Annotated in this window: 226 protein-coding genes and 4 tRNA genes (2 of these 230 only partly in view); 96 read left to right on the forward strand and 134 right to left on the reverse strand. The window is 71.7% G+C overall.

Going from position 1 to position 221,380, the window contains the following annotated elements; translation table 11 throughout:
- From rplF to ITJ64_RS02845, 24 genes are all read right to left on the reverse strand, one after another.
- A protein-coding gene (gene rplF / locus ITJ64_RS02730) for a 50S ribosomal protein L6 (protein ID WP_173183346.1) crosses the window boundary here: on the reverse strand, nt 1-129 show its 5' end (the start). 408 nt of this gene lie to the left of the window's left edge; the window shows 129 of its 537 coding nt (coding positions 1-129); it begins with the start codon at nt 127-129; its stop codon lies off the left edge, out of view.
- 6 nt (nt 130-135) lie between these two features.
- Complete coding sequence (gene rpsH / locus ITJ64_RS02735; protein ID WP_173183345.1) at nt 136-534, reverse strand: 30S ribosomal protein S8; 399 nt, start codon at nt 532-534, stop codon at nt 136-138.
- A 74-nt stretch (nt 535-608) separates the two neighbouring features.
- Nucleotides 609-1,202: a 50S ribosomal protein L5 gene (rplE, locus tag ITJ64_RS02740; protein ID WP_179547450.1), complete on the reverse strand. Its 594-nt coding sequence runs from the start codon at nt 1,200-1,202 to the stop codon at nt 609-611.
- A complete protein-coding gene (gene rplX / locus ITJ64_RS02745) occupies nt 1,202-1,561 on the reverse strand; it encodes a 50S ribosomal protein L24 (protein WP_194679268.1) in 360 nt (119 codons plus the stop codon). The genes rplE and rplX overlap by 1 nt, the downstream gene beginning before the upstream one ends.
- Nucleotides 1,562-1,564: 3 nt before the next feature.
- The gene (gene rplN / locus ITJ64_RS02750) at nt 1,565-1,933 is read right to left on the reverse strand and encodes a 50S ribosomal protein L14 (RefSeq protein ID WP_137837171.1); all 369 of its coding nucleotides are present in this window, start codon (nt 1,931-1,933) and stop codon (nt 1,565-1,567) included.
- Nucleotides 1,934-1,967: 34 nt separating this feature from the next.
- Nucleotides 1,968-2,291: a 30S ribosomal protein S17 gene (rpsQ, locus tag ITJ64_RS02755; protein ID WP_173183342.1), complete on the reverse strand. Its 324-nt coding sequence runs from the start codon at nt 2,289-2,291 to the stop codon at nt 1,968-1,970.
- A complete protein-coding gene (rpmC, locus tag ITJ64_RS02760) occupies nt 2,291-2,608 on the reverse strand; it encodes a 50S ribosomal protein L29 (protein WP_173183341.1) in 318 nt (105 codons plus the stop codon). The genes rpsQ and rpmC overlap by 1 nt, the downstream gene beginning before the upstream one ends.
- The gene (rplP, locus tag ITJ64_RS02765; RefSeq protein WP_194679269.1) at nt 2,608-3,027 is read right to left on the reverse strand and encodes a 50S ribosomal protein L16; all 420 of its coding nucleotides are present in this window, start codon (nt 3,025-3,027) and stop codon (nt 2,608-2,610) included. Before rplP ends, rpmC begins: the two co-directional genes overlap by 1 nt.
- Before the next feature lie 2 nt (nt 3,028-3,029).
- On the reverse strand, nt 3,030-3,794 hold the full coding sequence (rpsC, locus tag ITJ64_RS02770; protein ID WP_173183340.1) for a 30S ribosomal protein S3: 765 nt from the start codon (nt 3,792-3,794) through the stop codon (nt 3,030-3,032).
- On the reverse strand, nt 3,794-4,189 hold the full coding sequence (gene rplV, locus ITJ64_RS02775) for a 50S ribosomal protein L22 (protein ID WP_179547448.1): 396 nt from the start codon (nt 4,187-4,189) through the stop codon (nt 3,794-3,796). The genes rpsC and rplV overlap by 1 nt, the downstream gene beginning before the upstream one ends.
- Nucleotides 4,190-4,216: 27 nt before the next feature.
- Nucleotides 4,217-4,498 carry a 30S ribosomal protein S19 gene (rpsS, locus tag ITJ64_RS02780; protein ID WP_066041179.1) on the reverse strand — a complete coding sequence of 94 codons (282 nt, stop codon included), beginning with the start codon at nt 4,496-4,498 and terminating at the stop codon, nt 4,217-4,219.
- A gap of 12 nt (nt 4,499-4,510) precedes the next feature.
- Complete coding sequence (gene rplB, locus ITJ64_RS02785) at nt 4,511-5,350, reverse strand: 50S ribosomal protein L2 (RefSeq protein WP_066041181.1); 840 nt, start codon at nt 5,348-5,350, stop codon at nt 4,511-4,513.
- A gap of 25 nt (nt 5,351-5,375) precedes the next feature.
- Nucleotides 5,376-5,681: a 50S ribosomal protein L23 gene (gene rplW / locus ITJ64_RS02790; protein ID WP_173183338.1), complete on the reverse strand. Its 306-nt coding sequence runs from the start codon at nt 5,679-5,681 to the stop codon at nt 5,376-5,378.
- Nucleotides 5,678-6,337: a 50S ribosomal protein L4 gene (gene rplD / locus ITJ64_RS02795; protein WP_173183337.1), complete on the reverse strand. Its 660-nt coding sequence runs from the start codon at nt 6,335-6,337 to the stop codon at nt 5,678-5,680. Before rplD ends, rplW begins: the two co-directional genes overlap by 4 nt.
- Before the next feature lie 3 nt (nt 6,338-6,340).
- Nucleotides 6,341-6,997 (reverse strand): 50S ribosomal protein L3, encoded by a 657-nt coding sequence (rplC, locus tag ITJ64_RS02800; protein WP_194679270.1) that lies wholly within the window; start codon nt 6,995-6,997, stop codon nt 6,341-6,343.
- Nucleotides 6,998-7,021: 24 nt separating this feature from the next.
- Complete coding sequence (rpsJ, locus tag ITJ64_RS02805) at nt 7,022-7,330, reverse strand: 30S ribosomal protein S10 (RefSeq protein ID WP_022895514.1); 309 nt, start codon at nt 7,328-7,330, stop codon at nt 7,022-7,024.
- A gap of 266 nt (nt 7,331-7,596) precedes the next feature.
- Complete coding sequence (locus tag ITJ64_RS02810) at nt 7,597-8,364, reverse strand: fructosamine kinase family protein (RefSeq protein WP_194679271.1); 768 nt, start codon at nt 8,362-8,364, stop codon at nt 7,597-7,599.
- A gap of 195 nt (nt 8,365-8,559) precedes the next feature.
- Entirely contained in the window at nt 8,560-9,528 is a 969-nt protein-coding gene (locus tag ITJ64_RS02815) for a DNA topoisomerase IB (protein ID WP_194679272.1), read from the reverse strand.
- A gap of 15 nt (nt 9,529-9,543) precedes the next feature.
- Nucleotides 9,544-9,756: an Rv0909 family putative TA system antitoxin gene (locus ITJ64_RS02820; protein WP_194679273.1), complete on the reverse strand. Its 213-nt coding sequence runs from the start codon at nt 9,754-9,756 to the stop codon at nt 9,544-9,546.
- A 109-nt stretch (nt 9,757-9,865) separates the two neighbouring features.
- Nucleotides 9,866-11,056: an elongation factor Tu gene (tuf, locus tag ITJ64_RS02825; RefSeq protein ID WP_173183331.1), complete on the reverse strand. Its 1,191-nt coding sequence runs from the start codon at nt 11,054-11,056 to the stop codon at nt 9,866-9,868.
- 113 nt (nt 11,057-11,169) lie between these two features.
- Nucleotides 11,170-13,284 carry an elongation factor G gene (gene fusA / locus ITJ64_RS02830; RefSeq protein ID WP_194679274.1) on the reverse strand — a complete coding sequence of 705 codons (2,115 nt, stop codon included), beginning with the start codon at nt 13,282-13,284 and terminating at the stop codon, nt 11,170-11,172.
- A 43-nt stretch (nt 13,285-13,327) separates the two neighbouring features.
- The gene (gene rpsG, locus ITJ64_RS02835; RefSeq protein ID WP_173183329.1) at nt 13,328-13,798 is read right to left on the reverse strand and encodes a 30S ribosomal protein S7; all 471 of its coding nucleotides are present in this window, start codon (nt 13,796-13,798) and stop codon (nt 13,328-13,330) included.
- Entirely contained in the window at nt 13,798-14,172 is a 375-nt protein-coding gene (rpsL, locus tag ITJ64_RS02840; protein WP_011186743.1) for a 30S ribosomal protein S12, read from the reverse strand. The genes rpsG and rpsL overlap by 1 nt, the downstream gene beginning before the upstream one ends.
- Nucleotides 14,173-14,483: 311 nt before the next feature.
- A complete protein-coding gene (locus tag ITJ64_RS02845; protein ID WP_194679275.1) occupies nt 14,484-15,608 on the reverse strand; it encodes a hypothetical protein in 1,125 nt (374 codons plus the stop codon).
- A gap of 70 nt (nt 15,609-15,678) precedes the next feature.
- Between ITJ64_RS02845 and ITJ64_RS02850 the strand changes: the two genes are divergently transcribed.
- On the forward strand, nt 15,679-16,758 hold the full coding sequence (locus ITJ64_RS02850) for an FAD-dependent oxidoreductase (RefSeq protein ID WP_194679276.1): 1,080 nt from the start codon (nt 15,679-15,681) through the stop codon (nt 16,756-16,758).
- A gap of 78 nt (nt 16,759-16,836) precedes the next feature.
- On the opposite strand, the gene rpoC is transcribed toward ITJ64_RS02850, so the two are convergent.
- Nucleotides 16,837-20,715, reverse strand: coding sequence for a DNA-directed RNA polymerase subunit beta' (gene rpoC / locus ITJ64_RS02855; RefSeq protein ID WP_194679277.1), 3,879 nt, complete (start codon nt 20,713-20,715; stop codon nt 16,837-16,839).
- A gap of 42 nt (nt 20,716-20,757) precedes the next feature.
- Nucleotides 20,758-24,246 (reverse strand): DNA-directed RNA polymerase subunit beta, encoded by a 3,489-nt coding sequence (rpoB, locus tag ITJ64_RS02860; RefSeq protein ID WP_194679278.1) that lies wholly within the window; start codon nt 24,244-24,246, stop codon nt 20,758-20,760.
- A 262-nt stretch (nt 24,247-24,508) separates the two neighbouring features.
- Here rpoB and ITJ64_RS02865 point away from each other — a divergent pair, with 262 nt between their 5' ends.
- Nucleotides 24,509-25,384 (forward strand): fused MFS/spermidine synthase, encoded by an 876-nt coding sequence (locus ITJ64_RS02865; protein WP_194679279.1) that lies wholly within the window; start codon nt 24,509-24,511, stop codon nt 25,382-25,384.
- Here the strand turns inward: ITJ64_RS02865 and ITJ64_RS19245 are convergent.
- Nucleotides 25,381-25,557, reverse strand: coding sequence for a hypothetical protein (locus tag ITJ64_RS19245; protein WP_370545004.1), 177 nt, complete (start codon nt 25,555-25,557; stop codon nt 25,381-25,383). The genes ITJ64_RS02865 and ITJ64_RS19245 overlap by 4 nt on opposite strands.
- 73 nt (nt 25,558-25,630) lie before the next feature.
- Between ITJ64_RS19245 and ITJ64_RS02870 the strand changes: the two genes are divergently transcribed.
- From ITJ64_RS02870 to ITJ64_RS02880, 3 genes are all read left to right on the forward strand, one after another.
- Complete coding sequence (locus tag ITJ64_RS02870) at nt 25,631-26,602, forward strand: sorbosone dehydrogenase family protein (protein ID WP_370545005.1); 972 nt, start codon at nt 25,631-25,633, stop codon at nt 26,600-26,602.
- A gap of 127 nt (nt 26,603-26,729) precedes the next feature.
- Nucleotides 26,730-27,218 (forward strand): hypothetical protein, encoded by a 489-nt coding sequence (locus ITJ64_RS02875; protein WP_228507628.1) that lies wholly within the window; start codon nt 26,730-26,732, stop codon nt 27,216-27,218.
- 7 nt (nt 27,219-27,225) lie between these two features.
- Nucleotides 27,226-27,714: a SprT-like domain-containing protein gene (locus ITJ64_RS02880; RefSeq protein ID WP_194679281.1), complete on the forward strand. Its 489-nt coding sequence runs from the start codon at nt 27,226-27,228 to the stop codon at nt 27,712-27,714.
- A gap of 6 nt (nt 27,715-27,720) precedes the next feature.
- Here the strand turns inward: ITJ64_RS02880 and ITJ64_RS02885 are convergent, their stop codons facing one another.
- From ITJ64_RS02885 to ITJ64_RS02895, 3 genes are all read right to left on the reverse strand, one after another.
- The gene (locus ITJ64_RS02885) at nt 27,721-28,722 is read right to left on the reverse strand and encodes a hypothetical protein (RefSeq protein ID WP_194679282.1); all 1,002 of its coding nucleotides are present in this window, start codon (nt 28,720-28,722) and stop codon (nt 27,721-27,723) included.
- A 114-nt stretch (nt 28,723-28,836) separates the two neighbouring features.
- Nucleotides 28,837-29,139 carry a DUF427 domain-containing protein gene (locus ITJ64_RS02890; RefSeq protein ID WP_194679283.1) on the reverse strand — a complete coding sequence of 101 codons (303 nt, stop codon included), beginning with the start codon at nt 29,137-29,139 and terminating at the stop codon, nt 28,837-28,839.
- A gap of 56 nt (nt 29,140-29,195) precedes the next feature.
- The gene (locus ITJ64_RS02895) at nt 29,196-30,242 is read right to left on the reverse strand and encodes a hypothetical protein (protein ID WP_194679284.1); all 1,047 of its coding nucleotides are present in this window, start codon (nt 30,240-30,242) and stop codon (nt 29,196-29,198) included.
- A 117-nt stretch (nt 30,243-30,359) separates the two neighbouring features.
- On the opposite strand from ITJ64_RS02895, the gene ITJ64_RS02900 reads away from it, so the two are divergent.
- The 3 genes from ITJ64_RS02900 to ITJ64_RS02910 all read left to right on the forward strand — a co-directional run bounded on the left by ITJ64_RS02900 (nt 30,360) and on the right by ITJ64_RS02910 (nt 33,418).
- The gene (locus tag ITJ64_RS02900; protein ID WP_194679285.1) at nt 30,360-30,896 is read left to right on the forward strand and encodes a hypothetical protein; all 537 of its coding nucleotides are present in this window, start codon (nt 30,360-30,362) and stop codon (nt 30,894-30,896) included.
- Between the two features lie 41 nt (nt 30,897-30,937).
- Complete coding sequence (locus ITJ64_RS02905) at nt 30,938-31,588, forward strand: DUF1684 domain-containing protein (protein WP_194680692.1); 651 nt, start codon at nt 30,938-30,940, stop codon at nt 31,586-31,588.
- 174 nt (nt 31,589-31,762) lie between these two features.
- Entirely contained in the window at nt 31,763-33,418 is a 1,656-nt protein-coding gene (locus tag ITJ64_RS02910; RefSeq protein ID WP_194680693.1) for a DEAD/DEAH box helicase, read from the forward strand.
- A 109-nt stretch (nt 33,419-33,527) separates the two neighbouring features.
- Here ITJ64_RS02910 and ITJ64_RS02915 read toward each other — a convergent pair whose 3' ends face one another.
- Complete coding sequence (locus tag ITJ64_RS02915) at nt 33,528-34,106, reverse strand: YdeI/OmpD-associated family protein (RefSeq protein ID WP_194679286.1); 579 nt, start codon at nt 34,104-34,106, stop codon at nt 33,528-33,530.
- 71 nt (nt 34,107-34,177) lie between these two features.
- A complete protein-coding gene (locus ITJ64_RS02920) occupies nt 34,178-34,717 on the reverse strand; it encodes an NUDIX hydrolase family protein (protein WP_194679287.1) in 540 nt (179 codons plus the stop codon).
- 67 nt (nt 34,718-34,784) lie between these two features.
- On the opposite strand from ITJ64_RS02920, the gene ITJ64_RS02925 reads away from it, so the two are divergent.
- Nucleotides 34,785-39,764 (forward strand): DEAD/DEAH box helicase, encoded by a 4,980-nt coding sequence (locus tag ITJ64_RS02925; RefSeq protein ID WP_194679288.1) that lies wholly within the window; start codon nt 34,785-34,787, stop codon nt 39,762-39,764.
- Nucleotides 39,757-40,536, forward strand: coding sequence for an Fpg/Nei family DNA glycosylase (locus ITJ64_RS02930; RefSeq protein WP_194679289.1), 780 nt, complete (start codon nt 39,757-39,759; stop codon nt 40,534-40,536). The genes ITJ64_RS02925 and ITJ64_RS02930 overlap by 8 nt, the downstream gene beginning before the upstream one ends.
- A gap of 37 nt (nt 40,537-40,573) precedes the next feature.
- Here the strand turns inward: ITJ64_RS02930 and ITJ64_RS02935 are convergent, their stop codons facing one another.
- Entirely contained in the window at nt 40,574-40,978 is a 405-nt protein-coding gene (locus ITJ64_RS02935) for an MmcQ/YjbR family DNA-binding protein (RefSeq protein ID WP_194679290.1), read from the reverse strand.
- Between the two features lie 67 nt (nt 40,979-41,045).
- Here ITJ64_RS02935 and ITJ64_RS02940 point away from each other — a divergent pair, with 67 nt between their 5' ends.
- Together ITJ64_RS02940 and ITJ64_RS02945 are read left to right on the forward strand one after the other, a co-directional pair.
- On the forward strand, nt 41,046-41,735 hold the full coding sequence (locus tag ITJ64_RS02940; RefSeq protein WP_194679291.1) for an alpha/beta hydrolase: 690 nt from the start codon (nt 41,046-41,048) through the stop codon (nt 41,733-41,735).
- 16 nt (nt 41,736-41,751) lie between these two features.
- Nucleotides 41,752-42,258 (forward strand): YbaK/EbsC family protein, encoded by a 507-nt coding sequence (locus ITJ64_RS02945; RefSeq protein WP_194679292.1) that lies wholly within the window; start codon nt 41,752-41,754, stop codon nt 42,256-42,258.
- A gap of 88 nt (nt 42,259-42,346) precedes the next feature.
- On the opposite strand, the gene ITJ64_RS02950 is transcribed toward ITJ64_RS02945, so the two are convergent.
- From ITJ64_RS02950 to ITJ64_RS02960, 3 genes are all read right to left on the reverse strand, one after another.
- Nucleotides 42,347-43,228: a hypothetical protein gene (locus ITJ64_RS02950; protein ID WP_194679293.1), complete on the reverse strand. Its 882-nt coding sequence runs from the start codon at nt 43,226-43,228 to the stop codon at nt 42,347-42,349.
- Between the two features lie 133 nt (nt 43,229-43,361).
- Complete coding sequence (locus ITJ64_RS02955) at nt 43,362-44,306, reverse strand: YqjF family protein (protein ID WP_370545006.1); 945 nt, start codon at nt 44,304-44,306, stop codon at nt 43,362-43,364.
- Between the two features lie 6 nt (nt 44,307-44,312).
- Nucleotides 44,313-44,525 (reverse strand): hypothetical protein, encoded by a 213-nt coding sequence (locus ITJ64_RS02960; RefSeq protein ID WP_194679294.1) that lies wholly within the window; start codon nt 44,523-44,525, stop codon nt 44,313-44,315.
- A 73-nt stretch (nt 44,526-44,598) separates the two neighbouring features.
- On the opposite strand from ITJ64_RS02960, the gene ITJ64_RS02965 reads away from it, so the two are divergent.
- Both ITJ64_RS02965 and ITJ64_RS02970 read left to right on the forward strand, forming a co-directional pair.
- On the forward strand, nt 44,599-45,408 hold the full coding sequence (locus ITJ64_RS02965; RefSeq protein WP_194679295.1) for a thymidylate synthase: 810 nt from the start codon (nt 44,599-44,601) through the stop codon (nt 45,406-45,408).
- Nucleotides 45,405-46,007 carry a dihydrofolate reductase gene (locus ITJ64_RS02970; protein WP_194679296.1) on the forward strand — a complete coding sequence of 201 codons (603 nt, stop codon included), beginning with the start codon at nt 45,405-45,407 and terminating at the stop codon, nt 46,005-46,007. Before ITJ64_RS02965 ends, ITJ64_RS02970 begins: the two co-directional genes overlap by 4 nt.
- 36 nt (nt 46,008-46,043) lie before the next feature.
- Here ITJ64_RS02970 and ITJ64_RS02975 read toward each other — a convergent pair whose 3' ends face one another.
- The 4 genes from ITJ64_RS02975 to ITJ64_RS02990 all read right to left on the reverse strand — a co-directional run bounded on the left by ITJ64_RS02975 (nt 46,044) and on the right by ITJ64_RS02990 (nt 49,368).
- Nucleotides 46,044-46,301 carry a hypothetical protein gene (locus ITJ64_RS02975; protein WP_173183305.1) on the reverse strand — a complete coding sequence of 86 codons (258 nt, stop codon included), beginning with the start codon at nt 46,299-46,301 and terminating at the stop codon, nt 46,044-46,046.
- 204 nt (nt 46,302-46,505) lie between these two features.
- A complete protein-coding gene (msrA, locus tag ITJ64_RS02980) occupies nt 46,506-47,096 on the reverse strand; it encodes a peptide-methionine (S)-S-oxide reductase MsrA (RefSeq protein WP_194679297.1) in 591 nt (196 codons plus the stop codon).
- Entirely contained in the window at nt 47,093-47,575 is a 483-nt protein-coding gene (msrB, locus tag ITJ64_RS02985; protein ID WP_194679298.1) for a peptide-methionine (R)-S-oxide reductase MsrB, read from the reverse strand. The genes msrA and msrB overlap by 4 nt, the downstream gene beginning before the upstream one ends.
- Before the next feature lie 110 nt (nt 47,576-47,685).
- Entirely contained in the window at nt 47,686-49,368 is a 1,683-nt protein-coding gene (locus ITJ64_RS02990; RefSeq protein ID WP_194679299.1) for a molybdopterin-dependent oxidoreductase, read from the reverse strand.
- A gap of 114 nt (nt 49,369-49,482) precedes the next feature.
- On the opposite strand from ITJ64_RS02990, the gene ITJ64_RS02995 reads away from it, so the two are divergent.
- Entirely contained in the window at nt 49,483-49,857 is a 375-nt protein-coding gene (locus tag ITJ64_RS02995) for a VOC family protein (RefSeq protein ID WP_194679300.1), read from the forward strand.
- 4 nt (nt 49,858-49,861) lie between these two features.
- A complete protein-coding gene (locus ITJ64_RS03000; protein WP_194679301.1) occupies nt 49,862-50,821 on the forward strand; it encodes an alpha/beta hydrolase in 960 nt (319 codons plus the stop codon).
- Here the strand turns inward: ITJ64_RS03000 and rlmC are convergent.
- Nucleotides 50,796-52,001, reverse strand: coding sequence for a 23S rRNA (uracil(747)-C(5))-methyltransferase RlmC (gene rlmC, locus ITJ64_RS03005; protein ID WP_194679302.1), 1,206 nt, complete (start codon nt 51,999-52,001; stop codon nt 50,796-50,798). The two genes, ITJ64_RS03000 and rlmC, sit on opposite strands and share 26 nt — an antisense overlap.
- 120 nt (nt 52,002-52,121) lie before the next feature.
- Between rlmC and ITJ64_RS03010 the strand changes: the two genes are divergently transcribed.
- From ITJ64_RS03010 to ITJ64_RS19250, 5 genes are all read left to right on the forward strand, one after another.
- Nucleotides 52,122-52,406 (forward strand): hypothetical protein, encoded by a 285-nt coding sequence (locus ITJ64_RS03010; protein WP_194679303.1) that lies wholly within the window; start codon nt 52,122-52,124, stop codon nt 52,404-52,406.
- A gap of 62 nt (nt 52,407-52,468) precedes the next feature.
- Entirely contained in the window at nt 52,469-53,050 is a 582-nt protein-coding gene (locus tag ITJ64_RS03015) for a helix-turn-helix transcriptional regulator (RefSeq protein ID WP_194679304.1), read from the forward strand.
- The gene (locus tag ITJ64_RS03020; RefSeq protein WP_194679305.1) at nt 53,047-53,649 is read left to right on the forward strand and encodes a hypothetical protein; all 603 of its coding nucleotides are present in this window, start codon (nt 53,047-53,049) and stop codon (nt 53,647-53,649) included. Before ITJ64_RS03015 ends, ITJ64_RS03020 begins: the two co-directional genes overlap by 4 nt.
- 159 nt (nt 53,650-53,808) lie before the next feature.
- On the forward strand, nt 53,809-55,002 hold the full coding sequence (gene dinB, locus ITJ64_RS03025; protein WP_194679306.1) for a DNA polymerase IV: 1,194 nt from the start codon (nt 53,809-53,811) through the stop codon (nt 55,000-55,002).
- A gap of 99 nt (nt 55,003-55,101) precedes the next feature.
- The gene (locus tag ITJ64_RS19250; RefSeq protein WP_194680695.1) at nt 55,102-55,287 is read left to right on the forward strand and encodes a CGNR zinc finger domain-containing protein; all 186 of its coding nucleotides are present in this window, start codon (nt 55,102-55,104) and stop codon (nt 55,285-55,287) included.
- A 30-nt stretch (nt 55,288-55,317) separates the two neighbouring features.
- On the opposite strand, the gene ITJ64_RS03035 is transcribed toward ITJ64_RS19250, so the two are convergent.
- Nucleotides 55,318-55,407: transfer RNA gene (locus tag ITJ64_RS03035), tRNA-Ser, on the reverse strand.
- 223 nt (nt 55,408-55,630) lie between these two features.
- Here ITJ64_RS03035 and ITJ64_RS03040 point away from each other — a divergent pair.
- On the forward strand, nt 55,631-56,575 hold the full coding sequence (locus ITJ64_RS03040; protein WP_370545007.1) for a phosphodiesterase: 945 nt from the start codon (nt 55,631-55,633) through the stop codon (nt 56,573-56,575).
- Here ITJ64_RS03040 and ITJ64_RS03045 read toward each other — a convergent pair.
- Nucleotides 56,511-58,103 (reverse strand): stealth family protein, encoded by a 1,593-nt coding sequence (locus tag ITJ64_RS03045; protein WP_370545144.1) that lies wholly within the window; start codon nt 58,101-58,103, stop codon nt 56,511-56,513. The two genes, ITJ64_RS03040 and ITJ64_RS03045, sit on opposite strands and share 65 nt — an antisense overlap.
- Nucleotides 58,104-58,329: 226 nt before the next feature.
- Between ITJ64_RS03045 and ITJ64_RS03050 the strand changes: the two genes are divergently transcribed.
- Both ITJ64_RS03050 and radA read left to right on the forward strand, forming a co-directional pair.
- Nucleotides 58,330-59,100, forward strand: coding sequence for a hypothetical protein (locus ITJ64_RS03050; protein WP_194679308.1), 771 nt, complete (start codon nt 58,330-58,332; stop codon nt 59,098-59,100).
- A gap of 34 nt (nt 59,101-59,134) precedes the next feature.
- Nucleotides 59,135-60,463 carry a DNA repair protein RadA gene (radA, locus tag ITJ64_RS03055; RefSeq protein WP_194679309.1) on the forward strand — a complete coding sequence of 443 codons (1,329 nt, stop codon included), beginning with the start codon at nt 59,135-59,137 and terminating at the stop codon, nt 60,461-60,463.
- Here radA and ITJ64_RS03060 read toward each other — a convergent pair.
- From ITJ64_RS03060 to ITJ64_RS03070, 3 genes are all read right to left on the reverse strand, one after another.
- The gene (locus tag ITJ64_RS03060; protein ID WP_194679310.1) at nt 60,460-61,041 is read right to left on the reverse strand and encodes a dihydrofolate reductase family protein; all 582 of its coding nucleotides are present in this window, start codon (nt 61,039-61,041) and stop codon (nt 60,460-60,462) included. The genes radA and ITJ64_RS03060 overlap by 4 nt on opposite strands.
- Nucleotides 61,042-61,138: 97 nt before the next feature.
- Nucleotides 61,139-61,969 (reverse strand): PrsW family glutamic-type intramembrane protease, encoded by an 831-nt coding sequence (locus ITJ64_RS03065; RefSeq protein ID WP_194679311.1) that lies wholly within the window; start codon nt 61,967-61,969, stop codon nt 61,139-61,141.
- A 63-nt stretch (nt 61,970-62,032) separates the two neighbouring features.
- The gene (locus ITJ64_RS03070; protein WP_370545008.1) at nt 62,033-63,568 is read right to left on the reverse strand and encodes a carboxylesterase/lipase family protein; all 1,536 of its coding nucleotides are present in this window, start codon (nt 63,566-63,568) and stop codon (nt 62,033-62,035) included.
- Nucleotides 63,569-63,993: 425 nt separating this feature from the next.
- Between ITJ64_RS03070 and ITJ64_RS03075 the strand changes: the two genes are divergently transcribed.
- Nucleotides 63,994-64,230, forward strand: a complete 237-nt coding sequence (locus tag ITJ64_RS03075; protein WP_194679312.1) for a hypothetical protein — start codon at nt 63,994-63,996, stop codon at nt 64,228-64,230.
- Here the strand turns inward: ITJ64_RS03075 and ITJ64_RS03080 are convergent.
- From ITJ64_RS03080 to ITJ64_RS03095, 4 genes are all read right to left on the reverse strand, one after another.
- Nucleotides 64,227-64,901, reverse strand: coding sequence for a hypothetical protein (locus ITJ64_RS03080; RefSeq protein ID WP_194679313.1), 675 nt, complete (start codon nt 64,899-64,901; stop codon nt 64,227-64,229). The two genes, ITJ64_RS03075 and ITJ64_RS03080, sit on opposite strands and share 4 nt — an antisense overlap.
- A 52-nt stretch (nt 64,902-64,953) precedes the next feature.
- Nucleotides 64,954-65,307, reverse strand: a complete 354-nt coding sequence (locus ITJ64_RS03085) for a DUF779 domain-containing protein (RefSeq protein WP_228507998.1) — start codon at nt 65,305-65,307, stop codon at nt 64,954-64,956.
- A 101-nt stretch (nt 65,308-65,408) separates the two neighbouring features.
- Nucleotides 65,409-66,986, reverse strand: coding sequence for an aldehyde dehydrogenase family protein (locus ITJ64_RS03090; RefSeq protein WP_194679315.1), 1,578 nt, complete (start codon nt 66,984-66,986; stop codon nt 65,409-65,411).
- A 76-nt stretch (nt 66,987-67,062) separates the two neighbouring features.
- Complete coding sequence (locus tag ITJ64_RS03095; protein ID WP_194679316.1) at nt 67,063-68,358, reverse strand: GAF domain-containing protein; 1,296 nt, start codon at nt 68,356-68,358, stop codon at nt 67,063-67,065.
- A gap of 153 nt (nt 68,359-68,511) precedes the next feature.
- Here ITJ64_RS03095 and ITJ64_RS03100 point away from each other — a divergent pair, with 153 nt between their 5' ends.
- Nucleotides 68,512-69,957, forward strand: coding sequence for an AAA family ATPase (locus ITJ64_RS03100; protein ID WP_194679317.1), 1,446 nt, complete (start codon nt 68,512-68,514; stop codon nt 69,955-69,957).
- 10 nt (nt 69,958-69,967) lie between these two features.
- Here ITJ64_RS03100 and ITJ64_RS03105 read toward each other — a convergent pair whose 3' ends face one another.
- The 3 genes from ITJ64_RS03105 to ITJ64_RS03115 form a co-directional block, all read right to left on the reverse strand.
- Complete coding sequence (locus tag ITJ64_RS03105) at nt 69,968-70,612, reverse strand: HAD family hydrolase (protein ID WP_194679318.1); 645 nt, start codon at nt 70,610-70,612, stop codon at nt 69,968-69,970.
- 61 nt (nt 70,613-70,673) lie between these two features.
- Complete coding sequence (locus ITJ64_RS03110; protein ID WP_194679319.1) at nt 70,674-70,892, reverse strand: DUF1653 domain-containing protein; 219 nt, start codon at nt 70,890-70,892, stop codon at nt 70,674-70,676.
- A 9-nt stretch (nt 70,893-70,901) separates the two neighbouring features.
- Nucleotides 70,902-72,215 (reverse strand): MFS transporter, encoded by a 1,314-nt coding sequence (locus tag ITJ64_RS03115; protein ID WP_194679320.1) that lies wholly within the window; start codon nt 72,213-72,215, stop codon nt 70,902-70,904.
- 55 nt (nt 72,216-72,270) lie between these two features.
- Here ITJ64_RS03115 and ITJ64_RS03120 point away from each other — a divergent pair, with 55 nt between their 5' ends.
- From ITJ64_RS03120 to ITJ64_RS03135, 4 genes are read left to right on the forward strand one after another with little or no spacing between them, the layout of a single operon-like run.
- Nucleotides 72,271-72,819: a CGNR zinc finger domain-containing protein gene (locus tag ITJ64_RS03120; protein WP_194679321.1), complete on the forward strand. Its 549-nt coding sequence runs from the start codon at nt 72,271-72,273 to the stop codon at nt 72,817-72,819.
- Between the two features lie 44 nt (nt 72,820-72,863).
- Nucleotides 72,864-73,475 (forward strand): TetR/AcrR family transcriptional regulator, encoded by a 612-nt coding sequence (locus ITJ64_RS03125; protein ID WP_194679322.1) that lies wholly within the window; start codon nt 72,864-72,866, stop codon nt 73,473-73,475.
- Nucleotides 73,472-75,208 (forward strand): ABC transporter ATP-binding protein, encoded by a 1,737-nt coding sequence (locus ITJ64_RS03130; RefSeq protein WP_194679323.1) that lies wholly within the window; start codon nt 73,472-73,474, stop codon nt 75,206-75,208. Before ITJ64_RS03125 ends, ITJ64_RS03130 begins: the two co-directional genes overlap by 4 nt.
- Entirely contained in the window at nt 75,205-77,178 is a 1,974-nt protein-coding gene (locus ITJ64_RS03135; protein ID WP_194679324.1) for an ABC transporter ATP-binding protein, read from the forward strand. The genes ITJ64_RS03130 and ITJ64_RS03135 overlap by 4 nt, the downstream gene beginning before the upstream one ends.
- 55 nt (nt 77,179-77,233) lie before the next feature.
- Here ITJ64_RS03135 and ITJ64_RS03140 read toward each other — a convergent pair whose 3' ends face one another.
- Both ITJ64_RS03140 and ITJ64_RS03145 read right to left on the reverse strand, forming a co-directional pair.
- Nucleotides 77,234-78,766, reverse strand: coding sequence for an SDR family NAD(P)-dependent oxidoreductase (locus ITJ64_RS03140; protein WP_194679325.1), 1,533 nt, complete (start codon nt 78,764-78,766; stop codon nt 77,234-77,236).
- A gap of 16 nt (nt 78,767-78,782) precedes the next feature.
- Complete coding sequence (locus ITJ64_RS03145) at nt 78,783-79,292, reverse strand: 8-oxo-dGTP diphosphatase (protein WP_194679326.1); 510 nt, start codon at nt 79,290-79,292, stop codon at nt 78,783-78,785.
- Between the two features lie 56 nt (nt 79,293-79,348).
- On the opposite strand from ITJ64_RS03145, the gene ITJ64_RS03150 reads away from it, so the two are divergent.
- Nucleotides 79,349-79,576, forward strand: a complete 228-nt coding sequence (locus tag ITJ64_RS03150) for a hypothetical protein (RefSeq protein ID WP_173183269.1) — start codon at nt 79,349-79,351, stop codon at nt 79,574-79,576.
- 93 nt (nt 79,577-79,669) lie between these two features.
- Complete coding sequence (locus tag ITJ64_RS03155) at nt 79,670-79,936, forward strand: TraR/DksA C4-type zinc finger protein (RefSeq protein ID WP_194679327.1); 267 nt, start codon at nt 79,670-79,672, stop codon at nt 79,934-79,936.
- Between the two features lie 7 nt (nt 79,937-79,943).
- On the opposite strand, the gene ITJ64_RS03160 is transcribed toward ITJ64_RS03155, so the two are convergent.
- The 3 genes from ITJ64_RS03160 to ITJ64_RS03170 form a co-directional block, all read right to left on the reverse strand.
- Nucleotides 79,944-80,291 carry a hypothetical protein gene (locus ITJ64_RS03160; RefSeq protein WP_194679328.1) on the reverse strand — a complete coding sequence of 116 codons (348 nt, stop codon included), beginning with the start codon at nt 80,289-80,291 and terminating at the stop codon, nt 79,944-79,946.
- A 4-nt stretch (nt 80,292-80,295) separates the two neighbouring features.
- Nucleotides 80,296-80,814 (reverse strand): amino-acid N-acetyltransferase, encoded by a 519-nt coding sequence (locus ITJ64_RS03165; protein ID WP_194679329.1) that lies wholly within the window; start codon nt 80,812-80,814, stop codon nt 80,296-80,298.
- Between the two features lie 90 nt (nt 80,815-80,904).
- A complete protein-coding gene (locus ITJ64_RS03170) occupies nt 80,905-83,421 on the reverse strand; it encodes an ATP-dependent Clp protease ATP-binding subunit (RefSeq protein ID WP_194679330.1) in 2,517 nt (838 codons plus the stop codon).
- Between the two features lie 121 nt (nt 83,422-83,542).
- On the opposite strand from ITJ64_RS03170, the gene ITJ64_RS03175 reads away from it, so the two are divergent.
- Nucleotides 83,543-84,565, forward strand: coding sequence for a pirin family protein (locus tag ITJ64_RS03175; RefSeq protein ID WP_194679331.1), 1,023 nt, complete (start codon nt 83,543-83,545; stop codon nt 84,563-84,565).
- A 29-nt stretch (nt 84,566-84,594) separates the two neighbouring features.
- Nucleotides 84,595-85,119, forward strand: a complete 525-nt coding sequence (locus ITJ64_RS03180) for a PH domain-containing protein (protein ID WP_194679332.1) — start codon at nt 84,595-84,597, stop codon at nt 85,117-85,119.
- A gap of 21 nt (nt 85,120-85,140) precedes the next feature.
- Here the strand turns inward: ITJ64_RS03180 and cls are convergent, their stop codons facing one another.
- From cls to lysS, 4 genes are read right to left on the reverse strand one after another with little or no spacing between them, the layout of a single operon-like run.
- On the reverse strand, nt 85,141-86,613 hold the full coding sequence (cls, locus tag ITJ64_RS03185) for a cardiolipin synthase (protein ID WP_194679333.1): 1,473 nt from the start codon (nt 86,611-86,613) through the stop codon (nt 85,141-85,143).
- A gap of 46 nt (nt 86,614-86,659) precedes the next feature.
- The gene (locus tag ITJ64_RS03190) at nt 86,660-86,839 is read right to left on the reverse strand and encodes a hypothetical protein (protein ID WP_228507631.1); all 180 of its coding nucleotides are present in this window, start codon (nt 86,837-86,839) and stop codon (nt 86,660-86,662) included.
- Nucleotides 86,840-86,857: 18 nt separating this feature from the next.
- Nucleotides 86,858-87,055 (reverse strand): hypothetical protein, encoded by a 198-nt coding sequence (locus ITJ64_RS03195; RefSeq protein WP_194679335.1) that lies wholly within the window; start codon nt 87,053-87,055, stop codon nt 86,858-86,860.
- 11 nt (nt 87,056-87,066) lie between these two features.
- Complete coding sequence (gene lysS, locus ITJ64_RS03200; protein WP_194679336.1) at nt 87,067-88,587, reverse strand: lysine--tRNA ligase; 1,521 nt, start codon at nt 88,585-88,587, stop codon at nt 87,067-87,069.
- A 98-nt stretch (nt 88,588-88,685) separates the two neighbouring features.
- Between lysS and ITJ64_RS03205 the strand changes: the two genes are divergently transcribed.
- Complete coding sequence (locus ITJ64_RS03205; RefSeq protein ID WP_194679337.1) at nt 88,686-89,150, forward strand: hypothetical protein; 465 nt, start codon at nt 88,686-88,688, stop codon at nt 89,148-89,150.
- Nucleotides 89,151-89,168: 18 nt separating this feature from the next.
- Here the strand turns inward: ITJ64_RS03205 and panC are convergent, their stop codons facing one another.
- The 12 genes from panC to tilS form a co-directional block, all read right to left on the reverse strand.
- The gene (gene panC, locus ITJ64_RS03210; protein WP_194679338.1) at nt 89,169-90,050 is read right to left on the reverse strand and encodes a pantoate--beta-alanine ligase; all 882 of its coding nucleotides are present in this window, start codon (nt 90,048-90,050) and stop codon (nt 89,169-89,171) included.
- 131 nt (nt 90,051-90,181) lie between these two features.
- Nucleotides 90,182-90,889 (reverse strand): Rossmann-like and DUF2520 domain-containing protein, encoded by a 708-nt coding sequence (locus ITJ64_RS03215; protein WP_194679339.1) that lies wholly within the window; start codon nt 90,887-90,889, stop codon nt 90,182-90,184.
- Nucleotides 90,886-92,718, reverse strand: coding sequence for a PH domain-containing protein (locus ITJ64_RS03220; RefSeq protein ID WP_194679340.1), 1,833 nt, complete (start codon nt 92,716-92,718; stop codon nt 90,886-90,888). The genes ITJ64_RS03215 and ITJ64_RS03220 overlap by 4 nt, the downstream gene beginning before the upstream one ends.
- A gap of 10 nt (nt 92,719-92,728) precedes the next feature.
- A complete protein-coding gene (locus tag ITJ64_RS03225) occupies nt 92,729-93,265 on the reverse strand; it encodes a PH domain-containing protein (RefSeq protein WP_194679341.1) in 537 nt (178 codons plus the stop codon).
- On the reverse strand, nt 93,262-93,732 hold the full coding sequence (locus ITJ64_RS03230) for a DUF3180 domain-containing protein (protein WP_194679342.1): 471 nt from the start codon (nt 93,730-93,732) through the stop codon (nt 93,262-93,264). Before ITJ64_RS03230 ends, ITJ64_RS03225 begins: the two co-directional genes overlap by 4 nt.
- Nucleotides 93,729-94,274 (reverse strand): 2-amino-4-hydroxy-6-hydroxymethyldihydropteridine diphosphokinase, encoded by a 546-nt coding sequence (folK, locus tag ITJ64_RS03235; protein WP_194679343.1) that lies wholly within the window; start codon nt 94,272-94,274, stop codon nt 93,729-93,731. The genes ITJ64_RS03230 and folK overlap by 4 nt, the downstream gene beginning before the upstream one ends.
- Nucleotides 94,271-94,834, reverse strand: a complete 564-nt coding sequence (folB, locus tag ITJ64_RS03240) for a dihydroneopterin aldolase (protein ID WP_194679344.1) — start codon at nt 94,832-94,834, stop codon at nt 94,271-94,273. Before folB ends, folK begins: the two co-directional genes overlap by 4 nt.
- A complete protein-coding gene (gene folP, locus ITJ64_RS03245; RefSeq protein ID WP_194679345.1) occupies nt 94,831-95,649 on the reverse strand; it encodes a dihydropteroate synthase in 819 nt (272 codons plus the stop codon). The genes folB and folP overlap by 4 nt, the downstream gene beginning before the upstream one ends.
- Nucleotides 95,646-96,413 carry a GTP cyclohydrolase I gene (folE, locus tag ITJ64_RS03250; protein ID WP_194679346.1) on the reverse strand — a complete coding sequence of 256 codons (768 nt, stop codon included), beginning with the start codon at nt 96,411-96,413 and terminating at the stop codon, nt 95,646-95,648. Before folE ends, folP begins: the two co-directional genes overlap by 4 nt.
- A 7-nt stretch (nt 96,414-96,420) precedes the next feature.
- A complete protein-coding gene (gene ftsH, locus ITJ64_RS03255; protein WP_194679347.1) occupies nt 96,421-98,433 on the reverse strand; it encodes an ATP-dependent zinc metalloprotease FtsH in 2,013 nt (670 codons plus the stop codon).
- A 159-nt stretch (nt 98,434-98,592) separates the two neighbouring features.
- On the reverse strand, nt 98,593-99,147 hold the full coding sequence (gene hpt, locus ITJ64_RS03260) for a hypoxanthine phosphoribosyltransferase (protein WP_194679348.1): 555 nt from the start codon (nt 99,145-99,147) through the stop codon (nt 98,593-98,595).
- Nucleotides 99,148-99,165: 18 nt separating this feature from the next.
- Complete coding sequence (gene tilS / locus ITJ64_RS03265) at nt 99,166-100,203, reverse strand: tRNA lysidine(34) synthetase TilS (RefSeq protein WP_194679349.1); 1,038 nt, start codon at nt 100,201-100,203, stop codon at nt 99,166-99,168.
- 69 nt (nt 100,204-100,272) lie between these two features.
- On the opposite strand from tilS, the gene ppa reads away from it, so the two are divergent.
- Nucleotides 100,273-100,764, forward strand: a complete 492-nt coding sequence (gene ppa / locus ITJ64_RS03270; protein ID WP_173183245.1) for an inorganic diphosphatase — start codon at nt 100,273-100,275, stop codon at nt 100,762-100,764.
- An 89-nt stretch (nt 100,765-100,853) separates the two neighbouring features.
- Here ppa and ITJ64_RS03275 read toward each other — a convergent pair whose 3' ends face one another.
- Entirely contained in the window at nt 100,854-102,185 is a 1,332-nt protein-coding gene (locus ITJ64_RS03275) for a M23 family metallopeptidase (RefSeq protein WP_194679350.1), read from the reverse strand.
- A gap of 57 nt (nt 102,186-102,242) precedes the next feature.
- Nucleotides 102,243-103,496: a M23 family metallopeptidase gene (locus ITJ64_RS03280; protein WP_194679351.1), complete on the reverse strand. Its 1,254-nt coding sequence runs from the start codon at nt 103,494-103,496 to the stop codon at nt 102,243-102,245.
- 122 nt (nt 103,497-103,618) lie between these two features.
- Here ITJ64_RS03280 and ITJ64_RS03285 point away from each other — a divergent pair.
- The 8 genes from ITJ64_RS03285 (at nt 103,619) to ITJ64_RS03320 (ending at nt 108,169) form a co-directional block, all read left to right on the forward strand.
- Nucleotides 103,619-103,691: transfer RNA gene (locus ITJ64_RS03285), tRNA-Glu, on the forward strand.
- Nucleotides 103,692-103,733: 42 nt separating this feature from the next.
- Nucleotides 103,734-103,810: transfer RNA gene (locus tag ITJ64_RS03290), tRNA-Asp, on the forward strand.
- A 61-nt stretch (nt 103,811-103,871) separates the two neighbouring features.
- Nucleotides 103,872-103,944, forward strand: a tRNA-Phe gene (locus ITJ64_RS03295).
- Nucleotides 103,945-104,070: 126 nt separating this feature from the next.
- Nucleotides 104,071-104,919 (forward strand): DNA/RNA non-specific endonuclease, encoded by an 849-nt coding sequence (locus ITJ64_RS03300; RefSeq protein ID WP_370545009.1) that lies wholly within the window; start codon nt 104,071-104,073, stop codon nt 104,917-104,919.
- A 31-nt stretch (nt 104,920-104,950) separates the two neighbouring features.
- Complete coding sequence (locus ITJ64_RS03305; protein ID WP_194679352.1) at nt 104,951-105,448, forward strand: DUF1772 domain-containing protein; 498 nt, start codon at nt 104,951-104,953, stop codon at nt 105,446-105,448.
- Nucleotides 105,449-105,491: 43 nt separating this feature from the next.
- The gene (locus tag ITJ64_RS03310) at nt 105,492-106,658 is read left to right on the forward strand and encodes a winged helix DNA-binding domain-containing protein (RefSeq protein ID WP_194679353.1); all 1,167 of its coding nucleotides are present in this window, start codon (nt 105,492-105,494) and stop codon (nt 106,656-106,658) included.
- Complete coding sequence (locus ITJ64_RS03315; RefSeq protein ID WP_194679354.1) at nt 106,655-107,431, forward strand: spermidine synthase; 777 nt, start codon at nt 106,655-106,657, stop codon at nt 107,429-107,431. The genes ITJ64_RS03310 and ITJ64_RS03315 overlap by 4 nt, the downstream gene beginning before the upstream one ends.
- A gap of 24 nt (nt 107,432-107,455) precedes the next feature.
- Nucleotides 107,456-108,169 (forward strand): SOS response-associated peptidase, encoded by a 714-nt coding sequence (locus tag ITJ64_RS03320; RefSeq protein WP_194679355.1) that lies wholly within the window; start codon nt 107,456-107,458, stop codon nt 108,167-108,169.
- Nucleotides 108,170-108,173: 4 nt separating this feature from the next.
- On the opposite strand, the gene ITJ64_RS03325 is transcribed toward ITJ64_RS03320, so the two are convergent.
- Nucleotides 108,174-109,190 carry a LacI family DNA-binding transcriptional regulator gene (locus ITJ64_RS03325; protein ID WP_194679356.1) on the reverse strand — a complete coding sequence of 339 codons (1,017 nt, stop codon included), beginning with the start codon at nt 109,188-109,190 and terminating at the stop codon, nt 108,174-108,176.
- A gap of 261 nt (nt 109,191-109,451) precedes the next feature.
- Between ITJ64_RS03325 and ITJ64_RS03330 the strand changes: the two genes are divergently transcribed.
- The 5 genes from ITJ64_RS03330 (at nt 109,452) to ITJ64_RS03350 (ending at nt 115,320) form a co-directional block, all read left to right on the forward strand.
- Complete coding sequence (locus ITJ64_RS03330) at nt 109,452-110,507, forward strand: ABC transporter substrate-binding protein (RefSeq protein WP_194679357.1); 1,056 nt, start codon at nt 109,452-109,454, stop codon at nt 110,505-110,507.
- 77 nt (nt 110,508-110,584) lie between these two features.
- The gene (locus ITJ64_RS03335; protein ID WP_370545010.1) at nt 110,585-111,412 is read left to right on the forward strand and encodes an ABC transporter ATP-binding protein; all 828 of its coding nucleotides are present in this window, start codon (nt 110,585-110,587) and stop codon (nt 111,410-111,412) included.
- A gap of 2 nt (nt 111,413-111,414) precedes the next feature.
- Nucleotides 111,415-113,112 (forward strand): ABC transporter permease subunit, encoded by a 1,698-nt coding sequence (locus ITJ64_RS03340; RefSeq protein ID WP_194679358.1) that lies wholly within the window; start codon nt 111,415-111,417, stop codon nt 113,110-113,112.
- An 85-nt stretch (nt 113,113-113,197) separates the two neighbouring features.
- Nucleotides 113,198-113,896: a DeoD-type purine-nucleoside phosphorylase gene (locus tag ITJ64_RS03345; protein ID WP_173183234.1), complete on the forward strand. Its 699-nt coding sequence runs from the start codon at nt 113,198-113,200 to the stop codon at nt 113,894-113,896.
- Nucleotides 113,893-115,320 carry an amidohydrolase gene (locus tag ITJ64_RS03350; RefSeq protein ID WP_228507632.1) on the forward strand — a complete coding sequence of 476 codons (1,428 nt, stop codon included), beginning with the start codon at nt 113,893-113,895 and terminating at the stop codon, nt 115,318-115,320. Before ITJ64_RS03345 ends, ITJ64_RS03350 begins: the two co-directional genes overlap by 4 nt.
- 18 nt (nt 115,321-115,338) lie before the next feature.
- Here ITJ64_RS03350 and ITJ64_RS03355 read toward each other — a convergent pair whose 3' ends face one another.
- Nucleotides 115,339-116,238 carry a hypothetical protein gene (locus ITJ64_RS03355; protein WP_194679359.1) on the reverse strand — a complete coding sequence of 300 codons (900 nt, stop codon included), beginning with the start codon at nt 116,236-116,238 and terminating at the stop codon, nt 115,339-115,341.
- Nucleotides 116,235-119,495, reverse strand: coding sequence for a sugar-binding protein (locus tag ITJ64_RS03360; protein WP_194679360.1), 3,261 nt, complete (start codon nt 119,493-119,495; stop codon nt 116,235-116,237). Before ITJ64_RS03360 ends, ITJ64_RS03355 begins: the two co-directional genes overlap by 4 nt.
- Nucleotides 119,496-119,639: 144 nt before the next feature.
- Here ITJ64_RS03360 and ITJ64_RS03365 point away from each other — a divergent pair, with 144 nt between their 5' ends.
- Entirely contained in the window at nt 119,640-120,644 is a 1,005-nt protein-coding gene (locus tag ITJ64_RS03365) for a LacI family DNA-binding transcriptional regulator (RefSeq protein ID WP_194679361.1), read from the forward strand.
- Nucleotides 120,645-120,667: 23 nt separating this feature from the next.
- On the opposite strand, the gene ITJ64_RS03370 is transcribed toward ITJ64_RS03365, so the two are convergent.
- The 5 genes from ITJ64_RS03370 to ITJ64_RS03390 form a co-directional block, all read right to left on the reverse strand.
- Entirely contained in the window at nt 120,668-121,657 is a 990-nt protein-coding gene (locus ITJ64_RS03370) for a carbohydrate ABC transporter permease (protein WP_194679362.1), read from the reverse strand.
- Nucleotides 121,654-122,613 (reverse strand): carbohydrate ABC transporter permease, encoded by a 960-nt coding sequence (locus tag ITJ64_RS03375; protein ID WP_194679363.1) that lies wholly within the window; start codon nt 122,611-122,613, stop codon nt 121,654-121,656. The genes ITJ64_RS03370 and ITJ64_RS03375 overlap by 4 nt, the downstream gene beginning before the upstream one ends.
- Nucleotides 122,614-122,672: 59 nt before the next feature.
- Nucleotides 122,673-124,040 (reverse strand): ABC transporter substrate-binding protein, encoded by a 1,368-nt coding sequence (locus ITJ64_RS03380; RefSeq protein ID WP_194679364.1) that lies wholly within the window; start codon nt 124,038-124,040, stop codon nt 122,673-122,675.
- Nucleotides 124,041-124,147: 107 nt separating this feature from the next.
- Nucleotides 124,148-125,455, reverse strand: coding sequence for an enolase C-terminal domain-like protein (locus ITJ64_RS03385; RefSeq protein ID WP_194679365.1), 1,308 nt, complete (start codon nt 125,453-125,455; stop codon nt 124,148-124,150).
- A complete protein-coding gene (locus tag ITJ64_RS03390; protein WP_194679366.1) occupies nt 125,452-126,381 on the reverse strand; it encodes an NAD(P)-dependent oxidoreductase in 930 nt (309 codons plus the stop codon). The genes ITJ64_RS03385 and ITJ64_RS03390 overlap by 4 nt, the downstream gene beginning before the upstream one ends.
- 157 nt (nt 126,382-126,538) lie before the next feature.
- On the opposite strand from ITJ64_RS03390, the gene ITJ64_RS03395 reads away from it, so the two are divergent.
- Nucleotides 126,539-127,684, forward strand: coding sequence for a hypothetical protein (locus tag ITJ64_RS03395; protein ID WP_194679367.1), 1,146 nt, complete (start codon nt 126,539-126,541; stop codon nt 127,682-127,684).
- 27 nt (nt 127,685-127,711) lie between these two features.
- Here the strand turns inward: ITJ64_RS03395 and ITJ64_RS03400 are convergent, their stop codons facing one another.
- Nucleotides 127,712-128,686 (reverse strand): sugar kinase, encoded by a 975-nt coding sequence (locus ITJ64_RS03400; protein ID WP_370545011.1) that lies wholly within the window; start codon nt 128,684-128,686, stop codon nt 127,712-127,714.
- Entirely contained in the window at nt 128,683-129,324 is a 642-nt protein-coding gene (gene eda / locus ITJ64_RS03405; RefSeq protein WP_194679368.1) for a bifunctional 4-hydroxy-2-oxoglutarate aldolase/2-dehydro-3-deoxy-phosphogluconate aldolase, read from the reverse strand. Before eda ends, ITJ64_RS03400 begins: the two co-directional genes overlap by 4 nt.
- A gap of 126 nt (nt 129,325-129,450) precedes the next feature.
- Between eda and ITJ64_RS03410 the strand changes: the two genes are divergently transcribed.
- Entirely contained in the window at nt 129,451-130,422 is a 972-nt protein-coding gene (locus ITJ64_RS03410; protein ID WP_194679369.1) for an acetylxylan esterase, read from the forward strand.
- 70 nt (nt 130,423-130,492) lie between these two features.
- Nucleotides 130,493-130,885 carry a ChaB family protein gene (locus ITJ64_RS03415; protein ID WP_194679370.1) on the forward strand — a complete coding sequence of 131 codons (393 nt, stop codon included), beginning with the start codon at nt 130,493-130,495 and terminating at the stop codon, nt 130,883-130,885.
- A gap of 12 nt (nt 130,886-130,897) precedes the next feature.
- On the opposite strand, the gene ITJ64_RS03420 is transcribed toward ITJ64_RS03415, so the two are convergent.
- Together ITJ64_RS03420 and ITJ64_RS03425 are read right to left on the reverse strand one after the other, a co-directional pair.
- Nucleotides 130,898-131,338, reverse strand: a complete 441-nt coding sequence (locus ITJ64_RS03420) for a hypothetical protein (RefSeq protein ID WP_194679371.1) — start codon at nt 131,336-131,338, stop codon at nt 130,898-130,900.
- Nucleotides 131,339-131,371: 33 nt separating this feature from the next.
- On the reverse strand, nt 131,372-132,130 hold the full coding sequence (locus ITJ64_RS03425) for a TetR/AcrR family transcriptional regulator (protein ID WP_370545012.1): 759 nt from the start codon (nt 132,128-132,130) through the stop codon (nt 131,372-131,374).
- A gap of 83 nt (nt 132,131-132,213) precedes the next feature.
- Between ITJ64_RS03425 and ITJ64_RS03430 the strand changes: the two genes are divergently transcribed.
- Nucleotides 132,214-133,071, forward strand: coding sequence for an NmrA family NAD(P)-binding protein (locus tag ITJ64_RS03430; protein ID WP_194679372.1), 858 nt, complete (start codon nt 132,214-132,216; stop codon nt 133,069-133,071).
- A 105-nt stretch (nt 133,072-133,176) separates the two neighbouring features.
- Here ITJ64_RS03430 and ITJ64_RS03435 read toward each other — a convergent pair whose 3' ends face one another.
- The gene (locus ITJ64_RS03435) at nt 133,177-136,107 is read right to left on the reverse strand and encodes a glycoside hydrolase family 3 C-terminal domain-containing protein (protein WP_228507634.1); all 2,931 of its coding nucleotides are present in this window, start codon (nt 136,105-136,107) and stop codon (nt 133,177-133,179) included.
- 193 nt (nt 136,108-136,300) lie between these two features.
- Here ITJ64_RS03435 and ITJ64_RS03440 point away from each other — a divergent pair, with 193 nt between their 5' ends.
- Nucleotides 136,301-137,296 (forward strand): LacI family DNA-binding transcriptional regulator, encoded by a 996-nt coding sequence (locus tag ITJ64_RS03440; protein WP_194679373.1) that lies wholly within the window; start codon nt 136,301-136,303, stop codon nt 137,294-137,296.
- 22 nt (nt 137,297-137,318) lie between these two features.
- On the opposite strand, the gene ITJ64_RS03445 is transcribed toward ITJ64_RS03440, so the two are convergent.
- From ITJ64_RS03445 to ITJ64_RS03465, 5 genes are all read right to left on the reverse strand, one after another.
- Entirely contained in the window at nt 137,319-139,949 is a 2,631-nt protein-coding gene (locus ITJ64_RS03445; protein WP_370545013.1) for a family 78 glycoside hydrolase catalytic domain, read from the reverse strand.
- Between the two features lies 1 nt (nt 139,950).
- Nucleotides 139,951-140,865, reverse strand: coding sequence for a carbohydrate ABC transporter permease (locus ITJ64_RS03450; protein ID WP_194679374.1), 915 nt, complete (start codon nt 140,863-140,865; stop codon nt 139,951-139,953).
- Nucleotides 140,866-140,869: 4 nt separating this feature from the next.
- The gene (locus tag ITJ64_RS03455) at nt 140,870-141,754 is read right to left on the reverse strand and encodes a carbohydrate ABC transporter permease (protein ID WP_194679375.1); all 885 of its coding nucleotides are present in this window, start codon (nt 141,752-141,754) and stop codon (nt 140,870-140,872) included.
- 82 nt (nt 141,755-141,836) lie between these two features.
- Nucleotides 141,837-143,153 (reverse strand): ABC transporter substrate-binding protein, encoded by a 1,317-nt coding sequence (locus tag ITJ64_RS03460; RefSeq protein WP_370545014.1) that lies wholly within the window; start codon nt 143,151-143,153, stop codon nt 141,837-141,839.
- 119 nt (nt 143,154-143,272) lie between these two features.
- Nucleotides 143,273-143,566 carry a DUF4287 domain-containing protein gene (locus ITJ64_RS03465; protein WP_194679376.1) on the reverse strand — a complete coding sequence of 98 codons (294 nt, stop codon included), beginning with the start codon at nt 143,564-143,566 and terminating at the stop codon, nt 143,273-143,275.
- A gap of 103 nt (nt 143,567-143,669) precedes the next feature.
- On the opposite strand from ITJ64_RS03465, the gene ITJ64_RS03470 reads away from it, so the two are divergent.
- On the forward strand, nt 143,670-145,070 hold the full coding sequence (locus tag ITJ64_RS03470; RefSeq protein WP_194679377.1) for a glucose-6-phosphate dehydrogenase: 1,401 nt from the start codon (nt 143,670-143,672) through the stop codon (nt 145,068-145,070).
- Nucleotides 145,071-145,105: 35 nt separating this feature from the next.
- Here ITJ64_RS03470 and ITJ64_RS03475 read toward each other — a convergent pair whose 3' ends face one another.
- From ITJ64_RS03475 to ITJ64_RS03490, 4 genes are read right to left on the reverse strand one after another with little or no spacing between them, the layout of a single operon-like run.
- A complete protein-coding gene (locus tag ITJ64_RS03475; RefSeq protein ID WP_194679378.1) occupies nt 145,106-145,852 on the reverse strand; it encodes a creatininase family protein in 747 nt (248 codons plus the stop codon).
- Nucleotides 145,849-147,291, reverse strand: a complete 1,443-nt coding sequence (locus ITJ64_RS03480; protein WP_228507636.1) for an amidohydrolase — start codon at nt 147,289-147,291, stop codon at nt 145,849-145,851. The genes ITJ64_RS03475 and ITJ64_RS03480 overlap by 4 nt, the downstream gene beginning before the upstream one ends.
- Nucleotides 147,288-148,043 (reverse strand): glutamine amidotransferase, encoded by a 756-nt coding sequence (locus ITJ64_RS03485; RefSeq protein ID WP_194679379.1) that lies wholly within the window; start codon nt 148,041-148,043, stop codon nt 147,288-147,290. The genes ITJ64_RS03480 and ITJ64_RS03485 overlap by 4 nt, the downstream gene beginning before the upstream one ends.
- Entirely contained in the window at nt 148,040-149,131 is a 1,092-nt protein-coding gene (locus ITJ64_RS03490) for a LacI family DNA-binding transcriptional regulator (protein WP_194679380.1), read from the reverse strand. Before ITJ64_RS03490 ends, ITJ64_RS03485 begins: the two co-directional genes overlap by 4 nt.
- A gap of 190 nt (nt 149,132-149,321) precedes the next feature.
- Here ITJ64_RS03490 and ITJ64_RS03495 point away from each other — a divergent pair, with 190 nt between their 5' ends.
- The 5 genes from ITJ64_RS03495 (at nt 149,322) to ITJ64_RS03515 (ending at nt 155,715) form a co-directional block, all read left to right on the forward strand.
- Nucleotides 149,322-150,362: a BMP family protein gene (locus ITJ64_RS03495; RefSeq protein ID WP_194679381.1), complete on the forward strand. Its 1,041-nt coding sequence runs from the start codon at nt 149,322-149,324 to the stop codon at nt 150,360-150,362.
- Between the two features lie 106 nt (nt 150,363-150,468).
- Nucleotides 150,469-152,025, forward strand: coding sequence for an ABC transporter ATP-binding protein (locus tag ITJ64_RS03500; RefSeq protein WP_194679382.1), 1,557 nt, complete (start codon nt 150,469-150,471; stop codon nt 152,023-152,025).
- Complete coding sequence (locus ITJ64_RS03505) at nt 152,022-153,140, forward strand: ABC transporter permease (protein ID WP_194679383.1); 1,119 nt, start codon at nt 152,022-152,024, stop codon at nt 153,138-153,140. Before ITJ64_RS03500 ends, ITJ64_RS03505 begins: the two co-directional genes overlap by 4 nt.
- Nucleotides 153,137-154,426, forward strand: a complete 1,290-nt coding sequence (locus ITJ64_RS03510; protein ID WP_194679384.1) for an ABC transporter permease — start codon at nt 153,137-153,139, stop codon at nt 154,424-154,426. The genes ITJ64_RS03505 and ITJ64_RS03510 overlap by 4 nt, the downstream gene beginning before the upstream one ends.
- A gap of 35 nt (nt 154,427-154,461) precedes the next feature.
- Nucleotides 154,462-155,715 carry an amidohydrolase family protein gene (locus ITJ64_RS03515; RefSeq protein ID WP_194679385.1) on the forward strand — a complete coding sequence of 418 codons (1,254 nt, stop codon included), beginning with the start codon at nt 154,462-154,464 and terminating at the stop codon, nt 155,713-155,715.
- A gap of 48 nt (nt 155,716-155,763) precedes the next feature.
- Here ITJ64_RS03515 and ITJ64_RS03520 read toward each other — a convergent pair whose 3' ends face one another.
- Complete coding sequence (locus tag ITJ64_RS03520) at nt 155,764-156,210, reverse strand: MarR family winged helix-turn-helix transcriptional regulator (protein WP_194679386.1); 447 nt, start codon at nt 156,208-156,210, stop codon at nt 155,764-155,766.
- A 61-nt stretch (nt 156,211-156,271) separates the two neighbouring features.
- Between ITJ64_RS03520 and ITJ64_RS03525 the strand changes: the two genes are divergently transcribed.
- Together ITJ64_RS03525 and ITJ64_RS03530 are read left to right on the forward strand one after the other, a co-directional pair.
- Nucleotides 156,272-156,637 carry a VOC family protein gene (locus ITJ64_RS03525; RefSeq protein WP_194679387.1) on the forward strand — a complete coding sequence of 122 codons (366 nt, stop codon included), beginning with the start codon at nt 156,272-156,274 and terminating at the stop codon, nt 156,635-156,637.
- Between the two features lie 121 nt (nt 156,638-156,758).
- Complete coding sequence (locus ITJ64_RS03530; protein ID WP_194679388.1) at nt 156,759-156,914, forward strand: hypothetical protein; 156 nt, start codon at nt 156,759-156,761, stop codon at nt 156,912-156,914.
- 53 nt (nt 156,915-156,967) lie between these two features.
- On the opposite strand, the gene ITJ64_RS03535 is transcribed toward ITJ64_RS03530, so the two are convergent.
- Both ITJ64_RS03535 and ITJ64_RS03540 read right to left on the reverse strand, forming a co-directional pair.
- On the reverse strand, nt 156,968-158,443 hold the full coding sequence (locus tag ITJ64_RS03535) for an APC family permease (protein ID WP_194679389.1): 1,476 nt from the start codon (nt 158,441-158,443) through the stop codon (nt 156,968-156,970).
- Nucleotides 158,444-158,545: 102 nt separating this feature from the next.
- On the reverse strand, nt 158,546-161,746 hold the full coding sequence (locus tag ITJ64_RS03540) for a DUF2207 domain-containing protein (protein WP_194679390.1): 3,201 nt from the start codon (nt 161,744-161,746) through the stop codon (nt 158,546-158,548).
- 61 nt (nt 161,747-161,807) lie between these two features.
- On the opposite strand from ITJ64_RS03540, the gene ITJ64_RS03545 reads away from it, so the two are divergent.
- Nucleotides 161,808-162,098: a putative quinol monooxygenase gene (locus ITJ64_RS03545; protein ID WP_194679391.1), complete on the forward strand. Its 291-nt coding sequence runs from the start codon at nt 161,808-161,810 to the stop codon at nt 162,096-162,098.
- A gap of 26 nt (nt 162,099-162,124) precedes the next feature.
- Here ITJ64_RS03545 and ITJ64_RS03550 read toward each other — a convergent pair whose 3' ends face one another.
- Together ITJ64_RS03550 and ITJ64_RS03555 are read right to left on the reverse strand one after the other, a co-directional pair.
- Nucleotides 162,125-163,879 carry a cellulase family glycosylhydrolase gene (locus tag ITJ64_RS03550; protein ID WP_194679392.1) on the reverse strand — a complete coding sequence of 585 codons (1,755 nt, stop codon included), beginning with the start codon at nt 163,877-163,879 and terminating at the stop codon, nt 162,125-162,127.
- 97 nt (nt 163,880-163,976) lie between these two features.
- Nucleotides 163,977-164,264, reverse strand: coding sequence for a hypothetical protein (locus tag ITJ64_RS03555; protein ID WP_194679393.1), 288 nt, complete (start codon nt 164,262-164,264; stop codon nt 163,977-163,979).
- 126 nt (nt 164,265-164,390) lie between these two features.
- Here ITJ64_RS03555 and ITJ64_RS03560 point away from each other — a divergent pair, with 126 nt between their 5' ends.
- Entirely contained in the window at nt 164,391-165,332 is a 942-nt protein-coding gene (locus ITJ64_RS03560; protein ID WP_194679394.1) for a DUF6578 domain-containing protein, read from the forward strand.
- A 9-nt stretch (nt 165,333-165,341) separates the two neighbouring features.
- Nucleotides 165,342-165,677 (forward strand): LysR family transcriptional regulator, encoded by a 336-nt coding sequence (locus tag ITJ64_RS03565; protein WP_194679395.1) that lies wholly within the window; start codon nt 165,342-165,344, stop codon nt 165,675-165,677.
- A 58-nt stretch (nt 165,678-165,735) separates the two neighbouring features.
- Here the strand turns inward: ITJ64_RS03565 and ITJ64_RS03570 are convergent, their stop codons facing one another.
- Together ITJ64_RS03570 and ITJ64_RS03575 are read right to left on the reverse strand one after the other, a co-directional pair.
- Nucleotides 165,736-166,158 carry a DUF2256 and DUF3253 domain-containing protein gene (locus ITJ64_RS03570; RefSeq protein ID WP_194679396.1) on the reverse strand — a complete coding sequence of 141 codons (423 nt, stop codon included), beginning with the start codon at nt 166,156-166,158 and terminating at the stop codon, nt 165,736-165,738.
- Nucleotides 166,159-166,199: 41 nt separating this feature from the next.
- Complete coding sequence (locus ITJ64_RS03575; protein WP_194679397.1) at nt 166,200-166,571, reverse strand: PH domain-containing protein; 372 nt, start codon at nt 166,569-166,571, stop codon at nt 166,200-166,202.
- An 88-nt stretch (nt 166,572-166,659) separates the two neighbouring features.
- On the opposite strand from ITJ64_RS03575, the gene ITJ64_RS03580 reads away from it, so the two are divergent.
- Nucleotides 166,660-167,493 (forward strand): TspO/MBR family protein, encoded by an 834-nt coding sequence (locus tag ITJ64_RS03580; protein WP_194679398.1) that lies wholly within the window; start codon nt 166,660-166,662, stop codon nt 167,491-167,493.
- Complete coding sequence (locus ITJ64_RS03585; protein WP_194679399.1) at nt 167,490-169,196, forward strand: MFS transporter; 1,707 nt, start codon at nt 167,490-167,492, stop codon at nt 169,194-169,196. Before ITJ64_RS03580 ends, ITJ64_RS03585 begins: the two co-directional genes overlap by 4 nt.
- Here ITJ64_RS03585 and ITJ64_RS03590 read toward each other — a convergent pair.
- The 6 genes from ITJ64_RS03590 to ITJ64_RS03615 are packed head-to-tail and all read right to left on the reverse strand — an operon-like array spanning nt 169,184 to nt 173,897.
- On the reverse strand, nt 169,184-169,585 hold the full coding sequence (locus ITJ64_RS03590) for a hypothetical protein (RefSeq protein WP_194679400.1): 402 nt from the start codon (nt 169,583-169,585) through the stop codon (nt 169,184-169,186). The genes ITJ64_RS03585 and ITJ64_RS03590 overlap by 13 nt on opposite strands.
- Nucleotides 169,582-169,842: a hypothetical protein gene (locus ITJ64_RS03595; RefSeq protein WP_194679401.1), complete on the reverse strand. Its 261-nt coding sequence runs from the start codon at nt 169,840-169,842 to the stop codon at nt 169,582-169,584. The genes ITJ64_RS03590 and ITJ64_RS03595 overlap by 4 nt, the downstream gene beginning before the upstream one ends.
- A 32-nt stretch (nt 169,843-169,874) precedes the next feature.
- On the reverse strand, nt 169,875-170,435 hold the full coding sequence (locus ITJ64_RS03600; RefSeq protein ID WP_194679402.1) for a hypothetical protein: 561 nt from the start codon (nt 170,433-170,435) through the stop codon (nt 169,875-169,877).
- Between the two features lie 9 nt (nt 170,436-170,444).
- The gene (locus ITJ64_RS03605; protein ID WP_194679403.1) at nt 170,445-171,590 is read right to left on the reverse strand and encodes a zinc-dependent alcohol dehydrogenase; all 1,146 of its coding nucleotides are present in this window, start codon (nt 171,588-171,590) and stop codon (nt 170,445-170,447) included.
- Between the two features lie 58 nt (nt 171,591-171,648).
- Nucleotides 171,649-173,196, reverse strand: a complete 1,548-nt coding sequence (locus ITJ64_RS19255; protein WP_194679404.1) for a HAMP domain-containing sensor histidine kinase — start codon at nt 173,194-173,196, stop codon at nt 171,649-171,651.
- Nucleotides 173,193-173,897 carry a response regulator transcription factor gene (locus tag ITJ64_RS03615; RefSeq protein ID WP_194680706.1) on the reverse strand — a complete coding sequence of 235 codons (705 nt, stop codon included), beginning with the start codon at nt 173,895-173,897 and terminating at the stop codon, nt 173,193-173,195. Before ITJ64_RS03615 ends, ITJ64_RS19255 begins: the two co-directional genes overlap by 4 nt.
- Before the next feature lie 185 nt (nt 173,898-174,082).
- Between ITJ64_RS03615 and ITJ64_RS03620 the strand changes: the two genes are divergently transcribed.
- Nucleotides 174,083-174,790, forward strand: a complete 708-nt coding sequence (locus tag ITJ64_RS03620) for a GNAT family N-acetyltransferase (protein ID WP_194679405.1) — start codon at nt 174,083-174,085, stop codon at nt 174,788-174,790.
- Here the strand turns inward: ITJ64_RS03620 and ITJ64_RS03625 are convergent.
- A complete protein-coding gene (locus ITJ64_RS03625) occupies nt 174,747-175,922 on the reverse strand; it encodes an FAD-dependent oxidoreductase (RefSeq protein ID WP_194679406.1) in 1,176 nt (391 codons plus the stop codon). The genes ITJ64_RS03620 and ITJ64_RS03625 overlap by 44 nt on opposite strands.
- Nucleotides 175,923-176,152: 230 nt before the next feature.
- On the opposite strand from ITJ64_RS03625, the gene phoA reads away from it, so the two are divergent.
- Nucleotides 176,153-178,075 (forward strand): alkaline phosphatase, encoded by a 1,923-nt coding sequence (phoA, locus tag ITJ64_RS03630; protein ID WP_194679407.1) that lies wholly within the window; start codon nt 176,153-176,155, stop codon nt 178,073-178,075.
- A gap of 85 nt (nt 178,076-178,160) precedes the next feature.
- Here the strand turns inward: phoA and ITJ64_RS03635 are convergent, their stop codons facing one another.
- On the reverse strand, nt 178,161-178,865 hold the full coding sequence (locus ITJ64_RS03635; protein WP_194679408.1) for an SDR family oxidoreductase: 705 nt from the start codon (nt 178,863-178,865) through the stop codon (nt 178,161-178,163).
- Nucleotides 178,866-178,916: 51 nt separating this feature from the next.
- The gene (locus ITJ64_RS03640) at nt 178,917-179,915 is read right to left on the reverse strand and encodes an NADP-dependent oxidoreductase (protein ID WP_194679409.1); all 999 of its coding nucleotides are present in this window, start codon (nt 179,913-179,915) and stop codon (nt 178,917-178,919) included.
- 85 nt (nt 179,916-180,000) lie between these two features.
- Between ITJ64_RS03640 and ITJ64_RS03645 the strand changes: the two genes are divergently transcribed.
- The 4 genes from ITJ64_RS03645 (at nt 180,001) to ITJ64_RS03660 (ending at nt 183,010) form a co-directional block, all read left to right on the forward strand.
- A complete protein-coding gene (locus tag ITJ64_RS03645; protein WP_194679410.1) occupies nt 180,001-180,600 on the forward strand; it encodes a TetR/AcrR family transcriptional regulator in 600 nt (199 codons plus the stop codon).
- Between the two features lie 9 nt (nt 180,601-180,609).
- Nucleotides 180,610-181,191 (forward strand): DUF1697 domain-containing protein, encoded by a 582-nt coding sequence (locus tag ITJ64_RS03650; RefSeq protein WP_194679411.1) that lies wholly within the window; start codon nt 180,610-180,612, stop codon nt 181,189-181,191.
- A gap of 63 nt (nt 181,192-181,254) precedes the next feature.
- Nucleotides 181,255-181,797, forward strand: coding sequence for a DUF3800 domain-containing protein (locus tag ITJ64_RS03655; RefSeq protein WP_194679412.1), 543 nt, complete (start codon nt 181,255-181,257; stop codon nt 181,795-181,797).
- Between the two features lie 175 nt (nt 181,798-181,972).
- Nucleotides 181,973-183,010, forward strand: a complete 1,038-nt coding sequence (locus ITJ64_RS03660; protein WP_194679413.1) for a diacylglycerol kinase family protein — start codon at nt 181,973-181,975, stop codon at nt 183,008-183,010.
- Between the two features lie 28 nt (nt 183,011-183,038).
- Here the strand turns inward: ITJ64_RS03660 and ITJ64_RS03665 are convergent, their stop codons facing one another.
- Complete coding sequence (locus ITJ64_RS03665; protein WP_194679414.1) at nt 183,039-183,596, reverse strand: CGNR zinc finger domain-containing protein; 558 nt, start codon at nt 183,594-183,596, stop codon at nt 183,039-183,041.
- Between the two features lie 106 nt (nt 183,597-183,702).
- Here ITJ64_RS03665 and ITJ64_RS03670 point away from each other — a divergent pair, with 106 nt between their 5' ends.
- Both ITJ64_RS03670 and ITJ64_RS03675 read left to right on the forward strand, forming a co-directional pair.
- Nucleotides 183,703-184,863: an HVA1 family protein gene (locus ITJ64_RS03670; RefSeq protein WP_194679415.1), complete on the forward strand. Its 1,161-nt coding sequence runs from the start codon at nt 183,703-183,705 to the stop codon at nt 184,861-184,863.
- Nucleotides 184,860-185,294 (forward strand): hypothetical protein, encoded by a 435-nt coding sequence (locus ITJ64_RS03675; protein ID WP_194679416.1) that lies wholly within the window; start codon nt 184,860-184,862, stop codon nt 185,292-185,294. Before ITJ64_RS03670 ends, ITJ64_RS03675 begins: the two co-directional genes overlap by 4 nt.
- Nucleotides 185,295-185,342: 48 nt before the next feature.
- On the opposite strand, the gene ITJ64_RS03680 is transcribed toward ITJ64_RS03675, so the two are convergent.
- Nucleotides 185,343-186,536 (reverse strand): zinc-dependent alcohol dehydrogenase, encoded by a 1,194-nt coding sequence (locus tag ITJ64_RS03680; protein ID WP_194679417.1) that lies wholly within the window; start codon nt 186,534-186,536, stop codon nt 185,343-185,345.
- A 206-nt stretch (nt 186,537-186,742) separates the two neighbouring features.
- Here ITJ64_RS03680 and ITJ64_RS03685 point away from each other — a divergent pair, with 206 nt between their 5' ends.
- The 4 genes from ITJ64_RS03685 to ITJ64_RS03700 all read left to right on the forward strand — a co-directional run bounded on the left by ITJ64_RS03685 (nt 186,743) and on the right by ITJ64_RS03700 (nt 189,426).
- On the forward strand, nt 186,743-187,336 hold the full coding sequence (locus ITJ64_RS03685; RefSeq protein WP_194679418.1) for an alternate-type signal peptide domain-containing protein: 594 nt from the start codon (nt 186,743-186,745) through the stop codon (nt 187,334-187,336).
- 92 nt (nt 187,337-187,428) lie between these two features.
- On the forward strand, nt 187,429-187,947 hold the full coding sequence (locus tag ITJ64_RS03690; protein WP_194679419.1) for a hypothetical protein: 519 nt from the start codon (nt 187,429-187,431) through the stop codon (nt 187,945-187,947).
- A gap of 1 nt (nt 187,948) precedes the next feature.
- On the forward strand, nt 187,949-188,728 hold the full coding sequence (locus tag ITJ64_RS03695) for a hypothetical protein (RefSeq protein ID WP_194679420.1): 780 nt from the start codon (nt 187,949-187,951) through the stop codon (nt 188,726-188,728).
- The gene (locus tag ITJ64_RS03700) at nt 188,725-189,426 is read left to right on the forward strand and encodes a signal peptidase I (protein WP_228507639.1); all 702 of its coding nucleotides are present in this window, start codon (nt 188,725-188,727) and stop codon (nt 189,424-189,426) included. The genes ITJ64_RS03695 and ITJ64_RS03700 overlap by 4 nt, the downstream gene beginning before the upstream one ends.
- 91 nt (nt 189,427-189,517) lie before the next feature.
- Here the strand turns inward: ITJ64_RS03700 and ITJ64_RS03705 are convergent, their stop codons facing one another.
- Nucleotides 189,518-190,105, reverse strand: a complete 588-nt coding sequence (locus tag ITJ64_RS03705; protein WP_194679421.1) for a TetR/AcrR family transcriptional regulator — start codon at nt 190,103-190,105, stop codon at nt 189,518-189,520.
- Between the two features lie 132 nt (nt 190,106-190,237).
- On the opposite strand from ITJ64_RS03705, the gene ITJ64_RS03710 reads away from it, so the two are divergent.
- The gene (locus ITJ64_RS03710) at nt 190,238-191,362 is read left to right on the forward strand and encodes an SDR family NAD(P)-dependent oxidoreductase (protein WP_194679422.1); all 1,125 of its coding nucleotides are present in this window, start codon (nt 190,238-190,240) and stop codon (nt 191,360-191,362) included.
- A gap of 206 nt (nt 191,363-191,568) precedes the next feature.
- On the opposite strand, the gene ITJ64_RS03715 is transcribed toward ITJ64_RS03710, so the two are convergent.
- From ITJ64_RS03715 to ITJ64_RS03725, 3 genes are read right to left on the reverse strand one after another with little or no spacing between them, the layout of a single operon-like run.
- Nucleotides 191,569-192,282, reverse strand: coding sequence for a glycosyltransferase family 2 protein (locus ITJ64_RS03715; protein WP_194679423.1), 714 nt, complete (start codon nt 192,280-192,282; stop codon nt 191,569-191,571).
- Entirely contained in the window at nt 192,279-193,736 is a 1,458-nt protein-coding gene (locus tag ITJ64_RS03720) for a PIG-L family deacetylase (RefSeq protein WP_194679424.1), read from the reverse strand. The genes ITJ64_RS03715 and ITJ64_RS03720 overlap by 4 nt, the downstream gene beginning before the upstream one ends.
- The gene (locus ITJ64_RS03725) at nt 193,733-195,004 is read right to left on the reverse strand and encodes an acyl-CoA dehydrogenase (protein ID WP_194679425.1); all 1,272 of its coding nucleotides are present in this window, start codon (nt 195,002-195,004) and stop codon (nt 193,733-193,735) included. Before ITJ64_RS03725 ends, ITJ64_RS03720 begins: the two co-directional genes overlap by 4 nt.
- Nucleotides 195,005-195,136: 132 nt before the next feature.
- Between ITJ64_RS03725 and ITJ64_RS03730 the strand changes: the two genes are divergently transcribed.
- Together ITJ64_RS03730 and ITJ64_RS03735 are read left to right on the forward strand one after the other, a co-directional pair.
- Complete coding sequence (locus tag ITJ64_RS03730; protein ID WP_194679426.1) at nt 195,137-195,943, forward strand: SDR family NAD(P)-dependent oxidoreductase; 807 nt, start codon at nt 195,137-195,139, stop codon at nt 195,941-195,943.
- A 35-nt stretch (nt 195,944-195,978) separates the two neighbouring features.
- Nucleotides 195,979-196,350 (forward strand): gamma-glutamylcyclotransferase family protein, encoded by a 372-nt coding sequence (locus ITJ64_RS03735; RefSeq protein WP_194679427.1) that lies wholly within the window; start codon nt 195,979-195,981, stop codon nt 196,348-196,350.
- Between the two features lie 129 nt (nt 196,351-196,479).
- Here the strand turns inward: ITJ64_RS03735 and ITJ64_RS03740 are convergent, their stop codons facing one another.
- Together ITJ64_RS03740 and ITJ64_RS03745 are read right to left on the reverse strand one after the other, a co-directional pair.
- Nucleotides 196,480-197,157, reverse strand: a complete 678-nt coding sequence (locus tag ITJ64_RS03740) for a hypothetical protein (protein ID WP_228507643.1) — start codon at nt 197,155-197,157, stop codon at nt 196,480-196,482.
- Nucleotides 197,158-197,217: 60 nt separating this feature from the next.
- The gene (locus ITJ64_RS03745) at nt 197,218-197,802 is read right to left on the reverse strand and encodes a helix-turn-helix domain-containing protein (RefSeq protein WP_194679428.1); all 585 of its coding nucleotides are present in this window, start codon (nt 197,800-197,802) and stop codon (nt 197,218-197,220) included.
- Nucleotides 197,803-197,843: 41 nt separating this feature from the next.
- On the opposite strand from ITJ64_RS03745, the gene ITJ64_RS03750 reads away from it, so the two are divergent.
- Both ITJ64_RS03750 and ITJ64_RS03755 read left to right on the forward strand, forming a co-directional pair.
- Nucleotides 197,844-198,095, forward strand: a complete 252-nt coding sequence (locus tag ITJ64_RS03750; protein WP_194679429.1) for a hypothetical protein — start codon at nt 197,844-197,846, stop codon at nt 198,093-198,095.
- A gap of 249 nt (nt 198,096-198,344) precedes the next feature.
- Entirely contained in the window at nt 198,345-199,325 is a 981-nt protein-coding gene (locus tag ITJ64_RS03755) for an NAD(P)/FAD-dependent oxidoreductase (protein WP_194679430.1), read from the forward strand.
- A gap of 33 nt (nt 199,326-199,358) precedes the next feature.
- Here ITJ64_RS03755 and ITJ64_RS03760 read toward each other — a convergent pair whose 3' ends face one another.
- Nucleotides 199,359-200,183, reverse strand: coding sequence for an SDR family oxidoreductase (locus tag ITJ64_RS03760; RefSeq protein ID WP_194679431.1), 825 nt, complete (start codon nt 200,181-200,183; stop codon nt 199,359-199,361).
- A gap of 124 nt (nt 200,184-200,307) precedes the next feature.
- On the opposite strand from ITJ64_RS03760, the gene ITJ64_RS03765 reads away from it, so the two are divergent.
- Nucleotides 200,308-201,576 (forward strand): multidrug effflux MFS transporter, encoded by a 1,269-nt coding sequence (locus tag ITJ64_RS03765; protein WP_228507645.1) that lies wholly within the window; start codon nt 200,308-200,310, stop codon nt 201,574-201,576.
- Here ITJ64_RS03765 and ITJ64_RS03770 read toward each other — a convergent pair.
- From ITJ64_RS03770 to ITJ64_RS03795, 6 genes are all read right to left on the reverse strand, one after another.
- Complete coding sequence (locus ITJ64_RS03770) at nt 201,563-202,456, reverse strand: alpha/beta fold hydrolase (RefSeq protein ID WP_194679432.1); 894 nt, start codon at nt 202,454-202,456, stop codon at nt 201,563-201,565. The genes ITJ64_RS03765 and ITJ64_RS03770 overlap by 14 nt on opposite strands.
- A 49-nt stretch (nt 202,457-202,505) precedes the next feature.
- Complete coding sequence (locus tag ITJ64_RS03775; protein ID WP_194679433.1) at nt 202,506-203,390, reverse strand: PPK2 family polyphosphate kinase; 885 nt, start codon at nt 203,388-203,390, stop codon at nt 202,506-202,508.
- 75 nt (nt 203,391-203,465) lie between these two features.
- Nucleotides 203,466-204,446, reverse strand: coding sequence for an acetylxylan esterase (locus ITJ64_RS03780; protein ID WP_194679434.1), 981 nt, complete (start codon nt 204,444-204,446; stop codon nt 203,466-203,468).
- Between the two features lie 92 nt (nt 204,447-204,538).
- The gene (locus tag ITJ64_RS03785; protein ID WP_228507647.1) at nt 204,539-205,441 is read right to left on the reverse strand and encodes an FHA domain-containing protein; all 903 of its coding nucleotides are present in this window, start codon (nt 205,439-205,441) and stop codon (nt 204,539-204,541) included.
- 31 nt (nt 205,442-205,472) lie between these two features.
- On the reverse strand, nt 205,473-205,757 hold the full coding sequence (locus tag ITJ64_RS03790; protein ID WP_228507649.1) for a hypothetical protein: 285 nt from the start codon (nt 205,755-205,757) through the stop codon (nt 205,473-205,475).
- Between the two features lie 103 nt (nt 205,758-205,860).
- Nucleotides 205,861-207,270, reverse strand: a complete 1,410-nt coding sequence (locus ITJ64_RS03795; protein WP_194679435.1) for an amidohydrolase family protein — start codon at nt 207,268-207,270, stop codon at nt 205,861-205,863.
- A 94-nt stretch (nt 207,271-207,364) separates the two neighbouring features.
- Here ITJ64_RS03795 and ITJ64_RS03800 point away from each other — a divergent pair, with 94 nt between their 5' ends.
- The 4 genes from ITJ64_RS03800 to ITJ64_RS03815 all read left to right on the forward strand — a co-directional run bounded on the left by ITJ64_RS03800 (nt 207,365) and on the right by ITJ64_RS03815 (nt 211,125).
- Entirely contained in the window at nt 207,365-208,051 is a 687-nt protein-coding gene (locus ITJ64_RS03800) for a histidine phosphatase family protein (protein ID WP_194679436.1), read from the forward strand.
- Nucleotides 208,048-209,241: an acyl-CoA dehydrogenase family protein gene (locus ITJ64_RS03805; RefSeq protein ID WP_194679437.1), complete on the forward strand. Its 1,194-nt coding sequence runs from the start codon at nt 208,048-208,050 to the stop codon at nt 209,239-209,241. Before ITJ64_RS03800 ends, ITJ64_RS03805 begins: the two co-directional genes overlap by 4 nt.
- 101 nt (nt 209,242-209,342) lie before the next feature.
- On the forward strand, nt 209,343-209,813 hold the full coding sequence (locus ITJ64_RS03810; protein WP_194679438.1) for a hypothetical protein: 471 nt from the start codon (nt 209,343-209,345) through the stop codon (nt 209,811-209,813).
- A gap of 151 nt (nt 209,814-209,964) precedes the next feature.
- A complete protein-coding gene (locus tag ITJ64_RS03815; protein ID WP_194680710.1) occupies nt 209,965-211,125 on the forward strand; it encodes a VIT1/CCC1 transporter family protein in 1,161 nt (386 codons plus the stop codon).
- 47 nt (nt 211,126-211,172) lie between these two features.
- Here ITJ64_RS03815 and ITJ64_RS03820 read toward each other — a convergent pair whose 3' ends face one another.
- Nucleotides 211,173-211,748 carry an acireductone dioxygenase gene (locus ITJ64_RS03820; RefSeq protein ID WP_173183153.1) on the reverse strand — a complete coding sequence of 192 codons (576 nt, stop codon included), beginning with the start codon at nt 211,746-211,748 and terminating at the stop codon, nt 211,173-211,175.
- Nucleotides 211,749-211,917: 169 nt separating this feature from the next.
- Here ITJ64_RS03820 and ITJ64_RS03825 point away from each other — a divergent pair, with 169 nt between their 5' ends.
- The 4 genes from ITJ64_RS03825 to mtnK all read left to right on the forward strand — a co-directional run bounded on the left by ITJ64_RS03825 (nt 211,918) and on the right by mtnK (nt 217,249).
- Complete coding sequence (locus tag ITJ64_RS03825; protein WP_194679439.1) at nt 211,918-213,015, forward strand: substrate-binding domain-containing protein; 1,098 nt, start codon at nt 211,918-211,920, stop codon at nt 213,013-213,015.
- Nucleotides 213,012-214,751, forward strand: a complete 1,740-nt coding sequence (locus tag ITJ64_RS03830; RefSeq protein ID WP_194679440.1) for a sugar ABC transporter ATP-binding protein — start codon at nt 213,012-213,014, stop codon at nt 214,749-214,751. The genes ITJ64_RS03825 and ITJ64_RS03830 overlap by 4 nt, the downstream gene beginning before the upstream one ends.
- Nucleotides 214,748-215,818, forward strand: a complete 1,071-nt coding sequence (locus tag ITJ64_RS03835) for an ABC transporter permease (RefSeq protein WP_194679441.1) — start codon at nt 214,748-214,750, stop codon at nt 215,816-215,818. Before ITJ64_RS03830 ends, ITJ64_RS03835 begins: the two co-directional genes overlap by 4 nt.
- 192 nt (nt 215,819-216,010) lie before the next feature.
- Complete coding sequence (gene mtnK / locus ITJ64_RS03840; protein ID WP_194679442.1) at nt 216,011-217,249, forward strand: S-methyl-5-thioribose kinase; 1,239 nt, start codon at nt 216,011-216,013, stop codon at nt 217,247-217,249.
- 237 nt (nt 217,250-217,486) lie between these two features.
- Here the strand turns inward: mtnK and ITJ64_RS03845 are convergent, their stop codons facing one another.
- Nucleotides 217,487-218,281, reverse strand: coding sequence for an SDR family NAD(P)-dependent oxidoreductase (locus tag ITJ64_RS03845; RefSeq protein WP_194679443.1), 795 nt, complete (start codon nt 218,279-218,281; stop codon nt 217,487-217,489).
- Between the two features lie 104 nt (nt 218,282-218,385).
- Between ITJ64_RS03845 and ITJ64_RS03850 the strand changes: the two genes are divergently transcribed.
- Nucleotides 218,386-219,291, forward strand: coding sequence for an aminotransferase class IV (locus ITJ64_RS03850; protein ID WP_194679444.1), 906 nt, complete (start codon nt 218,386-218,388; stop codon nt 219,289-219,291).
- Nucleotides 219,292-219,393: 102 nt separating this feature from the next.
- Here the strand turns inward: ITJ64_RS03850 and ITJ64_RS03855 are convergent, their stop codons facing one another.
- Complete coding sequence (locus ITJ64_RS03855) at nt 219,394-219,672, reverse strand: GlsB/YeaQ/YmgE family stress response membrane protein (protein WP_194679445.1); 279 nt, start codon at nt 219,670-219,672, stop codon at nt 219,394-219,396.
- Between the two features lie 123 nt (nt 219,673-219,795).
- On the opposite strand from ITJ64_RS03855, the gene ITJ64_RS03860 reads away from it, so the two are divergent.
- Nucleotides 219,796-220,467 (forward strand): response regulator transcription factor, encoded by a 672-nt coding sequence (locus tag ITJ64_RS03860; RefSeq protein ID WP_370545015.1) that lies wholly within the window; start codon nt 219,796-219,798, stop codon nt 220,465-220,467.
- A 142-nt stretch (nt 220,468-220,609) separates the two neighbouring features.
- Here the strand turns inward: ITJ64_RS03860 and mtnB are convergent, their stop codons facing one another.
- Nucleotides 220,610-221,326 (reverse strand): methylthioribulose 1-phosphate dehydratase, encoded by a 717-nt coding sequence (gene mtnB / locus ITJ64_RS03865; protein ID WP_370545016.1) that lies wholly within the window; start codon nt 221,324-221,326, stop codon nt 220,610-220,612.
- Nucleotides 221,323-221,380, reverse strand: partial view of an acireductone synthase gene (mtnC, locus tag ITJ64_RS03870; protein WP_370545017.1) — the 3' portion only. 692 nt of this gene lie beyond the right edge of the window; the window shows 58 of its 750 coding nt (coding positions 693-750); its start codon lies off the right edge, out of view — the gene reads right to left on this strand; it ends in the stop codon at nt 221,323-221,325. Before mtnC ends, mtnB begins: the two co-directional genes overlap by 4 nt.

Here is a 221,380-nt window from a genome sequence, read left to right on the forward strand (position 1 = left end):
GGCCGCGATGGGGGCCTTGATGGCGAGCGCGAGCTCACCCTTGGGGCCCTTGACTGCAACCTGCTGGCCGTCGATGGTGACGGTGACGCCGGCAGGGATGTCGATGGGAAGACGTCCGATACGTGACATTGTCGATTACCACACGTAGGCGAGGACTTCCCCACCCACGCCCTTCTTGCTCGCCTGACGGTCTGTCAAGAGACCCGAGGAGGTGGACAGGATCGCGACGCCGAGGCCACCGAGGACGGTGGGGATCTCGGTCGACTTCGCGTAGACCCGGAGGCCGGGCTTCGACACGCGCTTGATGCCCGCGATCGAGCGCTCACGGTTCGGGCCGAACTTCAGGCTCAGGGTCAGGGTCTGACCGACCTTGGCGTCGGCGACCTCCCAGCCGGAGATGTAGCCCTCGGTCTTGAGGATCTCGGCGATGTGCGACTTCAGCTTCGAGTGCGGCATCGACACGGTGTCGTGGTGTGCCGAGTTCGCGTTGCGCAGTCTGGTCAGCATGTCTGCGACCGGATCTGTCATTGTCATTGTGGTGCCTTTCGCGCCTGGTTTCGACACCCTTTACGAGGATGCCGACCTGGGTCGTCGTGGGTGGATGGTGCCTAGTTGGAGCTGGAGTCGTTCGACCGGAACGGGAAGCCCAGCGCCTTGAGCAGCGCGCGGCCCTCGTCGTCCGTCTTCGCGGTGGTCACGACGGTGATGTCGAAACCGCGCACGCGGTCGATCTTGTCCTGGTCGATCTCGTGGAACATCGACTGCTCCTGGAGACCGAACGTGTAGTTGCCGCGACCGTCGAACTGCTGGTCGGACAGACCGCGGAAGTCGCGGATGCGGGGAAGCGCCAGCGAGAGCAGGCGGTCGAGGAACTCCCAGGCGCGGTCACCGCGGAGGGTGACGTGGGCGCCGATGGGCTGGCCCTCGCGCAGCTTGAACTGGGCGATCGACTTGCGGGCCTTCGTGACCTGCGGCTTCTGGCCGGTGATCGCGGTGAGGTCCTTGACCGCACCGTCGATGACCTTGCCATCGCGCGCGGCCTCGCCGACGCCGGTGTTGACGACGATCTTCACGAGCCCGGGCACCTGGTGCACGTTCGTGAAGGCGAAGTCCTTCGTCAGCTGGTCGACGATCTCGTTCTTGTACTTCTGCTTCAGGCGCGGCTGGATTTTGCCAGCGGGCGCGGCAGTCTCGGTGCTCATCAGAGGTCTTTTCCTGACTTCTTCGCGTAACGAACGCGGACCGTCTTGGTGACGCCGTCCTTCGTGACTTCTTCGTTGCGGTGGCCGACGCGGGTCGGCTTCTTGGTCTCGGGGTCGACCAGGGCGACGTTCGACACGTGGATCGGCGCCTCCATGGTCTCGATGCCGCCGGTCTTGGTGCCGCGCTGCGTCTGGCCGACGCGCACGTGCTTGGTGACCATGTTCACGCCCTCGACGACGACGCGGTTGCGCTCGACGAGCACCTCGATGACACGACCCTGCTTGCCGCGGTCGCCGCCGCGGGCCTGGGTCGCGCCCGAGATGACCTGCACGAGGTCACCCTTCTTGATGTTTGCCATGACTTAGATAACCTCCGGTGCCAGCGAGATGATCTTCATGAACTTCTTGTCACGGAGCTCACGGCCGACCGGTCCGAAGATGCGGGTACCGCGAGGGTCGCCGTCGTTCTTCAGGATCACTGCGGCGTTCTCGTCGAACTTGATGTACGAGCCGTCGGGACGACGGGTCGACTTGACGGTGCGGACGATGACGGCCTTGACCACGTCGCCCTTCTTGACGTTGCCACCGGGGATGGCGTCCTTCACGGTCGCGACGATGACATCGCCGAGTCCCGCGTAGCGACGGCCCGATCCTCCGAGAACACGAATCGTCAGGAGCTCCTTGGCGCCGGTGTTGTCGGCGACCTTCACTCGTGATTCTTGCTGAAGCATTCTTCTACTCTTCCTGAACTAAGTAAGCCGAGGCCTACTTGGCCTTCTCGAGGATCTCGACCAGGCGCCACCGCTTGGTCGCGGACAGCGGACGGGTCTCGCTGATGAGCACGAGGTCGCCGATGCCGGCGCCGTTCGCCTCGTCGTGGACCTTCACCTTGGAGGTGCGGCGGATGACCTTGCCGTACAGCGGGTGCTTCACGCGGTCCTCGACCTCGACGACGATGGTCTTCTCCATCTTGTCGCTGACGACGTAGCCGCGGCGGGACTTGCGGTACCCGCGGGCGGCCTCGTCCTTGACATCGTGCGAGGACGACTCGTGGCCGGCCGCGACGACCTTCTCTTCGGTCTTGGCCATTACTTCGCCTCCTCAGCGTCTGCAGCGGGGGCCTCGGCCTCAGCTGCCTTCTTGGACTTCTTGGTCGTCTTGGCCGGGGCCTCGACGGGGGCGGGGGTGGCACGGATGCCGAGCTCCCGCTCGCGGATGATCGTGTAGATGCGCGAGATGTCGCGCTTCACGGCACGGAGACGGCCGTGGCTTTCGAGCTGCCCGGTCGCCGACTGGAAGCGCAGGTTGAACAGCTCTTCCTTGGCCTTGCGAAGCTCCTCGAGAAGTCGAGAATCTTCGAACGTGTCGAGCTCCGCCGGGGCGAGCTCCTTAGAACCGATCGCCATTACGCGTCGCCCTCCTCGCGCTTGATGATGCGTGCCTTGAGAGGCAGCTTGTGGATTGCACGGGTCAGTGCCTCGCGAGCGACGGTCTCGTTGACCCCGCTCAGCTCGAAGAGCACGCGGCCCGGCTTGACGTTCGCGACCCACCACTCGGGCGAACCCTTACCGGAACCCATGCGGGTCTCGGCCGGCTTCTTCGTGAGCGGACGGTCGGGGTAGATGTTGATCCACACCTTTCCACCGCGCTTGATGTGACGCGTCATGGCGATACGAGCGGACTCGATCTGACGGTTGGTCACGTACGCGGGGGTGATGGCCTGGATGCCGAACTCACCGAAGCTCACCTTGGTGCCACCGGTGGCGTGGCCACTGCGACCCGGGTGGTGCTGCTTGCGGTGCTTGACTCGACGGGGGATAAGCATGATTACGCCTCAACTCCTGCTGCGACCGGTGCGTCCGCCTTGGGGGCGGAGTTACGGCGCGGACGGTCACGGTCGCCGCGCTCGGGGCGCGAGGACTTCTGGTTGGCCTGCTCGCGGGCGAGCTCCTTGTTGGTGATGTCGCCCTTGTAGATCCAGACCTTCACGCCGATGCGGCCGAACGTCGTCTTGGCCTCGTAGAAGCCGTAGTCGATGTTGGCGCGCAGGGTGTGCAGCGGAACGCGACCCTCACGGTAGAACTCCGAGCGGCTCATCTCGGCGCCGCCGAGACGGCCGGACACCTGGATGCGGACACCCTTGGCGCCGGCGCGCTGAGCGCCCTGGAGACCCTTGCGCATCGCGCGGCGGAACGCCACGCGGGCGGTCAGCTGCTCGGCGATGCCCTGGGCGACCAGCTGGGCCTCGGCCTCGGGGTTCTTCACCTCGAGGATGTTCAGCTGGATCTGCTTGCCCGTGAGCTTCTCGAGGTCGGAGCGGATGCGCTCGGCCTCGGCGCCACGACGACCGATCACGATGCCCGGACGGGCGGTGTGGATGTCGACGCGGACACGGTCACGGGTGCGCTCGATCTCGATCTTCGCCACGCCGGCGCGGTCGAGGGAGGTCTTCAGCAGGTTGCGGATCTTGACGTCCTCAGCGACGTAGTCGCTGTAGCGCTGACCCTTCTTCGTGCTGTCGGAGAACCAGCGCGACACGTGGTCGGTGGTGATTCCGAGACGGAAGCCGTACGGATTGACTTTCTGGCCCATTACTTGCTCGCCTTCTTGCTCGCGCCCTCGATCGTCGCAGCCTCGTCAGGGGTTGCGAGCACGATCGTGATGTGGCTGGTGCGCTTGTTGATGCGGAACGCGCGTCCCTGAGCACGGGGCTGGAAGCGCTTGAGCGTGGTTCCCTCGTCGACGAACGCCTTCGCGATGAAGAGGTCCTGCTCGTCGAGGTAGCTGTTCGAGGCGTCTGCCTTGACCCGGGCGTTCGCGATCGCCGAGGCGACCAGCTTGTACACCGGCTCCGAAGCGCCCTGCGGAGCGAACTTCAGGATGGCCAGTGCCTCCACGGCCTGACGGCCGCGGATCAGGTTGACGACACGACGGGCCTTCTGGGGGGTGACGCGGATGTGACGCACGCGTGCGATCGACTCCACCATTTCTCTTCCTCCTTCACGTCGCCGCGGTTAGCGGCGACGGCCCTTCTTGTCGTCCTTCACGTGTCCACGGAAGGTGCGGGTCGGGGCGAACTCGCCCAGCTTGTGACCCACCATGGTCTCGGTGATGAACACCGGGATGTGCTTGCGGCCGTCGTGCACGGCGATGGTGTGACCCAGGAAGTCCGGGATGATCATCGATCGGCGCGACCAGGTCTTGATGACGTTCTTGCTGCCGGCTTCGTTCTGCGTGACGACCTTGCGGTACAGGTGGTCGTCAACGAAGGGGCCCTTCTTGAGACTGCGTGGCATCTTCTACAACTCCTACTTACGCTTCTTGCCGACGGTCCGACGACGCACGATGAGCTTGTCGCTTTCCTTGTTGGGGTGACGGGTGCGGCCTTCGGCCTGACCCCAGGGGCTGACGGGGTGACGTCCACCGGACGTCTTGCCCTCACCACCACCGTGCGGGTGGTCGACCGGGTTCATGGCGACACCTCGGACGGTCGGGCGGATGCCCTTCCAGCGGTTGCGGCCGGCCTTGCCCCAGTTGATGTTCGACTGCTCGGCGTTGCCGACCTCGCCGATGGTCGCGCGGCAGCGCGCATCGACGTTGCGGATCTCGCCCGAGGGCAGACGCAGCTGGGCGTAGGGGCCGTCCTTCGCCACGAGGCGAACGGAGGCACCCGCGGAGCGGGCCATCTTCGCGCCGCCACCGGGCTTGAGCTCGATGGCGTGGATGACGGTACCGGTGGGGATGTTGCGCAGCGGCAGGTTGTTGCCGGGCTTGATGTCCGCGCCGGCGCCCGACTCCACGATGTCGCCCTGGGCGAGCTTGTTGGGGGCCAGGATGTAGCGCTTGGTGCCGTCCACGAAGTGGAGCAGCGCGATGCGCGCGGTGCGGTTGGGGTCGTACTCGATGTGAGCGACCTTGGCGTTCACGCCGTCCTTGTCATTGCGACGGAAGTCGATGACGCGGTACTGGCGCTTGTGGCCACCACCGATGTGACGGGTCGTGATGCGACCCTGGTTGTTGCGGCCACCGGTCTTGGAGAGCGGGCGGAGCAGCGACTTCTCAGGGGTCGAACGGGTGATCTCGGCGAAGTCCGAGACCGAGGAACCGCGACGACCGGGGGTCGTCGGCTTGTACTTGCGAATAGCCATGTGTCTTTTCCTCTAGCTTCCGGGCCTAGCCGACGGCCGTGAAGATGTCGATGGAGCCGGACTTGAGCGTCACGATCGCGCGCTTGGTGTCCTTGCGCTTGCCCTGGCCGAACTTGGTGCGACGGGTCTTGCCCGTGCGGTTCAGCGTGTTGATCGAGGCGACCTGCACACCGAAGATCTTCTCGATGGCGAGCTTGATCTCGGTCTTGTTCGAGCGGGGGTCGACGACGAACGTGTACTTGCCCTCGTCGATCAGGCCGTAGCTCTTCTCGGAGACGACCGGCGCCAGGATGATGTCGCGCGGGTCCTTGTTGAACGCGGCGTTGCTCATGCGGAAACCTCTTCCTGCTTGGCCTTCGAGGCGACGAAGCCGTCGAACGAGCCCTTGGTGAAGACGATGTCGTCGGAGACGAGGACGTCGTAGGCGTTCAGCTGGTCTGCGGGCAGCACGTGAACGGTCGGGATGTTGCGAACGCTGCGGAGGCTCAGCACGTCGTCGCGCTCGAGCACGATGAGCACGTGCTTCGACGAGGCGATCGTGGCGAGGAACTCGTTCACGGCCTTGGTCGAGGGGGTCTCACCCTGCGAGAGCGACTCGACGATGTGCAGGCGGCCGCCGCGGGCCCGGTCGGAGAGGGCGCCGAGCAGAGCCGCGGCGATCATCTTCTTGGGGGTGCGCTGGGCGTAGCTGCGGGGCACCGGTCCGTGGACGATGCCACCACCGGTCATCTGAGGGGCGCGGATCGAGCCCTGACGAGCGCGACCGGTTCCCTTCTGCTTGAACGGCTTGCGGCCGGCACCGGAGACCTCGCCACGACCCTTGGTCTTGTGCGTGCCCTGGCGGGCGGCGGCGAGCTGGGCGACGACGACCTGGTGGATCAGCGGGATGTTGGTCTGCACGTCGAAGATCTCGGCGGGCAGCTCGACGGTGCCGGACTTCTTGCCGGTGACGTCGAGGACATCGAGCGTGTTAGTTGCGGTAGCCATGAACTACGCCCCCTTCACTGCGTTGCGAACGAAAACGAGACGGCCCTTGGCGCCGGGAACCGCGCCCTTGACGAGCACGAGGTTCTTCTCGGCGTCGACCGAGTGCACGACCAGGTTGAGCACGGTGACGCGCTCGCCACCCATGCGGCCGGCCATGCGCATGCCCTTGAAGACTCGGCTGGGCGTCGAGGACGCACCGATCGAGCCGGGCTTGCGGTGGTTGCGGTGCGAACCGTGCGAGGCGGAGACGCCCTTGAAGTTGTGGCGCTTCATGACGCCGGCGAAGCCCTTGCCCTTCGAGGTGCCCATGACGTCGACCTTCTGGCCGGCCACGAACGTGCCCTCGGCGGTGAGCTCCTGGCCGACGGTGTACTCCGCGGCGTCCGCGGTGCGGACCTCGGTGAGGTGGCGGCGCGGCGTGACGCCGGCTGCCTCGAAGTGACCGGCGGAGGGCTTGTTGACCTTCCGCGGGTCGATCTGACCGCCGGCGATCTGGACGGCCGAGTAGCCGTCCTTCTCGGGGGTGCGGATCTGGGTTACGACGTTGGGGGTGATCTCGACGACGGTGACGGGGATGAGACGGTTGTTCTCGTCCCACACCTGGGTCATGCCGAGCTTCTTGCCGAGCAGGCCCTTGGAGGTCTTAGCGGTGGTTGCCATGATGATCTACTGGTTCCTTCCCGCTCAGAGCTTGATCTCGATGTTGACGTCGGCGGGGAGGTCGAGACGCATGAGCGAGTCGACGGCCTTCGGCGTCGGGTCGATGATGTCGATGAGGCGCTTGTGGGTGCGCATCTCGAAGTGCTCGCGGCTGTCCTTGTACTTGTGGGGCGAACGGATGACCGCCACCACGTTCTTCTCGGTGGGCAGCGGCACGGGGCCGACGACGGTGGCTCCTGCGCGGGTGACCGTGTCGACGATCTTGCGCGCCGAGGTGTCGATGACCTCGTGGTCATACGACTTAAGTCGAATGCGGATCTTCTGTCCCGCCATGTGTGACTCTCTCTCTGTCTCGCGTCTTACAGCCTCGACTGCATTGGACGCCCTCTGTTTTGCTATCAAGCACCGCGCGCGCACACACTTCACCTAGGTGGAGGGAGGGTTGCGATTAAGCTCTGTTCTGCTGTCTGCGGCCCAGCTGCGAAAGCTGTGCACTGCCAAGACAGTGATTCGGGCACACACACAGTGGCCCAAAATGTTGAACTAGAAGAGTTTGCCACATCCTGAGGCCACATGCAACCCGGGCGTGTCGCGCCTGATCACGCGGAACCCGCCCCCAGCTGCAGCACCGACGCGGCGGCCCGCTCGAGCTCATGCCCGTACGAGGGCCCGTGTCCCACCGCATGCACCGCCAGGGGGAACAGCTGGTGCAGCGGAACGCGCTCGCGCCAGCCCTCGGCGAGCGGCGCGACGTCCTCGTAGCCCCACAGGATGTCGTCGAGGAACGGCGCCCCGAACAGCCGCAGCATCGCCAGATCGGTCTCGCGGTGCCCGCCGTGCGCGGCCGGGTCGATCAGCACGACCCCGGTCGGCGTCCACATGACGTTGCCCGACCAGAGGTCGCCGTGCAGCCGGGCCGGCGACTCCCCGTCCTCGAAGATCCCGGTCGCGATCAGCTCGCAGGCGCGCTTCACCAGCCGGAAGCCGTCGGCCGTGAGGTTGCCCCTGGCCACCGCCTGCTCGGCGTACGGCATCACGCGCTGAGCCGGGTAGAACTCGCTCCAGGTGCTCCACTCCCCCGTGCTCATGGCCCGGCGGCCGATGAAGCAGGGCCCGGCCCAGCCCTCCGGGGCGGCACCGAACGCGGCGGCTCCGGCGTGGTGGGTGCGGGCGAGCTGCTCGCCGAAGCGACTGGCCGCCTCCCGGCTGGGTCGCGCCGACCGCAGTTCCTCGAGCTCGATGAGCCCCGGATGCACGGACTCGACCCGCACGCACGGGGCACCCCGAGCATCCGCCAGCCACGCCAGCCCGGCCGCCTCGGCCTCGAAGAAGCCCTCGGGCACCCGGGGATCGCTCTTGGTGAACACCCTTCAACGCTAGGCCCGGAAGATTTCAGACGGATGTCGCGGAGGGAACGTTCTCACGGAATGCCCGGGGCCCAGACGTATCACTACGCTGGCCACTCCCGGCCGAGCTCTGTTCGCACCGTCTGGCGGCGGGCACCCGTGAGAACGAGTGCCCCCATTCTCCGCTTCTCCCCCGCGAACACAAGACTTGACTTCTCACTCGAACAGGAGGGCGCGCAGCTCGGACTCCGCCGAGGCGAGGCGGGTGCGGTCGATCGTGGTGCCGTTGCGGAAGTGGTCGACCACCCGCGGGTCGACGTAGCTCGCCTTCGCGATCGACGGGGTGTTGCCGAGCACCGCCGAGGCGTCCCGCATGGCCTGGGCGATCGCTTTCGACCGCGCGGTCTTGGACGTCTGCGGGCCGGTGCGGGCGAGGCTGACGGCGGCGGCCGCCGTGCCGTGCAGCGTGCGGAAGTCCTTCGCGGTGAACTCGCCGCCGGTCTGCTCGCGCACGTAGGCGTTGATCTCCTCGGCGCTGACCGGGTGCCAGCGCGAACCGTCCTTCCAGGCGATCAGCCGGGCGTTGGCCCCACGGCGCTTCATCGAGCGCACGAAGGAGGCGAGGTCGGCGTCGGTGATCTCCGAGTCCCACTCCTGGCCGCTCTTCGCCGGAAAGGAGAGGTGCACGCGGTCGCCCTTGGTGGTGGCGTGCGCGTTGAGGAGGGTGGTGAGGCCGTGGCTGCCGTGCTTGGCCGCGTAGCGTTCGCTGCCGACCCGGAGGGAGCCGGTGTCGAGCATCCGGAAGCCGGCGGCCAGCGCGCGCTCCTCGGGGTAGCCGTCTCGCCGGAGATCCATGGTGACCCGGCGGCGGGCCGAGGGAAGCGACTCGGCGAGGGCCAGGGCGCGGTCGTACTTGATCCGGTCCTTCTGCTCGCGCCAGGTCGGGTGGTAGATGTACTGCCGACGGCCGGCCCCGTCGACGCCGGTGGCCTGGATGTGGCCGTTCGCGTAGGGGGCGATCCAGACGTCCGTCCAGGCGGGCGGGATGGCGAGGTGCTCGATGCGGGCGCGGAGCTCGGGGTCGGTGACCGTGGCGCCGGAGTGGTCGCGGTAGGTGAATCCGCGTCCGGCGTTCAGACGGTGGATCCCCCGGCCCGAGGAGTCGGAGCGTCGGAGCCGTGGCATCTCCCCAGCTAACCCCTAACGGTCGCCGACCGCTCCATCGGCCTTGCGGCGGGCCTCGTCGATCTTGTCGTCGTGCTTGCCGCCGGTGACCTTCTTGGCGGCACCGGCGAGCCCGTCGAGCAGCTTGTCGCTGACCTCTTCGGCCTTCTCGCTCTTCAGTGCCTGCTGCACCTTCTCCTCGTCGAGGAATGCCTTCGCCTTGCGCGTGATGTCGTCGAATCCAGCCATGGCCCCACCCTGCCCCCCTTCGCCCCCCAGGTCAACCACTAAGGGCGGCGGGGACGGCGAAAGGGGCCGTGCCCGAAGGCACGACCCCTTTTGCGTGGTGTGAGATCTACTACTTGTTGATCTTGGTGACGGTGCCGGCACCGACGGTGCGGCCACCCTCACGGATCGCGAAGCCGAGGCCCTCCTCCATCGCGATCGGCTGGATCAGCGCGACCGAGATGTCGGTGGTGTCGCCGGGCATGACCATCTCGGTGCCCTCGGGCAGCGTGATGACGCCGGTGACGTCGGTGGTGCGGAAGTAGAACTGCGGGCGGTAGTTCGTGTAGAAGGGGTTGTGACGGCCACCCTCATCCTTCGACAGGATGTAGGCGGTCCCTTCGAACTCGGTGTGCGGCGTGACCGAACCGGGCTTCACGACGACCTGGCCGCGCTCGACGTCCTCGCGCTTGGTGCCGCGGAGGAGCAGACCGCAGTTCTCGCCGGCCCAGGCCTCGTCGAGCTGCTTGTGGAACATCTCGATACCGGTGACCGTGGTCTTCTGCGTCGGGCGGATGCCGACGATCTCGACCTCGGAGTTGATGGCGAGGGTGCCACGCTCGGCGCGGCCCGTGACGACGGTTCCACGACCGGTGATCGTGAAGACGTCCTCGATCGGCATCAGGAACGGCTTGTCCTTGTCGCGGATCGGGTCGGGGATCGACTCGTCGACGGCGTCCATGAGGTCGAGGATGGACTGGGTCCACTTCTCGTCGCCCTCGAGGGCCTTCAGGCCCGAGACGCGCACGACCGGTGCGTCCTCGTCGAAGTTCTGGCCGGCGAGCAGCTCGCGGACCTCGAGCTCGACGAGCTCCAGGATCTCCTCGTCGTCGACCATGTCGGCCTTGTTCAGCGCGACGAGCAGGTAGGGCACGCCGACCTGCTTGGCGAGCAGCACGTGCTCACGGGTCTGAGCCATCGGGCCGTCGGTGGCGGCGACCACGAGGATCGCGCCGTCCATCTGAGCCGCACCGGTGATCATGTTCTTGATGTAGTCAGCGTGACCGGGGGCGTCGACGTGAGCGTAGTGACGCTTGGGCGTCTCGTACTCGACGTGCGAGATGTTGATCGTGATGCCGCGCTGGCGCTCCTCAGGAGCGGAGTCGATCGACGCGAAGTCGCGCTGAACGTTGGTCGCCGACGGGAACTTGTCCGCCAGGACCTTCGAGATGGCAGCGGTAAGGGTGGTCTTACCGTGGTCAACGTGACCGATCGTTCCGATGTTGACGTGCGGCTTGGTCCGCTCGAACTTGGCCTTAGCCACTAGGTCCTCCTCAGGACTCTCATGCCCTCGTCCGGATGCTGGATTGCATCCGGAACCAGGCGGGGGTTTGTTGATATTTTACGCGAACCTACGAGGCCCGCCGAACTCAGGTGTTACTCGCCCTTGTTCTTCTGGATGATCTCGTCGGCCACAGCCTTCGGGACCTCGGCGTAGCTCTCGAAGGTCATCGAGTACACGGCACGGCCCGACGTCTTGGAACGCAGGTCTCCGATGTAGCCGAACATCTCCGACAGCGGCACGTGAGCACGCACCACCTTGACGCCCTGGGCGTCCTCCATGGACTGGATCTGTCCACGACGGGAGTTCAGGTCGCCGATGACGTCGCCCATGTACTCCTCGGGGGTGCGCACCTCGACGGCCATCAGCGGCTCGAGGAGCACGGGGCTGGCCTTGCGGGCAGCTTCCTTGAAGGCCATCGAGCCGGCGATCTTGAACGCCATCTCCGAGGAGTCGACGTCGTGCGACGCGCCGTCGAGGAGGGTCGCCTTGACGCCCACCATCGGGTAGCCGGCGAGCACGCCGACCTGCAGCGCATCCTGGATACCGGCATCGACCGAGGGGATGTACTCACGGGGCACGCGGCCACCGGTGACCTTGTTCTCGAACTCGTAGACCGTGTCGGCCGTGACCTCGAGGGGCGCGATCGCGATCTGGATCTTCGCGAACTGACCCGAACCACCGGTCTGCTTCTTGTGCGTGTAGTCGTGGCGCTCGACGGTCTTGCGGATCGTCTCGCGGTAGGCCACCTGGGGCTTGCCCACGTTGGCCTCGACGTTGAACTCGCGCTTCATGCGGTCGACCAGGATGTCGAGGTGGAGCTCGCCCATTCCCTTGATGACCGTCTGACCGGTCTCCTGGTTCTGCTCCGTGCGGAAGGTCGGGTCTTCTTCAGCGAGCTTCTGGATGGCGACACCCAGCTTCTCCTGGTCGGCCTTCGTCTTCGGCTCGATCGCGACCTCGATCACGGGCTCCGGGAACGTCATCGACTCGAGGACGATCTGGTTCGACGGGTCGGACAGGGTGTCACCGGTGGTGGTGTCCTTCAGGCCGATGACCGCGTAGATGTGACCGGCGGTCACCGAGTCGACCGGGTTCTCCTTGTTGGAGTGCATCTGGAAGATCTTGCCGATGCGCTCCTTCTTGCCCTTGGTCGAGTTCATGACCTGGCCGCCGGAGTCGAGGTGACCCGAGTACACGCGGATGTAGGTCAGACGACCGAAGAAGGGGTGAACCGCGACCTTGAACGCCAGAGCGGCGAAGGGGTCCTTCGGGTCGGGGTGACGCTCGACGACCTTCTCCTCGTCGCGGATGTCGTGGCCCTCGGTGGCGGGCACGTCGAGCGGCGACGGCAGGTAGTCGACGACCGCATCGAGCATCGGCTGCACTCCGCGGTTCTTGAACGCCGAGCCACAGAGCACGGGGTAGATCTCCGAGTTGACGGTGAGCTTACGGATCGCGCCCTTGATCTCGGCGATCGTGAGCTCCTCGCCGCCGAAGAACTTCTCGAGCAGCTCGTCGTCGGTCTCGGCGACGGTCTCGAGGAGGAGCTGACGGTACTCGTCGGCCTTCTCCTTGAGGTCGGCCGGGATCTCCTCGATCTCGTACTTGGCGCCCATCTGCACGTCACCCTTGGCGTCTCCGCGCCAGGTCAGTGCGCGCATCTCGACCAGGTCGACGACGCCCTCGAAGGACGACTCCGCACCGATCGGGAGCTGCAGCACCAGCGGCTTGGCACCGAGGCGGTTGATGATCGTGTCGACCGTGAAGTAGAAGTCGGCGCCCAGCTTGTCCATCTTGTTGACGAAGCAGATGCGGGGAACGTTGTACTTGTCGGCCTGGCGCCAGACGGTCTCCGACTGGGGCTCCACGCCCTCCTTGCCGTCGAACACGGCGACCGCGCCGTCGAGGACGCGGAGCGAACGCTCCACCTCGACGGTGAAGTCGACGTGACCCGGCGTGTCGATGATGTTGATCTGGTTCTTGTTCCAGAAGCACGTCGTGGCGGCAGAGGTGATCGTGATGCCACGCTCCTGCTCCTGAGCCATCCAGTCCATCGTGGCGGCGCCGTCGTGCACCTCACCGATCTTGTGGGTGATGCCCGTGTAGAACAGGATGCGCTCGGTGGTGGTGGTCTTGCCGGCATCGATGTGCGCCATGATGCCGATGTTGCGGACCTTGTTCAGGTCGGTGAGCACGTCCTGTGCCACGGATTCCTCCGAAAGGTAGAAAAAGGGAAGGTGGGTCGAACGACTACCAGCGGTAGTGGGCGAAGGCCTTGTTCGACTCGGCCATCTTGTGGGTGTCTTCGCGACGCTTGACAGCGGCGCCCAGACCGTTCGACGCGTCGAGGATCTCGTTCTGGAGACGCTCGGTCATCGTCTTCTCGCGGCGGCCCTTGGCGTAGGTGGTGAGCCAGCGCAGCGCGAGGGTGTTGGCGCGGTGCGGCTTGACCTCGACCGGCACCTGGTAGGTCGAGCCACCGACGCGGCGGCTGCGGACCTCGAGCGTGGGGCGCACGTTGTCGAGCGCCTTCTTCAGCGTGACGACGGCGTCCTGGCCGTTCTTCGCCGCGACACCCTCGAGGGCGTCGTACACGATGCGCTCGGCGATGGCCTTCTTGCCGTCGAGGAGGATCTTGTTGACGAGCTGGCTGACGACCGGGGCACCGTAGACGGGATCGGCGACAACGGGACGCTTCGGGGCGGGACCCTTGCGAGGCATTACTTCTTCTCCATCTTCGCGCCGTAACGGCTGCGAGCCTGCTTGCGGTTCTTCACGGCCTGCGTGTCGAGCGCGCCGCGGACGATCTTGTAACGGACGCCGGGGAGGTCTTTCACACGACCGCCGCGCACGAGCACCATCGAGTGCTCCTGCAGGTTGTGGCCCTCACCGGGGATGTAAGCGGTGACCTCGGTGCCGTTCGACAGCTTGACGCGGGCGACCTTGCGAAGCGCGGAGTTCGGCTTCTTGGGGGTGGTGGTGTACACACGGGTGCACACGCCGCGCTGCTGGGGGTTGGCCTTGAGGGCGGGCGCCTTGGTCTTGGTGACCTTGGGGGTGCGACCCTTGCGGACCAACTGCTGAATGGTTGGCACTACTTACTCCTTGTATTCGTAACGCTCGGTGTCAGTTCTCACTGGGTGTCGGGCACGGACTCCCGCACCCGTTCGTTCACGCCCCTGCACGCACCAGTACTGGTGTGTCGGGTTCGTCTTGATCCACCGGCGGTACGAAATGGCTCTGGTATCGCTGGTTGGAAGAGCAGTGGGGGCATCTCAGCCCTGCTTCGCTCGAAAATCTGGGCATGCAAGTATGCACACACCCGGAAAATTCTAGCCTCTTGACCCTGACGGGTCAAATGCCGCCGAACCTGAGCTCGACGACCGGCAACGCGGACCTAGGGATCTTACCAGGTCGTGATGGGAGCGGGGACCTCGCCCGGGTTCTGTGCGGGGCGGTCGTTCTGCGCGGCGCGGTCGACGGATGCCCGTTCCTCCGCCTGCGCGCGGTCCCACTCCTCGCGGGCCGCGGCGTTGCGGGCCTTGAGGCGCCGGCCGCGGAGCGCGATGAGCGCCCCCGTCCAGATCGCGACCTCGCGGGCGACGATCGCTCCGCCGAGGGTGAGCGGGTCCATGGTGAGCGAGCGCACGAAGTCGAACTGCTGCTGAGGCTGCCAGGTCCAGGCCTGCACGTGCACGAGCGCCCCCGCGATGCCGGCGAAGTAGACGAGCACCGCGACGAGGAAGCCGCCGAGCACGTACGCCCACCAGCCGGCGCGGTTGACGATCAGCACGATCAGGATGAGCGACAGGGCGAACACGACGACCGGCACGATGAACGCGGCTGAGCGCAGGAAGTCGAAGAACGCCGTGATCGCTGCCTCACCCGTGAGGTTCGCGCCGATCACGAAGAACGACACCACGGCGAACAGCACGGCGAACACAGCGGTGCCGAGCAGCGCGATCAGGCTTCCGGCGCCCCGGTTGCCCTTGGGCTCCGGCGGGCGGGGGGCCTGCACCGGCTGGGGTACGGGCTGGTACGGGGGCGGGCCGTCGGAGACGGGGGCCGGGGAGGCACCGGCCTGCGCGGCGCCGGCGGTCGCGGCGGCCGGCGCGAACGCGGCGGCGGGGTACGGGGTGCGGTCGGCGGGGGCATCCTGAGCGACCGGCTGCTCGGAGGTGGGCTCGGGCTCGGAGGCCGTGACGTACGGGCCGCCGATGGGCTGGTGGTCGTAGGCGGCGGTGGCCTGCTGGGCGATGGGCGCATGCTCGGTGGCCGGCTCGGGGCGGCTCTCGGGCTCGTGCGCGGGCTCCGGCTCGGGCTCCGGATGCGCGGCGGCGGGCATCTCGATGGGCTCGGGGATCTCGACGGGACGCGGCGCGCGCTCCGCGACCGGCGCCTGCCCGGCGACCGGCGGCTCGTCGGCGACCGGCGGCGCGGGGACGTCGGCCGGCGTGCTCGATCCCTCGGCGCCCGGCGCCTGCCAGCCCGGGAACTCGGGCAGCTGGTCGTGGCGATCGTCGGTGCTCATGGCGTCACTCTAGCCCCGGCTCCCGGCCGCGCCGGGGAAGGGATCGGGCGCGTTCGCTGTTCCAGTCGAGATGACCCTCCCACTGCCTCCCCGCACCCGTGTCGCCGTGATCGGTGCGGGTCAGGCCGGGCTGTCCGTCGCGTACCACCTGCACCGCCGCGGCCTCGAGCCCGGCGAGGACTTCGTGGTGCTCGACCGGGGCCCGGATGCGGGCGGCGCCTGGCAGCACCGCTGGGAGGCCCTGCGGCTCGGCTCGGCGCACCGCGTGAACGACCTGCCCGGCATGGCCGAGCTCGGGCTGAGCTTCGAGACGGCCGATCGCTCGCGGGCCGCGCGCGACGTGGTGACCGAGTACTACCGGCGCTACGAGGAGGCCTACGACCTCGAGGTGCGCCGCCCCGTCACCGTGACTGCCGTGCGCGACGAGCAGCCCCTGCTCCGCCTCGACACCGACCACGGCTCGCTGACGGCCGAGGTGGTGGTGAACGCGGGCGGCACCTGGGGCAGCCCCTTCAAGCCCCACGTGCGGGGCGAGGAGGCCTTCCAGGGGCGTCAGTGGACCACGGTCGACTACCGCAGCGCCGAGGACTTCCGCGACCGCCGGGTGGTCGTCGTGGGCGGTGGGACGTCTGCCACGAACATCCTGCTCGAGCTGGAGGGTGTGGCCGCCGCCACGACGTGGGCGACCCGGCGGCCTCCCGAGTTCGTCGAGGGGGACGGGTTGGCGGCGGAGGCCGGCGCGGCGGCGGTCGCCGTCCAGGATCGGGCCGCGCGGGAGGGGCGGGCGCTGCCGAGCATCGTCAGCGGCACGGGGCTGGTGGCCACTCCGGCCGTCAGGGCGGCGGTGGAGCGCGGGGTGCTGGTCGCGCATCCGATGCTCACCTCGATCGAACCCGAGGGGGTGCGCCTCGCGGACGGGTCGTTCGTGCCCGCCGACGACATCGTCTGGGCGACGGGGTTCCGCGCCGAGCTCGGGCATCTCGCACCGCTGCACCTGCGTGAGCACGGCGGCGGCATCGCGGTAGAGAAGGGAAGGGTGCGGCGCGACCCGCGCATCTTCCTCGCCGGGTACGGACCGCAGGCGTCGACCATCGGCGCCAACCGCGCCGGCCGGATCGTGGCGAACCAGGTGCTCGACCAGCTCGGCTGAGACCGCCGTCACCGGCGCAGGCAACGCGAAGGGCCCCCCACCACGGATGGTGAGGGGCCCTTCGGTGTTCGTCAGGACCTAGTTGTAGGTGCCCGGCGTGTAGTCGTCGCTCGAGAAGCTGTCGAAGTCGACGAACGAGAGGTCGGCCTCCGAGAACACCGAGTCATCTGTGAAGATGCGGTTCGGGTAGCGCTCGGCCTTGGCCTCTTCGGTCGCCTCGACGGTGACGTTGCGGTACTTCTGGAGGCCGGTTCCGGCCGGGATCAGCTTTCCGATGATCACGTTCTCCTTCAGGCCCACCAGCGGGTCGGACTTGCCCTCCATGGCGGCCTGCGTGAGAACACGCGTGGTCTCCTGGAAGGACGCGGCCGACAGCCACGACTCGGTCGCCAGCGACGCCTTGGTGATACCCATGACCTCCTGACGGGCCGAGGCCGGACGCTTGCCCTCGGCGACCGCGGCGCGGTTCACCTCGGTGTAGCGCGACCGGTCGACGAGCTCGCCGGGGAGCAGGTCGGTGTCGCTGTGCTCGACGACGGTGACCTTGCGCAGCATCTGGCGCACGATGACCTCGATGTGCTTGTCGTGGATCGGCACACCCTGCGAGCGGTAGACGCCCTGCACACCGCCCACGAGGTGCTTCTGCACCTCGCGCACGCCCTTGACCCGCAGGACCTCCTTCGGGTCGACGGCGCCGACGATCAGCTGCTGGCCGAGCTCCACGTGCTGCCCGTCCTCGACGAGGAGGGTCGCACGCTTCAGCACCGGGTAGGCGATCGGCTCGTCGCCGTTGTCGGGCGTGAGGATCACCTTGCGGCTGCGGTCGGTGTCTTCGATCGTGACGCGACCGGCGGCCTCGACGATGGGCGACGCACCCTTGGGGGTACGGGCCTCGAAGAGCTCCTGCACGCGGGGCAGACCCTGCGTGATGTCGTCGGCCGAGGCCGATCCACCGGTGTGGAAGGTGCGCATCGTGAGCTGGGTACCGGGCTCACCGATCGACTGGGCCGCGATGATGCCGACGGCCTCGCCGATGTCGACGAGCTTGCCCGTGGCGAGCGAACGGCCGTAGCAGGCCGCGCAGACACCGACGGCCGACTCGCAGGTCAGCACCGAGCGCACCTTGATGTTGCGCACGCCGGCGGCGACCAGCTTGTCGATCAGCACGTCTCCGACGTCGTCTCCGGCCGAGGCCACGACCTCGCCCTTCTCGTTCACCGCGTCAGCGGCCAGCGAGCGGGCGTAGACCGAGTTCTCGACGTTGTCGTCGCGGGTCCAGACGCCGTCGGCGCCCTCGTTCGCGATCGGCAGGTCGAGCCCGCGGCTGGTGCCGCAGTCGGGCTCGCGGATGATGACGTCCTGCGACACGTCGACGAGTCGACGCGTCAGGTAGCCCGAGTCGGCCGTACGAAGAGCCGTGTCGGCCAGACCCTTACGAGCACCGTGGGTCGCGATGAAGTACTCCGCCACCGACAGTCCCTCGCGGTACGAGGAGATGATCGGACGGGGGATGATCTCACCCTTCGGGTTGTTCACGAGGCCTCGCATGCCGGCGATGTTGCGCACCTGCAGCCAGTTACCACGAGCACCCGAGGTGACCATGCGGTTGATCGTGTTGTCGACCGGGAAGTTCGCGCGCATGGCTGCGGCGACCTCGTCGGTGGCCTTCGTCCAGATCTGGATGAGCTCCTGGCGACGCTCGAGGTCGGTCGTCAGACCCTTCTCGAACTGCGCCTGCACCTTGGCGGCCTGCTTCTCGTAGCCCTGGACGATCTCCCGCTTGGTGGGAGGGGTCAGGATGTCGGAGAGAGCGACGGTCACACCGGAGCGCGTGGCCCAGTAGAAGCCCGCGTCCTTGATGCGGTCGAGCGAGGCGGCGACCTCCACCTTCGGGTACCGCTCGGCGAGGTCGTTGACGATCGCCGAGATGGCGCCCTTGTCGGCGACCTGCTGCATGTAGGGGTAGTCGTCCGGCAGCGCCTCGTTGAACAGCGCGCGGCCGAGGGTGGTCTCCAGCAGCACGGGGCCGCCTTCGTAGCCCTCGGGGCCGTCGCCCTCGGCGAAGTGCACGTCGTGCATCCGGATCTTCACGACCGCGTTGAGGTCGAGCGAACCCTGGTCCTTCGCGAGGATGGCCTCGGACACACCGGAGAACGCGCGGCCCTCGCCGATCGCCCCCTCCTTCACCGTGGTGAGGTGGTGCAGACCGATGATCATGTCCTGCGTGGGCAGGGTGACCGGACGGCCGTCGGACGGCTTCAGGATGTTGTTCGACGCCAGCATCAGGATGCGGGCCTCGGCCTGGGCCTCGACCGACAGCGGCAGGTGGACGGCCATCTGGTCACCGTCGAAGTCCGCGTTGAACGCGGCGCAGACGAGCGGGTGCAGCTGGATCGCCTTGCCCTCGACGAGCTGGGGCTCGAACGCCTGGATGCCGAGACGGTGCAGCGTGGGCGCACGGTTCAGCAGCACGGGGCGCTCGCGGATGATCTCCTCCAGCACGTCCCAGACCTGGGGACGGCTGCGCTCGACCATGCGCTTCGCGGCCTTGATGTTCTGAGCGTGGCTCAGGTCGATCAGGCGCTTGATCACGAACGGCTTGAAGAGCTCCAGCGCCATCTGCTTGGGCAGACCGCACTGATGCAGCTTCAGCTGCGGACCGACGATGATGACCGAACGGCCCGAGTAGTCGACGCGCTTGCCGAGCAGGTTCTGGCGGAATCGACCCTGCTTTCCCTTGAGCATGTCGCTCAGGGACTTCAGGGCGCGGTTGCCGGTACCGGTGACGGGGCGACCACGGCGGCCGTTGTCGAACAGGGCGTCGACGGCCTCCTGCAGCATGCGCTTCTCGTTGTTGACGATGATCTCGGGGGCACCGAGATCGAGCAGACGACGAAGGCGGTTGTTGCGGTTGATCACACGACGGTAGAGGTCGTTGAGGTCGGAGGTCGCGAAGCGGCCACCGTCGAGCTGCACCATCGGGCGCAGCTCCGGCGGGATGACCGGGACGACGTCGAGCACCATCGCGGCCGGCGAGTTGCCGGTCGCGAGGAAGGAGCTCACCACGCGCAGGCGCTTGATGGCGCGGATCTTCTTCTGACCCTTGCCCTCGGCGATCTGCAGGCGGAGGTTCTCGCCCTCGGTCTCGAGGTCGAACGCCTCGAGCCGCTTCTTGATGGCCTCGGCGCCCATGTAGGCCTCGAAGTACATGCCGTAGCGGTCCTGGAGCTCGTGGAAGATCGCGTCCTCGGGCTTGAGCTCACCGACCTTGAGGTTGCGGAAGTCCTCCCAGACGCGCTCGAGCTGGGCGATCTGGTCGTCGTAGGCCTTGCGGGTCTGCGACATCTCCTTCTCGGCGCCATCCTTCGTGCGGCGCTTCTGGTCGGCCTTCGCGCCCTCGTTCTCGAGCTCGGCGAGGTCGGTCTCGAGGCGCTGCAGACGGTCGGCGATGCGGGCATCGCGCTGGTCGGACAGCGTCTTGATCTCGAGGCGCAGCTCGTTCTCGAGGCCGGGCATGTCGTCGTGACGGCCGTCCTCGTCGACCGAGATGATCATGTACGCGGCGAAGTAGATGACCTTCTCGAGGTCTTTCGGCGCCATGTCGAGCAGGTAGCCGAGGCGGCTGGGCACACCCTTGAAGTACCAGATGTGCGTGACCGGGGCGGCGAGCTCGATGTGGCCCATGCGCTCACGGCGCACCGACGACTTCGTGACCTCGACACCGCAGCGCTCGCAGACGATGCCCTTGAAGCGCACCCGCTTGTACTTGCCGCAGGAACACTCCCAGTCACGGCTCGGCCCGAAGATCTGCTCTCCGAAGAGTCCGTCCTTCTCGGGCTTCAGCGTGCGGTAGTTGATGGTCTCGGGCTTCTTGACCTCACCGTGCGACCACTTGCGGATGTCGTCGGCCGTTGCGAGGCCGATCCGCAGCTCATCAAAAGTTGTTACGTCGAGCAATTTTCCTTCTCTCCTGGAAAAAGTCTTCTAGTGGCTGCCGGCTCAGATGTCGTCGATGGACGACGACTCGAAGCGGCTGGAGATGTTGATGCCGAGCTCTTCCGCCGCGCGGAACACCTCGTCGTCGGTGTCGCGGAGGCTGACCGCCGTGCCGTCGGCCGAGAGCACCTCGACGTTCAGGCACAGGGACTGCATCTCCTTGATGAGCACCTTGAAGGACTCGGGGATGCCGGGCTCCTGGATGTTCTCGCCCTTGACGATCGCCTCGTAGACCTTCACGCGGCCGAGGATGTCGTCGGACTTGATCGTCAGGAGCTCCTGCAGCGCGTACGCGGCACCGTAGGCCTCGAGGGCCCACACCTCCATCTCACCGAAGCGCTGGCCACCGAACTGCGCCTTACCACCCAGCGGCTGCTGCGTGATCATCGAGTACGGGCCGGTCGAACGAGCGTGGATCTTGTCGTCGACGAGGTGGTGCAGCTTCAGGATGTACATGTAGCCGACCGAGACGGGCTCCGGGTACGGCTCGCCGGAGCGGCCGTCGAACAGACGGGTCTTTCCGGAGGAGCCGATCAGGCGCTCGCCGTCGCGAGTGGGGGTCGTCGAGTCGAGCAGACCCGCGATCTCCTCCTCGGAGGCGCCGTCGAACACGGGGGTCGCGACCTTCGTGCCGGGAGCAGCGGAACGCGCCTGCTCGGGCAGGTTCGCGGCCCACTTCGGCTTGCCGTCGACCTCCCAGCCCTGCTTGGCGATCCACCCGAGGTGGGTCTCCAGCACCTGGCCGAAGTTCATTCGGCCCGGGATGCCCATCGGGTTCAGGACGATGTCGACCGGAGTGCCGTCGGCGAGGAACGGCATGTCCTCCACCGGCAGGATCTTCGAGATGACGCCCTTGTTGCCGTGACGGCCGGCGAGCTTGTCACCCGCGGTGATCTTGCGCTTCTGGGCGATGTAGACCACGACGCGCTGGTTGACGCCCGAGCCGAGCTCGTCGTCGTTCTCGGCCGAGAACTCCTTGACGGCGATGATCGTGCCCTCTTCACCGTGAGGCACCTTGAGGCTCGTGTCGCGGACCTCGCGGGACTTCTCGTTGAAGATGGCGCGCAGCAGGCGCTCCTCGGCGGAGAGCTCGGTCTCGCCCTTGGGCGTGACCTTGCCGACGAGGATGTCGCCGGGGCGGACCTCGGCACCGATGCGGATGATTCCGCGCTCGTCGAGGTCGGCCAGCAGCTCCGGGCTGACGTTGGGGAGGTCACGGGTGATCTCCTCCTTGCCGAGCTTGGTGTCGCGGGCGTCGACCTCGTACTCCTCGATGTGGATCGACGAGAGCACGTCGTCCTTCACCAGGTTCTGGCTCAGGATGATGGCGTCCTCGAAGTTGTGACCCTCCCACGGCATGAACGCCACGAGCAGGTTCTTGCCGAGCGCCAGCTCACCGTTCTCGGTGGCCGGGCCATCCGCGATGACCTGACCGACCTCGACGCGCTCACCCTCGGAGACGATGACGCGGTGGTTGTACGACGTGCCCTGGTTCGAGCGGTCGAACTTGCGCAGGTAGTAGGTGTCGGTGCCACCGTCGTCGAGCTGGACGGTGACGGCGTCGGCCGACACCTCCTGCACGACACCGGCGTTCGACGTGGTGACCACGTCGCCGGCGTCGATGGCCGCGAAGCCCTCCATACCGGTTCCGACCAGCGGCGACTCCGAACGGAGAAGCGGCACGGCCTGGCGCTGCATGTTCGCACCCATGAGGGCGCGGTTCGCGTCGTCGTGCTCGAGGAAGGGGATCAGCGAGGTCGCGACCGACACCATCTGGCGCGGCGAGACGTCCATGTAGCCGATGTCCTCCTGCGGGAACAGGTCGACCTCTCCACCCTTCTTACGGGCGAGCACGCGGGCCTCGGCGAACTTCGCATCGGCCGTCAGCGGCGCGTTGGCCTGGGCGACGATGTACTCGTCCTCCTCCGACGCGGTGAGGTAGTCGATGGTGGCCGTGACCACGCCGTCGACGACGCGACGGTACGGGGTCTCGATGAAACCGAACGAGTTGATGCGGGCGAACGACGCCAGCGAGCCGATCAGGCCGATGTTCGGGCCTTCCGGGGTCTCGATGGGGCACATGCGGCCGTAGTGGCTCGGGTGCACGTCGCGCACCTCGACACCGGCGCGCTCACGGCTCAGACCACCCGGGCCCAGGGCGCTCAGGCGGCGCTTGTGGGTCAGGCCCGCGAGCGGGTTGTTCTGGTCCATGAACTGCGAGAGCTGCGAGGTTCCGAAGAACTCCTTGATCGCGGCGACGACGGGGCGCACGTTGATCAGGGTCTGCGGGGTGATCGCCTCGATGTCCTGCGTGGTCATGCGCTCGCGGACGACGCGCTCCATGCGGGACAGTCCGGTGCGGACCTGGTTCTGGATGAGCTCGCCGACGGCGCGGATGCGACGGTTGCCGAAGTGGTCGATGTCGTCCACGTCGAGACGGATGTCGACCGGCTTGCTGTCGCGCACACCGGGGAGGGTGGTGCGGTTGTCGTGCAGGGCCACCAGGTACTTGATCGTCGCGATGATGTCCTGCGTGGTGAGCACGGAGTCGGACAGCGGCGCGTCGATGCCGAGCTTGCGGTTGATCTTGTAACGACCGACCTTCGCCAGGTCGTAGCGCTTGGAGTTGAAGTAGAAGTTGTCGAGCAGCGCACGCGCGGCCTCGGCGGCGACCTGCTCGCCCGGGCGCAGCTTGCGGTAGATGTCCTTCAGGGCCTCTTCCTTGGTGAGGATCGAGTCCTTCTCCAGGGTGGCCTCGATCGACGAGTAGCCCTTGAACTCCTCGAGGATCTCCTCGGAGGTCAGGCCGAGGGCCTTCAGGAACACGGTGACCGACTGCTTGCGCTTGCGGTCGATGCGCACGCCGACCTGGTCGCGCTTGTCGATCTCGAACTCGAGCCAGGCACCGCGGCTCGGGATGACGCGGGCCGAGTAGATGTCCTTGTCGGAGGTCTTCTCGGGGGTGCGCTCGAAGTACACGCCGGGGCTGCGGACGAGCTGCGACACGACGACGCGCTCGGTGCCGTTGATGATGAACGTGCCGCGCTCGGTCATGAGCGGGAAGTCGCCCATGAAGACGGTCTGCGTCTTGATCTCACCGGTCTGGTGGTTCATGAACTCGGCCTCGACGTACAGCGGGGCGGCGTAGGTCTTGCCGCGCTCCTTGCACTCGTCGATGGTGTACTTCTCGGGCTCGAGGAACGGGCTCGTGAAGCTGAGCTGCATGGTCTCACCGAGGTCTTCGATGGGAGAGATCTCCTCGAAGATCTCCTCGAGGCCCGAGCGGCCGGGCAGGTCTTGCCGGCCGGCCTCCTTGGCCTCCGCGACGCGTGCCTTCCACACGTCGTTGCCGACCAGCCAGTCGAAGCTCTCGGTCTGCAGGGCGAGCAGGTCGGGAACGGTCAGGGTGTCGGTGATCTTGGCGAACGAGAGCCGCGATGCGGCCCGGCCGTTCTTGGGTGAAGTGGTGGTTGCGTTGCGCGCAGCAGCCAAGGAAATAACCTCCGTGGACCCCGTCGGGCCCTTGCGTTACTTACGGTCGATGTGGTGTCGAGAACTCCCGAGATATGGTCCGAACCCGCCATCTGGTTCTAGAGTGTTGCTGCACGGGACGATTCGAAGACCGTCACCAGGCAGCTGCCGACCACAATATGAAGGCATGAGTGTTCTGGGAGCGCAAAGAACCACAATAGGCGCTTTCGACACGCCTGTCCAGTCGAATTCTTGACCAGTTTGGGTTTCTCAGGTATAACGCGTGAAAGATCGAGAGATTCCCCGCGCCCGGCTGGCCGACGGCCTGCTGGCGACGCTCGAGGAGGACCGGTTCCGGCCCGGCTCGCAGGTGCTGATCGTCGACGGCACGCCGCAGTCGCACGTCGACCTCGACGACCCGCGCTACCTCTCCTTCGAGTACGTGCGCCGCATCGGTCACGGCATCGACCTGGTGGCGGCCCCCGGTGCTCCCATCACGGCGGTGCACCTGGGCGGCGGCGCCTTCACGCTCCCCCGCTACGTCGAGGCGACGCGACCGGGCTCGCGCCAGCAGGTCGTCGAGATCGACAGCGAGCTCGTGGGATTCGTGCGGGAGCACCTCCCCCTGCCGAAGGGGGCGAGCATCCGCGTTCGTCACGGCGACGCCCGCGCGGTGCTCGAGAAGCTGCCGCCCGGGCTGCGCGGCACGGCCGACGTGGTGGTCGTCGACGTCTTCGCCGGGGCGCGCACACCGGCGCACGTGACCAGCGTCGAGTTCTACAGTGCGGTCGCGGCGGTGCTCTCCCCCACGGGCCTCGTGGCCGTGAACGTCGCCGACGGGGCCGGGCTCGCGTTCGCGCGCAGCCAGGCCGCGACCCTCGGGCAGGTGTTCGCCGACGTCGCGATCGTGGCCGATCCGCAGATGCTGAAGGCGCGCCGGTTCGGCAACGTCGTCGCGTTCGCCTCGAACTCCCCTCTGCCCTTCGAGCGGATGCCGCGGTTGGTGGCGAGCGATCCGGTGCCCGCGAAGATGGTCACCGGCAGCGAGCTGCGGCAGTTCACCGCCGGGGCCGCCGTGGCCACCGACCAGACCGCGGTGAAGTCGCCGGCGCCGGCTCGGAGCATTTTCCAGGTCGACCGGAAGAGGATGGACGACTAGAGGGAGGTCGTCATGACCCGATCGAAGTCGTTCTCGAGTGCCGGCGCAGGGACCGGCGCGTTGGCGCTGGCCGTGGTGGTGCTGGCCGGATGCTCGGCGGAGCCCTCGGTGACACGGGGGCCGACCGCGGCGTCGACGGCGATGCCGTCCGCGTCGCCCTCGGGCTCAGACACTCTGTCTCCTTCTCCTTCTGCTCCTCCTTCCTCTCCGGCCCCTCCGGCCCCGGTCGAGGACCTCGGGCCTCTCGTGCCGTCGGGTTCTCCGACGGTGGTGGCGTCGGGGCTGCCGGCCCCGTGGTCGATCGCGACGCTCGGCGACGGGTCGCTGTTCGTGTCGGAGCGGGACACGGGGGCCGTGGTGGAGATCGTGGACGGGGCGGCCGTGCCCGTGACCACCGTGCCCGGGGTGTCGGCACTCGGCGAGGGAGGGCTGCTCGGCATCACGACGTCGGAGGGGGCATCCGGAACCTGGCTCTACGCGATGTTCACCGGGGTCGACGACAACCGGGTGGTGCGGATGCCGCTGTCGGGCGCACCCGGCGCGCGGTCGGCGGGCGCCGTCACCGAGGTGCTCACCGGGCTGCCCAAGGCGTCGAACCACAACGGCGGGCGGATCAAGTTCGGGCCGGACGGGATGCTCTACGTGACCGCGGGAGACGCGAGCGACGGGGCGAACGCACAGACGCTGGACTCTCTGGGCGGGAAGATCCTGCGGGTGACGGCCGAAGGAGCGGTGCCGTCGGACAACCCGTTCCCGGGGTCGCCGGTGTGGTCGCTCGGGCACCGGAACCCGCAGGGGATCGCGTGGGCGGCCGACGGGACCATGTGGGCGGCGGAGTTCGGGCAGAACACCTGGGACGAGATCAACCGGATCACGCCGGGCGCCAACTACGGATGGCCTCTCTCCGAGGGGGTCGCGGGCGCAGCGGGTCTGGTGGATCCGGTGCAGCAGTGGACGACGGACGACGCCAGCCCCTCGGGGATCGCGGTCGTCGGGGACACCGTGTTCATGGCGGGGCTCGGCGGGGAGCGGCTGTGGAGCATCCGCTTCGACGGGTCGGCGCAGGAGCACTACACGGGGCAGTTCGGGCGGATCCGCGACGTGGTGCGGGGGCCGGGGTCGACGCTGTACCTGCTGACGAACAACACGGACGGGCGCGGGGAGCCCCGGGCGGGGGACGACGTGCTGTATCGGGTGGAGCTGGTTCCGGCGGGGTGATCGTGTTCGCCGGTGCTCGCTCGGTGTTCGCCGGTGTCGCGACCGGGGATGTCCCTCGTCCTGGGTACGCTTGTCGAGGGATCTCGAGCACCAGGAGCACGAACTGAGCATCATCACGGGTTACGACATGACCACCTTGCGCGAGAAGGTCGACGTGCAGGCCGCGACGGAGCGCCTGAACGAGCTCGGCCTGCTGCGCAGCCTCAGCGCGCTCAACGAGAAGGTCGTGCTGCTGCGTCTGCTCGGCAAGCTCGACGACGCCTTCGTGATCGCGAACGAGGCGGTTCGCCAGGCGCGCTTCTCGGGCGACCGGGAGATGGCGCTCGGTGCGCGCATCCGTCGGGCGCAGGTGCAGCAGTACCAGGGCAAGTACCCGGCGGCGCTGCAGGAGCTCGGGCTCTGCGTCGAGGAGGCGCAGACGCATGAGTGGGGTGCCCTCGAGGCGATCGCGACGCTCAGCCGTGGCAAGGTGCACTTCGAGACGAAGGACTTCGACGCGGCCCTCGTGGACTTCAAGGCGGCCGTGTTCCTGATGGAGCGGCAGGGCGCCTCGATCGACCAGCTGGAGAGCGCCCTCGTGGCGGTCGCCGTGACCGAGTCGCTGCTCGCGGCATAATCTCCGCATGGCCGAACTCTCGCGCGTCACGACCTGGGCGAACGCCCTGATCAGGATGCACCTCGACCCCGCGGTCTGGAGCTTCGGCTTCGACAACGCCAAGACGCGGGCGGGGCAGTGCAACTACACGGCGCACCGCATCACGGTGTCGCGGTACCTGGCGGCCCGGTACGACGACGACGAGATCCACCAGATCCTGCTGCACGAGGTGGCGCACGCCCTGGCCGGGGCGGCTGCGGCGCACGGGCCGTCGTGGGTGTCCATCGCCCGGTCCATCGGCTACGAGGGGTCGCGGCTGCACGACGGCACGCGGGCCGACGAGCTGGCGCCCTGGGTCGGCGTCTGCCCGGCGGGCCACTCCTTCTACCGGCACCGGAAGCCGGCGGCGCGGCTCTCGTGCAGCCTCTGCGCCCGCGGGTTCTCGCCGGCGCACCTGATCGCCTGGACCCGCCGCGACGTCACGGCGGCCCGCCGCGCGACCCCCCGCTCGGCCTAGTCGGCTCTAGCCGTTGCCGAGGGTCTGGCGGGCGAGGTCGCTGTACCAGAGGGAGCCGTAGGACGTCACGCCGAGATGTTCGGGCTGCGACCCCGCGAACGGAGGCTTCGAGAACGAGACGTTGCCCCAGAGGTCGACGCGGCCGAGGCCCCTCTCGCCGTCGGTGAAGGCGAGGTCGACGTCGTCGGCTGAGACGAGGTGGCGGGGAACCACCGGGCTGAACGACGGTGACGGGATGGTGATGCGCTTCGTGACGGTGCCGTCGGTCGCGACCTTCACGACGGTGTCGATGCCGCCGACCCAGACGCCGCCCGAGGCGGCCGCGGTCAGGCCGGTGAAACCGCTGACGCCGACCGGAATGATGTCGAGGGCGCCCGTCACCGGGTCGTAGGCCCCGAGGGAGCCGTAGCCGTCGCGGGTGTACCAGAGCCGGCCGTCGTCGGCCGCAGCGATGCCGTAGACGCCAGCACCGGCCGGGTCGGGCACTCGGGTGATGGTGCCGTCGAGCGCGATGCGGCCGATGCCGCCGTTCGACGGGTCGCCGAACCAGAGGGCGCCGTCGGGACCGTTCGTCAGCGACGTCGCCATGTCGAAGGCGCCGCCGAGCGGATACTCCGTCACGTCTCCCGTCGCCGGGTCGAGCCGCCCGATGCCGGCGTTCAGGAAGTCGCCGAACCAGATCGTGCCGTCGCTCGCCGCCGCCAGATCGGAGATGCCGGGCGCGAGGGCGCCCAGGCGGAAGTGCTCGACCATTGCGGGCGCGGCGGCCGGCACCTTCACGATCTCGTTCTCGAGCGTGTCGGCGTACCAGACGATGTCCCCGGGCGCCACGACCAGCGGCCCGGGACTGCCGCCCGCGGTCGCCGCCCCGTACTCGTGCCACGTCGCGTAGTCCCGCGGCGGCAGCTCCCACGCCCCGGCCGGCCCGGTGGCCGTTGCGATCGGCGCCGCGAGTGCAGCGAGGACGGCGGCGAACGCGACGGTGCGTCGGCGGATGGAGATGGACATGGGGCTCCTCGGATCGGTCGGCGCCGGGGTGGGCGTCGACCGATCACGCTAAGGGAGGAGTGCCGCGGAGCATCCTGAGCAGTTTCTGCTCAACGATGCGGACAGAAGGCCGGGTCAGTCGGTGACCTGGACTTCCTTCCAGAAGGCGACGTAGTCGGAGAAGTCCTTGCCGACGCGGTCGAAGGCGCCCTCGTAGGGGTGCGGGTAGCTCCAGGCGCGATCCTTCAGGAGCTCGTCGCCGTTTTTCACGCTGAAGTACTGGCACTCGCCCTTCCAGGGGCAGGTGTAGGGCGTCGGGCTCTTCTCGAGGTACTGCGAGTTGACGCTCGCGGGCGGGAAGTACCAGTTGCCCTCGATGGCGATCAGGTCGTCTTTCGGGGCTTCGGCGATGACGGTGCCGTTCAGGACAGCTTTCATGTGACCTCCAATGTCGATCTCACGCTACGCCTTCGCGCCGGCGTCCAGGCGGATCGTCAGGTCCAGAGCAGGCTGTGCGAGCGGAAGTCGTTGAGCCAGAGATGACCCTGCCCGTCGACGGCGATCTCGGTTCGGAAGCCCGACAGCGGATCGATGTGCACCGATCCGCTCTCGCTCACGGTCGCGTACCCGTAGTTCGCGTCGATGAAGAGGAGTTCGGTGTCGGCGTCGCCGGCGATCTCACCGCCGACCATGTCGAGCGGCCGCACGGGCGAGGTGCCCGGTGCGGTGACGTCGTGCACCTCGACCGTGCCGTCGGGATGGATCCGGGTCAGTTCGTCGTCTCCGCTCAGCCAGACGGAGCCGCTCGCCCCCACGGCCAGCTCGACGCCGGATGCGGCACCGACGCGCAGATCGGAGAAGACCCCCGAGATCGGGTCGATTGCGCCCACCCGGTCGGAACCGCTGCGTGAGTACCAGATCCGCCCGTCCGGGCCGGCCACCATCGCGAAGATCTGAGCTCCGCGCGGCTCGCGGTGGATGGTCATTAAGCCGGCCGGGTCGACGCGCACCAGCGTGGCGCCGTAGGGGTCGCTCATCCAGATGTTCCCGTCGGCCCCGATCACCATCGTCCTCGGGGCGCCCGAGAGCCCGGTCAGCGGCTGCGAGGTGATGGAACCGGTGGCGGGGTCGAGCCGGTTGAGCGTCTTGGCGATGTCGTCGGCGAACCAGAGCGAGCCGTCGGGTGCGCCCACCATCGCCGTCACCCAGCTGCGGCCGGCGATCGGGAACGGGGTCTGCACGTGGGTGCGCTGGTCGACGCGCACGAGGGAGTGCGGCGTGGTGTCGTCGACGTACCAGAGGTCGCCCGCCGCGTCGGTGGTGAGCACGTCGGCGCCGCCCGACGGCCCGACGAGCTCGAGGTCGTGCCAGAGGGAGATCGCCATCGGCGGCAGGTCGAGGGCCTCGGCCGGCGAGGCGGCACCCACCCCTGCGCCGACACCGGGCGCGATGAGCGCGAGGGCGAGCGCTCCGACCGTGAGAGACAGCCGGCGTCGTCGTGCCGGGGCGTGGGACGTGCGGGCTCGGGCGATTTCGGACATGGTTCTCCCTGGGTCTGGCGCTCGTTGTCGCGCAGTCACAGGACAGCACGCTCACGGCTGTCCCCCAGCTGAGTAATTCCTGCTCCAATTCCCCGGTCGCCAGGGGAGACTGTGAGGATGCGCGTACTGCTGAAGCTCGTCCTCGACTGCGATCCCGATGCCGCCTGGCGGGCGATCCGCTCCCCCGCGGTGTTCCGGGAGGTGTCGAGCCCGCTGGTCGAGATCGAGTCGCTGGCGGCCGACGGGTTCCCGACGGTGTGGGAGCCGGGCCAGCATCCGGTCGAGATGCGCGGCGGCGGGGTGATCCCGATGGGCAAGCAGATCATCCGCCTGAACTTCGAGACCCGGCAGCACGGCGACGTGCGCATCGTGCACGACTCGGGGCAGGGCGTCACGGGTGCCGTCAGCACCATCAAGCTGTGGGACCACCAGATGGCCATCGCCCCCGACCCCGCCGGCACGGGCAAGACGCTCTACCGCGACCAGCTGAAGATCGGCGCGGGCGTGCTGACGCCGTTCGCCTGGTACAGCCTGTGGGCGTTCTGGCAGTGGCGCGGCCGCAAGCTGCAGCAGCTCGCGCCGACCTGGGCGTACGACCTGCCGCAGAGCGACGACGAGACGTCCGAGGTCGGCACCGAGACGGCCGGCGCGTGAACGTCCGCGCGGTCACGGCACTCGAGACGGCCGACTGGCGGATGCGCGTGTTCGGCATCTACGACGAGGTGCGTCGCCTCACCGCCGCCGGGCAGGTGTTGGACGCGCATGCGTTCTGGCGCGACGAACGCGACGGGCTGTTCGCCGCGCATCCGGCCACCCCGCTGCTGCCCGAGGATCGGGAGGGATTCAGCGGCCTGCCCGTCGCTCCCTACGACCCGGCGTGGCGCTTCGAGGTGACGATCGACGAGCCCTCCGACGACGATCCGCGGCCGCGCTCGTTCGAGTTCGCGACCGGCACCGACGGCGTGGTGCCGTTCGAGCTGCTCGGCGTCGCGCGCATCGACGGTGTCGGCGAGCTCGACGTCTGGCGCCTCGCCTCGTACGGCGGCGGCCTGTTCGTGCCCGTGAAGGACGCGCTGGCGGGCACGCCCGGCGGCACCTACGGCGGCGGGCGGTACCTGATCGACACGATCAAGGGGGCGTCGCTGAACCCGGCCCTCGCACCCGATGCCGACCCGTCCGACGGCGGCAGGCTCGTGCTCGACTTCAACTTCGCCTACAACCCCTCCTGTGCCTACGACCCGGCCTGGGCGTGCCCCCTGGCGCAGCCCGGCAACCGCGTCGCGGTGCCGATCGCCGTCGGCGAGAGCTACGGCGACCCGACCCTCGGGGTCGATGCGCTAGACTGAAGGCACTCGAGGGCTCGATAGCGAGCCCCGTGCGTCGAAAGAACGCTCCCTCTTCTCTGGGTGTGGCCTCGTGTGCCGCTCCATTTGCAGATACTTCTTGCGGCGAACGGATGCACCGTCGGTGCGTTCGCCATCACTCCGGATGGGCTGCGGGAATGCGGCGTGTCCGGACGAATGCCTGAAAGGCAGTCACCTTTGTCCCAGACCCCCACCTCCTTCGCCGCGCTCGGCGTCCCCGCTCCCCTGGTGGCCACGCTCACCGCGAGCGGCATCACCGAGCCGTTCCCGATCCAGGTCGACACTCTTCCCGACACCCTGAACGGCCGCGACGTGCTCGGCCGTGGCAAGACCGGCTCGGGCAAGACCCTGGCCTTCTCCATCCCGATGGTCGCCCGCCTCGGCGGCACCCTCGCCGGCGGCAAGCGCCGCCCCGGCCGCCCCGTCGGCCTCGTGCTGGCCCCGACCCGCGAGCTCGCCACCCAGATCGACGCCGTCCTCGCACCGATGGCCAAGGCCTACGGCATGACCACCACCACCATCTTCGGCGGCGTCTCGCAGTCCCGCCAGGTCGCCGCCCTCAAGGCCGGCGTCGACATCGTCGTGGCCTGCCCCGGCCGCCTCGAAGACCTGATGAAGCAGGGCTTCGTCTCGCTCGACGCCGTCGAGATCACCGTGCTCGACGAGGCCGACCACATGGCCGACCTGGGCTTCCTGCCCGTCGTCACGCGCATCCTCGACAAGACCCCCTCGAACGGGCAGCGCCTGCTGTTCTCGGCCACGCTCGACAACGGCGTGGACAAGCTGGTGCGCCGCTTCCTCCACAACGAGGTGCTGCACTCGGTCGACGAGGCCAACTCGCCCGTCGCCGCGATGACCCACCACGTGTTCGAGACCGAGTCGGTCGAGTCCAAGCGCGTGCTGGTCGAGAAGCTCGCCTCGGGCACCGGCCGCCGCATCCTCTTCATGCGCACCAAGCACCACGCGAAGAAGCTCGCGAAGCAGCTCACCGCGTCGGGCATCCCGGCCGTCGATCTGCACGGCAACCTCTCGCAGGTCGCCCGTGACCGCAACCTGGCCGCGTTCAGCGCCGGTACCGTCAAGGTGCTCGTCGCGACCGACGTCGCCGCCCGTGGCGTGCACGTCGACGACATCGAGCTCGTCATCCACGTCGACCCGCCGGAGGAGCACAAGGCTTACCTGCACCGCTCGGGCCGCACCGCCCGCGCCGGCTCGGCGGGCGACGTCGTCACGATCATGCTGCCCGCGCAGCGCAAGGACGTGAAGGACCTCCTCCGCAAGGCGGCCATCCAGGTCACCCCCGAGGTCGTCACGGCCGACTCCGCGTCGGTCAGCGCCCTCGTCGGCGAGGTCGCCGCGTACGTCAAGCCCGTGCTCACGCCGCTGCCCGAGTCGGGTCAGCGTCGCACCGGCAACGACGGCGTCTCGCGCGGTCGCAACGGCGGCACGTCCACCGGCGCCAACGCGCAGCGCAAGCGCACCGGGCGCGGCGGCGCGGGTGCGGCCGGCGGCTCCGGTGAGGGTGTCGGCGCCGGTTCGCGCTCGGGCGGTGCCGGCGGCAACGGCGGCGCGGGTCGCGGTCGTCGCGGCGGTTCCGCCGGTGGCGGCGTCGGCGGCGGAAGCCGTTCGTTCTACAGCACCTCCTCGGGCGGCTCCGGCGCGGGCTCCTCGAGCCACGGCTCGGCGTCGGGCTCCGGCGAGGGCGGCCGTCGCGGCGGCCAGGGCGGGCAGGGCGGCGGAGCCGACCGGGCCCGTCAGTCGGCAGCCTCGTTCTCGGCCAACTCGGCCGGCGGTCGTCGCCGCTCGCGCTGATCGAGCATCCTGAACCATCGAACGGCCCGTCTCCTCGCGAGGCGGGCCGTTCGCCGTCTGCGGGCGTGCCCACAGACGAGCGGATGCGCGGCCGACGCACCCCCCACGGCTACTGCGGGTGCACCGTCTCGTGCCGCGCGAGCATCGCCACGAACTCCTCGATGCGGCGGGCCCGCGTCTCGGCGCGCTTGAGGTTGTGCAGGCGGAACAGGATCGCGTAGCGGTTCTGGCTCGACAGGGTGGCGAAGAAGGCCTTCGCCTCGGGGTTCGCCTCGAGCGCGGCGGCGAGGTCGGGCTGCACCTCGATGGTGCGCTGCGAGTCGTAAGCGGCCTCCCACCGGCCGTCGTTCTTCGCCAGGTCGATCTCGGCGTGGCCGGCCGGGCGCATCCGCCCCGCCTCGATCAGGGCCTCGACCCGCAGGCGGTTGACCTTCGACCAGAGGCTGCGGGGGCGCCGCGGGGTGAAGGTCTGCAGGAAGAAGTCGCCGTCGAGGGCGTTGCGGATGCCGTCGATCCAACCGTGGCAGAGGGCCACGTCGAGGGCGTCGGAGTGGCTGACCGTGGCGTGCTCGCTGCCCTTCTTGGCGATGCGGAGGCGCACGCCGGGCTCGCTCGCGCCGTGCTCGGCGAGGAAGGCGTCGAAGGCCGCGGCGTCGTCGAACTGGTGGTGCGGGTAGTCGGCGGGCACGGCGGGCTCCTTCGCGGCGGCCGTCAGGGTCTCGAACGGGTGCCGCCGAGCCTGAACGGATGCTGCCGAGACTAGAGCAGGCGCCCGACCGAGGCCAGGGCCGAGCGGAGGAGGCCGCCGCGACCGCCCTCCATCTCGTCGGCGACGGCGTTGGAGGCCGCCTCCTGCGGGGTCATCCAGGTGAGCTCGAGGGCGTCCTGGCGGGGCTCGCAGGTGCCCGTGACCGGGACGACGTAGGCGAGGGAGACCGCGTGCTGGCGCTCGTCGTAGAAGGGCGAGACACCGGGCAGCGGGAAGTACTCGGCGACCTGGAACGGCACCGGGCTGGCCGGCAGCTGCGGGAACGCCATCGGCCCGAGGTCCTTCTCGAGGTGGCGGAAGAGCGCGTCCCGGAGGGTCTCGCCGTACATCACGCGACCCGAGACGAGGGTGCGGGCGATGGTGCCGCTCGGGCCGACACGGAGCAGCACACCGACCTCGACCACCTGCCCCAGGCCGTCGACCCGCACGGGCACCGCTTCGACGTAGAGCAGCGGCAGGCGGCGCCTGATCTCGGCGAGCTCGCCGTCGCTCAGCCAGCCGGAGTTCGGGTCGGGGGTGCGAACGCTCATACCCCATTCTTACCCGATGCCCACCCGCGTCCGCGCCGATGTCGGTGGTGTGGGACAGGATGAGGGGATGAGCGACGTGCTCGACCAGTTCTCCCCCGCGACCCGCGAGTGGTTCCGTGGTGCCTTCTCCGGGCCGACCGCGGCGCAGGAGGGCGCCTGGACGGCGGTCTCCAGCGGGGCGCACGCGTTGGTCGTGGCGCCGACCGGCTCGGGCAAGACGCTGGCGTCGTTCCTCTGGGCGATCGACCGGCTGGCGACGACACTGAGCGACGACAAGCCGCGCAAGACCTCGGTGCTCTACGTCTCGCCGCTGAAGGCGCTGGCGGTCGACGTCGAGCGCAACCTCCGCTCGCCGCTCGTCGGCATCACGCAGACGGCGAAGCGGCTGGGTGCGAAGCCGCCGGTCATCACGGTGGGCGTGCGCTCGGGCGACACCCCGGCGGCCGACCGGCGGGGGCTCGCCAAGAACCCGCCCGACATCCTCATCACGACGCCCGAGTCGCTGTTCCTCATGCTCACCTCGAGCGCCCGCGAGTCGCTCGCCGAGGTCACGACGGTGATCATCGACGAGGTGCACGCGGTCGCGGCGACCAAGCGCGGGGCGCACCTCGCCGTGAGCCTCGACCGGCTCGACACGCTGCTGCCCCAGCCGGCGCAGCGCATCGGGCTGTCGGCCACGGTGCGACCGCGGGAGGAGGTGGCGCGGTTCCTGGCGGGCGGCCGTCCGGTGACGATCGTGGCGCCGCCGTCGACGAAGAAGTTCGACCTGCAGGTCGTCGTGCCGGTCGAGGACATGTCGCAGATCCCGCCCGCCGAGAACCGGTCGGTGCTGGAGGGCTCGGCCGCGGCGGCGAGTGCACCGGAGCAGGGGTCGATCTGGCCGCACGTCGAGGAGGACATCGTCGACCGCATCCTCGAGCACCGCTCGTCGATCGTGTTCGCGAACTCCCGGCGGCTGGCCGAGCGGCTGACCGCGCGGCTGAACGAGATCTACAGCGAGCGGCTCGCCACGGCGCTGGAGCTCGAGCGCGGGGTCGACGCGATGCTCGAGGAGGGCGTCGAGCGGCTGCTACGCGAGGCGGGGGCGACCGTGTCGCTGCCGCCCGTCGAGGGGTCGATGCCGCCGATGGATGGGGCGACAGCGGCTGGGGCCGGTGGGGCGGCACGCGCATCCGCGTCGCCCGCGCAGCTGATGGGGCAGGCCGGTCAGACCGAGGGTGCCGAGCTCGTGCTCGCGCGCGCCCACCACGGCTCGGTCTCGAAAGAGCAGCGGGCCATCATCGAGGACGACCTGAAGTCGGGGCGGCTGCGCTGCGTCGTCGCCACCTCGAGCCTCGAGCTCGGCATCGACATGGGCGCCGTCGACCTCGTGGTGCAGGTCGAGGCCCCGCCGTCGGTCGCGAGCGGCCTGCAGCGGGTCGGTCGCGCCGGGCACCAGGTGGGCGAGGTGTCGAAGGGGCTGCTGTACCCGAAGCACCGCGCCGACCTCATCCACTCGGCGGTCGTCTCGCTGCGCATGAGCGAGGGCCTGATCGAGACGCTGTCGGTGCCGGCGAATCCGCTCGACATCCTCGCCCAGCAGACGGTCGCGGCCTGCGCCCTCGAGCCGATCGACGTGGAGGAGTGGTTCGACGTCATGCGCCGAAGCGCCTCCTTCACGAACCTGCCGCGCTCGGCCTACGAGGCGACGCTCGACCTGCTCTCGGGCCTCTATCCCTCCGACGAGTTCGCCGAGCTGCGCCCGCGCCTCGTCTGGGACCGTGACGCCGGCACCCTCACCGGCCGCCCCGGCGCCCAGCGCCTCGCGGTCACGAGCGGCGGCACCATCCCCGACCGGGGGCTCTTCGGCGTCTTCATGGTGGGCGGCGAGCCGACGGATGCCGATCCGTCGACCGGGTCGGCCCGCTCCGCTCCGGGCCGCCGGGTGGGCGAGCTCGACGAGGAGATGGTCTACGAGTCGCGGGTCGGTGACGTGTTCGCGCTGGGAGCGACGAGCTGGCGCATCCACGAGATCACCCACGACCGCGTGCTGGTGACGCCGGCGTTCGGGCAGCCGGGGCGGCTGCCGTTCTGGCGCGGCGAGGGCATCGGCCGCCCCGCCGAGCTCGGTCGGGCGATCGGCGAGTTCACCCGCTCGGTGGCCGCGGCCGACGAGGAGGGCGCCCGTACGCTCTCCGAGCGGGCGGGGCTCGACGAGTGGGCGGCGGCGAACCTCGTGGCCTTCATCACCGAGCAGCGCGAGGCCACCGGTCACGTGCCGAGCGACCGCACGATGGTGGTGGAGCGGTTCCGCGACGAGCTCGGCGACTGGCGCGTGGTGCTGCATTCCCCGTACGGCATGCAGGTGCACTCACCGTGGGCGCTGGCGATCAACGCGCGCATCCGGGAGCGCTTCGGCATCGACGCGAACGCGGTCGCGAGCGACGACGGCATCGTCGTGCGGCTGCCCGACACCGAGAGCGAGCCGCCGTCGGCCGAGCTGTTCCTGTTCGACCCGGCCGAGCTCGAGCAGCTCGTCACCGAGGAGGTCGGCGGCTCGGCGCTGTTCGCGTCGCGGTTCCGCGAGAACGCGGCCCGGGCGCTGCTGCTCCCGCGCCAGAACCCCGGCAAGCGGTCGCCGCTCTGGCAGCAGCGGCAGCGCTCGGCGCAGCTGCTCGAGGTGGCGCGCAAGTACCCGTCGTTCCCGATCATCCTCGAGACGGTGCGCGAGTGCCTGCAGGACGTCTACGACCTGCCGTCGCTGCTCGCCCTCGCGCGCGACCTCGATGCCCGGCGCATCCGCGTGGTCGAGGTCGAGTCGGGCGAGCCGTCGCCCTTCGCCCGCTCGCTGCTGTTCGGTTACGTCGCCTCCTTCGTCTACGAGGGCGACAGCCCGCTGGCCGAGCGGCGGGCGGCGGCGCTGGCGCTCGACCCGAGCCTGCTGTCCGAGCTGCTGGGTCGCGCCGAGCTGCGCGAGCTGCTCGACCCGTCGGTCATCGACGACACCGAGCGCGAGCTGCAGCGTCTCGCGCCCGACCGGCGCGCGCGCGACCTCGAGGGCGTGGCCGATCTGCTGCGGATGCTGGGGCCCCTCACCACCGCCGAGGTGCAGGCCCGCTCGCTGGAGTTCGACGTCACCGCAGCGCTCACCGAGCTGGTGGCGGCGAAGCGGGCGCTGCCGGTGACGTTCGCGGGGCGTCCGCAGTGGGCGAGCATCGAAGACGCGGGGCGGCTCCGCGACGCGCTCGGGGTGCCGATTCCCTTCGGCGTTCCCGACGCCTTCATCGCGCCGGTCGAGCATCCGGTGATCGACCTCGTCAGCCGCTACGCGCGCACGCACGGGCCGTTCCTCGCGCACGAGGTCGCGGCCCGGTTCGGGCTGGGCGTGGCGGTGGTGACGGATGCGCTGCGGCGGCTCTCGGCCGACCGACGTGTCGTCGAAGGGGAGTTCAGGCCTACGGGGTCGGGGCCGGTGTCTGCGGGCGTGTCTCCCGAGGGGGCGTCCGTGGAGTCGTCGCTGGGGTCATCCGGTGACGGCGCGGCCATAGCGGTGCTCGACGGCGGGCCGTTCCCGTCGGAGCTGCCGGCGCTCGGGCAGGCCGGGGGCACGGAGTGGTGCGACGCCGAGGTGCTGCGGCGGCTGCGCAGCCGGTCGCTCGCCGCGCTGCGGCACGAGGTGGAACCGGTGGGAACGCAGACGCTCGCGCGCTTCCTGCCGTCGTGGCAGCACGTCGGCGGATCGCTCCGCGGCGTCGACGGCGTGCTGACCGTCATCGAACAGCTCGCCGGCGTGCCGGTGCCGGCCTCGGCGTGGGAGAACCTCGTGCTGCCCGCCCGGGTGCGCGACTACAGCCCGGCCATGCTCGACGAGCTCACGGCCTCGGGCGAGGTCGTCTGGTCGGGGCGCGGGTCGCTGCCGGGCAGTGACGGGTGGGTCGCGTTCCACACGCTCGACACGCTGCCGCTGTCGGCCACGCCGCCCGAGCCGTTCGACGAGACGCCCGTGCACGCGGCGGTGCTGGCTGCGCTGTCGCGCGGTGGGGCGTACTTCTTCCGGTCGCTGGCCGACGAGGTGGGGGCGGCGATCCTGCGGGGCGCGGTGCCCGACGACGGGGCGGCGGCTGTCAGAGCGTCGGGGCCGGACTCAGCATCTGCCACGGCCTCGGGTTCGGCCGCCTCGGCGCTCGTCGTGCCGCCCACCGACCAGGCCGTCGTCGACGCCATCTGGGATCTGGTGTGGGCCGGGCTCGTGACGAACGACACGGTCGCACCGCTCCGCACCCTCACCGGATCGGGGAAGGCCGCTCACGCCACCAAGCGGCCCGCGACCCGCTCGCGCATGTACCGCGGCCGGGGCATCGCCCGCGCCTCGATGCTGACGCGGGTCGGCCCGCCCACCGCGGGCGGGCGCTGGTCGCTGCTGCCCGAGCCCGTCGGCGACGCCACGCTCCGCGCTCACGGCACCGCCGAGATGCTGCTCGACCGCTACGGTCTGGTCACCCGCGGCTCGGTGATGAACGAGCGCGTGCCCGGCGGCTTCGCGCTGGTCTACCGGGTGCTCAGCCAGTTCGAGGAGTCGGGACGCTGCCGGCGCGGGTACTTCGTCGAGACTCTGGGCGCGGCGCAGTTCGCCACGGGCGGCACCATCGACCGCCTCCGCGGCTTCGCCCCCGACGCCGTCGGGCGCGACAGCGGCCGTGACCGCGCCCCGGAGGCCATGACGCTGGCCGCGACCGATCCGGCCAACCCGTTCGGCGCCGCCCTGCCGTGGCCGACCGTCGAAGGCCACAAGCCCGGACGCAAGGCGGGCGCGCTGGTCGTGCTCGTCGACGGGGTCCTCACGCTCTACCTCGAGCGCGGCGGCAAGACGGCGCTGGCCTTCAGCGACTCCGAGGAGGTGCTCGCCGTGGCCACCCGCTCGCTCGCCCAGGCGGTGACCACCGGGCGGGTCGACAAGCTCGCGGTCGAGCGGGTGAACGGCGACTTCGTGCTCGGCACCACCGTCGGCGGCGCGCTCGAGGCCGCGGGCTTCACCGGCACACCCAGGGGGTTGAGGCTCCGTGCCTGAGGGCGACACCGTCTACCGAACGGCGGTGCACCTCGATGAGGCGCTGGCGGGGAGGGTGCTCACGCGCTGCGACATCCGGGTGCCGCAGCATGCCGCGGTGGACTTCACCGGCCAGACGGTGGAGGCAGTGGTGGCCCGGGGCAAGCATCTGCTGACGCGGGTGGGGGCGGCGAGCATCCACACGCACCTCAAGATGGAGGGGTCGTGGCACATCTACCGGCACGGCACCGCGTGGCGACGGCCGGCGCACCAGGCGCGCATCATCCTCGAGAACGCCGATTGGGTGGCGGTGGGGTTCGACCTCGGCACGGTCGAGATCGTGCCGCGCGAGATGGAGGACGAGGTCGTCGGGCACCTCGGGCCCGACCTGCTCGGCCCGGACTGGGACGCCGAGGAGGCCGTGCGGCGCCTCGCGGCCGACGGGGCGCGCGAGATCGACGTGGCGCTGCTGGATCAGCGGAACCTCGCCGGGCTCGGCAACGTCTACGCGAACGAGCTGTGCTTCCTGCGCGGGGTGCGGCCGCAGCGGCCGGTGGCCGAGGTGCCCGATCTGCCGGCGGTCGTGGCGCTGGCGAAGAAGCTGATCACGGTGAACCGCGACCGGGTCGAGCGCACGACGACGGGCGACCTCCGGCCGGGCAAGCAGGTGTGGGTGTACGGGCGCGAGAACAAGCCGTGCCGGCGGTGCGGCACGCGCATCCGGCACGGGCAGCTGGGGGCGTCGGAGCTGTCGCTGCGGGCGACGTATTGGTGCCCGCACTGCCAGACGTAGGGGTGGTCGCGGCGCGCCCGCGGGACCGGGCGTGTCGTCAGGGGGCGCCGGGCGGCGGCGCGGGGAGGTCGGCGGCGGCGAGGGCCGCGAGTTGGCGTTTGAGGGCGACCTGGCGGTAGGAGGTGTCGAGGAGCTCGGCGACGAAGGTCCAGTCCGTGGCGGGGCCGAGGTCGATGGCGAGCCAGCCCGCGGGGCCGAAGTAGGGCGGCACGAAGACGTCGTCGAGCTCCGAGAGGGCGGGATGCTCATCCGTCGCCGGCTTGAACACCACGCTCTGCGGCCGGTGCATCGACGCGCCCGCGATGGCGAAGAGCTTCTTGCCCGCGCGGAAGGTGGGCCTCCCCCAGGCCTCGACCTCGGCCGACTCGGGGTAGCGCAGGCAGATCTCGCGAAGGCGCGCGACCACGGCATCGTCGGGGTCGAACAGTCGCGGATGCTCCATGCCCGGCATGCTACGCCCGCCGCCGTCCGGGCGATAGCCGCGCGGACGAGAGCGGTAGATTCGGACCATGGATGATACGCAGCTCGAGATCGACGACAGCGCGGTGGTGTGGTCGGTGCCGCGCGAGGAACTGTCCGAGAGGCTCGTCGACGAGCCGCTCGTGATCGTCATGCACGGCCGCGGATCGCACGAGAACGACCTCGCCCAGCTGCTGCCGATGCTGCCGGCCGACGCCGTCTACGCGTTCCTCCGCGCGCCCATCTCGGGTGAGCCGTGGGGGATGGGCGGCTGGAGCTGGTTCCCGCTCGACGCCCCCGGCGGCGTCACCTCCGAGGCCGCGACCGTCGCCGCGTCGGCCGTGCTCGGCTGGCTCGACCGCGTCGAGGCCGAGTACGGGGCCCCGCGGGCCGTCGCGGCGATGGGGTTCTCGCAGGGCGGCATGATGTCGATCCAGCTGCTCCGGATGCGCGTGCACCGGTTCGCCGCGGCCGTGAACCTCTCGGGCGCGATTGCACCCGGGGTGCTCCCGTCCGACGAGGAGCTGGCTGCGGTGCGGCCGCCGCTGTTCTGGGGGCGCGACGTCGCCGACCCCGTCATCGCGGCCGAGGCGATCGCGCGGACGGCGGAGTTCGTGCCGGGGCGGTTCCGGGTGGTGGAGCGGGTGTATCCGGGGATCGCGCACTCCATCTCACGGGAGGAGCTGGATGACGTGTCGGCGTTCCTGCGGGTGACGCTCGGGCTCGAGGGGATGGTGTGAGGCGCGCGGGTTCGCGGTGGTGAAGAAGAAGGGCGGCGGGGCGGGGGCGGGACCCACGACGGCGGCGACGCTGGGGCTGGTGCGGGCGGGCATCCGCTTCGTGCCGCATGTGTACGAGCACGATTCGGCGGCCACGGACTTCGGCGCCGAGGCCGCCCGGGAGCTCGGGGTCGACGCGGCGCGCGTGTTCAAGACGCTGATGGTCGCGACCGACGCCGGATTCGGGATCGGGATCGTGTCGGTGCGCGACCAGCTCGACCTCAAGGCGCTGGCCGGAGCGCTCGGGGCGAAGAAGGCGGCGATGGCCGACAAGGCGGTCGCCGAGCGGAAGAGCGGCTACGTCGTCGGCGGGATCTCGCCGATCGGGCAGAAGACTCCGCTCGCGACGGTGCTCGACGATGCGGCGCTGGAGTTCGCGACGATCTTCGTGTCGGGTGGGCGGCGGGGGTTTGACATCGAGCTGGCGCCGCTGGATCTGGTGGCGGCGGTGCGGGGGCGGGTGGAGCGGATCCGCCGGGGCTGACCGGTCGTGCTCCGTCGGATGGAGCGCGGCCAGGGGCGGGTTAGCGGCCTGAGCCGAGCGAGCGGCGGCTCGTGGGCCGGCGGGGCGGTCAGGCGCCGAGGAGGGCGGTGGTCCAGGTGCGGAGGAACGCGGCGCCGGCGGCGTCGTTGGTGAGGGCCGGGTCGTCGGCGACGAGCACCGGGTAGGACTTGTCGAGGCGGCCGTCGGCCGGGCGCACGTCGACGTGCTCGACGTGGAAGTCGTGGGCGTGCAGCCAGTCGGCCATCGCGTAGTCGGTGCGGGAGTCGCCGACCGTGTGCCAGCGGTGGGGCACCGGGCCGGTCGCCTCGATCAGGGCGATGGCGCGTTCGGCGCCGTAGTCCTTGCCGACGACGATCGATTCGATGTCGACCGAGATGATCGTGGGGTCGATGCGCTTCGTGACGCTCCCGTCGGACGCCGGGAACGATTCGTTCCTCCACATCACGCCGTAGTCGAATTCTCTGCACAGATCGACGGCGGCGCGGCAGAAGTCGTCCTGCACCGCGAGATAGTCGGACGACTCGACGTCGGTGCGCTGCTCGACGGCGAGGGACGCGCGCTTGGTGTGGTCGAAGAACATCCACTCCGCGAAGCGCTCGTCGACCATCCGCTCGACCGCGGTCGAGAACTCCTTCGTCGGAACGAGGCTCCCCGCCATGAACAGCTCCCCCGCCCCGTCGGGCGTGATCGCGAACCACACCGCGCCCTTCTCGCAGACGCCGAACACCCGCGCGTCGGCGCTGAGCCCGCCGTCGACCAGCGGGCCGACGACCTCGCCCTTGAGGAAGCCGTCGGAGCGCCCCGTGTTGAACGCGATCGGGATGCCGGCGTTCGCGAGCGCCACGAGATCGGCGGCGATCGAGGGGATGGCGATGGTGCGGGTGACGGGGTTCGCGATCGGCCCGTCGACGTCGAGCAGCAGGCCGAGGGCGGGGGTCTCAGAAGTCACCCGACCATTATCCCGGGCGACGGATGCGCGTTCCGCCGCCGGCCGCACGCTGACTTGTCGGTTCGGCGCCTCGCGGGTCGGCGCCTCGCGGGTCGGCACCTCGCGGGTCGGCACCTCGAGCGACGACTCGCGGTCAGGACGGGAGGGCGCGACCGAAGGCCGTGTGGATGCCCGGCGAGAAGAGCACCGAGTCGGGTGCGCGGCCGGCGAGGTCGGGGAACCCGGCGGCGGCGAGCAGCTCGTCGTCGAGGAACCGGAGTTCGGCGTCGACGATCGTCCACGGCGGGTGCTCGTTCGGGATGAAGCGGGTGCGGCCGCCTCGGGCGATGTGCAGGCCCCACCGGGCGGTGAGGAAGACCGCGAGCTCGTCGGTCGAGCGGTCGATGGTGCCCGGGCGGGCGTCGATGCGCGAGTGCGGGCCGGGGCGTCCTCCGAAGCCGAGCTCGCCGAGCCGCTCCGAGCGGTAGCTGATCGTGCGGTCGGCGGCCGTGCTGATCGACATCCGCGCCCAGCGGTAGGGCAGGCCGAAGAGCACGTGGGCGGCCGAGACGGCGGCGAGGCGCGACGACTCGAGCGACGAGAACACGACGCCACGACGGCCGCTCTCGTCGACGGAGTAGAGGCGCACGTTGATCTCGGGGAAGGTCCCGGCGTAGGGGATGGGGCCGAGCGGGTGGAAGCCCGGGGCCGTGGCGTTGGCCAGACGGAACGGGATTAGGCCGACCCAGGCCGAACCGTCGAAGACGTCGGGCCGGGTGCCGGGCGGGAGATGCGGTGCGACGACCGCCGGGTCGACGCGCCAGTGCAGGAAGGTCAGCGACTGCCAGTCCTGCTCGTGCAGGAGGCCCGCGAGTGGCGGCGCGATCCGACTCACTGCTTCGGGCTCGGCGACACGATCATGGGCCGGCGTGACGGTGACGTCGGTCGCATCGGTGGGGTCGGTGGGGTCGGTCGCGCCGGTCGCGCCAGTTGCGCCGGTCGCGCCGGTGGAGCCGGTCGCGCCGGTGCAGCCGGTCGCGCCGGTGGGGTCGGTCGCGCCGTCGGGAGCGGAGGCAGGGGCGGGGGTGGGGGTGGTCACGTGGGGTCAGTCGTCGGCGTCGATGCCGATGACGGTGATGTCGACGCCGGGCGAGAGGAGGATGTCGGCGCGCTTGTAGCGGCCCTCGCCCACGTTGACCTCGAGCCAGGACGGCACGGCGGTCTCGACGGCGGAACGGATCTCCTCCTTGACCTCCTCGAGGTCGCGGCCCGAGATGGAGTACTGCTTGCCTGCGTACAGGATGTTGATCCGCTTCACGTCGTGCATCCTTCCTTCGTTGCTCAGCGTACTTCGATGACCGCGCTTCGGCCCCAGCGGATAGGGTCGGAAGGTGACCTCCGCCATCGCCACTCCGTACGAAGACCTGCTGCGCGAGACGCTCGAGCACGGCACCCCGAAGTCCGACCGCACGGGCACCGGTACGCGCAGCGTGTTCGGCCGGCAGCTGCGCTTCGACCTCGCCGAGGGCTTCCCTCTGATCACGACCAAGCGCGTGCACTTCAAGTCGATCGCGTACGAGCTGCTCTGGTTCCTGCGGGGCGAGAGCAACGTGCGCTGGCTGCAGGAGCACGGGGTGAGCATCTGGGACGAGTGGGCCGACGCCGACGGCGAGCTGGGCCCGGTCTACGGCGTGCAGTGGCGGTCGTGGCCGACGCCCGACGGCGCACAGATCGACCAGATCCAGCAGGTGATCGACACGATCCGCACCGACCCCGACTCGCGGCGGATGATCGTGTCGGCGTGGAACGTGGCCGAGATCCCCGGGATGGCGCTGGCGCCCTGTCACGCCCTGTTCCAGTTCTACGTGGCCGACGGCAAGCTGTCGTGCCAGCTCTACCAGCGCAGCGCCGACCTGTTCCTCGGGGTTCCGTTCAACATCGCCAGCTACGCGCTGCTGACCCAGATGATCGCGGCGCAGACCGGGCTCGGTCTCGGCGACTTCGTCTGGACCGGTGGCGACTGCCACATCTACGACAACCACGTCGAGCAGGTGAAGGAGCAGCTGACCCGGGCGCCGTTCGCTCCCCCGACGCTACGCATCACGGCCGAGCGTCCGAGCGTCTTCGACTACCGGTACGAGGACTTCGAGGTGGTCGGGTACGAGCACCACCCGGCGATCCGCGCGGCGGTGGCGGTGTGACCGTCTCCCTCATCTGGGCCGAGGCCCGGGGTGGGGTGATCGGCGACGGCGGGGGCATCCCGTGGCACGTGCCGGAGGACATGGCGCACTTCCGCGAGCTGACCGCGGGCAGCACGGTCGTGATGGGGCGGAAGACGTGGGACTCGCTGCCCGAGCGGTTCCGCCCGCTGCCCGGCCGCCGCAACGTCGTCGTCACGCGCCAGCACGACTGGGCGGCCCAGGGGGCCGAGCGTGCCGACTCGGTCGAGACCGCGCTGGCGCTGACCGGTCGCGCGGGCGAAGCCGTCACCGACCACGAGTCCACGCTGGCGCTCACCGGTCGCGCGGGCGAAGCCGTCACCGACCACGAGTCCGCACCCGGACTCGGCGATGGTGGCGGGAGTGCGGACGTGTGGGTGATCGGAGGTGGGCAGGTCTACGGGCAGGCGGTGCCGGTGGCCGACCGGCTCGAAGTGACCGAGATCGACCTCGACGTCGACGGCGACACACGGGCACCGGTGATCGACTGGGCCCTCTGGGAGCGGAACGCCACGACGGAGGCCTGGCAGGAGTCGCGCACGGGCATCCGCTACCGCTTCGTCACCTACCGCCGGCGCTGAGCGACCAGCCCGCCCCGCGCGACCGGATGGGACGGGTCAGTCGTAGACGTGCGCGACCGTCCAGTGCGGCGCCCCGTTCGGGCGGATGACGTCGAAGACGCGGGAGAGGCCCGCGTCGTCGGTGGCCTGGAAGCGCCAGGCCGCGAAGTCGGGGGCGTGCGTGCCCCAGTACAGCCCCTCGGGCTCGGTGGGGCGGTCGCTCACCCGCCAGCGGCGGCCCTGCCAGAGCATGCGCGCGGGCACGGCGTCGGTGAACCACAGGGTGGCGAACTCGGTCAGGTCGATCGTACTCATCAGGCGCTCCGGACATTCGAAGATGTGTTCTAATGTCCACTATGCAGCGATGACGGGCGACACGCCAAGCCGGCACCGGCAGGGGCGGCGTAGAGTGCGAGAAAGCGGGGAGCGACCGGGATGAAGGGACACTCCCCGCTTTCCGCGAGACACTATCGGCGGGGCAGCCGGAGCCGACACCCGTTGACAGCGGTCAGCGGTGTGCTATGCGGTCGCAGAGCCCACAGCAGAGCCCGCAGCGGCGCCCGCCGAGGCCGACCGCCGAGGCAGCACCCACCCGGGCCGCACGTAGTGGCACGTGTACCCGTTCGGGTAGCGCTCGAGGTAGTCCTGGTGCTCGGCCTCGGCCTCCCAGAACGGGCCGGCCGCGGCCAGCTCGGTGGTCACCGGGCCGGGCCAGATGCCCGAGGCGTCGACGTCGGCGATCGTGTCGGCCGCGACCCGGCGCTGCTCCTCGTCGAGGTAGTAGATGCCCGAGCGGTAGCTGGTGCCGACGTCGTTGCCCTGGCGGTTCTTCGTCGACGGGTCGTGGATCTGGAAGAAGAACTCCAGCATCGTGCGGTAGTCGGTGACGGTCGGGTCATAGGTGATCTCGATCGCCTCGGCGTGGGTGCCGTGCCGGCGGTAGGTCGCGTTCGGCAGGTCGCCGCCGGTGTAGCCGACGCGGGTGGCGAGCACTCCGGGGCGGCGGCGGATCAGGTCCTCCATGCCCCAGAAACAGCCACCGGCGAGGATGGCACGAGCGGTGGGAGCAGAAGAAGCAGAAGCAGAGGCAGAAGCAGAAGCGTCGGTCATCGGGAGATCTCCTTGGAGTCGCGGGCGGATGAAGTGGGGTCGAACAGCGCGGCGAACTCGCCGTAGCCCGAGGCCTCGAGCTCGTCGAGCGCCACGAAGCGCAGCGCCGCCGAGTTGATGCAGTACCGCAGGCCGCCGGCCTCGCGCGGTCCGTCGGGGAACACGTGGCCGAGGTGGCTGTCACCGTGCGCCGAACGCGCCTCGGTGCGGGCCATGCCCCAGCTGCGGTCGGTCTTCGTCACCACGTTGGCGGGGTCGATCGGGGCGGTGAAGCTCGGCCAGCCCGATCCGCTGTCGTACTTGTCGGTCGAGGCGAACAGGGGCTCGCCGGTGACGACGTCCACGTAGATGCCGGGGCGGTGGTCGTTCCAGTACTCGTTCCGGAAGGCCGGCTCGGTCTGGTCGTCCTGGGTGACCCGGCGCTGCTGCCGGGTCAGGCGCGCGAGCGCCTCGGGGGTTACCTGGTACTCCTGTGTCACGGGGACTCCTCGGATCATGCGTCGCTGGCTGCGGCGTCATAGAGAAGAACAAGCGTTCTTTCCCGATCGTTCCGCCGGGCATCCGGAATCAGGCGACTCTCAGGAACCGCTCACACCACCGTGACGAGAGTGCGCTGCCAGCCGGCCGACCCGTTCGGGGCGATCGGTGCGCGCTCCTCGAGCTGCGTGTTGCCGGCCTTGTCCACGGCGCGCACGGCGACGTAGTGGGTGCCGGTGGTGGCGGTCCAGTCGACGAACCACTGCACCCAGGTGTCGGCGTTCACCGGCGTCGAGAGCGTGGCGGCCTGCCAGTCGCCGTTGTCGATGGAGACCTCGACGCGCTCGATGCCGACGGTCTGGGCCCAGGCGACGCCGGCGATCTTCGCGGGTCCGGCGCTGATCTGCTTGTCGACGCGCGGGGTGTCGATGCGCGAAGACATCTTGATCGGAGCCTGGGCGTCGTAGCCGCGCGGGGTCCAGTAGGCCTGGTCGGCCTCGAAGGTCGTGACCTTGATCTCGGTCACCCACTTCGTGGCGGAGACGTAGCCGTAGAGGCCGGGCACGACCATGCGCACCGGGAAGCCGTGCTCGAACGGCAGCGCCTCGCCGTTCATCGCCACGGCGAAGATGGCGTCGCGCTTGTCGTCGGTGACGGCGTCGAGCGGGGTGCTGGCGGTGTAGCCGTCGACGCTCTTGGAGAGCACCATGTCAGCGCCCGACTGCGGCCCGGCCATCGCGAGCACGTCGCGGATCGGCACACCGAGCCACTTCGCCGAGCCCACGAGCCCGCCGCCGACCTCGTTCGACACGCAGGTCATGGTGATCGAGTACTCGTCGAGGCCCATGTTCACGAGGTCCTGGAAGCTCAGCGTGACCTCCTTGTCGACCATGCCCGTGATCTTCAGGCTCCAGGTCGCGGGGTCGACCTGCGGCACGGTGAGGGCGGTGTCCACCCGGTAGAAGTCGGCGTTCGGCGTGTACAGCGGGGTGATGCCGTCGATGTCCAGCTCGGCACCCGCGGGCACGTCCACCATCGACTTCGCGGTCGGCAGCGAGAGCGAGTCCCGGATGCCGGCGAGCGACGAGGTGGCCGCCGAGACGAGACGGGCTCCGGTTCCGACCACGGCCGAGGCCGCGGCGACCACGAGGGTGCCGACGAGGAAGCGGCGGCGGTCGACGCCGACGGCGCGGGGGGCGGCGGACGAGTCGGCCGGGGTGGCGTCGGCCGGGGTGGCGTCGGCCGCGGGCCGGGCGTAGTCACGGGCATCCGGAACCGTCGACGCGACGGAGGACGCCCGCACGTCGTCGCGCCAGCGGGCCAGGCGCCGCACCAGCTGGTGCAGCAGCACGATGCCGGCGGCGGCGCCGATGATCGTGGGCACCGACGCGAAGGGGGTGGCGCCGGTGCGGGTGACGATCGCGGCGATCGCCAGCACACCGGCCAGGCCGAACAGCACGAGACCGAGCGGGCGCTTCGCCAGCTGCAGCACACCGGCGAGGGCGGCGGCGACCACGACGGCGAAGCCGATCGAGCCGAGCAGGAAGATCTTGTCGTTCGCGCCGAACGTCTCGATCGCGAACTCCTTGGCCCAGCGGGGCACGATGTCGATCACGAACGCTCCGACGGCGAGCACCGGGCTGCCGTCGCGGGCGACCACGAGGGCGATCACCTCGGCGACGGCGAGCAGAGCGGCGGCGCTGACGATGCCGGCGATGGCCGCGTAGAGCCAGAACCGCTTGCGCGGAACGTGCGTGCGGGTCTTCTTCGTGTCGTTGCTGTCCACGGCACCCATGGCGGCCTCCTGAGGTCGATGTTCGCATGGTGTTCGGAGCCGCGCCCCCGAACGCTTGGCGCGACGCCCCGACCGGGACAGGCTGGAGGAACGACACGCATCAAGGAGGCCCCCATGCTCGGAACCCACCCCATCGACGTCGTGCTGCTCGTGAAGGACCTCGAGCACGCCCGCGAGTTCTACGGCGAGAAGCTCCAGCTCGCGATCGTCGACGAGGACGACTCGACCATCGCGTTCCAGACCGGCGCCACCCGCCTCAAGGCCTCGCTCAGCACGACCGGCACGAAGGACACCCAGACGCAGGCCTCCTGGCGCGTCGACGACCTCGAGGCCGAGATCGCCTGGCTGCACGAGCGCGGCATCGAGCCCGAGGAGTACGACACCGACGAGATCACGACGGTGAGCGGCATCGCCGACCAGGGCTCGGCGTGGGTGGCCTGGATCACCGATCCCGACGGCAACGTGCTGGGCGTCGAACAGGCGAAGTAGCGCGATGTCGCTGTCGATGCTGCTCGCGCGCTCGCTGCTGCGCCTGATGCCGAACCACTTCCGGTCGGCCGCGCGGATCGACGCCGCCATCGCGACCCGGCGGCCCCCGGCGCCGCCGACCCGGGCCCTCCGCCGCCGCTGCGACGTGCGCGAGGAGACCGTGCTCGGCGTGCCCGTCGTGACACTGACCCCGCGACGCGGCCGCCCCGGAGCCCCCGAGCTCGTCTACCTGCACGGGGGCGCCTACGTCTTCCCGCTGCGGAAGGCGCACTGGTGGATCATCGACCGCCTGATCGCCCTCAGCGGCGTCACCGCCACCGTGCCCCTCTACCCCCGGGCCCCCGAGCACTCGCTGAGCGAGGCGCTGCCCTTCCTCGACTCGGTGATGGTCGAGGTGCGCCGTCGCGCAGCCGGTCGCGGCGTCTTCCTCGCGGGCGACTCCGCCGGCGCGGGCCTCGCCCTCGCCCACACGCTCGTGCGGCGCGACCGCGGCGGCGAGCTGCCCGACGGCCTGCTGCTGTTCTCGCCCTGGCTCGACGCCACGATGTCGAACCCCGAGATCCCCCGGCTCGAGCGTCTCGATCCCCTGCTCGCCGCCCCCGGGCTCGTGCACTGCGCCCGGCTCTGGGCCCGCGACGGCGACATCGCCGGCCGTCTCGTCAGCCCGCTGAACGACTCGCTCGAGCGCCTGCCCCCGACCTTCGTCTACCAGGGCACGCACGACGTGCTCGCCGCCGACGCGAAGCGCTTCGCCCGTAAAGCCGAGCAGCTCGCCAGGCGGCAGCCGGCCCCGGCTCCGGATGCGCGCCCCGCCCCCTCGGCGGTCGAGCTCCGTCTCTACCGCGGTGCGTTCCACGACTTCGTGGCGGCCACGTCCACGCCCGAGTCCCGCCGCGCCCTCGGCCACGCGGCGAGCGTGCTGGCGCGTCGCGGACCGGTCAGGCCACCCGCTCCAGAAGGGTGATCACCTCGACGTGCGCGGTGTTCGGGAACATGTCGAACAACCGGGCACGGCGCACGGTGAACGACGGCATCGCCGCCAGGTCGGACGCCAGCGTGACGGGATTGCAGCTGGAGTAGACGACGTGCCGCACGCCCGACCCCTCGAGCCAGCCGGCCAGTTCGGCGCCGATGCCGCGGCGGGGCGGGTTCACGAGCACGAGCTCGGGCGGCTCGGTCGCGGCCAGTGCGAAAGCGGTGGCGTCGGCCGCCTCGAAGCGCACCCGGTCGAGTCCGAGGGCGGCGGCGGTCTCGCGCGCGGCGACGACGGCTTCGGGGCTGACCTCGATGCCCACGACGTCGCGCGGGCGGTCGGTGGCGGAGGTGCTCGGCGCGGTGGGCGCGGGCCGCGCATCCGTCGCCCCGGCCAGCAGCGAGCGCCTCGACGGCACCGCCGCGTGCAGGGCGAAGCCGCCGACGCCGCAGTAGAGGTCCCAGAGCGAGGCGGGGTCGACCTCGTCGATCCAGGCGCGGGCCTGGGCGTAAAGCTCGATCGCGATGGCCGTGTTGGTCTGGAAGAAACTCTGCGGCCGAAGGCTCAGCGTCACCGCGCCGAGCCGCATCGGCAGCGTCTCGCGGTCGGTCAGCACGATCTCGCGCTCCCCCTCGACGATCGCCTTGTGCTCGGGCTGCAGGTTCACCGAGACGACCACCGCGGTCGGCAGCGCGCGCTGCAGGGCGGGCAGTTCGCGACGGATGCGCGGCAGCACCTGCTCGTCGCGCACCACGAAACGCACCATCAGCTCGCCGTCGGGCGACTCGGTGACGAGCACGTACTTCAGCTCACCCCGTCGCGCCGGCACGTCGTAGGGTTCGAGCCGGGCCGCGCTGACGAACGCCGTGAGCGCGGGCATCGCGGCGAGGATCCCGCCGGAGCAGAGCGGGCAGCGCGAGAGGTCGACACCGCGGCGGCGCTCGTCGAGGATGCCCAGCGTCGGCGCCTCGACCGTGCCGCCGACGACCATCTTGGCCTTGTTGCGGAAGCCCTCCTGCGCGCTCGCGGCGGCCGGCAGCCACTCTGCGGCGGGGAAGGCGGCCAGCAGTCCGCGGCTGCGTCGCTCCTTACCCGCGAGCTGGTCGGCGTAGGACTGGTCGAGCAGCGTGCACGAGCGGCAGATGCCGGCGTCGAAGTAGGAGCACTGCATGGCCTGCCAGTCTAGGCGCGGTCGCTGCGCGCGGGGCCGGGTGCCGCTCGTCTCCTGGGCTGCACCTGGATCTCGCCCCGCGTTAAGCTCGCGTTCGGGTCGCGCGCGTAGCCTTTCGGCATGGACATGTTGCAGGACAACCCGACCATCGACACCTCCGCCCTCCCGACCGCCGCCCCCACGAGCGGCTCGCTCGACTTCACGTTCGACGGCGAGCGCTTCACGCTCTCGGTGCTGCACCCGCGCGTCTGGACGCTCTTCCGCGTCACCCGCTACGCGACGACGCCGCTCTTCACCATCCACGAGCTCGCGGCCTCGTCGTGGCGCGCCTACCGGCACGACGGCCGCGTCACCCGCCTCGACGCCGCCACCTTCCCGGCCCTGCTGGAGCGCGCCCTGGCCTGACACCCGCCTTCGCGCCCTGCCTGCGTGCTAGTGTCGAATTCGATACCAGCAGGAGGTCGCCAGTGAGCATCGGCAGCGCATTGAAGCAGGCGCGCATCGACGCGGGCCTGAGCCTGTCCGAGGCAGCGATCAGATCGGGCGTGCAGCGCTCGAACATCGCCGCGATCGAGAACGGACGGCGCGACCCGACGTCGTCGACCATCGAGAAGATCGCGAGTGCAGCTCTCGTGCGGTTCGTCGCCGTCAAGAGCGACGGACGGTCCACGGTAGCGGAGGCCGCCGCGGCGATGGCCGATGCCCTCCACGACGATTCGGTCGGTCGCGCCTACCGGATGCTCGTTCAGGTGGCCGACGACCTCACGGTCGCCGACCCCGCTGTGCGCTTCGTGCTCGCGGCCGAGCGACCCGTCTCCGTGACACCCGAGTGGAACGCCGCCCTCGCCGGAGTGGTCGAGTGGCGATTGAATCAGGCGCGCCTCCCCGTCCCCGACTGGGTGACTCACGAACGCGGCGATTCCACCTGGGCGTGGACGCCGGCGCTCTCCCCCGCCTCCGGCCACATCCCCGCCGACGCCACGAGGGTTCCGCGACCGCTTCGCGATCGGGGCATCCTGATCGAAGCGGACGAGTTCGCCAGCGCATGACCGATGCGCGCGGGGCCGCCCGCAGCGAGTTCACCCGCGCGGACATGATCGAAGGTCTCCGGGACCTCGTCGCGCGGCTCCGCCAGACCGGAGAACCGTCCCGTGTCCGCATCGTCGGAGGTGCCGCCATCGCTCTGTCGCTCAACGCCCACCGCTCGTCGACCGCCGACATCGACGGGCCGTTCACTCCGATCGGCGTCGTCACCGGCGCGGTCGAGGAGATCGCGAGAGAACGCAACTGGCGCCTCGACTGGCTGAACGATGCCGCAGCCCAGTTCCTCCCGAACGGATTCGGGCGGTCCGCAGGCTGGGTGACCATCCTCGACTCCGACGACGTGGTCGTGCAGGTCGCCGATGCACCGACGCTTCTCGCCATGAAGGTCCACGCGGCGCAGCGGCGCGGACGTCGCGAGCTGGAGGACCTGCAGGTCCTCATCCCCGCCCTCGGGTTCAGCACCATCGATGAGGTCGAAGAACTGTACGGCTCGTACTATCCGGGCGATGAGCTCACGACGCGTACGGCGCGGATCATCCAGGCGGTCCTCGACAGCGATCCACCTCGGCCCGAGACCGTTGAGCTGCCCGACCTCGACGACTGATCGACATTCTCCGGCATCTCAGCGCTCGACCGTCTCGGCGCTCGACGCTCGACGCTCGACGCTCGACGCTCGACGCTCGACGCCCGCGCGGCGATGTCGGGGGTGGGTGGGAGCATCGCGGCAGGCCGGCGGGGCGGACGGGCGGCGACGGGAGGCGGGATGCGGGGCGAGGCGAGTGTGCTGCATGCCGATCTCGATGCGTTCTACGCGTCGGTGGAGCAGCGGGATGCGCCCGAGCTGCGGGGGCGTCCGGTGATCGTGGGCGGCGGGGTCGTGCTGGCGGCGAGCTACGAGGCCAAGGCGCGCGGGGTTCGCACCGCCATGGGCGGCCGCCAGGCGCGTGAGCTGTGCCCCGACGCCGTGTTCGTGCATCCGCGCATGGAGGCGTACTCGGCGGCGAGCAAGGCCGTGTTCGCGATCTTCCGCGACACCACGCCGCTGGTGGAGGGGCTGTCGATCGACGAGGCGTTCCTCGAGGTGGGCGGGCTGCGGCGCCTCGCCGGCACGCCCGAGCAGGTGGCCGTGCGGCTGCGCGAGCGGGTGCGGGTCGAGGCAGGGCTGGCGATCTCGGTGGGGGTGGCGCGCACGAAGTTCCTCGCGAAGGTGGCCAGTGCGGTGTGCAAGCCCGACGGGCTGCTGGTGGTGGAGCCCGACCGGGAGCAGGAGTTCCTGCTGCCGCTGCCCGTCGAGCGGCTGTGGGGCGTCGGCGCGGTGACCGCCGAGAAGCTGCACCGGCTCGGCATCACCACGGTCGGGCAGCTGGCCGAGCTCGAGGAGGCCACCGCCGAGCGCCTGCTGGGGCGGGCGGCCGGTGCCCACCTGCACGCGCTGGCCCGGCTGCGCGACCCGAGACCCGTCGACACCACCCGGCGCCGGTCGTCGATCGGCTCGCAGCGGGCGCTCGGCACGAAGCCCCGCACCGAGGAGGAGCTCGACCTCTTCCTCACCCAGATCGTCGACCGCCTCGCCCGGCGCCTGCGTGGCGGCGAGCGGGTCTGCCGCACCGTCGTGCTGCGGCTGCGCTACGGCGACTTCGCGAAGGCCACGCGGTCGCGCACCGTGCGACCGACCGACCGCACCTCGGTGCTGCTCGAGGTCGCGCGCGAGCTGCTCGCCGCCGCCCGGCCCGAGATCAGTGCGCGGGGCATCACCCTGATCGGCATCTCCCTGTCGCAGCTCGGCCGGGCCGACAGCATGCCGCCCGAGCTGCCCATCGACTGGAACGACCAGGCGCGCCTCGACACCGTGCTCGACGCGGTGCGCGACCGCTTCGGGGCCGCCTCGGTCGCGCGGGCGGTGCAGCTCGACCGCGACCCGGGGCTGGATGCGCCGCTGCTGCCCGAGCACGAGTGACCTCCCGGCACGAGCACCTGCCCTGACCCTGCCCGGTCTGAGACACTACTGCCATGTCGATGCCGCCTCGCCTGTCCGTCGTGACGCTCGGCGTCCGCGATCTCCCCCTGCTCCGCCGGTTCTACGGGGCGCTCGGCTGGCTCGCCCCGGCGCAACCGCCGCTGGTGCGTCGCCGCCGACTGCGGCAACCGCAACCGCGTGCGCCGGCACACCGAACGCGCGCGGGCCGCCGCCGACGCCGCGGCAACGGCCGACCCAACCGACCTGACCGACCCCCGGACATGACGAAAGCCCCTGCTCAGCAGGGGCTTTCGATGGCGGTACCGGTGGGATTTGAACCCACGGTGGAGTCTCCCCCACACAACTTTTCGAGAGTTGCACCTTCGGCCGCTCGGACACGGTACCGGGGACGAGTGTACGCGAGCGCGCCGCGTCTCGCCAATCGGCGGCCCGCGACCGCCGGATGACCCCGGCACGGGGGCTGTCGGTCGTCCATCTGCGAGGGGAGAATCGATCTCCGACTCACTGCCGGATGTTCGCTTCGCGTTCAGATTGGCGTGCTTGAGTCGGATTGCACGACGGACGGACCTCACCCCGGAGGCCCGCACCTCACCGAATGGAAGTCCCTGTGACCTACAGAACGGCCGAGTACCCGAGGCCGAACCATTTCCTCCTGCACCTGAGCGACACCCATCTGCTGGCGGGGGGAGGCAAGCTCTACGGAGTCGTCGACAGCGAGCGCCATCTGCGGGAGGTGTTCGACGAGCTCGAGGCGTCGGGCGGCCGCCCCGAGGCGATCATCTTCACCGGCGACCTGGCCGACAAGGGCGAGCCGGATGCCTACAGCCGGCTCCGCGCGATCGTCGAGCCGGCCGCCGCGCGGCTCGGGGCCGAGGTCATCTGGGTGATGGGCAACCACGACGACCGGGCGTCGTTCCGCGAGGGTCTGTTCGGCGAGGTGCCGACCGACCGCAGCGTCGACCGCGTCTACGACGTCAACGGGCTGCGCGTCATCACGCTCGACTCCACCGTGCCCGGTCACCACTACGGCGAGGTCTCGAGCGATCAGCTCGACTGGCTCGCCGAGGAGCTCGCCTTCCCGGTGCCGCACGGCACCATCCTCGCCATGCACCACCCGCCGGTGCCGAGTGTGCTCGACCTCGCGGTGTCGGTGGAGCTGCGCGACCAGCGCGGGCTCGCCGAGGTGCTCGAGGGCTCCGACGTGCGCTCGATCATCGCCGGCCACCTGCACTACTCGACCAACGCGACCTTCGCGGGCATCCCCGTCTCGGTCGCCTCGGCCACCTGCTACACCCAGGACCTCAACGTCGAGCCCGGTGCCACCAAGGGCCGCGCGGGCGCTCAGGCCTTCAACCTCGTGCACGTCTACGAGCACACGGTGCTGCACTCGGTGGTGCCCGTCGGCAGCTACCCGACTCTCGACCACATCACGGCCGAGGAGACGCGCCGACGGCTCGCCGCCCAGGGCGTCGTGATCGCCGACGCGGTCAGCCCGCGGGTCTCGCCAGAGCCGCCGATGACGATGCCGATCCTTCTTCCGACGGGAGTGTGACGGGCGCACTCGCCGCCTTCTCCCACGGGGCGGGGAACGGGAAGTAGCGCTCGAGGAACGAGATGACCGCGCTGGTGCGGGTCTCGACGTCGATCTCGGGGTTCGAGCCGTCGTTCAGGCAGAACATGTCCATCGACCGCTTCTTCAGCAGCGTGTCCATCTCCTTCAGCGCCGAGAACAGGGTCGTCTCGATGTAGCGCACCCGCGCATCCGTCTGCACCACCGCACGGCCGGTGAGCAGCGCGTAGTAGTGGTAGAAGGAGTTCGTCACCGAGATGTCGGTCGCCGAACGGAACGGGCTCGCCGCGGTGCGGCTGAAGGCGTCGGAGAACTCGTCCTCCATCTCGAACAGCACGCTCTTGCGCAACGGCGCGGCGCAGTGCTCGAGGTGCCGGGTCGTGATGCGGCCGAAGCGCTGCTGCAGCAGCTCGCGGTTGACGCGGGCGGCGTTCTCGAAGCCGCTGCGGTGCAGGGCGTTGGCCCCGAGCCCGATGCGGGTGTCGGCCTCGACGAACTTGGTGATGCCGCCGGGTGAGAAGAACAGGTCGGGGCTGACCGGACGACCGAAGAACATGTCGTCGTTGGAGTAGAGGAAGTGCTCGCTGAGCCCCGGGATGTGGTGCAGCTGCGCCTCGACGGCGTGCGAGTTGTGGGTCGGGAGGTTCGAGAGGTCCTTGAAGAAGGCCTCGCTCGGCATGATCGTGACGCGCGGGTCGTCGCCCAGCCAGTCGGGCTTCGGGGAGTCGGTCGCGATGTAGATGTTGCGCACCCACGGGGCGAACATGTAGACGCTGCGCAGGGCGTACTTGAGCTCGTCGATCTGGCGGTAGCGCGCCTCGGAGTCGTCGCCCTCGCCCACGACGTAGTTCGCCATGCGGCGGGCGCGGGCACGCTGGAACTCGATCGCCGTGCCGTCGACCCACGAGAAGACCATGTCGATGTCGAAGTCGACGTCGCTGGCGAGCTCGTTGAACATGCCCTCGATCGTCGTCCAGGTGCGGCCGTAGATCTCGACCGTCGTCTCGACCATCTCGTCGAGCGGGATGGTGCGGCGGGTCAGCGAGTTCTCGACCGGCGCCTCGACGACGTCGCCCTCGCGCTTCCAGAACTCCAGCTGCACAGCGGATGACGCCCCGTAGCGCAGACGGCCGATGGGCTCGATGCGGGGCCGGTAGAGACGGAGCACGCGGGCCTTGGGGTCGCGCGCGAGGCGGCCGTCGGCGACGAGCACCGCCGGGGCACCGGGGGCCTTGGAGTAGAAGGGCTCGCTGCTCATCCGCTCGATCAGGGCGGCCTTGGCGCGCTTGCGGTCGCTCCACATCACCGCGAGCACCGGGCGCTCGTCGTTGCCGCGGACGAGCAGGAACGGGACGTGCGCGGCGTCGAGCGCGTCGGCGACGAAGAACAGGTCGTCGATCATCGACTCCCGCGGCGTCGAGTGGCCGTTGAGGAGGGTCAGCTGGCCCTTGCGGAGGACGAGGTCGTCGCGGTCGAGCGCGATCGGGTGCTTGCTGGCACGGCGCAGCACGGTTTCGAGGTGGGGGGCTCCAAATACGTCATCGCTCAAAGTCGCCTCCTAGGTCGAGAGTGTCGGTGCTGGTCGTGGGGTGGGGTCTCCTGCCTGCATCACCAGTGCCGCCAGTTTACGCCCGGATGCTGAACGGACCGCGTGTTAGCCTTGCCTAAGTAGATCCGCCGGCTCGCACCGCGGCGCTCTGCGGTCGAGTTCCCTGAACGAAAGGGCCCATTCCCCGATGAGCTACATCCGATCCGCGGCCCTCGAGGAGACCGGCTACGTCGTTCTCGACTCCTACGACCAGTCGAAGGACCCGAAGGAGTGGCTCGACCTCGAGTACGTGGCCTGGAAGTCGTCGGGGGACACCCGTTTCGCCCCGCTGGCCAGCGCCGCCGGCGAGCTGGAGTGCAACGGGTTCTGGAACCACACCCCGCCGCGTACCGACAAGGACGGGGTGTGGGTGCCCGCCAATGTCGCCAAGGCGCCGATCCTCAAGGCGCGCGCCGAGGAGCCCGGGGCGAACATCGGCCGCTGCCGCGTGATCGAACTGCAGCCCAACAGCTACGCCACCGCGCTCTACAACCTGCACCAGGACGACAACAACCGCCTGAACCCCGACGGCACCGGCTGGATCGTGCGCGGCTTCTTCAACCTCTCCGACGACGAGGACTCGTTCCTCATCCTGCGCGAGGACCGCTTCGACCCCGAGACCGAGGTGCGCATCGCGCTGCCGGCCGGGGCGCAGCTGATCGTCGACACCCAGCGGTTCTGGCACGCGGTCTGGCAGAAGGGGCCCGAGCCGCGGTACTGCCTCATCACGTCGTACGAGTCGGGTCCCGAGCTCGATGCGTACATCTCCGCGAAGCACGGTTCTCCGCATGCGGTGTCGGCGCCGCTCGACCCGGCGTTCGTGCAGGAGGCGCAGGCGGATGTGCGGCGGCGGCTCGCGGAGCGCGCGGCGACCCTGGCCGCCCAGGGGCGCGGGGCCTGGGTCGACGACGAGGACTAGTCCCGGTGTCGGTGGCCGCCTCTAGGGTGTGAGCATGGCCACCAAGTCCGCGAGCGCGTACCGCTGCACCGAGTGCGGCTGGCAGACCGCGAAGTGGGTCGGCCGCTGCAGCGAGTGCCAGTCCTGGGGCACGGTCGTCTCGGCCGCCGAGAACGAAGGCATCAGCCGGGCCGTCCGCGCCACCGTGCTCGACGCGGCGCGCATCGCCCGCCCGATCACCGAGATCTCCTCCGACATCGCGGCCCACTGGGCCACCGGCATCGGCGAGTTCGACCGGGTGCTCGGCGGCGGGCTGGTGCCCGGCGCGGCCATCCTGCTCTCGGGCGAGCCCGGCGTCGGCAAGTCGACCCTGCTGCTCGAGGTCGCGGCGAAGGCGGCCGAAGAGCACCTGCGCGTGCTCTACGTCTCGGCCGAGGAGTCGGTCTCGCAGGTCAAGCTGCGCGCCGAGCGCACGCACTCCCTCTCCCCCACGCTCATGCTCGCGGCCGAGACCGACCTCGCCACCGTGCTCGGCCAGATCGACGCGGTGCAGCCCCACCTCGTCGTCGTCGACTCCGTGCAGACCGTCTCGAGCTCGTCGCTCGACAGCGCGGCGGGCAGCCCCACCCAGGTGCGGGAGGTGGCCTCCTCGCTCATCCGGGTGGCGAAGGAGCGCTCGATCCCGCTGCTGCTCGTCGGCCACGTCACGAAGGACGGGTCGATCGCGGGGCCGCGTGTGCTCGAGCACCTCGTCGACGTCGTCTGCCAGTTCGAGGGCGACCGCCAGACCGCGCTGCGCTTCGTGCGCGCGCTGAAGAACCGCTTCGGGCCCACCGACGAAGTCGGCTGCTTCGAGATGAGCGCCGACGGCATCGCCGAGGTGCCCGACCCGAGCGGGCTGTTCCTGTCCCGGGGGTCGGATGCGGTGTCCGGTACCTGCGTGACCGTCGCGCTCGAGGGCCGTCGGGCCCTGCCCGTCGAGGTGCAGGCGCTGATCGTGAAGACACCGTCGCCGAACCCGCGCCGGGTCACGAACGGGGTCGACTCCTCGCGGGTGGCGATGATCCTGGCGGTGCTCGAGCGGCGCGCGCACATCTCGCTCAACGACAAGGACGTCTACGTCTCGACGGTGGGCGGGGTCAAGCTCACCGAGCCGGGGGCCGACCTCGCCATCGCGCTGGCGCTCGCGTCGGCGGCGAACGACCGTCCGCTCGCGCACGACCTGGCGGCGTTCGGCGAGATCTCGCTCGCGGGCGAGGTGCGGCCGGTGTCGTCCGGGCGCACCCGCGCGGCCGAGGCGAAGCGGCTGGGCTTCACCACGATCATCGACGACGAGGCGCGGCAGCTCGTGCGTGCCCTCACCCGCGCCTTCGGCGGGCGCTAGCGGCGCACGTACTCGCCGAGCACCACGCCCGACTCGAACGCGGTCGTCGACACCACGTCGAAGTGCCGCGGGTCGTAGGTGCCCGGCTCGAACAGCGGGATGCCCGCCCCGAGCAGCACCGGGTTGCGCTTGAGCACCAGCCGGTCGATCTCCCCTGCGAGCGCGGTGGCGAGCCGCCCGCCGCCGCAGAGCCAGATGCCGCGGCCCTCGCGCTGCTTGAGCTCGCGCACGACCTCGACGGGGTCGGCGCCGGTGACGAGCGGATGCTCGTCCCCACCCGGCGCCTCGTCGAGGTGCGTGCGCGTGAACACGATCTGCTCGAGGTGCCGGTACGGGCTCGCGACCCCGACCGCCAGCCCGACGGCGTAGGTGTTCCAGCCCATCAGCACCGTGTCGAAGCGGCCGCCCGACTGGTCGATCCCGGCGGAGGAGGCGTAGTCGGTCGGCACCGTGTCGGGGAAGCGCTCGGTGATCGCCTGCATGTGGTCGCCCTCGACCGGGAAGGCGTCGAACTGCCCCTCGGGCCCGGCGATGAACCCGTCGAGGCTGACGGCGACGTAGTAGGTGAGTTCTCGCATGTCCACTCCGATCTCGACTCCTGCAGCGATCCGCAGACCAGCGATCCGCAGACCCGGGATCCGCAGACCCGTCATCCGCAGACCCGTGCCCAGCAGACTAGCGACCGGCAGACCCCGGGGCGAGCGGTCCCGAGCGGGGCAGCGCCCGCGCGCGGCGCAGCACGCGGAGCACCACGACCCAGGCCGCGACGAGCGCGAGCACGAGCACTCCCGCCAGCCAGTCGGTGAGCGCCACCCCGAGGATGTCGACCGACGGCAGGAGCAGCTGCGCCAGGTCGTACAGCGAGTGGGTCGTCGCGACCACGAGGAAGACCACGACCGCCCCGACGACCCGGCCTGCGCTCGGCCGCTGCACCGCCCGGAACACCGCGCAGGCCACGAAACCCGCGAACAGCACGTGCAGCGGCAGGCCGACCAGGTCGCGCTCGACCGCGAGCAGCACCGAGGCCGATGCCGACCCCGCCGAGGAGTAGACCCCGAACACGTAGCCGGCGTTCTCCCAGATCGCGAAGCCCGCACCCACGGCGGCCCCGATGACGAGCCCCGACCGGGCGCTGCGGCCGAGACCGATCGAGAACAGCAGCGCGGCGGCGAGCTTGCTCGACTCCTCGGTCAGGCCCACCCACCACAGCCCGGACCCGTCGGGGATGAGCAGCCCGTTCAGCGGTGCCGCCAGGGCGATCGCGACGGCTCCGCCGAAGGCCAGCGCCCGCAGCGATCCGGCGGCCAGCCGCGGGTCGTCCGCGACCGCGATCCGCACGAGCCAGACGAGGGCGACGCCCGGGATCGCCCCGCCCGCGACCCACCAGAGCGGCAGCAGTCGCTCCTTGGCGAGCAGGTCGATTGTGACGACGCCCGAGATCAGCCACGCCAGAGCGGCGACGAGGGCCACGACGACGACCACGAGCATCCGGGATCTCGGACCCACGACCACCTCGCCTCCCTGCCGGCACCCGCCGGGCGAGGCCATGGTAGCAATCGGCCGTCGCCGTCAGACGTGCGGCACGAACGCCTGCCACGCGATGCGGCGGGGCGCCCGGGGGTCGGCCTCCACGCGGTCGGCGGCGTCGATGATGAGCGTCAGCCGCTGCGACTCGTCGTAGGCGGGCCACGCGGAGGGGTCGACCGAGCCGTCGTGGGCGAAGCGGAGCCAGTGGCCGCGCATCCGCTTGCCTGCTCGAAGGAACGCGCGGCGCCCGCCCAGCACCGTCATCGTGCGCCCGAACCACCCGCCCAACCGGTCGAAGACGGCGAACAGCTCGAGCCCGTGGGTGGCGTCGAAGCCGGCCAGGCGCACCAGCCGGGGCGCGATGTCGAAGCGGTAGAAGTGCACGGGGGCGAACCGCGAGTGCCGCTCCGCGACCTTCACGGTCGGGTACCAGAACGCGTAGTCGCCCCCGAAGTCGGCCGCGGGGCGCTTGGCCGGCAGGCCCGGGTACTCGGCCTTGATCGCCTTGCGCGCACTCTTCTTGGTGCGCTTGAAGATGGCCCGGATGCGCTTCGGCGTCGTCGCGAGGATGTCGAGCCGCCCGGTGAACAGCGAGCCCTCGCGGTCGTTCGTGCCGATGATCAGCGGCACCCGCGCGGCCCGCCCCTCCTTGAAGGCGTCGAGCGGGCGCTCGGGCAGCACGTCGCCGTCGATCACCGGCGAGAGCGCGATGGTGCCCGGATGCGCGTCGGGGGTGCGCAGCGTCAGCGTCACCGCCGCGGCCACCAGCTCATCCGCCGTCGCGTCGACGAGCACCTGCCCGGCGAGGTCGTCGGACGCGGACTCGACCCCGTCGGTGTCGATCGACTCCAGCAGCAGCTCGACGAACTCCTCGGCCCAGATCGCGGTGGTCTCGGGCAGGTAGACCGCGTTCGGCGGGGAGCTCTGCGCGATCGCCCGCGCGAACAGGCCGTGCGCGGCGGGGGTCGCCATCAGCGTCGTCACCGCGTTGCCGCCGGCCGACTCGCCGAAGAGCGTCACGTTGTCGGGGTCGCCGCCGAAGCTGCGGATGTTCGCCTGCACCCACTCGAGCGCCGCGACCTGATCGCGGAGCCCGAGGTTCGCCTCGATCGGGCGCTCGGGCGTCGCATAGCGGCGGAAGTCGAGGTAGCCGAGCGCGCCGAGGCGGTAGTTGAAGCTGACGTAGACGATGCCGCCTTCGCGCACGAGCGTCTCGCCGTTGTGCGGATGCTCGGCGGAGGACCCGACGCTGTAGGCGCCCCCGTGCACGAACATCATCACGGGCAGGCCGGCCCGATCATCGGCGGGGCGCAGCACGTTGATGCTGAGGCAGTCCTCGGACATCGGGGTGGTTCGGGCGGCCCCGACGAACGCGCCGTCTCGGGACTGCATCGCTACCGGGCCGAAGTCGCGGGCGTCGCGGATGCCCGTCCACACCCGCACGGGCTGCGGAGCCCGGAAGCGCCACTCCCCCTCGGGCGCCGCGGCGAACGGGATGCCGCGCCACCAGCGCAGCCCCCTCCGCTCGGCACCGCGGACGCGGCCGCCGGTGACGTCGACCTCCAGCGCTTCATCCACCTCGGCATCGTAGCCGTCCGGTGCGAACGGGATGGGTCTCGCCGGTCATCCGCTGAACGAACTCGGAGCGTTCACTGGGCGACTTGTGGCGTGATCGGAGCGTCGTGATCTCCCGCCCCGGAGGCCGAGCGGTACGGTGAGCGCAGGTGGTGGGGCCCGTTTTGGGGACGGCCCCGCCACCGCCTTCCCCGGGTGCTGACACTCTCTCAGTAGTCGGAGCTCAGTAGTCCGACGGTTGTCGCCGAGGCGCCCGCACCGATAGTGTCGGCGGGTCCGACCCGGCACCGCCGGCGGTCGCGATGACCGAGGCCCACCGAGGGAGCACCCACTCCCGAGGGCCGCCGGTGCCGACTCCCCGCCGGCCGAGCCCCAAACGACGCCGGCGGGGAGTCCTCTCCTTTCCGTCTCCCCCGAGAGGAACCCGAATGGACCCGCTGTCGAGTCTCGTGCTGACGATCGTCGTGGTCGTCGTCGGCTTCATCGTGCTGGCGGGTGTCATCCGCTCGGCGGTGCGCAAGGGCATCGAGGACGTGCTCTACAAGCAGAACCCCGACAAGACCTGGTCGGCGCACCCCTGGCTCCTGGCCGCCGTCAAGCAGGCCGCCGCCGAAGCCGCCGCCGAGGCGAAGGTGGAGAACCCGCGGAACCCCGACGCGTCCTAGTTGAGGATGAACTGCTTCGAGTCGGAGGAGGGGATGCCCGCGACCGAGACGTCGAGGTGGTACGAGGCGCCGGCGCCCGGGACGAGCGGGCGGTCGGGCGAGGAGCAGGTGTCGGCCGAGGAGCGCGTGCGGTCCCAGGTGAAGGGGGTCGAGGAGACGGCGACGCCGGGCTGGAGCACCGCCTGGGTGTCGGAGGGGTCGGTCTGGCAGTCGGTCGAGACCCAGTAGGTCTCGCTGCCGCTCGTGATCGTGTAGATCTGCTGCGAGGTGCCCGCGTTGATCGAGCAGGGCTCCGCACCGGTGTTCGTGATGGTGAACGAGAGCTGGGGCTTGGCCGCGGCGTCGTAGGTGTCGGCGTCCGTGACCGGGGTCACCTGGATGTTGCCGCCCGCACACGCCACGACGTCACCCGACGCGGTGGCGCCAGCGTCGGCACCGGTGTCGACCGAGCCGGGGGTGGCGGCAGCATCCGGAGCCTGATCGGCCGACGTGGCAGCCGGCGAGGCGGTGGGCGCCGGAGCACCCCCGGTCTCGGCCGCACCCGAGCCCGGGCGCACCACGATCAGCACCACGACCGCGATGATCGCGGCGAGTATGAGCAGCACGAGGAGCCTCCGCCGCCAGTAGACCTTCTTCGGCTGCGGACCCACGGGATGCCTGAGCGTCGACATGTCCTCAATCTAACGAGCGGATGCCCCGATCACGGGGCGGATGCGCCGCGAGTCACAACACCGCGCCGCGAGTCACGAGACCGAGGGCCGAGAGTTCGCCCTCGTCGAGCATCCGCGACCGGATCAGGAACCGCTTGCCCTCGGGCGCCTCGATCGAGAAGCCGCTGCCCCGGCCGTCGACGATGTCGATGGTGAGGTGGGTGTACTTCCAGTACTCGAACTGCGAGCGCGACATGTAGACCTCGACGGGGTCGATGCCGTCGACGGAGAGGGTGCCGAGGTGCACGTCGGAGCCGCCCGTGCGGAACATGCCGACCGGGTAGCACATGGGGCTCGAGCCGTCGCAGCAGCCGCCCGACTGGTGGAACATCAGCGGGCCGTGGGTCGCGCCGAGGTGCCGCAGCATGTCGGCTGCGGCACCCGTCACGTCGACCCGCGAGACGGAGGCGGGCGCCGGCCCGGCGGGCCCGGCCGGAACCGGGCCCGCCACGACAGAGTCGGACGGCATCAGAAGAACCCCATCGGCCCGTCGGCGTACGACACCAGCAGGTTCTTCGTCTGCTGGTAGTGGTCGAGCATCATCCGGTGGTTCTCCCGCCCGATGCCCGACTGCTTGTACCCGCCGAAGGCCGCGTGCGCCGGGTACTGGTGGTAGGTGTTCGACCACACCCGCCCGGCCTCGATGGCCCGCCCGGCCCGGTAGAGCTGCGAGCCGCTGCGCGACCAGACGCCGGCGCCGAGCCCGTAGAGGGTGTCGTTGGCGATCGAGATGGCGTCGTCGTAGTCCTCGAAGCTCGTCAGGGCGAGCACCGGTCCGAAGATCTCCTCCTGGAAGATGCGCATGTCGTTGCGCCCCTCGAACACCGTCGGCTGCACGTAGAAGCCGCCCGACAGCTCGCCGCCGAGGTCGGCCCGCTCGCCGCCGGTGAGAAGGCGAGCGCCCTCCTGCTTGCCGATGTCCATGTAGCTGAGGATCTTCTCGAGCTGGTCGTTCGACGCCTGCGCCCCGATCATCGTGGTGGGGTCGAGCGGGTTGCCCTGCTTCACCTTCGCCACCCGGTCGAGCCCGTCGGCCACGAAGCCGTCGTAGATCGAACGCTGCACCAGCGCCCGTGACGGGCAGGTGCACACCTCGCCCTGGTTCAGCGCGAAGAAGGTGAAGCCCTCGAGCGCCTTGTCGTAGAACGAGTCCTTCTGGTCGGCGACGTCGGCGAAGAACACGTTCGGGCTCTTGCCGCCGAGCTCGAGCGTCACCGGGATGAGGTTCTCGCTCGCGTACTGCATGATCAGCCGGCCGGTGGTGGTCTCACCGGTGAAGGCGATCTTGCGGATGCGCGGGTGCGACGCCAGCGGCGCCCCGGCCTCGATGCCGAACCCGTTCACGATGTTGAGCACGCCGGCGGGCAGCAGGTCCTCGATCAGCCCGAGCAGCACGTGGATCGACGCCGGCGTCTGCTCGGCCGGCTTCAGCACGACGCAGTTGCCCGCGGCGAGCGCCGGCGCCAGCTTCCACACGGCCATCAGGATGGGGAAGTTCCACGGGATGATCTGCCCCACCACGCCCAGCGGCTCGTGGAAGTGGTACGCGATCGTGTCGTGGTCGATCTCCGAGATGCCGCCCTCCTGCGCCCGGATGCAGCCCGCGAAGTAGCGGAAGTGGTCGATCGCGAGCGGAATGTCGGCGGCCAGCGTCTCCCGCACCGGCTTGCCGTTCTCCCAGGTCTCGGCGACCGCGAGCAGCTCGAGGTTCGCCTCCATCCGGTCGGCGATCTTGTTCAGGATGACCGCCCGCTCGGCCACGCTCGTCTTCCCCCAGGCCTCGAACGCCTTCCACCCCGCGTCGACCGCGGCGTCGACGTCGGCCGCGGTGCCCCGCGCCACCTCAGTGAAGGTCTGGCCGGTGATCGGAGTCGGGTTCTGGAAGTACTGGCCACCCGCCGGCGGCACGTAGCGCCCGCCGATGTAGTTGTCGTAGCGCGGCTTGTAGCTCATCACGGCCCCGGGCGAACCGGGGTTGGCGTAGACCGAGGGCCCGCTCGTGGCGGGCGCGGTGGTCTCGGCTTCTGGGCGATCGATGATGGTCATGAGTGCTCCTTCTCGACGACGGTGTCGGATGCTCGCACGGTACGCCCGGGGAGGTTGCGGCTTGTTGCGCCCGCCGTCAGGAGCCGAGCAGCGCCTCGAGGTGGGTGACGATCCCGGCCCGCTTCGGCGAGCGCGCGGGCAGGCGCTGCAGGGCCGCCGTCCAGACCTCGGTGTCGTGCTGCCCCTCGGCGGTGGCGGCGTAGGCGAGCAGCACGTCGACGGCGGCGTCCGCGAGCATGGCCTCGCGCATCCGGAGCCGCACGGTCTCCCGGATCGCCGCGATGCCCGGCGCGTCCGACCCCGGGAGGAGGGCGCCCGGATGCGCGGCGAGCGCCACCCGGTGCGCCCCGCGATCCAGCAGCGAGAGCACCCGCTGCGCGTCGAGCTCGACCGGCGCGCTCAGCCGGTAGGGCCGCGACTCGACGGCGACGCCGAGGTCGGGAGCCGCCTCCAGCAGCCGGCGCAGCCGCACGATCTCCGCCCGCACCGTGACGACGGCCGCCTCGTCGCCGTAGGCCAGCTGCGCGAGGCGCGCGGCCGAGAGACCCTCGCGGTGCCAGGCGAGCAGGGTGAGCAGCTCGGCGTGGCGGGGGCTCAGTTCGAGTGCCGCGCCCGGGGCGACGAGCTCGCCCGTGTCCCGGCCGAGCACGTGCAGGGCCGCGGGGCGGGGTGCCGGAGCGGCGGGCGGGCGGCGCGCGGAGGTGGGCGCCCCGGGGAAGCCGGTCACGCGCATCCGCTCGCCCGGCCCCGCGCCGCGGTCGCGCTGGGCCTTCAGCCGCAGCACCATCAGCTCGGCCTCGACGGCCGCGGCGGTCGCCTCGATCAGCGGCAGGGTGTGCGGGTCGACGGCGCGGGCGTCGCCGGTGAGGTCGATCACGCCGAGGATGCGCCGGGTCTCGGGGTCGTGCACGGGCACGGCGGTGCAGCTCCAGCCGTGCACGAGCCGGTTGAAGTGCTCGGAGTCGTGGATCTGGATGCCGTGGTCGAGCTCGAGCGCCGTGCCGGGGGCCGACGTTCCGACGCGGGTCTCGGCCCAGCCGGCGCCCTCGACGAAGCGCATGTCCTCGGCGGCCCGCTTGGCGGCGCTGTCGCCCTCGACCCAGAGCAGGCGGCCCATCTCGTCGCCGACCGCGACGAGCAGTCCGGAGCCCTCGGCGTCGCGCACCAGCAGCGAACGGATGACCGGCAGCACCGGGTCGAGCGGATGCGCGTGCCGGAACTCCGCCAGCACGTCCTCGCCCACCTCGAGGGCGGGCAGCAGGTGCTCGGGGTCGAGCGAGCGGCGGCGGGCCCGCTCCCACGACTCGCTGACGACACTGCGCGGACGACGGCGGCCGGTCTCACCCGGGAGGGCCAGCCAGGGGCTCGTCATCGCACCGCCAATCGTCGTCGATCGCTGACAGTATCCCCCGCGCAGGCCGGTGAATCCAGCCCTCGGGGTGACCCGTCAGCCTTCCCCCGTCTACGCTGGACGAGACACCTCCGGGCGACCCGACGCCGATCCGCACCACCCCGGAAGGACCTCATGGACCGCCAGACCCAGGACTTCGCCGAGCTGTTCCGCCGTTTCCTCGAGGAGGTGGTGCAGGCCCAGCCCGACGCGGGCGGCCTGTCGCCGATCGGGCTGCGGCTGCAGGAGTTCCTCGGCACCGACGTGGCGTCGCTGCCCGTCGTGACGCACGCGATCGCCGCCCACCGGCTCGTCGACGCCGACGTGGCGCTCGCCGACCTCGCCGCCGAGAGCGGGTCGGAGCCGCTCGGGGTCTCGGGCGGGCAGATGCGCGACCAGGCGGCGCTGGGCGAGCTCATCGCGCCGCCGCACCGCTTCCCCTACTCCCCCGGGCCGATCGACTACGTCTCGGTGCCGAGCGGGCCCGACAGCACGCGGCGGGTGATGTCGTTCGGCCTGCACCTGCTGCGATTCGACGGCTCACCCTTGGTCGTGCTGCAGCGGGCGGCCCGCCCCGAACGCGGGCGGAACACCGCGAGCCTCGAGGTGCTGACGGCCGACCCCGCGGCCGCCGACGCGTTCCTCGCCGAGTTCGGGCGGCGGATGCTCGCCCTCTCGGTGCTGCGCGGCCAGGTGCTCTCGTTCACCGGCAACGAGTACGGGCAGAGCGCGGCGGGCGCAACCTTCCTGCCCCGGCCCACGGTCGCCGCCGACGACGTCGTGCTGGCCCCGGGCGTGCTCGACGCGGTGGTGCGGCACGTGGTGGGGGTGGGCGAGCAGCGCGAGCGACTGCGGGCGCAGCACCAGCATCTCAAGCGGGGAGTGCTGCTGTACGGGCCTCCCGGCACGGGCAAGACGCTGACCGTGCGGCACCTGCTCGCCCGCACCCCGGGCACCACGGCGGTGCTGCTGACCGGCTCGGGCATCCGCTTCGTCACCGAGGCCGCCGAGCTGGCGCGGGCCATGCAGCCCGCCCTGGTGGTGCTGGAGGACGTCGACCTCGTGGCGAGCGACCGCATGATGCACCACGGGCCGCAGCCGTTGCTGTTCGAGGTGCTGGATGCCCTCGACGGACTCGACGGCGACGCCGACGTGGCCTTCGTGCTCACCACGAACCGCGTCGACGTGCTCGAGCGGGCGCTCGCCGACCGGCCGGGACGGGTCGACCTCGCGGTCGAGATCGCCCTGCCCGACCAGGAGTCGCGACGGCGGCTGTTCGCGCGCTACGCGGACGGGCTGCCCTTCGGTGCGGAAGCCGTCGAGGCCGCGGCCGATCGGGCCGAGGGCACCACCGGGTCGTTCGCCAAGGAGCTGGTGCGGCGGGCGGTGCTCGCCGCGGCCGAGGCCGGACGCGAGCCGACCGACGACGACCTGGCTGCGGCGCTGGACGGGCTGCTCGACGACCGCTCGCGGCTGACCCGGAGCCTGCTCGGCACCCCGTCGGGCTCGGATTCCGGTGAGGCCGAGGCCGAGGGGATGTCGGGGGGCGGTTCGGTCACCGGCTACACCGCCGGGTACTAGTGCGACGCGCTCAGAGGGCGGCTCGCAGGGCCTCCGCGTCGTCGTAGGTCTCGGTCGCCCCCGCGTCGATCAGCGCCTGCCGGTCGACCCCGCCGCTCAGCAGCCCGATGCCCCGGATGCCCGACCGCCCGGCCGCGACCATGTCCCAGCGGGCATCCCCCACCATCACCGCGTCGGAGGCCTCGACGCCGGCCCGCTCGAGCGCGACCTGCAGGATGTCGGGCTCGGGCTTCGCGGTCTCGACGTCGTCGGCGTTCGTCATGGCGTCGACCCACTCGTCGGCGTCGAGCACCTTCTGCAGGATCTCGAGCTCGTCGGCGGGGGCGGAGGTGGCGAGCACGATCGTCCTGCCCTCCTCGTGCAGGGCGCGGAGGAGCTCCCGGGCGCCGGGGAGGGGGCGGAGCTGGTCGGCCGACTCCTTGTAGTACGTGGCGTGCAGCTCCTTGGCGCGATCGCCGAGCTCGTCGGTCGCGTCGCCCAGCAGCTCGTCGAGCAGCTTGCCCGAGTCCATGCCGAGCGCCTGGTGGATGCGCCAGGCCGGCACCGGATGGCCCACCTCCACGAACGCGTGCAGCCAGGCGCTGACGTGCAGGTAGTTGGAGTCGACGAGGGTTCCGTCGACGTCGAAGAGCACGGCGCGCTCGGGGATCGGCATGGGTTCTCCTTCGGTCTCCCTCCACCCTGCTCCCGTGGAGCGCTGCTGACGAGGGGGTCGTTCAGGCGATGCGGGCGAACCGCGGGCCGCTGTAGCCGTCGCGGTCGACGTGCTCGGTGAACATCGCGAGGGGGCGCACCCAGAAGGAGTAGTCGTCGTAGAGCTTGCGGTAGAACACCAGCTGCTCCTCGGTCTCGCTGTGCCGGCCGACGCCGACGACCTCGTAGCGGGCGCCCTTGAAGTGCTGGTAGATGCCGGGTTCGGGAGGGGTGTGCTGCATGCTCGGATTCTAGGCGGAGCCCCGCCGCGCATCCTGCACCGCTCGCCTCGACGGCCGGTTCTGCACATCCTGCACCTCCTGCACCTCCTCGATGCGCCGCATGCGCCGCACCGGCGAGAGCGCCACGGGGAGCGTCGCGAGCGCCATCAGGGCGGCTCCGAGCATCCCGGCCACCCAGGGGCCGAGCGCGGTGACGAGCACGCCCCCGGCGAGCGCCCCGATCGACAGGGCGCCCCACGACACGAGCCGGTAGCCCGCGTTCGCCCGCCCGCGCACCGACGGCTCGACGGCGAGCTGACGCAGGCTCACCGCCTGCGAGTTCGCCACCCCGATGCCGAGCCCCGAGAGCACGAAGCCGACCGTCAGCACGACGAGCGAGGCGACGGATGCGGACCCGGCCCCGGCCAGCGCGACCACCGGCGCCGAGTTGCCGATCAGCATGGCCGCGACGAGCGAGCGACCGTAGCCGAACCGTGCCGTCAGGCGCGCGCTGAGCAGGCTGCCGGCGAAGGCCCCGACCCCGCCCGCCATCAGCACCAGGCCGAGCGCCGCCGGGCCGAAGCCGTAGCCGCGCAGCACCAGCAGGGCGAGCGCCAGCATCAGGATCTCGTTGCCGAGGTTCCAGAGGGTCGCCTCCGAGAGCAGTGCCCGCAGCACCCGGTTCCGCAGCAGCACGGCGACGCCGTCCCGCGCCTCCCGCACCGCGGACCGGCGTCCCGCCTGGCGGGCCGGCACGCTCTCGACCACGCGGAGCCGCAGCAGGAGCACCCCCGAGACGAGGAACCCCGCCGCGTTCAGCAGCAGCGCGAACGGCGCGGTCACGAGCTGCACCAGCACTCCGCCCGCCCCGGCCCCGGCGACACCGATCGCGGACTGCGCCGCGGTGATGCGGGCGTTCGCGTCGATCAGCTGGTCCTCCTCGACCAGCTGGGGCACGAACGAGAACTCGGCGAGGTTCGACAGCACGGCGAGCGACCCGAGAACGGCCGCGGCGGCGACGAGCAGCGGGATGCTCAGCCAGCCGGCCAGCGCGAGCCCGCACACCACCGCCAGCAGCAGCCCTCGCCCGAGGTCGGCCGCCACGAGCAGGGGGCGGCGCGGGTGCCGGTCGACGATCACGCCGAGCCAGAGGGTGAGGAGCAGGTAGGGCACGAGGAGCGCCGCCCGCACCAGCGAGAGCTCGGTCGCCGACGCCGCGAGGGTGACGACGGCGAGCACCGGCACGGCGAGCTCGCCGATCTCGGTGCCCAGTCCGGCGACGGCACCCGCCGTCCAGACCCGGCGGAAGGGGCGGGACCGCCACGCACTACTAACCGTCTTCATGCTTTCGGAGGTTACTACCGGCCCGCCGTCAGGGCAATGGTGGTTACATGGGGTCATGACCGCGACCGGCCCCCAGGCACCCGGCGAACTCGAGTTCGTGCGGGCCTTCGTCAACAGCGTCGACCTCGAGACCGGGGTCGACGCGCTCCGCGACGAGGCGTCCTGGCGCAGCTGGGCCGCCGCCGCCGGCTTCGACGCGCCCGCCGGGCCGGCGGCGCTGCGGCGGGCGCGCGCCCTGCGCGAGGAGCTGCGGCGTGGGCTGCTCGCCAACCACGACCGCGAACCGCTCCCCGCGTCGACGGCCGCGGCCCTCACCGAGGCCGCTCGGCGGTCGCGGGTGCAGCTGCGGTTCGGCGCCGACGGGGTCGCCTATTCGGGCGCGGACTCGGGCCTGGACGGTGTCGTCGCCCGCGTGGTCGCCGCGACGGCGGACGCCCTGGCCGACGGCAGCTGGTCGCGGCTGAAGGCCTGCCGCAACGACGCCTGCCGCTGGGGGTTCTACGACCACTCGCGGTCCCGCACGGGGCAGTGGTGCTCGATGGCCATCTGCGGCAACCGGGCGAAGCAGACGCGGTGGCGGGCGGGTGGCTCACGGGTCGAGTGATCTCCTTCTTGCCGAGTGAGTGCTCACTCAGGTAGGGTCTCCGCATGGACACCTCGCCCCTGGAGACGATCGCGCGCCGCGCCCCGGCCCTGCCGCTGGCCGACCGGCGCGAGATGATCATCGACGCCGTCGTGCCGCTGCTCGTCGAGCACGGGAGCGACGTCACCTCGCGCCAGATCGCCGAGGCCGCCGGCATCGCCGAGGGCACGGTGTTCCGCGCGTTCGGCGACAAGGAGTCGCTGCTGAAGGCCGCCGCCGAGCGGTTCTTCGACGGGCAGACGGTCTGGAACGGGCTGCGGGGCATCGATCCCGACGATCCGGTCGAGGTGAAGCTGGCCGAGATCCTCCGGCTGATGCGCGACCGGTTCTCGGGGGCGATGAAGGTCATGCCGATCCTCGGCGGCGAGCGCCCCGCCTCCACCGGCGACCCGGCCGAGCTCGAACGCATCGTCGCGGCGATCTTCGCCCCCGACGCCGAGCGGCTCGCCTGGCCGCCCTCCCGCATCGTGCACCTCGCCCGGCTGGTCTCGTTCGCGAGCGCCATCCCCGACATCGCCGCCGTCGACACCCCGTTCACCGTCGAGGAGCTCGCGGCGCTGATGACGCACGGCGTGCTGACCTCCACCCCCGCTCCCACCGAAAGGCACCGCGCGTGACCCTCCTGCGTCTTCTCGGCCGCTACCTCCGGCCGCACTGGCGGCCCATCGCGCTGGTCGTGCTCTTCCAGCTCGTGCAGTCGGTCGCCTCGCTCTACCTGCCCACGCTGAACGCCGACATCATCGACCAGGGCGTGGCCCGGGGCGACACGGCCTACATCCTCTCGACGGGGCTGCTGATGCTCGGCATCACGGTCGTGCAGGTCGCCGCCGCGATCACCGCCGTCTACTTCGGCGCGAAGGTCGCCATGGCGCTCGGCCGCGACCTGCGCGCCGCGATCTTCCACCGCGTCGGGGAGTTCAGCGAGCGCGAGGTTTCGAGGTTCGGCGCCCCCTCCCTGATCACCCGCTCCACCAACGACGTGCAGCAGGTGCAGATGCTCGCGCTGATGACCTTCACCCTGCTGGTCTCCGCGCCGATCCTCGCCATCGGCGGCATCGTGCTCGCCCTGCACCAAGACCTCGAGCTGAGCTGGATCATCGCGGTCAGCGTGCCCGTGCTGCTCGTCTCGCTGGGCGCGATCATCGTGCGCATGGTGCCGCAGTTCCGGCGCATGCAGGCTCGCATCGACACGGTGAACCGGGTGCTGCGGGAGCAGCTGACGGGCATCCGCGTGGTGCGTGCCTTCGTTCGCGAGGGCATCGAGACCGAGCGGTTCGCCGAGGCGAACGCGGCCGTCACCGACTCCGCCCTGCGCGCCGGCCGGCTGATGGCGCTGATGTTCCCGACCGTCATGCTCATCCTGAACGTCTCGAGCGTCGCGGTGATCTGGTTCGGCGCCTTCCGCATCGACGAGGGCTCGATGCAGGTCGGCACGCTGATCGCGTTCCTCAGCTACCTGGTGCAGATCCTGATGGCGGTGATGATGGCCACGTTCATGGCCATGATGATCCCGCGCGCCTCGGTCTGCGCCGACCGCATCACCGAGGTGCTGCAGACCGAGACCTCGGTCACCCGGCCGGCGAACCCGGTGCGCGCGCTGCGCGGCCACGGCACGGTCGAGCTGCGCGGCGCGTCGTTCTCCTACCCCGGGGCGGAGCAGCCGGTGCTGCGCGACCTCGACATCACGATCGAGCCCGGTCAGACCCTCGCGATCATCGGCTCCACCGGCGCGGGCAAGACCACGCTGATCAACCTGCTGCCGCGGCTGTTCGACGCCACCGGCGGGCAGGTGCTCGTCGACGGCGTCGACGTGCGGCAGCTCGACCCCGACCTGCTCTGGTCGCGCATCGGCCTGGTGCCGCAGAAGCCCTACCTGTTCTCGGGCACCGTCGCGTCGAACCTCCGCTACGGCAAGCCCGACGCCACCGACGACGAGCTCTGGCACGCCCTCGAGGTGGCGCAGGCCGCCGACTTCGTGCGGGCCATGGACGGCGGGCTGGACGCGCCCATCGCCCAGGGCGGCACCACCGTCTCGGGCGGGCAGCGGCAGCGGCTCGCGATCGCCCGGGCACTCGTGAAGCGCCCCGAGATCTACGTCTTCGACGACTCGTTCTCGGCGCTCGACCTGGCGACGGATGCGCGGCTGCGGCAGGCCCTCCGAGCCGACGTGAGAGGAGCGACCATGGTCATCGTGGCGCAGCGGGTGTCGACCATCGTCGACGCCGACCAGATCATCGTGCTCGACGACGGGGTGATCGTCGGCCGGGGCACCCATGACGAACTGCTCGAATCGAGCGAGACCTACGCCGAGATCGTCTCGTCGCAGCTGACGGCGGAGGAGGCGGCATGAGCGGCTCGGGGAACGGAGCCCAGCGCGGCCCGGTGCGTCGCGGCGGCCCCGGTGGGGGCGGCCCCTTCGGCGGCGGCGGCATGCCCACCGAGAAGTCGATGACCTTCGGCCCGTCGGCGAAGCGGCTGATCCGCCGGCTCGCACCGCACCGCGTGCCGGTGCTGGTCGTGATCGTCCTCGGTGTGATCAGCGTCGTGGCCACCGTGCTCGGCCCGTGGCTGCTCGGCCAGGGCACCAACCTCATCTTCGCCGGCGCCTTCGGCAAGTCCCTGCCCGCCGGCTCCACCAAGGAGCAGATCGTCGAGGGCCTCCGCGCGAGCGGCGACCAGACCCAGGCCGACCTGCTCTCGGGCATCGACCTCATCCCCGGCCAGGGCATCGACTTCGACCGGCTCGCCATGGTGCTCGGCCTCGTGCTCGTGCTCTACGTGGCCGCGTCGATCTTCTCCTGGGTGCAGGGCCGCCTGCTCAACACCATCGTGCAGCGCACCACCTACTCCCTGCGCGAGGAGGTCGAGACGAAGATCAACCGGCTCCCGCTCGGCTACTTCGACCGCATGCCCCGGGGTGAGCTGCTCAGCCGCGTCACCAACGACATGGACAACGTGGCGCAGAGCCTGCAGCAGACGCTGTCCCAGCTACTGACGAGCATCCTGACCGTCGTGGGCATCCTCGTGATGATGTTCGTCACCTCGCCGCTGCTGGCCGTCATCTCGCTCGTCACCATCCCGCTGACGATCGTCATCACCACCGTGATCGCGAAGCGCTCGCAGAAGCTGTTCGTCGCCCAGTGGGCGAGCACGGGCCAGCTGAACGCCCAGGTGGAGGAGAACTTCACCGGCCACGCCCTCGTGAAGGTGTTCGGGCGGCAGCGCGAGACCGAGGCGGCCTTCCGCGCGAAGAACGACGAGCTCTACCGGGCGTCGTTCGGGGCGCAGTTCGTCTCGGGCATCATCATGCCCGCCATGATGTTCGTCGGGAACCTCGTGTACGTCGTGATCGCGGTCGTCGGCGGCCTGCAGGTCGCCACCGGCGCACTCAGCATCGGCGCCGTGCAGGCCTTCATCCAGTACTCGCGCCAGTTCACCCAGCCGCTCACCCAGCTCGGCTCGATGGTGAACCTGCTGCAGTCGGGGGTCGCCTCGGCCGAGCGGGTCTTCGAGCTGCTCGACGCCGACGAGCAGGTTCCGGATGCCCTGCCCGCCGAGACCCCCGCCGAGAACCGCGGGCGGCTGGTGTTCGACGACGTCTCGTTCCGCTACCTGCCCGACAAGCCGCTGATCGAGCACCTCTCGCTCGTGGCGGAGCCGGGCCAGACGGTCGCGATCGTCGGCCCCACCGGAGCCGGCAAGACGACGCTGGTCAACCTGATCATGCGCTTCTACGAGCTCGACGCCGGGCGCATCACGCTCGACGGCGTCGACATCGCGCAGATGACCCGGCGCGACCTGCGCTCCCGCACGGGCATGGTGCTGCAGGACACGTGGCTCTTCGGCGGCACCATCCGCGACAACATCGCCTACGGCAACCCGGCGGCGAGCGAGGAGGAGATCCTCGACGCGGCGCGCGCCACCTACGTCGACCGCTTCGTGCACTCGCTGCCCGAGGGCTACGACACGGTGCTCGACGACGAGGCGTCCAACGTCAGCGCCGGCGAGAAGCAGCTGCTCACCATCGCGCGGGCGTTCCTGGCGAAGCCGAGCGTGCTGATCCTCGACGAGGCGACCTCGTCGGTCGACACCCGCACCGAGCAGCTCGTGCAGAAGGCCATGTCGGCGCTCCGGGCCGACCGCACGAGCTTCGTGATCGCGCACCGGCTCTCGACGATCCGCGACGCCGACCTCATCCTCGTGATGGAGTCGGGCTCGATCGTCGAGCAGGGCAGCCACGCCGAGCTGCTCGCGGCGGGCGGCGCCTACGCGGCCCTGTACGAGGCCCAGTTCGCCTCGGCGACGTCCTCCGCCGACTGACACCCCGCCCGGCCCCGGCCCGCGCCCAGTCGTGTGGCGGCGGTGCCGGGGCCCGTCACCAGGCGGCGGGCGCGTAGTCCTTCAGGAAGACGCCGAAGAGATCGTCGCCCGCCTCGCCCCGCACGATCGGGTCGTACACGCGCGCGGCACCGTCGACGAGGTCGAGCGGGGCGTGGAACCCCTCCTCGGCGAGCCTCAGCTTCGTGGGGTGCGGGCGCTCGTCGGTGATCCAGCCGGTGTCGACGCTCGTCATCAGGATGCGGTCGCTCTCGAACATCTCCCGCGAGCTCGTGCGGGTCAGCATGTTCACCGCCGCCTTCGCCATGTTGGTGTGCGGATGCCCGGGCCCCTTGTACCCGCGGGCGAACACGCCCTCCATCGCGCTCACGTTGACCACGTACCGCCGCTCGGCCGCACTCGCCGCGAGCGCCGACCGCAACCGCGAGATCAGGATGAACGGGGCGGTCGTGTTGGCCAGCTGCACCTCGAGCATCTCGAGCGGGTCGACCTCGTCGACGCGCTGCGTCCAGGAGTTGACGTCGTGCAGGTCGGGCACGAGCCCGCCCGCGTCGATCGCGGTGCCGGCCGCGTGGCGCGCCAGCGAGCTCGACCCGGCCGCCAGCGCCTGCGCGGTCAGCTCGTCGGCGCGCTCGGTGAGCACCTCGGCCATCGCGGTGAGCCCGTCGGCCTGGGCCGCGGCCGCCGCGAGGATCGGGTGCGCGCTCACCGAGCGGGCCAGCGCCTGCGGGTGCTCGTCGTTCGTGTGGCCGAACGTGACCAGCTCGGGCAGGGGGCCGTCGGGCAGCGGCGCGAGTTCGGCCTCGACCAGCGGCTGGTAGGCACCGGGCGAGCGCCGCACGGTCTGGGTCGCGTTGTTGATCAGGATGTCGAGCGGCCCGGCGGCGGCCACCTGGTCGGCGAGCCCGATCACCTGGGCCGGGTCACGGAGGTCGATTCCGACGACGGTCAGGCGGTGCATCCATTCGCCCGCATCGGGCAGGCTCGCGAAGCGGCGCACGGCATCGCGCGGGAAGCGGGTGGTGATGGTGGTGTGGGCCCCGTCACGCAACAGCCGCAGGGCGATGTGCATGCCGATCTTCGCGCGGCCGCCGGTGAGCAGGGCGCGCCGGCCGGTGAGGTCGGTGCGCGCCTCGCGCTTCGCGTGGTTGAGCGCCGCGCAGGAGGGGCAGAGCTGGTGGTAGAAGCCGTCGACCACCGTGTAGGGCTGCTTGCAGATGTAGCACTTGCGCGCCTTCAGCAGCGTGCCGGCGGTGGGCGCCGTGGAGGTGCCGCGGATCGCGACGCCGCGGGTCTCGTCGTCGATGCGGTCGGGGGCGCCCGTGGCGGTCGCGGCCACCACCACCCGGTCGGCCGCGGCGATCTCGGCCCGGATCTCGCGGCGCCGCTTGTGCTTGACCGCCTTGACCATCTTCGCCGTCGCCCGGCGCATGACGACGAAGTCGGGGTGCTCCTCGTCGAGCTCCGCCATGTCGGCGAGCACCTTCAGGGCGACCGCGAGCTCGGCCGGGTCGATGGCACCCGGTGAGGCGGCGGAATCGGAGTCGGTCAGGTCGGTCGTGGAGGGCACACGCGATTGTACGGGCTCAGCGGCCGTGGTACGCCGGGTCGTGCAGCTCGTGGTCGCTGACGGTGGCGCAGTCCTCGCCGAAGGTGAAGTCACCGAGCACCCGCTCCCCCGCCAGCACCGCGGGCAGCCAGTACTTCGCGTCGTCCCACATCTCGCCCAGCGGCAGCGCGTCGAGCGGGTACCAGTCGGGCGACACCTCGTCCGATTCCTGCGGCTCCCCCGCGAAACGTGAGCCGACGAACACCGTCGAGTCCTGGCTCCAGTTCTCCCGGTACGGGAAGGCGAACTTCACGAGCCCCATCTCGACCAGGTCGCCGGGCTGCACCACGAGGCCCGACTCCTCCTCGATCTCGCGCACGATCGCCTGCAGGGCCGACTCGCCCGACTCGATCTTGCCGCCGAGCCCGACGATGTTGCCCGAGCCGAGACCGGTCTTCTTGCGGCCGAGCAGCACCTCGGTGCGGCCGTCGGCACCCGCGCGCGTGAGGAACGCGACGCAGACCTGGTAGGGCGAGACGGGAGACACCCGAGGATCGTATCCCGGCCATGTGTTCGGCATGTTTCGGGCGTACGCTCGTCGGCATGAGCACCTTCATCGAACCCACCGAGCCCGAGTCCTTCGAGCACAACGGCCAGAAGCCCGAGGTCGACGTCACCGAGGCCGAGGCCCTCGACTCCGAGAACGTGGCGGCCCGCTCGAACGGCGACGAGACCGACCAGCCCGACTCCTTCGACGAGAACCTCGAGCAGGAGTTCAAGGAGTTCATCGGCGACGCCGAGCCCGCCGACGGCCCCGCCCCCGCGGGCTGACACCGGGGCACGACCACGAGCGACGAGGTCCGGGCCCGGCTCGAGCGCGCGCACGACGCGGCGCGCGCCGACATCACCGAGCTGACCGAGACGATGGCGGCCCTCCGCACCACGCGGGAGACGTCCCCCGACGACGACGAGCACGACCCCGAGGGGCCGACGCTGTCGAGCGAGTGGTCGCGCATCCGGGGCCTGCTGCTCGCCGCCGAGCTTCGGCTCGGCGAGACGGCTGCGGCGCTCGCCCGCGTCGACGACGGCAGCTACGGCGTGTGCCTCGTCTGCCATCGCCCGATCGCGGCGGCCCGCCTCGAGGCGCGGCCGACGGCGTCGCTCTGCGTGGAGTGCGCCTCCCGCCTCTGACCGGGCGTCAGCTCTCAGGGCGCTTCTGGCCGCCGAGCTCCCACGGCAGGTCGTCGTCGAGCTCCACCGGCTCCTCCGGCGGCGCGTCGAAGCCGCCGGGCCGCTGCACCCGCCCGAAGAAGCCCATCTGGTTCGCCTTCGGCCGAGCGGATGCGGCCGAGTCGTGCTCGGCGTCGGTCTCGCCGGCCGGGCGCCGGCCGTAGAAGCAGTCGCGCAGGCGCTGGTTGAAGCTGCGGTGGTCGGCGGGGTCGCCCTCGCCGCGCATCCGCTCGTCACCGACGCTGCCGGAGTCGTCGCCGTCGGAACCGCTGCCGCCGAAAGCGTCGCCGTCGTGCTCGTGCTCGTGCTCGCTCATCACATCACCTCAGGTGCTTCAGCATGCGGGTGTTGCCGAGGGTGTTCGGCTTCACGCGGGCGAGGTCGAGGAACTCGGCGACACCCTCGTCGGGAGAGCGCACGAGCTCGGCGTAGACCTCGGGGTCGACGAGCGAGAGCGGCGACGCCGTGTAGCCGTTGCGCTCGAAGAAGGGCACCTCGAAGGTGAGGCAGAACAGCTTCGACAGGCCGAGGTCGAGCGCGTCGGCCTCGAGCTGCTGCAGCAGGGCGCTGCCGACGCCCTTGCCGAGCCAGCCGTCGTCGACGGCGAGGGTGCGCACCTCGCCGAGGTCCTCCCAGAAGACGTGCAACGCGCCGCAGCCCACCGGGGTGCCGTCGGGGGCCACCGCGATGCGGAACTCCTGCACGGCCTCGTAGAACACGACGGCGTCCTTGCCGAGCAGGATTCGTCGCTGCACCAGGGGCTCCACCAGACCTTGGATCCACGGGACGTCACTGGTGCGCGCCCGCCGCACGGTCACGGGCGTCTTCTGCTCTGGCATCCGACCAGCGTAACCTCCCGGCGACGGGAGCCGGCGCGGGAACGACGAAGGGCCGGACACCCTGCGGTGTCCGGCCCTTCGAGGGGGTGACTAGTCGAGGTCGCCGAGAGCGGCGGCCGCCGCGGCCGAGGAGGCCGACGAGTCGGCTCCCGCACCGATCGCGACGGGCTCGCGCGACGTCGTCACGAAGGTGAAGGCCCCGTTCTCGAAGTCGACGTGCACGTGATCGCCGGCGTTGAGCTCACCCTGCAGGATGCGCTCGGACAGCTGGTCCTCCACCTCGTGCTGCATTGCGCGACGCAGCGGGCGCGCACCGAGCGAGGGGTCGAAGCCGACCTCGATCAGGCGCTCCTTCGCGGCGAGCGTGAGCTCGATCGTGAGGTCGCGGTCGAGCAGACGGTCGCGGAGGCGCTTGATGAACAGATCGACGATCTGCAGCAGCTCCTCCTTGTCGAGCTGCGGGAACACGATGGTGTCGTCGACGCGGTTCAGGAACTCGGGCTTGAAGTTCTTCTTCAGCTCCTCGGAGACCTTGCCCTTCATGCGCTCGTACGACGTCGCGGTGTTGCCGGTGGCCTGGAAGCCGATCGGGGCACCCGTGATGTCCTTCGTGCCGAGGTTGGTCGTCATGATGATGACCGTGTTCTTGAAGTCGACGACGCGACCCTGACCGTCGGTCAGGCGTCCCTCCTCCAGAACCTGCAGCAGCGAGTTGAAGATGTCGGGGTGGGCCTTCTCGATCTCGTCGAACAGCACCACGGAGAACGGCTTGCGGCGCACCTTCTCGGTGAGCTGGCCGCCCTCCTCGAAGCCGACGAAGCCGGGAGGGGCACCGAACAGTCGCGAGACCGTGTGCTTCTCGCCGTACTCCGACATGTCGAGGGAGATCAGCGCGTTCTCGTCGTCGAACAGGAACTCGGCGAGCGCCTTGGCGAGCTCGGTCTTGCCGACACCCGTGGGGCCGGCGAAGATGAACGAGCCCGAGGGGCGCTTCGGGTCCTTCAGCCCGGCGCGGGTGCGACGGATCGTGCGGGACAGGGCGGCGATGGCCTCGTTCTGGCCGATGACCCGCTGGTGCAGGGCCTTCTCCATGAACACGAGGCGAGCCGACTCCTCCTCGGTGAGCTTGAACACCGGGATGCCCGTGGCCTGGGCCAGCACCTCGGCGATCAGTCCCTCGTCGACGATGCCGGAGGTCTGCACCTCGCCGGCCTTCCACTGCTTTTCGAGACGCAGGCGCTCACCGAGCAGGTTCTTCTCCTCGTCGCGGAGCGAGGCGGCCTTCTCGAAGTCCTGATCCTCGATCGCAGCTTCCTTCTGGCCGCGCACGGCGGCGATGCGCTCGTCGAACTCGCGCAGCTCCGGCGGGGCCGACAGGATGCTCAGCCGCAGTCGCGCTCCGGCCTCGTCGATCAGGTCGATCGCCTTGTCGGGCAGGAAGCGGTCTTGCACGTAGCGGTCGGCCAGGTTCGCCGCGGCGACGATCGCGCCGTCGGTGATGGACACCTTGTGGAACGCCTCGTACTTGTCGCGCAGCCCCTTGAGGATGTTGATCGCGTGGGGCAGCGACGGCTCGGCCACCTGGATGGGCTGGAACCGGCGCTCGAGCGCCGCATCCTTCTCGAAGTGCTTGCGGTACTCGTCGAGCGTCGTGGCACCGATGGTCTGCAGCTCACCGCGGGCGAGCAGCGGCTTCAGGATGCTCGCCGCGTCGATCGCGCCCTCGGCCGCACCCGCACCCACCAGGGTGTGGATCTCGTCGATGAACGTGATGATGTCGCCGCGGGTGCGGATCTCCTTGGTGACCTTCTTCAGGCGCTCCTCGAAGTCACCGCGGTAGCGGGAGCCGGCGATCAGCGAGCCGAGGTCGAGCGTGTAGAGCTGCTTGTCCTTCAGGGTCTCGGGCACGTCGCCGCGCACGATCGCCTGGGCGAGTCCCTCGACGACGGCCGTCTTGCCGACGCCGGGCTCACCGATCAGCACGGGGTTGTTCTTGGAGCGGCGCGAGAGGATCTGCATGACCCGCTCGATCTCCTTCTCGCGGCCGATCACGGGGTCGAGCTTGTTGTCGCGCGCGGCCTGCGTGAGGTTGCGCCCGAACTGGTCGAGGATCTGCGAGCCCTTGTCGGGAGCCTGGTCGTTGCCGCCGACCGCGACCTGCTCCTTGCCCTGGTAGCCCGACAGCAGCTGGATGACCTGCTGGCGCACCCGGTTGAGGTCGGCGCCCAGCTTCACGAGCACCTGGGCGGCGACGCCCTCGCCCTCGCGGATGAGACCGAGCAGGATGTGCTCGGTGCCGATGTAGTTGTGGCCGAGCTGCAGCGCCTCGCGGAGCGAGAGCTCGAGCACCTTCTTCGCGCGGGGCGTGAAGGGGATGTGCCCGGTGGGCTGCTGCTGGCCCTGGCCGATGATGTCTTGAACCTGCTCGCGCACCGCGTCGAGCGAGATGTTCAGCGACTCGAGCGCCTTGGCGGCGACACCCTCGCCCTCGTGGATGAGACCGAGCAGGATGTGCTCGGTGCCGATGTAGTTGTGGTTGAGCATCTTGGCTTCTTCTTGCGCCAAGACGACGACGCGACGGGCTCGGTCGGTGAATCTCTCAAACATGTCTGTCTCCTTGGTCGCCAGGGCCGGTGGTTGGCGACCGATAGGAAGAGACTAACCAGCGAAGCGGGGCACGACAGCCCCTGTTCGCCGTGGGCGTGACGGCAGAACGTAGGATGCGAGCATGAGCAACCTCGAGCGCCGTCCCGACGAGACCTGGGCCGCCTGCGACACCGCCACGAGCGCCGCTCCGCCCGAGATCGTGACCGCCCGCGAGGTGCCCCTCGGCGGTCCGCGTGCCATGACGGTGCACCGCACCCTGCCGAGCAAGCAGCGCACGATGGTGGGCGCGTGGTGCTTCGCCGACCACTACGGGCCGTCGACGGTGTCGGAGACCGGGGGCATGGTCGTGCCGCCGCATCCGCACACCGGGCTGCAGACCGTGAGCTGGCTGTTCGAGGGCGAGATCGAGCACCGCGACAGCGTCGGCAGCCACGCGATGGTGCGGCCGGGCGTACTCAACCTGATGACCGCGGGCCGAGGAATCTCGCACTCGGAGGTCTCGACGCCCGCCGCCCGCGTGCTGCACGGGGTGCAGCTGTGGGTGGCGCTGCCCGACGCGTCGCGCCAGGTCGATCCCTTCTTCGAGAGCCACGACGCCGTCGAGGTGCAGGTGGCGGATGCGCGGCTCAAGGTCTTCGTCGGCTCCCTCGCCGGCGCCGCCGTGCCGGCCACCACGTTCACCCCGCTCGTCGCCGCCGAGATCACGCTGCCCGCGGGGGGCGCGGTGGAGCTGCCCGTCGACCCCTCCTTCGAGCACGGCGTGCTCGTCGACGCCGGCCCCGTCGCGGTGGACGGCGTCACGGCCACCCGCACCGAGCTGGCCTACGTCGGAGCCGGGCGCAGCACCCTCACCCTGCACGCCGGCGACGAGCCGGTGCGCGTCGTGCTGATCGGCGGCGAGCCGCTCGGGGAGAAGATCCTGATGTGGTGGAACTTCGTCGGCCGCAGCCACGACGAGATCGTCGCCTACCGCGCGGCCTGGCAGCGCGAGTCGCGCTCCGCCGAGCCCGACGGCTCGACGCCCCCGCCCGCCCCCGCGCATCCTGACGCCCTCCGCCGCTTCGGCGCGAGCGACCACCACTTCGAGGGCTCGCCGCTGCCGGCCCCCGTCCTCCCCGCGGTCCGCCTCCAGCCCCGACCCTGAGTGTCGGTGGAGTGAGGTATCCTCACCTCATGACCGACACCACTCCTGCAGCCCAGTGGACCGCCACGAGCACCCGCTACCGCCTTGCGGTCGTCCTGGCCGCGACCGTGCGGTGGGTGGCGCTCGCCGTCCTCGGCGTTCTCGTCCTCGTGCTCGGCCCGGTCATCGCCACGGCGCTGGGCGTGCCGCTCACCCTCCCGGCCGTGGTCGCGTTCGCCCCGGCGGTCCTGTCGGCCCTCGCGATCTACAGCGGCATCGCGACGTGGCTGGCGACCTCGCGCATCCGCTACCAGCTGCTCGACGACGAGATCGGCTATCGCAGCGGCCTGCTCAGCCGCACGCAGGTGGCGCTCCCGTACGGGCGCATCCAGACGGTCACGATCCACAACAGCGTCTACGACCGGCTCTTCGGCATCTCGAACGTGGTCTGCCAGTCGGCGGCCGACCAGGTCAACGTCGTGCTGCCCGGCCTCCGCGACGACGTCGCCGAGTCCACACGCCCCACGATCCTCGAACGGGCCAAGGCCGCCTCCTCGCGCGCCGGCGGACTCTGAACCGGGCTACTGGGAACCGGGCTACTGGAGGCCCGAGGTGAGGCGGGCGAGGTTGTCGAGGATGGTGCTGCGGAGCGGCTGCTTGTGCCACTCGTCGAGGGTGAGCTCGCGGCTGACCGTGCGGTAGCCGTCCTCGACGCCGCGCATGGCGGTGACGAAGTCGCGGCCGCGCACCATCAGCGAGACCTCCATGTTGAGGCTGAACGAGCGCATGTCCATGTTGCTCGAGCCGATCACCGCGACCTCGTCGTCGATGGTGAAGTGCTTCGCGTGCAGGATGTACGGCGACTGGTACATGTAGATGCGCACGCCGGCCCGCAGCAGCGCCTCGTAGTACGAGCGCTGGGCGTGGTAGACGAGGGCCTGGTCGCCGATCTCCGAGACGAACAGGTCGACCGTGACGCCGCGCTGGGTGGCGGTGGTGATGGCGTAGAGCATGGCGTCGTCGGGCACGAAGTACGGGCTCGTGATGACGATGCGCTCCTGCGCGTTGTAGAGCAGCGCCAGGAACAGGCGCAGGTTGTTCTCGCCGTCGAACCCGGGGCCCGAGGGGACCACCTGCATGTCGAGGGCATCCGGCTCGTCGTCGATGATCTCGTCGGTGATGGCGCGCGTCTCGCGCAGCAGCAGCTCGTTCGACTCGCTGTACCAGTCGGTGATGAAGATGGCGTTGATGCCGGCGACGATGGGCCCCTCGAGGCGGGTCATCAGGTCTTGCCACATCAGCCCGCGGCGGAGGTTGCCCTTCTTGTTGTAGCTGCGGTCGACCACGTTCTGCGAGCCCATGTAGGCGACGTCGCCGTCGACCACGAGGATCTTGCGGTGGTTGCGCAGATCGGGGCGCTGCCAGCGGCCCTTGAGGGGCTGCACGGGGAGCATGAAGTGCCACTTCACCCCGATGCGGTCGAGCATCTTCACGGTCTTCTTGTGCCCGGGCGCGCGCACCGAGGCGATGTGGTCGAGCAGCACGCGCACGGTCACCCCGCGCTTGACGGCGGCCTCGAGCGCCTCGAAGAAGGGCTTGGTGGTCTGGTCGTAGGACAGGATGTAGAACTCGGCGTGCACGTAGCGGCCCGCCTTGTCGATGTCGGCGGTCATCTGACGGATGCTCTCGTCGTAGTCGCCCACGAGGGTGGCGTTGTTGCCACCGACGAGGGGCATCGCGCCGAGGGTGCGGTTCAGTTCGACGACGTTCTTGAACCAGGGCGGCCAGGGCGTGTTCTCGCTGACGCGCTCGATGCCCTCGGTGGTCTCGACGATGAACTCGTTGATGGCGTGCTGCTTGTCGCGCCGCGACTTCGGCAGCTTGTACGAGCCGATCAGGAGGAACAGCAGGAAGCCCACGTAGGGGATCAGGAAGATGGCCATCAGCCAGGCGATCGCCGTCGACGGGCGACGGTTGCGCGGGATGACGATGATCGACCCGATGCGGATCGCCAGGTCGAGCAGGAGGAGCAGGAGCGCGACGACGAGCGCGACGTCTCCACCTGTCACTGCGGCCTCCTCGGTTGCCCTCAGAGCTACCGTATCGGCTCGGCGGCTACTCCGCGGACGCCTTGGCCGGCAGGCCCAGCCGGGCGCGCTCCTCGGCCTCGATCTTGGCCTTCGCGCGACGCTCCGACTTGTCGGCCCGCAGCACGGCGCGCATGATGAACCAGAACACGAGCCCGATCAGCACGGTCGGGGCCAGGGCGGAGAGCGCGGGCAGAAGGACGTCCATGTCCACCATGGTACGGCGTCAGTGCGTGAGGATGCCGAAGATGCCCGAGCCCACGAGGTAGAGCCCGACGCCGCCCACGATGATCCAGATCGCGATGCGGGTGGGCGTGGGCTTGTTCGGGTTGCCCGTGCCGTCGCCGCGGCCGCCCTCGTTGTTCTCGCGCTCGCTCTTCCCGGGCTCGAGGGGATCGTTCTTCTTGCCGCCGAACATGCTCATGCCGGACTCCTCTACTTCACCAGGGGGAACAGGATGGTCTCGCGGATACCCAGGCCCGTCAGCGCCATCAGCAGCCGGTCGATGCCCATGCCCATGCCGCCGGACGGGGGCATGCCGAACTCGAGGGCGCGCAGGAACTCCTCGTCGAGGCGCATGGCCTCGACGTCGCCCGCGGCGGCCTGCTTCGCCTGCTCGACGAAGCGCTCGCGCTGGATGACGGGGTCGACCAGCTCGGAGTAGCCGGTGCCCAGCTCGAAGCCGTTGATGTAGAGGTCCCACTTCTCGACGACGCCCTCGATCGAACGGTGCGCGCGGGTGAGCGGGCTGGTCTCGACGGGGAAGTCCATCACGAAGGTGGGGCTCGTCAGACCGGCCTTGACGAAGTGCTCCCACAGCTCCTCGACGAGCTTGCCGTGGTTCGCCAGGTGCACCTCGACGCCCTCGCGGTCGGCCAGCTGCTGCAGCTCGGCGACGGAGGTCTGCGGGGTGATCTCGATGCCGGCGGCGGCGCTCAGCGAGCCGTACATGCTGATGCGGTCCCACTCGCCGCCGAGGTCGTACTCGGTGCCGTCGGCCCAGGTCACGACGTGCGACCCCGCGACGGCGAGCGCCGCGTTCTGCACCAGCGTCTGCGTCAGCTCGGCGATCGTGTTGTAGTCGCCGTAGCTCTCGTAGGCCTCGAGCATCGCGAACTCGGGCGAGTGCGAGGAGTCGGCGCCCTCGTTGCGGAAGTTGCGGTTGATCTCGAACACCCGGTCGATGCCGCCGACGACCGCGCGCTTGAGGAACAGCTCGGGCGCGATGCGGAGGTACAGCTCGGTGTCGAAGGCGTTGGAGTGCGTGACGAACGGGCGGGCCGCGGCTCCGCCGTGGATCGTCTGCAGCATGGGCGTCTCGACCTCGAGGAAGTCGCGCTCGGCGAACGTCTTGCGGAGCGACGCATTGGTGAGCGCGCGGGTGCGCACCATCTTCCGCGCGCCGTCGCGCACGATGAGATCGAGGTAGCGGCTGCGCATCCGTGTCTCTTCGGAGAGTTCGGTGTGCAGGTTCGGCAGCGGCAGCACGGCCTTCGCCGCGATCTGCCAGCCGGTGGCCATGACGCTGAGCTCGCCGCGGCGCGAGGAGATGACCTCGCCCGTGACGAACAGGTGGTCGCCGAGGTCGACGAGCTCCTTGAAGTCGGCGAGCGACTCCTCGCCCACGTTCGCCTGCGACACCATGGCCTGGATGCGGCTGCCGTCACCCGACTGCAGCGACACGAAGCAGAGCTTGCCGGTGTTGCGCAGGTGCACGACGCGGCCCGCGAGGCCGACGATCTCGCCGCTCGTCTCGTCGGCGGCGAGGTGGCCCCAGGCGGCGCGCACGGCGGGGATGCTCGTGGTGACCGGCACCGACACGGGGTACGCCTCGGCGCCCGACTCGATCAGCTTCTCGCGCTTGGCCAGGCGCACGGCCTTCTGCTCGCTCGCCTCGGCGGCGGCCTCCGCGGCCGTCAGCGCGGATTCGGTGGGCGGCGTCTGGGCGTCAGTCATTCGAACGGGTCTCCTCGAGGTCGGCCCCAGTTTACCGGGCCGCGCGGGGCGGCTAGGGTCGAGGCAGGGGTGCGGGGGCACCCGGCTGGGGGAACCGGATGCTCGACGCACACACCACCGCACGCCGACGCGCGGGCGCCGCCCTCCTGGCGGCCCTCGGCGCCACCCTCCTCGCGGGCTGCACCTCCCCCGCGCCCGCCCCGGAGGCCACCGCCCCCGCGGCGTCGCCCACGCCCACCGCGACGCCCACTCCCACCGCCTCGCCCGTCAGCGCCTCGGGCACCGGGCCCGGCGAGGTCGAGCTGCAGAACCCGTACTACCCGATCGTGGAGGGGCGCGAGTGGATGGGGATGGACGTCTCGTTCTCGTGCACCGGTGACGGCGCGTTCGACGTGCGCATCCCCGGCACCGGCGCGTTCACCGGCAGCAGCACGTGCGAGGTGCGCGGCAGCAGCGACTTCCTGATCGAGCAGTCGGAGACGAGCTACCGGGTCGTCATCACGGTCGACGAGGGCGTCGACTGGACCTTCACCGGGCTGCTCACCCCACCGCACGGCCCCTGAGACGGCGCCCCGGCGGGGTCAGCGGCCGAGGTAGAGGGGAGCGTTGTCGATGAGGCGGGTGTCGCCGACGCGGGCCGCAACGATGGCGCGGGCCGGGCCCGTGTAGTCGTCGTCGACCGGGAGGAAGGTGTCGGGGTGCACGACCGCGAGGTAGTCCATCGCGACGAGCTGCTCGCCCATGGCCGCCGACTGCGCGGCGGCGAGCACGGCGTCGATGCCGCGGTCGGACGCCGAGACCGCCGCCTCGAGCACGTGCGGCAGGGTGACGGCGGCGCGGCGCTCCCGGGCGTCCAGGAAGCGGTTGCGGCTCGACAGGGCGAGGCCGTCGTCGTCGCGCACGGTCTCGACCTCCTCGACCGAGACGGGGAGGTTCAGGTCGGCGATCATGCGGCGCACGAGGAAGACCTGCTGCGCATCCTTCTCGCCGAAGAGCACGAACTGCGGCCCGACGATGTTGAGCAGCTTCGCGACCACCGTCAGCACACCGTCGAAGTGGCCCGGGCGGCTGCGGCCCTCGAACAGGCCGCCGACCGTGCCGGCGGTGACGCGGGTGGCGGTGTCGCCGCGGGGGTAGAGCTCGGTGACGTCGGGGGCGAAGACGAGGTCGGCGCCGTGCCCGGCGAGGGTCGCGAGGTCGGCGTCGAGGTCGCGGGGGTAGCGCTCGAGGTCGGCGGGATCCGTGAACTGGAGCGGGTTCACGAAGACCGACACCACGACGATGTCGGCGAGCTCGGCCGCGCGGTCGACGAGGGCGAGGTGGCCCTCGTGCAGGGCGCCCATGGTGGGGACGAGGGCGACGCGGGGCCGCGCATCCGTCGCCCGCGTCTCGAGCTGGCGCCGCACGTCGTCGATCGTCGTCACGACGACCGGAGGCCGGGGGGCGGTTTCGGCCTGGGTCACCGGGGGAACTCCTTCGCTGTCGGCCGCCTGCCTCGCAGACCGCCACGACGATGCTACCCGGGCCGGACCGCTCGCTGGCTCACTGCTCGCTGGGCCGGGCCGGGCCGCTCGCCGGCTCACTGCTCGCCGGCTCAGACCGGGGGGATGCCGCCGCCCGCCCGCGCGAGGGCGTTCTCGACGGCCGAGCGCACGAGGGGGGCGAGCACGCGGCCGGGGGCGTCGACGCCGATGGCCTCGAGCAGCCCGGCGGCCTGGTCGACGATGGCGCTCGAGAAGGTCGTGGCCGTCTCGACGGCCTCCGCGTAGGCCGGGCGGTCGGCCTCGGCGACGATCACCGGCTCGCCGCCCATCTCGACCACGAGCGCCTGCGCGATGGGCAGCACGGGGGTGGGGGCGGTGACGGCGAAGTGGGTTCCGGCGAGGCGGGCGAGGTCGACGCTGGTGCCGGTGAACGACATGGCCGGATGCACGGCCAGCGGGATCACGCCGGCCCCCCTCGCGGCGGCGAACACGTCGGCGCCGAACTCGGGGGCGGTGTGCAGCACGAGCTGTCCCATCTGCCAGGCGCCCGTCTCGGCGAGGCCGGCGATGAGGGCGGGGAGCTCGGCCGAGGGCACGGCGATCAGCACGAGCTCGCTGCGCTCGACGAGCTCGGGGATGGGGAGGATCGGGGCTCCGGGGAGCATCACCTCGGCACGGTCACGGCTGGCGTCGGAGATCGCGGAGACGCCGACGATCGCGTGGCCGGCGTTGGCCAGGGCGGCACCTAGCACGGGGCCGACGCGACCGGCGCCGATGATGCCGACGCCGAGGCGGCCGGTGCGCTCGGAGGGTCTCATCGGGGGTCTCCTTCGGGGGTCGGTGGGGCGGGCGGGGCCTGCGTGGGCTGGGCGGTTGGGGTGGGTGGGGTGGGCTGGGCGGACGGGGTGGCCCAGCGGTGGGAGGTGTCGGTGGAGGCGGCGTCCACGACCCGGGAGGCCCAGAGCTCGAAGGCGGCGGTGCCCGCCACGCGGTCGGCCGCCGGGACGCGGGCGCGGACGGGGCCCGCGACGGTCTGGACGGCGAGATCGACGAGGTCGAGCATCCGGAGCAGGGGGCCCTGGGTGATGCGGAGGCTCTGCACGCGGGCCAGCGGCACGACCGAGAGGTGGCGCCAGACGAAGCCCGAGCGCAGCAGGATGGCGTCGTCGGTGACGGCGAACCCGGTGCGGCGCCAGGAGAAGGGGCGGATCGGCCAGGCGCGGCGCGGGGCGTCGGTGAAGCCCTCGCCGGCGCGGGCGGTGAGGCCGGCGAGCACGATGTCGCGGGTGCTGACGGGGTCGGCGGGCGCCTCCCCGGTCGCGGGCGCGGCGGGCTTCGCGAGCGACGGGAGGAGGAGGCCGAGCACCGTGCGCACGTCGTCGAGCGTGCCCACCGGGAGCATCGTGGTGCTGGTCTGCGCCGAGCCCTCGCCGGCGGCGCCCGCGCGGTTGATGCGGATCATCCACCAGCCGGCCGGCCGCCAGAGCAGCGGCTGGCTGACCTCGATCGCGTGGATGCGCCCCGGCGGCAGCGTGTCGTTGCTCGTCGAGAGCAGCCCGAATCCCACCCGCACCCCGTCGGGCGTGCCCGCGATGCTGTAGCGCAACGACTTCGTGAAGCGGTTGAAGTAGTAGCCGATCGCCGCCGCCAGCCCCGGCACGATCAGGATGACGAACAGCTCGCGCCGCCCCATCATCGAGCTCACCACGATGAACACGGCGACGATCAGCAGCACCACGGTGAATCCGCTGAGCACGAGCGACAGGATCAGGCGCCCCGGCGGGATCTTCACCACCGACGAGGGGGCGGCCAGGGCGGGGTCGAGCTCGGGGGCGAGCAGTTCGCGCATCCGCTGGTTGACGAGGCCCGGGTGGGGGTGGTGATCGGATGCGCCGGCGGGTGCGGTTGCGGTTTCGGGTGCGGGTGCCGCCTGGGCCGCGGCCACCGCCGCCGGGTCGAGGGGCAGCGCGATCGGCGCCCCCGTCTCCTGCGCCCGGGCGAGCTGCGCGCCCGAGGCGAGCAGCAGCACGTCGCGGCGGAGGGCGTCGGCCTGGGCGCTGCCGAGGTAGGCGAGCTGCACCTTGGCGTCCTGTCCGGCGACGCTGACCTCGAGGCGGGCGGCGCCGAAGAGGCGGGCGAAGAACGGGCGCGAGATCGAGACACCCTGGATGCGGTCGAGGCGGGCCCGGCGGTGGGTGCGGAAGAGCACGCCGCTGCGCACCTCGACGACGTCGTCGCCGACGCGGAAGGTGTGCAGGCGCCAGGAGACGTAGAAGCTGACGACGCCGACCACGAGGGCTGCGACGACGATGAGCGAGATCCAGCCGATCTGGCCGCGCTCGTAGGCGGTCTGCAGCGGGTCGCCCGGCAGCTCGGGCGCGCCGAAGACCCAGTCGACGAGCCGCTCACGGAAGTTCGCGAGCACGAAGCCGAGGATCGCGATCAGCACGATGCCGCCCCGCAGCAGCGGGGTCGCGGGGTGCAGGCGGTGCCACTCGCCGTCGGTGAGCTCGGTGGTGGGGGTGGGGGCCGGGGCGGGCGGGGCTGCGGGCTCGGACTCGGCGGCTGCCGGAACCGGTGGGGTCGGCGGGGTCGGCGGGGTGGGGTCGTCCGAGGGGTCGGAGGGTCGCGCATCCGGGGCCGTCATCGGCGGGGCCTCACAGACCGACGCGGCGCGACTCGGCGAGCTCGACCAGGCGGTCGCGCAGCGCGTCGGCGTCGGCGGCGACGAGCCCGGGGATCGCCACGCCCGTCGCGGCGGCGGCCGTGACGAACTTCAGCTCGGCGAGGCCGAGGGCCCGGGCGACGGGGCCGCGGTTGATGTCGATGAGCTGCATGCGTCCGTAGGGCACGGAGACGACGCGGTGGAACATGATGCCGCGGCGGAAGACCAGGTCGTCGGCGCGCAGGCGGTAGCCGATCGCCCGCACCCGGCGCGGGGCGAGGGCCAGCGTGACGATCGTGATCACGACGGCGACGGCGAGCGCCGGCCAGCCGAACCAGGTGCGCAGCAGGATGAACGGCACCGTGATGGCGCAGAGCACGAGCCCGCCGATGAGGCTCGACACGAGCTCGACACCGACGAACTTGGGGCTGACGCCGCGCCAGCCGTCGTCTTCTCCGGGTGTGTCCAGGGGCGAAGCGGCGGGGTCGGGGTCGGGCGGCACCGGGTCGCCGGCCGTGAGGCGGCTCATGCGGCGCCCGCCCCGGCCGCGTCGTCGGGCTCGTCGGGCGGCAGGGTGCAGAGGCGCTCGGCGACCAGGCCCGCGATCAGCAGGGCCACGCCGGAGATCGCGGCGGCGATGCCCGGCCAGATCGAGCCGACGTCGGCGATGACGGGTCGCGTGACGAGGAAGATCACGATGCCCGCCGAGAGCCCCGCGATCAAACTGCCGACGAGGCTCGACGCCTTCGCGAGCACGACGGTGCGCATGGCGCGGAACGGGTTGATCCGCGTGGTGGAGCGGCCCCGCAGCGCCCGGGCGATCGGGATCGCCAGCACCACCACGATCGCCGCCGCCGCCACGAGCGTGATCGTCAGCGTGTACGGCGGGATCAGCACCGGCTGCCCCGCCGACGCGAGCGCGACCTCGAGCACGAAGCCGAGGGCGAGCCCCACGGCCGCGAAGGCCACGAGGGTGAGCGGTCGGGTGTGCCTCACCGCGCCTCCCCCACGTAGGGGCGCAGGGTGGTCTGCGGGATGGAGGTGAGCAGCGCATCCGCTCGACCGATGCCGGGCAGGGTGGCGTTCGGGTCGATCTCGAGCCACGGGACGAGCACGAAATCGCGTTCGGCCGCGCGCGGGTGCGGCAGGGTGAGGCGCTGGGTGTCGCGAACGATCGAGGCGAAGGTGACGATGTCGACGTCGAGCGTGCGGTCGCCCCAGCGCTCGGTGCGCACGCGGCCGTGCTCGTGCTCGATGCGGTTGACCTCGCCGAGCAGCTCCTCGGGGTGGAGGCTCGTGCGGATGGTGGCGGCGGCGTTGAGGTAGCCCGGCGCATCGACGTCGATGCCCTGGGGCTTCACCGCGACGGTCTCGTAGAGGCGCGAGACCTTCTCGACCTCGATGCCGGGGGTGGCGCGGAGGTCGTCGATCGCGCCGAGGATCGTGGCCTCGCGGTCGCCGAGGTTGCTGCCGAAGGCGAGCACCGCCGGCAGCCGGATGATGCGGCGCTCGACGCTGCCGATGGGGCGGGGGTTCATGCGGGGGCCGTTCTCGTGGGGCTGGGAGCGGGGGCGTCGGGTGCGGGCGCGGCCGCGGCGGGCATGGAAGCGGACGGGCCGGGCGCGGTGGCCGGGCCGGGCGCGGTGGCCGGGCCGGGCGCGGTGGCCGGGGCCGGCGCGGGGCGGCGGGTGATCGTGATGCTGACGTCGGCGAAGGGCACGGTGATGGGCGCGTCGGGCTTGTGCACGACCACCCGCGTCTGTCGAACCGGCGGATGCGCCAGCACCACGCCCGCCACCCGCTCGGCCAGCGTCTCGATCAGGTCGACGGGGTCGTTCGCCACCGCGGCCGCGATCTCCTCGGCGAGCTCGCCGTAGTGCACCGTCTGTGCGAGGTCGTCGCCGCCGGCGGCCCCCGCGGTGTCGAGCCACAGCTGCACGTCGAGCACGAACAGCTGCCCGTTCTCGCGTTCGAAGTCGAAGACGCCGTGGTGCGCGAACACCTCGAGCCCCGTCAGCGTCAGCACGTCGAGCCCGTCGACGGGCACGGGCGAGCCCGGGTTGTGGGTCTGGTTCAGGATGCTCTCCCCCTCGTTCATCGCACGCCTCCGCCCGCGTCCCGCCCCCGGCGCCACGCCTCGGCCACGTCGACCGCACCCCGGGTGAGCGACACGTCGTGCACCCGCACCCCCCACGCCCCGGCGTTCACCGCGAGCGCCGCCACCGTCGAGGATGCCAGATCCCGCTCGACCGCGGTGGCCCCGCCCGGCACCAGATCGGCGAGGAACCTCTTGCGCGACGCCCCGACGAGCACCGGCAGTCCGAGCCCGACGAGGCGGTCGAGCCGCCCGAGCACGGCCCAGTTGTGGTCGGCGTTCTTCGCGAAGCCGAGCCCGGGGTCGAGGATCAGCCGCTCGGGGTCGACGCCCTTCACGATCAGCTGGGCGGCGCGCAGCTCGAGCTCCGACGTCACCTCGCCGACCACGTCGCGGTAGCGGGCGAGCTCGTTCATGCCGTCGCTCGGCCCACGCCAGTGCATCACCACGAAGCGGGCGTCGCTGCCGACGATCAGCTCGTCCATCTCGGGGTCGGCGAGCCCGCCCGACACGTCGTTGACGATGGCGGCTCCGGCCTCGATCGCGGCGGCGGCGGTGGACGCGTTCATCGTGTCGACGCTGACCGTGACGCCCTCGGCGACGAGGTCGCGCACGATCGGCAGCACGCGTCGGCGTTCCTCGGAGATCGCCACGCGCTGCGCACCCGGCCGGGTCGACTCGCCGCCGACGTCGATGATGTCGGCGCCGCGCGCCACCATGCCGAGCGCGTGCTTCACGGCGGCGTCGCGGTCGACCCACATTCCGCCGTCGCTGAACGAGTCGGGCGTGACGTTCAGGATGCCCAGGATGCTCGTCACGGGCCCTCCCCCGTCTCGGCGCCCGTCGCCGGCCCGGCACCCGTGGTCATCCCGGCGTGGGGCGTCGTCGAGTCCGATGCGGGCAGGCCGCCTTCGATGGGGCGGCGCGGGGCCGCGATGAGGGCGGTGAGCTCGGCGCGGGCGGCCGGATCGGCGAGCTCGCCCCGGGCCGCGAGGGTGAGGGTGGTGCTGCCGGTCTGGCGGGGGCCGCGCGCCGTGACGCAGCCGTGGCGGGCGTCGAGCACGACGAGCACGCCGCGGGCTCCGAGACCGCGCTGCAGCGCATCCGCGATGTCGTCGGTGAGGCGCTCCTGCAGCTGGGGGCGGGAGGCCGCCGACTCGACCACGCGCACGACCCCGCCGAGGCCGGCCACCTGCTCGCCCGGGAGGTAGGCCACGTGGGCGACGCCCTCGAACGGCAGCAGGTGGTGCTCGCAGACCGAGCGGAAGGCGATGTCGCGGATGAGAACGGGACCGGCCGGCTGAGCATCCGCTCGCCCGGCCGAAGCACCCGCGGCGCCCGCAGTACCCGGGGCACCCGCAGTACCAGCGGCACCCGCCCTACCCACTGCGCTCGCCTCGCCGGCCGCGAACGTGGTACCGAGCGCGTCGGCCGGGTCGAGGCCCGTGCCGGCGTAGAGCTCGGCGAGCAGCTCCCCGACGCGGCGGGGCGTGTCGACGAGACCCTCGCGGCCCGGATCGTCTCCGATGGCCGCGAGGATCTCGCTGACGGCGGCCTCGATCCTGCCGCGGTCGACGGTCACGTGACGCCTAGGCGGTGGCGGGCCGGGGGTTGATGCGCGGCGTGCGCTTCGACTTCGACTCGGGTTCGGGCTCCGAGCCGACGCCGCCGTCGACGGCGGCACCGTCGATCGGGGCCTTCGCCGTGGGGAACGCCACCGGGGGCAGCGTCGACACGGGACGGTTCTGGCTCGACAGCCACTGCGGACGCGGCGGCAGCTTCTCGATGCCCTCGAAGATCTCGGCCAGCTGGTCGTGGTCGAGCGTCTCCTTCTCGAGCAGCTCGGCGGCCAGCCGGTCGAGGATCTCGCGGTTGGCGTTCAGCACCTGCCACGCCTCGTCGTGCGCCGCCTCGATGAGCGTGCGCACCTCGGCGTCGACCTGCTCGGCGAGGCTCTCGGAGTAGTCGCGCTCGTGGCCCATGTTGCGGCCGAGGAACATCTCACCCGAGGCGCTGCCGAGCTTCACGGCCCCGAGCGAGGCGGTCATGCCGTACTCGGTGACCATCTTGCGGGCGGTGCCGGTGGCCTTCTCGATGTCGTTCGAGGCACCCGTGGTCGGGTCGTGGAACACGACCTCCTCGGCGACGCGGCCACCCATGGCGTAGGCCAACTGGTCGAGCAGCTCGTTGCGGCTGACCGAGTAGCGGTCTTCCAGGGGCAGCACCATCGTGTAGCCGAGGGCGCGGCCGCGCGGCAGGATCGTGACCTTCGTGACCGGGTCGGTGTTGTTCATCGCCGCCGCCACCAGGGCGTGGCCACCCTCGTGGTAGGCCGTGACCAGCTTCTCCTGGTCGCGCATGATGCGGGTGCGGCGCTGCGGGCCGGCGATGACACGGTCGATCGCCTCGTCGAGCGCGCGGTTGTCGATGAGCTGGGCGTTGCTGCGCGCGGTGAGCAGCGCGGCCTCGTTCAGCACGTTCGCCAGGTCGGCACCCGTGAACCCGGGCGTCTTGCGGGCGACGACCTCGAGGTCGACCCCGGTGGCGAGGGGCTTGCCGCGGCCGTGCACCTCGAGGATCTTCTTGCGGCCGTTGAGGTCGGGCGCGTCGACGCCGATCTGGCGGTCGAAGCGACCCGGACGCAGCAGCGCGGGGTCGAGGATGTCGGGGCGGTTCGTCGCCGCGATCAGGATGACGTTCGTCTTGACGTCGAAGCCGTCCATCTCGACCAGCAGCTGGTTGAGGGTCTGCTCGCGCTCGTCGTGACCGCCGCCCATGCCGGCGCCGCGGTGGCGGCCGACGGCGTCGATCTCGTCGATGAAGATGATGGCGGGCGAGTTCTCCTTCGCCTGCTGGAACAGGTCGCGCACGCGGCTCGCACCGACGCCGACGAACATCTCGACGAAGTCGGAACCGGAGATCGAGTAGAACGGCACACCGGCCTCACCCGCGACGGCGCGGGCGAGCAGGGTCTTGCCGGTTCCGGGAGGGCCGTACAGCAGCACGCCCTTGGGGATGCGCGCGCCGACCGCGAGGAACTTGGCCGGCTCCTTGAGGAAGTCCTTGATCTCCTCGAGCTCCTCCAGCGCCTCCTCGGCACCGGCGACGTCGGCGAAGGTGACCTTCGGCGACTCCTTCGAGACGAGCTTCGCCTTCGACTTGCCGAACTGCATGACCTTGTTGCCGCCGCCCTGCATGCCCGAGAGCATGAACCAGAAGAACGCACCGATCAGCAGGATGGGCAGCAGCAGGCCGAGGGCCGACAGCAGCCAGTTCGGCTGGGGCACCTCGTCGTTGTAGCCGTCGGCGGGCTCGGCGGTGGTGACCGCGTTGACGACCTCTTCACCGCGCGGGGCGACGTAGTAGAACTGCACCTTCGTGCCGTACTTGTCGTCGGCGTTCGCGAGCGTCATGTCGACGCGCTGCTCGCCGTCGATGATGGTCGCCTCGGAGACCTTGCCGCTCGAGAGGAACCCGAGCCCCTCCTGCGTGGTGACCTGCTGGTAGCCGCCGCCGGTGATGAGGCTGAACCCGATCCAGAGCGCGATGGCGCCGAGCAGGATGTACGGGATGGGAGATCGAAGGATGCGTTTCGCGTTCATGACTCTTCTACGCTCGGTGTGCCGGTGGCGGCGGCACGATGCCTATGTCGTGCTGCAAGGGTACCCGTCGCGGACTGGGCGCCGCCTCCATGTTCCCCGTGGGCGTAACGCCGCCGACGGGCCCCGTCAGAGGGCGTCGCGAGCGCCCGCCGGAGGTGCTCAGGAGTAGACGTGCGGGGCCAGCACACCGATCGACTTGAGGTTGCGGTAGCGCTCGGCGTAGTCGAGGCCGTAGCCCACGACGAAGGCGTTCGGGATGTCGTAGCCGACGTAGCGCACGTCGATCTCGACCTTGACGGCCTCGGGCTTGCGGAGGAGGGCGCAGATCTCTACCGAGGCGGCACCGCGGCTGCGGAGGTTCGCGAGCAGCCACGAGAGGGTGAGGCCGGAGTCGATGATGTCCTCGACGATCAGCACCTTGCGGCCCGTGATGTCGGTGTCGAGGTCTTTCAGGATGCGCACCACACCGCTCGACTGCGTGCCCGAGCCGTACGACGAGACGGCCATCCAGTCCATGTTGAGCTGCAGGCGCAGCTCGCGCGCGAGGTCGGCCATGACCATCACGGCGCCGCGCAGCACGCCCACGAGCAGCACGTCGTCATCGTCGTCGTAGTCGGCCTCGATGCGCCGGGCGAGCTCGGCGATCTTCTCGGCGATCTGCTCCTCGGTGAGCAGAACCTCGGTGATGTCGTCGCGGACGTCGTCGATGTCCATGCGGATCCTCTCGGGGTGCTAGGCGCGGGCGAACTCGAGCAGCGCGCCCCGCCGCACCACTCTAATCCCTGGCAGATCGACGCCCTTCTGGCCGTGCCAGTCGGTCACCAGCGCCGCGACCGCGAGGGTCTGGGCGCGCGACAGCGACACCCCGAACTCGCTCTCGACCACGTACCGGATGATCCGGTTCCGCAGCGCCGCCGGGTTCGCCTCGAGCGCCGGTGCCGAGATGGCGATGCCGGCCTCGGCGTGCTCGACGAGGTCCTCGATCGTCTCGATCGCCATGGCGTGCAGGGTGTCGTCGTCCTCGCGCAGCTGCTCGGCGGTGCGGGCGAGCGCCTCGGCGACGCCCGGTCCGAGCTCGCGCTCCAGCATCGGCAGCACGCCCTGGCGCACGCGCACCCGGGTGTACGCCGCGCTGTCGTTGTGCGGATCGTGCCAGGGCTCGAGGGCTGCGTCGCGGCAGAAGTCGTGGGTCAGCTGACGCCTCAGCCCGAGCAGGGGGCGGATGCGCGTGCCGCCCGGCTGCTCGGCGACCCCCGCCATGCCGCGGAGGCTGACCGCTCCCGCGCCGCGGCCGAGGCCGAGCAGCACCGTCTCGGCCTGGTCGTCGAGCGTGTGGCCGAGCAGGACGGCCACCGCACCCGTCGCGGCGAGCGCCTGGTCGATGGCGGCGTAGCGGGCGCTGCGGGCCGCGGCCTCGGGGCCGCCCCGGCCCGTGACGTCTGTCCTCGTGACGATCACGGGGGCGAGTCCGAGTTCTTCCGCCTGGCGGGCTGCTCGGGCGGCGACGTCGGCGGAGTCGGGCTGGAGGGCGTGGTCGACGATCACGGCGCCGGCGCGGAGGCCTGCACGGGGGGCTTCGAAGGCGGTGGCCGCCGCGAGGGCCAGGGAGTCGGGGCCACCGCTGAGGGCGACGAGGAGGTCGGCCCGGGCATCCGCTCTGCTCGTGCTCGTGCTGCCTCTGCTGGCGATCTCGGCGAGGCTCTCGCGCACGGCACGGCGCACGTCGGCGATGGCCGGGGTGAGACGGGGTCGGCGGCCGTCGGTCTGCATCCAGTAACGTTATTGCAGTTTCGCGGCGCGCATCCGGCGCCGTCGTCCACAACGAGGGAGCAGCAGATCATGGCCGAGTACGACGTCGTCGTCGAGATCCCCAAGGGGAGCCGCAACAAGTACGAAGTCGATCACGAGACCGGTCGCGTGTACCTCGACCGCGTGCTCTTCACGAGCTTCGTGTACCCCACCGACTACGGGTACTTCGAGAACACGCTGGGCCTCGACGGCGACCCCGTCGACGCGCTGGTGCTGCTCGAGTACCCCGTGTTCCCCGGCGTGGGCGTCAAGGTGCGGCCCGTCGGCGTGCTCAACATGAGCGACGAGGCCGGCTCCGACGCCAAGGTCGTCGTGGTGCCTCACAAGGACCCGCGGTGGGCGCACATCCAGGACATCACCGACGTTCCGGAGCAGACCCGCAAGGAGATCGAGCACTTCTTCGCCCGCTACAAGGACCTCGAGCCCAACAAGTGGGTCAAGATCGAGGGCTGGGGCGACGCCGCCGAGGCCGACGCGATCGTGCAGGCCGGCATCACCAAGCTCGCGGAGGAGGGTCACTGACCTTTCCGACGTTCTGACGTCGAACGCCCCGCTCCTCGGTTCGAGGTGGCGGGGCGTTCTGCGTTGTGGGGCGGGCGGCGCGGGGTCAGTCAGAAGCCGACGAAGTTGCGGGGGTTCTGCGAGACGCCGCCGACGCGGGTCTCGAAGTGCACGTGGCAGCCCGTCGAGGAGCCCGTGGTGCCGGCCCAGGCGATGAGCTCGCCGACGCCGACGTCTTGCCCGCGGCCCACGTTGAGCGAGCTGTTGTGGCCGTAGACGGTGGTGAGGCCGCCGCCGTGGTTGATCGTGACGGAGTTGCCGAGGCCGCCGTTGTAGCTGGCCTGGGTCACCGTGCCGGTCGCCGCGGCGTAGACCGGGACGCCGCAGGTGCCGCCGGGCGCCACCAGGTCGATGCCGGCGTGCAGCCGCCACTCGTGGAAGATCGGGTGGAACCGCTGGCCCCACTCGTCGGAGACACGCCAGCTCGCGAGCGGGCTCGTCCACCCGTCGACCGAGGCGATCGGGCCGCCGCCACCGCCACCGGCCTCCGCCGCCTCCTGCGCGCGGCGGATGGCCTCCTGGCGGGCCCGCTCCCGGGCCTCCTCCTCGAGGCGCTTGCGCTCGGCGACGCCGGCCTCGTAGTCGGCGACGGTCTTCGCCGTGCTCTCCTGCAGCGCCTTCAGCTGCTCGTCGAGCACGATGCTCTGTGCCTCCTGCTCGGCGAGGGCTCCCTCGAGCTGCGCCTGGGCCTCCTGCGCCTCGGCCAGCGCGGCCTCGGCGGCGTTCTTCAGGCCCTCGAGCTCGGTGCGGGCGACGACGGCCTGGTCGGTGAGCGACTTCGCCGTGTTGCGGTCTTGCGCGGCCTGCTCGTAGAGCCGCACGGTCTGCTGCGAGAGCTGGCTCATCGCGCCGAGGCGGTAGAGCAGGTCGTCGGACGCGTCGCCGCTGACGATGAGGTTCAGGGTGAGGTCAGTGCCGCCGGCCCGGGAGAGCTGGCTGATGAGCTGCCCCGCCTGACCGTTGGACTCCTCGGCGCGGAGGGTGGCCTCGGCCGCCTGCCGGTCGAGCTCGTCGGCGCGGAACGTGGCGGTGTCGTAGGCGTCTTGCGCGGCCGAGTACTCGTCGGCCTTCTGGGCGGCGAAGGCCTGGGCGGCCTCGACCTCGGTCTGCAGCTGGGCGACGATGCCCTGGATGCGCTCCACCTCGGCCTGCTTCGCCGACTCGCTGCCGCGGGCGGCCAGCACGTCCTCCCAGGAGGGGTAGTCGATCGCCGAGGCGGGCTCGACACCGCGCAGCACCTCGACGCAGATGATCGCGAGCGCCAGCACGACGGCGGCCACCCACGTATGCACCGGCCGCTTCGCGCGCATGCGCGGCTGCACGGCGGACGCCGGATCGCCGGCGGCGCGGGCGGAGGGCGGGGTGGGGTTCGCGGTGCTCATCGTCGGGACTCGCTCAATCGTCGGTGGGCTCGGGGGCGGCGTGGGTCATGGTCGGGCCTAGCCGAACTCGATGCCCTGCGCCGCCATGAAGGGGCGGGGGTTGATGGCGGTGCCGTTCTGGCGCACCTCGAAGTGCACGTGGCAGCCGGTGGAGTTGCCCGTGGTGCCGGCGTAGGCGATCGGCTGGCCGACCGAGACGTAGGTGCCGTTGCCGACGAGCAGCGTGGTGTTGTGGCCGTAGGCGGTGGCGATTCCGCCGCCGTGGTCGATCTGGATGAAGTTGCCGTAGCCGCCGTTCCAGCCGGCGTAGTTGACGATGCCCTCGGCCGCCGCGTAGACGGTGGCGCCGCAGGTGCCGCCGTTGTAGACGAGGTCGATGCCCGAGTGGAGCAGGTACGCGCCTGACACCGGGTTCACGCGCATGCCGTACTCGTCGGACGAGAACGCGCCGGGGAACGGGCTCGCCCAGCCGCTGGCCGCGATGTAGGGCAAGGTCGACAGCCCCGCGGCCGCAGCCGCACGGGCGGCCTCGGCCCGGGCGTCGACGCCCTTCTGGTAGTCGGCCTCGGTGGCGACCCGGTTCTCTTGGAGCACCTGCAGCTGGGCCTGGAGCTCGACCTGGTGGTCCTCCTGCTCCTGCAGCGCGGCCTCGGCCTGCTGCTGGGCGGCGACCGCCTCGTCGCGCAGGCGCAGCGCCTCGTCGGCCAGGCCCTTCAGCTCGTCGCGGGCGACTTCGGCCTGCGCCGTGAGGGCGGTGGCGGTGTTCGTGTCCTGCTGGGCCTTGGCGTAGATCTGCGAGGTCTTCTCGGCCAGCTTCGACATGGCGCTGAGCTGGTAGAGCAGGTCGTTCGAGAGCTGCTCGCCGCCGACCAGCAGGTTGAGGCTGAGGTCGTTGCCCCCGGTTCGCGCCAGTTGCGCGGCGAGCTGGCCGGCTTGACGGTTCGAGGCCTCGGCGGTCGTCCGAGCATCCGTCGCCTGCTGCTCGAGCTCGCCCGCCACGAAGTTCGCCGTGTCGTAGGCGGTCTGCGCCGTCTGGTACTCGGTGCCGCGCTGGGTGGCGAGCTGCTGGGCCGCGGAGACCTGGGCGTTCATCTCGGAGATGAGGCCCTGGATGCGCGTGACCTCCTGGTCTTTCGCCTCGGCGTTGGCCTGGGCGTTCTTCACGTCGTCCCACGTGGGGTAGTCGTCGGCGAACGCCGGGGCGACCCCGGCACCGAAGACCACCGCGGCGGCCACCGCGAGCCCGGAGGCCGCGGCGACGAGTGCCAGGCGCAGGCGCGCGAGGCCGGTGGGGATCTGGTCGGTGCTCATGTACCTGCGAATCTAACCTGCGGGGGGCTCAGGGGTCGGTTCATCCCTCAGCATGTGGACAAGTCTGCCCGAATTGGCGACTGTGCCGGAGATGTGGCATACTCGACGAGTTGTCGCGCCGCGGCCCCATCGTTTAGCGGCCTAGGACGTCGCCCTTTCACGGCGGTAGCACGGGTTCGAATCCCGTTGGGGTCACAAGCTCCAGTGCGAGAACACATACAATAGGAACACAAGTAAGGCCCTGTAGCGCAGTTGGTTAGCGTGCCGCCCTGTCACGGCGGAGGTCGCGGGTTCAAGTCCCGTCAGGGTCGCCATGGCGTGAAAGCCCTTCCAGTCGGAAGGGCTTTTCGCTAGAAGCGGCGCATTTGCCGTTTCGGCTCTGTAGCTCAGTTGGTAGAGCGCACGACTGAAAATCGTGAGGTCACGGGATCGACGCCCGTCGGAGCCACTGAAACCCTCGCCTAGCTTCTACATGGCGGGGGTTTCTTACGTTTCCGGGCCGATTCCGTCCGGCTCGGGTGAACATCGCCTGAAGGCGGCTTGCGCGCCAGGGCTCTCGTGGTCGACTCGAGGCATGAGTGGATACGACCCGCAGTTCCTCGACCTCGACGACGAGCACGACGGCGCGGGGGCGGTGGCTGTGCCGGCGCCGCGGGGGGAAGCGGCCGGGGCGCGGATGCGGCGGCTGGAGTATGTGCACTTCACGGTGCTGCTCGATGCGGGGCGGCGGTTGGCGGCCGCGACCGCCGTGAACATCGACGGGAGCGCGCTGCTCGATCTGGGGCGGGGCGACGACTGGCATCTCGACGAGCGGGTGGCCGCCGACGAGCAGGCCGGGCCCGAGCTGTACGCGCGGAACGATCTCGATCGGGGGCATCTGGTGCGGCGGCGGGATCCGGTGTGGGGCGACGTCGAGATCGCCTCCGAGGCCAATTACGACAGCTTCTGCTACACGAACGCCGCCCCGCAGGCGGCCGAGTTCAACCAGTCGATCGAGCTCTGGAACGGTCTCGAGGACCTGGTGCTCGAGTACGCCGGCGCCAACCGGCTGCGGCTGAGCGTCTTCACCGGGCCCGTGTTCGCCGACGACGACGAGCTGTACCGCGGGGTGCGCATCCCCAAGCAGTTCTGGAAGGTCGCCGCCTGGGCGAGCGAGGGCCGCCTGCGGGCGAGCGGCTATCTGCTCGACCAGTCGCCGCAGCTGGGCGACATCGATCTGAGCGAGCAGACGGCGACGGATGCTCCGCCTCCGCTCGGGCCCTTCCGCACCTTCCAGGTGCCGGTCGCCGACCTCGACATGCTGACCGGGCTCGACTTCGGGCTGCTCGTGGGCGCCGACGTGCTCGCGAGCACGGTGCCGACGGCCGGCGTCCATCGCGAGCGGTGGATCGAGGTGACCGACGCCACGCAGCTGCGCTGGTGACGGGGCGGCCGGCGCGCGCGAGAATGGGCGCATGGACGCGCTGACTCCCGTCGCCATCGGGCTGACCGCCGTGAGCGCGCTCGGCGCCGGGCTGGTCGGCGGCGTGTTCTTCGCCTTCTCGGCCTTCGTGATGCAGGGGCTCGCGGATGCGCCGCCGACGGCCGGCCTGGCCGCCATGCAGGGCGTCAACCGGGCGGCCGTGCGCCCGCCGCTGATGGTGGCGCTGTTCGGCACGCTCCTCGTGGGGGCGGCGGCGGCCGTGCTGCTGGCCGTCGACGGCGCGGGGCACGCGGTGTGGTGGGCGGTCGGCGGTGCGGTCGTGTACCTCGGGGCGGTGGTGGGGGTGACGATCGGGTTCCACGTTCCCCGCAACGAGGCGCTCGCCCGGGTGGGGGTCGATGATCCGGATGCGCCGGCCGCCTGGTCGCGCTACGTCACCGAGTGGACGCGGGGCAACCACGTGCGCGCGGTGGGCGGGGCGCTCGCGGCGGCGCTGTTCGGCGTGGCGGCGATCACAGCGCTGCTCTGAGCATCCGGCCCTGGATGTCGGAGGACGTCGCCATACTGGGCGCATGAGCAGACGCATCCCGGCCGGTGAGCGCGAGCTGCTGCAGCGCCGGCTGGCGTCGCAGTGGCTCACGCCCGCCGGCGGCGAGCAGAGCGGCGGCGACCAGAGCGGCGGCGAGCGCGACCGCGCGGCGCGGGTCGCCGCCGTGACGCGGCGGATGCTCGCCACCCAGGCGCAGGACTTCGGGCAGGGAGTGTGGGCGCTCGGCGTCCGCGCGCCGGGGAGCACCCGACGCGACGTGACGACGGCGCTCGACGACGGCTCCGTGGTGCGGTCGTGGCCGATGCGGGGCACCCTCCACTTCATCGATCCCGACGACCTGCGCGGCTTCCTGTCGCTCACCGCCCGCCGCACCGTGACGGGGGCGGCCGCCCGGCATCGCGGGCTCGGCATCGACGAGCAGACCGTCGCGCGGGCCCGCGACGTCGCGACCGGGCTGCTCCGCGGCGGCGGGCGGGCGAGCCGCGAGCAGTTCACGGCCGCGCTCGAGAGCGCCGGGCTGGAGCCGACGGGCCAACGGGGCATGCACCTGATCTGGCTGCTGGCGCACGAGGGCCTGATCTGCTGGGGGCCGATGGCCGAGGGCGGCACGCAGCAGGCGCTCGTGCTGCTCGACGAGTGGGCGCCGGCGACCCGGGACCGGTCGCCCGACGAGGCGCACGACGAGCTGCTGCTGCGCTACGTGCGGGGGCACGGCCCGACCACACTCAAGGACTTCTGCCACTGGAGCAAGCTGCTCGTGTCCGACTCGTCGGCGGCCCTCGCGCGCATCCGGGACCGGCTGGAGGAAGTCGAACTGGGCGGTGCGAGCTACCTGGTGGAGGCGGGAGACATCGAAGCACGAGCCAGGGAAGCGGGCACCGCTCCGCCGCAGCTCGCCCTCCCCGGCTTCGACGAGTTCCTGCTCGGCTACCGCTCCCGCCAGCCCGCCCTCGCCGCCGAGTTCAGCGCCCGGGTGGTGCCGGGCGAGAACGGCATGTTCTTCCCCATGCTCGTCTCGCGCGGCGCGATCGTCGGCACCTGGAAGCGCAGCATCACCGCCAAGGCCGTCACGGTCACGACCGATCCGTTCGAGCCGCTCACCGCCGCCGAGCAGAAGGGCTTCGAGCGCGCCCTGAGACGGTACGCCGCCTTCCTCGAGCTCCCGCTGACGGGGAGGGGTGGGAGATGACGGCTGACGAGACGGTCGCGCGACGGCGCCTGCGCGAGACGGGCGAGGAGGCGGTCATCCGCCGCGACCCGCTGATGCCCGGCGCCTTCGAGCTCGTCGTCGGCGGCAGCCCGCAGTCCCACGTCGACCTCGGCGACCCCGGTGCGCTCTTCCACGACTACGTCCGCCGCATCGGTGCCGTGATCGAGCGGCTCCGGATGCCCGGCGAACCCGTCACCGCCGTGCACCTCGGCGCCGGAGCCCTCACGCTCCCCCGCTACGTGCAGGTGACCCGTCCCGACTCCGAGCAGCACGTGGTCGAGCTCGCGGAGGAGCTGGTGCCCTTCGTGACCGGCACGCTGCCCCTGCCGGCGGGCACCCGGCTGACGACGCATCCGGGCGACGCCGCCCGCGTGCTGAACGGCGGCGACCTCGCCGGCCTCGCCCACAGCGCCGACCTCGTGATCGCCGATCTCTACCAGGGCACCACGACGCCCGCCCACCTGCGCACGACCGGCTTCTACCGGGCGGCATCCGCTCTGCTGGCACCCGACGGGGTGCTCGTGGTGAACGTCGCCGACGACGACGGCGCCCCCGCCCTGCGCGCGCACCTCGAGGCGCTCGAGCCGGTGCTGACCCACGTCGTGCTCTCGGGCCCTGCGTCGGTCGTGACGGAGGCGCGGGCCGGCAACGTCGTCGTCGTCGCCTCGGCGTCGCCCGCCCTGCTCGGGTGGCTTCCGGCCCTGCGCGCAGCGGGCCCGCACCCCGGAGTGGTGGACCCGGTGGGAGCATGATGGAGACGGACGAGAGGAGCGATCATGTGCGGACGGTTCGCGATGAGCGCCGAGACCGATGAGCTGATCGCCGAGTTCGTGGCGCGCGGCGGTCGCCTGGAGGACTGGCGGCCCTCCTACAACGTCGCCCCCACCGAGGAGTCGCCGATCGTGCGCGAGCGCCTGATCGAGGGCGAGCTCGTGCGGCAGCTCGATGCCGCGAGCTGGGGCCTGAAGCCGTCCTGGGCGAAACCGGGCGGGCCGGCGCCGATCAACGCGCGACTCGAGAGCGTGTCGACGAACGGGCTGTTCCGCAACGCCTTCGCCCAGCGCCGCTGCATCGTGCCGATGAACGGCTACTACGAGTGGGAGGCCACCGAGCACGGCAAGCAGCCGCACTACATCCACGCCCCTGAGAGCGTGCTGGCGGCGGCCGGGCTCTACGAGGTGCGCAAGGTCGGCGAGGAGTGGTCGGTCTCGTTCACGATCATCACGCGCGAGGCGGCCGACGCCTCGGGCGAGGTGCACGACCGGATGCCCGTGTTCCTCACCCCCGATACCTGGGAACACTGGGTCGAACCGATGAAGCTCGAGAAGACCGACGAGAAGGAGGAGCTGCTGGCGATGCTCGACCGCTCCTCGCTCGCGGTGGCGTCGACGATCACCACCTACCCGGTGTCGAAGCGGGTCAACAACGTGCGCGACACCTCGGTGGCGAAGGACGACCCGACGCTGATCGAGCCCCTGACCGCGGCCTAGCGAATCAGCCCGCGACCGGCCCCGTCGTCCCCCGCAGCACCAGCTCCACCGGCAGCCGCACCGACGCGATCCCCTCCATCGACCCGGCCGCCAGACCGTCGAGCAGCAGCTTCGCCGACTGCCGGCCGATCTCGAGCATGTCCTGCCGCACCGTCGTCAGCCCCGGCGTCACCACCGACGCCATGTCGACGTCGTCGAAGCCCACGACCGAGACGTCGTCGGGCACCCGCAGCCCCTCCTCCCAGAGCCGGCGCATGGCCCCGATCGCCATGAAGTCGTTGCAGGCGAACACCGCGGTGAACTTCACCTCGTGGGCGAGCAGGTCGCTCATCAGCTCGTAGCCCGAGCGGATCTCGAAGTCGCCGTGGATGGCCAGGGCGTTGGGGAACGACTCGCGGATGCCGCGCATCCGCTGCACCGTCGAGTGCAGCCCCGGGAAGCCGGCGATGATCACGGCCTTCGTGTGCCCGAGCGAGCGCACGTGCCGGCCGAGGTCGCGGGCGCCCGAGTAGTTCGTCGAGGTGACCGAGGGCAGGCCCTGGAGCTCCTCGATGTCCTCGTCGGCGAGCACGATCGGCGCCGGCGACGACGCCATCGACACGAGCTCGTCGGTGGGCTTGATCTCGCGGCTGGCCGTGTAGACGAGGCCGTCGATCGCCCGGGTGCGCAGCATGTTGAAGTACCGCTTCTCGCGCCGCGGGTCGGAGTTCGAGGTGCTCGCGATGATCAGGCCGTGGTCGTGCTCGTTGGCCATCTCCTCGACGCCGCGCGCGATGCGGCCGAAGTACCAGTGCGAGATGTCGGGCACGGCCAGGCCGATCACCTGGCTGCGGCCCGACTTGAGGCGCCGGGCGCCGGCGTCGGGCACGTAGCCGTGCTCGTCGATCAGCCGCTTGATGCGCAGGGCGGTGGCCGGATGCACGGGCCGCTTCCCCGACAGCGTGTGCGACACCGTGGTCACGCTGACGCCCGCGGCCTCGGCGATCTGCTGCATCGTCCAGGGCCGGGGTCGGTCGTTCACGCCCTCAGAGTAGCCGAGCGGACGGGCGCCCCACGTCGCTTTCGCAAAACGTGTTGCGGCGCATCCTGAGACCACGGCGAACGGATGCCCGGTCGTTTACACCCCCGAAACACCGGGTAATGGGGCCGAAACACCCACACCTTAGGTTGGGGCCACGCACCCGCCGCAAAACGGTTTGCAGAGCCACAGCCCCACAGCACCACAGCCCCACAGCACCTCCCCCGGTTCCGCCTCCCCTCCCGAGACTCCTAGGAGAACCCCATGTCCTCACTGCCCTCACGCCGCGCCCGCCGCGTGCTCGCCGCCGCGACCGCCGGCGCCCTCAGCCTCGCCGTGCTCGCCGGCTGCGCCTCCTCCTCCAGCGGCGAGACCGCCTCGGGCGACGGCGTGACGCCGATCACGCTGCAGACCTCGTGGATCCCGCTCGTGCAGTTCGGCGGCAGCTACGTCGCCGACAAGGAGGGCTACTACGAGAAGAACGGCGTCGACGTCGACATCCTCCCCGGCGGCCCCGATGTCGACCCGATGGCCGCGGTCGTCGCGGGCCAGGCCGACATCGGCATGGGCAATGCCGACACCGTCGCCCGTGCCAACGAGCAGGGCGCCGACCTCGTGATCATCGCCGCGGGCTTCCAGAAGAACCCGCTCGCCATCCTGTCGAGCCCCGACAAGCCCATCGCGACGCCGGCCGACATGGCGGGCATGAAGATCGGCGTGCCTTCGGGCGACGAGGCCGCCCAGGAGGCGCTGCTCGCCGCGAACGACGTCGACGCCTCGAAGGTCACCAGCGTGCCGGTCGGCTTCGACGTGGCCCCGCTCGTCTCGGGCGAGGTCGACGGCCTCTGGGTGTTCTACTCCGAGCAGCCGATCGCCTACGAGGAGGCCACCGGCAAGGCCGGCACCGTCTTCCTCACCGCCGACTACGGCCTCGACATCTACGCCCAGGTCTACGCGGTCACCCGCGAGAGCCTCGAGGACGACACCAAGCGCGCCGCCATCGAGGGCTTCCTCAAGGGCGAGATCGAGGGCTGGCAGGACTACGTGGCCGACCCGACCGAGGCGGTCGAGCTCACGGTCAACGACTACGCGAAGGACGGCGGCCTGACCATCGAGGAGCAGACCAAGCAGGCCCAGCTGCAGATGGACCTGCTCGTCACCGACGAGACCAAGGAGAACGGCCTGCTCACGATGTCCTCCGACGCGATCGCGAAGAACGTCGCGACCCTCGACACGCTCGGCATCTCCGGCGTCGACGACTCGCTCTTCGACACCTCGGTGCTCGACGAGGTCTACGCGGGCTCGAACACCATCAAGTAGCACCGACCGGGCCCTCCTCCCGCGCGATCCCGTCGCGGGAGGAGGGCCCGGGCTCCACCACCAGCAACGGAGGCGCCGTGACCGGCTCTGGCTTCACCCTCAGCAATCTGACCAAGGTCTACTCGTCGAAGAAGAGCGACGTGCTCGCGCTCGACGACGTCTCGCTCGCCGTGCCCCAGGGCTCGTTCACCGCCCTGCTCGGGCCGTCGGGCTGCGGCAAGTCCACGATCCTGCGCATCCTCGCCGACCTCGAGTCGTACTCGGCCGGCGAGGTCACGATCCACGGCGAGACGCCGGCGGCCATCCGCTCGGCGCACCGCCTCGGACTCGCCCTGCAGGACCCGTCGCTGCTGCCGTGGCGCAGCGTCCGCGACAACATCCGCCTCCCCGGTCAGGTGATGCGCACGCCCATCCCGGCCGCCCGCATCGACGAGCTGATCCGCCTCGTGGGCCTCGAGGGCTTCGCGGATGCGCGTCCCGCCCAGCTCTCGGGCGGCATGCGCCAGCGCGTGGCGATCGCCCGCGCCATCGTCGCCGAGCCCGAGATCCTGCTGCTCGACGAGCCGTTCGGCGCCCTCGACGAGATCACCCGGCAGCGGATGAACGAGGAGCTGCAGAAGCTCTGGTCGGCCACGAAGGCCACCGCGCTGCTCGTCACCCACTCGATCTCCGAGGCGGCGTTCCTCGCCGACAAGGTCGTGGTGATGTCGCCGCGGCCCGGCCGGATCGTCGGCGAGATCGACCTCGACTTCGCCCGGCCCCGGCGGCGTGACCTGCTCGCGACGCCGGAGTTCCACGCGGTCTGCGACGAGCTGTCGCGGATGCTGCACGCCGGCACCGACGACGACCCGGACGACCTGGTGAGCGACGGCGAGCTCGCCTCGGTCGCGCCGGCGGAGGCGTGAGCGTGAGCACCGGGAGCGGCACCGGCGCGCCCGCTCCCGTGACCGCCGACGCCGCGGGCCGCGCCGCCGCCGACCGCGCCGCGACCGCCATCGCCACCGAGCGCGCCCGCTCCCGCCGCGACTCCCGCCGCGGCGCCCTGAACGGCTGGGTCGTCACGGCCCTCGTCAGCGTCGCCCTCCTGGTGCTCTGGGAGATCGCCGCCGAGCTGTGGCTGACCCGCCTCGGCGTGCTCGCCTCGCCGACCGCGATCGTGCAGAGCCTCGTGGCCGACTGGCCCGTCTATCTCAACGCCTTCTCGGCCACCGCCTGGGTGGCGGTGCGCGGCTGGTTCTTCGGCAACCTCGCCGCCGTCGTCGTGGCGGTGCTGTTCGTGCAGCTGCCGGCGCTCGAGTCGCTCTTCCTGCGCCTCGCGCTCACGCTGTTCTGCCTGCCGCTCGTGGCGGTGAACCCGCTGCTGCAGCTCACCTTCGACCCCGACACCGCGAAGGTCGTGCTGGCGGCCCTGTCGGTGTTCTTCACCACCCTCGTCGGCACGATGCTCGGCCTCCGCTCGGCCGACGGCGGGCCGCTCACCATGGTCACCGCCTGGGGCGGGCGCTCGCTCTCGGCGCTGCGCTTCGTGCGATTCCCCTCGGGGATCCCCGCCATCCTGACCGGTCTGCAGATCGGTGCGGCCGCCGCTGTGCTCGGCGCGATCTTCGGCGAGTTCATCGGCGCGAAGGCCGGCCTCGGCGTGCTGCTGATCAACGGGCTGATGTCGCTCGAGCTCGGCCGCGTCTGGTCGGTGGCGGTCATCGCCACCGTCATGGCGGCGGTGCCGTACGGCGTCTTCGGGCTGCTGCGCCGCTGGCTCACCCCGTGGTCGGCGTCGATCTCGACCGCGCAGACCGCCCCACCAGCGGCTCGCGGCCCGCTCGCCGCGCGCCTGCTGAAGACGCTGGCGTGGACCGTCGGCTCGCTCCTCGTGATCCTCGCCGCCTGGTGGGCCTACCTGATCGTCTTCGACATGTCGCCGTTCGTCGGCAAGTCTCCGCTCGACGTCTTCGCGTACCTGTTCACGAGCGATGACGCCGCCGCGAACCGGGCGGTCATGCTGAAGGCCCTCGGCGAGACCCTCGTGCACGCCGGCGTCGGCTACGTCGCCGGTCTCGTGATCGGCATCGCGGCGGCCGTGGCGTTCGTCACCTTCCCGGTGGTCGAGCGGGTGCTGACGCCGCTCGCGGTGGCGTTGCGCTCCGTGCCGATCATCGTGCTGATCCCGGTGCTCATCCTCGCGCTCGGCCGCGGGCTCGGCGGGGTGGTGGCGATCACCGCGATCGTGACCTTCTTCCCGACGCTCGCGAACACGCAGAGCGGGTTGCGCCGGGTGCCGTCGGACGCGTTCACCCTGATGCGCAGCTACGACGCCTCCATCTGGAGCAACCTCTGGCGCCTGCAGCTGCCCTACACGCTGCCGTCGATCTTCGCCTCGGCGCGCATCGCCGCCCCCACCGCCGTGCTCGCCGCGACCCTCGCCGAGTGGCTCGCCACCGGTGACGGCCTGGGGCACGAGATCGTCGCGTCCCGCGCCCACTCCGACTACACGGGCCTCTGGGCGGCCGCGGCCATCCTCACCGCCGTCTCGCTGATCTTCTACGGGCTCGTCAGCTGGGCCGAACGCGCGGTGCTCGCGAAGTACTCGCCGACCCAGCTCGGCTGAGCCTCGGCGCCGGGCCGCGCATCCGCTCGCCCGGCCCGGGACCGACCACGGACCCGCCCCCACGACCCCTCCCGGAAGGAACACCATGCCCACCCCGCACATCGGCGCCCTCGACGGCGACTTCGCCCCCGACGTCCTCATGCCCGGCGACCCGCGCCGCGCCAAGCTCATCGCCGAAACCTTCTTCGACTCTCCCCGGCTCGTCACCGAGGTGCGCGGCATCCTCGGCTACACGGGCACCTTCGAGGGCCGGCCGGTGTCGGTGCTCGCCTCGGGCATGGGCATCCCGTCGATGTCGATCTACAGCACCGAGCTCGCCCGCCACTACGGCGTGAAGCGCATCGTGCGCGTCGGCACCATCGGCGGCATCGCCCCCTACCTCGAGCTCGGCGACGTGATCGCGGCGAGCGCCGCCCACACCAACTCGGCGATGACGAGCGAGTGGGTGCCGGGCGTGACCCTCAGCCACGCGCCGTCGTTCGGGCTGCTGCGCAAGGCCGTCGAGTTCGGCGAGGCGACGGGCAAGCGGATGCACGTGGGCCCCCTCTTCACGACCGACGCCTTCTACAACCCCGACGTCGACCTGGTGCCGCGGCTGCTCGCCTACGGCACCATCGGCATCGACATGGAGGCGGCGGGGCTCTACGCCGTGGCACTGAAGGAAGGCTTCGAGTCGCTGATGGTCGGCACCGTGAGCGACCTGCCCGGCTCGGAGATGACCGCCGCCGAGCGCGAGGCCACCTTCGAGAACATGGTGTCGTTCGGGCTGGCGGCGCTGGCATGAGCGGGCCAGGCATGAGCGGGTCGGGCTCGGCGCTCGGCGCACCCACGACCTCTCCCGACCTCGGGCCGGCCGACCTCGTCATCACCGGCGCCACCGTGCTGCGGCACGACGGGACGGGCGGCATCTCGTTCGTGCCCGAGCAGATCGTCGCGATCCGTGACGGGGTGTTCGAGTCGGTGACGGATGCGGTGGACTCCCGCGGAGCATCCGTCGACCCGCCCGCGGCCCGGGAGACCATCGACGCGCGCGGCAAGGTCGCGATGCCCGGCTTCATCAACTGCCACACGCACTCCCCCATGGTGATGTTCCGCGGAGCGGCCGAGGACGTGCCGGCCGACCGCTGGTTCAACGACTTCATCTGGCCGATGGAGGTCAACCTCACCGACGACGACGTGGAGCTGGCGACGCGGCTCGCGGCGGCGGAGATGATCCGGCACGGCGTCACGACCTTCGCCGACCACTACTTCAACATGGACCGGATCGCGAAGGTCACCGACGAGACGGGCCTTCGCGGCGTGCTCGGCTCGACCTACTTCTCGAGCGACGGGCAGGCCGGACTCGAGCAGTCGCTCGAGTTCGCGACACGCTGGCGGGGCGCGGCGAACGGGCGGATCAGCACGGCGCTGGCGCCGCACGCGACCTACACGCTGAACGACGACGACCTCGCCGCGACCGCCCGGGCGGCCAAGGAGCACGACCTGCTCGTGCACATCCACGCCGCGGAGGGCCGCTCGCAGACCGTGCACAGCCGCGAGCGCACGGGCCGCACGCCCATCGGGGTGCTGCACGACACCGGGCTGCTCGACGGCAAGGTGCTGATCGCGCACGGCATCGGCATCGTTCCGGAAGACCTCCCGCTGCTCGCGCCCGCCGCCGCCGAGGGCCGGGTCGGGGTCGGCAGCGCACCGAAGGGCTACCTCAAGCTCGGCTTCGACACGACGCCCGTTCGCCTCCTCGCCGCGGCGGGCGTGCCGGTCGGGCTCGCGACCGACGGCGCCGCCTCGAACAACACGCTCGACGTCTGGGAGTCGATGACCTTCATGGCCTACGTGCAGAAGGCCACCGAGCTCGACACGACGTGGATGCGCGCCGAGGAGCTGCTCGACCACGCCACCACCCAGAGCGCCGCCGCCGTGCAGCTCGCGGGCGTCGTCGGGCGCATCGAGCCGGGGTACCGGGCCGACCTGATCCTCGTCGACCTCAGCGATCCGCGGGTGCAGCCCGTGCACGACCTGGCGAGCACGCTGATCTACAGCGCACGCTCGAACGACATCGACACCACGATCGTCGACGGCCGGGTGCTGATGCGCGACCGCCGGCTGCTCACGGTCGACGTGCCGGGCGTGGTCGGGGAGCTGGCGCCGCGCCTGGCGCGGCTGACCGACCGGTCGCACGGGAAGAGCATCCAGAACTACGACGCGTAGGCGACCGTTCCGCGCCGGTCAGAGGCGCGGGTCGGCCGGTGCGACCGCGAGGGTCGTCGTCGCCGTCACCTCGGCGTCGGGGGCGATCACGATCGGCCCGAGCGGGTCGTCGGGCTCGACGTCGTCGAGGCGGGAGGCGGGCTCGACGGCCAGGGTGCGGACGCTCCCCCACCACGGGAACCCGGAGTGGGCCCCCAGCTCGTGCCACAGGTGGGCGTAGGGCAGAAGGCGGGGATCCCAGCGGAGATCGATCGAGATCGCCGGGGAGCGGACGGTCAGACGCGCCGACCCCGACGGCACCCGGACGGTGCGGAACGCGGGGCCGGGGTCGTCGGGTGAGGTCTGCAGCACGGGCGCCGAGTCGTCACCGAGCGTGACGACGGTGCCGGGCCCCAGGACGTCCGGTCCGAACGCCGGATGCTCGGTGTACGTGATCGCGACCGCCCGGTCCGAGCGGTTCCGCAGGGTCTGACGGATGGTGACGGTGCCGTCGACGAGCGCTATCCGACGCACGGCGTCGATCGGCACCGTGCGGAGCACGAGGCCGAGCGCCAGCTCGGACGCCTCGCTGCCGCCGGCCGCCGGCGCGCCCGGCGGAGCCGGCTCGATGATCCGCCAGGCCCGCCACGCGGCCTCGCCGTGGAACGGCTGCTCGATGCCGTCGACCGAGCGGCCGGTGCCGGCGTGCGGGACGAGCCCGTGCCACCCGCCGGGGTACCGGCGGTGCCACTCGTCACCGCTGTCGGACAGGGGTGACGACCCGGTCAGGTCCTCGTCGGCCCAGGGCGTGCGGAGGAGGAGCTCGGCGCCGCTCGCCCGGTGGCGGATCGACGCGATCCGGCCGCCCCGGTCGGGATCGACGTCGACGGTCAGGGTGTCGGATTCGAGCCGTCGCCGGCCGTGCCGGGGAACGCTCATCGCCCGGTGCTCCCCTCGGCCGATGCGCCGGGTGCCTGCAGCACCAGAGCGTTGAACTGCGCCGAGTCCTTCTCCTCGGCGATCCCCCCGCCCCAGGTGTACCAGCCGCGGCGGGTGCCGCCGTCGTTCTCGTTCACCACGGCGCTGATCGAGATGAGCCGCTCCTCGGGGGTCGAGGGCGCGACCGACGCCCACGGGATCGCCGCCTCGTAGGTGGTCGTCTTCGCCCCCTCGTCGCGCACGACGTCGACCTGCACCCCGTCGGCGCTGCCCGCCAGGCCCCCTACCGACTGCCACTGCCAGGCCTGCGGTCCGTCGGCGGTGAGGGCGAAGCCGAGCTCGTTCCAGTGTGCGGCGTCACCGGGAGCACCGTCGGCGACGGCGATCTGCAGCGAGTCGCCCTGCCAGATGTTCCCACCCGAGGCCGGCTGCGCCTGGACGTCGTCGGTGATCACGGCCGAGACGAAGAGGTGGTCCTCGTCCCAGGTGTAGCGCAGGTCGCCGGAGAGGTCGGACTCGCCGCCCCAGTCGGCGATGTCGGCCGGGCCGGTGTCGCCGAGTGAGACGCTCGGCCCGTCGACGGATGCGGCGTCGAGCACGCCGTCGACCGTGATCGCCAGGTGGTCGACCGGCTGGGAGGCCGGGATCGGGTTGATCTCACCCTCCGCCGTGAACTCCTGCCCGTCGGCCATCGTCACGGTCACGGTGGAACTGCGCACCGCGTCCGAGGGTGACAGCGCGATGTCGCTCCGAAGGGTCGACCCGGCCGCGACCGCCGTGTCCTCGAGACCGCTGCCCTCCTGACCGTCGATCGACCAGCCGGCGGAGGCGATCGTCACGTCGTCCGCTCCCTCGTTGTCGAGGATCACCCGCAGCACCTCGTCGCCGTCGGCGTCCAGCGTGTGGGCCGTGCGGAGCCCGATGGTGGATACCACCTCGGCCTGGGCCCTCAGGCGGGCGACCGCGCTCCCCTGCTCGGTGACGATGCCCGTGTAGGAGAGGGTCCCGGCACGGTCCCCGCCCTGCAGCTGCAGGGCGACCGAGGTCGTGTCGCCGGCCGCGGTGGCGGCCGTCCAGGTGTCGTCACCGATCCGGAGCTCCGCCGACACGGCCTCGGCACCACCGCTGTTGTCGACCGTCCAGGTGCCCTCGATCTCGGCGCCCACGGTCGAGTCGGACAGCGTCAGCGAGTGTGTGGCACCCTCGCTGACCGCCGAGACGGCCCCCTCGACGTACACCGGGTCGATGCCCACGGAGACCGAGACGTCGCCCGCGGCCGACGGTTCGAGGGTGACGGATGCGCCGTACAGATCGGTCACCGTGACGGGGCCGGTCGCCGACACGGAGACCGTCGCCGGTTCGGCCGACCACAGCACGTGCGTCGAGGACGACTCGTCGGAGAAGGCGTAGTCGGTGACCGGGCCGATTGTCGTCCTGCCGTCCGCGGTCGTGCCCGCGAGCATCCGGTTCGAGGTGGCCAGTGACGCGTAGGAGGGCTTCGGCGTGTAAGCGCCGCGGATGTCGGCCCGGTTGTGCACGATGCCGAAGCGGTGCTCGGTGTCTGCGTCGTCGGTGCCCTTCTCCATGAAGTTGTAGACCACGTAGCGGGCGACGTCGTTCGACAGGGCGATCGCCTGCGACTGCGCCAGGTAGCGCGCCTGGGTACGGTCGTCGACCGCCCGCACGTCGGTTCCCGTGGGCCAGCCGTGCTCGGAGACGTACATCGGCTTCGGTTCCCCGTACTCGGCCATGATCGCCCGGGTGTCCTGCAGCGACTGCTCGAGCACCTCGGGGCCGACGGGCCAGGAATAGGGGTGGATCGACAGGCCGTCGATGTAGTCGAGCCCGCCGCCCTCGAAGAACTCCCGCAGCCACTCCTCCGGCACGCCGGCACTCACCGGGCCGACCAGGGTCGCCTCCGGGTACACCGCTTTCACCGTGGTGTAGGTCTCCTTGAGCAGCGCGAGATAGGTGTCGGCCTGCCTTCCGGCCGGGCCGTCGCCGAACCCCCAGTTCCATTCGTTCCAGACGTCGAAGACCCGGTCGGGACCGAATCGACCCACCGCCTCGAGGGCGTAGTCGGCGAAGGCCTCGATGCCCTCCTGCGAGGTCGGGGCGAGGCCCTCGTCCCAGTTCGGGTTGCCGTAGCTGAGCACCATGTAGAGGTCGATGTCCTGGTCGGCGAGGGCGTCGGTGTAGTTGACCACCTCGGGCGTCCAGTCGATGGTGCCGGGCACCGGCTCCTGCGCGGCCCAGTAGGCCTCGTCGCGGGCCGATCCGAAGCCGGCCTTCTCGATCAGAGGCATCATCTCGCGATTCCAGTCCTGCCCGAAGTGGGTCGCGACGCCGAACCGCAGATCCTTGTCGGCGTCTCGATCGAAGTCGTCGATGATCGCCAGGTCGGTCGTCGCCGAGCGCGGCCCGGCCGGGGTGACGCCCGACACCACGAGCCGGTACCAACCGGGCTGCGTGATACCGAGGGGGATCGACCCCGCCAGACCGGCCGTCGGCGCGGAGCTCGACTTGATCACGGCGTCGTCCTCGTCGGTCACGGTCCACGACACCTCGGTGGCCGTCGTGGTCAGGCCGACCGACACCGGGTCACCGGTCGTGAACACGTTCCCGAGCGTGCCAGGGACCAGTGCGAGGTCGGCGGGTACGGGGTGGCCCTCGACGGAGTCGAGGAGGACAGTGGCGGTGCGACCGGGGGCGGTCACCAGGAAGTCGTCGACGAGGAACGCCAGCTTGGTCGCCGGGCCGTGCCACGTGCCGTCGGCGGCTCCGCCCCAGTGCAGCTCGGTGGCGGCGAAGTCGTCGACGGTCAGGTTCTGCCATCCCGCGGTTCCCCCCTCCAGTGCGAGCCGGTGCTGGAAGGCCTGGCCCGTCGAGTCGACCACGCGCACCGAGATCGCGCCGATGTCGGTGGAGGCGATCGCGAAAGACACGGCGGTCAGGTCGAGCGACGGGACGGCCCGGCTGACCTCCAGGTACCCGGAGCCGCCGGTCGCGTCCATCGTGATGCGGGCGGAGCCGTTCCCGGTCGCCGCCTCGGTGCCGATGACCTGCAGTGCTCCGGTGACGTCACCGGACGGGTACAGACCCCAGCCCGGTGAGCTGCCCTCGAAGTCGCCGAGGCCGACGGGCGCCGCCGGGTCGGCGGTGTCGGCGACGGCCGGGGACGTCAGGCCGGTGACGACGAGTGCCAGGGCGAGGACACCGCCGACGAGATGCCACCGGGTCGCGTGCGGTCTGGACATGCTGATCTCCTCAGTGAGACTGTCAGGGTTCGCGGTGCGCAATCGCTTGCTCGAATCGCGTTGGGAATCTTTATAGTTCATTAATCGGCGCTGCGGAAGCGCTTTCTCTGAATGCGGCGATTACCGGACCGGTACGATCGTGGAATGAACGTAGGGAAGGCCGTCACGCTCGGCGACGTCGCATCGGTCGCCGGGGTGTCCCTGTCGACGGCCTCGCGGGCCCTGAGCGGCGGCGGACGGATCTCCGAGGAGACCCGTCAGCGCGTGAAGGACGCCTCGGACCGTCTGGGCTTCCAGCCGAACGCCCTGGCCCGCTCGTTCGCCCTCGGCCGGAGCCAGACGATCGGCGTCCTGACCCAGAACGCGTCAGGCGTGTTCACCGCGCCCGTGCTGATCGGGGCGACCATGGAGCTCGGCCGCAACAACCAGGCGCTCCTGATCCGGGACGCGCGCTTCGACGCCGCGACCCTCACCGAGAACGTCGCCCGCCTGCAGGCCCGCCGCATCGACGGCGTCGTGATGATCGGCGACGGACTGAGCTACTCGGTGCCGTCGGTGACCTCGCTGTTCCGGGTGCCGGTGACCTACGCGTTCGGGCTCACCTCGGAACGCGACGACGTCTCGTTCAATCCCGATGCCGAGATGGCCGGCCGGCTCGCCGCCGAGCACCTGATGGACACCGGTCGGCGCCGGATCGCCCACATCACCGCGAGCCTCGACGACCCGGCGGCCCGTGGTCGCGCCAAGGGCTTCGGCGACGCGATGGCAGAGCGTGGGCTCAGCCCCGTCGGCGAGCGGCCTCTGGCGGGGGACTGGACCTTCGGCTGGGGGGTCGAGGCAGCCGCCCGGCTGCTCGCATCCGGAACCGAGGTCGACGCCGTGTTCTGCGGCAACGACCAGATCGCGTTCGGGGCGGAGTCCGCGATCCGCGCAGCGGGCCTCGAGGTGCCGCGCGACATCGCGCTGGTCGGCGTCGACAACTGGGAGGCGATGGTGACGGAGGGAGCAGCCCGCCTCACCTCGATCGACCCCTGCCTGCAGGACGTCGGGGCGGCGGCCGCGCGGGCTCTGCTCAGCACCGACGGCGTTCTGCCGGGGGTCAACCTGGTTCCGTGCCGGTTGATCGTGCGGTCGAGCACGACGAGCTGAGGCGCGGGCGGCCCGGCGTCGCCCTACCCCTTGATCGCCCCCGCGCTGCCCGCCGACCGCAGGAACTGCTTCTGGAACACCAGGAACAGCGCCACGGGCACGAGCACCGAGATGAACAGCGCCGCGAGGTACACGCTCAGCTCGGTCGTGGCCTCGAGCCGGGGCAGTGCGACCGAGAGCGGCTGCAGGTTCGGGTCGGGCAGCACGAGCAGCGGCCAGAGGAACTCCTTGTAGGCGGCCACGAGCGACAGCAGCGACACCACCCCGAGGATGGGCCTCGCGAGCGGGAGCGTGATGCTCCAGAACAGCCGGAAGGCTCCGGCGCCGTCGATCGTGGCGGCTTCGAAGATGTCCCGCGGGATGCCGTCGAAGTACTGCTTCACGAGGAGCACGTTGACCGCGCTCGCCCCGGCCGGCAGCCACACGGCCCAGAAGGTGTTGAGCAGGTTCCACCCGAACAGCGGGAGATCGAGCACCGTCAGGTACAGCGGGACGAGCGACACGATGCCCGGGATGAACAGGGTCGCGAGCACCCCGGCGTAGACCGCCTTGGCATAGCGGGGGCGCAGCACCGACAAGCCGAACCCGCCCGTGGTCGCCACGAGCAGGCTGAACAGCCACGACCCGATCGCGACCCAGGCCGTGTTGGCGAGGTACTTGCCGAACTGCACGCGCACCAGGGCGTCAGTGAGGTTCTGCCAGGTGAATCCCGACGGCCAGAGCGCGAACGGCTGAGACAGGGTGTCCTGGGTGGTGGAGGTCGCCGCCTTGGCGAGCCAGAGCAGCGGGCCCGCCGAGACGACGATCAGCCCGAGCAGCACCAGCGCGCCGATCAGCAGCGTGATCACCCGGATCGACCCCTTGCCGCGGTCGAACGACGAGAGGATGCTCCGATCCGCCTCCTCCACGTTCCGGCGTCGGCGTCGTCGCCGCCCGGGCTGCTGCGGGTCGGCGGCCAGGGCGATCGCCGCCGTCGCGGGAGCGGAGACGGGAAGGCTGTCCTTGACGGTCATGAGGCGCTCCAACGGCGGGTGAGACGGAAATAGACGATCGAGAGCAGAGCTAGGAAGATCGCCAGCATCAGGCTGAGCGCCGTCGCCTTGCCGTAGTCGCCGTTCAGGAAGGCGTAGCGGTAGATCAGCAGCAGGATCGAGGTCGTGCGGTTGTCGGGGCCGCCGCCCGTCATGATGTACGGCTCGGTGAAGATCTGGAAGGTCCCGATGAGCTGGAGCAGGAGCATCACGAAGATCACGTTCCGCAGCTGCGGCAGGGTGACGTGCCAGAACCGCCGGAGCACGGTCGCGCCGTCGATCTCGGCCGCCTCGTAGAGCTCGGTGCGGATCGTCATCAGGCTGGCGATGTAGATGATCGTCGCCGTGCCGGCGCCGGCCCAGGTCGCCTGCAGCACGATCGCGGGCAGTGCGAGGCCGCCGTCGTTGAGCCAGGCGAGCGGTCCGGCGCCGAACCAGCCGAGCACCGTGTTGAACAGGCCGTCGGGACGCGGGTCGTAGAAGGTCTTCCAGAGCAGCACGGCTGCGACCGGGGGGATGATGACCGGGAGGTAGGCGAGCACGCTCGCGAAGCCGCGCATCCGGCGGAACTCGGCCACGACGACGGAGAGCAGCAGCGGCACGGGGAACCCGAAGAGCAGGGCGAGGACGGTGAACAGCACCGTGTTGCCGACCGCGGTGGGGAACACCGGATCGGCGAGCACGGCCGCGAAGTTGTCGAGGCCCACGAAGGCGGGGTCGGTGACGAAGTTCGTCTGCTGCACGCTCATCACGATCCCGCGCACGATCGGGAACCAGGCGAAGAAGCCGAAGCTGAACAGCAGCGGCAGGAAGAACAGCAGGGTGGTGAGCCCGCCCCGTCTGACCCAGGTCACGGGGCTGCGGCGCTTCGCCGGGCTCGCGGAGCGAGCGTCGGGCGGAGTCGCCGCGGTGGTGGGGCCGTCGAGCAGTGATGTCATCGGACGCCTTCCGGAGGAGTGCGTCCCGGCCGGGCGGCCGGGACGCACCGGGAGATGGGTCAGGGCGCGGTGAGCGCCTCTGCGGACTTCTGGGCCTGGGCGAGGAGGTCGTCGATCGAGGCGTCCTCCTGCGTCAGGACCGCCTGCACGACGCTGTCGAGGATCGCATAGAGCTCCTGCGCCTTGACCGAGGGCTCCGGCACGATCGGCAGCGTGGTCGTCGAGTCGATGTAGGCGGTGAAGTGCTCACGGGGCACGTTGATCTCGGCGTCGACCCACGACAGGTACTGGTCGTAGGTGTCGGTGTCCACCACCGGCACGACCGGCATCCCGACGGACGCACCGTCGGCGACCGTCGCCTTGGCGTCGTCCACGGCCACGGTCTCGTCGGTGTACTTCGAGAAGTCGAGGAACTCGACCCAGTCCAGGCCCGCGGCGACCTGCTCCGGCGTGGCCTTGGGGTTGATCACCCGCACCGTCCCGCCGCCGAGGGTTCCGAGCCCGTCGGGCGACTGCGGCAGCGGGGCGATGCCGACCGCGTCCGCGGACATCCCGAGGTTGGTGACGACCTCGTCCCACACGTCGGCGCCCTGCACGTACATGCCCACGGTGCCGGCGGCGAACGCGTTGTTCACGTCGCCCCAGTTGAGCAGGAAGTTGGAGCCCAGGGTGTCGTCGTCCCAGCGGAGCGTGCGGTAGAACTCGAGAGCCTGCTTGGTCGCGTCGTTGTCGACGGTCGCGGTCACGGTGTCGCCGTCCAGGGCCTGCAGCTCCGATCCGCGGGAGTAGCTCTGAGTCGTCAGGATCCAGCCACCGGTGCTGTCCTTCGTCATGGTCTGGAAGCCCTGGGCGTCGGTCTTGTCCTCGATCGTCTTCGCCGCCTCCCGCACCTCGTCCCAGGTGGTCGGCGGGTCGTCGGGATCGAGTCCGGCGGCGGTGAACAGCTCGCGGTTGTAGAGCAGGCTCATCGAGTAGGCCGCGACGGGCACTCCGAAGGTCTGGCCCTCGGCGTTCTGGGCCACCGCCTGGACGTTCTCGTTCAGCCCGCCGAGCACGGAGTCCTGATCGATGGCGTCGGAGATGTCGGCGACCTGGCCCCGTTCGATCAGTCCGCTCATCTCGGTGAACGGCACGCCCATCACCGTGGGCATGGTGCCGCCCGCGAGCATCGCCTGGAAGGTGTCGGCCGCCCAGATCGTCTCGGACGGCTCGACGGTGATGTCGGGGTGCTGCTTCTCGAACGCGGCGACGCGGTCGAGGAAGATCTTGCGCGCCTCGGGTGCGTCCGAGCCGGGGAGGTCGGAGACGGTGATCGTGGTCGTCCCGTCGGCGGAGTCCTGCCCGCCGGCCGAGCAGGCGGACAGCGTCAGGAGCGTGGCTCCGGCGGCGATCCCCGCGATGAGGCGGGTACCGAACTGTTTCTTCATTGAAACTCCTCGAATTCTGTGATGGATGCTGGTGGTGCTGTCTCTGGTGATGCTGTCTCTGATGGCGCTTCTGGTGCTGCGCCCGGGGGGACGTCGGAGGGTGGCGCTCAGGGGGCGATGAGACCCCCGTCCGGTCCGCGGACCGATGCGGCCCAGACGTCGTGCAGGGAGAGCGACGGCGGGAATCTCGCCGCCGCCGCCTCGTCGAACCCGATCCCCCACCCCGGAGCGTCGCTGGGAGTGATCCAGCCACCCTCGATGGTGAGGGTACCCGGGAACACCTCCCGAGCCGCATCCGAGAAGACGTGCGCCTCCTGGATGCCGAACGCCGGAGAGGTGACGTCGAGCGTGGCGTTCGCGGCGGCCGCGATGGGCGAGGCGTCGCCGGGCGAGTGCCACGCGGTCTGCACCCCGTGCGCCTCGGCGACGGCGGCGAGCTTGCGAGCGGGCGTGAGGCCGCCGATGGTCGAGATGTGGCAGCGGATGAAGTCGACCCCGCCCTGCGTGACCATCCTCGTGGCCGCCGTCGCCGAGGTGGCCAGCTCGCCGACCGCGATCGGGACGGGTGACGCCGCGCGCACCTCCGGCAGGCGGTCCCAGTGCTCGGGCGCGAGGACGTCCTCGAGGAAGTAGGGGGCGAACTCCTCGACCGAGCGGGCCAGCATCACGGCCTGCTTGGGGGTCAGCCGGGAGTGGACGTCGTGCAGCAGTTCGACGGAGTCGCCCAGGACGTCCCGGACGGCCCGGAAGAGCTGGGGCGTCTGGCGGAGGTAGTGCGCGACGTCCCACCCGTGCGGATTCGGGGCACCGGCGCGGGTGCCGAGCGGGGACTCGAGGGCGGCGGCGCCGTACCCCCCGCGCCCGGGCTGCGACACCTGGATCCGGATGTTGCGCCAGCCGGCCTCCCGGAGCTCCTCCGCGTGAGCGGCGGTCTCGGCGAAGGTGCGGCCCGAGGCGTGGAGGTAGGTGTCGGCGGCGGCACGGACGCGCCCGCCGAGCAGTTCGGCGACGGGCATCCCGGCCCGTTTGCCGGCGATGTCCCAGAGAGCGAGGTCGATGCCCGAGAGCGCGTTGTTGTCGACCGCACCGTCGCGCCAGTACCCGCTGAACCGGCACAGGCGGATGAGGTCCTCGATGTCGCCGGGGTATCGGCCGATCAGGAGGCGGGCGAGGTGCTCGTCGACGTAGGCGGCGACGGCGTGCCAGCGCTGGGTGAAGGTCGCGCAGCCCAGTCCGAACAGCCCCGGCTCCGAGGTGTCCACGCGCACCACGACGAGGGGGATCCCCTCCGGGGCCGTCACGATGCTGCGCACGCCGGTGATGCGCAGACCGTCGCGCGCCGGCCACGGGGCGGCGAACCCGGGCGTCGTGTCCGGCTCGGCCGGCGACCCGGCCGCGAGTCGGGCGGGGCTCATCGGGCGCTCGTCCCGGTGAGGCGTGCCGGCTGCGCCGCGTCGCCGATGGGCCCGTCCGGTGCCCAGATGGAGTACCGGGCGGTGAAGCCGAGGAGCTCCCGGGCGACGCTCGAGTCGATCAGCGGAGCCCGGCCCGTCACCGCCTTGTTGACGGGCACCGCCGGGGCGTACTCGTCGAGGAGCTCCTGGGTGTCCCGCGAGACGAGGGTGTCCGGCGCACTGACGTGCAGCACGTGGCTGCCGCCGAACGGGGTGCGCACCGCGCGCCGCACGACGTCGACGGCGTCGCGGAGATCGAGGTACGACCAGCCCTCGCGCATCGAGGCCGCCGGGTCGTCGAGCACGGACTGGGCGGTGGCGAGCAGACGGTCGCGCGAGTCGGTGTGCGGGAACCGGATGGCCGCCGTCGCCATGCCCGTCGACCGGGTGATCATGGCCGCACTCAGTTCGTCGCACTGCTTCGACAGGGAGTACCAGTCGCTGATGTCGGTGGGGATGCGCTCGTCGATCGGGAAGTACGCGGGGGCGCCGGCGGCCGCGTTCATGGGCACGCCGAACGCGTTGATGCTGCTGGCGAGGACGACCCGGCGAACCCCGTGCCGGGCGGACCGGGTGAGCACGTTGAACGTCGCCGAGACGTTCGACCGGAAACCGGTGAAGGGCTCGGCGAGGGTCGGATGCGGGATCGCGGCGAGGTGGACGACCACGTCGACGTCGCGCAGTGCTTCGGAGACCGCCTCGGGGTCGGCCGCATCGGCGGTGAGCACTCGATCGGCCGGGCTCGGGCGGTCGAAGGCCAGCGAGAGTGCGGTCACGGCGATGCCGTCGTCGAGCAGCGCGTCGACGACCGCCCGGCCGATCTTGCCGTCGGCGCCGGTCACGAGAACGCGTCGCACGTCGCCGTCGAGAGCCTCGCTGCGTGTCACTCTGTGTCCTCTCCGCGGCTTCGCTACGATGCAGAAGCGCTTGCGCACTCTCAGTGTGCGACGAGCGGGCCGTCCTTGTCAACCATTGATTCAGCGCGTCAATCCGCCGAATTGACAGGACCGTTGTACGCGAGATGTGGTGAGGTATCGTTTGCGCATGATTGACATCGTCGACAGCCGTCACGGCGCCCGCCTCCTGCTCGAGGACAGCTACGCCACCTATCCGCACAGCAACGGGTTCGTCGGGGGCGGTTCGGGCCTCGTGCTCGGCATCGCCGGCGGCCGTCCCCGACTCGTGCGGGTGGATCCGGCGGGTCCGGCCGCCGATCCCGTCGAGGTCGTGAGTGCCGAGGAGTTCCGGCGCGCGAGCGACGGCGTCGATGCGCCGTCCTGGTCGCCGACCGCCCCGACGACTCCGGTGCCGTGGTTCGACGTCGCACTGGAGACCGACGTGCTCGTGACGTGCTGGGGGAATCAGCTGCTCCTGACCGACGACCTCGAGCGGGCGGGAGGGCTGCGGCCCCTCTACCGGCCCGAGACCGGGTGGGTCCTGCACGAGCTGATGAGCATCAGCGCGGACGGCTCCGCGGCCTACGTCTCGGAGTCCGACGGCGTCGAGTGGACCCTGCGCCGGGTCGACGTGGGCGGCGGCGGTTCGGAGCCGATCGTGCGGCTGCCCTGGCACGCCAACCACGTGCATCCGGTGCCCGCCGACGAGTCATGGCTGCTGTTCTCTCACGAGGGCCCCGCTGCGACCGTGCCCGACCGGATGTGGGCGATCGACGAGCGGCACGCCTCTGCGGCCGGGCCCGTGTTCGACCAGCTGGCGTTCTCGGACACCGCCGGGACGCCGGTCTCCGTCGGTCACGAACGCGGGATGTTCCACGAGCCCGGCGCCGTCGTGGTCGCCTACGGGGAGAGCCCCACGGGCCCCCGAGGACTCGTGCAGACCTTCCTCGACGGACGGCCGCCCCGGCTGGTCAGCGCGGGGGATCGGGACTGGCACTGCGGGATCAGCCGCGACGGCCGGCAGATGGTGGTCGACACCTCGGGCCCGTGGGAGGCTCCCGGACGCGGGTGGGCCGACGCCGGGCGGGCGAGCTCGATCGTTCTGGTCGACGCGGAGAGCGGCGCGCGGCGCGAGCTCGCGCGCACGGGGTTCATCGGGCATCCGTACCACCCGCACCCCTCGTTCACCCCCGACGGCACGGCGGTGCTGTTCAACCACGTCGAGTTCGACGAGCTCGGTGAGCCCGTCGCGCGGGGTGCCGCGCTGGTGCCCGTCTCGCCTTCGCACGAGTGACGGGGAGGCGAGCAGCCCTGCGACGGGTCAGCGGAGCACGGGGTCGGCCGCCGCGAGGACCTCGAGGCTCCGCCTGGTCGGGGCGCCTTCCCAGTCGCCGGGGGCGAGGCAGGCCAGGGCGCCGGCCCGCACGGCGGTGAGAAGGCGCTGCTCGACGGGCACCCCGGCGAGCCGCTCGGCCAGGTAGCCGGCGACGAAGGCGTCACCGGCGCCGACCGAGTCGAGCGGAGTGATCGGCACCGCCTCCTGACGGCGGAGCGCGCCGTCGACGAGGGCGAGGCAGCCATGCTCCCCGAGCTTGAGCACCACCTCGGCCGGCCCGAGCTCGGCGAGGCCGAGCACGGTCTCCCGCCAGGACGACTCGCGTCCCGGCGGCCCGGCAGCGGTGCGCCCGAGGAGCACCGCCGCCTCGTCCTCACCCGCGAACAGCACGTCGGCCCGAGCAGCCAGGCGCCGATGGTGACCGGCGGCCTCCTCCGCCGACCACAGCGTCGACCGGTGGTTCACGTCGAACGACACGGCCACGGAGGCGGCGCGCGCGATCTCGACGGCGCGATCGAGCGCGTCCCGCGCCGTGCCCGACAGGGCGAGGGTGACGCCCGAGAGATGGAGCAGCGCCGCGCCGGCGATCCGCTCCGTCTCGATGTCCTCGGGGCGGATGCGGCTCCCGGCGCTTCCCCGTCGGCGGTACGTCACCCGGGTGTGCTGCGAGGTCAACCGCTCCTTGATCATCAGCCCAGTGTCGGCCTCCTCGTCGACGACGGCGTGCACGTGGACCCCCTCGGCCCGCAGGTCACGCAGGATGCGCGCACCGAACTCGTCGCCGCCCACCCGCCCGATCCAGTGGGACTCGACACCGAGCCGGCTGAGGCCGATGGCGACGTTCGACTCCGCTCCGCCCGTCCCGAGCTCGAAGTCGCGCACCCGACGCACCGACCCGACCTCCGCCGAACGGAACAGCGCCATCGTCTCGCCGACGGTGACGGCGTAGCCCGGGGTCACCGACGTTCCAGGGAGGCGAGGGCTGCGGCGCTCGCCCGGGTGATCTCGTCGAAGCCCCGAGCGGCGATGAGTGCTCGCGGCGCCATCCAGCTCCCGCTGACGGCGAAGACGCTGTCGAGGGCGGCATACTCCGGCGCGTTCTGCTCTGTGACGCCCCCGCTCGGCATGAACCGGATCTCCGGGAACGGCGCGGCGAGGAGGGAGATCAGTGCGGGCCCGCCCAGGGCTGCGGCCGGGAAGAGCTTGACGTGCCGGATCCCGAGCTCGAGCGCCGCCATCAGATCGGTCGCCGTCGAGGTGCCGGGAACGGCCAGGACCCCGCGCTCACGGCTGCGCGCGAGCACGCTCGGCGAGAAGCCCGGCGTGACGACGAAGCGCGCACCGGCCTCGACGACGACGTCGACGTCGGCCGCCGACCGGACGGTGCCCGCGCCGACGAGGAATCCGGGCACGCCCGCCATCGCCCGGATGGCCGACGGCGCGGCCGGGGTGCGGAGCGTGACCTCGGCGCAGCGGATCCCTCCTGCCAGGAGCGCGCGGGCGAGGTCGGCGGCGTGGGCGGCGGCGTCGATGACGATCACGGGGACGATGGCGCCGAGCGCGCCGGCATCGATCTTGATCGGGGGCGGTTTCGGCATGGCGACCTTCTTCGTCGAGAACTGCACAAGCGGTTGCGCTTTGGCTCGGAGGCTAGCACAATCACTGCAGCGGGCAAGCGAGAGAACGCTTGCGCGCTCGCTTGCCCGATCTCGAAAGGCGTCAGGATGCTCGTCGACCTGCCCCTCGCCCGGCTGCGCGAGTACGAGAGCAGCCAGACCGAACCCGACGACTTCGACGAGTTCTGGTCGGCCACCCTCGCGGGAGCTCGCGCCGTCCCCGTGGAGCTGGAGGCGACCCGGCTCGATCTGCCGTTCTCGACGATCGACGTCTTCGACGTGTCGTTCCGGGGTTGGGCCGGGGAACGGGTCAGGGGGTGGCTGCGTCTCCCCCGGTCATCCGACGGGCCGCTGCCGGCGGTCGTGCAGTACGTCGGCTACTCCGGCGGCCGTGGTGCACCCGTCGACGAGCTGTTCTGGGCCTCGAGCGGATACGCCCACCTGGTCATGGACACCCGCGGCCAGGGCGGCAGCCCGATGGCGGAGGGCACCGGCGACTCGGGCATCCCGGGCGCGACGGTCGGCGGTGTGATGACCCGCGGCATCGAGCATCGCGACGACTACTACTTCCGCCGGGTCTTCACCGACGCGGTGCGTGCGGTCGACGCCGTGCGCACCCATCCCGCGGTCGATCCGCGACGGGTCTCCGTGCTCGGCACCAGCCAAGGCGGCGGGATCGCCCTCGCCGTCGCCGGCCTCGTGCCCGAGCTGCAGGCCGTGTCGGCATCCGTCCCCTTCCTCTGCGACTTCCCCCGTGCGATCCGGGTGACGGACAGCGACCCCTACCGGGAGATCGGGCGCTACCTCGCCGCGCACCGCGGCGCGACGGCGGCGGTCACCCGCACCCTCGCCTACTTCGACGCGGTGAACTTCTCGCGACGGGCCTCGGCGCCGGCGCTGTTCTCGACCGCCCTGATGGACAGCACCTGCCCACCGTCGACGGTGTTCGGCGCCTACAACGCCTACTCGGGGCCGAAGGACATCACGGTCTGGGAGTTCAACGGGCACGAGGGCGGCGGGCCCCTCGACCTGCTCGCCTCCTGGCGGCACGTCGATCGCGCGGGTCGCGCGCCTCGCTGACCGGGCGGAATGCACCGCTTGCGATTCACCGGAGGCGGGATGAGGGTGGAGGGGAACGAAGGAGACGATCATGCCCGCCTCGGAGGAACTACCCTCGACCCTCGCCCGTTCGGAGAAGCACGCGCAGGCGCTGTGGAGCAAGGCGCACGACTCGGCCGTCGACAGCTACGGCGAGGGCGAGCGCGCGCACCGCACGGCGTTCGCCGCGCTGAAGCACGAGTACGAGAAGGTCGGCGACCACTGGGAGCGGAAGGACGTGTCGGGGCCGTCGGACGAGAAGGCCGCGGGCGGGCGGTCGTCGTCGGGGTCGACTCAGGAGGGTGTCGACGCCAATGCCTCGAAGGCGCACCTGATGGAGCTGGCGAAGCGGCTCGACATCTCGGGGCGCTCGAGGATGAAGAAGGACGAGCTCGTCGAGGCGATCAAGAAGGCGAACCGGCGCGAGACGGCGCGGAGCCGCTGAGGCGGTGCGGCGCTACTCGGCCTTCCGTGCGCTCAGGCGGAGCGAGGACGATAGGTACGCTACCGCCGCGATCGCGCAGGCGACCGTCACGACGGTGATCGACGCGACGCCACCGTCGTCGCCGGCTCCGGCACCCGCACGGCCGCGGTCGCTCAGCACCAGGGTGAGCTGATTCGTGATCGCCTGCAGCGCGAACAGCGCCGCGAGCACGAAGCCGGCGGTCGGCCGCCCGGTGAGCCTCCACCACGGCCGCGGCGGCTCGATCGGCTCCTCGGGCACCCGGAAGATGCGCGCGCCGACGAGGATCCAGCCGAACAGCACCACCACGTACAGCACCGGACCGACGACCGGCCCGACCAGAGCGACGACGAGCAGGTTGATCAGCAAGACGGCGATCCAGCCGACCAGCACGTAGAGGAACTTGCCGTAGGGGTTCAGGATGCGGAGCCTCATCCCAGCCACCCTGCCACGAGCACCGGCCGAGCGTCAGTCCCTCACGGCGTCCTGATCCTCGACGGCGCGGGAGAGCCACTCGGCGAGCAGCCGGCGTTCGGCGGACGAGAGCGCCGGGAACGCGTCGAGCTGGGCCGCGAGCGCGATGGCGGCGGCTCGCGGGCCGTCGAGCGCCGCGCCCGCAGCGTCGCCCGTCCCGTCGGCTCCGGGGACGAGGATGCGGCCGAGGACGGCCTCGAGCATCGCCTCGGCGAGGCCGGGGTCGCGGTCGGCGGGCGGACTGTCGAGCAGCTGCTGCACGGCGCCGGTGGCCGCCGCGCGGATAATGCCCAGCGCGCGCTGCTCGTCGACCCGCAGCAGTCCGGCCGCGGCGAGGCCGTGGATGCGCGACCGCAGCACCGCGAGCCCGGCGTCCAGTGCCGGGGAGCGGCGGCTGCGGCCGGCCTCGCCGAGCAGCCGGTGCAGCTCGGGATTCGTCAGCGCGTAGTCGAGCTGCTGCCGCCAGCCGTCGCGCAGCGCCTCGACCGGGTCGGTGCCGGTGGGCAGGGCCGCCTTGCGGGCGACGAACTCCCCCAGCACGTGCTCGGCGACGGCGTCGACGAGGCCATCCTTGTCGCCGAACAGACGGTAGATCGTGGGGGCCTGCACTCCGGCGGCATCGGCCACGCGGCGGGTGGTGAGCGCCGCCGCCCCGCTCTCGCGGAGCATCTCGGCCGCGACCTCGACGATGCGCGAGCGCACCGCGCTGCGCTGCGTCGGGGCGGCCGCGGGAGAGGATTCGTCGATGCTCACGGATCAACGATAACAGTGACTTGCGACCACCGGAAACACCCTGCTACGGTCGTGTTACCACTGGAAACACGATTGGACTACCAATGATCATCATTACCGGAGCGACCGGGGAACTCGGCTCGCGGATCGTCGACCGGCTCCTCGAGCGGGTGCCGCCCGAGACGGTCGGCGTGAGCGTCCGCGACCCCGCCCGAGCGCAGGCCCTCGCCGACCGCGGGGTCCGGGTGCGGGCCGGCGACTTCACCGAGCCCGGATCGCTCACGCACGCCTTCGAGGGCGCCGACCGGGTGCTCGTCGTCTCGGCGGCCATCCGCGGGGACGCCGCCCTCGGGGCGAATCTCGCCGCCGTCGACGCGGCGGTCGCGGCCGGTGCCGGGCGCATCCTGTACACGAGCCATCAGGCCTCGGCACCCGACTCGCTGTTCGCGCCCCAGGCCGTGCACTTCGCGACCGAGCAGCAGCTCGCCGCCCTGGCCGTGCCCACCACCGCGCTGCGCAACGGCTTCTACGCGTCGACCCTCGCGATGCACCTCGACAGCGCCCTGGCGACGGGGACGATCGCGGCTCCGGCCGACGGCCCCGTGTCTTGGACCGCGCACGACGACCTCGCCGAGGCCGCCGCCGTGCTGCTGGCCTCCGAGCAGCCGGGCGACGGCGTGACGGCTCCGCTCACCGCCTCGGCGGCGCTCGACCTGGAGCAGGTGGCCGCCGAGCTCAGCGCCCTCACCGGCCGCACGATCACCCGCACGGTGCTGGGCGACGAGGAGTGGCGGGACTCGGCCATCGAGCACGGCCTGCCGGCCCCGGCCGCCGACTTCACGCTCGGGCTGTACCGCGCCGCACGCCGCGGCGAGTTCGACGTGGTCGACCCCGCGCTCGGCGAGCTGCTCGGGCGCCCGCCCCTCCCGGTCGCGGCCACCCTGCGGTGCCTCCTCCCCTGAGCGCGCCGCAGCAGAGCGCCCGGGTCGCGCAAAGGGCCCTTCCCGGGTGAGGGAAGGGCCCTTTGCGCGACCGCAGCGGCGCCGCGCGCGGGCGCGGGCGCGGCGCTAGGTGGTGGTGCGGCGGCGCAGGAGCGCGGCGGCGGCGCCACCCGCCACGAGCAGCAGCGCCAGGGCCGCGAGGCCGCCGGCCGCGAGGCCCGTGGAGGCGAGCCCGCCCGCGGGCGACGAGTCCGCGCCCGGCGCCGGCGAGGCGGAGGGCGACGAGGACGGGGCGGGCGACGGCGACGGCCCGGCCGCCGCGTAGTCGAACGCGCCCACCGCACTCACGAGCCCCGCCACATCGGTGGCGCGGAAGACGATCCGCTCCCCCGCCGCCGCGACCGGCACCGGCCCGGTGTACGCCTGCCACGAGGGCGAGTCGGCCGCGACGGCCCATTCGACCGAGGCGACGCCGGAGGCGGCGTCCGTGGCCGCCAGCACGATCGCACCCGCCGAGCGGTCGGCCGACGCCGAGACGGTGGGCGCGGTGCGGTCGATCGGCAGCGAGACGCTCGTGACGGGCGAGACGGTGCCCGCCGCATCCGTCGCCCGCACCTCGAGGGTGTGCGCGCCGTCGGCCGAGACCGTGACCGCGCCGCCCGGAACCCAGCCGGCCCCGTCGAGGTTCGTCGAGACGACCGGAGCCGGGTCGACGTCGTCGACCGCGCTGGCCGTGACCGTGACGGGCGAGACGAACCAGCCCGCCGCCCCGTCGGGCACCGAGGGCGAGGTCGCCACCGAGACGACCGGCGCGGTGCCCGCGGTGTCGACCACGACCGGGCCGGTGAGGGGCAGCTCGCGCGACGACGACCCGACCGACACGGTGAAGCCGCCGTCGACGACCTCCCACGCGTCCGCGTTCACGTCCCAGATCGAGAACGGGTGGTCGGCCGACTCCGACGAGATCGTCGTCGTGACCCGCTGGGAGGCGCCGGGCTCGAGGGCGACCCGCTCGTAGCCGACCAGCCGCTTGCCCGGCGCTTCCGCCGAAGACGGCAGCGTGAGGTACACCTGCGGCACCTCGGTGCCCGCCACCGACCCGGTGTTCGTGACGGTGAACGACGCGGTGGTCGAGACGGTGCCGTCCGACACCGCGGTCGACAGCTCGAGGTCGGAGTAGCCGAACGAGGTGTACGACAGCCCGTGCCCGAACTCGAACAGCGGGTCGATGCCCTGCTCGTCGTACCACTTGTGCCCGATCGCGAGCCCCTCGCTGTAGTCGACCTGCGTGATTCCGGAGGCATCGACGACGCCCGGGTACTGAGCAGGGGTCGAGGTCGGGGTGTCGGCGAGCGACTTCGGGAAGGTCATGGGCAGCTTGCCCGAGGGGTTCGTGTCACCCCAGAGCAGCGACGCGAGCGCAGGGCCCTGCTGCTCACCGGGGTACCAGGCCTGCAGCACCGAGTCGACCTGGTCGAGCCAGGGCATGTCGGTGGCGCTGCCGGTCTCGAGCACGACGACCGTGTTCGGGTTCGCGGCGGCGACGGCCGCGATGAGGTCGTCCCCGCCGTCGGCGAGACCGAGGCCCGGGATGTCGCTGAACTCGCCCGAACGGTAGTAGCCGAACACGATCGCCACGTCGGCCGAGGCCGCGGTCGCCGCAGCGGCCGCCGGGTCGGCTCCGTTCGACACGACGACGGATGCTCCCGCCTCAGCGGCACGGGAAGCGAACGCCGTGTCGGGCGCGACCACGTCCTCGCAGGCCAGCGTGTTGGGGCTGCCGAAGCGCCACGACATGCTGCAGACCGACGAGGCGCTGATGCCGTTCGTCGGGGTGTTCGACACCGTCGGGCCGATCAGCGCGATGGTGGAGCCGTCGGAGGCGTCGAGCGGCAGCAGGCCGTCGTTCTTCAGCAGCACCGAGCCCTCCTCGGCGATGCTCCGCGCGAGCGCCTTGTGCTCGGGCGTCGACGCGTCGTCGACCGGGGTCGCCGGTGCCGGCCGGTCGAACAGGCCGGCGCGAATGTACGACTTCACGACGTTGTGGGCGGCGGTGTCGACGGTCGCCTCGGCGAGGGAGCCGTCGGCGAGCGCCGCGTCGAGCAGCGCCGGCGTGTAGTGGATGGGACGGTTCAGTTCCTGGTCGAGACCGGCGTTCAGCGCATCCGCTGTGCTGTGCACGGCCCCGAAGTCGGAGACGACGTAGCCGTCGAACCCGAGTTGAGCCCGCAGATCGGTGTTCAACAGCGGGTTCTCGCAGCCGTACACGCCGTTGATCTGGTTGTACGAGCACATCACGCCGGCCGGCGCCCCGCCGTCGACGAGGATCTCGAAGGGCAGGTCGTAGGCCTCTTTCAGCGTGCGCTCGTCGAGGTTCGACGAGCTCGTCTGGCGGGCCTCCTCCTGCTCGTTGCCCACGTAGTGCTTCAGCACGGCGAGCGTCGGCTTCTCGGGGTCGCCCTCCTCGAGCCCGCGGGTGTTCGCGGCGCCGAGGGTGCCGCTGAGCAGCGGGTCCTCGCCGAGGTACTCGGCGGTGCGGCCCGAGAGCGGGGTACGGCCACTGGCGATGCCCGGGCCGAGCACTCCGGCCTTGCCCTTGTCCCAGGCCTCGGCGGCCTGCGCCGCGCCCTTGTCGAAGGCGAGGTCGGCGTTCCAGCTGGAGGCCAGCGCGATCTGGGCCGGGAACGCGGTGACGCCCTCGGTGAACCGCACCCCGTCGGGGCCGTCGGTGTAGACGATCGTCGGGGTGCAGCCCACCTGCTCGGGGTACGAGACCCCGCTGAACTCGGTCTGCTCGGGCGCGTTCGCCGCCTGCTCGTTGAGCCAGCGGTACTTCTGGGCGAGCGAACTCGCATCCAGCAGCAGCCGGGCGCGATCGTCGGCGCTCAGGGCCGTGTCCATCCAGGGGCACTCGGCCAGGTCGACGGATGCTCGCGCCGACATCACTCCGGGGGCCGCCGTCGCGGGCCCCGCCGCCAGGGCCGAACCGCCCGCGGCGAGAGCCAGAGCCAGCCCCCCGGCCAGCAGTCCACGCCTCGATCTCTTCGTTGAATTCATGCCACTCCAATGTGACTAGAGGTGTCGTGAGCGCGGATTGAAGCGCTTCAAGTTAAAGTAGGTGGCGGGTCAGCGTGTGTCAACAGGAGTCGACGGGAAATTCCCTAAGCTGGCTGGAGCCCGGAGCGGAGCTCCGGCTGGAGCCCGAACCGGAGCCGCGAGGACGATGTCGACGAGCAAGAGCATGCCGAGCATGAGCGACGTCGCCGCGCGCGCCGGCGTCGCCCTCGGCACCGTGTCGAACGTGCTCAATCACCCCGATAAGGTGGCCGAGGCGACCCTGAAGCGGGTGCACGCCGCGATCGACGAGCTCGGCTTCGTGCGCAACAACCAGGCCCGCTCGCTCGCGATGGGCCGCAGCACCACCCTCGGCCTCGTCGTGACCGACATCGGCAACTCGTTCTTCGTCGACATCGCCCGGGGCGCCGAGGAGGGCGCGGCCGCGAACGGCATGACCCTGCTGCTCGCGAACAGCGACAACGACTACGCCAAGCAGGAGACCTACCTCGACCTCTTCGACCAGGCGCGCTTCGCAGGCATCCTGCTGGCCCCGTTCGAGGCGGCGCCCGAGAGCGCGCACCGGCTGCGCGGCCACGGGCGGCCCGTGCTGCTGCTCAACGTCGCCGTTCCGGTCGACGAGGGCTGCTCGATCGTGGTCGACAACGAGCAGGGCGGCTATCTCGCCGCGCGTCACCTGATCGACGAGGGCCGCCGGCGCCTCGCCTTCGTGGGCGGGCCCGACCGCCTCGAACCGCTGCTCGAGCGCCGACTCGGCGCCGAGCGCGCGGTGGCCGAGACGAACGGCTCCGTCACGCTGGAGGAGATCATCGTGGGCGCGGTCAACGCTCCCGAGGGCCGGGCGGCCGGCTCGATCATCCTGGACCGCCCGCCGGCCGAGCGGCCCGACGGCGTCTTCGCCGCGTCCGACCTGCTCGCGCTGGGGCTGGTGCAGACCCTGTCGGCCGCCCTGCGCATCCCCGACGACCTGGCCGTGATCGGCTACGACAACAACAGCGCGGTGCGCGAGAGCGCCATCCCCATCTCGACCATCGCGCAGCCCGGGCGCGAGATGGGCGAGATCGGCGCCCGCCTGCTCTGGAGCGAGGTCGCCGACGAGCAGGCGCACGAGCACGAGCACGTCGTGCTCGCGCCGACCCTGATCGCTCGCGCGAGCTCGATCCGCCGCTGACCGAACCCGTGCCGGCCCGTCGTCAGCGCCGCCAGCGGAAGGCGTGGTCGCCCGACCCCACCGCGGTGGTCGTGCCGTCGGGGAGCTCCACCGTGCCGCTCACGCCCGTGGGCAGGTGCACGAGCAGCGAGTGCTCCTCCCCCTGCACCGACCACTCGGTCGTGATCGGTCCGTAGCCCGACTCGAAACGGGCGGATGCGCGCTCGAGCGGCCCCGGACGCGGAGCGATCCGCACCGTGCGATACCCGGGCGACGTCGGCTCGATGCCCCCGATCACCCGGTGCATCCAGTCGGCGACCGAGCCGAGGGCGTAGTGGTTGAACGACGTCATGCTGCCGGGATTCACCGTCAGGTCGTCGAGCAGGCTGTCCCAGCGCTCCCAGATCGTGGTGGCCCCCTTGTCGACCATCGACAGCCACGAGGGGCTGCGGTGCTCGAGCAGCAGTGCGAACGCGGTGTCGGTGTGACCGGTGTCGGTGAGGGCATCGCTCAGCAGGTTGACGCCGGCGAAGCCCGCCCCGACCCGGTGTCCGCCGTCCCGCACCAGCCGCGCGAGAGCGTCCCCGGCTTCCTGACGGCGGGCCGGGTCGCGCAGCAGCCCGAAGCGGATGGCCAGCGCCAGCGCGGTCTGCGTCTGCTGGTCGAGCGGCCGGTCGGCGCCGCCCCACTCCGCCGTGAAGGCGTCGGCGATCTCGAGGTGCAGCCGGTGGTACCGCTCGGCGTCGGCGGTCAGCCCCAGCGCGGCGGCCGTCTGCGACAACGACTCGGCCGACCGCGCGAAGTACGCCGTGGCCACGAGGTACGGATCGGTGACGGCGAGCGCCGGATCGTCCGGCGGCGCGTTCGGGTCGAGCCAGTCACCGAGCTGCATGCCGGTGTTCCAGAGCCGCGACGGGCCGGCCAGCCGGGTCACCTGGTCGACCCAGGCCGAGGCGCTCGGGTACTGGCGGGCGATCAGCTCGCGGTCGGCGAACGCCTGCCAGAGCGCCCAGGGCGTGAGCACGGCGGCGTCGCCCCAGACGGCGGCCGGCTGGATGGGCGTCCACATGGGCGCCCCGGGGATGACCGGCACGTACCAGGGCACGGTGCCGAACCGCTCCTGCTCGGCCGAGAGATCGCGCAGCCAGCTGCTGAGCAGTCCCGAGCAGTCGTAGAGGTAGCTCGCGGTGGGCGTGAAGACCTGGATGTCGCCGGTCCAGCCGAGCCGCTCGTCGCGCTGCGGGCAGTCCATCGGGATGTCGACGAAGTTGCTGCGCATGCTCCAGCGGATGTTCTCGTGCAGCCGGTTCAGCCCCGCGTGCGAGGTGTCCAGCCAGCCGGTGCGCCGCATGTCGGAGTGGTACACGCGGCCCACGACGTCGAGCCCGTCGAGCGGGCCGTCGTAGCCCTCGATCTCGGCGTAGCGGAACCCGTGGATGGTGAACCGCGGCTCCCAGTCGATCGAGCCGGTCGAGCCGCGGTACTCGTCGACCGAGGTCGCGTCGCGCAGGGTGCGCGTGTAGAGCTCGCCGTCCTGCAGCACCTCGGCGTGCCGCAGCACGAGTCGCTCCCCCACCCCGGTGGCGGCGCGGACGCGCAGCCGCCCCGAGAAGTTCTGGCCGAAGTCGAGCACGACCGAGCCGCGCTCCGTGCGCCGTGCGGAGACCGGCACGAGCTCCTCGGTGCAGCGCACCGGTGGACCCTCGGCCGCCACGAACGTGCCGGGTGCGAACTCGGCGACCTTCGCCGGCTGCCAGTCGGTGTCGTCGAAGCTCGGCCGCGTCCACCCCTCGGGCACGAGCCTCGCGTCGAACGTCTCGCCCGTGTAGAGGCTCGATTTCACGATGGGCGACGGATGCGCGACCCAGTCGGTTCCCGTGCCGATCACCTCGACCGTCCCGTCGGCCTGCTCGATCTCGAGCTGGGCGAGCAGGGCGATGTCGGTGCCATAGATGTTCAGCGTGCCGCCGTCGAAGCCGTACCGTCCGCGCCACCAGCCGTCGGCCATCCAGGCGCCGATCGCGTTCGGGCCGGCGACCAGGTAATCGGTGACGTCGTAGACGAGGGTGCGGAGGCGGTCCTGGTAGACGGTCCAGCCGGGGGCCAGGATGTCGTCGCCGACCCGGCGCCCGTTGATCTCCAGCCCCGTCAGGCCGTGGGCCGTGACGTGGAGGCGCGCGCGACGGGGCGTCCCCGCGAGCCCGAACTCGCGGCGGAACAGCGGCGGGCGCCGGTCGTCGTCGGAGTGATCCTCGGGCCAGGGTGGCTGGATGCCGGTCGCGACCCAGTCGAGCGGATCGAGGAGACCCGCCTCGATGGTCAGCGGTGCCGACCAGTCGGAGGCGGTGCCGTCGGCGCCGGTCACGCGCACCGCCACGGTGAGGATCTCGCGCGAGAGCAGAGGGGCAGCCGGCCAGGGCACGAGCAGCTGCTCGGCGGAGTCCACGGCGAACCGCTCCTCGCCCACACCCTCGCGCCGCACGCTCAACTCGTAGCCGTGCTGGCTCCAGGCGGGCGCCGCCTCGGTCTGCCAGCTCAGGCGGGGAACGGCCGTGCCGAGGCCGACCGGCACGTCGAGGTGCTCGGCCGAGAGGCGGATGACCACGGGTGCGGTCGGCGGGTGGGCGCGGTCGAGCATCCGGGCCCCCGCGGGGGAATCGTCGAGGCGGGTCACGTCAGCCCTTCACGGAGCCGGCGGTCAGGCCGCGCATGACCCGCTGGTTCAGGAACAGGTAGAGCACGAGGATGCCGACCACGTTGATGCAGATCGCCGCGAAGGTCGGGCCGTACTGCACCTGGCCGAACTGGCCGGTGAAGTTGAGCAGGCCCACCTGGATGGTCTGGAAGTCGCCGACGCTCGTGAAGGTCAGCGCGATCAGCAGGTCGTTCCAGATGAAGAAGAACTGCACGAGGGCGACCGTGAACACGGCGTTCCGCACCATCGGGAAGGCGATGGAGAGGAACGAGCGGTAGATGCTCGCCCCGTCGATCGCGGCGGCCTCGAAGATCTCGCGCGGCACGGCGCGGAAGTAGGTGGCCATCATGAACACGGTCAGGGGCAGACCCGTGGCCGTGTAGGTCAGGATGAGCGGCCAGATCGTTCCCGTGAGGTGGGTCTGGAAGTAGGCCGAGAACAGCGGCAGCAGGATCATCTGGCCGGGCACCATGATGCCGGCGAGGAAGAGCAGCAGCACCCCGCCACGCCCCTTCCAGACCAGCACCTCGAGGGCGAAGCCGGCGGCGACTCCTAGCACGACGATCAGCGCGAGCGACGGGAAGGTGGCCAGCGCGCTGTTCAGGATGTACCGGCCGATGTCGCCGTCGACCCAGGCGACCTGGTAGTTCTCGAAGTTGAGGAAGTTCTCGGGCAGGGCCCACGAGGGGCTGTTCAGCCACTCGGTCTGGGTCTTCAGCGACCCCAGCAGCAGCCAGATCAGGGGCAGCACGGTGATGGCGAGGAGGAACCCGATGACGAGAGTCTTCAGGGCGATGCTGCCGGCTCGGCGGGGGGTCATCCGGCGACGGATGCGCAGCGGACGTCCCGGCTTCACGGGCGCCGGACGGCCGGGGGCGGATGCGGTGGTGGTCATGGGATCAGCCCTTGGTCAGGTCACGTCGTGACGAGCGGAAGATGAAGACCGTGACGAGCAGGCAGATCACGGTGAGCAGCAGCGCGATGGTGCTGCCGTAGCCGTAGTCGCCGTAGCTGAAGGCCGTGCGGAACATCAGCAGGGTCAACGGGGTGGTCGAGGATCCGGGCCCGCCGTTCGTCAGGGCGAGCACCGAGTCGAAGACCTTGAGCGTGCCGTTGATGCTGAAGATGATCGAGGACAGCAGCACGGGCAGCGACATGGGGATGACGATGCGGCGGATCAGCGTCCAGCCGCCGGCCCCGTCGAGGCGAGCGGACTCCATCACCTCCTCGGGGATGTCGAGGAGACCGGCGTACAGGAGCACCGCGTAGAAGCCCATCGAGCGCCAGATGTCCATGATCACGAGCACCAGGAACGCGGTGTCGGGCGAGCCGAACCAGTCGACCGAGGGCAGCCCGAAGAAGTTGATGAACTCGTTGACGATGCCGTTCTGCGGGGCGACCTCGAACATCTTCTGGAACAGGAGCGAGACCGCGACCGTGGGCAGCACGATGGGGAAGAAGACCAGCGTGCGCACGAGGCTCGAGGCCTTGCGCAGCCAGAAGACGTAGAGCAGTGAGAGGGCGTAGCCCACCAGCACCTGGCCGACGGTGAGGATCACGGCGTACTTCAGCGTGAACAGCAGCGCCTCGCCGACCTTGGGGTCGCTGAAGAGCTTCGCGAAGTTGTCGAAGCCGGAGAACTCGAAGCCGGTGATCACACTGCCGGTGAACAGCGTGTAACCGAGCGACCAGAGCACCGGCACGAGCATGATCACGGTGTAGATCAGCAGTGCCGGGCCGACGAAGACGAGCACGGCGCGCTTGTTGCCGAAGACGTTGTTCATGGTGGGCCTTCTGGGTGAGGGCGGCGGAGCAGGGCTCGCTCCGCCGCCGGGTGGAACGACCGGGCAGGGCCCGGTCAGCGGGTCAGTTGCCGAGGTCGGCCTGCACCAGCTCCATGAACTGCTCGGGGGTGATGGCGCCCGTGACGAGCTGCGCCGCGTTGGTCTGGCTGGTCGTGGTGGCCTGCGCGTCGAACAGCGCCTCGAACCAGAGCACGCTGTCGCTGGACTGGTCGATGGTGGTCTGCAGCTCGGCGGTCAGCGGCGGCACCTCGACGGCGTCGTCGTTCACGGTGAAGCCGCTCAGCACACCCTGGTCGCCCAGGGAGGCGGCGCCGTAGTTGTCGGCGATGCAGCTGAGCCACGCCCCGACCTTGTCGTTGTAGGCCTTCTTCGACACCGCGATCGGCACACCGACGTTCGCGGCGAGCTGGGCGTTCGAGCCCTCGCCGCCGGCGACGTCGGGGAACGCCACGAAGCCGATGTTCTCGGCGCCGATCTCGTTCGTGTCGGCGTTGAAGGCGCTGAGCGCCCAGCTGCCCATGTAGAGGAAGGCGGCCTTGCCGGTGGTGAAGGTGTTCAGCGAGGTGTCGTAGTCGATCGATCCGACGCCCTCGCCGAAGTAGCCCTCGGAGCCGAGCTCGGCCACGGCGGCGGCGGCCTCGACGTACTCGGGGTCGGTGAGCTTCGCGTCGCCGTCGGCGACCTTCTGCAGAGCATCCGGCCCGATCGTGCGGAACAGGTAGTTGCCGACGAGGCGGGTGAGGGGCCAGCCCTGCTCGCCCGAGGCCGAGAACGGCTGCACGCCGGCGGACTTCAGGGTCGCAGCGGCGTCGGTCAGCTCGTCCCACGTGGTGGGCGGGGTGATGCCGTTCTGCTCGAGGATCTGCTTGTTGTACCAGAGGCCCTCGACGTTGAACTCGGTCGGCAGCGCGATCACCGAGCCGTAGAGGCTCTCGATGGTCGAGGTGGCAGCGGGGAGGAGGTCGTCGGAGACACCCAGGTCGTCGAAGGTGCTCTGGATGTCGAGCAGCTGGCCGTTGTCGTTCAGGTCCTTCGCGAGCTGCGGGGTGTTGCCGGCCGCGAAGATCGTGGGCAGGGCGTCCTGACCGGCGAGCAGCTGGAGCTGCTGGTCGAAGCTCGCCTGCGGCTGGTTGGTGATCTTCAGCGGCAGGGCGTCGTTCTCGGCCTTGCAGGCGCCGGTGCTGAGCGAGGTGAGGATGTCGGCCACCGCGGTGTTCTCGGTGAGGGACAGGTAGGTGAACTCCGAGGCTCCGTCGCCGGAACCCTCCGAGCCTCCGCCTCCCGCCGAGCATCCCGTCAGGACCAGGGCGCCGGCACCGGCCAGCGCGACCATGGGGACGAGGGAGCGGCGGAGACGAGCGGTGCGTGCTGTGGTCACAATTCCTCCTTGAAGTGCGAGCCTTCGTTATTGAAGCGCTTCAAGTGACCACCATAAGAACGCGGGAGGTCGCTGTCAAGCGTGATCTGTTCGCGGTGTAACGATTCAACCCGGCCGGGTCAGTAGCCCTCGGGCTTCGTCGCGACGCCGTCGAGCCAGAGGCGGTCGTTCGGGTCGCTGTGGGCGGTGCCCGTGCCGACGTGCCTCGAGGAGATGCGGTCGCCCTTGGTGATGACGTGCACCATCGCCATGCCGTGGCCGCGCCCGAGACCGTAGTCGTCGGCGAGCCAGGCGAGGATCGGGCCGGCCTTGGTGTCGGGGCCGAAGCCGCGGTCGGTCGCGAGGGCGACGAGCTGGCGCGGGGTGAGGCCGGTCTTCTTCTCGACGGTGTCGAGGTAGGCCTGGAACGACATGGGTCCTCCTTGGTGGTCGCCCCCAGTGTGCCGCACGCCGCTCGGTCCCGGGTAGGGTCGCGCTCGGGGCGGCTGCACGAGCCGCGTCAGCGAGGAGACAGCCATGTCGGACCAGCCCGGAATCCCCGACGCCGAGTCGCTCGGCCGCGAGCCGAGGAGCATCGCCATCCTCGGTGCCGGTGGCGACCTCACCGAGCGGCTGCTGCTGCCCGGGCTGGGGAAGGTCGCCGAGCTGGCCGGCGGGCTCGAGCTCACCCTGATCGGCGCCGCCCGCACCCCGCAGAGCGACGAGGAGTGGCAGGGCCTCGTGCGCCGCAGTCTCGAGGCGGCGGAGATCGCGCCGGCCACCGTCGACGCACTCGCGAAGGCGGCGCGCTTCGTCGCCACCGACGCCTCCGACCCCGCCGAGCTGAAGACCCTGCTCGACGCCTGCCCGTCCTCCCCCGTGCTCTACGTGGCCCTGCCGCCCGCGATGGGGCACGCCGTCGCCGAGTCGCTGGGTCAGATCGAGCTGCCCGACGACCTCGTCGTGGCGATCGAGAAGCCGTTCGGCGAGAACCTCGACGACGCCCGCGCACTGAACGAGGCGCTGGCCGCCGTCATCTCCGAGGACCGGCTCTGGCGCATCGACCACTTCCTCGGCAACGCGACCGTGCTCGGCATGCTGGGCCTGCGCTTCGGCAACCGGCTGCTCGAGTCGGGCTGGAGCGCCGACGAGATCGAGAAGGTCGAGATCGTCTTCGACGAGGAGCTCGGGCTCGAGGGCCGGGCCGCGTTCTACGACTCCACCGGCGCCCTGCGCGACATGCTGCAGAGCCACCTGCTGATGGTGCTGGCGCTGACCACGCTCGAGCGGCCCGACCGCATCACGGCCGACGACGTGCACGACCGGATGGCCGAGGTGCTCGGCGCCGTGCGGCTCTGGCGCGACGACCCGCACACCGCCCGCCGCGCCCGCTACACCGAGGGACGCGTCGACGGCCGGTTCTTCCCCTCGTACGTCGACGAGGACGACGTCGATCCCGCCAACGGCATCGAGACCCTCGCACAGCTGCTGCTGCAGGTCGACACCCCGCGCTGGGAGGGCGTGCCGTTCGTGCTGCGCTCGGGCAAGGCGATCGGCTCGCCGCGCGCCGAGGTCGCGGTGCACTTCCGGCCGTCCTCGCCGCCCGAGGGGCTCGGCGGCGCCGATGCCGGTGCGGGAACGGTGCTGCGGATGTCCCTGCTGAACGGCGACGTCGACCTCGACCTGTTCGTGAACAGCGCCGACGACACCGATCGGCTCGAACGCGTGCAGCTCGAGGCGCGGCCCGGGGAGGCCGAGCTCGATGCCTACGGGCAGGTGCTGGCGGGCATCCTGGCGCACGACCGGCTGCTGTCGGTGCGGGGCGACATCGCCGAGCAGTGCTGGCGCATCGTCACGCCGGTGCTGAACGCGTGGGCAGCGGGCGAGACGCCGCTCGAGGAGTACGAGGCGGGGAGCGCGGGGCCGGCCGACTGGTGAGCGCCCCGGCTCGGTGAGCTCGGCGGCCGCACCGCTCAGCGCGGGGGCAGCCCCGCGATGAAGTCGGCCAGCACGGCGAGCGACCCCTCGACGGTGGCCGCGAGGATGTGCTCGCCCTTGGCCGCGGTCGCGTGCGACGGGTCGCCGAAGACGCCCGAGGGCGAGAACGGGTGCAGCTGCATCGGTCGCGTGCCGAAGTCGCTCGGGAAGCTCGGGTACTCGGCCGCGTAGCGCTCCGGATGCACGTGCCCCGGTTCGAGGGCCAGCATGATCGACGTCTCGACCTCCTCGGCGTGATTCAGGCCCGGGGCGGCACCGCGGCTCGTGCGCACCTCGGCGACGGCCTCGTCCATGCCCGGGTAGTCGAGCGCGAGAGCGGGCAGGATGCGCTCGGCGTTCAACCGGCGCACGGCCGCGTAGAGCGGCTGCCGGTTGCCCCAGTCCCCGTTCACGACGATCAATGCTCGGGCGCCCGACGCCGCGAGCGAGCGTCCGATGTCGATGGCGATCGCCGTGACAGTCTCGGGCGAGAGGGACACGGTGCCGGGGTAGCCGGCGTTGTTCCAGGTGTCGCCGTAGTGGATCGGCGGCAGCAGCAGGGCGTCGAGCCGGTCGGCGAGGCGCTCGGCGACCGCGACGGCGGTGGCCGTGTCGGTGCCGAGCGGGAGGTGCGGGCCGTGCTGCTCGAGCGCGCCGAAGGGCAGCAGCGCGAGCCCGTCGCCGTGGGCGAGGTGGCTCGCCACGTCGGTCCAGGGCGTGGAGTAGGCATCGACGCGGGTCACGGCGCGTAGTCCTGGATCGTGCCGCGCGAGCGGTCGGTCAGCTCGGGCAGGCGGCGGTTGAGCTCGGCGATGGTGTCGGCGAGGTCCATCGTCACGAGCCGGCCATGCTCGACCACGATCCGGCCGTCGACGAGCACGGTCGTGACGTCGCTCGACTTGACGCTGAGCACCAGGGTCGCCGCCAGGTCGTGCATCGGCTGCAGGTGCGGCTTCTGCAGGTCGATCAGCACCACGTCGGCCTTGAAGCCCGGCGCGAGAACCCCGAGCGAGTCCTGCAGGCCGAAGGCGGCCGCGCTCTGCCGGGTGGCGAGGTCGAGCGCGTGCGCCGAGGTCAGCCAGGTGGCGTCGAGGTGGTCGTCCTTCTGCTTCAGCGACATCATCCGCATGCTCTCCAGCACGTCGAGCGTGTTGTGCGAGGCCGGACCGTCGGTGCCGATCCCCACGGTGACTCCGGCGTCGTGCAGCATCCGCACCGGTGTCGTCGTGTGCGCGTGCTTCATGTAGACCTTGGTGCAGGACGCGACGGCGACGCGGTCGGCGTACGGCACCAGCCACTCGAGGTCGCTCTCGACGATGCCCGCGCCGTGCGCGATGATCGCACCCGTCTCGAGGATGCCGGTGTCGTGCAGCACCTGAACCGGCGTGCGGCCGTGCCGCTCGAGGCTCGATTCGGTCTGGTTCATGCTCTCGGCGGCATGGATGTGCGTGCGCACCCCGAGGCGCCGGGCCTGCTCGGCCGTGGCCTCCAGGTCGGCGTCGGCCACCGTGTAGGTGGCGTGCGGCCCGAGGGCGGTCGTGATCCGCCCGCCGGCCGCGCCGTTCCAGCGTTCGGCGAAGGCCGCCGAGCGCTCCAGCCCCTCGGCTCCCTGCGACGAGAAGAAGGTCGACGCGAGGTGCCCGCGGGCGCCGCTCTCGGCCACGACCTCGGCGATGCGGTCGGTGAAGAAGTAGTGGTCGGCGAAGTTCGTCACCCCGGCGAGCAGCATCTCGCCCACGGCGAGCCGGGCGCCGAGCGTCACGTCGCGCTCGGTGAGGTTCACCTCCATCGGCCAGATGTGCTTGTTGAACCAGTCCTTGATCGGCACGTCCTCGGCCGAACCGCGGAACATGGTCATCGGCGAGTGCGTGTGCGAGTTCAGCAGGCCCGGAATCGCGACCTGCCCGGTGCCGTCGATGACGGTCGCCTGGGCGAGCAGGGCGGCGTCGACCTCGGCGGCCGGCCGGATCCAGGCGATCACCCCGGAGCGGATGCCGATCGCATGCCCCTCGAGGAATGTGGCGACTCCGCGGGCGGCCGTGTCCTCGCGCGGGAGCTCGGGGTAGCCGGGCGCGGGGCGGGTCGTGCCCGCCAGCACCGTCACCGGCGTGATGATCGTGTCGACGGTGTCGGAGCCGTCGGCCAGCGTGACCGAGTCGGCGTGCATCCGCTCGTCGCTCATGCCGCCGCCTCCCCGGCGAGCCAGCGCGTCAGCTGGTCGAACAGCGTGGTGTAGCCCGGCCACTGCACGAAGCCGGGCGGCGCCCAGTGCGGCGCGATGTCCGAGGTGAACGCGGCGGTGCGGCCCTTGCCGTACTCCCCGACGACGAGCAGCGGATGCCCGGCGCAGCGTGCGAGCTCGATCGACCCCTCGCGCACCGTCACCTCGTTCAGCCCGAGCAGCGCCGGCCACTCGCCCTCGAGGCCCGCCGTCACCGGATGGGCGACCACCGTCGACGGCGCTGCCCCCGACGGCAGCTCGACCCGGTCGTCGCGATCGAGCACGCCGACCGGCAGCACCTCGGCGAGCGCGGTGCGCCCCCATCGGGCCTTGGCGTCGATGCCCGAGAAAGTCATGTAGCCGCCCGCCATCAGCAGTCCGCCACCGAGCTCGGCGAAGCGCCGCAACACCTCGATCAGGTCGACCGCCGTCTCGGAGCGGCCGAACGTGGCGGGAGGCAGCTGGAAGGTGTTCGCCCCGACGTCGGAGAGCACGACAACATCGGCGATCGACCACAGCTCCTCGGCCGTCGTCGGCAGGGCATCCGTGATCTCGTGGCACGGCAGGTGCGTCACCTCGTGGCCCGCCTCGCGCAGGGCGGCGGTGAACTCGGCGCCGCCGAGCGTGAACTCGGAGGTGGTGAAGGAGTCGAAGCCCTTCTGGTGGATCGAGTGCACGAACCACGATTCGCCGAGCAGCAGGATGCGGGTCACGGGGTCTCCTTCGGGTCGGGGATGACGGCGGGGGCGGCGGCGGCCGCGGCGGGCGCGGGAGCCGGACCGGGGTGCTCGCGGGTCGAATGACCCGGCACCAGCTGAGGGGCCAGGCTGACCCGGCGCGCGATGCGCTCGCCGACGGGCTCCCGCCGGCGCTGCTGGGCGTCGAGCAGCAGGCGCACGGCCTCCCGCCCCATCTCGGGCCACGGATGCCGCAGGGTCGTGACCGTCAGGTCTTCGCGACCGGGCGCGAGATCGAGCAGGCTGACGACCTGCACCCGGCCGGGAACCGTGATGCCGCGCATCCGGAGCACGGCCAGCACGCCGGCGGCCACGTCGTCGTTGGCGCAGATGATCGCGTCGGGCAGGGCACCCGGTCCGGCCGCGACCAGGCGCTCGGCCGCGCGGATGCCGCCGTCGAGCACCGCCGGGGTGAAGGGGGCGACGTCCACGGCCGCCGCGCCCTCGGCGGCGCCGCGCAGGGCCCGGATGCGGCGGGCGTCGGCGGGAGCATCCGGATCCAGGCCGACGACGAGCAGGCGCCGGGCCTCCCGCTCGACGAGGTGGGCGATGAGCATGGCGGTCGCGCGGTCCTCGTCGAGGCCGACCGAGTCGGAGCGGTCGGTGATGACGAAGCGGCCGACCTGCACGATCGGCACCGGACCGGCGGCCTCGATCGACTCCTGGCTCGCCTCGAGCGAGGAGGGGCAGATGATGATGCCGTCGACGCGGCGGGCCATCAGCGACTCGACGTTGCCGACGTCGTGCAGCGCGTCGGGCTCGGAGTAGCGCAGCACGAGCGAGAGGTCGTTGCGCTCGAGGCCGTCGCTGACCGACTCGATCAGGGCTGAGAGGAAGCCGGTCGTGTAGCGGGGCAGCACCAGTCCGACGGTCTCGGTGCGCTGCAAGCGCAGGGCGCTGGCGACGGCGTTGCGGCGGTACCCGAGCTCGCGGCTGGCGTCGCGCACCTTGCGGTGGAGGGTATCGCTCACGGGCCGCGCCCCGGTGAGCGCCCGCGAGGCCGTAGCCACGCTGACGCCGGCGCGGGCGGCCACGTCGGCGAGCGTCGGCTCAGGGGTCTGCATGCCGACAGCATAGGCTCTCCCGGGCACCGGGGCAGGCAAATTCTGGCAAACGATTACAGCACCTTGCCGACGTTAAACATGCTAGAAACATTCGAGAAATGCGGTCGCAACGGCGCGGGCGAACACTGAGTCTCGCACCGGTTTCCCGTCCCCCACCCGACATTTCTGCAAACGATTTCCAAGGAGCCCCATGACGATCTCGCGCAAGGCCGCCGCCCTCGGCGCCACCGCCCTCACCGCCGCGCTGCTGCTCTCGGCCTGCTCGGGCAAGACCGCCACGGTGCAGCCGAGCGCCGACGCCGACCAGCCGAAGATCGCGATGCTCTACGGCACGACCGGCGACTTCTCGTTCATGGACAGCGCCTACAAGGGCTTCACCGACGCCCAGTCGGAGTTCTCGTTCACCCCGCTGGACTTCTCGAGCCCGAACACCGACGACTACCAGGACCGCCTCGACCTCGCGATCTCGCAGGGCGCCGGTCTCGCGATCGGCATCGGCTTCCAGTACGCGACGCCGATGGAGCAGACCACCGAGCACCCCGACACGCAGTTCGTGGCCGTCGACATCGACAAGGGCACCTCGATCCCCGACGTGACCACCATCTCGTTCGCGGCCGAGCAGTCCTCCTACCTCGTCGGCGTGGCCGCGGCGCTCACCTCGAAGACCGGGCACATCGGCTTCATCGGCGGGGTCGACCAGCCGAGCATCCAGAACTTCTTCGTGGGCTACGAGGCCGGTGCGAAGTCGGTGAACCCGTCGATCACGGTCGACACCACGTACCTCTCGCCGCTCGGCGACTTCACCGGCTTCTCCGACCCCACCAAGGGCAAGGAGGCCGCCGCCTCGATGTACTCCGGCGGCGCCGACGTCATCTACGCCGCCGCGGGCGGGTCGGGCCAGGGCGTCTACGAGCAGGCCGCGGCCTCGTCGACGGATGCGCAGAAGAACTGGGCCATCGGTGTCGACGGCGACGTCTACAACCAGGTGGACGAGTCGATCAAGCCGTTCATCCTCACCTCGGCGATCAAGAACGTGAACGTCGCGGTCGAGGACTCGATCAAGTCGTTCCTCGACGGCAGCCTCGAGGCCGGCGAGCAGGACTTCGACCTCTCGAACGACGGCGTCGGTTACTCCACAAGCGGCGATTTCCTCGATGCCTACACAGATCAGCTCGAGAAGGCCAAGCAGGACATCATCGACGGCACCATCGAGGTGCCGAGCGCGGTCTGATCCGCGCCCCCACACGGCGCCCGGTCGCCGGCGGCCCCACACCGCCGGCGGTCGGGCGCTTCCACTCCCCTCCCCGACCCGTTCCCTCCCCCGACAGGAGCACCCGATGAGCGAGACAGCCGAGACCGACGTGCTGGTGCGCTTGACGGGCATCGTCAAGCGCTTCGGCGCCTTCGTGGCGAACGACCGCATCGACCTCACGGTTCGGGCGGGCACCGTGCACGCGATCGTCGGCGAGAACGGGGCCGGCAAGTCGACGCTGATGAAGATCCTCGCCGGCGAGGAGCGGCCCGACGAGGGCACGATCGAGATCGCCGGGTCGCCCCGCACGTTCTCCTCGCCGCGGGATGCGCAGCAGGCCGGCATCGGCATGGTGCACCAGCACTTCCTGCTCGCCTCGGCGCTGCGAGTGTGGGAGAACGTGGTGCTGGCCGACGAACCCGGATCGGCCTTCCGACTCGACAGCGCCGCCGCCCGCTCACGGGTGGCCGACCTCGCCTCACGCAACGGCTTCGAGGTCGACGTCGACGCGGTCGTGCGCGACGTCGGTGTCGGCGGCCGCCAGCGGGTCGAGATCCTCAAGGTGCTCTACCGCGACGCGCGCATCATCATCCTCGACGAGCCCACCGCCGTGCTCGTGCCGAGCGAGGCCGCGTCGCTGTTCGCCGCCATGCGACGCTTCACCGAGGCGGGCGCCGCCGTCATCTTCATCTCGCACAAGCTCGACGAGGTGCTCGACTTCGCCGATGAGATCACCGTCATCCGGGCCGGGGCCGTCGTCGGCCGCACGACCCCTCAGGAATCGTCCGCCTCCGACCTCGCCGCCCTGATGGTCAAGGTCGCGATGCCGGCCGTCGCCCCGCGGGAGGTCCCGCCGGGCACCGAGGTCGTGCTCGCCGCGCACGGCGTCACCGTGGGCGAGGCCGGCGAGGTGCCGGCGCTCGACGACGTCTCGCTCGAGGTGCACTCCGGCGAGATCGTCGGCATCGCCGGGGTCGAGGGCAACGGCCAGTCGGAGCTGCTGATGGCCCTGCTCGGCCGCGTCGCCCACACCGGGCGCATCAGCATGGGCGGGGAGGACATCGACGGCCTGCCCACCGAGACCCGGCGCGCCCGTGGTCTCGCCTACATCCCCGAAGACCGGCATCGCGACGGCGTCGTGCTGTCGATGGCGCTGCGCGAGAACGCCGCGCTCGGCTACCACGGCCGGCCGCCGGTGAAGCGCGGGCCGTGGTTCAGCCGGTCGGGCGCCGCCGCCCAGGCCCGCGCCATCATCAGCCGCTTCGACGTGCGGGGCGGCGACCCGTCCACGCCCGCGTCGGCGCTCTCGGGCGGCAACCAGCAGAAGTTCATCGTGGGGCGCGAGCTCGGCAGCGATCCGCGCGTGCTGATCGCCGCGCATCCGACCCGCGGTGTCGACATCGGCGCCCAGTCGGCGGTCTGGAGCGAGCTCACCGCCGCGCGCGACCGGGGGCTCGGCACGCTGCTCATCTCGGCCGACCTCGACGAGCTGCTGGCGCTCAGCGACCGGCTGCTCGTGTTCTACCGCGGGCGCATCGTGGGGGCGCTCGACCCGCGGCGGGTGGATGCGCAGGAGCTCGGGGAGTACATGACGGGCGTGCGAGGTCACACCACGAACACCCCCGAAGGAGGTGCCGCATGATCCGGCGCATCACGGTCACCCTGGCTGGCCCCGTCGTCTCGGTGCTGCTCGCCCTGCTCGTCACCACGCTCTTCCTCACCATCGGCGGCTACTCGGCCACGAGCGCCTACGAGGTGATGTGGAACTACGGCATCGAGCCCGCCTCGCTCGTCTCGGCGCTGAACAACGCGGTGCCGCTCTACCTCGCCGGGGTCGCCGCGGCCTTCGCGCTGCGCATGGGCCTGTTCAACATCGGCGTCGACGGCCAGTACCGCGTCGCCGCCCTGGCCGGAGCGGTCGTGGCCGCGAACCTGCCGCTGCCGCTGTACCTGCGACTGCCGATCACGCTGATCGTCTGCTGCGTCACCGGCGCGCTCTGGGCCCTCGTGCCCGCGCTGCTGAAGGTCTACCGGGGCGTCAGCGAGGTGATCACCTCGATCCTGATGAACGCGATCGCCACCACGGTCGTCGCGATCCTGCTGGCCGACGTGTTCCGCTCCGGCGGCGGCCAGAACACCGGCACCGCGATCATCGGCGACGAGGGCGCGATGCCCGTGCTGATCGATCTCGGCATCGGCAACCGCACCTCGATCACGGGCTTCCTCGTCGTGGCGATCGTGGTGGGCATCCTGTTCTACCTGATCCAGTACCGCACGGTCTTCGGCTTCACCCTGCAGGTCGCCTCGCGCTCGCCCGAGGCGGCCGAGTCGGCGGGCATCAAGGTCAACCGGCGCATCATCTGGGCGATGCTCGGCTCCGGCGCGATCGCCGGGCTCGTCGGCATGCCGCACGTGCTGAGCACCGCCTTCCGCTTCGACGGCACCCTGCCCACCGACCTCATGTTCACCGGGCTGGCGGCCGCGCTGCTCGGCCGCTCGCACCCCATCGGCATCGCGGTCGGCGCGTTCATTCTCGCCTTCGTCGAGCGCAGCTCGCAGGTGCTCGGGCTCGTGCAGCTGCCGACCGAGGTCGGCTCGGTGTTCATGGCCGTGATCCTGCTCAGCTCGGCGGTCGGCTACTGGCTCACCGAGCGTGCCGACCAGCGCGTCGCCCTCTGGAACGCGATCCGCCGCCGACGCCGCGAGAACCCGCCGCCCGCCGCTCCCCTGCCGACCGGAATGGAGGCCTCGCGATGACCGACACCGTCGAGCCCACCGCCCCCACCGCTCCGGCGGCGTCCCCGCGCTCGCTCGCCCCGAGCCGCCGCCGGCTGCGCGCCGGACTCCGCTGGGGCCTGCTCGGCCTCGGCCTGATCATCGTCGCCCAGTACGTCGCAGACGCCCCGGGCATCGCGGCCTCGTCGACCTGGGGCTCGGCACTGCGGCTCACCGTGCCGATCGCCGTCGTCGCGATCGGCGGCCTCTACTCCGAGCGCGCGGGCGTCATCAACGTCGGCCTCGAGGGCATGATGATCGGCGGCACCTGGATGGCCGGGGTCTTCGGCTGGCTCTGGGGCCCCTGGGCCGCACTCGGCGGCGGCATCGTGGGCGGGCTCGTGTTCGGGCTGCTGATGGCGGTGCTCTGCATCGAGCTCGGGCTGAACCAGCTCGTCGTCGGTGTCGCCATCAACGTCGTCGCCGGCGCCTCCGCCCGGTTCGCCAGCGACATCGTGTTCAACGGCGTCGACGGCGGCACCATCGCCCGCTCGCCGCGCATCGACGGCTCGCTGCCGGTGCTCAGCGTGCCGTTCCTCTCGGGCGGCCTCGGCACGCCCGACCTCACCGCCGACATGGAGCGGTCGGGCATCCCGGTCGTCTCGCAGCTCGGCGGCATCGTGGGCGGGCTCACGCACGACGTGTCGCTCGCCGCCGTGATCGGGCTGCTGCTCATCCCGGCCACCGCCTACGTGCTCTGGCGCACCAAGTTCGGCCTGCGCTGGCGGGCCGCCGGTGAGGAGCCCGCCGCCCTGCAGGCCCTCGGCGGCAAGGTGCACCGCACCCGCTACATCGCCGTGCTCGTCGGCAGCGGCCTGGCCGGCTTCGCGGGCGGCTACCTGGCGCTCATCTCGCAGGCCTACGTCGAGAACCAGACCGCGGGGCGCGGCTTCATCGGCCTCGCGACCCTGATCTTCGGCAACTGGATGCCCTCGGGCGTCTTCCTCGGATCGTCGCTGTTCGGCTTCTCCGACGCCGTCGGGCTCGGGCGGCCCGAGACGTTCCGGGCGCTGCTGTTCATCCTCGCCGTGATCTTCCTGGTCGTCGGAGCCCTGCGGTTCTGGCGCGGGGCCCGCCGCTCGGGCATCGCACCGCTCGCGCTCGGGGCCGTGCTCGTGCTGGTGTTCCTGTTCGTGCCGCTGCCGCCCGAGCTCGCCACCGCCGCTCCCTACCTCGTCACCCTCGCGGTGCTCGTGGTGGCGGGCACGACGATGCGCCCGCCCGCCGCCCTCGGGCACCTCTTCCCCCGCCGCACCTCGCGCAGCTGACCCGCCGTTCCGCCCTCACCACCCGTCAGGACCCCATGAACCACTCCCTCACCGCCGAGCTCTGGGACGGCACCGCCGCCCGCGGCACCGTCACCCTCGACTGGACGGTCGACGGCACCGACGGCACCATCTCGGGGCTGCGGCCCCTCGGCGACGGAGGCACCGCATCCGCTCGGCCCGAACCGGGCGGGGTCGACGGGTCGCTTCCCGCCGGGTACAGCATCATCCCGGGGCTCGTCGACACCCATGTGCACCTCGTCGGGCACGCCGGGCCCGGCACGGCCGACTTCCTCACCTGGCCGCTCACCACGCGGCCCGAGGAGCAGACCCTGCACGGCCTCGCCAACGCCCGTGCCGCGCTCCGCGGCGGGGTCACGACGCTGCGCGACCTCTCGGCCGACGACATCCAGTTCTCACTGCGGCGGGCGCTCGAGCAGGGGGTCGTCGAGGGCCCGCGGCTGCAGGCGCACGGCATGGTCAGCATGACCGCGGGGCACGGCGACCTCTTCACCCCGCCCGCCTTCCCGCTGCGGAAGCCGGTGGCCGACGGCCCCGACGAGTGCCGCAAGCTGGTGCGGCACTGGGCCCGCGCCGGCGCCGACGGCATCAAGATCGCCACCAGCGGCGGCGTGCTCTCGGTGGGCGACAAGAGCGCCTGGCGCAACTACACCGACGCCGAGATCGACGCGATCGTCGACGAGGCGCACGCACTCGGCCTCCGCGTGGCCGCCCACGCGCACACCGAGGCGGGAATCGACGCTGCCGTCTCGCACGGGGTCGATTCGATCGAGCACGGCACACTGCTGAACGCCGGCCAGTCCGGCCGCATCGCCGCCCTCGGCATCACGGTCGCGCCGACCCTGCTGATCAACGACCGCATCGCGGCCGGCCGCAACGGCGTCTCGCCCGAGCAGGCCGACAAGGCCGCGGCCCTCGTCGTCGAACGCGACTCGCGGATGCGCGAGGCCGCCGAGCTGGGCGTCGACTTCGTGCTGGGCACCGACGCGAACGGTCACCACGTCGACTTCGGCGACCAGATGGAGGAGGTACGGCTGATGGCGGCCACCTTCGGCTGGACGCCGGCGCGGGCCCTGGAGGCGGCGACCTCCCGCGCCGCGCGCGCCATCGGCGAGGAGGGGCGGCTCGGAGTGCTCGCGCCGGGTGCCGCGGCCGACTTCCTCGTGATGGAGGGGCGGCCGTGGGAGGAGCTGGAAGAGCTCGACACGTCCCGGATCGTGGCGGTCGTCTCGCGGGGACGGGTCGTGGCCGGAGCGCTGCCCGGCGCCTGAGGGGCGGACTGCCGTTGGTCTGCCCGGCTTGCGCGGCGGGCGCCGGGGTCAGCCCTCGGCGAGCGCTCCGATGCTGCGGCGGAGCTGGTCGGCGAAGGCCGCCTGCTCGGCGGGGCTCAGGCCTGACTTCATGCGGTCCTCGACGCCTCTCACCGCCGCGCTGGCCTGCGCCAGGAGCGCCCGGCCCTCCGCGGTGAGCTCCGTCGGCAGCACGCGCCCCGACGACGGCTGCTCGGGTCGCGTCACCTGACCGGCCCGCTCGAGCGACTGCAGCAGCACGTTCATCGACTGCCGGGTCACGAAGGCCCCGCGGGCCAGCTCCGAGTTGGACAGCCCGGGACGCTGCGCCAGGAGCTCCAGGCAGGAGTAGTGCGTCACCGTCATGCCGAGCGGCTTCAGCACGGCCTCCATCGCGAGCCGCAGCGCCGTCGCGGCCTCCTTCAGCAGATAGCCGACCGAGGTCGGCAGCTCGATCCCGTTCGACTCGACATCCATGTCAGTATTCTGACATACTCATCTATGTCAACGAACTGACATCGAACGAAAGCGAGTCCCCATGACCTCCTCCGGCCCCGGCTTCATCTCCCTCCAGGTGCGCGACATCGAGGCGTCCGCCGCGTTCTACGAGCAGCACCTCGGCCTCACCCGTCAGGCCGGCCCGCCCCACGCGGTCGTCTTCGACACGACCCCGGCCGCCTTCGCCGTGCGCAGCGTGCTGCCGGGCGTCGACCTCGACGCCGTGCCGCAGCCGGGCATCGGAGTCGCCATCTGGCTGCACACCCCCGACGCCCAGGACGTGCACGACGCGATGGTCGCCGCCGGCGTGCCGATCACGGCCGAACCCGTCGACGGACCGTTCGGGCGCACCTTCACCTTCGCCGACCCCGACGGATATCAGATCACCCTGCACGACCGCGCCTGAGGGGATGCCGACACACTCGGCGCTCCCCTCGCACGGCGCCGACGGAGATGGCATGATTTGGGGACCGGGACCTTCGACGGTTCCGGCCCCCGCACTGCCACCGACTCAAAGGCGAGACACCATGGCGATCGACATCACCTCCGCATACCCCGACATCGCGCGTCAGCACGAGCGCGAGCGCCGCTGGGCGGCCCTCAAGGCCGTGGCCGTCTCGGGTTCGGCCCTCGCGGCCGTCGTTCTGAGCATCCTGGCCCTCTGGGGCCGCCCCGGCATCTGAGCTGCCCCGGCATCTGAGCCCACTGGGCATCTGAGCCCACTCGGCCCCGGCGGCTAGGCCGGCTCGTCGGCGTGCTCGGGGAGGGTGCCGATCCGGTGCCGGCCGCGCAGCAGGTACCAGCCGAGGCCGACCGCCACGACCGCGCCGATGACGATGAGTGCGATGTACTGCAGCGGCCCGTCCGCGCCGTAGACCTCCACCCGCGGCCACGCCAGATTCACCGCCATGCCCGCGCCCCACAGCACCGCGACGATGTTGATGGGCAGACCGAGGCGGCCCAGCGAGAAGGTGCCCGGGCGAGCATCCGTCGACCTGAACTCGCCGCGCAGGCGTCGCACCAGGAGCGGCAGCGTGACGAGCAGGTACGCCAGATAGATCAGGATGACCGCGACGCTCGTGACCGCGGTGAAGATCTGCGGGGTGCCGATGTTGACGGCGAGGATCAGCACCGCGAGCATCCCGATCACCACCGCGGGCACGACCGGGGTGCGGCGGCGGGCGTCGATGCGGGCGAGGGCCGAGGCACCCGGCAGGGCGTTGTCGCGGGCCATCGCGAACACCAGCCGGATGCCCGCCGTGTGCACCGCGAGCGCGCAGACCGTGATCGCCACCACGATGCAGCCGAGGAACACCGAGCCGAGCGGGCCGCCGAGCACCTGCAGCAGGATGCGCTGCAGCCCGCCCGATGGCTCGCCCAGCGCCGGATCGCCGAGGTCGGGCGCGGCGAGGACAGCGGTCAGCAGGATGAGCCCGCCGAGCACGAACGACGCGACGATCGCGCGGAGGATCGCGGTGGGGGCGGTGCGGCGGGGGTCGATCGTCTCCTCGCCGAGCGAGCTCGCGGTGTCGAAGCCGTACATGACGTAGGCCGAGGCGATCGCCGCGATCAGGAACGCCCCCGCGTAGCCGCCCGGCAGACCCTCGCCGAGCCCGGCCGTGTCGAGGAGCACCGTCGGCGGGTTCACCGCGTTCACCCCGAGCGCGACGATCAGCAGCACGGCCGCGACCAGCTCGATCATCACGCCGATGCTGTTGATGCGGGCCATCAGCTTCACGCCGACCGCGTTGACGACCGTGGTGAAGACGATCAGGATCGTGCCCCAGATCACCGCGCTCACCCCGAAGCTCGCGCCCGTGCCGTCGCCGACGAGCTGGAATCCGCTCCACAGTTGCGGCAGCGTCGCCTGGTAGGCGAGCACGACCGCGGCGAGCGAGACGATCGAGGCGATCACCATCAGCCAGCCGGCGAGCCAGCTGACCGTGGGGCCGGCGACGCGCTTGCTCCAGTTGTAGACGGATCCTGCCACCGGATAGCGGGCGGCCAGTTCGGCGAAGCAGAGCGCGACCATGAGCTGGCCGCCGAACACCAGCGGCCACGACCACCAGTAGGCCGGGCCTCCGTTCAGGAAGCCGAAGTAGAACAGCTGGAACGTTCCGGTCAGGATCGAGATGTAGCTGACACCGGCGGCGAAGCTGGCGAACCGGCCGATGCTGCGGGCGAGCGTGGGGCGGTACCCGAACTCAGCCATCCCGTCGTCGCTCTGCCCGCCCACCCGCACCCCGTCCCGGCCGCCCGCCCGGCCACCCCAGTCCACACAGTAGGGGAACTAGGCGCGGCCCGTGGCCGTCGGTCAGCGGCGGCCGGACATGGGGGCGGCGCGGGGGCCGCGGGTGGCGACGAGGGCGAGGGTGGTGCCCGCGGCGGCCGCGAGGGCCGAGAGGGCGAGGGGGGCGAACTCGGGGCGGTCGTCGGGCATGTCGATCGTCATCCAGATGAAGAGGATGATCGCCGCGACCCCGAGGGCCGGTGCGAGCCAGCGCACCAGGTCGCGGCCGGCGCCCGGGGTCGCGAGCGACTCGCGGTGGCGGCGACGCAGCAGCAGGCCGCCGAGGCCGAGGAGGAGCGCCAGGCCGCCGAGCGCGACGACGACCGCGACCGGCAGCACGGCCGCGGTGCGGGTCGCGGCGAGGGCGGACGGGTCGGGGCCCGCGAAGGTCCCGGCCGGGAAGTCCAGGCGCGCGCCGAGGTCGTCGACGGTCAGCTCGAAGGGCCAGCCGGCGTCGCCGTCCTGACGGAGGTCGAGCACCCAGGAGCGCACGCCGTCCGCGACCGAGGTCGAGTCGCCCGAGGGCTCGAGCTCGGACGCCACCGCACCGAAGGGCACGACGTCCTCGGCCCACTGGTTCGGCTCCTCGGCCGAGTCGGTGTCCCGGGTGATCCAGCCGCCGGCCACCGCCTCGCCGGCGAGGGCCTCGGGCACCCGCAGCTCGAGCCGAAGCGGGTCGAGCCCGGGGTCGTCGCCCCAGTTCGAGTCGTACTCCCAGCCCTCGAGCAGGGCGGCCCAGCGCACCGAGTCGACGACGGCATCCGGGTCGGACGCGCCGGAACCCGAGCCGCCCGACACCGGGGCCTGCGCCACCGCCGCCGAACCCAGCACGTAGTCGACCTCCACCTCGTGCGACCCGCTGAGCACCTCCGTCAGCCGCGTCACGAGCAGCAGCGTGTCGCCGTCGGGCCGGGTCTCGAACCGCGCCGAGGAGCCGTCGACGCGCACGTCCTCCACGCTCAGCCCGAGGTCCTGCCCGTCGATCTCGCGGGGCCACTGCTGGGCGAACTGCGGCACCCGCGAGCCCTCGTCGTCGAAGGTGACGTCCAGCCGCTCGGTGACGGCGAGTCGGGCGGTGCCGTCGTCGGAGCGCGTGAGCTCCGCGACCGCGTCGAGCGATTCCACCTTCGTGAACGTTGCGCCGGGCACGTCGGCCGAGTAGGTGGCGTAGTCGAACGAGCGCGGGAAGGGAGTGGGCAGCAGCGCCACGGAGGCGATGGCTCCGGCCACGACGAGCAGGGCGAGCATCCGGAGCCCGATGCGGCCGCCGCCGAGGAACGACCTCGACCGCCAGCCCCGGCTGGAGTCCTCGCCGAGCTCCTGGTCGATCAGGGCGACGACGCCGCGACCGGCATCGCGGGGCGGCGACATCAGAACGGCGTAGGCCAGGGCGTCTTCGCGGAGGGGGCCGCGGGCGAGCATGCGGGTGCGCTCGGCGTAGACGCCGACGCCGCGCAGGTGCTGCTTGAGCAGGGCGCCCTTGCGGGTCAGCGGGCGCGAGGTGAGCGCGATCGCGAGCACCACGACGGCGACGACCGACGACAGCAGCACGAACGCGACCGGCCACCACACCACCGCGAGCACGGTCTGGTGCGAGAGCTGCCGCACGAGCCCCCACTGCACCACGGTCAGCGCGAGCGGGGCGGCGATGAACAGGTCGCGCACGAAGCCGCGGGGTATGCGACGGATGCCCTCCCGCACCTGCCCCGCCCGCTCCGACGCCGTGAGGTACCGGCCGAGGGCGCGGGGCCGGTCGCCGAGCCGACCCGTGCGCGCGGCGACGCGGGACGCCTCGCGCAGCAGACGCTGGCGGGCGGCACTGGGCGCCGGCGGAGCGGTCGTGCCGGTCTTCTTCCGGCGGCCCCAGCGGCGCTTCGACGTGGCCGCGCGCGGAGCCGATCGGGCCCGCGCGAGCGCCTCGGCGAGCTCGAGCGCGGCCGGCTCGCGGAGGATCTGCGCGGCCATCCGCACCGAGACCCCCGCCGGCGGGTCGTACTGGGCGATGAACCAGGGGCGCCCGCGGGCGTCGCTCCAGGCCACGGCGCGGGCGGCCAGCGCGAGCAGGAGGGTGGCGATCAGGATGGCGAGCGGCGCCAGCGGGCCGTACGTCTGCAACCAGAACAGGGCCGTCGGTGCGGGCATCGTGAAGGTGCCGGGCTCGAAGACCATCCGGAAGCGGGCCTGGGCGTACGGCGGGATGTTCTGGTCGTTGGTGAAGCCGTAGCGGGTGGTGCCCGGGTCGGGGCCGGGCTCGGGGGCGAGCCACTCGCCGCCGCCGATCAGGAGCCAGGCCAGGGTGCCGCGGGGCTGCTGCAGCAGCTGGGCGTCGACGTCGTCGGGCAGCGTGACCGAGACGTCGAGGCCGGCGAGGGCCTGGCGCCAGTCGGGGCCGAAGACGTCCCACTCGAGCAGGTCGACGGGGGCGGTGTCGGGGTTCTCGTCGTCGTCGGTGTTCGAGGCGTCGGCCTGGGTGGTGAGATAGGCGAGGTCGTGGAGGTCGTAGGCGATGACGAAGACGTGGTCGCCCTGGAGCACGGCGCTGCCGCCGGGGACCGGGGCGGAGGTGCCGGGGGCATCGGGGCCCAGCGCGTCGGGGCCGGAAACGGCGGAGCCGCCGGCGGCCGGCTCGAGGTCGAGGGTCAGCTGGTCGGTCGTCTCGCTGCGGCGCGGCTCGACGGCCACCCCGTCGACGGTCGCGGTGATGTCCGACGGGTCGAGGGCGTGGCCCTGGTACTGCGTCGCCAGCACCCGGCGGATGCCGGTCACCTCGACGTCGTCGGGGAAGAACGCGGTGATCGTCTCCTCGACGTGGGCGGTCAGGCGGCCGTCGTCGCCCCGCTCGACGGTGTAGTCGACGTCGAAGTCGCGGGCGATCCAGGTGTCGGTGGCGGTGTCGGCGGATCCGGTGATGTCCTCGAGGCTCAGCGGTTCGTTGATCACCGGGCCGAACAGCAGCACGAGGCCGCCGACGGCGACCAGCGCCCAGAACGCGCGGATCCCGTTCCGCAGCCGCGTTCCGCCGTGCGACCGCAGCCAGGCCTCGGCGCCGAGCAGCCACCGCGAGAGCACGACCCAGAGCGCGGTGTGCTGCGGCGGAGCATCCACCACCCGCTCGCCGCCTGCACCTGTGCCCGCGCCTGCACCGCTGTCGCCGCTGATGTCGTCTCCCCCGTCGCCGTCACCCACCGCGCTGGCCGGCCCACCCGCCGAGCAGCCGCGGCTCACGGGTCGAGCCTACGAGAACCGGGGCCGATCCGCCCCATCGCCGGCTCGCTACAGTGGGCGCATGACCGACGTGCACCTGGTGGGCCGCCTGATCTGCGCGGATGCTCGGCAGGCGTCCATCGTCGCCGAGCACCTCCCGGCGCATCTCGCCCTGACCCGCGCGGAGCCCGGCTGCCTCTCGTTCGAGGTGACCCCCACCTCGGGCCCCCTGATCTGGAGCGTCGAGGAGCACTTCGACGGCGAACCCTCCTTCCGCGCCCACCAATCCCGCGCCGCCTCGAGCCCCTGGGGCCGCGCCACGGCGCACCTGACCCGCGACTACACGATCACGGGCCTCCCCGCCGACGACTGACCACTCGCGGAGGGCGCTTGCAATGGCTAGCGGACGGTGACCGTGAGGGTGGGGGACGTCGGGGCCTTGGGGGCCGTGACCTGGAGGCCGACGCGGACCGACTGGCCGGGGGTGAGGGCGGCCGCCCAGTCGGCTCCGGTGCAGGTGATCGAGGTCTTCGGGACCGCCGTGCAGCTCATGCCCCAGGAGTTCGCGATCGAGGTGACCGTGGGGTCGGGCCAGGTGACGGTCCAGCCGGAGAGCTTCGTGGTGGCCGTGACCGTGACGTCGGCGACATAGCCCTCGCCCCAGGCGCTCTGCAGGGCCCAGGCCGCCGTCGCCGCCGGGGCGGTGGGGGCGGGTGGCGCCGGGGTGGTCGTCGGCTTCGGCGTGGGCGCCGGAGTGGCGGTGGAGGTCGGCTTCGGGGTCGGAGCGGGAGTGGACGTCGGCTTCGGGGTGGGCGAGGCGGTCATCGTCGGCTTCGGCGTCGGAGCGGGCGTCGCCGTCGGCTTCGGAGTCGGCGCCGGGGTGGAGGTCGGCTTGGGCGTCGGCGCCGGGGTGGACGTCGGCTTCGGGGTCGGCGCCGGGGTGGAGGTGGGCTTCGGGGTCGCCGGGGTCGTGGGCGCCGGGGTCGGCGTGGGGACGGGGGTGCCCGCGCCGAGGAGGGGGCGGAGGGCGGTGAGCTTGGCCGACTGCGGGGTCGTCCAGTCGTCTTTCACGAGGCCGCCGGTGTCGCCGCTGTTGGGGTTGAACGACCAGTAGGCGAAGCTCAGCTTCTTCGTGGCGAGGTAGTCGACCAGCTTCGCCAGCCACTGCTGGTCGCTGCGGGTCTCGAGTTTCGTGCCGAACTCGCCGAGCAGCACCGGCGCGATCTTCTTCGTGGCGATGAAGCCCCAGTTCTTCTCCCACACCGCCGGCAGGTTCGCCGGGTAGTCGGGCGCCTGGAACCAGCTCTGCGCGAAGACCGTCGACGGATAGTCGTGCGGCGAGTAGACGACGCGGTTCGCCACCGACAGCGTGACGGGCTTGCTCGCGACGCCGGCGAGGCCGCCGCCCCACCAGGTGGAGCTGCCGTCGGGCTGCCGCTCGACGCCCTCGACCACGATCAGCAGCTTCGGGTTGACCGCCAGCACCGCGTTGCCCGCCCGGGTCGCCGCCGCCTGCCAGTCGCGGGACGCGTCACCGCAGCCCCAGCACGCGCTGCCGTGCGGCTCGTTGTGCAGGTCGACGCCGATCACCGCCGGGTTCGTCTTGTAGCGGGTGGCGAGGGCCTTCCAGTCGGCGATCCACTTCGCCTCGCTGTACCGCCCCGTGTACCAGAGCTCGGACTGCCCGCCCGAGTCGGGCCGGTGCCGGTCGAGGATCACGTTCAGCCCGTAGGCGTTCGCCCGCGCGATCACGCGGTCGAGCAGCTGCAGCACGGTGAGCTTCGAGAGCCCGGGATTGACCTGCTCGTTGATCGAGTTCGGCGCCGCCTGCGCGAGGCACTCGTTCGAGAACGGCAGCCGGATCGTGTTGAACCCCATCGACGCGATCTGCCCCATGCCGGCATCGAGCGAGATCGACCAGAGGCCGTGGGGCGCGCAGTTCGAGGTCTCCATGCCGAACCAGGCCGCGGCCTTGACCACGTAGGGCGTGTTCGACGCGGTGACGATCTGGGCGCCGCTCGTGTGCAGCCAGCCGGGCAGCCCGGCCGCCTGCGCCGACGGGGCGACGCTCGGCGAGACCAGCCCCACGACGACCAGCGCTGCGGCGGCGAGCGACGCGGCGAGCCTGCGCCCGATGCGTGTGCGTGCGCTCATCTCGCCCCTTCCCCGGCACCCCCTGAGGCCGGGAGTGGGTTCATGGTAGCCGACCCCCGCATCCGCTGTGGGGGCTGTGGAGAAAAAGCGGTCGCGGTCAGGTTGTGATGAAGAAGAACATCAGGATGAACGGGACCGCCGACACCACGATGCCGACGGTGCTCACCCACCGCGCGGCCGAGGGGCGCGAGCGCAGCACCGAGATCATGCCGATGAACAGCCCGAGCGACGCGAGGATGAGCGGCAGCCACGTCGGGATGCCGGCCACGAGCAGCACGATGGCCGCCACCCCGCCGACGATCGAGACGATGGCGGTGGCGTCGATGCCGCCGCGCGGGGCCTGCAGGGTCTGGGGGCGCTGGGTGGGGTCGTCGAGATCCGACATGCGGCTCCTCCTTCTGTGGTGGGCGGTCTGTGGTGGGCGGTGCTTCCAGTGAACGAGGGGGCGACGGATGCGGCAAGGGGTCGCCGCGAAGCCGGGCGGTCTGAGCGACAGGCGTAGCGTGGGGGGATGCTGATCGAGGTCGTGGTTCCGGGGTGGGAGCACGCGTGCTGCGGCGAGGCGTTCGCCGTGGGGGACGCGGTGGCGTTCCGGCTGCACGCCGCTCCGCCCGCCGACGCCGGCACGGTCGGGCCGGGCGGTCCGCACACCGGGCTGCCGCGGTTCGTCGAGGAGCACCACGGCCAGACCCCCGAGGACGTTCCGCAGTGGGAGGTTCCGGGCCGGGTCGTCGCGATCGAGGCCGTCGAGTACGGGCGACGGGAGAGGCCCGGTCAGCCCCGAGTGTTCGAGTGGGACGAGCAGGAGCGCAGCGCGCATCCGCTCGACACCGTCGCCGCCCGGGCCCAGGGGCCCGACGAGTACCTCGTCACCGTACAGGTCGACGACGGCGCCGCCCTGCCCGAGTACCGGCGCAGCGTCGAGGACGTGACGCACGAGCGGCTGCGGCTCGAGGCCATCGCCCGCGCCGATCGGCGGGCGGCCGACCCCGTCGGACTGCGCCTGGGCGCGCTCGCCGACCTGCTCGAGGAGCACTGGGGCGAGGCCGGCGTGATCGGGCGTTCCTCGACGGGGGCGAACCTCAGCTTCACGCCGCATCGTCCCGGCGCCGCCCTGTCGTGGTCGAGGAGCGACGCCGCCGACGACGCGATCGGCGTCGCGCTCGGTGGCGGGCGCTTCGGTCTCGGCGCCGACGACGACGGGGTGCGGATGCTCGAGGCCTTCGTCGAGGCCGCCGCCACCGGTCGCGTGCAGGAGCGGGTGCGCGAGACCCCCGAGGGGGTCGAGTTCACGACCGAGGTGCTGGGCGATCACGGGGTGCTCGACCGCGCGATCCGCACGGCGAACGTCTTCCGCTCGGGCGGCTTCATGGCGATCGGCGGCCCGGTGCGGGAGCGGCTGGAGCGGGGCGATCACCGCTGGGCACCGTGGGGCGGCGGAGAACCCCGGTAGCCTGGGGGCGTGGACATCAGCGCGCTCCGTCACTTCCTCGCCGTCGCCGACGAGGGTGACTGGTCGCGCGCCGCGAACGCCGAGCACGTCTCGCGGGCGACGATCCAGGCGTCCGTCGCGGCGCTCGAGGCCGATCGGCAGGAGCAGCTGGTCGTGGCCGACGATGACGGCGTGCGGTTGACGGATGCGGGGCTCGCCTTCCGCCCCGAGGCCCGCGGTCGCGTGGCGAAGGCCCCGGCTCCGGCACCCAAGGCCGGCGGCAAGGCGAAGGCCTCGAAGGGCAAGGGCCGCGCGCCCATCGTCAAGGGCCAGCCCAAGCCCTACCCCAAGCGCCAGGGCCGCTAGCACCCGCCTGTCCGGCGCGACCCGGTGGCGTCCACGGGCGCGGGCAGCCGACCGGTCGCTAGGGGCGGCGTCGACGGATGCGGATCGGGCCCTTCGCGGTGGACGGATCCACGACCGAGCCGCCCTGGGTGATCTCCACCTCGCCCGCCGCGACCAGCCGCCGCGCGGCCTGCCGGGCGGGCTCCATCAGGTCTCGCCAGGTGTCCTCCTCGCCCACCGCCCGGGCCGCGTCGGAGGGGCAGATCGTCGACGTCGCCGCACGCGCCGCGAGCAGCTCGAGGATCGTGCTCTCGAGCCGCCGATCGACGTCGCCGAGGCCGCGCTTCCGGCACGCATCCGAGCAGTAGCGCACCTCGGCCCAGTTCGCGGCCCACTTGGCCCGCCATTGCATGCGCCGCCCGCAGACGGCGCAGGTCTTCTCGTCGCCCGGACCGCCCTGCCCGGCCGTCTCCCCCGACTTCACCCGCTGCCGATGCGCCATCCCTCCAGTCTCCCCCTCGGGCAGCCCTTCGGGGCCGCCGCTCAGCTCGACTGGAGGACGGCCCAGGCGATCAGGCTGTCGAGGCGACGCACGTCGGCACCCTTGGCGAGCTTCACCTTGATGTGCCCGGCGCGGGTCCACAGCTCGATCTCCGAGTTGAAGTCGAGCTTGCCGGCGTTCTCCGACGACCACATGTTGATGGCGCTGTAGGGCAGGGAGTAGATCTCGACCTTCTTGCCGGTGATGCCCTGGGCGTCCCGCACGATCAGCCGCTTCGTCGTGAAGACCGCCGAATCCCGGAAGGTGCGGAACGCGGCGATCGCCTGTTCTCCCTGCAGCAGCAGAGCACTGACGTCGTCGGGGATCGGGATCTCGTTCTGAAGGGTCCACGTCAGCAGCGGCGCGGTGTCCATGCGGCAATGCTCGCACAGGTGGCGCTCAAAGCATTTAGGTAATAAAGTTACTAAGGTAGTTAGCGAAAAACATAGCGAGGAGAGAGACATGACTGAGCCGACGAGAGCGGACCGGGTGCGGCAGATCGTCGTCATCTCCAGCGCCGTGTTCGCCGTCATCGGGTCGTTCGTCGGCTCGGGCGCCGCTGGAGGAACGCCCATTCAGAGCGCGGCCGGCGGTGCGCTGAGCGCCGACTCCACCCTGATCGCTCCGGCCGGGCCCGCCTTCTCGATCTGGTCGGTGATCTACACGGGGCTGATCGCCTACGCGATCTGGCAGGCCCTGCCGAAGCAGGCCGCGCGCGAGCGCAACCGCCGGCTGGGCTACCCGATCGCGGTCACGCTCGTGCTGAACGCCGCCTGGATCCTCAGCGTGCAGGCCGGCCTGCTCTGGCTCAGCTGCGTCGTGATCGTGGCGCTCCTCGTCGCACTGCTCGTCACCTTCGTGCTCGTGCTGCGCACCCGCCGCCGCCCGCAGGGGATCGTCGAGTCGATCGTGCTCGACGGCACCGTCGGCCTCTACCTCGGCTGGGTGTCGATCGCCACCGCGGCCAACCTCACCGCCGGCTTCCAGACCGCCGGCTTCGACGGCTTCGGCTGGGCCCCGGACGCCTGGGGCATCCTGATCGTCATCGTCGCCGGGCTCGCCGGGCTGGCCCTCGCGCTGTACGGCCGCGGCCGGCTCTCGCCCACGGCGTCGCTCGCCTGGGGTCTCGTCTGGGTGGCGGTCTCGCGCACCACCGGCGAGCTCGTCTCGGCGCCCGTCGCCACCACCGCCGCGATCGTCGCGATCTCGCTCGTGGTCGCGACCGTCGTCATCCGCCTCGCCCTCGGCCGCACCGGCACGACCCGCACCTCCGACGACGCCGCCGCCCGCGCATGACGACCGCGCGCCCTACACCCGGAGCCTCGCCCACACCCGGAGCACCCACCGCACCCTCCTCCCGCGCCCGCTGGGCGGGCCTCGTCTTCATCAGCGTCGCCGTCGCGCTGATCATCGTCGATTCCACCATCGTCAACGTCGCGATCCCCTCGATCATCGACGACCTGGGGATAACTTCCACCCAGGTGCAATGGGTGCAGGAGTCGTACACCCTCGTCTTCGCCGCCCTGCTGCTCGTCTTCGGCACCCTCGCCGACCGCTTCGGCCGCCGCCGCATGCTGATCATCGGCGTCGCCGTGTTCGCGGCGTCGAGCATCCTGGCCGCCACCGCCCCGACCGGCGACCTGCTGATCGCCGCCCGCGTGGCCCAGGGCGTCGGCGGCGCGATGGTGCTGCCGACCACGCTCTCCCTGATCAACGCCACCTTCCGCGGCCGCGAGCGCGCCCTCGCATTCGCCGTCTGGGGCTCCACGATCGGCGGCATGACGGCCGTCGGCCCGCTCCTCGGCGGCTGGCTGACCACCTACTTCTCCTGGCGCTGGGCCTTCGGCATCAACATCCCGCTCGGCGTGGTGATCATCGTCGGCGTGCTCGTGTTCGTGCGCGAGTCCAAGGAGCCGCTCACCGCATCCGGAACCCCGCGCCGTGTCGACGTCGTCGGCGCCCTGCTCTCGGTGCTCGCGAGCGCGACCCTCGTGTTCGGCCTGATCGAGGGCCGCACCTACGGCTGGTGGCTCACCGAGACGGCCCCGCAGCTCGGCGGCTGGACGTGGCCGTTCGCCCTCTCCCCCGTGCCCGTCGCCTTCGCGGTGGCCGTCGCGAGCGGCGTCGGCTTCGTGGTGTGGGGCCGCTCCCGCGAGAAGCAGGGCAAGAGCGCGATGCTAGCGTTCGACCTGTTCCGCATCCCGAGCTTCCGCAACGGCAACCTGGCGGCGATGATCGTGTCGCTCGGCGAGTTCGGCATCATCCTCTCGCTGCCCCTCTGGCTGCAGAACGTGCTCGGCTTCGACGCGCTGCAGACGGGGTTCATCCTCGTCGCGCTCGCGGTGGGGTCGTTCGTGGCGTCGGGGTTCGCGGGGGCGTTCGGCAACCGCATCCGGGCCGTGGTGATCGTGCGCGTCGGTCTCGCCGCCGAGATCGTGGGCGTCGCGGGGCTCGGGGTCGTGATCGGGCCCGACACCGCGTGGGGCCTGCTCATCCCGTTCCTGTTCGTCTACGGCTTCGGTGTCGGTCTCGCGACCGCGCAGCTGACAGGCGTGGTGCTTCGCGACGTGCCGGTCGAGCAGAGCGGCCAGGGCTCGGGCACGCAGAGCACTGCCCGGCAGATCGGCTCGGCCCTCGGCATCGCCGTGCTGGGCACCGTGCTGTTCACCACGGCGTCGCTGCAGCTCGACGCGCGCCTCGCCGACAGCGGGGTTCCGGATGCGCAGCGGCAGCAGATCGTCAGCCAGGTCGTCGACAGCTCGGGGGCCGCGATCGCGGGGCTCGAGAACGACCCGGCGCTGGCCGATGCGGTGACGGATGCGAAAGCCGCCTTCTCGGAAGGCACCCGCTACTCGGCCTTCGCCGCCGCGGGATTCCTCGCGATCGGCTTCCTCGCCACCCTGCGCCTCGGCGCCGGCCCCGCCGCACTCGGACGCCGCGACCGCGACGAGCAGCCCGAGCACGAGCAGCCCGAGACCGCCCCCGATCAGAGCCGGTAGAAGTCCCCCACCAGCGCCACGACGCAGAGCGCCGGCGCCAGCACGACGAGCAGCAGCCCGGCGCGCAGAAGCCAGGTGATCCGCAGGACACTGCGCCGAGCATCCGCCCCACCCGGCATGGCGGCGGCCGCGAACACCGCCACCATCAGCCCACCGAGCAGCGCCCCCACCCAGAACAGCCGCTCCCAGCTGTCGACGAGCACCCCGGCGAACCAGCCCGAGAAGATCACCGACCCGCAGACGACCGCCATGACCAGCGCCGAGGCGGCGAAGAGCACGGCGGCGTGACGCTCCAGCTCGGCCCGACGGAGATCGAGCCGAGCAGACGCCGGAGAAGAAGAAGAGGAAGAAGAGGAAGAAGAAGAGGAGCCGCCGGCGGCCGGACTCACGTCAGCGACGGAAGCTTCGCCAGAGCCTCGTCGGCCTTCTCCTCGCTCACCCCGAGCTTCTCGACGAGCAGCGACCGCGCCGGCCCCTGATCGCCCTGACGCAGCGACTGGTAGGCCGCGTCGGCCTCGCGCCCGAGCTCGGGCGTCGGGCGCTTGGTGACGCCGAGCTGGTCGGCGAGTTCCTGCGCGGTGGTGACGCCGTAGGCCTTCTGCAGGGCCGAGGGGAGGCGGTAGCCGCCGAGGGTTCCGAGATCCATGGGGTGATTCCTTTCGAGAGGGGCGATGAGGGTCAGCGACGGAGCAGGCGCCGGGCGAGCATCCACGCCACCCCGCCGGCGAGGAGCCACGGCCCCGCGACGATCACGGGGTCGAGCACCTGGTGGCGCACGTCGACGCGGCCGCGGCGCGAGGCGATCGGATGCCGATGCAGCTCCGAGAGCACCCCCGTCTCGGTGACGGGGTTGTCGGGGCGGAGGGTGAGGAGCGAGCGCAGGTGCGCGCCGGTCGACTCGACGCGGTCGCCGGCGACCAGCAGCAGCCAGTGCGCGGCCCGGCCCTCGCTGAAGCGGTCGTAGGCGAAGCGGCGGATGGCGCCCGAGAGCCCGTGCAGCGGCTGCGCCGTGCCGAACACCGGCGTGAGCTGCAGGTGCTCGATGCTCCTCTCGCGGCCCTCGCGGGGCTGCTGCTCGTCGGGGTAGTCCCAGTGGGCTCCGCTGACGCCGGGAGCAAAGCGCTCCTTCGGCCAGGCCGGGCGGTCGGCGGGGTCGAGGTCGGCGCCCCAGCCGGGCACGCGGGCGCGCAGCTCCTCCGCGGTCGGCGGCGGGACGGGCTTGTCAGCGGTGTACGGCATCAGGACTCCTTACGAACCCGGTACGACGACGGTCTTGATGCAGCCGTCGAGCTTCGACGAGAACAGGTGGTACCCCTCGGCGATGTGCTCGAGCGGGATGCGGTGGGTGATCATCTCGGACGGCTTGAGGTACCCGGCCTCGATGTGCTCGAGCAGCCGCGGCCACTGGCGCTTCACGGGCGCCTGGTTCATCCGGAGCGTCAGCCCCTTGTTCATGGCGTCGCCGAACTTCACGGCGCTGAACAGCGGGCCGTAGGCGCCCATCACCGAGACGGTGCCGCCCTTGCGCACGCCGTCGATCGCCCAGTTGAGCGCGACGGGCGAGCCGCCCTGCAGCTTGAGCTTCGCCGAGGTGACGTGCTGCACGAGGTTGCCGTCGGCCTCCGCGCCGACCGCGTCGATCACGACGTCGGCGCCGAGGCCGCCCGTGGTCTTCTTCATCTCGACGACGATGTCGTCGTAGTGGGTGTAGTTGCGGGTCTCGGCGAAGGCGAACGAGGCCGCCTTCTCGAGCCGGTAGTCGAGCTGATCGATCGCGATCACGCGGCCGGCGCCCATCAGCCAGGCCGAGCGGGCGGCCGCGAGACCCACGGGGCCGGCGCCCAGCACCACGACGGTGTCGCCCTCGACGATGTCGCCGAGCTGGGCGCCGAAGTAGCCGGTCGAGAACGCGTCGGTGAGCATGAGCGCGTCCTCGTCGGCCAGCCACTCGGGGATGACCATCGGGCCCACGTCGGCGAACGGCACCCGCACGTACTCGGCCTGTCCGCCGTCGTAACCGCCGGTGGAGTGCGAGTAGCCGTAGATGCCGCCGATCGCGGTGGCGTTGGGGTTCACGTTGTGGCAGTTGGAGTAGAGGCCGCGGGCGCAGAACCAGCAGGAGCCGCAGTAGATGTTGAACGGCACCATCACCCGGTCGCCGACCTCGAGGCCCTCGACCGACGACCCGACCTCGTCGACGACCCCGATGAACTCGTGGCCGAAGGTGTGCCCGATCCTCGTGTCGGGCATGAGCCCGTGATAGAGGTGCAGGTCGGAGCCGCAGATCGCGGCCAGCGTCACCCGCACGATCGCATCGTTCGGATGCTCGATCCGCGGCCTGTCCTTCTCCTCGACCCGCACCTTGTACGGGCCCCGGTACGTCATCGCTTGCATTCCCCCAGCCCACACCCCTGGCCTCGACCCGCCAGGGGGTTGACAGGGCGGGCGCGGGCTACGACGCCGCGTCGGCCAGCGCGCCCCGAATCGGCACCACGGGCGCCAGACGCACGGTGAACGTCGTGCCCTCGGGTGACGAGTCGACCTCGATCGACCCCTCGTGCGCCTCCACGATCGACGACACGATGGCGAGGCCGAGCCCGGTGCTGCCCGAGCGCCGCGAGCGCGAGGAGTCGCCGCGGGCGAAGCGCTCGAACAGCTCGGGCACCAGCTCGGCCGAGATGCCGGGGCCGTCGTCGGTGACGGTGAGCTCGATCGACGGATGCCCGTCGGCACCGTCGACGACCGAGACCGCCGTGGCGACCCGCGTTCCGCCCGGCGTGTGCACCGCCGCGTTCGAGAGCAGGTTGAGCACCAGCTGATGCAGCCGCTCCCGGTCGCCCAGCATGGGCACCGGCTCATCCGGAACCGACAGCGACCAGGAGTGGCCGGGCCAGGAGGCGCCCGCGTCGCTGACCGCGTTGATCACGATCTCGCCGAGGTCGACGCGGTCGAGGTGCAGGTCCTGCCCCTCGTCGAGCCGGGCGAGCAGCAGCAGGTCGCTGACGAGCGAGTTCATGCGCTTCGCCTCCGACTCGATGCGCGCGAGGGAGTACTCGGTCATCTCGGGCAGCGACGCGGCGTCCTGCCGGGTGAGCTCGGCGTAGCCCTGGATGGCGGCCAGCGGCGTGCGCAGCTCGTGGCTGGCGTCGGTGACGAAGCGGCGCATCCGCTTGTCGGTCTCGGCGCGCACGGCGAGCGCGTCGTCGACGTGTGCGAGCAGGTGGTTCAGCGCCTCGCCGACCTTGCCGACCTCGGTGCGCGGATCGGTGTCGGCCGCGTCGACACGGGGCGTGATGGCGACCTCGCCGCGGTCCAGCGGCATCGAGGCGACCTCCGCGGCGGTCGCGACCACCCGGCCGAGCGGGCGCAGCGCGAGCCGCACCACCACCACGACGCCCACGATGATGATGGCGAGGCCGACGAGCGAGAGCACGCCGATGGTGATCGCCTCCTGCATCACGGCCGACTGCACGGTGGCGAGCGAGACGCCCGCGACGAGCAGATTGCCGCGGCTGTCGAGCTCGGTGGCCACCCGGTACGAGCCGAGACCGTCGAGATCGACGTTCTGGTGCTCGCCCACGTCGAAGGTCGCCGACTCGAGCTGCTGCACCACGGCGGCGTCGAGCGGCGCCGCATCGGAGTCGGAGAAGATCGCGGAGTCCTCGACCGTTCCGTCCGAGATCAGGGCGATGAACCCGCCCGGCCCGTGGCCGACGTAGTCGACGAAGGGCTTCACCGGCTTCTGGTCTCCGGATGCGCTCTGGTACGCATTGGGATAGCGCACCCGCTCGACCGTGTGGTCGAGGGCCGACATCGATCCCGTGAGCTGGGAGTCGACGACGGTGGTCACCGATGCGGTGAGGGTGATGACCCCGAGGATGCCGACGGCCGCCAGCACGGTGGCGACGACCGCGGCCGTGCCGACCACGAGACGCCGGCTGATGCTCCAGGGGCGCCGGCCGCGGGCGGGCGGGCCGCCCGCGGTGGTCGCCCCGCTCACTCGACGGGCCTGAGCACGTAGCCCACGCCGCGCACGGTGTGGATCATCGACGGCCGGTCGGCGTCGATCTTCTTGCGCAGGTACGACACGTACAGGTCGACGATCGACGCCTTGCCCGCGAAGTCGTAGTTCCACACCCGGTCGAGGATCTGCGCCCGCGAGAGCACCCGGCGGGGGTTCCGCATGAAGTAGCGCAGCAACTCGAACTCGGTCGTGGTCAGCGCGATGCTGTCGCCGCCGCGGGTGACCTCGTAGCTCGACTCGTCGAGGGTGAGGTCGCCGACGGCGATGTGCGAGTCATCCTCCGACGTCGTCGTGATGGAGCGGCGGAGGAGCCCGCGCAACCGGGCCACCAGCTCCTCGAGGCTGAACGGCTTGGTCATGTAGTCGTCGCCACCGGCGGTGAGGCCGACGATGCGGTCGTCGACCGAGTCGCGCGCCGTGAGGAAGAGGGTGGGGGCGCCGCCCTCGAGCTCGCGCAGCTGGCGCAGCAGCGAGATGCCGTCGGTGTCGGGCAGCATGATGTCGAGCACCACGATGTCGGGCCGGGCGTCGCGATAGGCCTGCAGTGCGGTGGCGCCGTCGTGGGCGATGTCGACCGTCCAGCCCTCGTAGCCGAGGGCGAGGCTGACGAGACTGGTCAGCACGGCCTCGTCGTCGACGAGCAGCACGCGAATGGGCGATCCGTCGGCGCGGTACATCCGCGGCAGCTTGGCGAGCACCGCGCGACGGCGCCCTGAGGAGAGCAGGTCGTCGGGGGCAGGGGTCGTCGTCACCCACCCATTGTTCGCCCTGCCCACGCCGGTCTCCAGCCGAGCGGCACTTTTCATAGCGAGCTCAAATGATCTCATGACCCCCTCATGCGGGGGGCGTCTACGGTCTCCGCATGACCCAGCTCACGGCCCGACACCCGGCACGGCCCCGCACCCCGGCCTGGTCGAACCCGCTGCCCGCCCTGAAGGAGACCCTCGCCTCGGCCGGCCTGCGCCGGCCCCGGTTCGTGCGCGGCGAGCGCATCGAGCATCCGGTCGACGCCCCCGTGCTCCGCACCGAGCGGCTCCTGCTGCGACCGCACCGCGTCACCGAGGCGGATGCCGCCGACTGGCACGACCTCCAGTCCGAGCCTGCGGTGCGCGAGTTCCTGCCGTGGCCCGAGCACGACCGCCGCCGCTCCGAGCGCCATCTCCGCGACCGCACCCGGCACACCCGGCTGTGGCAGGCCGACGACTTCCTGGCCCTCGCGGTCGAGCTCGACGGCCACGTCATCGGCGACGTCTCGCTGCACCTGCGCCGGGTGGCCGCCTCGGGGCGCACGGTCGAGATGGGCTGGGTCGTGCATCCGTCGCTCGGGGGCCGCGGCTACGCCACGGAGGCCGCTGCGGCACTGCTCGGGTTCGCGCTCACGACCGTCGGGGCGCAGCGGGTGACGGCGGTGACGGATGCGCGGAACACGCGCTCGGTCGCCCTGGCCAAGCGGCTCGGGCTGGTCGCCCAGACGGCCCGGGCGTCCGGCGATCCCGAGGTCGCCCCCGGCGAGACGCTGCTCGCCCTCAGCGCCGCGCCGGCTGCGGCCCCGAGCGCCGCGCGGGCCTGAGCGAGAAGATCGAGGGGGCGCGGATGCCCTCGGTGAGGTCGGCGAGCATCCGCCCCACCACCGGCACGAACTTGAAGCCGTGGCCCGAGAAGCCGGCGCCCACCGCCACCGGGCCGACCCGGTCGATGACGAACGCGGAGTCGCGGGTGGAGGTGTAGGTGCAGCTGATCTCGGTGAAGTCGGTGGGATCGGCGCCGGGCAGCCACTCGCGCACGTAGTGCTGCAGCGGGGCGAAGCGGCGTCGGTCGGTGCGGGCGGCCGGTGCGTCGGGATCGGTGATCGGGCCGGCGCCGTGCCAGCCCACCTTGATGCCCTCCCCCGGGGTCTGCACGCCGTAGATCGGCGCCGGCCAGTAGCCGTACCGGCCGTCGCCGAGGTCGGGGAGGTGGTTGAAGCCGGGCCAGCTCGCGGTCTCGTCGACGGGACGGAAGTGCGCCGGCTCCTCTCGGGTGACGGTCAGCCGGGGCAGCACGAGCACGGGGCCGAGCAGGCGCGTGGTCCAGCCGCCGAGGGTCACGACGAGGCGGCGGCACTCGAACAGCTCGGCGTCGCCCGCGGGGTCGCCCTGGGCATCCTGAGGCGTCACCTCGACGGCGGCGCGGTCGTCGCCGAGCACCCGGATGCGCGTGACCCGCGCCCGGTGCGTCACGACCGCGCCCCGGCCGGCCGCCGCCTGCTGCAGCGCCGCGACCGCACCGTCGGCGTCGAGCCGCCCGGCCTGGGGCACCACGAGCGCGCGCTGGTCGAAGCGGATGCCCGGCCACCGCGCCTCCGCCTCGGCAGGCGGCACGATCTCGGCGTCGAAGCCGAAGTTCGGCAGCACCCGGGCCATCTCGTCGAACCCCGGGTGGTGCCCGTGGCTGACCACCCCGGTCTCGGTCAGCAGCGCGCGGCCCGTCTCGGCCTCGAGCTCGCGCCAGAGCCGGGCGGAGTCGCTCAGCATCCGGAGGTGCACCGGGTCGGAGTAGGCGAGGTTGAAGTTGCGGGAGCGGCCGTGGGAGGCCCCGTGGGTGTGGCCCGGCTCGAAGCGCTCGAACAGGGCGACCTCGGTGCCGCGGCCGGCGAGCTGCCAGGCGGCCGCCGAGCCCATGGCTCCGCCGCCGACGACGATCGTGTCGATGAAGGTGGCCATGGGGCGACAGTAGGCAGACGCCTCGGTGCCGCGCACGCCGGGCGACACAGTGTGTCGCCGCGTTCCGCCGTGTTACGTGGCGGTTGCGACCCCCGTTCGGGGTGCATCCGCTCTCTATCGCCGCTTCACCGTCGAGTCGGCCCCTGTTCACCCCGTGTTGGCCGGGCGACGATGAGCTTGGGCCTCGACGCCCGCTCGGGCGCCTTCGGGACAGAACACTGGGGAACACCATGTCTTTCATCACACCCACCCGCCGGAAGGCGCTCGTCGCCGCGGCGGCGCTGCTCACGGCGGCGAGCATCAGCCTGCCGGCCGCAGCGTTCGCGGCCTCGGCCGACGGCGACCTCTCGGTCAACGGCGGAGCGCAGCGCAACAGCGGCGACAAGACCGCCGACCTGCGCGCCTCGATCGTCGACGGCCCCGCGAAGAACGTCATCCTGCTGATCGGCGACGGCATGGGCGACTCCGAGATCACCATCGCCCGCAACTACGCCTACGGCGCCGCGGGCGAGCTGCCCGGCATCGACGCGCTGCCCCTGACCGGTCAGTACACCACCTACTCGCTGCACAACGAAGGCGACGAGAAGGGCCTGCCCGACTACGTGCCCGACTCGGCCGCCACCGGCTCGGCCTGGTCGACCGGCACCAAGACCTACGACGGCGCCATCTCGGTCGACATCGACGGCACCCCGCAGCAGACCCTGATCGAGATCGCCAAGGCCAACGGCCTGAAGACGGGCAACGTCTCGACCGCCGAGATCCAGGATGCGACTCCCGCGGTCGAGGTCGCCCACGTCGACGCCCGCAAGTGCTACGGCCCCGACAGCGCCGTGTGCGGCGACGACGCACTGATCAACGGCGGCCTCGGCTCGATCAGCGAGCAGCTGCTGGACACCCGCGCCGACCTGACCCTCGGCGGCGGCTCGGCCTCGTTCGAGCAGACCGCCAAGGCCGGCCAGTGGAACGGGCAGACCCTGTTCTCGCAGGCGACCGACCGCGGCTACCAGGTCGTCGGCGACGTCGACGGACTGAAGGGTCTCTCGGTCGCCGACCAGAACCAGCCCGTGCTCGGCCTGTTCACGCCCGGCAACTTCCCCACCCGCTACGCGCCCACCACGGCGACCGTCGGCGGCGGGGACGAGGCCCCCGTCACCTGCCAGCCGAACCCGGCCCGGCTCGACACCGGCCTCTCGCTCGCCTCGCTGACCGAGAAGTCGATCGGCCTGCTGAACACCGGCGACGAGGGCTTCTTCCTGCAGGTCGAGGGCGCCTCGATCGACAAGCAGGACCACGCGGCCGACGCCTGCGGCCAGATCGGTGAGACCATCGACCTCGACGAGGCCGTGCAGAAGGCCCTCGAGTTCGCCCGCGCCGACGGCAACACGCTGGTCATCGTGACCGCCGACCACGCCCACTCGAGCCAGATCGTCGACGACGCCCCGCCCGCGACCCTGAGCACCGCGCTCACCACGGCCGACGGCTCCACCATGAAGGTCGCCTACGGCACGGCCGAGGCCGGCGGGTCGCAGCAGCACACCGGAACCCAGCTCCGCATCGCGGCGTTCGGACCGGGTGCGGCGCAGGTCGTCGGACTCACCGACCAGACGGACAACTTCTTCACCATGGCGAACGCGCTCACCCTGAACCGCGACACCGCGAGCTTCAGCGCCGGCGCGACCGCCACGCTGAACGCGACGACCGTCGCCCCCGGCGACTCGCTGGTGCTCGACGCGAGCGGTTTCCGCGGCGACCGTCAGCTCGACCCGACGTCGTCGGCGGTGCAGCTCGCCTCCGAGGACTCGGTGAACGGCGCGGCGCGCTTCTCCTTCGAGGCTCCGACCGCCGAGGGCTCCTACTCCCTGACGGTCACCGGCCGTCAGAGCGGCGTGACGGCGACGGTCGACTTCACGGTCGCCGCGGGTGCCGAGCCGGCTCCGAGCCCCACCCCGGCGCCGACCGCTCCGGCGGGCGCCCCGGGTGCTGACGGCTCGGGCTCGGGTTCGGCCGGTTCGGGCTCGGGCGCCGGGTCCGGCTCGTCGGCCCTCGGCTCGACGGGCGCGGTGGTCGCTCCGATCCTCACGCTCGGCGCACTGCTCCTCGCCGCCGGCGGGCTGCTCCTGGTTCGCCAGCGCCGCCGCCAGCACGCCGCCTGACCCGCGGTTCTGCCGCTGCGTTCGGCCGCGGCACCGGATGCGCGGCACCTCTCCCCTCGGGGACGAGGTGCCGCGCATCCGCGTTTCAGCCCTTCAGTTCGGGGTAGAGGGCCTCGACGGGAGCGCTCAGGGCGCTCTTGACCGAGGCGGTGAGCTCGTCGGCGATGACCTCGTAGCCGCCCTCCTCGACGGTGTCGAACACCTGGGTCACCAGCTCGGCGGGGAGCAGCTTCGGGCCGTCGGCGTGGGCCGCCATGGCGGTGTCGACGTAGCCGACGTGCACGCCCACCACGTGGGTGCCCCTGGGCGCGAGCTCGAGGCGCAGCGAGTTCGTGGCCGACCAGAGGGCCGCCTTCGAGGCGCTGTAGACCCCGCCGAACGCGTACCAGCTGGCGACCGAGTGCATGTCGACGAGCACCGACTCCGGATGCGCGGTCAGCACCGGCGCGAAGGCCGTCGCCAGCAGCACCGGCGCGATGAAGTTCGTCTCCATCGTCGCCCGCAGGTCGGCGGCCGAGAGCTCGAGGAAGCTCGCGGTGGGCGGCAGCATCCCGGCGTTGTTGATCAGCACGGTGACGTCGTTCGCCGCGTGCACCGCGGCCGCCACCGAGGCGGGGTCGGTGATGTCGAGGGCGAGCGGCACGATGCGCTCGTCGTCCCAGGCGCGCGGGGTGCGGGCGGTGGCGTAGACCTTGGCGGCGCCGCGGGCGAGGGCCTCGGCGACGAAGGCCGAGCCGATTCCGCCGTTGGCTCCGGTGACGAGCACGACGGCTCCGGTGAGGGTGGGCATGGGGTCTCCTTGGGGTGGGGTGGGGGGTGGGTCGGGTCGGTCGGTGGTGGTCTAGGCGTCGAGGTCGACGACGATCTTGCCGCGGAGGCCACCGCGGCCCAGCGCGGCGAGCGCCGCCGGGGTCTCGGCGAACGGGAAGACCCGGCCGACCACCGGACGCAGCGCACCCGCGTCGACGAGCGCCGCGATCTCGGCGAGCTGACCGCCATCCGCGCGCATCCAGAGGAAGGAGTAGCGCACGCCCAGCCGCCTCGCCTGCCGGCGCACCGTCGCACTGATGCCGCGGATGGCCAGGCGGAGCACCGCGTTCAACCCGATCTGCCGGGCGAAGTCGGGGTCGGGCGGGCCCGCGAGGCCGATCGCGATCCCGCCGGGCTTCAGGATGCGCAGCGAGCGTTCGAGGTTCTCGCCGCCCTGGCTGTCGACCACCACGTCGTAGCCGCTGAGCAGCTCGTCGAAGCGCTGGGTGCGGTAGTCGATCACCTCGTCGGCGCCGAGCTCGCGCAGCCACTCGGCGTTCGAGGCACCGGCGGTCGTGGCGACGTGCGCCCCGAGGTGCTTCGCGAGCTGCACGGCGATCGAGCCGAGGCCGCCGGCGCCGCCGTGGATCAGCACCTTCTGGCCCGGCTGCACGCGCGCCTTCTCGACCAGGGCCTGCCACGCGGTCAGCGCCACCAGCGGCAGTGACGCCGCCTCGACCATGTCGAGCGTCGCGGGCTTCAGCGCCACGTCGGCCTCGTCGACGGCGATGCGCTCGGCGAAGGTGCCGATGCGGAAGTCGGCCGGGCGGGCGAAGACCTCGTCGCCGACGGCGAAGCGGGTCACCGCGGGCCCGACGGCCTCGACGGTTCCGGCGAGGTCGTGACCGAGGGTGAGGGGCAGCCGGTACTTCAGCAGGGCCTTGAACTCGCCCTCCGCCAGCTTCACGTCGAGCTGGTTGGTGCCCGCGGCGCGCACTCGCACCAGGACGTCGCGGTCGCCCAGGACGGGCTCACGCGCATCCGTCGCTCTGATCTCGCCCTGGTACCGCTCGATGCTGAAGGTCTTCATGTCCTGCTCTCTTCTCGTGTCATTACTGAGCGTACTCAGATTCGAGTGCAGTCGCAAATGAGCGCTGAGTTAGGATGGAACCCTGATGAGCACCCCCGCCACCGCCCCCGGCCGCCGCGAGCGCAACAAGCAGCAGAAGCTCGAGCGCATCACCGCCGCCGCCACCGAGCTCTTCGACCGCCACGGCATCGACGAGGTCACGACGCAGCAGATCGCCGACGCGGCCGACATCGGCACGGGCACACTCTTCCTCTACGCGAAGACGAAGGCCGAGCTGCTGCTGCTCGTGCAGAACGTGCACTACGCCGAGGCGATCGAGGCCGGGCTGGCCGCCGCCCCCCGCGCCGGGTCGCCCCTCGACGCGATCATGGCGCTGATCGAACCGGTGGTCGCCTGCAACCGCCGCCAGGTCGAGAACGGCCGCACCTACCTGCGCGAGCTCGTCTTCGGCGACCCCGAGGAGCCGCACCATCGGGTCGGGCTCGAGCTGATCGCGCGGGTCGACGAGGCGTTCGTCGAGATCCTCGAGCGTGACGCGGGCGTCTCGCCGCACGACGCGGCGGTGCTCGCCCGCACGATCTCGGCGGCGATGTTCGTGACGCTGTCGTCGCCGCTGAACGTGGCGGCGAGCGAGGCGGCGCTCGGCGCCGACATCCGCGAGCAGGTCGCGCTCGTGCTGCGCTAGCGTCGGGGCATGACTCGGTTCGTGGCGCTGCTGCGCGGGGTGAACGTCAACGGCATCACGGTGAAGAGCGCCGAGCTCGCCGAGCTCTTCCGCTCGCTCGGCTTCGCTGAGGTGCGAACGGTGCTCGCCTCCGGCAACGTCGTGTTCGAGACGACGGATGCCCGCGACCCCGCCGCCCTGAAGACCACCATCGAGGCGGCCCTCGCCACCCGCTTCGGCTACGACGCGTGGATCGTCCTCCTCCCCCACGCCCGCCTCGCGGCGGCCGTCGCGGCCTACCCCTTCGCCGAGGACGAGGCCACCCACCCCTACGTCGTCTTCACCTCCTCCCCCGACGTCCTCGCCGACCTCACGTCCTTCGCCTCCACCCTCGCGCAGCCGCCCGCCGCCGGCGCACCGTCGCCCCCCGCCGCCTCGATCACCGGCGCCGCCCCCGCCGGCGAGCGGGCAGAGCCCGGCGACGGCGTCCTCTACTGGCAGTGCCCCCGCGGCTCGAGCACCGACACCCCGCTCGCCAAGCACCTCGCCCGCGCCACCTACCGCGCCACGACCACCACCCGCAACCTCCGCACCCTCCGCAAGCTCCTCTGAGTTCTCCACAGATCACCCTGAGCGGCCCACCGCCGTGACCGCGCCCCGTAGCGTCGCCCGATCATGACCGTCTCACGCCTGCTCTACGTCGACGACTCCGGCTCGGTCACCTCGGGCCTGATCGTCTACGGCTGGGTCGAGTGCGATCCCACGCACTGGAAGACCCTCGGCCGAGCCGTCGCCCTCGACTGCCTGGCCGCCCTCTCGCGGCACGAGCATGTGAGAGTCGGGGCGGTCTTCCGACGCACCGGGGCCAAGGGCGCCGACTTCCATCGCGAGCGTGGCGCCGTCTACCGGCGGCTGGTCGAACGCTGGGACGCCGACCACCGACGGAGCGGCAGCTTCGCACTGGTCAGCATGGACGGGAACGGCACCGACGGCTCGTACGCCGAGGCCCATCGGAGCCTCGCGCTCGCCACCCGCCACATCATCGAAGACCCGACGTTCTACGACTCGCGACGGTCCCAGTTCGTGCAGCTGGCCGACCTCGTCGCCTACGCCGCGTTCTCGAGCCTCAACCGGCACGAGGGGAATCGCTTCGCCTGGGACTGGTACGCCGATCACCTGAAGCCGGTCGACCCGTCGGGAGGGCCGCAGCAGATCTGACGGGGGAACAGCAAGACCCGCCTGTCCACGAGTGTGGGGCGGGTCCGCCCCATCAGCCTACGAGAATCGTCAGAATTAAGCAATGTTCATTTAGCGCCGACCCCGACACGGGCGGGTGAGGCCGTTACGGGACAGGGGGCGGGCCCGGGCGGGGGCGGGGGCCTAGAGTTCAGGGATGAGCGCAGAGAGCGGGCGGCGCACCGTCGCCGTCGTCATCAATCCGAGCAAGTTCGACGACGTCGAGGCCGTCAAGGCGGTCGTGGCCGCCGGCGCGCAGCGCGCGGGCTGGAACGAGCCGCTCTGGTTCGAGACCAGCGTCGACGACTCGGGCACGGCCGCCGGGAACTCGGCGCTCGAGGCCGAGCCCGACGTGGTGTGCGCCATGGGCGGCGACGGCACCGTGCGCGCGGTCGCCGCGGTGCTGCGCGGCACCTCCGTGCCCTACGGACTGCTGCCGAGCGGCACGGGCAACCTGCTCGCCCGGAACCTCGGCATCCCGCTCACCTCGGTCGAGGACGCCGTCGAGATCGCCCTGCTCGGCCAGGACCGCGCCATCGACGTCGGCCTCGCCACCTTCGACGACGGCGAGGAGCGCGTGTTCGTCGTGATGGGCGGCGTCGGCCTCGACGCCGAGATCATGGACAAGACCGACGACGACCTGAAGAAGAAGGTCGGCTGGGGCGCCTACGTCGCCGCCGGCGCACCGGCCCTGCTGAAGGGCGGCTTCGAGGCGACGCTGACGATCGACGGCGAGGCCGAGGAGCCGGCCAAGTGCCTGATGGTGCTCGCCTGCAACTGCAGCTCGGTCGTGGCGAACATCGAGATCGCCACCGGCGCCGTGCTCGACGACGGTGACCTCGAGCTCGTCATGCTGCAGCCCAACATCGTCGCCGGCTGGGTCGGTGTCGCCATCGACGTCGCCACCCGCAACCGCAACGGCCTCGCCTCGCTGAAGCAGTGGCCCGGCCGCGAGTTCGAGTTCGAGCTCGACGCACCCGTGCTGGCCGAGCTCGACGGCGATCCCGTCGGCGAGACCACCCGTGGCCGCTTCGGCGTCGACCCGGGCTCGCTCATCGTGCGCCTCCCGGTGCCGGTCGCGCAGGCGCCCGGCCTGTCGCCCCGCACCTCGGTGACGCTCGACAGCCCGACCGCCGACACCGTCGACAGCGGCGAGGCGGGCAAGCCGGCCCAGCCCACCCAGCCGAGCGAGTAGCCCCAGCGAGGAGCCCCGGCGGGCAGAACTACCCCTCCGCCGCCTGCCGCGCCCGATACGCGATCACGTTCATCCGGTTTCCGCAGTTCCCGATGTCGCAGTACCGCTTCGACCGGTTGCGCGAGAGATCCACGAGCACCGCCGAGCAGTCGCTCGCCTCGCACACCCGCAGCCGGTCGAACTCGTCGGAGCGGATGACGTCGATGAACGCCATGGCGAACTCCACGCGCATCCGGATGGCCAGCGGCGCATCGGCCTCGGTGGCGTGCAGGTGCCAGTCCCAGTCGTCGTGCCGAACGAGCTGCGGCAGGGCCTTCGCATCGCGCAGGATGCCGTTCACGAGCGCCACCGCCTCGTCGCGCGAGACCTCCCAGAACCGCCGGAACTCGGGCCGCAGCGCCCGCACCTCGTCGAGTTCGGCGGCGTCGAGGTCGCGCCGTCCGGAGTAGCCGTGCTCGTCGAGCATCCGCTCGAGGTCGCCGACGTCGGCCAGGCCCTCGGGGTTGCCGTTCGAGATGCCGCCGGTCGCGTCGATCAGCGCCGAGGCGAACGCGAGGGTCGCTTCGGTGTCATAGGCAAAGACCATGTTGACTCCTGACAGCTCGGCGGGTTACTGTCACTAGCGTAAGCCCTGACGCTCCTGACAGGGCGATGCTCCGAAGACGACGAGTTGACGACGAGAGGATGCGCGGATGCCCGCTCCCGCGACACACCGCGCCTCGGGGCTGATCATCGCCCTCGCGGCGGCCGCCGCCTTCGGCACGAGCGGCCCGTTCGTCAAACCGCTGCTCGACGCGGGCTGGTCCCCGGCCGCGGCGGTGGCCGTGCGCGCCTTCGCCGGAGGCCTCGTGCTGCTGCCCGCCGCCCTCGTCGCCCTGCGCGGCCGCTGGGGTCTCCTTTTCATGGCGTGGCGCCTCGTGCTGGCCTACGGCCTCGTCGCGGTGATCGGCGCCCAGGTGTTCTACTTCGCCGCCATCTCGCGCATGCCGGTGGGCATCGCGCTGCTGATCGAGTACACCGCGCCCATCCTGCTGGTGCTGCTCGCCTGGGGCCGCACGCGCATCCCCCCGGCGCTGCTGACGATCGTCGGCGCGGTGCTCAGCGTCGCCGGCCTCGCCCTCGTGATCAACCCGTCGGGCGCGGGCGGGCTCGACGTGCTCGGCGTGGTCTTCGCGCTTTGCGCCGCGCTCTGCCTCGCGGGCTACTACCTGATCGCCGCCCTGCCGACGGGCGATCTGCCCCCGGTGACGCTGGTCAGCGCCGGGCTCGTGCTCGGCGGGGTCGCGCTGGGCGGCGTCGGCGCCGTGAGCCTCGTGCCGTTCACCTTCTCGTTCGAACCGGTCGTCATGCCGCTCGTCGGCGAGGTGTCGTGGATGCTGCCGATGGCGGTCGTCGTGCTCGTCGCCACCGCGTTCGCCTACCTGACGGGCATCATCGGGGCGATCCGCCTCGGGTCGCGGGTCGCGTCGTTCGTGGGGCTCGTCGAGGTGCTGTTCGCGGTGCTCTTCGCCTGGCTGCTGCTCGGCGAGGTGCCGACCTGGCTGCAGCTGATGGGCGGTGCGCTGATCGTGGCCGGCGTGGTGTTCGTGAAGCTGGAACGCGAGCGCGACCCGGTCGACGGGAGTACCGTCCAGGCCATGGCGAAGAAACTCTCGAAAGGCGACCACGTCGAGTGGTCCACCCACGGCACCACCACGAGCGGCGAGGTCGAGAAGTCGATCACGTCGGACACCGAGGCCGCGGGGCGGACGGTGCGGGCATCCGATGACGACCCGCAGTACCTCGTGAAGAGCGAAAAGAGCGGGCGCGAGGCCGTGCACAAGCCCGAGGCGCTGAAGAAGACGAACTCGTGACCGGCGAGTACCCCCATCCCGAGTACCGGCAGCCGCAGGGCGAGCCGCAGGGGCAGCCGCAATCGCAGTCGCAGTCGCACGACGACCGGGTCGCGCGACCCGGCCGCAACCCGCTCGGCCTCGCGTCGCTGCTGGTCGGCGCCGCGATCTCGCTGCTCGGTCTTCTGTTCCTCGTCATCCAGGCCGCGGTGATCACGACGGCCGACCCGCAGGCCCTCGGTGCCGTCTCGGCCGTGAACGGCGTGCTGTCGGCGCTGCTGGCGATCGCGGCGATCGTGCTGGGCATCGTCGCGATCACCCGCCGCGGGCTCTCCAAGACGTTCGCGGCGGCGGGCATCGCGCTCGGCGCCGCCGCGCTCGTCTCGGTGTTCGGCTCGTTCAGCTACGGGCTGCTCGTGCAGGCCCTCTACAGCTTCTCGTCCGCCTTCTAGACCGCGACGCTGAGCGCAGCGCCTGGACCGCCGCGCTCAGCCCAGCTCCTAGACCGCGACCTTCAGCCCGGGCTTCAGCACGACCTTGATGCAGCCGTCCTGCTTGTTCTTGAACAGCTCGTACATCTCGGGCGCCTCCTCGAGCGACACGGTGTGCGTGACGAGGTCGTCGATGCCGAGCGGGTCGGCCGGGTCCTCGACCAGGGGCAGGATGTCGTCGCGCCAGCGGTGCACGTTGCACTGACCCATCCGCAGCGTCAGGCCCTTGTCGAACATGGTCATGAACGGCAGCGGGTCGCCGGCTCCGGCGTAGACGCCCGAGAGCGAGACGGTGCCGCCCCGGCGCACGGCGTCGAGGGCGAGCAGCAGCGCGGCCAGCCGGTCGCTGCCGAAGGTCTGCATGGCCTTCTTGGCCACCGCATCCGGAAGCAGGCCCACCGCGTATTGCGCGAACGAGGCGGCCGGGTTGCCGTGCGCCTCCATGCCCACCGCGTCGACGATCGCGTCGGGGCCGCGGCCGTCGGTCAGCTCGCGCAGCCGGTCGACGACGTCGTCGGTGAGGTCGAGGGTCTCGATGCCGTGCCGCTCGGCCATGGCGCGCCGCTCGGCGACGGGCTCGACCGCGATCACGCGGTGGCCGCGGTGCCGGGCGATGCGGGCGACGAACTGCCCCACCGGGCCGAGGCCGATCACGCCCAGGGTGCCGCCCTCGGGCAGTTCGGCGTACTCGACGCCCTGCCACGCGGTCGGCAGGATGTCGGACAGGAACAGGTAGCGCTCGTCGGGCAGCTCGGTGCCGACCTTCTGCGCGTTGAAGTCGGCGAACGGCACGCGCAGCAGCTCGGCCTGGCCGCCGGGCACCGAGCCGTACAGCTCGGTGTAGCCGTAGAGCGAGGCGCCGGTTCCGCTGGCGGTGTTCTGCGTGGTCTCGCACTGGGTCGTCAGCCCCTGCTCGCACATGAAGCAGTGGCCGCAGGCGATCACGAACGGGATGACCACCCGGTCGCCGACCGCGAGGCGGGAGACCCCCGAGCCGACCTGCTCGACGACGCCCATGGGCTCGTGCCCGAGGATGTCGCCCTTGTCGAGGAACGGCCCGAGCACGTCGTAGAGGTGCAGGTCGGATCCGCAGATCGCGGTGGAGGTGACGCGGATGATCGCGTCGGTGTCGTCGATCAGCATCGGGTCGGCCACGTCTTCGACGGTGACTTTCATCGTGCCCTGCCAGGTGAGTGCTCTCATGCCCTCCTGCCTACGCCGGGCGGGGCGCCGCGGCCAGCGATTCGGAGGCGCCGTGCAGTGGGCGACAGTTTCGATGAGCCGTGCGACATCCGCTCGTCGAGGCCTTGGTGACCGGCCCGCCGCGCAGGCACACTCGAGCCACCACTCACGCGACAGGTGTCGCACAAGGGCGCCCGCACGGTGTGGCGCGAAAGGACCTCCCCCTCATGAACAAGCTCACCAAGGGCGCAATCGCCGCAGCAGCCGGAGTCGTGCTCCTTCTCGGAGGGGCCGGGACGTTCGCCTTCTGGAACTCCACCGCGCAGGTCGCGGGCGGCACCATCACCGCCGGCAACCTCTCGGTCTCCAACGCCGACGGCCCCGGCATCTGGACCGACCAGAACGGCACCGTGATCAACATCGCCACGTACCGCATCGTGCCCGGCGACACCCTCACCTACACCGACACCCTCAGCGTGGTCGCGGTCGGGAACAACCTCGTGGCGACCCTCGGCATCCAGCCCGGATCGATCGCCCCGGCCGTCACGGGCAACACCGCCGACATCGCCCTCGCCGCCTACCTGAACGCGGGCGCCACGAACACGCTCACCGCGACCGGCACCGGCATCTCGGGCACCGGCCCGACCTACACCGTCACCGCCGGCACCGCGGGCGTCAGCCAGAACGTCACGGCCTCGGTGGCGCTGAAGTTCCCGAACGTCAACACCGCCGGCGCCGAGAACGCGGCCAAGCTCGGCGCGGTCAACCTCAGCAACCTCACCCTCACGCTGTCGCAGACCGCCCCCGCCGTCACCCCGTGACCCCCCACGGCTCTGGGCGGCGCGTTCGCGCGCGTCGTCCGGAGCCACCGTCGTCCCGCCGCCGCGCCGCCTCACCCTCCCCGGTGAAGCGGATGCTCGTCGCGACCGCCCTCGCCTGCGGCGCCGTCCTCCTCGGCACCGTCGCCTCGGGCAGCACCTTCGCGCTGCTGAACTCCTCCGCCACCAGCCCCGGCGCGGTCGTGCGCTCGGGCACCGCCTCGCTCGGAGTCACGACCGCCCTCTCACTCGCCGCCACCCCCCTCTACCCGGGTGCCACCGTCTCGGGCTCCGCCGTCGTGACGAACTCGGGACAGGTGCCGCTGTCGGTGCGGGTCGCGGGGCTCGCCCTGACCGGCACGGGCACGACCTTCTCGTCCGCCCTGACGGTGGCCGTGTCGGCCATCACGACCGGCAGCTGCCCGGCGGTGCCGACGGCCTGGCAGGGCACCTTCGCGTCCGCGACCCCCACCGACCTCGCGGTGCGGGTGGCGCCCGGCGCGACCGCCCGGATCTGCGTCGGCGTGACGCTGCCGGTGTCGGCCCCGGCGGCCGCGGCCGGGGCGGCACCCGCGGCGTTCACCCTCTCGATCGACGGCCGGCAGGTGGCCTGACGTGGGCCGCCGTGCTCGTCGCGCGGGCGCCGCGCTCGTCGCCGCGGCGACGGCGCTGCTCGCGGTGGCGGCCGCCCCGGTGGCGGCGGCGGGTCTGCCCGCGGCGGGAGCGCCATCGGGTCTTACCGGGACGGCCGGCGGCGGCGGGATCGTGGTCAGCGTCGACGGGGAACGGTACGACGACGCCCCGGCCGAGCCGCTGTTCGCGGCGCCACCCGTGATCGTGCCGGGCGACGTCGTCACCGAGACGCTCTGGGTGCGCAACGACGGCGACGTGCCGGCCACCCTGCGCATCGACGCGACGGATGCCCGTGCCACCGTCCCCGGGTTCGCCGATGCCCTCCGGGTCTCCGCCGCCATCTCCCCGCTCGGCGCGGGAGCGGTGCCGTTCGGTGACGCCGCCGACTGCGCGGTGCTCCTCCGCGGCCCGGTGCTGGATCCCGGCGAGCGGGTCGCCGTCGCGGTCTCGCTCTCCTTCTCGGCGGCGACGCCCGATCGGGTCGGCCACGACGCACGCGCGACGCTCGACTTCACCGCCTCCCTCCGCGACGAGGCCGCCGAGGCGGCCGGCGGCGCCTCGTGCGGGGCGGGAGTCGCGATCCCGGGGCTGCCCGACGGGCCGGGCGCGGGTCCCGGCGGAGTGCTGTCCGACACCGGGGCCGTGCCGCCGCTCGCCGCGCTGCTCTGGGGTGCGGCGCTGGCCGTGGGCGGTGGCCTCGTCCTGGCGCTGCGGATCGGTGCCGCCCGCTCCCGCCGCGACGACCCGGGGCGGCCACGATGACCGGTCGGCGCGTGCTCGAGGCGCCGGCCCGCGCATCCGGCCCCCTCGTCGACGCCCCGGTCGGCCCACCCGACGAGGACGGCCGCGACCAGGAGCTGCCCGCGCCGCTGCGCCACCGGGCCGGGCGACGGCACCGGAGCGACGAGGCGGGCCGCGAGCACGGGGTGCTGCACGCGATCGGGGTCGGCCTGAGTGCGGGGCTGCTCGTGCTGGTGCTGGGGCTCGCGGTGGTGACGATCCTGCTGCCGCTCGCGGTCGGCGGGCGGCCGCTGACCGTGCTGACGCAGTCGATGGAGCCGGGGCTGCCGCCCGGGACGCTGATCATCGTGAAGCCGGAGCCGGTCGGCGAGATCCGGCTGGGGGACGTCGTGACCTACCAGATCGAGTCGGGCAAGCCGGGCGTCGTCAGCCACCGCGTGGTCGAGAAGACCTTCGCGACCGACGGCTCACTGACGTTCCGCACCAAGGGCGACAACAACGACGCGGTCGACGAGCAGCCGGTGCGCGAGGTGCAGATCGTGGGGGTGCTCTGGTACAGCGTCCCGCTGCTCGGCTGGGTGAACACGGGGGTGAACGGGGAGGCGCGGGCGCTGATCGTGCCGATCGCGGCGGCGGGGCTGTTCGGCTACGCGGCGTGGGCGTTCGGGTCGTCGCTGCTCGCGCGGCGCCGCGGCCGGCGTGGGCGCCGCCGCGCCTGAGCCGGGGCCGTCGAGCCTGGGCCGGTCCCGCCGTGCCGGTCCCGCCGTGCCGGCCCGTCTGCCCGGACGCCCGGCCGCGTGACCGCGCGGGTCAGTCGCGCGTGTCGAGTGGGTCGCGCGGGTCGAGTGGGTCGAGCCCCGGGGCGAGCAGCTCCCGCGCCCGTGCCACGGCGGCAGCGCGCTGCGGCTCCGGGGTCGTGGCGAGCAGCCCCGCGAGCATCGACACCACGAGGAACACGTCGTCGGCCGACACCCCGTGCCGCACCCGGCCGGCGGCCTGCTCGCGGGAGACGACCTCGCCGACGACGCGCAGCATCCGCTCGCGCAGGTGGTCGACCCGGTCGTCGTCGCGCTCGGCCCGGATCATGTCGATCATCGCCGTCGACACCAGAGCCTGCGCCACGACCCCGTCGAGCAGCGCGTCGACGGTGGTCTCCGGATGCGCGGCCAGCTCCTCGAGCTCGGTGATGTTCTCGTCGAAGACCGCGATCGCGAGCGCCACCCGGTCGGGGAAGTGACGGTACAGGCTGCCCTGCCCGACACCGGCGCGGCGGGCCACCGAGCTGAGCGGAGCCGCGTAGCCGTCACCCGCGAAGATCTCGCGGGCCGCCGCGATCAGCGCCCGCCGGTTGCCGGGCCCGGCACTCGGGCCGCGATTGGGTTTCGGAGCCGTGGGCACGCCGTGTAGCCTACTAGCGGACAAGGTTGTCCGGTTGCTCGCCCTGTCGCGTCCCCGGTGCTCGGGGGCGCCGAGGACGTCCGCCGGCCGGCCGCGCCCGACCGTGTCATCACCCGAGAAAGCGAGACCACCATGCCGTCCTCCTCCGCTCCCCTCAGCGCCGACTCCTCGATCGCCACCTGGCTCGAGCATCCGGTCGGCGGGCCCCTCATGCGCGAACTGCTGGCCCAGGGCGGGCAGGACGCCGGCGCACTGCGACCCGTGCGGCGCCTGGCGCTGAAGCGGCTGGTCACCCTGAGCAAGGGGCAGTTCCCCGCGGAGCTCGTGGAGCAGCTCGTCGCGCGGGCCGCCGCCGGCGAGGTGCCGGACGGAGCGGGTTCGGGGGAGGCCGGGGGCGCCGCCGGGGGCGCGGGAGCATCCGGAGACCAGGGCCCGGAGGGCGACCGCGGCGACCTCGGGAACACCGAGGACGGTGCGGTGCCCGTGGAGCGGCCCGAGTGGGTCGAGCGTCTCGACGGCGGCCGGTTCGCGGGGCAGACCGTGATCGTGACGGGAGCGGGCTCGGGCATCGGGCGCGCCACCGCCTCGCGGGTCGCACGCGAGGGCGGACGGGTGATCGCGGTCGACATCTCGGCCGAGCGGCTCGACGACTTCGCTGCGTCACTCCCCGACGCCGACATCGCGACGGTCGCGGGCGACATCACGTCCGACGAGGACATCGCGGCGATCCTGTCGACCGCCGGGGACCGGATCGACGCGCTCGCGAACGTCGCCGGGATCATGGACGACATGACGCCCGTCGGCGAGGTCACCGACGAGGTCTGGAACCGCGTCTTCGCGATCAACGTGACGGGCACGATGAAGCTGACCCGCGCGGTGATCCCGGCGATGCTCGCCCAGGGCGCGGGGTCGATCGTGAACGTGGCCTCGGAGGCGGCCCTCCGCGGGTCAGCCGCGGGCGCCGCCTACACGGCCTCGAAGCACGCGGTCGCGGGCCTGACGAAGTCGACGGCGTTCATGTACGGGCCGTCCGGCATCCGCGCGAACGCGGTGGCGCCCGGGCCGACGATCACGAACATCGAGGCGCGCTTCGCGTCGCCGCTGGGCGCGGAGCGGGTGCGCCAGGCCATGGCGATCCTGCCCGACGCGGTCGAGGCCGACGCGCTGGCCGCGTCGATCACCTTCCTGCTGTCGAACGACGGGGTCAACCTCAACGGCGCGATCCTCCCCTCCGACGGCGGCTGGTCGGCGGCCTAACCGGCGCTGGCCGCCCCTCCCCCGCCCGGCCCCCCGTCGACTTGCCAAAATCCGCCCTAAAGCGGCGATTTTGGGGCGGATTTCGGCAACTCGATCGCGATTGGGGCGGGGCGAGCGGGCGCGGTGGGCGCGGGCGGGGCGGGCGGGCGCGGGCGGGCGGATGCACGGCGGCGCGGCCGCGGGCGGCGGAGGCCGCGCATCCGCCCCTAGTCGACGAGGCGGCGGAGGAAGCCCGCGAACCCGCCCGAGGTGCGCCCGTCGAGCCGGTCGGACGTGACCGCGACCCCGTCGACCGTCGCGATGCGCCCGCCGGCCGGCTCGGAGCCGCTGGACTCGAGCTCCTCGATCGCCCGCACGAGCTCCTCGTCCTCCCCGAGCCGGATCGGCGGGAACCCGCCCGCCCGCAGGTACGCGTCGGCCCGCACGCCGAGGTTCGCCCCGTAGACGTGCCGCACCGCCTCGTCGTCGTGCGCCCGGTGCCAGGCGGCGAGCGCCTCGGGCGGCAGCCGGTCGCCCCGCGGCTCGACCCGGCCGAGCCCCACGTAGGCGCCCGACTGCGCGACCGAGAAGTGGTCGATCAGCCAGTCGGCGGGCACGACGGTGTCGGCGTCGGTGGTGCAGATCCACTGCTCGTCGGGCCGGTCGAAGCCCGCGAGGGCGTGCCGCACCCCGATGCCGCGCGCCTGCCCGACGTTGCCGGCGGTCGACTCGAGCACCGTCACGGCGTCACCGAACGACTCGGCGACGTCGATCGAGTTGTCGACGCAGGCGTCCAGCACGACGACCACGCGGCAGCGCACGAGCGGGGTCGGGTCGAGGTGCAGCAGCGCCTTCCGGCTCGCGAGCACCGCGCGGATGCACTCGCCGAGCGACTCCTCCTCGTCCCGCGCCGGGATCACGACGTCGATCGCCCCGATCATGCGAGCCCCTCCCGCGCGGCGATCGAGACGGCCGGTGGGCGCACGACGACATCGAGCACGAAGTCCTCCTCCAGATGGCGGGCGAGCCGCACGAATTCGGGTCGCCGCTCGAGCACGGCGTGCACGTCGTCGCCGGTGAGCGCGCGGTCGACGATGGTGTGCCGCCAGTGGCAGAGCACGAGGGCGCCGCCGGGGGCGAGGGTGGCGGCGATCCGGTCGAACAGGGCGGTGAGCGATGCCGGGTCGAGGTAGTAGCCGACCTCCGAGACGACGACGAGGTCGAAGGTTCCGGCCGGCCAGTCGGCGGGCACGGTCATCCGCTCGAAGCCGGCGTGCGGCAGGTCGCGGTTTCGCTCGGCGGCGCGCGCCAGGGCCACCTCCGAGACGTCGACGCCGACGAAGCGAGCGGATGCCCGACCCGCCAGCTCCCGCGAGAGCACCCCCGTCGACGTTCCGACCTCGAGCACCTCCCGGTACTCCCGATCGGGCAGGCTCGCGAGCAGGATCGCCCGCTTGCGCTCCTCGTACCAGCGCGACTCGAAGCCCCACGGGTCGGCGGCGTCGGTGTGGAGGGCGTCGAAGTAGCGGGCGGCGTCGTCGTCCGGCGTCGCGGGCGGCACCTCGACCGGCACCTCGACGAACAGCTCGAACGGCCGCTCGAAGTGGGCGAGCATGCCCGGATGCAGCAGCACCTCGTCGCCCTCCCGATCGCTCAGCGGTTCGACCTGGCTGCGGTGCACGGCGAGCGCCGCCCGCTTCGCCGCGAGCGTGGCGTCGTCGAGCGGCACGCTGATGAGCGCGCCCCACGGCACCTCGTCGCCCTCGGGCGCACCCCAGTGCCAGAGCCACACGGGGTAGGCCAGGCTCCGGATGCTCATCCCGGCGGCCTCGTCCGCCAGCCGCCGCACGGCGTCGGCCACGGCGTCGGCGGCGGCCTCGTGGTCGGGGTGGCGGTCGCCGCTCCAGGGGGCGACGAACCAGGTGGCGGCGACGGGCGCCGCGGGGCCGGTGCCGCTGCCGCTGCCGCTGCCGCGCACGGCGGCGAGCAGCGCGGCGGTCAGCGCCTCCCGGTGCTCGGGCTCGCCGAGCCTCCCGTCGGGCGCGCGGAGGAACGCGATCGTCGCCCCGGGGTCGATCGACGCCACGGCGGCGGCGGTCTCCTCCTCGCGCAGCCGGGCGAGCTCCTCGGGCCGGTGCGTCGTCGACGCGGGGTGCGAGGCCTCCCCCGAGGTCGCGACGATCACCGTCGTGCGCACCCCGGCGGCGTAGGCCCGGGCGAGCAGGCCGGCCGCGCCGAGCGTCTCGTCGTCCGGATGCGCGGCCACCACCACGAGGTGCCCCAACTCCGCCAGCTCGCCGACGCCGATTTCGGGCAGGTCGCCGTGGTGGGCGGCGGAGGCCTCCGTCCACCGCTCCTCGGCGGTGCCCTCGTCCCGGTGCGTGAAGTCGCTCATCGGACCGCTCCCCCGGCACCGGGCGCCACAGGGTCGGACGCTACCACGTCGGGCGCCACAGCGCCGGACGCCACCGCGTCGGTCTCCCGCCGCGCGCGCTCGACGAGCATCCGGCCCAGTCGCAGTTCGTCGCGGGCGCCGTGGTCCTGCAGCAGGTACAGCTCGAGGTCGGCGACCCGCGCCGCGTAGGACTCGTCGAGCGCGAGCGGTGCCGGCCCGAGCGCGTGGCCCGCCTCGCGCAGCACCGTGTCGCAGCATCCCCGCACGAGGCTCCGCACCTCCTGCGCCAGCACCCGGGCGCCCTCCCGCGCCATCGGCCCGGCGTCGATGCGGGCCGCGGCCGCCGCGAGCGCGGAGCGGGCCGCGAAGAGCGCGGTCGCGCAGCGGCCGGCGTGCAGCGCTCCGAGGTCGTCGTCGCGGCGACCGGCGGCGTCGAGCACGCGACGCGCCACGCCCACCGCTCCGCCGAACCAGCAGGCGGCGACGCCGATGCCGCCCCACTCGAAGCCGTCGCGCTCGAGGTACCACCCCGGCGCTCCCACCGGCACCGCGGGCACGGCGTCGAAATCGACGGGGCCGCTCGGCACGGTGGGCATGCCGCGCGAGATCCAGGCCTCCGGATGCACGACCACCCCACCCCGCTGCAGCCCCACCGCGAACAGCCGCCGTTCGCTGCCGCCGTCGGGGCGCTCGACGTGGGCCGTCACCAGCGCGTGGCTGAGGTCACCGGCGAGGGAGCACCAGGGCTTGGTGCCGCTCAGGGTCCAGCCCCGAGCATCCTGGGCCGCCGTCGCCGCGCCCGCGGTCGTGGTTGCCGTCAGCCGCACGCCAGGGCCCTCGGCCGCGAACACGCCCCAGGTGCTGTCGGCGTCGGCGCCGATCGCGGCGAGATCGACCGGGTCGGGGCACTCGGCGAGGATGGCGAGGGCGTCCAGCTGCGGCTCGACAACCCGCGCCACGGCCACGTCGGCCGCCGCGAGCGTCGCCAGCGTCTCGAAGTACTCGGCGGTGCGACCGCGGCCGGGCAGCGGCGCGTCCTCGCCCACCCGGCGCGCGAGCTCCAGCGCGGGCGCGACGCCACCCGCGGCGCTCCACCGCGCGAGCCACCCGGCGAAGCCGGAGGCCGCCGCACCATCACGGCCGGCACCACCGGCTGCCGCCGCCGCCTCCCCGTCAGCCACGCCGCCCGCCACGACCGCCGCCGCGAAGAGCACGTCGAGCGCGGCATCGCCCTCGGGACGATCGTCCAGCGTGACTCCCTGCCGCATGTCGCCGCCTTCCGTGTTCGGGCATCCGTTCTCATCGAACCCCGATCGGGCCCGGCTCGGTACCCCGGCCGACCCGAAAGGCCGATCGGCGCCCCCGTGCGACCGCACCGACCCGGGCGTAGCGTCGGGCGCATGGACCTCGGAATCTCCGGCAAGACCGCCCTCGTGAGCGGTGCAGACTCCGGCATCGGCTGGCACACCGCCCGGCTGCTGCTCGAGGAGGGCGCCTCGGTCGTCGCGACCGACCGCGACCCCGAGAAGCTCGAGGCGGCGCTGGCGAAGCTGCCCGCCCCGCGCGAGGGCGCGAGCCTGCACGGGTTCTCCGCCGACATCACGCGTCTCGACGACCTCGACGCGCTGCACGCGCGGGTTCAGGATGCGGTGGGAGACATCGACATCCTGGTTCAGTGCGCTGGCATCACCGGGGCGCAGGGCCTGTTCCACGAGATCGACGACGAGGGCTGGACGAGCACCATCGAGACCGACCTGCTCGGCCCCGTGCGGCTCGTGCGCACCTTCCTGCCCTCGCTGCGGAAGGGCGGCTGGGGTCGCATCGTGCTCACCGCCAGCGAGGACGCCGTGCAGCCCTACGACGACGAGCTCCCCTACTGCGCCGCCAAGGCCGGGGTGCTCGCGCTCGCGAAGGGCCTCTCGCGCAGCTACGCGACCGAGGGGCTGCTGGTGAACGCGGTGTCGCCGGCGTTCATCCACACGCCGATGACCGACGCGATGATGCAGAAGCGCGCCGAGCAGCGCGGTACTTCGGTCGACGAGGCGATCTCGTCGTTCCTCGACGAGGAACGGCCGTACCTCGAGCTGAAGCGCCGCGGCGAGCCGGACGAGGTGGCCGCGGTGATCGCGTTCCTCTGCTCCGACCGCGCGTCGTTCGTGAACGGCTCGAACTACCGCGTCGACGCCGGTTCGGTCGCGACGATCTGAGGTCGTCCCGGCCGGGTGCGCCGTACACTCGCGGCATGACCGACGAGACCGAGCGGGCGACGGATGCGCAGCTGCTGTTCTCCTACGGGACCCTCCGCCAGCCGTCCGTGCAGCAGGCCGTGTTCGGACGCCTGATCGAGGGTCGCGACGCGTCGATCGTGGGGTACGCGCAGGAGTGGCTGGCGATCGCCGACCCGGCGGTGATCGCCGCGAGCGGTTCGGACCGGCATCCGCTGCTCGTGCCCGACCCCACGGCCCCTCCCGTGCCCGGGACGGTCTTCGAGCTCACCCCCGACGAGCTCGCCGCGGCCGACGCCTACGAGGTCGACGACTACGAACGCGTGCAGCTGCCGCTCGACACGGGCGAGCTCGCCTGGGTCTACGTCTTCGCGGGCACGCCCGCGTGACTCGACCCGCCCGCCCCCGCCCCACGGGCGCGCTCGCGGTCGCGGTCGCGGTCGCCGGCGCGATCGCGATCGCGGTCGCTCAAAAGGCCGTTCGCGGCGCGACGGAGGGCCCTTTGCGCGACCCGAGGCTCAGCGCGCCGGCAGGCGGATGACCGTGGTGAGGTCGACCAGGTGCGGCTCGGGCGGTGCCGAGCCGAAGCCGAAGCGCACGGGCGGGTCGAGTGCCGCGAAGGCGCCGAGCGGCTCGCCATCCACCGTCGCCTCGGCCCAGGCGATGCGCCGCATCGTGGTGACCCCGTAGAACTCGCGGCGCCCGTGGCCGGCCGAACCGGCGGTGTGCACACCGGGTACGAGGCGCGAGGCGATCGGGTCGAGCATCCTGAGCCAGCGCACGTCGGTCGCGAGCCGCTTCGGCACCGACCGCAGCAGTCGCCCGAGCGGAGGGACGTCGCCCACCGCGATGCGCGCCGTCAGGGCCGAGCCGTCGTCGCCCGCGCGCACCGCGAGGCCGCCGTCGACCCGACGCCACGACACCGGCACCACGCGCACCTCGTCAAACTCGTAGGTCTCGGACACGAACGCCGCCACCACGTCCGAGGGCGCAAGCAGGGTGCGGTGCCCGGCGGCGTCCTCGATCATGGCGTCGGCGAAGCGGCCGAACGGCGAGCGCTCCCACAGACCGATCACGACACGGGTTCCGGATGCGCTGCCGAACCCCGCGATGCGGCCCTCGAATCGCAGCTCACCGCTGCCGGCCGCCCCGGCCCCGGCGGCCCCGGCCGCCTCTGTCGCTCGCGTTCGCTCCATCCTCCGAGCGTACGGCCCACGCCTGACAACGGCCCGGCCCCCCCATGGGACGGCGAACCGTCAGCGGCCGGCGCGGCGGTCAGGCTCGGTCTGCGCCCGCACGTGGATGCGTTCCCCGTCGCGGCTGAAGATGCACATCAGCTCGACGGGATCGTCGTCGGCGCAGCCCAGCCAGTGCGGCACCCGTGTCGCGAACTCCGCCGCCTCGCCCTCGGCCAGCACGAGGTCGTGGTCGCCGAGCAGCAGTCGCAGCCGCCCGCTCAGCACGTAGAGCCACTCGAAGCCCTCGTGCGTGCGCAGCGCGACCTCCTCCGTGCTCGGGCGCAGCGTCATCCGCACCGTCTGCATCGGCGCGTTCTCTCGCGAGAGCAGCTCGGTGGTGACCCCCGGCCGGTGCGTGCGACGCCCTCGGATGCGCGGGTCGGGCACCGCATCCGTCACCAGCTCGTCGATGGTCACCTCGAGGGCCGCGGCCAGCGGGATGAGCAGCTCGAGGTTCGGCTGCCGTTTGCCCGCCTCGAGGCGGGAGATGGTGCTGGCCGAGATGCCGGTGCCGGCCGAGAGCTCGGCGAGCGTGAGCTCCCGCCCGGTGCGCGCCGAGCGCAGGCGGGCACCGATGCGGGCGCCCTGCGACTCGGTGACCATGTGCCAATCCTGCCGCACGCGACCCGTTCTAGGCTCGCAGCATGAGCGATCACGACGACCTCCCCCGCCCCAGCGCCCAGCAGCTCGACGCCTCGGAGCACACCGAGAAGCGAACCGTCGAGGGCGAGGCCCGCTACTACGTGAAGGACCTCGAGAAGCACCTCAAGACCTGGGGCCACCCCAATCCCGACGGCCTGGTGGCCTACTTCACGCCCGACGGGAAGTTCCACGCCCAGGGCGTCGACCGCGAGAACCAGCTCCGCCTGATCGGCGCCCTCGGCGGCGTGGCCTGACGGCCCCACCCGACCCGACCCGGCGGCAGAGCCTGTCATCAACCCAGCCACGTCCATCGTGGGCAAGCGCGTCAGCGCGCGGCAGCCGGGTGTGCTGCCGCGCGCTTCGCGCTTGCCCTCGGAAAACGGTGGCTGGCTGAGCGGTGAGTCGGTCGATGGTGCGTCGCCGAGTGGTCGGAAACGCCTCAAGGGCTTGCCGGATCGGCAACATAGTTTGCCGGAAGCGCCGCGTGAGGCGACAGTGGAGCCATGGATGAGAATGAGTTCGACGTGATCGTGGTCGGCGGCGGCGCGGCCGGCCTGAACGCCGCCCTGGTGCTGGCCCGCTCCCGCCGCCGAGTGGCCGTGGTCGACGCCGGACAGCCCCGCAACCGCTTCACCCCCCACATGCACGGCTTCCTCTCCCGCGACGGCTTCGACCCGGCCGAGCTGCTGCGGATCGGCCGCGAGGAGGTGCGCGGCTACGGCGCCACGATCCTCGAGGGCCGCGCGATCACCGCGACGGGGAGCAACGGCGCCTTCGAGGTCACGGTCGAGACAGCGGGCGACGAGACCAGCGACGGCGAGACCAGCGACAGCGAGACCCGCACCCTGAAGGGGCGAAGAATCGTCATCGCCACCGGCCTCCGCGACGAGCTCCCCCCGATCGACGGCCTGCAGGAGCAGTGGGGCCGCGGCGCCGTCGCCTGCCCCTATTGCGACGGCTGGGAGGCCCGCGACTCCCGCGTCGTGGTGATCGCCGCCTCCGCCCGCGCCGCCCACCAGGCCGACCTCATGCGCCAGCTGACCGACGACGTCACGATCGTCGGCCGCGTCACCGCCGAGCTCGAGACCGACACCCTGCGCGGATTCGCGGCCCGGGGCATCCGAGTCGGAGAGAACGACGTGGTGCGCGTCGAACGCGTCGACGAAGCCCGGGAGCGACCCCTCCGGCTCACGCTCGACGACGGGAGCACGCTCGAGGCCGACGCCGTCTTCACGGGAGGTGCGCTCGTGCCGAACGACGAGCTGCTGCGACAGCTGGGCGCCGAGACGGTCGCCGGGCCGATGGGTGAGTGGACGGCATCCGACCCCACCGGCCTCACCTCGGTGCCCGGGGTCTGGGTGGCGGGCAACTCGGCGAACGCCGGCGCGCTGGTCATCGTGGCCGCGGCGTCAGGGCTCACCGCGGCCACGGTGATCAACTACGACCTGGTGCAGGACGACATCGCCCGCGCGCTCAGGCGCTGAGCGATCACGCCCTGAGCGCGCAGACGGGCGCGGTCAGCCCTGCGCCAGCACCGACACGTCGTTCCACCGCTCCCACTCCGCGATCCGCCCCGCGTAGTCGGCCTTGGCCGTCTCGATCGGCGTGCGCCCGAAGAACACGCGCAGCGGCGGCTCCTCGGCGTCGACGATCCGCAGAATGGCCTCGCCCGTCGCCGTGGGGTCACCCGGCGAGGCGACGCGCGACTTGCGGGCCTCGGCGGCGGCCTCCTTCACGGCGGCGTAGTCCTCGAGCGGCGCGGCGTGCTTGGCGGATGCTCCGCCCCAGTCGGTGCTGAACCCACCCGGCTCCACCAGCGTGACCTTCACGCCGAACGGGGCGACCTCCTGGGCGAGCGCCTGCGAGAACCCCTCGAGCGCCCACTTGGACGCGTTGTACACGCCGATGTTCGGGAACGCCGAGATGCCGCCGATCGACGACACCTGGATGATGTGCCCCGAGCCCTGCTCGCGCAGGTACGGCAGGGCGGCCTGCGTGATCCAGAGCGCACCGAACACGTTCGTCTCGAACTGGTCGCGCACCTCCTTCTCGCTGAGCTCCTCGATGAAGCCGAACTGCCCGTAGCCGGCGTTGTTGATCACGACGTCGAGGCGCCCGAAGTAGTCGTAGGCCTCGGTGACGGCGGCGAAGTCGGCCTCGCGGTCGTTCACGTCGAGCTGAAGCGGGAGGAAGCGGTCGCCGTAGCGGTCGACCAGCTCGGCGAGGGTGGAGGTGTCTCGCGCGGTCGCGGCCACGCTGTCCCCTCGCTCGAGGGCGGCGAGCGCCCACTCGCGGCCGAAACCGCGGGACGCTCCGGTGATGAACCATGTCTTCTGTGCCATGCCTCGAGTCAACACCCGCGCGGCCCGATCGCTTCCAACAGGAGTCGGGAGCTGCACCCCTTCTGGGGCGGGCCCCGGCGCCGCCCTCGCCCCTAGGCTGACCGCAGCGACCAGGGGAGACCGGATGACCGACAGCACCACCGCGCGCACCGCACCCCGCACCGGCTCCCGCTCGGGCCCTCGCATGCCCAGCCGGCGCGTGCTCGTCGCCATCCTGCTCGGCGTGATCCCGCTCAGCCAGGCGCCCATCGACATCTACACGCCGGCCATCCCGACGATGATCACCGAGCTCGACACCACGTCGACCCTCGTGCAGACCTCCGTGGCCGTCTACGTGCTGGGCATGAGCCTCGGCCTGATCCCGGTGGGCGTGATCGCCGACGCCAAGGGCCGCCGCCCGACCCTGCTGGCCTGCCTCGCCCTGCTGCTCGTGACGAGCGTCGGCATCGCCTTCGCGAACGACATCGCGGTGCTGCTGGTGCTGCGCTTCTTCCAGGGGGTGGGCGGATGCGCGTGCATGGTCCTCGTCTACGCCATCGCCGCCGACACCACCAGCGGCCCGAAACTCACCTCGCTGTCGGGCCTGCTCGGTGCCTCTTGGGGGCTCGCCCCCGTGATCGCGCCGGCGATCGGCGGCTTCCTCGTGGGCGCCGTGACCTGGCGGGGCATCTTCGTGCTGGTCGCCGTGCTCGCGGGCCTCGCACTGCTGGTGGTGTGGCGGATGCTCCCCGAGACGCTCGACCCGGCCCGCGCCCAGCCGGTCGTGCCGAAGGCGATCATCCGGGTGCTCGGCACGACGCTGCGCCGCAAGATCTTCGTCGGCCTCACCCTCGCGTTCGCCGTGTTCGCCAGCGCCCAGCTGCTGTTCGGCATCATCGCCCCGCTGATCTACCAGAAGACCCTCGGGCTGTCGGCCTACGAGTACGGCGCCATCGCGCTGGTCATCGGGGCGGCCAACCTGGGCGGCGAGCTCGCCACCGGCGCCTTCGCCACCCGGCTGTCGTCGCGGGTGATCGGCTTCTCGGCGTTCGCCTTCTTCGTCGCCGGCACGGCGGTGCTGCTCGTCAGCGGTCTCACCGTGGGGCCGGACATCCTGCTCATCACCATCGGCGGGATGCTCGTGATGCTCGGCTGCGGCGCCCTCTGCCCGCTCGCCTACGGCCTCGCCCTCGGCCTCTTCGACCGCAACCTCGGCCTGATCGGCGGCCTCGCGAGCGCCGTCTGCTACCTCGTGGTGGCCGCCACGATGGCGGGGGCGGCCGTGCTGCCCGACCGCGACCAGGTGCCCCTGTCCCTCGTCTACGTCGGCTGCGCCGTCGTCGGCGCGCTCCTCCTGGCCCTCTGCCTCCGCCCCCGCGTGCCCGACCCGCCGGCCGAGGTCACGCCGGCGTGAAGAGGGACGCCAGGACGTCGGCGCGGCGGCTCAGCACGATGAAGTGGCCCTCGCCCGGGTAGCGGCGGAGTCGGGCATCCGGGAGCTCGTCGACCAGGCGGGCAGCCCAGGCCGCCGGGATCAGGCGGTCGGCCGAGCCCTGGTGCACCACCACGGGCACCGCCACCTCGGCGGGCGCGAAGCCCCACGGGCCGACGAAGGCGCGGTACGAGTCGACGGCGCCCCACGGGTCGACGACGCCCTCGGCGACGCAGCGGGCGAACCAGGCCGAGTGCCGGGCGAGCAGCCTCGTGTCGCTCGCGTCGAGCGACACGCCCGAGGCCTCGGCGGTGAGCCGCGGGAAGGCCCGCGCGATGCCCCGGGTCGCCGCGAAGCCGAGGGCGGCGAGCGCGGGGGCCCGCAGCGACAGGCCCGCCACGCGCTTGTCGGTGCGGTTGAGCTCGGCGAACACGGCGGGGTCGGCGAGCGGCAGCGCCCCCGCCACGACGGCGACCGCCGCGACCCGGGAGGGGAAGGCCCGAGCGACGGCGAGCGCGTACTGCCCGCCCTCCGACCAGCCGGTGACCGCGAAGCGCTCCGTGTCGAGCGATCCACCGGCGGGCGACGCCAGGTGCTCGAGCAGCGCGCCCACGTCGTGGCGCGCCCAGGCCAGCGGCGTGCGGCCGGGGCTCCGTGAGCTGCCGCCGATGCCGGGCCGGTCGGGTGACACGAGCGCGATGCCGAGCGAGCGGGCCACCGCGTCGCCGGTGGCCGCGTCGAGTCCGCTCATCAGCCCGCCATGGCAGCTCAGCACGAGCGAGCCGTGGAGGTTGCCGTAGATGCGGTAGGCCAGGCTGCGGCCGTCGCCCAGGGCGATGCGGCGGCGGAGGCCCTGGCTCATTCTCGAACGATACCCGAGGTATCGTGCGGCAGGCACCCGCCGCGGACGCTCACGTCGCGAGCAGCCGCTCCCGCTCGCGCTCGACGTCGAACGACGCGGTGGGCCAGCGCAGCTGCAGCCCGGTGAGGGCCTCCTCGAGCAGCTGCTGCACGGCGAGCGCCGAGAACCACTTGTGGTCGGCCGGCACCACGAACCAGGGCGCGGGCTCGGTGTTCGTGGCGGTCAGCGCCGCCTCGTAGGCCTCCTGGAAGGCGGGCCAGTGCGCCCGGTCGTCGACGTCGCCCGGGCTGAACTTCCAGTGCTTGTCCGAGCGGTCCAGCCGCCGCAGCAGCCGCTTGCGCTGCTCCTCGTAGCCGAGGTGGAGGAGCACCTTCACGACCGTCGTGCCCGACTCGACCAGCTGCCGCTCGAAGGCGTTGATCGTGGCGTAGCGGTCGTCGATCGCGGCCGCCGACAGCGTGCCGTGCACGCGCGGCACCAGCACGTCCTCGTAGTGCGACCTGTCCCACACCCCGATCTGCCCGGGCGCGGGCAGCTGCTTCTCGACGCGCCAGAGGAACGGATGCGCCCGCTCCTCCTCCGTCGGCGCCTTGAAGGCGTGGTGCGAGACCCCCTGCGGGTCGACCGAGCCGGCCACCTTCTTCACCACGCCGCCCTTGCCCGAGGTGTCCATGCCCTGCAGCACGAGCAGCACCGATCGCGCGGTCGCCCCGCCGGTCACGGTGCTCGCGGCGAACAGCTGCTCCTGCAGCCGCGCGAGCGACTTGCCGGTGCCGCGGAAGCTCGCCTCTCCGTCGTCCTTGTCGAGCACGCCGGGGGTCGCCCCCGTGTCGAATGCGTCGAGCTCGACGGATGCGCCGGGCGCCCCCGCCCGCAGCCTCGAGCTCCACGGCCCCTCGATCCGTCCGCGCGGCGGTTCGGCGTGTGCCGGCATGCCCTGCCTTCCCTTCGTGCCCGTCACGGCGTCGTCGCCCTGGCGGACTGCGTGACCTCGTCCATGATCCGAACTCTAGCCGCGCAGGTGCGACGCGAGGAAGGCGAGCACGAGGGCGTCCTCGTCGGGCCCACCCGCCTCGTGCCCGTTGAAGGGCCAGAGGTGCAGCGCGCTGTCGCCCGCGTAGGCCTTGTGGGCGCCCGCGATCGTCGAGGGCGGGGTGATCGGGTCCATCATCGCCGCCGAGAACCAGGCCGGCACGTGGGCCCGGCGGGCGAAGTTCACCCCGTCGAAGTAGCGCAGCGTCTCCATCACCTCGCCGAGGCGATCGCGGTGCACCGCCAGGTACTGGGCGATCTCCTTGTAGGGGTGCGCATCCGTGATGCGGATGGCCCGCGGGTAGTCGCAGAGGAACGGGGTGGTGAAGGCACCGGCGGTGACGCCCTCGGCGAGGGCCGCGACGGCCAGGGCCAGCCCGCCGCCCTGGCTGCCCCCGACCACGCCGATGCGCTCGGGGTCGACCTGCGGCAGGGTGCGGGCGGCGTCGACGGCGAGCACCGCATCCGTGATCAGCCGGCGGTAGTAGTAGCCCTCACGGCTCTCGATGCCCCGGGTCATCACCCCCGGGATCTGCGGGCCCGTCGAGCCGTCGGGGTCGCCCGTGGCGCCGACCGACCAGGTCGAGCCCTGCCCGCGGGTGTCCATGTGCAGGTGCGCGAACCCGGCGCTCGCCCAGAACAGGTTCTCCCAGGCGCGCCCGCGGCCGCCGCCGTAGCCGACGTACTGCACGACGGCCGGCAGCGGGCCCTCGGCCCTCGCGGGCACCCGCAGCCATGCCTTGATGCCCTGCCCGCCGAAGCCCGGGAACGTCACGTCGAAGACCTCGACGGTCGTCAGCCCGGTGTCGACCGGTTCGACGAGCAGCCGGCTTCCGGCCGCGACCGCCGCCGCGCGCGACCCGGAGAGCGTCGAGCTCCAGAAGTCGTCGAAGTCGTCGGGAGCGGTCTGCACGCTCTCGTACTCGGCCAGTTCGGCTTCACCCAGGTCGGTCAGCATGGCGGTCTCCTTCGCACCGGCCGGCACGCTGCGTCGACGGGCGTGCTCGGGCCCAGCACGACTGTAGCGAAGAGCGGATGCCCGCACCGCGCTCAGTTCGGATCGGTCACCCTCCCGGCCACCGACGACGCCCCGCCACGCGGCGGCTGCTTCTTCTGCTTCGACAGCTCGCCGCCGACGCGACCGCCGTAGGGGCGGCCGTGGTCGGCGAACTCCTCCCGGAAGTAGGCCAGCCGCCAGTCCCCGAGCTCCACCCGGGCACCGGTGCGCAGGATGCGGCCTCGCGGCGGGCGACCGCCCACCGGGCCCGCCTCGCGGGTGTGGCCGCCGCCCGTGGGCTCGACGTCGTAGAGCACGTACTCGTCGTCGTCCTCGTGCCGGATCTCGGCGTGCACGGGCGCCAGCCCGGGCAGCTGCAGATCGGCATCGGGCCCCGAGCCGATGACCGTGCGGCCGGGCAGCAGGTCGAACTCGCGGGGCGGTCGCCCGTCCCAGAACTCCGAGCCCACGGTGAAGATCAGCCGCGGCCGGCCCGAGCCGGGGAGGTAGTGCGTGGTCGTGACCCGGCGGCGCACCACCCGGTTCACGGTCGGCAGCAGCGGGAACGGCGTGGTGGGCGGGATCGGGAAGGTGAGCGCCTGGTCGCCGTTCCGGCGCACGAGCAGCGGCGCGAGCGCCTGCAGACCGCCGAGACGGATGTGCGGCGAGCGCGTCACCAGCCGCTGCAGCCGGCTCTGCTTGACGTCGCCGAGGTGCAGGATCGGGCCGTCCGGGCCCTCGAGGCAGACCGAGATGCCCCGGGCCGCGAGCGCGTCCGCGACCGTCGTGAGGTCGGCGAGGCTGCGCCGCCCGTTGCCCGGCAGGCGGCCGGGCTCGTTCACGTGGATCGTGATCTCGGTGCCCGAGGCCGTGATCGTGCCCTCGAACGGCACGACCGTGCCGTCGCCGTCGGGCTCGCTCTCGGAGAACGTCAGGTCGATGTCGAGGCGCACCATTGCGGCGCCCGTCCCCGTCCGGGTCTCCGGCTCAGCGTCCGCGGTGCGGGTCGGAGCCGGCGGCGGTGTCGTCGCTCGTGGTGACCCGCAGGGTGCCGTTGAGCTTCCAGGTGGCGCGCGGGGCATCCGGACCGATGTCGCGGGGCACCTCGACGGTCATGTCGACGAAGCTGTAGTTCACGGCGGCGCCGCGACCCGTGAGGTACGACCACATCTCGCGGCCGAGGTCGGTCCAGTCGGTGATCGAGTGGCCCTCGGGCCCGGCGGCGTCGGCGAACGGGTCGGTGTCGGAGGAGGTGGGGGTGGTGTCAGACATGGCGGTGGCCTTTCCCTTTTTCGGAGCGTAGCGGGATCCGGTGTACTCCGACCAGAAAATCCGCGCTCTTCTCAGGAGCCGTTCGTGCCCGGGCCCGGATGCGCTACCAGGCCAGTCGCTCCGTGCTCCTCGACGCCGACCGCGACGCCACCTCCCGCACCCGCGAGTGCAGTTCGACCGAGGCCTGCGCGGCGAGCGGATTTGTGCTGACGCCCTCCTCCGACACGAGCCGCCCGCCCACGTAGACGCGCTTGAGGTTCCGCAGCCCGCAGGCGAACGCGTAGTGCGCGTGCACGTCCCAGACCGGCCCGGTGTCGGGGCTCGCCGGGTCGACGAGCAGGAGGTCGGCGAACTTCCCCACCTCGAGGGAGCCGACGCGGTCGGCGACGCCGAGCGCCTCGGCCGAGCCCAGCGTGTGCATCCGGAGCATGTCGCGGGGCATCAGCACCGAGGCGTCCTGGTTCACGGCCCGCTGCGTGTAGACGCCGATCCGCACGTTCTGGAAGGGGTCGGAGATGTCGGTGCAGGACTGGTCGTCGAGCCCGACCCCGATCGGCATGCCGAGCTCGCGATAACGCGGGATGTCGGCGACGCCCGAGCCGAGCCGCCCGTTCGAGGTGGGCTGCCAGACCATGCCGGCCCCCTTCTGGGCGGCGACCCGCGCCATGTAGGTGTCGGGGTGCACGAAGTGGCCGAACAGGAAGCCCGGCCGAAGGGCCCCCGCCTCCTCGTACCAGCGGAACTTCTCGCGCTGCTGATCCAGCGCCTCGCTCGTCTCGAGGAAGTGCGCCTGGTTGCCGATCCCGTGCTCGTCCATCGCGCGCACCTCGTCCCGGGCGGCCTGGGCGCTCGCCGACCACTGCACGGCTCCGAAGACGGATGCCCCGAGCGACAGCTCGGGCGGAACCGACGCCTCGAGGTACCGCACGGCGCGGCCGAAGGCGTCGAAGGCCTCCTCTGCCGGCTGGAACTCGCTGTCGAGGCGGATGGCGTTCATCGTGCGGAGCCCCGCGTCCCGGGCCGCGTCGAACTGCCGGTGCAGGTAGCCCTCGGGCCGGATCGCGTAGATCTCCCGCCGGTCGGTCTCGGCGTCGTACTTGCCGACGACCCGGGAGTCGGTGAAGTTGTAGGCGCTCGTCACCCCGTTGCCGAGGAAGTCGAGGCAGCCGTGCAGGGTGAACCAGTACACGTCCTCCTCGTCGGCGCCGGCGATGAAGGTGCTCTGCTCACCGACCCAGCCGTAGAGGGGTTCGCCGGGGGTCATGCCGCGCATCCCGCTCGTGAAGATGTGGCTGTGCGCCGAGACGAAGCCGGGGGCGAGGAACGCGCCCTTCGCGTCGAGCACCTCGCCCGAGCCGATCGACTCGCGCTCGGGCGGCAGGGCGCCCTCGCCCATCGACTCGATGCGGCCGTCGGCGCCGACGGCCAGCCAGCCGCGGAACCAGTCCGTTCCGTCGGCCAGCGGGACGACGACGGCGTTCACGATGGTCAGGAGGGTGCCGGCTTCGCTCATGACGCCATGATGCCCGCCCCGGATTGCGGCCATGTTTCGGGCGCTAGCCTTGACGGGACGTCTCCGCCCGCCCCCACGTCGAAGGACCTCTGCCATGACGCATCCCGCAGCCCTCCCCGCCGATCACCCCGACGCCGGAGCGACCTTCAAGGACGCCGCCCGGGGCACCGCTCCGCAGGTCGTGCTGGTCAGGCACGGCGAGACGGAGTGGAGCCTCGACGGCCGGCACACGGGCCGCACCGACATCCCGCTCACCGCCCGCGGCGAGGAGCAGGCGGCCGCCGTCGCCCGCGTGCTCGCCGGCCGCTCCTTCGGCCTGGTGCTCTCGAGCCCGCGCCGGCGCGCCGTCGAGACCGCGGCGATCGTCGGCTACCCCGACGTCGAGACCGACGCCGACCTCGTGGAGTGGGACTACGGCGCGTACGAGGGACTGACCAGCCCGCAGATCTCCGAGGCCTACGGCGACGACTGGAACCTCTGGCGCGACGGCGTGCAGCCCACGGCGGAGGGCGTCGGCGAGCAGGCGGCCGACCTGCTGCGGCGCAATCAGGCGATCATCCGCCGCGCGCACCTCACCCTGAACCGCGGCGAGGACGTGCTGCTGTTCTCGCACGGCCACTACCTGCGCACCCTCGCCGCCACCTGGATCGGCGCGCCGATCAGCACCGGCGAGTACCTCGTGCTCGACACCGCGGCGCTCTGCGTGCTCGGCTTCGAGCACGGCAACCAGGTGCTGCGGCAGTGGAACCGGTCGCCGTGGCAGGAGGAGCAGCAGCGATGACGCCCCGCACCATCACCTCCGCGTCGGCCCTGGTCGACGCGCTGGGTGCTCTCGCGTCCGAGTTCGCCACGGTGGCGGTCGAGCGCGACGCCGAGGGCACGGCACCGTTCGCCGAGGTCGAGCGACTGCGGGCCACGGGGGCCCTGCCCGCGCTGGTGCCGGCCGAGCTGGGCGGCGGCGGGCTGGGCTGGCGGTCGGTGTTCGAGGCGCTGCGGCCGGTCATCCGTGCCGATGCCGGGCTCGGGCACGTCTTCGCCTACCACTACGTGAACTCGTGGCGGGTGCAGCTGAACGAGAACCGCGCGGCCATCGAGGGTCTGCAGCGCGGGCTCGCCGCGAACCACTGGTTCTGGGGCGGGGCCGGCAACCCGCGCGACGCCGGGCTGGAGCTCACCCCGGCCGCCGGCGGCTTCACCGTCTCGGGCCGCAAGTTCTTCGCCACCGGCGCCCAGGTGGCCGACCGCATCACGGCGTCGGCCACGCGCGTCGACACCGGTGAGAAGCTCGCCGTCGTGATCGACGCCCGGCAGCCCGAGGTCGTGCACCACGACGACTGGGCGAACATCGGCCAGCGGCTGTCGGCCTCGGGCTCGGTGTCGTTCGAGGCGGCCTTCGTGCCCGAGGCGCACGTGCTCGGCGTCGGCGAGCAGGCCGGAGAGGCGTACCGGCCGTTCGCGTCGCTGTCGATCCTGCTGTTCCAGGTGGCGCTCGACCACCTGCACGTCGGGCTGGCCGAGGGGGCGCTGGCGGCGGCGGCCTCGTACGTCGCCACGAGCACCAGGCCCTGGTCGACGTCCGCGGTCGACCGGGCCGTCGACGACCCGTACATCCGCGAGCTGATCGGCGAGCTGACCGCTCAGACGAGGGCGGCGGATGCTCTGACCTGGCGTGCCACGGACGCCCTCGTCGAGGCGGCCGACCGCGGCTGGGCCCTCACCGACGCCGAGCGCGGCGAGGTCGCGGTGGAGATCGCGGCGGCCAAGGTCGTGACGACGAAGACCGTGCTCGACGTGACCTCGCGGCTGTTCGAGCTCACAGGGGCGCGGGCGACCGGGGAGTCGTACGGGTTCGACCGGTTCTGGCGGAACGCGCGCACGATCACGCTGCACGATCCCGTGGCGTACAAGGCGCAGGAGGTCGGGGACCACGCGCTGCAAGGGCTGTTCCCGACGCCGTCGGGGTACAGCTAGGGGTTGCGGTCGCAGCTCGGTCGTGGGGGTTGCGGTCGGCGCTCAGGGTGGTGGGCTGGGAGCTCGGGGCGGTGACCGGCCGCCCGGCAAGGAGCGGAACCATGACTGACAGCATCACGCCCGAGGGCTCCTCGGAAGGCGCCCTGGCCGACGAGGGCTTCTCGGGCCGGGTGGCCTCGGAGGGGAACGGCATCGAGACGACTCCCGCCGAGACGCAGCTGCCCGACTCCGACACCGTGGGCGACCCGGTGCTGGCCGACGCGATGGCCAAGGAGACCGTGACGAACGACGCGGTGGCCGGCGAGACCGTGCTGCCCGACGGGCCGACCGAGGCCGAGGACGACCGCGAGGGACGCGACCACGGCCAGGGCGACGCCGACGAGCTGCTGCCCGAGGGGGCCGGCACGGGTGCGATCGCGGGCGAGACCGCGCTGCCCTCGGGGCTCGACGGCGACTCGGAGGGCGAGGCGCAGCCCGACCCGACCATCCCGCCGGGGCCGGACGCGGCGACCGACGCCTCGGAGCCCGTCGGGGAGTCCGACCCGCTCGACCTGCGCGACGAGGACAACTAGCACCGCGCCTGGGCGTCACCGGGCGGGGCGGGCGCGGCGCGCATCCGCTCGGCCCGGTCTCTCGCCTCGGCGTTTCGGGGGCTCGAAATACTGGGAAAGACGGCGATCCGGCCGGTCGGGTGACGGGCGGCTGCCAGACTTGTCGCCTGTGATCAGTACGCCCTCCCCCACCCCGCCGAGCCCGGCCGAGCTGCGCCGCTGGCGGCAGTACCTCGCCGACGAACGGGCCGAGGCCCGTGTGTACCGCGAGCTGGCGCAGCGCAAGACGGGGTCGGAACGCGAGATCCTCGACGCTCTCGCCGACGCCGAGGGGCGGCACGAGGAGCACTGGCTGGAGCTGCTCGGCGACGACGTCGGCAAGCCGCGGCGGGCCGATCTTCGCACCCGCCTGCTCGCGGTGTTCGCGCGGCGCTTCGGCTCGGTGTTCGTGCTGGCGCTGATGCAGCGGGCCGAGGCGCGCTCGCCCTACGAGACCGACGTCGACGCGACCGCGGCGATGGCGGCCGACGAGCGCATCCACGGAGAGGTCGTGCGCAGCCTCGCGGCCCGCGGTCGCAGTCGGCTCTCGGGCACGTTCCGTGCGGCGGTCTTCGGCGCGAACGACGGCCTGGTCTCGAACCTCGCCCTCGTGCTCGGCATCGGCGCGACCGGCGTCTCGAGCACCGTCGTGCTCGCCACGGGCGTCGCCGGGCTGCTGGCCGGGGCGCTGTCGATGGGCGCCGGCGAGTTCGTGTCGGTGCGGTCGCAGCGGGAGCTGCTCGCGGCGTCGACACCCGACCCCGACGCGCACACGGCGGTACCGAAGCTCGACGTCGACGCGAACGAGCTGGCGCTGGTCTACCGGGCGCGGGGCATGAGCTCGGCCGACGCCGCCGCGAAGGCCGCCGACGTGTTCGGGGGGCTGTCGACGACGACCTCGGCGATCCGCATCCAGCGGGCGGGGGATGCGGGGGTGACGGCGCCGGTGGTGACGGGCGACGGGGCCTCCGGCCCGGGTGCTGCCGGCGCTCCGGACGGCGACGAGCACGAGGAGATCGGCACCGCCTGGCAGGCTGCGATCTCGTCGTTCTGCTTCTTCGCGTCGGGCGCGATCATCCCGGTGCTGCCCTACCTGTTCGGGCTCTCGGGGATCGTCGCCGTCGTCATCGCGTCGGTGCTGGTCGGGCTCGCGCTGCTCGGCACGGGTGCGGTCGTGGGGCTGCTCTCGGGTGGGCCGCCGCTGCGGCGGGCGCTGCGGCAGCTGGCCATCGGGTTCGGTGCGGCCGCGGTGACGTATGTGCTGGGGCTGGCGTTCGGGGCGACCCAGTCCTGAGCCGCCCCGGCGACTCGGCCCCGACGTCTCTGCCCCGCCTTCTCAGCTCAGGCGGGGACGGAGGCCAGCTCGTCGTAGGTGGCGAACTGCGTGGCCACGTCGCTGCCGGTGAAGTGGCCGACCCAGCCGTCGTCGTCGTGGAAGAAGCGCACCGAGACGTAGTCGGGGTTGGTGCCCATGTCGAACCAGTGCGTGGTGTCCTTCGGAACCGACAGCAGGTCGCCGGCCTCACAGAACACGGCGTGCACCTTGCCCTGCGCGTGCAGGTAGAAGACGCCCGAGCCGCGGGCGAAGAAGCGGTCCTCGTCGTCGTCGTGCTGGTGCTCGCTGAGGAACTTCTGGCGCGCCTCGGCGGCCTGCGCCCGGTACTCGTCGGTGTCGGCGGGGGTGATCGAGACGACGTCGACGAGCGTGTAGCCGTGGTCGGCGTTCACGCCGGCGATCTCGTCGCGGTAGAGCTCGAGCACCTCCTCCTGGGTGGGCTCGGCCGAGAGCTGCTTGAGCTCCCAGCGGCTGAACCGGGCGTTCAGCCCGGCGAGCACCTCGTGGATGGTGTCGAAGTCGCGCGTCTGCAGCGCGGGAGTGGTGGGGTCGGTGTCGTTCCACACGGTCAGCAGGGTCATGCCCTCATCGTAATCCCGCTCCCCCGACGTCTCCTCCTGCACATCCGTCGTGCAGGCGCGAAAAGGTAACAGAGCGCAACACGATTCGTCGCCGGACTCGCCCGAGGTCTTGAATCGAGCTGCACTCACACCCCACCGCACCCTCTTCCTCGTCCCGAAGGAGCACCCCATGGCCATCCTCCAGAGAGCTGCGGCCGTCACGGCCCTCGCCGCCGCCGGCCTCCTCGTCCTCTCCGGCTGCGCGCAGTCGAGCACGTCGTCCGAGACCGCCGCCGGCTCCTCGGCCGCTCCCACCGCCTCGGCCGCCCTGCCCTCGCCCTTCGACGGCGACCCGGTCACCGTCGCCCTGGTGCGCCAGAGCGGTGCCGGCGACTTCTTCGAGGCCTGGGGCGCCGGAGCCGCCGCGCAGGCCGAGTTCGCCAACATCGACCTGCAGGTCACCGACGCCCGCAACGACAACGCCAAGCAGGCCAGCGACCTCGAGCAGGCCATCGCCGCCAAGCCCGACGCGATCATCGTCGACCACGGGCAGACCGACACCATCCAGCCCCTCATCACGAAGGCCGTCGACGCGGGCATCCCCGTGATCGTCTACGACCTGGCGCTCACCGACACCGACGGCGTCATCACCACGAGCCAGTCCGACGCCTCCATGGCCGAGGGCGTGCTGAAGCAGCTCGTCGCCGACGTCGGTCAGGGCGCGAAGGTCGGCTACGTCTCGGCCACCGGCTTCGCACCGCTCGACCGCCGCGCCGAGGTGTGGAACAAGGTCGTCGCCGACAACGACCTCGACGTCGTCTTCTCGACGGGCAAGGTCTCCGAGTCGACCGCCACCGACAACATCCCGCTGGTCGACGCGGCCCTCAAGCAGAACCCCGACGTGAAGGCGATCTTCGCCCCCTACGACGAGATCACGAAGGGCGCCGTGCAGGCGGTCATCCAGAACAACCTGCAGAGCTCGGTGAAGGTCTACGGCATCGACATCTCCAACGCCGACCTCGAGGTCATCACCGCCGACGGCAGCCCGTGGGTCGCCACCTCGGCCACCGACCCCGCGGCCGTCGGCGCCGGCGTCGTGCGCGCCCTCGCCCTCAGCCTCGCCGGCCAGCTCGACGAGACCGACGTGCAGTTCCCCGCCATCACGATCACGCAGGACTTCCTGGCCGAGAACAAGGTCACGAACGTCAAGGAGCTGCGCACCGCCGAGCCCTCGCTGGCGCTCGACGACGTGGTCGTGGCGGATTGGCTGCCCGCGGTCTCCGAATGACCGACTCCCGCTCTGAACGCCCCGGGGGGCACGACGTCGTCGTGTCCCCCGTCGGGGTTCCCGCGGTGGTTCCCGTCGGGGCCGCTGCGGACGCCGTCGTGTCGCTCAGCGGCGTCTCGGTGGCGTACGGCTCGAACGTCGTGCTGCAGGGCGTCGACCTCGCCTTCGGCGCCGGCGAGATCACCGCACTGCTCGGGGCGAACGGCGCCGGCAAGTCGACGCTGATCAAGGCCCTCTCGGGCGCGAACGCCCGCTACGGCGGCGAGATCCGCATCGGCGGCGAGATCGTGCACCTGTCCTCGCCCGTGCAGGCCCGGCAGCTGGGCATCTCGACCGTGCACCAGAAGGTCGCCGACGGAATCGTCCCCGGGCTCTCGGTGGCCGAGAACCTCACGCTCGACGACCTCGCGCAGGCGTCGAGGCATCCGCTTCGCCGTCGCCGCCAGGCGCTCGCCGACGCCCGGGCCGCCCTCGGCACCCTCGGTCTCGACTGGAGCGACGCGGTGCTCGAGCGCGACGCCGCCACGCTGCCCATCTCCGACGCGCAGCTGCTCGTGCTCGCGCGGGCGCTGCGCAGCACACCGCGCCTCCTCATCCTCGACGAGCCCACCTCGGCGCTCACCGCGGCCGAGGCCGAACGGCTGTTCGGCGTGCTGCGGGCGCTGCGGGCGCAGGGGCTGTCGATCGTCTACGTCTCGCACCGCTTCGGCGAGATCGAGGCGCTGGCCGACCGCGTGGTCGTGCTGCGCGACGGTCTCGTGCAGTCGGTGTCGTCCCGGCCGTTCGCCTGGCACGAGCTGCTGCACGACATGCTCGGCCGGCAGACCGCACTCGACCACGACCGCGGCACGGCCGCCCGGGGAACGGATGCGGTGGCCCGCCTCGAGGGCGTCGTCGCCCTGCCCGGCTCCGCGCCTCTCGACCTCGAGATCCGGCGCGGCGAGGTGCTCGGGGTGCTGGGCCTGATCGGCGCCGGCAAGACCGAGCTCGCCGAGCTGCTCGGCGGACTCGCGCAGCCGCTCGCCGGCAGCCTGTCGCTCGAGGGGGCGCCGTACGCGCCCAGGCGGCCGTCCGACGCCATCCGCGCCGGAGTCGTGCTGGTGCCGGAGGACCGGCAGAGGCAGGGCATCCTGCCGGGCTGGTCGGTGCTGCGCAACATCACCCTGCCCTTCCTCGCCGAGTCGAGTGCGCTCGGCCTGCTGCGCCGTCGCTCGGAGCGCTCGCGCGCCGACACGGTGATCGACACGCTCTCGGTCGTCACCGCCGGGCCCGACGCGCTGATCGACGACCTCTCGGGCGGAAACCAGCAGAAGGTCGTCGTGGGCCGCTGGCTCTCGGCGGCGCCGAAGCTCGCGCTGCTCGACGAGCCCTTCCGCGGCGTCGACATCGCGGCCCGCCGCGAGATCGGCGCCCGCCTCGCGGCCCTCGCGGCCGACGGCGCCGCCGCGGTCGTCTTCTCGAGCGACGTCGACGAGATCCTCGAGGTGGCCGACCGCATCGTCGTGCTCGTCGCGGGCCGCATCGAGCTCGACCGCTACGCCGACACCGTCGACCGCCCCACGATCATCCACGCCTTCCTCGGCGAAACCGGCTCGGCCACCCCCGCCGATTCCGCGGCCGCTCGCGCCACCTCCACCGATCCCGCGGCCACCCCGGCCACCTCGGCCACCCCCGCTGACGCAGGCGACCCCACTTCCTCCACCCCCGAGTCCCGGCCCGAAAGGACTTCCTCATGAGCAGCACCGCCACGGCCCCACCCACCCGGCCGGCCGCACGCACCTCGTCGGTGGGCGAGCGCGTCTCCGGCGCCGTCGTGAAGTGGGGCTTCGTCGCCGTGACGGCGCTGCTGATCCTGTTCTTCGTGGTGTCCGAGCCGAACTTCCGCACGGTCGACAACGTCTTCGGCATGCTCAAGTTCATCGCCCCCACCGCGATCGCCGGCCTCGGCGTGATGCTCGCCATGACCGTCGGCGGCATCGACCTCTCGGTCGGAGCCTCCGCCGGCTTCGCCGTCTCCATCGCGGCCTGGACCATGGTCATCGCCAACCAGGTCGGCGGCGTCGCCGTCTCGGTCGTGCTGGTCTGCGGGCTGCTGATCGGGGCACTTAACGCTTTCCTGATCGTGGTGGCGCGCATCCCCGACCTGCTCGCGACGCTGACCACGATGTTCGTCATCGTCGGCCTCAAGCTGATCATCGTCGACGGCAAGTCGATCTCGTCGCAGATGACCCTCTCGAACGGCACGACCGCCCCCGGCAAGTTCACCGCCGACTTCCTCTGGCTCGACCGCGGCTCGATCGGGCCGGTGCCGATCCCGGTGATCCTGTTCCTCCTGATCACCGTGCTGCTCTGGTTCCTGCTCGAGCGCACCCGCTGGGGCCGCGCGCTCTTCGCGGTCGGCACCAATGCCGAGGCGGCGCGGCTCTCGGGCATCCGGGTGCAGTGGTACCGCACCGCCGCCTACATGGGTTGCGGGCTGCTCGCCTCGGTCGCCGGGCTGCTGCTCGCGGCCCGCATCGGCCAGGGCGACGTCACGGCGGGCAACTCGCTGCTGCTCGACGCGGTCGCGGTCGCGCTCGTGGGCGTGAGCGTGCTCGGCATCGGCCGGCCGAACGCCTGGGGTACCGCGCTCGGGGCCGTGCTGATCGCGGTCATGGTCACGGGCTTCACCATGGCGGGCCTGCCCTACTACGCTCAGGACTTCGGCAAGGGCATCGTCCTCCTCGTCGCCCTCCTGTTCAGCTTCACCTTCTCCCGCCGCCGCACGGTCGTCACAGCCGGCTCCACCACCAGCTCAGCCTGACCCCCGCCCGCCGCACCACCCGCACCACCTCCGCCAGATCCCACCCGCACGAGCACCACCAGCCCCACCACCCACACGACCACCACCCCGCACCCGCCACCACACACACCAGCCGACCGACACCACCGCCGCCGCCCGAACCCCACCAGGACCACCAGGACCACCAGGACCACCAGGACCACCAGGACCACGATGACCGACTTCACCCAGCTCACCGCCGACACCGTCGCCGCCTACCTCGCGAGCCGTCGCGCCCTCGCCGCCGTGATCGACGCCGACCGCATCGCGTCGGTGCGGGAGGTCGGCGACGGCAACCTCAACCTCGTCTTCATCGTCGAGGACGCGGGCGGAGCATCCGTCGTTCTGAAGCAGTCGCTGCCCCACGTGCGCACCGACCCGTCGTGGCCGATGACCCGCGAGCGCTCGGCCCGCGAGGCCACCGTGCTGGGCGAGCACCAGCGCGCCGACGCCGAGCACGTGCCCGCCCTCTACGACTTCGACCACGAGCACTACGTGCTGGCGATCGAGAACCTGTCCGACCACCGGGTCTGGCGCACCGAGCTGAACGCCGGCCGGGTGCACGAGTACGCGGCCGACGCCATCGGCGCCTACGTGGCCCGCACCGCCTTCGCGACCTCGCCGCTCGGCCTTGACCCGCTCGAGCACAAGGCCCTCGTCGCCCGTGCGGTGAACCCCGAGCTCGCGCAGATCACCGAAGACCTCGTCTTCACCGAGCCGTACGTCGAGCACCCGCACAACAAGGTGCTGCCGGCGAACGAGCCCGACGTGGCGGCGCTCCGGGCCGACCGGGCGCTCGTGCGCGAGATGGGGCTGGCGAAGTTCCGCTTCATGACGACCGCGCAGTCGCTCATCCACGGCGACCTGCACACCGGGTCGGTGTTCGTGCGGCCGGCCGGTGGTTTCGAGGGGGCGACGGATGCTCGAGCCTCCGTGCGCGCGTTCGACAGCGAGTTCGGCTTCGTGGGCCCGACGGGGTTCGACCTCGGCGCTCTCTGGGCGAACCTGATCCTGGCGGCGGCCCGCGCCGAGGCCCTCGGCGAACCGGATCGCGCCGAGCTCGTGCTGTCCCTCCCCGGCCGCCTCTGGGGAGCCTTCGAGCGCGAGTACCGGGCGCTCTGGCCCGAGCGGCTCGACCCGCGGGTGTGGGGCGACGAGGTGCTCGAGCAGCTGCTGGCGGGCATCCGCGACGATGCCGCGGTGTTCGCGGCCGCGAAGGCCGTGCGGCGCATCGTAGGGTTCGCGAAGGCGAGCGACATCGAGACCCTGCCGCCCGCCCAGCGCGAGGGCGCGGCCCGCGGCGTGCTGCACGCCGGCCGCTCGCTCGCCCTCACCCGCCACGGCATCGCCGACGTCGACGCCCTGGCGGCCGAGTCCCTCGCGACCCTCCGCGCGACCCGCACCCCGCGCTAGCCGCGGCCCCCGCGCCGCCACCGACCCCACACGCGCCCAGCCCCGCCGCACCGTCGCGAGGCACCCACGCCCGCGCCGCCGTCACCCGCGCCCAGCCCCGCCGCGCATCGCCGCCCGGCCACCCCACGCCAAGACCGCCGCCCGCGCGACCCGCCCCGCCGTGCATCCACTGCCCGGCCGGCCCGCGCCGAAACCGCCACACCGCGCGACCGGCCCGCCGCGCATCCGCCGTGAGGCCTAGGGCACGATCGAGTCGACGTACCCCCCGTCGACCCGCACCGCCGCCCCCGTCGTCGCCGAGGCGAGCGGCGACGCGAGGTACACCACGAGGTTCGCGATCTCGACCGGCTCGATCAACCGCTGCAGCAGCGACTGCGGACGGTGCACGCGCATGAACTCGCGCTGCGCCTCGTCCCAGTCGAGGTCCTTCGAGACGAGCTGGTAGACGAAGTCCTCCACGCCGCCGGTGTGCGTCGGCCCCGCGATCACCGAGTTCACTGTCACGCCCGTGCCCGCCGCCGCCTTCGCGAACCCGCGCGACACCGCGAGCAGCGCCGTCTTCGACACCCCGTAGTGGATCATCTCGGCCGGGATCACCAGCGCCGAGTCGCTCGCGATGTCGAGCACCCGCCCCCAGCCGCCCTCGATCATGCCGGGCAGGTAGTGCCTGATCAGCCGCACCGCCGTCATCACGTTCGTGTCGAAGTACCGCCGCCACTCCTCGTCGGGGATCTCGAGCGCCGACGCCTCCCCGAAGATGCCGAGGTTGTTCACCAGCACGTCGACCGCGGGCACCCGCTCGAGCAGCCGGGCTGTGCCCTCGTCGCTCGTGATGTCGGCGTCGACCCCCGAGATCACGGCATCCGGATGCTCGCCCCGCAGCCGCTCGACCGCCTCCGCCACCCGCTCCGCCGATCGCCCGTTCACGACCACGTCGGCCCCGGCCGCGGCGAGCCCCTGCGCGATGGCGAAACCGATGCCCGACGTGCTGCCGGTCACGAGGGCGGTCTTCGAACTCAGGTCGATTCTCATGCCCCCATCCTGTTGCGTTGCTCCGCTGAGCGGTAGTCGTGGGTGAGACTGTCAGGGGCCCGGCGAACGGATGCGCGGCCCGCACGACACGAGGAGCACCCACCATGACCGAACCGACGACCGTGCAGAACGACGACGTGGTGGTGTTCCTGGCGGGCGGGAACGGCCGCGCATCCGCCCCCCTCGTGCCCGTGCCCCAGTCGGACGCCGCGGTGAACGTCGCCGACCTCGCGGTCACCCGCGGTGACGGCGTGTTCGAGTCGATCGGCGTCGTCGGCGGCCGCCTGATCGAGCTGCCCCGGCACCTCGCCCGCCTCGCCCACTCGGCCGAGCTGCTCGAGCTCCCGCCACCCGATCTCGCCGCCTTCGAGGCGGCGGCGCACACGGCCCTCGCCGCTCACGCCCCCGCGCCCGAGCTGCTGGTGAAGCTGTTCCACAGCCGCGGCGTCGAGACCCCCGCCCACACGATCGACGGCCCGACGGGCTGGGTGCAGGTGCTCGAGGGCGCCGACCACACCGCGGCCCGGCGCGACGGCGTACGCGTCGTGCTGCTGGATCGCGGCTACCGCAGCGACATCGCGCAGACCGCGCCGTGGCTGCTGCAGGGTGCCAAGACCCTCTCCTACGCCCTCAACAAGGCGGCGCTCCGCGAGGCCGCCCGCCGGGACGCCGACGACGTGGTGTTCGTCTCGACCGACGGCGTGCTGCTGGAGGGTCCGACGGCGAACGTCGTCGTGCGCCACGGTGACGTGTTCCGCACCCCGCGCACCGACCTCGGCATCCTGGCCGGCACGACGCAGGCCGCGTTCTTCGACACCGTGCGCGCCCAGGGCCTCACGGCCGAGGAGGCCGTGCTGACGCCCGACGACCTCACGACCGCGGACGCGGCCTGGCTCTGCTCGAGCGGTCGCCTGCTCGCGCCCATCCGCTCGCTCGACGGCGCCCCGCTGCCCGTGGACGCGCACTTCACCGCGCACGTGCTCACCCAGGCCTTCGGCCTCCCCACCTGACCCTGCCCACCCGCCCCCAAGGCGGGCCGGGTAGCGCAAACGGCCCTCCCCCGACAGGGGAAGGGCCGTTCGCGCGACCCCGAGGGGCCCGAGTGGATGCGCTCAGCGACGCGCGGCGCTGCGCCCGGCGAAGCGGGTCCAGATCAGCAGCACGATGATCGCGCCGATGATCGAGCCGATGATCCCGGCGGGCTGGAAGAAGCCGTCCATCGGGTCGCGCTGGAAGATCAGGAAGCCGAGGAAGCCACCGACGAACGAGCCGATGACTCCGAGCAGGATGGTCATGGGGATGGAGATGCTCTGCCGACCGGGGACGATCAGTCGGGCGAGCGCACCGGCGATGAGGCCGATGACGAGGAGGCTGATGATGAGTCCGAGCATGATGTCTTCCTTCGTTCGTGCGCCCGGTTCTGAGCGACTCCGTTCAGCGAACCACCCTCCGAGGTGTACCGGGACACCCCTAGGGGTGGTCTTCGCATCCCGGCACCGGGGTAGGTTCGGAGTGTGACCGATTCGACGAAGCAGCCCATCCGCGTGGCCCTCGTCGACGACTACGACGTCGTGCTCACGGGCCTCGCGCACATGTTCGACCGCTACCGCGACCGCATCGTCATCTGCGAGATCGACGCGAACGCCGAGCTCAGCGACGAGGTCGACATCGTGCTCTACGACTCCTTCGCCCAACCCGAGTCGGATCGCCAGGAGCTCGCCGCCCTCGTGAAGAACCCGCGGGCGAGCCGCGTGGTCGTCTACACCTGGAACTTCCAGCCCGAGCTCGTGGAGAGCGCCCGCACGCAGGGCACCCACGGCTACCTCTCCAAGACGCTGCCCGCCCGCGAACTCGTGGCCGCGCTCGAGGCGGTGCACGCGGGCGAGCGCGTGGTCAGCGAGCCGCCGAGCAAGCGGGTCGGCAGCGCCCCCGGGCTCGACTGGCCGGGCCGGCACGAGGGCTTCACCGAGCGCGAGTCCGAGATCCTCGCCCTGATCACGCAGGGCAAGAGCAACGCCGAGGTCGCCGCGCTCACCTACCTCAGCGTCAACACGATCAAGTCGTACATCCGCGAGATCTACCGCCGCATCGGCGCGGCCAGCCGCACGCAGGCCGTGCTCTGGGGCGTCGCCCACGGCTTCTCCCCCGACCACCACCGCATCGACCACTGGCTCGGCGGCCCCTGACTGGTCCGCATCCGGGCAGCGGATGCTCCGCGGCGCGGTCGCGCAAAGGGCCCTTGTGGCGCGAACGAAGGGCCGCTTGCGCGACCCGGCCCCGTCCGGGCGGGGGGGGTGGAGTGGGGCGCGGGCGGGGCGCGGGGTGGGGTCAGCGGGTCGCGAGGGCGATCTGCAGGAGGGCCTCGGTGAGCTCGAGGTGCCAGCGGGCCTGGCGCAGGTCGGCGCCCCACGCGTAGATGCCGTGCGAGGCGACGATCAGCGCCGGCACCTCGGCGACGCCGTCGGCCGCCGGGCGGTAGACGCGCTCGAAGTCGTCGCCGAGCACGCGCATGTCCTGGTGGTTCTGCACGACGGGGATGATCACGCGCTCGCCGTGGGCGGAGTGGCCGATGCCCTTCAGCATCTCGAGGTCCTCGAGCTCGACGCCCTCGGGCCAGCGGTGGCCGGCGCGCACGGCGGCGAGGGCGTGCACGTGGATGCCCGCGCCGGCGCCCGTGACCGCGGCGATCCGGGCGTGCAGGCCGGCCTCGGCGGAGGGCTTCCGCGCGAGCCCGAGCGAGGAGGTGAGCGCCGAGGAGTCGGCGGCCCAGTCGCCGTGCTCGTCGACGACGACGATGTCCGAGGCGGTGAGCTCGCCCTTGTCGAGGCCCGAGGCGGTGACCGCGAGCCGCAGCGGGTCGCGGTCGAGGGTCACCGAGAGGTTGCCGGCTGTGCCGGGCATCCAGCCGAGCGCGGCGAAGCGGGCCGACTCGGCGGCGAGCGCGACCCCGGCCGACCGCAGCGAGCCGGCCGTCACCCCGTGCGTCGAGCCGCCGTGCGTCGCGCCGGCCGGCGCCGTGCCGCCGTGCGTCGAGCCGGTGCTCACGGCGCCACGACCTCCACGTCGGCGAACGAGGTGACGACGGTGGCTGTGCCGAAG

The organism is Herbiconiux sp. VKM Ac-1786 (genome assembly GCF_015350805.1).
Classification (GTDB): Bacteria; Actinomycetota; Actinomycetes; order Actinomycetales; family Microbacteriaceae; genus Herbiconiux.

Coding starts and splice junctions, on each gene's coding strand:
- ITJ64_RS03420 (WP_194679371.1), bottom strand. CDS start 131,338: ATGAGGCTCCGCATCCTGAACCCCTACGGCAAGTTCCTCTACGTGCTG.
- ITJ64_RS03365 (WP_194679361.1), top strand. CDS start 119,640: ATGAACGTAGGGAAGGCCGTCACGCTCGGCGACGTCGCATCGGTCGCC.
- ITJ64_RS03545 (WP_194679391.1), top strand. CDS start 161,808: ATGACCGACGTGCACCTGGTGGGCCGCCTGATCTGCGCGGATGCTCGG.
- ITJ64_RS02820 (WP_194679273.1), bottom strand. CDS start 9,756: ATGGCTGGATTCGACGACATCACGCGCAAGGCGAAGGCATTCCTCGAC.
- ITJ64_RS03785 (WP_228507647.1), bottom strand. CDS start 205,441: ATGGTGCGCCTCGACATCGACCTGACGTTCTCCGAGAGCGAGCCCGAC.
- ITJ64_RS03665 (WP_194679414.1), bottom strand. CDS start 183,596: ATGGTCTTTGCCTATGACACCGAAGCGACCCTCGCGTTCGCCTCGGCG.
- ITJ64_RS03010 (WP_194679303.1), top strand. CDS start 52,122: ATGGACATGTTGCAGGACAACCCGACCATCGACACCTCCGCCCTCCCG.
- ITJ64_RS03100 (WP_194679317.1), top strand. CDS start 68,512: ATGGACCGCCAGACCCAGGACTTCGCCGAGCTGTTCCGCCGTTTCCTC.
- folK (WP_194679343.1), bottom strand. CDS start 94,274: ATGAACCCCCGCCCCATCGGCAGCGTCGAGCGCCGCATCATCCGGCTG.
- ITJ64_RS03305 (WP_194679352.1), top strand. CDS start 104,951: ATGGACGCGCTGACTCCCGTCGCCATCGGGCTGACCGCCGTGAGCGCG.
- ITJ64_RS03855 (WP_194679445.1), bottom strand. CDS start 219,672: ATGCTCGGACTCATCATCAGCCTCCTCGTCATCGGCCTCATCGCCGGT.
- msrA (WP_194679297.1), bottom strand. CDS start 47,096: ATGACCGACGCTTCTGCTTCTGCCTCTGCTTCTGCTTCTTCTGCTCCC.
- ITJ64_RS03320 (WP_194679355.1), top strand. CDS start 107,456: ATGTGCGGACGGTTCGCGATGAGCGCCGAGACCGATGAGCTGATCGCC.
- ITJ64_RS03760 (WP_194679431.1), bottom strand. CDS start 200,183: ATGGCACAGAAGACATGGTTCATCACCGGAGCGTCCCGCGGTTTCGGC.
- ITJ64_RS03115 (WP_194679320.1), bottom strand. CDS start 72,215: ATGAAGACGGTTAGTAGTGCGTGGCGGTCCCGCCCCTTCCGCCGGGTC.
- ITJ64_RS03685 (WP_194679418.1), top strand. CDS start 186,743: ATGAACAAGCTCACCAAGGGCGCAATCGCCGCAGCAGCCGGAGTCGTG.
- ITJ64_RS03080 (WP_194679313.1), bottom strand. CDS start 64,901: ATGTCGACGCTCAGGCATCCCGTGGGTCCGCAGCCGAAGAAGGTCTAC.
- ITJ64_RS03845 (WP_194679443.1), bottom strand. CDS start 218,281: ATGAGAATCGACCTGAGTTCGAAGACCGCCCTCGTGACCGGCAGCACG.
- ITJ64_RS03095 (WP_194679316.1), bottom strand. CDS start 68,358: ATGACGAGCCCCTGGCTGGCCCTCCCGGGTGAGACCGGCCGCCGTCGT.
- ITJ64_RS03770 (WP_194679432.1), bottom strand. CDS start 202,456: ATGAGCCAGGGCCTCCGCCGCCGCATCGCCCTGGGCGACGGCCGCAGC.
- ITJ64_RS03310 (WP_194679353.1), top strand. CDS start 105,492: ATGAGCAGACGCATCCCGGCCGGTGAGCGCGAGCTGCTGCAGCGCCGG.
- ITJ64_RS03440 (WP_194679373.1), top strand. CDS start 136,301: ATGAGCGACGTCGCCGCGCGCGCCGGCGTCGCCCTCGGCACCGTGTCG.
- ITJ64_RS03575 (WP_194679397.1), bottom strand. CDS start 166,571: ATGGACACCGCGCCGCTGCTGACGTGGACCCTTCAGAACGAGATCCCG.
- ITJ64_RS03225 (WP_194679341.1), bottom strand. CDS start 93,265: ATGAGCCGCCTCACGGCCGGCGACCCGGTGCCGCCCGACCCCGACCCC.
- ITJ64_RS03755 (WP_194679430.1), top strand. CDS start 198,345: ATGGATGAGAATGAGTTCGACGTGATCGTGGTCGGCGGCGGCGCGGCC.
- ITJ64_RS03300 (WP_370545009.1), top strand. CDS start 104,071: ATGAGTGGATACGACCCGCAGTTCCTCGACCTCGACGACGAGCACGAC.
- ITJ64_RS03495 (WP_194679381.1), top strand. CDS start 149,322: ATGACGATCTCGCGCAAGGCCGCCGCCCTCGGCGCCACCGCCCTCACC.
- ITJ64_RS03160 (WP_194679328.1), bottom strand. CDS start 80,291: ATGAGCGAGCACGAGCACGAGCACGACGGCGACGCTTTCGGCGGCAGC.
- rplE (WP_179547450.1), bottom strand. CDS start 1,202: ATGAGCACCGAGACTGCCGCGCCCGCTGGCAAAATCCAGCCGCGCCTG.
- ITJ64_RS03530 (WP_194679388.1), top strand. CDS start 156,759: ATGGCGATCGACATCACCTCCGCATACCCCGACATCGCGCGTCAGCAC.
- ITJ64_RS03180 (WP_194679332.1), top strand. CDS start 84,595: ATGACCGACACCACTCCTGCAGCCCAGTGGACCGCCACGAGCACCCGC.
- lysS (WP_194679336.1), bottom strand. CDS start 88,587: ATGACTGACGCCCAGACGCCGCCCACCGAATCCGCGCTGACGGCCGCG.
- ITJ64_RS03655 (WP_194679412.1), top strand. CDS start 181,255: ATGACCGTCTCACGCCTGCTCTACGTCGACGACTCCGGCTCGGTCACC.
- ITJ64_RS03410 (WP_194679369.1), top strand. CDS start 129,451: ATGCTCGTCGACCTGCCCCTCGCCCGGCTGCGCGAGTACGAGAGCAGC.
- ITJ64_RS03620 (WP_194679405.1), top strand. CDS start 174,083: ATGACCCAGCTCACGGCCCGACACCCGGCACGGCCCCGCACCCCGGCC.
- ITJ64_RS03570 (WP_194679396.1), bottom strand. CDS start 166,158: ATGGCGCATCGGCAGCGGGTGAAGTCGGGGGAGACGGCCGGGCAGGGC.
- ITJ64_RS03435 (WP_228507634.1), bottom strand. CDS start 136,107: ATGAATTCAACGAAGAGATCGAGGCGTGGACTGCTGGCCGGGGGGCTG.
- mtnK (WP_194679442.1), top strand. CDS start 216,011: ATGACCGACTTCACCCAGCTCACCGCCGACACCGTCGCCGCCTACCTC.
- ITJ64_RS03505 (WP_194679383.1), top strand. CDS start 152,022: ATGATCCGGCGCATCACGGTCACCCTGGCTGGCCCCGTCGTCTCGGTG.
- ITJ64_RS03710 (WP_194679422.1), top strand. CDS start 190,238: ATGCCGTCCTCCTCCGCTCCCCTCAGCGCCGACTCCTCGATCGCCACC.
- ITJ64_RS03330 (WP_194679357.1), top strand. CDS start 109,452: ATGTCCTCACTGCCCTCACGCCGCGCCCGCCGCGTGCTCGCCGCCGCG.
- ITJ64_RS02900 (WP_194679285.1), top strand. CDS start 30,360: ATGCGCGTACTGCTGAAGCTCGTCCTCGACTGCGATCCCGATGCCGCC.
- ITJ64_RS03110 (WP_194679319.1), bottom strand. CDS start 70,892: ATGCAGCACACCCCTCCCGAACCCGGCATCTACCAGCACTTCAAGGGC.
- rpsS (WP_066041179.1), bottom strand. CDS start 4,498: ATGCCACGCAGTCTCAAGAAGGGCCCCTTCGTTGACGACCACCTGTAC.
- rpsJ (WP_022895514.1), bottom strand. CDS start 7,330: ATGGCGGGACAGAAGATCCGCATTCGACTTAAGTCGTATGACCACGAG.
- ITJ64_RS03795 (WP_194679435.1), bottom strand. CDS start 207,270: ATGAGCGAAGCCGGCACCCTCCTGACCATCGTGAACGCCGTCGTCGTC.
- ITJ64_RS03060 (WP_194679310.1), bottom strand. CDS start 61,041: ATGCGAGAACTCACCTACTACGTCGCCGTCAGCCTCGACGGGTTCATC.
- ITJ64_RS02845 (WP_194679275.1), bottom strand. CDS start 15,608: ATGAGCACCGACGATCGCCACGACCAGCTGCCCGAGTTCCCGGGCTGG.
- hpt (WP_194679348.1), bottom strand. CDS start 99,147: ATGGACATCGACGACGTCCGCGACGACATCACCGAGGTTCTGCTCACC.
- ITJ64_RS03355 (WP_194679359.1), bottom strand. CDS start 116,238: ATGAGCGTTCCCCGGCACGGCCGGCGACGGCTCGAATCCGACACCCTG.
- ITJ64_RS03380 (WP_194679364.1), bottom strand. CDS start 124,040: ATGAAGAAACAGTTCGGTACCCGCCTCATCGCGGGGATCGCCGCCGGA.
- ITJ64_RS03510 (WP_194679384.1), top strand. CDS start 153,137: ATGACCGACACCGTCGAGCCCACCGCCCCCACCGCTCCGGCGGCGTCC.
- ITJ64_RS03415 (WP_194679370.1), top strand. CDS start 130,493: ATGCCCGCCTCGGAGGAACTACCCTCGACCCTCGCCCGTTCGGAGAAG.
- ITJ64_RS03670 (WP_194679415.1), top strand. CDS start 183,703: ATGCCCGCTCCCGCGACACACCGCGCCTCGGGGCTGATCATCGCCCTC.
- ITJ64_RS03835 (WP_194679441.1), top strand. CDS start 214,748: ATGAGCAGCACCGCCACGGCCCCACCCACCCGGCCGGCCGCACGCACC.
- ITJ64_RS03730 (WP_194679426.1), top strand. CDS start 195,137: ATGGACCTCGGAATCTCCGGCAAGACCGCCCTCGTGAGCGGTGCAGAC.
- ITJ64_RS03600 (WP_194679402.1), bottom strand. CDS start 170,435: ATGCCGTACACCGCTGACAAGCCCGTCCCGCCGCCGACCGCGGAGGAG.
- rplW (WP_173183338.1), bottom strand. CDS start 5,681: ATGAGCAACGCCGCGTTCAACAAGGACCCGCGCGACATCATCCTGGCG.
- tilS (WP_194679349.1), bottom strand. CDS start 100,203: ATGCAGACCGACGGCCGCCGACCCCGTCTCACCCCGGCCATCGCCGAC.
- ITJ64_RS03605 (WP_194679403.1), bottom strand. CDS start 171,590: ATGCAAGCGATGACGTACCGGGGCCCGTACAAGGTGCGGGTCGAGGAG.
- ITJ64_RS03830 (WP_194679440.1), top strand. CDS start 213,012: ATGACCGACTCCCGCTCTGAACGCCCCGGGGGGCACGACGTCGTCGTG.
- ITJ64_RS03150 (WP_173183269.1), top strand. CDS start 79,349: ATGAGCACCTTCATCGAACCCACCGAGCCCGAGTCCTTCGAGCACAAC.
- ITJ64_RS03520 (WP_194679386.1), bottom strand. CDS start 156,210: ATGGATGTCGAGTCGAACGGGATCGAGCTGCCGACCTCGGTCGGCTAT.
- ITJ64_RS03490 (WP_194679380.1), bottom strand. CDS start 149,131: ATGCAGACCCCTGAGCCGACGCTCGCCGACGTGGCCGCCCGCGCCGGC.
- ITJ64_RS03395 (WP_194679367.1), top strand. CDS start 126,539: ATGATTGACATCGTCGACAGCCGTCACGGCGCCCGCCTCCTGCTCGAG.
- ITJ64_RS03450 (WP_194679374.1), bottom strand. CDS start 140,865: ATGACCACCACCGCATCCGCCCCCGGCCGTCCGGCGCCCGTGAAGCCG.
- ITJ64_RS03375 (WP_194679363.1), bottom strand. CDS start 122,613: ATGACATCACTGCTCGACGGCCCCACCACCGCGGCGACTCCGCCCGAC.
- ITJ64_RS03205 (WP_194679337.1), top strand. CDS start 88,686: ATGCTCGACGCACACACCACCGCACGCCGACGCGCGGGCGCCGCCCTC.
- ITJ64_RS03585 (WP_194679399.1), top strand. CDS start 167,490: ATGACGACCGCGCGCCCTACACCCGGAGCCTCGCCCACACCCGGAGCA.
- ITJ64_RS03715 (WP_194679423.1), bottom strand. CDS start 192,282: ATGATCGGGGCGATCGACGTCGTGATCCCGGCGCGGGACGAGGAGGAG.
- ITJ64_RS03170 (WP_194679330.1), bottom strand. CDS start 83,421: ATGTTTGAGAGATTCACCGACCGAGCCCGTCGCGTCGTCGTCTTGGCG.
- ITJ64_RS02995 (WP_194679300.1), top strand. CDS start 49,483: ATGCTCGGAACCCACCCCATCGACGTCGTGCTGCTCGTGAAGGACCTC.
- rpsG (WP_173183329.1), bottom strand. CDS start 13,798: ATGCCTCGCAAGGGTCCCGCCCCGAAGCGTCCCGTTGTCGCCGATCCC.
- ITJ64_RS03215 (WP_194679339.1), bottom strand. CDS start 90,889: ATGAGACCCTCCGAGCGCACCGGCCGCCTCGGCGTCGGCATCATCGGC.
- ITJ64_RS03360 (WP_194679360.1), bottom strand. CDS start 119,495: ATGTCCAGACCGCACGCGACCCGGTGGCATCTCGTCGGCGGTGTCCTC.
- ITJ64_RS03280 (WP_194679351.1), bottom strand. CDS start 103,496: ATGAGCACCGACCAGATCCCCACCGGCCTCGCGCGCCTGCGCCTGGCA.
- ITJ64_RS03700 (WP_228507639.1), top strand. CDS start 188,725: ATGACCGGTCGGCGCGTGCTCGAGGCGCCGGCCCGCGCATCCGGCCCC.
- ITJ64_RS03690 (WP_194679419.1), top strand. CDS start 187,429: ATGCTCGTCGCGACCGCCCTCGCCTGCGGCGCCGTCCTCCTCGGCACC.
- ITJ64_RS03635 (WP_194679408.1), bottom strand. CDS start 178,865: ATGCCCACCCTCACCGGAGCCGTCGTGCTCGTCACCGGAGCCAACGGC.
- ITJ64_RS03560 (WP_194679394.1), top strand. CDS start 164,391: ATGCTGATCGAGGTCGTGGTTCCGGGGTGGGAGCACGCGTGCTGCGGC.
- rlmC (WP_194679302.1), bottom strand. CDS start 52,001: ATGCAGTGCTCCTACTTCGACGCCGGCATCTGCCGCTCGTGCACGCTG.
- ITJ64_RS02910 (WP_194680693.1), top strand. CDS start 31,763: ATGCCTGAAAGGCAGTCACCTTTGTCCCAGACCCCCACCTCCTTCGCC.
- rplP (WP_194679269.1), bottom strand. CDS start 3,027: ATGCTTATCCCCCGTCGAGTCAAGCACCGCAAGCAGCACCACCCGGGT.
- rplD (WP_173183337.1), bottom strand. CDS start 6,337: ATGGCTACCGCAACTAACACGCTCGATGTCCTCGACGTCACCGGCAAG.
- ITJ64_RS03740 (WP_228507643.1), bottom strand. CDS start 197,157: ATGGAGCGAACGCGAGCGACAGAGGCGGCCGGGGCCGCCGGGGCCGGG.
- ITJ64_RS02990 (WP_194679299.1), bottom strand. CDS start 49,368: ATGGGTGCCGTGGACAGCAACGACACGAAGAAGACCCGCACGCACGTT.
- rplN (WP_137837171.1), bottom strand. CDS start 1,933: ATGCTTCAGCAAGAATCACGAGTGAAGGTCGCCGACAACACCGGCGCC.
- ITJ64_RS03745 (WP_194679428.1), bottom strand. CDS start 197,802: ATGGTCACCGAGTCGCAGGGCGCCCGCATCGGTGCCCGCCTGCGCTCG.
- ITJ64_RS03085 (WP_228507998.1), bottom strand. CDS start 65,307: ATGCTGCGGCACCTCGGCGCGACCCACGGCCCGCTGATGTTCCACCAG.
- ITJ64_RS03555 (WP_194679393.1), bottom strand. CDS start 164,264: ATGTCGGATCTCGACGACCCCACCCAGCGCCCCCAGACCCTGCAGGCC.
- ITJ64_RS03105 (WP_194679318.1), bottom strand. CDS start 70,612: ATGCCGATCCCCGAGCGCGCCGTGCTCTTCGACGTCGACGGAACCCTC.
- ITJ64_RS02940 (WP_194679291.1), top strand. CDS start 41,046: ATGGATGATACGCAGCTCGAGATCGACGACAGCGCGGTGGTGTGGTCG.
- ITJ64_RS02920 (WP_194679287.1), bottom strand. CDS start 34,717: ATGAGCGTTCGCACCCCCGACCCGAACTCCGGCTGGCTGAGCGACGGC.
- ITJ64_RS03805 (WP_194679437.1), top strand. CDS start 208,048: ATGACGCCCCGCACCATCACCTCCGCGTCGGCCCTGGTCGACGCGCTG.
- ITJ64_RS02850 (WP_194679276.1), top strand. CDS start 15,679: ATGACCCTCCCACTGCCTCCCCGCACCCGTGTCGCCGTGATCGGTGCG.
- ITJ64_RS02975 (WP_173183305.1), bottom strand. CDS start 46,301: ATGAGTACGATCGACCTGACCGAGTTCGCCACCCTGTGGTTCACCGAC.
- ITJ64_RS03000 (WP_194679301.1), top strand. CDS start 49,862: ATGTCGCTGTCGATGCTGCTCGCGCGCTCGCTGCTGCGCCTGATGCCG.
- rplX (WP_194679268.1), bottom strand. CDS start 1,561: ATGGCAAACATCAAGAAGGGTGACCTCGTGCAGGTCATCTCGGGCGCG.
- ftsH (WP_194679347.1), bottom strand. CDS start 98,433: ATGAACGCGAAACGCATCCTTCGATCTCCCATCCCGTACATCCTGCTC.
- ITJ64_RS03820 (WP_173183153.1), bottom strand. CDS start 211,748: ATGACCCTGCTGACCGTGTGGAACGACACCGACCCCACCACTCCCGCG.
- ITJ64_RS03625 (WP_194679406.1), bottom strand. CDS start 175,922: ATGGCCACCTTCATCGACACGATCGTCGTCGGCGGCGGAGCCATGGGC.
- ITJ64_RS03775 (WP_194679433.1), bottom strand. CDS start 203,390: ATGCCGGCACACGCCGAACCGCCGCGCGGACGGATCGAGGGGCCGTGG.
- ITJ64_RS03125 (WP_194679322.1), top strand. CDS start 72,864: ATGGACACCTCGCCCCTGGAGACGATCGCGCGCCGCGCCCCGGCCCTG.
- ITJ64_RS02905 (WP_194680692.1), top strand. CDS start 30,938: ATGCGCGTGTTCGGCATCTACGACGAGGTGCGTCGCCTCACCGCCGCC.
- ITJ64_RS03580 (WP_194679398.1), top strand. CDS start 166,660: ATGACTGAGCCGACGAGAGCGGACCGGGTGCGGCAGATCGTCGTCATC.
- ITJ64_RS02935 (WP_194679290.1), bottom strand. CDS start 40,978: ATGGAGCATCCGCGACTGTTCGACCCCGACGATGCCGTGGTCGCGCGC.
- ITJ64_RS03650 (WP_194679411.1), top strand. CDS start 180,610: ATGACTCGGTTCGTGGCGCTGCTGCGCGGGGTGAACGTCAACGGCATC.
- ITJ64_RS03660 (WP_194679413.1), top strand. CDS start 181,973: ATGAGCGCAGAGAGCGGGCGGCGCACCGTCGCCGTCGTCATCAATCCG.
- radA (WP_194679309.1), top strand. CDS start 59,135: ATGGCCACCAAGTCCGCGAGCGCGTACCGCTGCACCGAGTGCGGCTGG.
- ITJ64_RS03535 (WP_194679389.1), bottom strand. CDS start 158,443: ATGGCTGAGTTCGGGTACCGCCCCACGCTCGCCCGCAGCATCGGCCGG.
- ITJ64_RS02880 (WP_194679281.1), top strand. CDS start 27,226: ATGGCCGAACTCTCGCGCGTCACGACCTGGGCGAACGCCCTGATCAGG.
- ITJ64_RS03315 (WP_194679354.1), top strand. CDS start 106,655: ATGACGGCTGACGAGACGGTCGCGCGACGGCGCCTGCGCGAGACGGGC.
- ITJ64_RS03720 (WP_194679424.1), bottom strand. CDS start 193,736: ATGAGCGACTTCACGCACCGGGACGAGGGCACCGCCGAGGAGCGGTGG.
- ITJ64_RS03350 (WP_228507632.1), top strand. CDS start 113,893: ATGAGCGGGCCAGGCATGAGCGGGTCGGGCTCGGCGCTCGGCGCACCC.
- ITJ64_RS03680 (WP_194679417.1), bottom strand. CDS start 186,536: ATGAGAGCACTCACCTGGCAGGGCACGATGAAAGTCACCGTCGAAGAC.
- rpsQ (WP_173183342.1), bottom strand. CDS start 2,291: ATGGCCAAGACCGAAGAGAAGGTCGTCGCGGCCGGCCACGAGTCGTCC.
- rpsH (WP_173183345.1), bottom strand. CDS start 534: ATGACAATGACAGATCCGGTCGCAGACATGCTGACCAGACTGCGCAAC.
- ITJ64_RS03155 (WP_194679327.1), top strand. CDS start 79,670: ATGGCGGCCCTCCGCACCACGCGGGAGACGTCCCCCGACGACGACGAG.
- ITJ64_RS03825 (WP_194679439.1), top strand. CDS start 211,918: ATGGCCATCCTCCAGAGAGCTGCGGCCGTCACGGCCCTCGCCGCCGCC.
- ITJ64_RS03385 (WP_194679365.1), bottom strand. CDS start 125,455: ATGAGCCCCGCCCGACTCGCGGCCGGGTCGCCGGCCGAGCCGGACACG.
- ITJ64_RS03645 (WP_194679410.1), top strand. CDS start 180,001: ATGAGCACCCCCGCCACCGCCCCCGGCCGCCGCGAGCGCAACAAGCAG.
- ITJ64_RS03275 (WP_194679350.1), bottom strand. CDS start 102,185: ATGAGCACCGCGAACCCCACCCCGCCCTCCGCCCGCGCCGCCGGCGAT.
- ITJ64_RS03345 (WP_173183234.1), top strand. CDS start 113,198: ATGCCCACCCCGCACATCGGCGCCCTCGACGGCGACTTCGCCCCCGAC.
- ITJ64_RS03800 (WP_194679436.1), top strand. CDS start 207,365: ATGACGCATCCCGCAGCCCTCCCCGCCGATCACCCCGACGCCGGAGCG.
- ppa (WP_173183245.1), top strand. CDS start 100,273: ATGGCCGAGTACGACGTCGTCGTCGAGATCCCCAAGGGGAGCCGCAAC.
- ITJ64_RS03765 (WP_228507645.1), top strand. CDS start 200,308: ATGACCGACAGCACCACCGCGCGCACCGCACCCCGCACCGGCTCCCGC.
- ITJ64_RS03595 (WP_194679401.1), bottom strand. CDS start 169,842: ATGGATCTCGGAACCCTCGGCGGCTACCGCCTCCCCTCGGCCCTGCAG.
- ITJ64_RS03515 (WP_194679385.1), top strand. CDS start 154,462: ATGAACCACTCCCTCACCGCCGAGCTCTGGGACGGCACCGCCGCCCGC.
- phoA (WP_194679407.1), top strand. CDS start 176,153: ATGTCTTTCATCACACCCACCCGCCGGAAGGCGCTCGTCGCCGCGGCG.
- ITJ64_RS03550 (WP_194679392.1), bottom strand. CDS start 163,879: ATGAGCGCACGCACACGCATCGGGCGCAGGCTCGCCGCGTCGCTCGCC.
- ITJ64_RS03525 (WP_194679387.1), top strand. CDS start 156,272: ATGACCTCCTCCGGCCCCGGCTTCATCTCCCTCCAGGTGCGCGACATC.
- ITJ64_RS03090 (WP_194679315.1), bottom strand. CDS start 66,986: ATGACCATCATCGATCGCCCAGAAGCCGAGACCACCGCGCCCGCCACG.
- ITJ64_RS03135 (WP_194679324.1), top strand. CDS start 75,205: ATGAGCGGCTCGGGGAACGGAGCCCAGCGCGGCCCGGTGCGTCGCGGC.
- ITJ64_RS03735 (WP_194679427.1), top strand. CDS start 195,979: ATGACCGACGAGACCGAGCGGGCGACGGATGCGCAGCTGCTGTTCTCC.
- ITJ64_RS03195 (WP_194679335.1), bottom strand. CDS start 87,055: ATGAGCATGTTCGGCGGCAAGAAGAACGATCCCCTCGAGCCCGGGAAG.
- dinB (WP_194679306.1), top strand. CDS start 53,809: ATGCGGGGCGAGGCGAGTGTGCTGCATGCCGATCTCGATGCGTTCTAC.
- ITJ64_RS03500 (WP_194679382.1), top strand. CDS start 150,469: ATGAGCGAGACAGCCGAGACCGACGTGCTGGTGCGCTTGACGGGCATC.
- ITJ64_RS03480 (WP_228507636.1), bottom strand. CDS start 147,291: ATGAGCGACGAGCGGATGCACGCCGACTCGGTCACGCTGGCCGACGGC.
- ITJ64_RS02885 (WP_194679282.1), bottom strand. CDS start 28,722: ATGTCCATCTCCATCCGCCGACGCACCGTCGCGTTCGCCGCCGTCCTC.
- eda (WP_194679368.1), bottom strand. CDS start 129,324: ATGCCGAAACCGCCCCCGATCAAGATCGATGCCGGCGCGCTCGGCGCC.
- ITJ64_RS03020 (WP_194679305.1), top strand. CDS start 53,047: ATGACCGATGCGCGCGGGGCCGCCCGCAGCGAGTTCACCCGCGCGGAC.
- ITJ64_RS02925 (WP_194679288.1), top strand. CDS start 34,785: ATGAGCGACGTGCTCGACCAGTTCTCCCCCGCGACCCGCGAGTGGTTC.
- ITJ64_RS03615 (WP_194680706.1), bottom strand. CDS start 173,897: ATGTACCGCGCCGACGGATCGCCCATTCGCGTGCTGCTCGTCGACGAC.
- ITJ64_RS03455 (WP_194679375.1), bottom strand. CDS start 141,754: ATGAACAACGTCTTCGGCAACAAGCGCGCCGTGCTCGTCTTCGTCGGC.
- ITJ64_RS03220 (WP_194679340.1), bottom strand. CDS start 92,718: ATGACGGCCCCGGATGCGCGACCCTCCGACCCCTCGGACGACCCCACC.
- ITJ64_RS02815 (WP_194679272.1), bottom strand. CDS start 9,528: ATGCCACGGCTCCGACGCTCCGACTCCTCGGGCCGGGGGATCCACCGT.
- ITJ64_RS03075 (WP_194679312.1), top strand. CDS start 63,994: ATGGACCCGCTGTCGAGTCTCGTGCTGACGATCGTCGTGGTCGTCGTC.
- ITJ64_RS02875 (WP_228507628.1), top strand. CDS start 26,730: ATGACCACCTTGCGCGAGAAGGTCGACGTGCAGGCCGCGACGGAGCGC.
- ITJ64_RS03725 (WP_194679425.1), bottom strand. CDS start 195,004: ATGCGGCAGGGAGTCACGCTGGACGATCGTCCCGAGGGCGATGCCGCG.
- rplC (WP_194679270.1), bottom strand. CDS start 6,997: ATGGCAACCACCGCTAAGACCTCCAAGGGCCTGCTCGGCAAGAAGCTC.
- ITJ64_RS03465 (WP_194679376.1), bottom strand. CDS start 143,566: ATGTCGTTCCAGGCCTACCTCGACACCGTCGAGAAGAAGACCGGCCTC.
- ITJ64_RS02890 (WP_194679283.1), bottom strand. CDS start 29,139: ATGAAAGCTGTCCTGAACGGCACCGTCATCGCCGAAGCCCCGAAAGAC.
- ITJ64_RS03370 (WP_194679362.1), bottom strand. CDS start 121,657: ATGACCGTCAAGGACAGCCTTCCCGTCTCCGCTCCCGCGACGGCGGCG.
- folB (WP_194679344.1), bottom strand. CDS start 94,834: ATGAACGAGGGGGAGAGCATCCTGAACCAGACCCACAACCCGGGCTCG.
- ITJ64_RS03850 (WP_194679444.1), top strand. CDS start 218,386: ATGACCGAACCGACGACCGTGCAGAACGACGACGTGGTGGTGTTCCTG.
- ITJ64_RS03175 (WP_194679331.1), top strand. CDS start 83,543: ATGAGCAACCTCGAGCGCCGTCCCGACGAGACCTGGGCCGCCTGCGAC.
- ITJ64_RS03050 (WP_194679308.1), top strand. CDS start 58,330: ATGAGCTACATCCGATCCGCGGCCCTCGAGGAGACCGGCTACGTCGTT.
- ITJ64_RS03780 (WP_194679434.1), bottom strand. CDS start 204,446: ATGCTGACCGACCTGGGTGAAGCCGAACTGGCCGAGTACGAGAGCGTG.
- ITJ64_RS03790 (WP_228507649.1), bottom strand. CDS start 205,757: ATGTCTGACACCACCCCCACCTCCTCCGACACCGACCCGTTCGCCGAC.
- ITJ64_RS03430 (WP_194679372.1), top strand. CDS start 132,214: ATGATCATCATTACCGGAGCGACCGGGGAACTCGGCTCGCGGATCGTC.
- ITJ64_RS03165 (WP_194679329.1), bottom strand. CDS start 80,814: ATGCCAGAGCAGAAGACGCCCGTGACCGTGCGGCGGGCGCGCACCAGT.
- ITJ64_RS03470 (WP_194679377.1), top strand. CDS start 143,670: ATGTCGGACCAGCCCGGAATCCCCGACGCCGAGTCGCTCGGCCGCGAG.
- ITJ64_RS03640 (WP_194679409.1), bottom strand. CDS start 179,915: ATGAAGACCTTCAGCATCGAGCGGTACCAGGGCGAGATCAGAGCGACG.
- ITJ64_RS02895 (WP_194679284.1), bottom strand. CDS start 30,242: ATGTCCGAAATCGCCCGAGCCCGCACGTCCCACGCCCCGGCACGACGA.
- ITJ64_RS03190 (WP_228507631.1), bottom strand. CDS start 86,839: ATGGACGTCCTTCTGCCCGCGCTCTCCGCCCTGGCCCCGACCGTGCTG.
- rplB (WP_066041181.1), bottom strand. CDS start 5,350: ATGGCTATTCGCAAGTACAAGCCGACGACCCCCGGTCGTCGCGGTTCC.
- rpsC (WP_173183340.1), bottom strand. CDS start 3,794: ATGGGCCAGAAAGTCAATCCGTACGGCTTCCGTCTCGGAATCACCACC.
- rplV (WP_179547448.1), bottom strand. CDS start 4,189: ATGGTGGAGTCGATCGCACGCGTGCGTCACATCCGCGTCACCCCCCAG.
- rpmC (WP_173183341.1), bottom strand. CDS start 2,608: ATGGCGATCGGTTCTAAGGAGCTCGCCCCGGCGGAGCTCGACACGTTC.
- ITJ64_RS03810 (WP_194679438.1), top strand. CDS start 209,343: ATGACTGACAGCATCACGCCCGAGGGCTCCTCGGAAGGCGCCCTGGCC.
- ITJ64_RS03120 (WP_194679321.1), top strand. CDS start 72,271: ATGACCGCGACCGGCCCCCAGGCACCCGGCGAACTCGAGTTCGTGCGG.
- ITJ64_RS03750 (WP_194679429.1), top strand. CDS start 197,844: ATGAGCGATCACGACGACCTCCCCCGCCCCAGCGCCCAGCAGCTCGAC.